The organism is Siphonobacter sp. SORGH_AS_1065 (assembly GCF_030818595.1).
GTDB lineage: Bacteria > Bacteroidota > Bacteroidia > Cytophagales > Spirosomataceae > Siphonobacter.
Window position 1 is genome coordinate 4161515 of the sequence record NZ_JAUTAM010000004.1, and the last position, 230686, is coordinate 4392200.

Genomic DNA, 230686 nt, shown 5'->3' on the forward strand with positions numbered 1-230686 from the left:
ACCCTTACTCGATTCACAGCCAACCGTAAAAATCCTGAGACCAGCACTAGCTACCGAACCCAATGCGGTACTATCGTACCATGTCCTGTTAAATACTGGAGGTAAATGGAGGTTGGCCAGCGATACGCCATCCACTTATTCCTTTGAATGGAAACTAGTTAAGCTTGACCGATTGGGTAAGCCGATTGCTATTCAGGCTAAAGGTAATGGTCCAATACTTGCCCTGAGTATTCCCCCCGATCCATCCTGTTACCGACTGAAGCTATACGTATTATCCGGGTCGGATGTCGTCAATGTGGTAACATCTTCACTTAATACGCCCTTGTTGTAGGTATATCCAGTTCGTCGCTTAAAAACGCTCTTTTTGAACTATACTTGTAAAAGGCTCTTTCGAGCCTTTTACTTTTTCTATTTTATACAACTACAAACGTCCATTTGCTTTTGTACATCTTAACAAAGCTGCAAGGGTCATTTGTAAAAGGTTATAACCGAATTATTACTACACACAAATTCAAGATTATAAACGTAACAACTCAAAATATGCCCGGTTATTCCCCGCCTATGACGACAAAGGATTTTGGGGCCAGTTCAATAAACCATAATTCAAATTAAGCAATTATTGCAGATGCCTTCAAAGTCCAGTCATACGTATAGGTACATTTTTTACATCCAAAGAATAATAAAGCCAGAACTGGCAGTAGTAGAGGTTCTTCATACCAGATAGATTAGGAGGTTCATTAAAAAACAAAAGATACAAATAGGTTAGGCAGTTTCTTAAGGCAATAAGCAGGTAATGCGTCAATCCTTATTTTGCTGGTCGCTGTGTTTTTGAATGAGAAAACATAAGAGAAATGGAGCAGTGAAGGCTAGCCTATGAAGACCTGTCTTCTCAAACCCAAGGAAAACCTTGGATAGAATGTGATGTTGTTAGGGGTTCGTAAGGTTTCCTCATGACGAAATAAGTTCCTTCGCTTCGCTCTGGATGACAGATTTGAAAAGATAACGGCAGGTTACCATCTGCCGTTAAGGAACGAGATAGACTCTCGCACTAGAGGGTGTTTTTATACTTGCTTTTAGGAGTGTATGTTGGTGAGACTTATTAGAACCGATCTATTAGCGAAGATTCGCCTGTAGAAAACTGTGTAAATCGTCTCCCCGAAGATTGACGGCAATGATTGTACCTTTGGGGTCCACTAATACATTGAATGGAATGGCCGTTACTGCATATTGCTTGGCTGCTTCGTTGTCCCAGAATTTCAAATCACTCACATGACTCCAGTTGAGCTGATCCTTAGCAATAGCCTTCATCCATTTCGATTTATCTCTGTCTAACGACACCGACAAAATGGTAAAGTTTTTTTTAGAAAAATCCTGATACGCTTTTACAAGAAAAGGACTTTCCTCTCTGCAGGGTTGGCACCAACTAGCCCAAAAATCAACCAAAACGTAACGTCCTCTAAATGTGGAAAGACTAATTGGTTTACCGCTCGTATCAGGCTGCACAAAATCGCTGGCGTTTCTGCCAATGGCCGACTTTTTTGCATTTAACCATAAATTTCGAAAATATTTTACCTGCTGGGAAGAAGCAATAGAAGAAGATTCATAGACGGATAGTAATGAATCGGCTATTTTTAACATAGGTAACTCATGTCCAGGGATGTAATAATTTCCGACATGATTTACGCTAGCAGCTGCTAACGGATACTTTTGCACCAATTCAAAAAGAGCCGCATTCCGACGAGACTCTACTTCTTTCATTTGTTTGTTAAGATCGCGTTGACTAACCGTATCGCCTTTACTCTTACTTTCTTCTAATTTCAGATAAAGCGGATAGTCATCGAATTTTTTATAAACTAGGTCATATTGTTGTCGAATGGTTTCTTCCGGTGAACCCGTAACCGTAGCAGTATATATGGAATCCGCACTTCCACGAATGTATATGGGCTTGTTTTCAATATAGAAACCTAATGCTTGGTCGTTAAGGCTTGTTTGGAGTACATAATAAGAGGGCTCCTTTACCGTCCCACGAAATGTAAAACGTCCATTGGGATCAGCTTTTGTCGAATCAACGCGATTATGCGTTTTATAAAACACTGTTTCGCGAAGATAAATTTGCTTCCCGGCAGCATTTGCTAATTGGCCCCTTAAAACAAAGCTACTCTTAGGCTTACTGTTCGACTGCGACAAAGAAACGTGGGGCAAAAATCCGAGTAAAAAGAAGGCGATATATTTCATGAGAGATTGGGGGGAAGTTTACTACAATTATATTCAAAATTAAGTATTATTCCCCTTTTAGGTTTAGGTTTTTCTTGCTAAAGTAACGTCTACTATAGCTGTGTCGCTATCCCATCGCAATATCCTTCTACTTAAAAACAACCGGCTGACGAACAAGGCCTTACTTCAATACCAGTGATTAATACCGAGCCAAGCGTCACTAAAAGCCTACCTTCCAATTCAGACACAACAAACCGGAATACGGATACATCTGTTACCATTCTACGCGTGACCTTTGTCAGGTCATTCAACGGCATATACCAGCATGAAAAAAGACGAGTCTCCCGTTCGAAATGTAAAGTCCATTGCTGAGCTGCACCGGCTGCTGAACCTACCCAAACCTCAGCATCCCCTCATCAGTGTAATTCACCTGGATCAGATTGAGGAGTTCCCTCGACTGAACCATGAGCGAATGATCTACCCTTTCTATCAGATTTGCATGAAGCGGAATTACGATGGGAAGCTACGCTACGGCCAGAATTATTACGATTTTGATGAAGGAGTTCTTTCATTCATCTCGCCTAATCAGTTATTAAGTAATGAAGGAGCAGCAACGGATGGCTGGGTATTAATCATTCATCCAGATTTTCTGCATGGGTATCCACTGGCTAGAGCCATCAGGAAATACGGCTTTTTCTCCTACGAATTAACGGAGGCTTTGTTTGTTTCAGATAAGGAACAACAAGTAATTGACAATCTGTTGTCGACGATTAAGTCAGAATATCAATCCAACATTGATGCTCATAGTCAGGACATCATCATTACTCAACTGGAACTTCTGCTTCATTATGCCGACCGTTTTTATCAACGGCAGTTTATTACCCGGAAAAAAGTAACGAATGATCTTCTTACCAAACTGGAATCCATTCTTGAAGCCCATTTTAACAACGGGAATGCATTGAATGAAGGCCTCCCTTCGGTTGAATTCGTAGCCAGTCAGTTGAATGTATCGCCCCATTACCTGAGCGATATGCTCCGTAACGCGACGGGCATGAATGCTCAGCAGCATATTCAATACAAGCTCATTGAAAAGGCAAAGGAAATCCTGAGTACCACCAATCATTCAGTAGCTGAAATTGCCTATCAGCTTGGGTTTAAGCATCCGCAATCTTTCAATAAATTATTCAAGAGTAAGACCCATTTATCCCCTTTACAATTTCGCCAGTCTTTCAACTAGAAGCCATGAAAAACGTGAACAAAACCTTCCTGCTGGGAGGCGACCTCGAAGTAAATCGCATTGGTTACGGTGCCATGCGTATTACCGGCCCTGCCATTTGGGGAATGCCCGAGAACCCCCAGAATTCGCTGGATGTGCTACGGCGAGCCGTAGAACTGGGCGTTAACTTTATTGATACAGCCGATCAATACGGGCCGTTTACTTCGGAACAACTGATTGCCGAAGCCCTTCACCCTTACGCTTCTGATCTCGTCATCGGTACGAAGGGCGGACTTGTTCGCTTTGGCCCCTGGGCGGATATTCACAACGATGCTTCCCATCAGCACCTGCACGAAGCCATACAGGGCAGTTTGCAACGACTAAAGCTGGAACACTTTGATCTGTATCAGTTACATCGAATTGACCCGCGAATTCCCGCTGAAATTACCTTTGAATTTTTGAAAAAGACGCAGGATGAAGGAAAAATCCGGCATTTAGGCTTATCCGAAGTTTCTGTTGAAGAGATTAAAAAGGCTCAGGAATTCTTCAATGTCGTATCCGTTCAGAACCGATACAGCGTATTCAACCGCGAATGGGAGTCGGTGTTAGCGTATTGTGAGGAACAGAATATTGCCTTCATTCCGTGGTTTCCCATCGGTGGCGGCATGGATTCCAGGAAAAAAGAACTTATTCAGGACATTGCCGATGCCAAAGGCGTAACCATCCATCAGATTGCTTTGAGTTGGTTACTGCACCGCTCCAATCATATTCTGCTCATTCCGGGCACCTCCAGTGTAAAGCACCTGGAAGAAAATATGGCCGCGGGAGAGATTTCATTAACCGATCAGGAAATGGCAATGCTTAACCGCATCGCTGAATAAACTGCTCCTGGTCTGCCCTAAAACGCCAAGAGGAATCCAGACTGGATTCCTCTTTGTATTGCTTATCAAGTAGTAATCAACTATTGAATTTTCTTTACCCGCACCGCGGATGGTCCCTTGGCCGTATTTTCAATCTGAAATTCTACGCGGTCTTCCATTTCTACGGTTCCTTTCACCTGCAAAATGTGTAAGAAAATGCTTTCCTGAGTCTGGTCATCTTTGATGAATCCATAACCTTTGGCAGCATTAAAGAATGACACAACGCCAGAGTGGATTACTGGATCGTCAGTCACGGGGCCTTTTACCGTAAATTCCCGGGGGGCTTTTGTCTTACGTAACTCAGGGGGCACACTGGTAAGATTGCCGTTTTCGTCAACGTAAACGAATAACTCCTCAACGGTTTTACCCTTGCTGGAATTTTCTTTACGCTGCTCTTTGCGGAGCTCTTTCTCCTGTTTTTTCTGAATTTTTTTCTTGGTGGTTTCTTTCTTACCGAATGTCTCCTTGGCTCTACCCATTAATACGAATTTAGATTTAAGATGATATAACGTTGTAGCACCGACTGTTGAAATAACTGATAAAAGGCTTTGCGGAAGAACAAAAGAATAGCCTAAAATGAAGATCAAGAAGTGCTCTACTTCGTGTAGTAATAGCAAAACTACAATTTTTTACTGATAGTTCCTAAACAGCTCTCCGATCTCTGAAAAGCTTTCCTGACTGATTTTCAAATAAAAAGACTTAATAAGCGGGATTATCCGATTAGTAATCGTACCTTTCCGACTCAATAAAATACAATGCAAGAAGGAACCATTAAGTTTTTCAATGAAACCAAAGGATTTGGTTTTATTACTCCAAAAGATGGAGGTGAAGACGTTTTCGTACATACTACCGGTCTGCGTGATCAAGTTCGTGAAAACGACGTTGTTACTTACGAAGTAACCATGGGAAAAAAAGGATTGAACGCGATTAACGTACAGGTTATCTAAATATCCGTCCTGATTTTAACAGCAAAGAGGTTCGAATGCACGTTCGAACCTCTTTGTGTTTTACAGCCTTCCAGCTTCCAATAGTACAATTTCATCAGCCAAACTTCTGAAAAGACGTAGTTTTCATTTATTTGGTAATCGCAGCAAGTTCTCTAAAATCACTTGCTTTCGTTTTGGCTTTCCCCCCAAGTTTCTAAACAGTGATACTCTCCATACATTCGCTTGTCTGAAAAGAACAGCTCTCCTACTAGTTATTGAATTACTCCCAAACTGGCTACTGACCATTTCATAGTAGTAATTTGACAATACTGACCTTATGCCTCACACGTTAGTTTAAACTAATTCTAAGTTAACTTATTCATTGTTAATCATTTAGTAACTGAACTAGAGGAGCCAGTTTTTGTAAAAATGACACGCATAATGGTTTAACGGTTAAATCCTACCAAACAACGTATAAAGTCTACAGTTCATAGAAAAGCGAAGTCTATGTTCAGGCTTCGCTGTACTTTTGAATCATCAAACGGTTTAGACACATAGGTTTAGAGGTTAACGGGAAACTCCTTCGTGATTCATGAAGGAGTTTTTTTATGCCAGACCTCAAGGCTCAAAAGCTCAGTCAAACCGAATAATCATTGGTTATTGCGTCTTTTGAGCCTTGAGGCCTAACTTCCTTACCTCTTAGAAAGATTCAATTTTACTCTTCCCATTTTGGGAAAGGATCCCGAAAACGAACGCCTGCTTCCATTTGCCGAATTTCTGCCGCGGTGCAAAGGCAGCTTTCCAGCTCCCGGATGATTTGCTCTTTGGGTAAGTCCTGCCCAATAATCACCAGTTCGTTCATGCGATCCCCAAACTCAGGATGCCAGCGTTTACGAATGAGTAGCTCATTTTCCAGATAAGCTGGGTAATACAAACGTTCTTTTTCGGGAATGGCCGCCCACCAGGTTCCTGCGGGTTCCGCTCGCAGCGATCCCCCCGCCTGTCCCCAGCTCAGAGCCTTCGTCGGACGTGAAGCCAGCCAGAATAGGCCTTTCGACCGAATAACTCCCGCAGGCCACTCTTCGGAAATATAGTCCCAGAACCGTTGCGGATGCAGAGGCCTCGAATCCCGGAAAACGAACGAGCTAATGCCGTATTCTTCCGTTTCGGGCGTATGGTGACCCTTTTCCAGCTCTGCAATCCAGTTCTCTGATTCCGCCGACTCTTCGAAATTAAACAGTCCGGTATTCAGGATTTGTTCGGGTTCGACGTGTCCGAAGCTAGCTTCCACAATTCGGGCCTGTGGATTGAGTTTATGTAAAATAGCCTTCAATTCCCCCAGCCGTTCGGGGCTTACCAAATCCGTTTTATTCAGGACAATTACGTTCGCAAATTCAATCTGATCGGTCAACAGGTTCACAATCGTACGCGTATCTTCCGGGTCGTCCTGATTCAGCTTCCGACTCCGAACGGTATCGATTGAGCCAAAGTCATTGGCAAAATTGAAGGCATCTACTACCGTCACCAGCGTGTCCAGCTTACTGTATTGGGATAGATCGATTCCCATCTGGTCATCCACGTAGCTAAAAGTCTGAGCTACGGGTAAAGGCTCAGAAATCCCAGTGGATTCAATCAGCAAATAATCAAACCGCTCTTCACGGGCCAGCTTCTCCACTTCAATCATCAAATCTTCCCGAAGTGTACAGCAAATGCAGCCATTTGACATTTCCACCAGCTTTTCTTCGGTCCGCGAAAGGACATTTTGCGAAGCCACCGTCTGGGCATCTACGTTCACCTCGCTCATGTCATTGACAATCACGGCCACCTTTAACCCATGTTTGTGATGAAGAATGTAATTCAGCAAACTGGTTTTTCCGGCTCCTAAAAAGCCACTTAAAACGGTAACAGGAAGTTTTCTCATCGGATCAGCAATTTTTCGCTCGACTTATTAAATGCAACGTTGTTGCAAATATAAGATTAAATGCAACAATGTTTCATTTAATAAAAATCAATATTCGATCTCCTTCTACTCTTCCGTTCATTCCCGTAAACTTTGTACATTCGTTTCTTGCCCTTAGTCACTTCTAAATTCTTTCCAATGAAACGTATCGCTACCTTCCTGTTTTTCTATTGTTGTGCTAGCCTTGCTTCCGAAGCCCAGGATCGTCCGCTGGGAAAAACCTTTGCGACCCGCAGTGTCGTGATGGCTCAGCGAGGCATGGCCTGCACCTCCCATCCTCTCAGTACGCAGGCTGCCCTTGACGTGCTGAAATCTGGGGGTAATGCCATTGACGCGGCCATTGCCGCTAATGCCATGGAAGGTGTAGTCGAACCCCACGTGAACGGCATAGGCGGCGATATCTTCGTTATCGTGTGGGATGCCAAAACCCGAAAACTTTACGGACTAAACGGCTCGGGCCGCTCGCCTTATGGTTTGAGTCTGGCCGAACTTAAAAAACGGGGATTGACGCACATTCCATCCAAAGGGCCGCTGCCGGTCTCGGTGCCGGGTTGTGTGGATGGCTGGTTTGAGTTACACAAACGTTTTGGCAAAATGCCGATGGAAAAGGTGCTTTCGCATGCCATTCATTACGCAACGGTGGGTTACCCCGTGCACGACGAAGCGTCTTTTTCCTGGAGTAAGATGATCGCCAATTTTGGGGATTTGCCAAACGTCAAAGCAACCTATGCTCCCAACGGACACGCTCCAGCCCGGGGCGAAATCTTTAAAAACCCGGATCTGGCTAAGACGCTTACGCTGATTGCCAAAGGGGGTCGCGATGCTTTTTACAAGGGCGATATTGCCAGGACCATTGACGCCTTCATGAAGAAAAATGGGGGGTTCATTACTACCCGTGATCTGGCCGATCATACCTCGACGTGGATAGATCCCGTTTCGACGAATTACCGGGGGTATGATGTGTGGGAGTTACCTCCCAACGGACAAGGCATTGCAACGCTGCAAATGTTGAACATTCTGGAAGCCTATGATTTCTCAAAAATTCCCTACGACAGCCCCGAGCGGATTCACCTGTTTACGGAAGCAAAGAAGTTAGTTTATGAAGACCGGGCCAGGTATTACGCAGATATGGATTTTGCTAAGTCACCTGTCAAAGCTCTCCTTTCCAAGGAATACGCTGCCGAACGACGCAAGTTAATTGACCCTAAGAAAGCTTCCAGCCGTTTCGATGCAGGAAATCCGGCTTTGAAAGATGGCGATACGATTTACCTGACCGTTGCCGACGGCGAGGGAAATATGGTTTCTTTAATCCAGAGTAATTACCGTGGTTTTGGCTCGGGTATGGTTCCCGACGGATTAGGCTTTATGCTTCAGAATCGTGGAGAAATGTATAGCCTTACCGAAGGTGAAATGAATACCTATGCCCCGCATAAACGTCCATTTCACACCATCATTCCAGCCTTTGTTACCAAAAACGGTCAACCTTTTATGACGCTTGGGGTGATGGGTGGAAGCTTCCAGCCCCTGGGTCACGCTCAGATTTTGATGAACATGATTGATTACGGCATGAATCCGCAGGAAGCTGGAGACGCTCCCCGGATTGACCACCAGGGTTCGTCGGAACCTACGGGCGAACGCATGGTAGACAGTGGTTACATCACGATGGAGTCAGGCTACGCGTACGAAACCATTCGTGAACTCATGAAAATGGGCCACGCCATTAGGTATAGCCTCGGAGCTTACGGCGGTTACCAGGCCATTATGTACGATCCCGTTCAGAAAGTTTACCACGGAGCTACGGAATCCAGAAAAGACGGGCAGGCCGCCGGATTTTAGGCAGTTGTGCGTTTAGCGAGGTTCTCATTTTTGTTATTAATACAAAAAGCCGGCTTTCCTTTTGGATTACCAGCTTTTACACTTCCCCACTCTCATCAACTATTAGTCACAAGGTGTATTATTAAAATCTTCGAGGGTCTGTTTGCTGATACCGGAATAGTACGTAGGGCAGCTTTTCAGAATGTCATTAATGGATTTCTTATACGCCTCACAATTGGCTTTACTCTGATTAGCGACGTAAGCGTCCGCTGCGGCCTTTAATCGTTCTGCATTAGTATTGCAGGCGTCCACACTGACGCCCTGTTTTTTTGAACAGCCAACCATCAGAACTATTCCCGACAGCGTTAATACGATTATTCTACTCCATTGCTTTTTCATACCAAAGGTTGATCATAGATTTTTGAACAGATAATTCTATTGCCTTTTAGCAACATTTCGGTTACAAAATTCTATGATTGCCTGCTTTCATTCAATCCCCAATTCATGGGAAGGCACTCCATTTGAAAAAGTAACGGTTACACCCCTTTTTCTATGAAGTTCAAAGGCATTTAACTTAAAATCATTACAGTTAAACTATACCCATAAGTTTAAATTATATAGATATAAGATTAGTTTATATTAAAATAAGTCAATAAAATAACCAAATCAGGGGTTTATATACCTCTCAACCGTCTAAACAAGTCATTTAACGTATAAAGTTTACAGTTTGTAGAAATAAGTAGGTAAAGTATATACGTTAGTTGTATATTTGTATCAGATAGGTTGAAGGTTGAACAGATAATCTTTGCACAGGATTAGCCTGTTTAAAGGTTAAAAGCTCCCGTGTTTCATGGGAGCTTTTTTTTATACGACGGTGAAGACCGCTTTACGGTCTTCCATAAGTTTCTTTTCAATAAATCCGGCATCTACCAACCAGTTCAATGAAAGGTAAACTGCCCCGATACTGATGTGAAATTGATCTTCTTTCATTTGAAGCCAAACCTGTTCGGCATCCATAGCCTGCTGGGTTCGCTCCAGCACCAGTGCCACCTGATTTCGCTTCCCTGACTGTCTGACTCCGTGTTGTAAACAATACTCGTTGATTCGTTCAATAATATTCATTGGATTGTTAGGTTAGGTTTGGTTCATTACTGGCCCTTCACCCGATTCTGTACATCGTCTGCTCCGCTCTTCCGGGATGATCCCATTTTTAAATTCTGATTACCGAATCGATAGCTGAAAGACAGCGTAATCACCCGGCTATCGAAACGGATATTGGTATTCAAGTCCAGGTTTTCGTAACGAGCCGTCTGCACCCGGCGACGTCCCTGAAAAAGGTCATTCGCCATGAGCTTAACCGTGCCCTGTTTGTTAAGTACCTGCTTTTGCACACCCGCAGAAATGACGTAGTACGCCCGCGTCCGAAACACCCCGTACACGGACTTCGAGTTATACACGCCGCTAACTTCCATGGACGTACCGTTTCCCAACTGAAATGAGTTTTGAGAATTGAAGGTGAAGCTGGTAATGCTGTTATTGAGATCGCCACCTTTCTGATCGCCTTTGTATTCGTTACGGAAGACATTAAAGAAATTATTCGTCGTCCACCAGGAAGTGGGGTTTTGCGAGGCCGAGAAGCTAATGCCGTAATTAATCAGGCTTTTCAGGTTCTGAGGTCCCTGAAAGGTTGTGTTCGTGGAGTCAATCTGACCCATCATCCAGTTAATCACGTCTGATGTATAACTGTAATTAATCGTCGTTGTCAGGAAGTTTTTAAATGTATGCCCAATCTCCAGCGAGTGGGTTAACTGTGGTTTCAGGAAAGGGTTACCCTCATAGTACAGGAAAGGGTCACGGAAAAAACGGAAAGGATTTAAGTCCTCATAATCAGGCCGTTCGATGCGTCGGCTGTAGGAAAACTGAAGACGGTGTTTTTCACTGAAGGTCTGGCTCAGGAATACACTTGGAAAGAGCTGGAAGTACTTTCGTATCACGGTCGAATCCGAGGTAATCTGTTGTCCCACCGTATGCGTGTACTCCCCGCGTAAACCCGCCTGCAAACTAAATTTTCCAAACTCCCGATTGAAGTTCAGGTAACCCGCATGAATCGTTTCCTGATACTTGAAGTGATTGGAAGCCGAGAGATCCTTCACCCAACGGGTACCCGCAAGGGTATCATATTTCACTTCATTGTCAACCGTTACGTAACTACTTTTCCAGCCCGTTTCCAGCTTGGCTTTCTGGCCTAAGGGATGCGTATAATCGGCTTTGCCTACGTAGACATACGTCGAGGAAGGAATATCACCGCGACGGGTAGAACGACGGCTCGTAAACTCGCCAGCTTCATTCAAATAACGCGTATCCAGCAACTGATTGGACTGAAAAGCATTACTAGAGTAATCCAGATCGGCGGAAAACTCCTGTCCTTCTTTGCCGAAACGGTGCGTATAATTCAGGTTATAGGAAATATTCGACCATCGACTATCATCAGTATTGGTGCTGCGAGCATCCGAAAGGGTTTGATTCGTAATCGTTTGCAGCAGGTTACTGGTATTCCCATGGTTATGATACGTTCCTACATTCCCCTTAATCACTAAACCAAGCGTATTGTTCTGATTCAGGAAGTAGTCGATTCCGGCTTTGAAATTATTCGTATATAAAGGTTCGTCAGTAACCGTATGCTGATACGAAATCCGGCCAGGGCTGGTTTCGCCGGGATCGCGGAAACGGCGGGTGTAGGATAATAACTCTTTCTCACCCCGGTAGGCATGATCGTAACTTCCGAAGACATTCAATCGGGCACTCCGGTAATTCAGGTTTACGCCAGCTCCGTACCGATTTTTCCGGCTGCGGGCTGCATTGACGTACACATTCCCGTTAAAGCCCACTAACTCATTTTTCTTCAACTGAATGTTAATAATTCCTGAGTTACCCGCTGCATCATACTTCGCTGAAGGGTTGGTAATAATCTCCACTTTTGCTAAAGAACTGGAAGACGTTCCTCGTAAAAGCGTTGCTAATTCCTTCTGCGACAGATAGGTAAGTTTCCCATTAATCATGATGGTTGCCCCCTGTTTTCCTTTCAGGGTAATGTTTCCATCGTCGTCAACCGTTACGCCGGGAGCTTTTTCCAATACCTCTAAAGCAGTGTTACCTTCCGAAAGAATACTGTTTTCAATATTCATAACGGTACGATCTATACGCTGTTCAACCAGGGGCTTTTTTGCCGTTACGGTTAGCGTTTGCAGGGATTGTTCCGTGGGCACCAAAGTCAGCATAGGTAGCTGCTGTCTGGGCTGCTGTATACTTAAAGTAAAGCGTTGACTTCGCTGCGAACGGTATCCTACAAAACTGGCTTCTACGTAATATTGACCTAAGGCCACCCGCTGGAAGACAAAACGACCCAGTGAGTCGGAAACCGTTCCTTTTACAAGGGTAGAATCAGCGGACTTGTAAAGAGCAACGGTGGCGAATTCAACGGGCTTACCGGAAGATTCGGCTAGCGAACCGCTCACTTCTGTCTGAGCATAAATGCTACCGCTTAGAAAGCACAGGGAAACGCTCCAAAGTATTTTTTTTAAGTCTATAGTGGTGAAGGACATTCCAATCAGGTAGTAACAAATGGCACAAAAGCGGCTGAAGAGGCAGTGGAAAAGGCAGGGTTGCTTAGAAAAGAAGGCGAAGAAGTTCCCGGAAGGATGCCTTCCGGGAGCGGAGAACCATTATTTGGTTACTTCAAACGTCAGCGTAGCACAACGCCAAACAGATTTATAATCCTTCCCATGATGCTGACCTTCTTCTTTTTCAGACTTTGAAGCTTCGACGCGGTACGTTCCGGGCCAGAGTGGCGTAAACTCCGCTTCACCAGAGGCGTTTGTCGTTACTTCACGATTCCAGCCACTGGGTGAGAAAACAGATACATGGAGTTTGTCAGAAGCCTGATCTTTAAACCAGCCTTTCAGGTGAATGGGCTGACCTACTTTATACGTTTTACCCGATTCCAGCGAAACGTTCAGTTCGTTAGGCGTAGCGGAAGCCGCCGTTGCTTTACCAACCGTGACTACTGCCGTCGAGTTGAACTGATACTTGGTGGCACCACCCAATTCTTTCGCCGTATGGCCCACGGCCAGGGTATATACACCGTCCTGTTCAGGCGTGAACTCAGCCGTATAATGATCTTCACCGGGTTTTACCGTTAACTGCGTTTTCTTCTGATCGGGGCCGATAAGCCAGAGCGAGAATTCTTTCACATCAGAATACCAGTCAGCCAGTTTTTCGGGCGTTTCGCCGGGTTCTGAATAGATAATTTTTACGGTTTGTTTTTGTCCTTTTTTACCAACCGGACTGGTTTCAATCCACAAGGCATGAGCAAATAAACTGCTGGCTGAAAGGGTCAGGAAGAGGGAGAGTAATGCGGCTTTTAACTTCATGATTGACGTGTTTAATAATGGGAAATTGGTTTAATGAACGTTGAAGGTTTGCGTTCTTTTGAATAGATCTGAGGTTTCTTTATTGTGGTTTAATTTTTCTGACGAACGTAGGGCGAGCTGATTTACTACTAACAGTGGAGCCATATTCTGGCGTATTATCCTGTTCTTCAGCAGTAAGTGGTATTTTAATTGAACGATTAACCACGGAGTGTCTACCTTCAGTTACGTTTTTAGGGCAGGGAGCTGTCTTCTTTTTGTTCCGTCTTCCCCACCAGATCAGAAAACCCGTAATGGGTAGGCTGGCTCCGATGAGACTGGCAAAGAAGGCCATTACTTTACCGGGTAAGCCCAAAATGCTTCCTACGTGAATGTCATAGTTCATCCGGCGGAGTTTTGCTCCGAAAGAAGCCTGAGCATACGGAACGTCATAGACCGCATTCTCGGCAAACGGCTTCAGCGTGTGCTGGTCAAAACTATAACTCTGGTGGTTATAAAACTGACCCGCTGAAGGGTAAATCGTGATATAAATGGGTGATTTTAGATCTTTCTTTTCAGGAAAATTGTAGTAAAATCCATGAGCTTCAGGATGTTTTTTCTGAACAATTCCCCAAGCTTTATTCATAGCCTGCTCGCGGGTATAAAACCGGTTGGACTGCAAGGTATCCGAATGGTTACGGGCAAATTCGGGCAGTGTATCTCCGCCAGAGGTTACCCAGTATAAACCTTCGCTGTACCATTTGATCCCCCAAACCATACCCGTCAGAGCAATGGCTAACAGGAATAACAGGGAGTAAAAACCGAGCACGTTATGTAAATCCAGATTTACCCGTTTGAATGAAGCTCCCCATTTAATGGTAAAGCTCTTTTCAATGGTGCTCTTGTTCCATTTTTTAGGATACCACCACACCAAACCCGTAATCAACTCTATCACAAAGATCAGCGTTGCGTAATTCACAATTGGTCGACCTATTTCCCAGGGTAACCATAGAAATCGATGCCCGTTCAGAACGGTACGAAAGAAATCAGATTCATCTTTTTGGTGTACGTGCTGATTAATAACCTTGCCCGTATAAGGATGAACGTTTATGGTATAATGCTCGCCTTCCCAGTCTCCTACGCCCGCCTGAATCGTTCGTCCCTGCTGATAATTGGCATACGTAATTTCCTTTCCCGGATGAAGCGTCGCAATGGATTCGTGTAATTGGGAAGGCGTAATGACGGGCCTGTTTTCCTTTTCGATCTTCGTTTCCGGCTCCAGTACTGCCGTAATTTCTTCATTAAATACCCAGATGCAAGCCGTAATACACACAATAAAGACGATGATTCCAGAACCTAATCCCAGCCATAAATGAAGCCAGTTATTAATTTTGCGGAAATTCATACGGCGATAAGTTAAGTTCTTGACTTAGAGTGATAAGGCTGTCGGGCATGAGATCATGCCTCGTATGTAAGGCTATCTGACTAGAAGTTGCACAAGTCCGAGTAAACCCTAGTGGCGGAATTAAAAAAAGACAAGTCCGCTAACCTTTTGCAGGGGCGGACTTGTCTGCGTGTTCAGAAGCGATAAAACCTTATTCGTAGTATAATTTTGAAATGGTCGTTATGTCGCTAATATTCTCGAATTCCAGTCCTTTCTTAGCCGTAGCAGTCGAAGCATTGATAGTATAGACAAAGTGCTTTCCGGCATCATCTTTCAACACATACTGAACGGTATTTCCATCACTCTCTACGAAAATCTTTTGTTTGTAACTCATCTGAGCATGTTCAGGCACACCCGTTACCCAGGTAATTGTCTGAGCTACCACGTCTACAATGGCTAGCTTCGTTCGTCCGTTCCACTCTTCTACCTGAGCAGCATTGGTATAGAAAGACATCAGGAATTTACTTCCGCCGATGTATTCACCCCGTGCAACTTTCAGTCCGCCCGATTTTTGCTCCAGATTGAAAAAATAACTCTGGTCAAATGCTTCGGTTCCTTTTTTAATTCGAACAACCGCTGAAGGATTTTTTGACTTTACCGCCGTTGACCAACCATAGACGTCTCCCCCTTGAGTCTCTTTCAACCCCTGCATTCCAAACCAATTTCCTATCGGTCCGGTACGACCATCCCGAATAATTTTGTGGAAAGTCAGACTGGGGTAATTTACGGCCAACACCCAGGTACTATCTCTGAATTTTGTTTGTGTCTCGCCTGAGCCTGTAGGCGAGACATCGTAGGGAATGAATAGTTTGTCGGTACCCACCGGAAACACACCGTACCAGGTGGGCCACTCATCCTGCACTTTTAGCAGGTTCATATCCAGAGTGCTACGCCCCCCCAATATCAGATTTTTGGCATCAAAGCGAAATAGAGTGGCCATCGGATCTTTAGGGTCTCCGGTAAAGCCGCCCCCTACCCAAGCATCTGTTCCCACAGGTCCGTAAATGGCAGCAGTGACGGCATTTACGGTATTACCTGCCTGTACAATCTGTCCGTTAGCGTCCAGTTTATAGGGAGTAATGGGGCCCTGTCCACCATACACGGCTGCGAAAAGCCGGTTATTCTGTGGCACGAATGAGTAAGCATCGGTTTCTATTCCTTTGGATAACCCCAGTTTACCTCCCGTTACGGAGTCGGCAGAAATGATGTAAGGGGCTGATTCAACGCCTTCAGAACCCACGGAGTAAGCTACGAAAACGTATTTAGACTTTGCTCCCGAATTCGGTGTTGCTGGTTGGTCGGGATCTTTTGAACAGGACAAAAAGAACCAGCTCAATCCTGCTAGCATATAAAAAGAATTCTTCATACAATCAGTAGTGGTATATTTAGTAAGTAAGTTTTGCTATGGTCGTTACATCGCTGATGTTATCGAACTGAAGTCCGCGTTTTCCCTCGGCTTTTGCGGCATTGATCGTGTAGACCGCAAACTTGCCAGCGTCTTCTTTCAGGACGTAATGAACGGTATTACCGTCGCTTTCCAGATACGTTTTGTGTTTATAACTCAGGGTTGCGTGCTCGGGTACACCCGTTACCCAGGTCAGGCTCTGATTGATTACGTCCACAATAGCCAGCTTTACCCGACCACCCGCGATGCCATTTGTGGAGACGTTACCAGCCGTGTAAATCGACATGAGAAATTTACCGTTACTCAGGTGCTCGCCCCTACTGATTTTCAAACCACCCGTTTTGGCTTCAATATTGAAGAAGTAGCTTTGATCGAAAGCCTGGGTACCTTTTTTAATGCGAACGACACCCGAAGGATTCTTGGAGCCATTCGCAGTCGAATAAGCATATATATCACCATTTTCAATCGGCTGAACACCGTGCATGCCAAACCAGTTACCTATCGTTCCGGTACGTCCGTCCCGAATTACCTTTTTCAGTTGCATAGCAGGGTAACTAAGTACCGCGATGTACGTACTGTCCACAAATTTGGTCGTTTTGCCACTTTCGCCTGGGCTACAATAGAACGGCAGATATAGATCACTTTCAACCTGAAATACACCCGAAAAAATAGCCATTTCACCATTACCTGCCACTTGCATTAAGTTTACCGAACTGTTTCCAGCCAAGACATTCTGTGAAGCATCAAACCTGAAAAACTGAGCCGTTGGGTCTGATTTAGTGCGGGATACTAATGCTCCAACGAAGGCATCTTTATTAACCTTTCCATAAATACCGGCAGTCACGGCATTTACTGTATTACCAGCTTTGGCAATTTTCCCCTGTTCATTCAGCTTGTAAGGAGTAATGGGGCCCTGGCCACCGTAAACCATGGCATACAGGGTATTATTTTGCACCAGAAAGGAATAGGCGTCGGTTTCAACGCCTTCACCGGTAGTTTTGAGGGTGCCTCCGGAAATCGAATCAGCGGTAACAATATAAGGGGCCGACTCTCCATTAGACCCTACTGAGTACGCCACAAAGACGTATTTGGATTTGCTGCCGGAACCCGGTTCGGGCGTGGGATCAACGGGTTTTTCGGTTTTTGAGCAGGCCGCCAGACAGAAGAGCCCGATCAGACCCAGGAGGTATGAGCTAGTTTTCATACGAAAAAGAATAGATAGACTAGAAAGAACTATTGAACCAGAAAATAACGAAGCTTCACGCTGAAGGAGCGACTGGGCTTTTGTAGGCTGAAATTGTCGTAGAGCACTGCGTCCGTGAGGTTACGGCACTCCAGAGCAACGTTATACTTGCCATTCGCCAGTGAATACACCACATTAACATCGTGAGCTACCTGTTCGGGGATGGTTAGCTTCGTTGTGGCAGATCCCTGGCTAGGCCAACGCAGATAGTATTCATGCACATACAACAGGTTGTACCCAAGAGTTAAGGTATTTCCTACACCACCCACATTTTTCAGAAAAAAAGAGGCATTACCGTTTCCAAACAAATAAGGCATATTCGGAATACGGTCTTTATAAACCGGACTCACTTCAGTCGTTGAATTCTCATACTTAGTATTATTACGTATATTTTGATAGGTAAGGCTAACTCCAGCTGTAAATAGACGTTTAAAAGAGTAACGTATTTCGCCATCTACGCCGCTATTAGTCACATCGCGAAGGTTCACCATTTGCTGGATGGCCCGGCCAAAAGAATTATATAAACTGGGGCGTATGAAATCCTTTGCCGAACGGTAAATCAGGTTTGCATCTACGTAAAGGTGATGTTTCTTTTGTAGCGAAACGGTGTAATTTGCCCCTACATTAAAATTATGGCTACTTTCAGGACGCAACAGGGGATTAGACGCCAGGTTAATCACATCTCCGAATAATTCGTCATTCTCGGGCAAGCGGTAACTCTTTTCGTAAGAACCTTTTAATTGAAGTTTAGGCTGAAGGAAGTACGTACTGGCCAAACCATACCCCTGTTTCGAAATCAGCGTTGACTGCACATAGTAGTTACCGTCTAATACGGTATGCATTTTACTTTTCTGAATGTATTCTTTAGCGAAGAAAGCCGTATTCCAGCGTTCGTTTTTGTCAAATCGATACCCTAAACCAATGACGTGTTTATCCGTACGTCTGGGTTGCCTGATTGCCTCATCATCAGGATTTAACATATCCTCCCCTTTTCGGTTGAATGTATTATAGGTATGATTTAAAACTAGCGAATGCCGGGCGTTTAGCTGGTAACTTAATGTTGCATTTGTTAAACCATTATTATTGCGATACTTATACAGTGTCCGGCTTAATTCACCACCGGGAATATTGGGGTTACTTCCTTTATAAATAAAGTCACCCAGCCAGTTATACTGTCGATAGGCCGTATCAATGGCCTGCTCCTGACCCAAGTTAAAATTTCCGCTAAAGCTGAGGTTCAAGCCTTTGGTGAAAAGGTCTTTCTTTGAATACTTGATCGAAGGCATGATGATATTACCCTGACGACGGCGTTGACCGAAAACATCATACATTCGATTACCCGTTTGAATATCAGCTTTATTTTGCCCGAGCGTTAGCCCAAATAATAAACGATCAGCATATTTTTTATTCACTACTCCCACCTGAGCGATCAGGGTTTCATTATGGTAGGTATCGTGAAAACGACGCACTCGCATGGGAATGGAAAGTCCAGTGTTTAGATCGGGTACTACGTCCACATTTACCCAGTAATTATTAGCTGAGTAATTCTGGAAAGCATTGAGTTGAAATGTAAAGCCTGATTGGGAGGTAAAGCCGGTATTAATAGCCGTGCGGTGCGTATTGAATGAGCCATACGAATAGGAAACGTCCAGATAATTCCGGGCATTGGTATTGGTGATGATATTTACGGCACCGCCCAGAGCATCAGCCCCTAACCAGATGGGCACAACGCCTTTATACACTTCAATCCGTTCAGCAAGGTTTACCGGAATGTTATTTAACTGGAAAGAAGAGCCGAAATTATCCATTGGTATTCCGTCAATGAAAAACTTGACCTGCCGACCCGTAAACCCATTTAGGGAAAAATTAAAACTGGAACCCACGCCGCCCGTTTCCCGCACCCGAACGCCCGAAACCCGATCAAGCACGCTATTTAAGTCCAGGGTAGTATTATGCAGGGCTCTGGCATCAATGGCAGTGACGTTATAGGCCAGACGGCTGGCTTCCTTCACTTCCGTGCGGCCAATGACAGAGACCGATTCCAACTCATGAGCATTTGATTCCGTCAGCGTTACATTAAGCTGATGACGTTCACCAGCTTTTAATGTAATCGTCTTCTGAATTGTTTGATAACCCAGATAGGAGAAAGTGATAGTGTAAGTTCCGGGTTTTAGGCCATCGATCTGATAACGCCCTGATCCGTCCGTTGTGGTACCTTTTTTGAGTTCTCTAAGGACAACAGTAGTCCCGATAAGTCTTTCATTCTGACTCGACTGGACCTGACCTGCGAGCGTAGCGGTCTCCCTATTTTGAGCCAGGGAGAGCAATGACAGGGCCGCAAATAGCCCCGTCAGAAAAAATTTTCTAACTTGCATTACTTTTAATGGACGAACGTTAAAAGTCCCTCTTCTGAGGATATAGCCGAACCGCTGCAACGGTTCGGCTATTTTATTGGGATCATGAAAGGTAGTTTAAACCAAGAGTTACATACGTAGCCTATAAACTGCCCTTTGAAATCAGTAGCATAAGCCTGCCTCTTACCCTAAGCGGAAGCCCGTATATCTTCAGAAATTTCTTTATTGTTGGGCATTAATGGCCAGAATCCGCCCTTTTACCCGCAAGCCCCGGCTTAATTTTCCTGTTTTCAGGTTATATTTCCAGACGTACGATTCATTTTTACGGGTGCTGGCTCCAATGTATACCGCATCTCCATCCACAAAAACGTTCTGCTCGAAGTCCAGATGATCGAGCGGAATGTCGAGCCTGGTTTTTGTCTGAGTGTGCAGATCTAACAGGTAATAGGAAGCCAGGTGTTTATTAAGGTAATCCATGTACTGACGTACCTCCTTCTTCTCAACGATTTTGACCAGAGCTTTTCCTTTTCCCAATGCATATAACAAATACCCCTCTTGCGTCGGCTTATCAGCCAACCGAAATAGATAGGTTGAATCCAGTTTGGTTTCTCCTTTTTTGATTCGGAAAAGAGCGGTCGGGGCCGTTGGGTGTGGATGCGTACGTCCTCCGGGCTGGGTTAATAGGTACAAATCATCCTCTTCTACTAGCCAGAACGGAGCATTGATGAAATAACCGCCCGGCCAAGTGGAACGAATATCTTTACGAATGGACTGACGTTTCAGGGAAGGGAAATCAAAAACGGCCAAGTATAGGGTATCACTAGCGGCCACTTTTGAGCCATACCCCTGGTAGTCAGTATAACCAATGAATAAAGCCTGAGGGGTAACCTGAGAAAAAACACCGCCATAGTAATGATTAGGCTCGGGCTTAGGTACATCGAAATAGCCGTACGTACGCACGTTCATGTGTTCCGTATCAAAAATCATATATGAAAATTCCTTTCCGGCTCCGCTACTGCCTACTAATAACGTATGCTCATCAATCCAGTTATGCCAGCTTGAAAAATAGGTCCAGTGAATGTTTGGCAAAAGAAGTTCTATATCCTTTTCAAGACCTTTCGTACCTGGTTTATACCGAATCAGAGCCAGCGGTTCCTCCTGCATGCCGTAGTAAAAACCATTTCGATAGGTAAAGATGATTGAGGTCGTTTCTTCCGCATCCGTCGGAATCGTCAGCGTGCCTTCCGTTAATGAATGGACTTGCAAAAAGTATCTTTTCTCCGTTTCTTCCGACCAAACCTGTAAGCCATACGCCTGCGTCACGGAATCATGCGGAGGGAAAAAATCACACGCGGTCAAACCGAAGAGAAGGAAAACCAGAAGAGTCAATTTGTTCATGCGTATAAAGGCCTCTGCTCGTTACGGAAGCCCTACAAAGATAAAACAAGGCAAGTCTAGCCAAGCAAGAAGCTGCATTTGCCCCTTTAAATCGCATCGAAATCATGCATTACTTTCGCAATCAACGGAGCGGGTAAGTCGAGTAAACGATTTTTCTCAACTATAATGATCTCATTAGAAAGAAAATGATATTGCATCGCCACATACGAGCGGCCCCTTGAAATTTTTATTTCTTTCACCTCACTAGTGTTAGGCGAATGTATGATTACCTGCATTTCCTGATCCGAACGATTGGTAATAGCCACCGCTCCACTAAAATCTATTTCGGTGGGTTTTCCCCAAAACGAAGACTGCATTTGGGCCTTGCTTTGAGGGGATAGGGTCAGGGTTAGTCCATCGGTTTCCAGCGTTTTTAACTCGCTGATCGAGGCATTTGTCCATACACGCGAAGAGTGGAGCGTACCTATTGCCGTAAGGATACACCAGCCCATCGTAATCATCGCTACGCAAGCCGCAAGAGCCTTCGGGAAATAACGGTTAATGCGTTGAACCAGACGGAAGCTTGAATCATTTGAGGGAAGTTTTTCCTGAATAACATGCCAGATATGGGCTTGGTGTTCTGGTTCAAACTCGCCTTCGGGAAGTGTCAGAAGCCCCTCTTCTTCTGGATTTAATAACCATTCCACCACTGCTTCTATTTCTTCACCGGAACAAAGTCCTTGGTGATACCTGATCAGTAAGGAGGTATTAACGACAACGGACATACGTTGGATAGTTCTTTATTCTGGTAGTTGCACCAGAGCCCGGAAGACCCTAAGTGGGCCCGAAAACTATCCATTCAATACAGTTGGTAACTTCGCTTTTAAAAATTGCAAGGCTCTGGTAATGTGATATTCAACCGCTTTTTCGGAAATGGTAAGTGTGTGAGCAATTTCTTTGTTACTTAAGCCCTCTCCCCGTAATTCATATACCTTCTTACACTGACAGGGTAAATGCTCAACGAGTGATTGCAACTTCGTGTGAAGGTCTTCGTATTCTACCTCGAATTCCGTACAACGCGTACAAATTTTCTGTTCCAGACGCACCTGCTCCAGGTGTTTCTCCTGAATAGCTTTATTCCGGAAATACTCGAATACTTTCAGCTTAGCCGCCCTGACCAAGTAATGCTCCATAGATGAAGCAATGACCAGCGAGGCCCTTCTCTCCCAAAGCGACAGGAAGATATCCTGCACCATTCCCTGAGCTAATTCAATGTCTTTCAGTTGGTTGTAACAAACCGCATACACTTTTTTCCAGTACATAATATAAAGCCGCTCGAAACTTTGAGCGTCAGGTACGGAAAAAGAATCAGGCTGTACTTTTGTTTCCAATGCTGAAGAATATTGCTGTGCTGACAAATATAAATATTATTTAGACTAATTAAATATAGTGAGAATGAATATTTCTCTCCCACCCCAAATCGATCATCGGGCAATCCTATTTACATTTGACTATTACTGATCTGCTTATGTCCGAAAAACTAGATAAGGCTTTTGCTCTTTTTGACGCCTACAACGCCCAATCCCCCGAGACCGTCATTTCTGAAGGCGAGACGATTCCTGCCGAGTTGTTTTATGCCCATAAACTCTACGATTGGGTCATAAAACTTGATCCTCAGGCCAGTGAGCCTTTGTTATTAGCCTCTCGTTGTCAACACATTGGTCGTTGGGTCATTCCCCGGTCGGATTATCCCGATGGTCGCGTGGGATATTTGAAATGGCGTAGTGATCTGGCTAAATTCCACGCTGAAAAATCAGCCGAGTTATTGCGGGAAGCGGGGTATGACGAAGCTACAATTGAACGGGTGCGAACCATCAATCTCAAGCAACGCATAAAGACGGACCCGGAAGTGAGTACGATTGAAAACGCTCTCTGTCTGGTTTTCCTGACTTATCAGTACGATGATTTGATTGAAAAAATGGGAGAGGAAAAAATGATCCCGATTCTCCAGAAAACCTGGAATAAAATGACCGCTCCGGGCCACGAAGCTGCGTTGAAACTTTCCTACAGCGATATGGGTAAAGCTCTGATTGAAAAAGCTTTAGCCTAAAATACAGAAGGCCGGACTTGAGTAAGTCCGGCCTTCTCTTTAGCGAATTTTATTATTACTCAGCCAAACCCGCCTCTGCTAAAACAATCAACAGCGATTGCTGGATACCCAAGTATCCTTTATCGTTCAGCCACCATTCATGAAGGGAATGTCCGTTCCCTCCAACCCCACCAATTCCAATCGTTGCCGCCGGAATTCCTTTTGAAAATGGAATATTGGCATTCGTTGAACTGCTGTGAAGCGATGGTTCCGCTTTGAAGAAATGGGTAATCGCAATCATTCGCTGAATCAGTGGGTTACGCTCTGGATTTAATCCCGAAGGGCGGTCGCCCACTTTGTTAATATTCACGGTTAAATCGGCCCCGTTTCGTTTAATAGCATTTTCTTCCTTAAGTCCTTTATCAACCGCCGCCAGAAATAATTGATTAATACCCGCCAGTTTTTCCTGATTCTCCGACCGCATATCCACCTCCATCCATGATTCATACGGAATGGCATTCACCGACGTTCCTCCACCAATCACACTAACACTATAGGTCGTTTTGGGTCCTGACTTTGTAAATTCATCCGCCTGCTGAGTAAAGTAATAAATGGCCTTTGCCAGGGCGTGATGCGGATTTACCAAACCAAAAGCCCCATACGAGTGCCCACCGGGGCCTTTAAACGTAACCCGGTAACGCACCGAACCTACGCCGCCATTCGTTATGCCGCCTAGTCCAGCCCCGTCAACCGCCAGGTATGAATCAATTTTGGGGCCTTTTGCCGAGAATAAATGTTTGACACCCCGCAGATCTCCCAGGCCTTCCTCTCCTACCGCTCCCACGAATAAAACATCTCCATCGGTTTTGATTTTATTCATTTTCATAGCCTTTAGAACGGCTAATACTACGGTCAAGCCGCGGGTGTCATCACCAATGCCGGGAGCATAAAGCGTGTCGCCTTTGAATTTTACTTTAACGTCTGTTCCTTCGGGAAACACAGTATCCAGGTGAGCTTCGAGCACAACGGTTTTCTTGCCTGTTTTTCCCTTTACTTTGCCCAAAACGTTACCTACTTCATCCATCCAGACCGAATCTGCTCCAGCAGCCTTCATTAACTCGGCGTATTTTCTAGCCCGAACCTGCTCTTTGAAAGGGGGCGAAGGAATTTCGGTGAGTAACAGATGCTCTTTACGAGTTTCGGGTTCCAAATCAAGAATAGTCTGAAATGCCTTCTTAACAATAGGCTTGTTAGCCAGCGTATTGATTTCCAGGTCGTACTTTTTCTCAGCCATTAACTTAGGAGCTGACTTCTGAGCCCAGGAAAAATGGCACGCGACTCCAGCTAGTAACGCCAGCGTTATGGTTTTCTTCATTACTTTGGTCTGTTTACAAAAGGGAATAAAGGAATATCGATTAGCATTTACAGATTCTCGCAAATTATAAATAATGCTGCCAAAAACATATAAAACCAAATATTTATAATAAAATACCCTTATAAACAAACTTTTATTTTAAATTATTCACATACCTCCCGCAGTCACTCGGCTAAAGCCGAGTGACTGCCTAGCTGTAGGCCTCTGGCCGGCAGCATGCAACCCCCTAGCGGATCGGAGAACAATTTTCCTAAATGAAACGTACTTGTTAATACTGGCCAGAAGCCTACCAGACTATAGCGTCACTCTGCTAAAGCCGAGCGACTGCGAGGGACCACTGGTGCAAGATTCCATCTCGTTCCTACCCTAAGGCAGGTTCCATCTGCCATTATCTCTCAACAATCAGTCAAGCTTGCGGAAGGTTTGATTGCTTTAAGGTCTTCAATTATCTATTTTAAACAGCTTTTCATAATTATAAATTTATCTTACCAGCGTATAACAAAAACTCCCGCTGAGTTCTTACAGCAGGAGTTTTTGTATGAAGAAACCTTAGTATTTTAAAAATCACTTACAAAATCTTAACTGAAACATCACGAAAACGAGTCAGTAATTGCTGTAACAATTGACTCTTGCAGGAGGCTTCTGTATAAATGCTGCTTACCCAGACGATAATCTTTAATTCAATAGCATCTGCTGCTAATGAATTAATATAAATCTCTGGCTGGCTGTTTTTAACGGTATCTTTAATTTTTCTAATTTCTTCTTTGATGATTTTTTTAACCTGATCGAGGTCAGCGTCGGCATTGATTTTGATGATAATTTCACTTTTCAAGTAAGGATTATCTCCCGTCCAGTTCACTAGCCGGCCTGATAATAAATCACCATTAGGAATGACTACTTCCGATCCCTGGGGAGTGAGCATAATACTGGACCGGATTCCGATGTCTTTAACTTTTCCTTTTTTATCAGCTAATTCCACATAATCACCAATAGAAAAAGGTTTTTCAAATATTAATATAATTCCAGAAACAAAGTTATTAACGATATTCTGCATCCCTAAACCAATCCCTACACTCAAGGCACCCAGCACAACCGTCAATCGGTCCAGAGGAACGCCAGAAGCAGTAATAGCCATCAGAATACCAACAATGATGATCACTAATCGCACCAGAACCAGTTTCGAACTTTTCCGCTGATTTTGCTCGTCAAACGTAATATTACTTTCTCCAAATAAGATTCCGATATGCTTCTGTAGTAAGTTTGACAAATACACAATAATCACAAAAAACAGAACATTACCCAGTGTAAAAGTAATGCTACCGAATGTTCGTGATTTGCTTAACACCATGTCTAAAAATGCAAAAGTCTGATTCGAGATGTTCAGATTAATGACCAGTACTAATAACCATAAGAGTACGGCTATAAAGGATAATACTCGCTTCGCCGTGGCACGTACTCTATTAATGTTAACTCTGGAAAATAAACCATCTGAACAGGAGCTTAGCTTAATCTGTAAATCCAGCCCTTCGGTTAGTACTTTTACAAAATAGGCTAATCCAACCATCTGAGTTAACCCAATGACGGCTGTAATACTGAAAATTTTAGACAGGCTCAATCGTCCAAAGATGTTCGTTACAACAGCCAGAATATTAAGCCCCAGGTAAAGAATGGCAACCGGACGAATAAAGTTTTCGCCAAACTGAGCTTCTTTGAGCTTTCGGTACGAAGTGAAGCCCTGATAAAGGAAGCCTATGTTTAAAGCAATCAATGTCAGTCGCAGGAATATTCCATCACGAACGAGAATATTAACGACCACTAATACAATGTAAAGACCAACAATGGTAAGCCAGTGCGTCAGGTCGGATTTTGAGATTTTCTTCCAGATATGTCCCGTTATGACTACTAATAAAAGGAATTGTGTCAGCTCAATGTATAAGGAAGGAGAATCAGATTCGAAAAACGGAACCAGATTAAGTACTACAATTAAGGTTGCAACGATGGGAATGGGTTTGATGGCTTCGTAACTGGATTTTTCCAGTTGCTGTTTTATTTCCAGTTGACGAACCTTTTTAAAAGTACGATTGATCCAGATAAAAAAGGCAATACCAACCAGAATCAAAACGGCTCGGTTATCCCAGGATGATCCTATGAAATAGCTTAAGATCTTTCGTTGACCTAAATAAGAATTCTTAAAAAATGATTGAACGCTGTCATGGTCTGAGAATGTTGGAGCCGACCAAATAAAAGGAGATTCTTTGTTAAAGATACTGCCAACAGAACTATTTAAACGTTCATCAATCAGGGCCTGTAAATCGGTAACTGCCAGGTTATATGACGAAACTTCTGCCAATAATTTACTAACTGAATCTAAATGGGCCGTAGCTGTTTTTCCGGAGTGTTGCAATCTCCTTTTTAACTCCGTTACCTGATTATTAAATAATTTACGGGCACTACTGTCTCGGTCATTAACGGTTAAAAGTGAGTCATTACTTAACGTGACCAGGTTCTCCGTACTTCGTTGCAAATCATTACTGGATTTGGTTAATGACTTTTGCCAGTTGGCTAACTTAGTTTGGGCATCTTTTAGAATCAGTCGATAATTGAGTAAATCTTTACTATCAATTATCTTATTACCTGCATTTAAATCATCCTTGATTGGATCAATACTTTCTTCTACTTCTGTTAATCCCTGTTTTATTTTGGATATACCGTATCCTTTCTTGTTTGAAGCATTTATCTCCGTCACAGCAGCCTGTGCTTTTTGTAATTTAAAGAGTAAGGTATCGGGTATGGAGTAAGCCGTATCTCCTTTAGTCAATGCACTAGTCTGGGCTGAAACCATCGGACTTTGGAATAATCCGATCAGACAGAAGATTATACCTAAGAGATAATATTTGTACTGCATCTTTCTTTGGGGTACTAACGTACGTTGATTACATACCTTCATAAGCATTGGATCATGTTGGGAACAAACTATTCTTCTATCAGGATTCATACCCAAAAAAACTGTACAAACAATGGGTAATTTCAGGAAAAATGATTGACAATATTTACTTAAATTCCTGAATTACAGTATATTATAATTAAAGTTCTAATACTATTGCTTTTAAAGGACTGCCAGCCGATCCATTGAAAGTTGGCTTTTTGCAACTACCTGCCTTCTGCCGTATATACTTAATGTTATTTAGGTTTTTTTATAAATATTAAGTAATAAATACTATTCAATCAATGTTGATTTAGCTACTACCTATTTTAATAAAAAAAGAGCCCGCAGGCTCTTCAAGTTAAGTAATACTAACTTTAAAATTTAGTGTAAGAAGTTCTTAACTTTATAATATAGATTCGAACTTCAGTTTAAAGTAATGTTCAACTCATACGAATAGTTACAAACCGTTAGAAACAAAGCTTTTGATGGTTGTTGTTCTGACTACCTCACTACAGTAGAGAAGCAAGGCCTCTTCATCTAAAATATGCCAAAGTTTGTATTCAGAATTTTGCTGAATATGGTGGGCTACCGAATAAGAAACCGCACTGGTAAGATCTCCAATCAATCTAACTCGATCAACAACTCCATCTAATCCTTTGGAAACCAATAAGGTCTTAGCCCAAAACTTCCCAGTCTCAATAATTGCAGCGTTTTCTATTCCCTTTTTTAACTGGTCGATTTTTTCACTCGTCCAGATATCCTTATGATAGGATACTGCACTTTTGGTTGCTATGTGCCGGGTATCAATGGTTGATAAGACTTCGGCTAATTTTTGTCTTTGATCTGAATTTAACATGGGCAAATCTATTTGGATATACAATCATAATAAAATAATTATATGTTAACAACCATTTCTTTACTTAATCGTAATGTTGATAAGTATTCGCGATCACTATGGTATTTTTATGAAATTATTTAGTTAGCAATAGATATTAAAAATAAGTAAAAATACTTACATTATTGATAAAAATAATTTAAATAAAATTTATATTTCCTTTCTATGTTTTCTAATTAATTGAGTTGTATCTTTTTATCCGCAACTAAGCAACCTACCTAAATAACCGTATTAATTGCAGCAAAATGAGCTTTGCCCCTCCCTCCGAAGAAGCTAATGGTTTTCTTCATTTCAAGCACTATCAGACTGCACTGGAATCCGCTAATATTGGTATTATTGACATAAATTTTTCCTCTCAAAAAATAAGAGTTAATCATACGGGGCAACGTATTCTGGGTAATAACTCAGCGTCCGTATTTAGTATTGAAGCGTTCCTGTCCATAATTTCCCAGGAAGATCTCATTGAAGTTAGTGAAGTACTTTTTTCCAAAACTAGCCCTTCCCGAAAACAGAGTATTGATCTGACTTTCAGAATCAGTCATACGAATCACTTCCAATGGATTCAGATCAAAGGTCAGCGATTTAGTCAGCCAGTAGCTTGTTTCAGTGGTATTATTCAAAACGTTACTGAACAGAAAAACGCCCTTCAAACCATCGAGGAAAAAGCTTTTCTTTTTGATGAACTGGGTAATCATTCGGCCATTGGTATCTGGATAGCCAATGCGGAACCTTCCACTACTTTCATTAGTGAAAAGTGGGTAGAGTGGACCGGTAGGCCCTATGAAGATCACTTAGGCATTGGCTGGTTAGATTGCATCATCGACGAGGATCGGGAGCCGTCTAAGGATAAATTCATCGCAGATTTTCTGGCTCAGCGTACGCACAAAAATGAGTTCACCATTCGGCATACAGACGGTACATTAAGATCCATCGATTGCAGCGGAACCCCTCAGTTTAACGCCGATGGAACGTTTAAAGGGTATCTAGGGACAGTCATTGACATTACCAAACGGGTGAATGCTCAGAAACAGCTTCACCTTCGGAATGAGCAGTTTAATGATCTGATTACCCAGGCTCCTTTCCCCATTGGACTTTATACCACCGAAGCTATCGTTATTGAGTTAGCCAATGAAGCTCTGCTGAAAATGTGGAGTAAGGATGAATCCATTATTGGGAAGACGCTTCACGAGGCCTTACCGGAGTTACACGGTCAACCCTTCGAAGCCATCCTGAAACAGGTGTACCAAACCGGAATTGCCTACGAAACCCAGGAGCAGCGAACAGACCTGCTGGATGGAAACGTGATTCGACCGTACTGGTTTAAATTTACGTACAAGCCTCTTTTCAATGCAGAAGGTAAGGTCTGGGCCATTATTCACATGGCCGCTGACATTACCTCACGGGTTTTGGCTCGCGAACAGATTGCAGATGCAGAAGCGAATCTGCGTCTGGCTATCGATACGGCTGACCTCGCCACCTGGCAGTACAGCCCCGTTACCGATAAAGTCTATGCGTCGGAACGGTTTCAGCGGTGGTTTGGCCTCAAGAATTCCGTTTCGGATCTGGTTTCTTTTCTGAATTCCGTTGCTCCTGCGGATCAATCGCGAATCTCTTACGCTATTCAGGCCGCCTTGCTTTCGTCGGCAACTTTTGACGAGGAATTCACCAGCGTAGATGCAGAAACGGGTCGGGTACGGGTTATTCATGCCCAAGCTCGTTCGCTCGCGGACGAGGAAGGGAATACGTACTTGCTTACGGGATTGGCTCAAAATATTACCAATCAGCGGGTAGTTAAAAACGAACTTGAACGGTTGGTGAAAGAGCAAACCGAAGCTCTGCGAATGAGTAACTATGAACTTCAGCAAACCAATGAAAGTCTGAAACAATTTGCTTTTATTGCGAGTCATGATTTGCAGGAACCTTTGCGTAAAATCCAGTCCTTCATTAGTTTACTTTACAACACAGACGTAGAACGGCTGACGGTAAAGGGGGCCAGTACCTTGTCTCGAATTCATGCTTCGGCGAACCGAATGTCTTCGTTGATTAATGACTTGCTGACATTTTCCGGGCTAACCATCAAGGACGTGCCGATGGCTCCGCTTCCCCTGAAAGATTTGATCAACGATATATTGGAAGACCTGGACAATGCGATAGATCCGAATGCCACAACCATTACTATTCAGTCACTTCCAGTCGTTTGGGGCAATGCGTCTCAGTTGACCCAGCTCTTTCAGAATTTACTGACCAATGCCATTAAATTTAGTCGTCCGGGTGTTATGAATCATATTACCATCGACTGCGGCAAAGTGTCGCCTGAAGAAGTGAGTTCCATTGAGGGATTGAATCCCCGACGTTCGTATAACTGGATTGATGTAAGTGATGAGGGCATTGGCTTTGATTCGGAATATGGAGACCGGATTTTTTCAAATGTTCCAGCGATTACACAGCAAAGACCAATACGAGGGTACCGGAATTGGGCTGGCCGTTTGTCGCAAAGTCGTTGAAAATCATCAGGGTATTATCACGGTCAGCAGTGTTCTGAACGAGGGTGCGACCTTTCGGGTATACCTTCCTGAAACGCCACCCATCAGGCAGGCCACAGCCCTGGTTTGATATTTTATTTAGTGATATTGACTGTAAATCCGGCAGATGCCTTTTTTTTGCATAAAATTCAATGTATCCCTTTTGATCCAATAACAATGGCTTACTCAGAAGATCCTTCTCATAACGAAAGCAGTCACCGCACCGCCGTTGGCGTAGTCGTTATTTTCCTTGTCCTGCTCGCTCTTATCATCCTGCCTGTGTTTGACTTCAGCGAAACACCCCCAACGCCACGTACGACAACGGGTGACGTAGCGATTGAAGCTAAAAACCCAGATCAGCCGACCGCAGATAAACACGATTAAGCACGTTCAATGATAGCTTATAAAAAGAGCCAGTCTTTTGGATAAGACTGGCTCTTTTTGTGCAGGTTGACAACCCCTTACATCTGTTTTTTCTTCTTCTTTTTAACCTTCGATAAGCGTTCTTCTTCTTCTTTAATCAAGCTTCGCCAGTCGGTATTTTTTTCTGCCTCAACGCTTAAATCAAGCGTTGCTTCGTAATCAGATTCCTCGATCGTCAATACCTTAATGGGTTTGGTTAAATAAGTTTCGATTTCTTTTAAAATCGGCCGTTCTTCCGTGCTACAAAATGAAACAGCGTTTCCTCGATTGGTTCCCCGACCCGTTCTTCCTACCCGGTGCACGTAGTTTTCAGCCTGTTCGGGTAAATCGTAATTAACCACGTAATCGACATTGGCAATATCAATTCCCCGGGCACTTACATCCGTAGCAATCAGGATTTTTGTTTCTCCTTTTCTAAACTGATTTAATACTTCCAGACGGTCGGTTTGTTCTTTACCACCGTGAATGGTCTGGCTGTGGATATTCACCCGTTCCAGAGCTTTACTTACCCGTTCAGCCCGAACTTTCGTACGGACGAAAACGAGCATTTTCTTTTCGGGTTGCTCGTTAATGAGACGTTCCAGAAAGAAGCGTTTGTCATCCATTTCTACGAAAGCAACGGCATGGTCAATGTTCTTGGAAACAGGATCTTTGGGAGAAATCTGAATCCGAATGGCGTTCGTTACCAGGGAATACGCTAAATCTTTAATCGTCTCATTAATCGTGGCTGAGAAAAATAAAGTTTGCCGTTTCTTGGGCAGATATTTAATCAAATCCTGAATATCCTTGATAAAACCCAAATCCAGCATATGATCCGCTTCATCCAGAATCAGGATTTCCACAGCATTCATCTTAATATAGCCCTGACTAGCCAAATCGAACATTCGTCCCGGCGTAGTTACCAGAATATCAATACCTTCCTGTAGCTTTTCAATCTGAGGCCCCTGTTCTACACCGCCGAAAGTACAGAACGATTTTACTTTGGAATGGTGACCAATTTGTTGAAAAACTTCGGTAATCTGTAAGGCCAATTCCCGGGTCGGCACCATTACAATACATTTAATACCCGTGCTTTTCTTGGTGAATTTACGCTCGTGAATTTTGCTAATCACGGGGATAGCAAAAGCCGCTGTTTTCCCCGTTCCCGTCTGAGCAATAGCCAGCACGTCCTCTCCTTTCAGAATGGGAGGAATGGATTTAAATTGAATGTCCGTAGGTCGTTTAAAGCCGAGTTTCGTCAGACTTTTCTTGATTTCGGGAGCTATGTGATAATCGTCAAATTTCATGTTTTGTCTTCAATTGTCTGTTTGCAGTTTTCAATGACCCCTCACTAGGATTACCCTGTAGCTGTTCGTTTCCAAATGGATAGTAGCTTTAAGAATCTTTCCATACTGATACCCGCTTTTTCCGCTGGCATCAACCAGCTACAATCACGCTCATTCTCTGTTTCCAGACGGTTAATAACTTTAAAAATCTTTCCTTACCGATGCCAGCTTTTTCGCTGGCATCAACCAGCCACAATCGTGCTCATTCTCTGTTTCCAGACGCTAGTTACTTTAAAAATCTTTCCATACTGATACCAGCTTTTCCGCTGGCATCAACCAGCTACAATCACGCTCATTCTCTGTTTCCAGAACGCTAGTTACTTTAAAAATCTTTCTATACCGATGCCAGCTTTTTCGCTGGCATCAACCAGCTACAATCACGTTCATTCTCTGTTTCCAGACGGTTAATAACTTTAAAAACCTTTCCTTACCGATGCCCGCTTTTCGCTGGCATCAACCAGTTACAATCGTGCTCATTCTCTGTTTCCAGACGCTAGCAACTTCAAGAATCATTACAAAAAGCATTAATCCAAGGTTTCTAAATACAATTCTTCCACCTTTTTACGAGCCCAGGGCGTTTTTCTTAAAAAGACCAGACTCGATTTAATACTAGGATTATGCGTAAAACACTTAATCCGAATTCGCAGACCCAGCTGATCCCAGCCGTAATAATCAACTAAATGAAATAAAATCATCTGCAAAGTCTTGCCATGTAAGGGATCTTGCATTGAGTTATGTGTTTGGGGTTTAGAGTTTTGGGTTTAGGGTTTGAGTAAGACTATACTCAGAATAGTATTGACATGATTCAAATCGTTCACTAAGCAAGCCTCCAGAAGCCCTCTAACGAAGCCACTCAAAACCCTAAACCCAAAACTCTAAACAATTAACAATCCATTTTCGCGGAGTTTTTCTCCGGTTGCTGAGGTTAGGAAACGGTCAAAACTGCCCATTCCTTTGCTCTCGTAATCCTGTCTTATCTTTTCCAGAGCCATGGGTTCCTGAGCTTTGACTTGCAGCAGTGGTAACACCTCTTGTAACCACTGCCCTTCTACGGCTCGGGTTTCTAGCCCCCACTCCTGCTTACGATCATAAAAAACAACTTCAGCTCGCTGAACGACCCGTTTCCGCTGCATTTCTTCGTAAAAAGTTACGGAAGGCTCCTTACCTAACCAAATCGCCCAGGCGTTCGGACGAAATTCATCGGCGGGTTCTTCCAGACTGCTTTGTATAAAATCCGGGGATATGGTGGTTTCCGGCACCTCAAAATCAAACCAGTCCTGCAAGGGAAACTCGAAACAAACCCCGTGCATGTAGTTGAACAGCGATTTGCGTAATCCCTCCGCAAATAGGTCGTGGTCAGCTCCGTTAGGGTCGGCGTGATCCAGGTCATTGTCGGCAAAACCGCCAAAATCTGGCCCAATCCGTTGTACATCAAAGGCCATGGGCTGTAAGCCTACCGGGCTATGAGCCGTCATGGCAAAGCGATGCCAGAAGCCCGACTGCACTACGCCCGACTCGAATAACTGCCGCACCATTTCCAGCGAATCAATAGTCTCCTGAGTCGTTTGCGTGGGAAAGCCGTACATCAGATACGCATGCACCATAATTCCGGCCTGCGTAAAGTGATCCGCGACACGAGCCACCTGAGCCACCGTCACTCCTTTTTTCATTCGTTCCAGCAGCCGGTCAGAAGCGACTTCCAAACCACCTGAGACAGCAATGCATCCAGAGGCTTTCAGTAACTGGCACAAGTCAGCGGTGAAGCTTTTTTCGAAACGAATATTCGTCCACCAAACTACGGTCAGCTTCCGTCGGATAATCTCCAGGGCCAGGTCACGCATTAAGGCTGGCGGAGCGGCTTCGTCCACAAAATGGAATCCGTTTTGACCCGTTTGTTCAATGATCTCCTCAATGCGATCACATAACAAAGAAGCCGTTAGCGGTTCGTAACGTTTGATATAATCGAGCGTTACATCGCAAAACGAGCATTTTCCCCAGTAACAACCATGAGCCAGCGTCAGCTTGTTCCAGCGACCGTCACTCCAGAGTCGGTGCATGGGGTTAACCACTTCAATTACCGACAAATAATCATTGAGTGGTAACTCTCGGTAATCGGGCGTTCCGGTATCTCGCTGAGCCACATCACGTTCGCGGGTGCCGTTCAGGTAATGAACCTTTCCATCCACGAGCGTAAATACCCGCTTTAACTGATCAATCGAACGATTTCCCGCCAGGTATTCCAACAAATGCAACAAGGGAGCTTCGCCGTCGTCAAGGGCTACGAAATCCAGATATTCGAAAACTCGGGTTTCTTTTAGAGAACGTAACTCCGTATTAGCATAGCCGCCACCCATCACCACTTTAATGTCCGGGTAATGGGTTTTAAGATACTTTCCACACTTCAAAGCACCGTACAAATTTCCCGGAAACGGAACCGTCAAACAAACCACCGTGGGTTGCCATTGCTGGATTTTCTCTTCCAGTAAATCCGTCAGAATCGTTGAAATCTGCGTATCGGGAGCCTGCAAGGCTTCGTGTAACTCATCAAAATGCGTGGCTGAGCGACCTAACCGTTCGGCATAACGACTAAATCCAAAATGTGGATCGACGGCTTCGGTAATCAAATCGGCCAGATCTTCGAGGTATAAAGTCGCAAAATGGCGGGCCTTATCGTGCGTTCCCATCGTCCCAAAAGCCCAGTCCAGATCATCTAGCTGGCTAAATCGGGAGGCTTCGGGTAAATAATTCCGGTCACAAATGGCATGAGCCAGCGTTGGATTCTTATTTTGAAGAAATCGGATAACCGGGTTAATCGTCTGAATATATTCGTCCCGAAGGGAGTAAATCCGGTAACTGTTATCCGAAAGCTCAATGTCATCAGAAGCCACCAGAGCATCGAACAAGGTGCGTAAACCCTGGGTCGAAAAAAGCCGGAGAATCACTTCAATGCCCAAATCGGCCTGATGTGATTCTATGTTTTTAGTATTCAAAAAGCCTTTCAGGTACGCCGTAGCTGGGTACGGGGTATTTAACTGCGTGAAAGGCGGGGTGATGAAGAGAACTCGTTGTGTCAAGGTGCTGCTACGTTGGCCATGCAAAGGTACGCTTTTCCGGGTTAACGAAACAGCGGGAAATTGATTCCAAATAAATGCTATCTTTAAGCATCCCTTTGTAAACCTACTTTCCTCTCATCCGATGCTTACGTTTTTACGCCTCCCAAAAGGGCTCTTCCTGATTCTGTTTTTTCTCCTGAAATCAGGCATTTCTTCCGCACAAAAATTTACTCTGGAAGCCATCAAATCCTACCCTTTTCCCAACGAGCTAACGGCGTCGGCTCAGGGTTCGAAAATTGCCTGGGCTCTGAACGAACAGGGTCGGCGAAATGTGTACGTGGCCGAAGGCCCTGCCTTTACGGCCCGAAAACTTACGGACTACACTAAAGATGATGGCCAGGAAATCAGCAGTTTAGCCATTTCATCGGATGGAAAATGGGTAGTTTACGTCAAAGGGGGCGATCACGGTTCTAACTGGGACTCGAACGTCGGCGTTAACGTCGATCACCTTCCCCTACCTCCCCGCGTTGAAATCTGGGCCGTACCCTTTGCAGGCGGCGTGCCGAAGCTATTAAGTGAGGGAGACATGCCCATTATTTCCTCCTAAAAGCGACGCCGTTGCTTTCATTAAGAACGGACAGGCCTGGTCGGTACCCCTTACTGGCTCGACGCCCGCTAAAAATCTTTTTAATAGCAGAGGTGGAACCTATGGACTGGAATGGTCCCCCGATGGATCAAAACTGGTGTTTGTGTCGGATCGCGGCGATCATTCGTTGATTGGTGTCTATACTAATCCAGAGTCACCGATTCAATGGATAGCTCCTTCCTTTGCAAACGACCGTACCCCCCGCTGGTCGCCCGATGGCAGTAAAATTGTTTTCGTTCGTACGCCCGGCACAGGTGGCGTTCCCGATTCCATTCTGGTTCGGAAACATCGCCCCTGGGCCATTATGGTTGCGGAGGTAGCTTCGGGTAAAGCTACTCAACTCTGGAAAGCCCCGAAAACGCTGGCGGGTTCTATTCCCACGATAAACGGTGGGTTTAACCTCCATTGGGCGGCTAAAAATCGTATTGTTTATCTGTCCTACGAAGACGGCTGGCCCCATCTGTATTCCATTCCAGCGACGGGCGGTACTCCTCTGTTATTAACGCCGGGCCACTTTATGGTGGAACACATCAGGCTCAGCCCCAACGGACAGGTATTAACCTTTAGTGCCAATACAGGCCCAGACCCACTGGATATCGATCGTCGGCACGTGGCTAAAGTGTCGGTAGATCAAGCTAATATGAGTGTATTAACTCCTGGAACGGGACTGGAATGGACGCCTGTCATTACCGGAGACCATGCTTCCATCGCTCTCATCAGTGCCACTGCTCAGCGACCTCCCCTTCCGGCTGTTATGCCTCTAACTGGCAATTCGCTCAAGTTAATAGGTTCATCCCAACTACTTCCTTCCTTTCCGCAGTCGGCTTTAGTTACCCCTAAACAGGTGGTTTTTACTACACCCGACGGTTTTAAGGTATACGGCCAGTTATTCGAGCCTGCGGGTAACTCGTCCGAGAAAAAACCAGCGATTGTCTACGTCCACGGCGGTCCGCAGCGACAGATGTTACTAGGCTGGCATTATTCCGATTATTATGCCAATGCTTACGCCACTAATCAATACTTAGCCAGCTTGGGATTTGTAGTTTTATCCGTCAATTACCGACTAGGCATTGGGTATGGCTATGAATTTCATCAGCCCGAACGAGCAAGTACCAACGGAGCTTCTGAATACATCGATATTAAGGCGGCGGGTGAATGGCTGGCAAAACAGTCATTTGTCGATCCGAGCCGGATTGGCATTTATGGCGGCTCTTACGGTGGTTACCTCACCGCCATGGCTCTGGGACGGGATTCTAAGCTCTTTGCAGCCGGAGTTGATATACACGGTGTGCATGATCGTACTGCCGATCGATCTCTGCTTAGCCGTTATGAAAAAGCTCCCGATGCTGAACGGGCCGCTCAAACCGCCTGGGAATCCTCCCCCATAGCTTACGTGAATACCTGGACCTCTCCCGTATTAATCATTCACGGCGACGATGACCGAAATGTTCGGGTAAATCAGAGTACCGATCTGATTCAGCGACTGGAAGCTAAAGGAGTGGAAATGGAGACGATGATTATAGTCAATGATACCCACCACTGGATGAAACATGCCCATTCACTACAGGCAGGGCGTGCGACGGCTGAGTACTTCCAGCGGAAACTGAAAAGCAACAAGTAATATAACTTATAAATGGATTATCAGAATCCCTTACTGGCGGCAGACCAGTAAGGGATTTTGTTTAGGAACTCTTTATTAAAATCAAATTCATGCAACATTCCTTTTAAAGCGGGGTTATTAGATTGGCCTTCAAAGAGGAGGCTGCCTCGACTACCCTTCCAAAACTATCTACATAACACTGAATTTATGTTTGTGCAACGCAATTTGAAGTGGAGCATCATCGTCCACTATACCTGGAGGAGCATGATTTACTACTTCGCTCTTTCCTTCAGTGTTTACCTGCTTCACGATTATTACGACCTTTTTCATCTTCATTTACCCTTTAGTACCATCACGGCTTTAAGCACGGCCTTATCGATCTTCTTAGGTTTCAAGAATAATAACGCTTACGATCGCTGGTGGGAAGCCCGCCAAATCTGGGGTTTACTAGTCAACTACAGCCGAGCCTGGACCCGTGAGATTTTAACCATGATTATCCCTACGGAAGAAAGTGAACGGGAAGAGGTTCGACAATTTCAACGCCGAATGGCCAATCGACACATGGCTTACGTGCATGGCTTACGGGTATTTTTGCGTAAAAAAAATAAATATATTAAAACCGACGTAGAGGAGATTTACGAAGAAAGTAACGAATATTCAGATACAGAATCATTTTTAAGTCAGAACGAATACCGAGCCTTCACTAAAACCAATAACCCTCCCAATTACCTGATTAATCTACAAGGCGATGATTTAAGAGAGGCGTATGAAAGAGGCTGGTTAACCGATTATCGATTTACGAAGCTCAGCGAAACCCTCACGGAATTTAATAACATTCAGGGACGCTCCGAACGAATCAAAAATACACCCTTCCCCCGACAGTATAGTTTCTTCTCAAGGATATTCGTTTTTATTCACGCCTCTTTATTACCTTTTGTTTTCGTGGATGAAATTGGCTGGTCCAGTATACCTATCTCCATTATTATTTCCTTCGTCTTTTTATGTCTGGATCAGTTAGGTGAACGCATTGAGGATCCTTTTGAAAATCGAGCCGAAGGCACTCCACTTACGTCCATAAGTTTAGGCATTGAAACTCTGGTAAAGGAACATTTAGGCGATACCAACTTCCCCGTTCAGAAGCAGCCCGAAGATGGCATTGTCCTGTAATAGAAGAGCCTTTTCTGAATCAGAGAAGGCTCTTCTATTATTTCTTGAGGATTTCTTTATACAAACTTAGATAATCGGCTGCTGATTTTTTCCAGGAGAATAACTCCACCCTTTCCTGTGCTAGTTTTACTTTATCGGAATGGGGAAAATCGGATAACCCCTTTTTGACTACCTCAGCCATTTCTTCAGGCTCGAAACTAGTGAAGTAATAAGCGGCCTCTCCGCCAATTTCAGGCAAAGCCGTATGATTAGACAGGAATGTGGGTTTGTGATAATAATAAGCCTCTAAAACCGGCAAGCCAAACCCTTCGGCAATGGAAGGAAAAACGAAGGCCGTACAGTGCTTGTAATACCAGTGTTTATCCAACTCAGAAACTTCCCCAATCAAATGAATGCGGTCCGGGCTAATGCCATGTTCTTGGCATTCATCCAGAATACGCTGGTAATAATCCTTACCAGATTCATCCAGCCGACCCGCAATCACCAGATCAAAATCCAGGTAATGCATCATGCCCGGTAATACATGGAAATTCTTTTTTGAAACCACAGTACCAATCGTAAATAAAAAAGGTCTTGCTGGACGGTACTTAGGCGTATGCGTATCGATTTGTTCCGTGGGAATATTAGGAATATTTACCCCATTGTAAATAACCTTAATATCCTGAATGGGATAATTAAAATGTCGGGCAATATCATGGGCTGCATACTGTGAAATGGCCGTCAGATGATCCGCAGCCTCCACCCATTTGGAAAGATTATACTCGAAATTTTTATATTCCTCCGAATTCGCTGGATACTCGTAAATGTAATTTAAATCGTGAATGGTAAGAATCTTCTTTCCTTTGATTTTAGTAGGCTTAATCAGCGTGGGATGTTGCTGAGTAAAGTGGATTAAATCAAATTCAGAGTAAAATTTCCAAAGCGTTTTATTAAAAACACTTCTGGTTCGATAAGTCGCTTTTCCAAAAACATGATCATCCTTTAAATGGCTCGGCACTAAAAAATTCAAACGGTAATGCCCCGAATTCTGAGTAATGATTTCTCTGGCTAATTCCAAAGTAAAATGATACAAGCCTGTGCTGGAAGTGGCCATTTGGTCAGCCGTTAGTAAAATCTTGCTAGCCATGAAGGGGGATAATGGGATGAGGTAAAAAATTATTAAATAAAATCTGGCTTAACAACCATACGCCCGGCGGATCATGAATGATGCAGTTGATCAGTTTCCCAATTTAATGGATTATTGACAATATAATTAGATATAGTCTGGTAAGATTGTTCGTTACGAATGATGTGTTCCCAGTAATTCCGTTGCCACAATTTACCGTTAAAAGGTCTCCAGTTTTTAGCACTGGAGGCAACCACAAGGGTCGCCCCTACGGTTTCAATTTCCAAAATGGCGTGAAAATGATTCGGCATTACAACGAATTCATGTAAAACAATATTCTTAAACCGTTCAGGCAGTGCTGACCATTGGCTAACCACCATCTGACCAGCTTCGTTTAAGAATAATTCTCCCTTCAGAATTTCCCCAAATAAACATTCCCGGTTCTGAACGCCAATGGTAATGAAATACAATCCCGCCTGCGAGTAATCGTAACCTTTTAGGCGGATAGATCTTCGATGATGAATAGCAGGATTGTATCGTATCATTCGTAGCGGCAACCCTTGTGGTTGTCCTTTATCTTCGTTAACCATTTATAAGATTATTTTTCTATCGTTATCCGTTTTGTGATCGCCGCTTCTTGTCATTATCCATTTTTGCAATTACCTTTTCTTATGGGTATCGACTCTTTCTGTTTCTCTTTTTGATCTTCCATTTCTCTATCCACTATCTTCTCCTGTGGTTACCTTCTCTGATTAATTGACCCTTTTGTTTATAATTACCTCTATCAGAATATTCACAAATACGGCAATCCCATTATAAAAAGCAACCACACGAAAAAAGAGGGGCGGCTACATGAAAAAAGGCAACCACAAAGGTTGCCTCTACATCGTTAATCATCGCTGGCGGATGATCTGCGGTACGAAAGAATATCTTTTTAGCTATAAAATGTTGTCTATGAACGAACTCCTAAAAACTATCGACTACTTATAAATTTCTATCGAGACACTGTACGTAGAGTACAATAAAAAAGCCTTACAGAAACATCTGTAAGGCTCTGGAAATCCGTGGAGAAGATCGGGCTCGAACCGACGACCTCTTGCATGCCATGCAAGCGCTCTAGCCAACTGAGCTACATCCCCGTCTGAAATGTGGGTGCAAAGATGCAGTTTCCAAATGCCTTTGTCAAGAGCTTGAGCGAAATATCTTTCAGGAAATGGTTTATAAATGGGAAAAGGCTTCACTTTTATTCTTTATGCTTCTTCAGATCCACTTCATTATTTCTGATTTTTATATTAGTCTTGTAAACTAATAGACTTTTATTCTTGTTTATCTCACTCGAACGACCAACCTTTGCGGGCGTTCCTCGTTTTAATATAACCTTAAACTGATTTCAATTATGTCCTTAAGACTTGGTGATGTTGCTCCCGATTTTGAAGCAGATACTACGCAAGGCCACATTCATTTCCACGAATGGCTTGGCAATAGCTGGGGTTTATTTTTCTCTCACCCCGCCGATTTCACTCCCGTTTGTACCACAGAATTAGGCCGCACAGCCCTTTTAAAAGGTGATTTTGAAAAACGCGGCGTGAAAGTAATCGCTATTTCAGTGGATGATCTGGATTCACACAACCGCTGGACTCCTGATATCAAGGATGTAACGGGTACGGAAGTAAACTTCCCCATCGTCGCCGATCCTGATCGCAAAGTGGCCGAGTTATACGATATGATTCACCCCAACGCCAGCGAGAAAGCTACCGTGCGTTCGGTATTTGTCATTGGGCCTGATAAAAAAATTAAGTTAACGCTTACCTACCCGGCTTCTACAGGCCGTAACTTCCAGGAACTCCTGCGTGTCATTGATTCTTTGCAATTAACGGCTCAATACCAAGTAGCTACGCCTGCGGACTGGAAAGATGGTGAAGATGTCATCGTTACGCCTGCCGTTTCTAACGACGCTCTGGCAGAGAAGTTCCCCAAAGGGGTGACGCACGTGAAGCCTTACCTTCGGGTAACGCCACAACCTAATAAATAGTAGATGGTTAAGGGGGCCTTCGTTTTAAGTTTTTCGTTACACAAATCGAAAACTATCCCCAGAAAACTGTCAACTCTAAAAATTGCCGGGTAATTTTGCCCGGCAATTTTTATTTCTGATGCCCAAACTAAAGAATTCACGCTTTTCCTCTAATTCCATTTTTCTGGTGGCCGGCAGTCTTTTGATGGTGGCCCTCATTGCTGTTTTTCTTTATTTTAAGTATCGAAATCCAACGCAACTGGAATGGGAGTTTTCCAAATCGGCACGCATTCGTGTTCCCGTGGAATACCCGGTCCATGGCATTGATGTGTCCAAGCATCAGGGTAAAATCGACTGGACGGTTATACACGAAACGCCACTGGCAGAAAACGCCCGGCTGGAGTTTGTTTTTATCAAAGCTACCGAAGGGATTACCATTCAGGATAAACGCTTCAAGGCCAATTATACCGCAGCTCATGCAACTAACCTGCGGGTCGGAGCCTATCACTTTTTCATTCCCTGGCGGGATCCAGTGCAGCAGGCGGATAATTTTGTGAATACGGTTAAGCTCAAATCGGGCGACTTGCCTCCGGTGTTGGATGTGGAGTCTTCGCACCCTCTGAAATCCGACGAACAAACCATCCGGGATATTGATACCTGGCTACAATTGGTAAAAAAGGAATACGGTGTAACTCCCATTATTTATACCAACCGCCGTTTTTACCAGCGATTTATTCGGGGCCATTTTGACGAATATCCGCTCTGGTTAGCTCATTATTCTTCCGAACAACTCTCCGGCGACATTTCCGGTAAACTCTGGTTCTGGCAATATTCCGAGCTGGGCAAACTGAATGGCATCAAAGGCAAAGTTGACTATAACGTTTTCCTGGGTGATCTAAATGAACTCGAGCAAATCTGTATTCCTTAAACTGTTTGGAGTAAACTGTTTAGGGTTTAAAGTTTGAAAGATAAAATCTATTAACGTAAGCAAGACGTTTTACATAACCCCGGAGGGGTTCAACATTAATGAACCCTTTCTGGATGATAATTTGAGAGAGACACTCACCAGTAACATCTGTTGCCAGCGAAAAAGCTGGCAACAGCAGCATAATACCGTTCAAAGAGCAATTATCGTAACCCCAGAAGGATTCAATAATTAGTAGTCCCGGGCTGGATAGCCCCGGATGTTAATCCGAGGAACTGATAACCCAAAAGCTTTTCCTGACAACAACGGTCTCCCCTTTCAGTTACTCTCATTTCTTATCCACCAGACGCGATAAATCGTGTCTCTACGGTAAGGGGTTTTCTAAAAAATTATAAACTCTCTGTCGAGTTATTGCATTTATTCCGGTCAATGCACATTTTTGGGCTCTATTTTCCTTGGATCGATGTTATGCGTTTGTGAATCCAATGTAAACAAGTTGGATTCCTGAAGTTGATTCTTATCCTATATCAGAGCCTTATCTCATGTTGAAATCTATTCCGTTTACCCAGAATCCTGCTTTTTCTAAGCTCTCTTCTCATTTCGAATCCGCTAAATCATTACAAATCAAGGATTTATTCAAACAGGATCCCGAACGTTTCAAGCGTTTTTCGACTCAGTTTGAAGAAATTCTTTTCGATTATTCGAAAAACAGAATCACGGAAGAAACCAAAGCTCTGTTACTCGATTTAGCGAATCAGGCAGAATTGAAAGATGCGATCGAGCAAATGTTTACCGGGCAGAAAATTAATGCAACCGAAGACCGGGCTGTGTTACACGTGGCTCTGCGAAACCGCTCGAATACGCCCATCGAAGTAGATGGCAAAGACGTAATGCCTGACGTAAACGAGGTTCTGGAGAAAATGAAAGCTTTCTCTGCAAAAGTAATTTCTGGCGAATGGAAAGGCTATACCGGCCAGGCCATTACAGACGTAGTGAACATCGGCATCGGGGGTTCAGACCTGGGCCCTGTCATGGTTACGGAAGCTCTCAAGTCCTATAAAAACCACCTGAATCTGCATTTTGTATCGAATGTAGACGGTACACACATTGCGGAAACGCTAAAGTCGGTTAACCCCGAAACAACGCTGTTCCTGATCGCGTCAAAGACATTCACGACGCAGGAAACCATGACGAACGCTCACTCCGCTCGTCAATGGCTACTTGATGCCGCGAAAGAAGATTCAGCCGTAGCAAAGCACTTCGTAGCCATTTCCACGAATGAAAAAGAAGTATCCAAGTTCGGAATCGATACGGCGAATATGTTCGGTTTCTGGGACTGGGTGGGTGGTCGTTACTCGCTGTGGTCGGCCATTGGCTTGTCCATCATTCTAAGCGTTGGTTACGAAAACTTCATTGAGTTACTGGAAGGTGCTCATGCCATGGATAACCACTTCCGCGAAACGGCTTTTGAAGACAACATTCCCGTAATCATGGCTTTGCTGGGTATCTGGTACAATAACTTCTTCGGAGCCGAAACGCAGGTAATCCTCCCCTACGACCAGTATCTGCATCGTTTTGCTGCCTATTTCCAGCAAGGCGATATGGAATCAAATGGTAAATACGTAGGTCGCAACGGCGAGAGCGTGGATTACCAGACAGGTCCCATCATCTGGGGCGAACCCGGTACGAATGGTCAGCACGCCTTTTACCAGCTTATTCACCAGGGAACAAAATTAATTCCTGCCGACTTCATCGCTCCCGCCATCAGCCATAACCCGCTGGGCGAGCACCATAAAATTCTGCTTTCCAACTTTTTTGCTCAAACCGAAGCCTTAATGAATGGTAAAACGGAAGAGGAAGTGATTGCTGAATTCAAGTCAAAGAACGTAAGCCCAGAGGTTTACGAATCGCTGGTTGCTTTCAAAGTTTTTGAAGGAAACCGTCCGACCAACTCCTTCCTCGTCAAACAGGTAACGCCCCGCACGCTGGGTAGTTTGATTGCGGCTTACGAACACAAAATCTTCGTTCAGGGGATCATCTGGAATATCTACAGCTTCGATCAATGGGGCGTAGAATTAGGCAAGCAATTGGCCAGCAAAATCTATCCAGAATTGCAGGACAACCAGCCCGTTGAAGCTCACGATGCTTCTACCAATGGTCTAATCAATGCGTACAAAGCCTGGAGATAAAATTTTGTTACGGATTTCGTAACGTTTCTGTGAAAACCTGCGTAAACTTAGTCAAAGCCCCTCTTTGTCTATGATACGCAGGTTTTTCTTTCTTTTATTCCTATTGAGCTCCCTCGCCGCCAGGGCTCAGGAAATCCCGACTTATTATGAACTACCCCACCGTCGGATTAACCCCGTCCAAAACCCTATGCGTCACCGCTGGTATCTGGGGCTGGAAGGATTTCTTCGCTCGGATCAAGGTGTACTCACTAGTTCGCTGGGTGGCTTAATCACGTCACAGCCTTCGGTAACCAAAGCCAGTTGGTCAGTCTTGGTGGGGTACTCTTATCGGGACCGCTGGAATGTGGAAGCGGGTTATGCCCGGGCTCCCATCCATAATCAACTCACGCTGGTGATTGCTCCGCAACCTTACGATTTTACCTTTAAAAACGAATCCCATGCGGCGGTTATTCGTCTGAAAGCCAAACTATTCTCAACGACTCAACCGAAAGAAAAAGCTGGCTTCTGGCTGACGGGTGGAGCCTGGCTCGTGCCCAATTCCGGGAAGTACGTCGATGGATTCATTATGGAAGGGTATCGCTTTTCACGATTCCACACCGATACCATATCGTTACTGAGTCAAACCCATACCGCCATGCAGGTTACTCCTCTGCTGGAATTAGGGGTAGAATACAATGTTCGGTTGTCTAATCGACTGGAGATGGGCTTTTACGGAAGAAAACTCTGGGGATTTCGACCTTCGATTTACACCGACCTGACATATTCAGAAAATAACGTTCAGACCCAAACGTCAAAACTAACCGGTAACGGAACGGGCTGGAGTTTCGGACTGGCCCTTCGCTACACGTATTCCTTTAAACGAACGATGGCTAATGTGTATGCTTTGAAGGGAAGGTATTAAGTAGTTGATAGGTTTTCGTTGCCAGTTAAAACATTAACATTCAAAGGTTTATAACCGAACAATACATTATCAAATAGTTTAAAGCGGTCTAAAATTCAGAATCGAATAGTCTCATGCGAATTGTAATGAGATGCTTCGTTAGGATTGATAGGCTTGGAATAACGGCAGGTGGGAACCTGCCTTATTTTAGGAACGAGAGGGAATCTCGCTCCAGTAGAGGTTCTTTCGTTGGCTCTGGAAGACAGACGGGATGAACTCACTTCCTTCGCAGTCGCTCGGCTCTAGCCGAGTGACACTATAGCTTGATAGGCCTCTGGCCGATGTTCGCAAGCCTGTTTGGGTTGGGGAAAAGTTGTTGGCTGATCCCCTACTATTTCGCATCCTACCGGCCAGAGGCCTACAGCTAGGTAGTCACTCGGCTAGAGCCGAGCGACTGCGGGAGGAATGAGAGATAATCTCGCACCAGTCGGTCTTAGTTAGTTAAACCAAAATCCTTGATAAAGCCGCCTACCTCACAGATTCCCAAGTAGAGACGCGACTTTATCGCGTCTGGGTAAGAGGCGGTTTTTTGTTACCTCTGTATTCTTTCCTACTCCGTGGTTGGTGTCTGACCAAACACAGTTTGCGTACCCATCACTGGTGAGACACCAGCCATAGCGGGGAAGCCAGACGCGACTTCCTCGCGTCTCGACCCTTTCAAACCCCAAATTTAGGGTTTAACTCCGTTTACTACCTCACAGATTCACCCGCAGTCGCTCGGCTCTAGCCGAGTGACTGCGGGAATTGGCACTTCAAAATCCAAATACTTTAGGTTTTCCTAACATTTAACCTGTTGCCATATTTATTATCTATATTGTCTAGGGTGAAGCTTATTTAAGTTTATAGTTGCAGATGCCTAGTATGCAAACATTCAATCATCTTAAATCTTTCAAATATCATGAAGAAGCTTACTTATATCCTTATCACATCCACCTTATCACTTGCTTCTTGTAGCAAGGATGCTGCAACGCCCGTTTTCCCTAAACAAAAAAATGAAATGGCTAAGGAGGTTTCAGTTTCCATAAAGGGTGCGTCGATGACTATAGGCGGGCCGCTTAAATTATATTAGATAGATAAACCTGCACAATCTTTCTTCTAACTCTTCGCAGTCGCTCGGCTAGAGCCGAGCGACTGCGGGTAAATAGCAACCCTCCCTCTGACCTCTCGAACGCAGGGAGAGGCCTTCTGTGGAAGGGGACGGGCTTAGGTAAGTTACCAAATGGCCCAACAAGCTTGATAAAGGTTATAAGATTCTTCGCTTCGCTCTGAATGACAGATGCTGAGGATCAAGTAATGATGCATTCTGCAGATTGTCCCCGGATGAAATCCGGGGCTATTCGCATTGAACCCCTCCGGGGTTATTTGTCGTAAACTTATTTTAACAATGTTAATCAATAACCCTAACGGGATTTAACATGAGTAGCCCAGGTCTGGATGGACCCAGGCTGGATAGACCCCGGCTGAATAGACCCTAATGAAATCCGGGGAAGCAATTTTTATTAAACTCTTATTTTTAGACAGCCTCTTACAAAAACTTCACTTATCAACCATAAAAAAGCCGGACTTTATGCAAGTCCGGCTTTTCTTAATAAATAACCTTAATAGCTTATAATAAAGTCAGGAAGCTTTTGAAAATGGCGGCCAGACGAATTGCGTCGAATACACGAGCCTGAGACGCACCATGCTGACGAACGCTGGCTTCGTGTGAAGTAACGCACATTTCACAACCATTAATGGCGGAAATCGCCAGGCTTAATAGCTCAAAATATTCTTTACCTAACACTGGATTCATCATGATGCTCATCTTGATCCCAGCGGGCATATTGTTATACGTCTCCGAATCCATGAAGTGACGGAAGCGGTAGAACACGTTATTTGCGTTCATCAGAGAAACGCAGGCGGCTACTTCCTGAATTTCTTTCTCTTCGGCACCTTCGGCTTTCGCGGCTGATTCAATCGCCTCAAGGACTGCTGGAACACTTTTCTCGTTAATCGCTACACCTAAAGCCATCAGGTAAGCTTCTTTTTTATTGATATTCTGCGATTTCAGAACGTTCTGAACGTTAATGCGAAGATCTTTCAGGTAACGGTGATCAGTTGCATTTAAACGGTCAATCCAGAAACTTTCGAATGTTTCGGGAAGTTTGATTTCGGAGAGCAGATTTTTTTTGGTTTCTGAAGCAATGCCAAACATGAGAGGATATGTTTTGGGAAGGATAAATAAATGAAATACAACTCAGGTAGTAACGCCTTTGGCGACCTGTTTAGAAAATAACCCTGACGATTCCTCATCAGGGTTATGGTATCAATGGGAGAATGAATATCTCACTTATGCATTCAGGGTTTCTTCACCTTTTACCCAGTTGCAAGGGCAAAGTTCGTCCGTCTGAAGAGCATCTAATACACGAAGAACTTCGTCAACATTACGGCCTACGCTCAGGTCGTTGGCAGCTACCCAACGAACGATACCTTGAGGATCAACGATATACGTAACACGGTAAGCTACTTTCTCATCAGCCGTTAAGATACCCAGCTCTTCAGCTAAAGATTTTGAAGTATCCGCCAGCATTGGGAATTTCAGGTCACGAAGGTCATCGTGGTTACGACGCCAAGCTGCGTGAACGAATTCGCTATCCGTAGAAGCACCGATCAGGATGGCATCACGGTCAGAGAAATCAGCAAATTTTTGGTTAAATGCAGCAATTTCCGTTGGACATACGAATGTGAAATCTTTTGGCCACCAGAACATTACCATCCATTTGCCAGCGTTTTTATGATCTTCGTTCGTGATGTCGTAGAATTCATTACCTTTTTCAAGGGAAACTACAGACGTTTTTTTGAATTCAGGGAATTGGGCACCTAAGCCCAGCATACCATTTGCCATGGGAAGAAGATTTTATTTTTTAATTGAAATTCAATAACCTTTAAAACCAAATAATTATAAAAATAATACTATTTTTGTTTTCATTTCTAGGAACTGATTACCATTGCTCTTAGAAATGTTTTATTTGGTTTGCGTTGCAAAACAAGCCAACTTTGCTTCATCGAACAAATCAATTATTCTTAAGAAAGAATAAGTTTTTCTAATGACCATCACTCAGCTTGAATATTTAGTGGCCATTACGGACTACGGTCATTTCGGAAAAGCCGCCGAAGCCTGCTCCGTTACGCAGCCTTCCTTGAGTATGCAAATTCAGAAACTGGAAGACGAACTCGAGGTACAATTATTAGATCGGAAAAAGCAGCCTACTCAGCCTACGGAGATTGGCTTACTAATCGTTCAGCAGGCCCGACAGGTTTTACAGTCCTGCGAGAAACTGAAGGCCATTGTGGATGAACGGAAGAATGAGCTTTCGGGCGAGGTACGTTTGGGTGTTATTCCAACGGTGGCTCCTTATCTGGTTCCTTTGTTTCTGAAAAATTTTCTGGATGCTTATAAAGATATACGTCTGAAAATTACGGAACAGACCACTGAAAGTATCATCGAAAAACTAAAGAATGGGCAATTAGACATTGGCCTGATGGCGACGCCTTCACAGGATGATTTACTGAAGGAGTATCCTCTTTTCTACGAAGAGTTACTCGTGTACGTTTCTCCTGCGAATGCCTTATTCAAGAAGAAATACGCCCTGCCCGAAGAGCTGGACCCGAACGAGTTATGGTTACTCGAAGAGGGCCATTGCTTACGCTCGCAAATTGAGAATCTGTGTCAGTTAACCCGGCAAGCGGCTCAATTGCATCAGTTTGAGTATAAAGCGGGTAGTTTGGAGACGCTGAAAAAAATGGTTAATACCTCGGGCGGACTCACGATCTTACCCGAATTAGCCACGCAGGATTTTGATGAAGATCAGGTAGAACTGATTCGTTATTTCAAAACGCCGGCTCCGGTACGGGAAATTGGGCTGGTTACCAATCGCAATTACCTGAAAGAAAAGATCGTAGCGGCTCTTTCCGATGAAATTCAAAAAGTAGTACCGCCCAAAATGCTGCAAATGCAGGAACGGTCCGTGGTTACGCCCTAGTTAACAGAAGAGCCCTACTGATGATCAGTAGGGCTCTCGTTTTTATTGATGATTCTTCGCTTTTTCTTCCCGAATAATATCAGCTTCTTCGTCGCTGGACGTATAAGAAACGTTGGGATCATGTGGGATTACTTCCAATCCGCCCAGCGGTTCTTTTTTCGGACGTTCCCCCTCATTTTCTACTTCTACGGGTTGAGAACGATCATACGTTGCTGAGTCATCCGACAGGGATGGATTTTGCTGATGTGGTTTCTGATCATTTTGAATATTTTCTGAATTTTCCATAGCTATACGGTTTTTATATGATACAGACTATAGTAGAAAAATCAATGCCACCAGCCTTTTTTTATTCTGAAAAGAGCCTTTTTAATGAAGCTCATAAGGCACATGGTCTGACTTAATAATCTGTTTTTCAGGAAGTATGATATGAAACACCGATCCCTTGCCCTCCTCAGATTCTGCCCATAACACCCCGCCGTGATTAATGGCGATTTTTTTACACAAGGCCAGCCCTACACCCGTTCCCGGGTACGTCTCGCGGGTGTGAAGTCGTTTGAATACTTCAAAAATCTGCTCTTTGTATTGAGCCTGAAAGCCAATCCCATTGTCACTAACCGTCACATCATAATACCGCTCCTCTTTAAAAATCAAGCCTTGCTGTTTTACCTCTTCTGCAGACATTACCCGGCAGGCAATGATTACCTGGGGCGTTTCACCGGGTCTGGTAAACTTAAGGGCATTACTGATCAGATTATAAAACAGTTGGTTCATCTGTAACGAAACGGCTTCGATCTGAGGCAGACGATCTACTTGGATGCGGGCCGATTTTTCCTGAATGGATAATTCAAAATCACTAATCACATTTCGAATTACCTCATTGAGATCGGTCATCGTATAAACCCGATCGGACTTTAGCAAGCGGGAGAATTCCAGCAGATCTTTGATTAATAAGGTCATTCGTTCGGAAGAATTAACAACCTTTGCCAGCGAAGTCCGGGCTGCTTCTGGCAGTTGGGGCATTTCCTGAATAATCCCCGAAAACATTCGGATTTTACGCAATGGCTCCTGCAAATCATGGGAAGCTACGTAAGCGTATTGCTCCAGTTCCTGATTAGAGGCCTGCAATAACTCGTTGGCTTTCTGCAATTCCATCGTTCGGATGCTCACCAACCGTTCCAGCTCTTTTGCCGTGCGTTTTTCGGCGGTGACGTCCCGAACAGTTCCACTTAGCAAATACGGTTTTCCCTGCTGATCGTAAGAAACTTTCCCCTGAGCCTGAACGCTTCTTTCTTCACCTGTTTTCAGATGAATTACCCGAAATTCAATGGAGTAATGATCTTTCATACCAGGGGTTAAGACCTGCTTGACTACGCCAGAAACCCGTTCACGATCTTCTGGATGTACGGCTGACATGAAAGCAGAAAAGCCATGGCTGGAATTTTTAAAACCAAACCAGTCTGAAACCCGATCAGAATACGTGAGGGTATCCGTGACCAAATGGCGGCTCCAGGTTCCTAACTCGGCCAGAGCAATGGCGGACCGGAGGTTTTGTTCAGCATCCTGTACCTGCTGTTTGGCATTTACCAGAGCCGTAACGTCGGTAGCCGTATTCATAACTCCATAAATTACCCCGTTCGAATTCCGAAGTGCTTTATACACAAAGCTGAAATAATGGGTCTGGAGTTTGCCGCCAATCATCAGGTCCACCCGATCTTCCGTAGCGACATACGGCACTCCCGTCTGATATACCTGATCGAGTAATTTGTAAAATTCCTGAGAATCGAGTTCTGGCAATACTTCCCGAAAGGTTTTCCCAATCACGGAAGCATCCCGGCCCCAGGTATCCAGCACGGCCTGATTAGCCATGCGAATCCTCATTTCAGTTCCCTCGTAAATGGCAATAGGCGTAGGCGAATTAACAATAAAGCTACGGAAACGCTCTTCGCTAAACTGTAACTCTTTCTTTGATTTAATCTGATCGGTAACTTCGGTAGCTACAATACTTACGCCTATGATTTGTTCATCGGAATCACGTACAGCCGCATAAACGAAGTTAAAGTAACAGGCTACTTTTTGCCCATTACGAATGACCTGCGTCAAGATTTCGTATCCGTAAAAAGGCTTACCCGTTCGATATACGTCCCGTAAAAGCTCCAGAAATCCCTGTCCTCTTAACTCAGGTAATGCGTCCATTAGGGGCATACCAATGATCTTCTCATCTCTCCCCCACAGGTTCAGAATGGATTCATTAGCGGTTTCTATGACCATATCCCAGCCTTTTAAAAGGCCAATGGCCACCGGAGCCTGTCCGACGAGGTTTCGAAAACGACTTTCGCTTTCACTTAAAGCCTGCTGGGTCAGGATTTCTTTTCGCAGGTCCCGCAGCATAAACCCTCTTGCGATGGGTTCATTGTTAGACTCATCCCGAATAAGAATACCGTTGGCGTAAACCGGAATAATTTCACCCGTTTTGAAGTGCCGAATCTGAATTTCACCTGCCCAGTGTCCTTCTATAACCATAGCGGGCAAAACAGTTTTCTCCAGAGACTGATACTGCTCGGTCGAAAAAAACTCAGAAATTCTGCGGCTCAGTATTAAATCTTCAGCTTCAATTCCGGCCAGTTTTTGCCCCGCCTGATTAATGTAGGTCAGGTCACCATGTAGCGTAAAAATCGCCATGAATTCCGAGCTATTTTCAACTAAAGCCAGTAAGCGTTTCTGTTGATCTCGGGCCGATACTTCTTCTGTAACGTCCTGGATAATCGAGAAAAATCGGCTTTCTTTGGGCTCATCCCCCAGGATCAGTGTGGTATGTAAAACAACCCAGATCACCTTGCCATCTTTCCGAATGTATCGTTTTTGTTGCGTAAACGTAGTTTCTTTCCCCGTAATCAGGCTATTAACCCAGGGCTGATGGTTAAGGTCTTCGGGATAAGTAATGAGTTTATAATTCCCCTGATACAATTCATCGGCGGCGTAACCGGTCAGCTCAGTAAAAGCTTTGTTGACCAGAAGAAAATTACCATCCGTATCTGCAATAACAATACCGAGCAGGGCATAGTCGAAGGCCGCCTGAAACTGCTTTTCCACATTTTTCAGAGCGGATTCTTTTCGTTTGTCTTCGGTAACGTCCCGCACAGCACCCGTGAAATAATCGATAATTCCCTCGGGACTATAATAAGCCTTTCCAATCAGCCGAATGTGTAACGTCTGATTGGGCAATACGTAGCGAAAATCAATGCTGGCGGCATCGGCTGTGCCGGCTTTTTGCGGGTTCTCTATTCCCGCTTTCAGTACAGGGAGGTCCTCCGGGTGCACGTGGGAAAGGAAATCATCTAATAACAACGAAGAATCAGTCGAATGAAATAATTTTTGGCATTGAGCGTCCCAGGTAATCATGCGATTTTTGAGAGACATGCTCCATATCCCAACGCCCGCAGAAAGTAGAGCCAGACTGATGTATTCTTTATACTGTTGGTACTCTTCCTTTAAACCCTTAGTCTCTGTCAAATCCTCCAGCGTACCAACCATGCGACCCACACCTCCTTCTTCTCTCACCAAATAGGCTTTGGCCCGTACATAAGCCCAGGTTTGGTTCGGCAGTAGTAAACGAAACTCTTCCGACCAGACGTCCTGGTTACTTTTAAATGCTTTTTTTAGCTCTGATCGAACATTAAAAACATCTTCAGGATGAATTCTGTTTTGAATATATTTTTTCAGCGATTGCCCTTCTTCCAGAGGTAAAGAACCAAAATTCGCTTCAAAATCATCATTATTCCACCACTGATCAGTCTTCAAATTCCAGTCCCAGTTTGCCTGGGGAGCTAGCCGGGCCAGCCATTCGGTTCGATCCTTACTCATACTATTACTCGGTTCTTTTTTCGGCTGGCATTACTCACGTAATACAGTTGAAGACAAATCTGTATATATCTTATTTTTATGGTAAACTAACAAGTTTCGATTCTGTTTGATCTCTGCGTCAATTCTGGTTTTTATCCGTAAACGACTCCCTTTTCATTCATTCGTTTGCCTCCATTTTTATTGGTTTAGATAAGTCCTTATCTGCTAATACCTTAGAAAGGTTATTGTGTAACTATGCCTGATTCCATTAGGGCTTCGGGAAAGAAGATATGTTATAAAGTTTTTTATCAATTGTGTAAAAAAATGATTTATCAAGGCTACACAAGTCCCTCACAAATCAATAACGACTTAATAATTAATCAATTTTTATTATACTATTTAGTAGTAAATTATTACCTTTGGAGCTTCATTCATCGATCGGATTGTTTCCTCATCCATTTAGATTCAGTACAAGTATTTCACTAGAATTCTTTCCACTATTTTAATAGCCATCGCATGTTCATTAAGCCCTTGTTTTTAATTGTTGAAGATGATGAGGACGATCGAGATTTATTAAAGCTGGCGTATGAAGAAGGGGACTACGATTGTGAATTAGTTTTTGCAGAAGATGGTCACCAGGCCATTGAATTATTACAACAGCTACACACCTTACCAAGCATTGCTTTGCTTGATATTAATATGCCGCGAATGGGGGGACTGGATTTACTGGAAAAAATAAAGTCTTCTTCCGACTGGAGAAAGATGCCGGTTCTTATGCTTAGCACCACCTCTCGTTCTGAAACGATTTCGCAGGCTTATTCCATGGGAGCCAATTCTTACATTGTTAAGCCCAATAGCTTTCGGGATTTACATAAAATCTGGGATGCCGTTTATCATTTCTGGACTCGCACCGTACAGTTACCACCTTCGAAAGCTAGCTAAAAACCATACACTGATCATCCGTTTTTTGACGGATTTGACAGAGCGTTACCAAAGAAAAAGTCCTCTCCGTTTGCACCGAGAGGACTTTTCTTTTTGTGGAATGTGAGGGATTCGAACCCACGACCCCTACCCTGTCAAGGTAATACTCTAAACCAACTGAGCTAACATTCCAACAGCGTTTTGAGTCGCAAAAGTAATACATTAAAGTGAAATAAAGGCTTTTTTCTGCTTCTGTAAGGTAATAATTCGCATCAATACGATTAAACCTACGACAAAAACGGCAGCGATAACCAGCACACTGTATCGCATAGAGCCGGTTAGCTGAATAACGACGCCAAAGGCGAAGGTGCCGATGACCGTAGAAATTTTATCGCAAACGTCGTAGAAACTGAAAAACGAAGCCGTATCGTTGGTATTAACCGGTAATAGCTTCGCGTAAGTGGATCGGGATAAGGCCTGAATACCTCCCATCACCAATCCTACAATAAAGGCTAATACGTAAAACTGACTGCCCGTTTGGACGAAGAAAGCCCCCAGGCAAATGCCAATCCAGATGACCACAGCGATGATTAAGGCCTTGAAGTTACCCAGTTTTGCCGAGCATTTGGCAAACAGCCAGGCCCCCAGAATAGCGACGAGCTGAATGACCAGTAATACCGCAATAAGTGACCCAGAGTCGAGATGTAACTCTTTGTCGCCGAACAAGGTAGCTAAATACATCACCGTCTGAACGCCCATGTTGTAACAAAAATAAGCCATCAGAAAACGTTTCAGAATGGGCATATTCTGAAGCTGACCCATGACATGCTTTAGCTGACGAAAGCCATTAAAAAGCCAGTTCCCTTCAGCCTTTTTCTCAGAAGCTATTTCGGGCAGATTGGCAAACGTGTACTGAGCAAAGCCTGCCCACCAGCTTCCGACGGAAAGAAAAGCAATGCGGGGAGGCAGGCTATCGTCAGTGATGCCGTACCATTCTGGTTTCAAAACCATAGTTAAGTTGAAAATTAACAGAATTACACTCCCCACATAACCCATCGAAAAACCTCGGGCACTAACCGCATCGTAGCGGTCTTCGGTTACTATTTCGGGTAAGAAAGAGTTGTAAAAGACGATGCTTCCGGCCCAGCCCACCAGCGAAAAAATAAAGTAAAATGTAGAGCTGATGTAATTCTCTTTAGTGAAGAAAAAAAGCAGGGCACAGTTGATGGCTCCCAGGTAACAGAAGAACTTCATGAAAAGCTTTTTGCGACCAGAATAGTCGGCAATCGCTGAAAATAAAGGACTTGTCAGGGCAATGATGAGAAATGCAGCCGAGACTGCATAGGAAAAGACCACCGAATTCTGCAATTCGAAACCCCAGAAATTAACCAGATCAGGATCTTTGGTAACGGCAGTAGCTCCAAAGTAAATGGGAAAAATGGCGGTTACAATGACGAGTGCATGCACGGAGTTGGCCCAGTCATAAAAGCACCAGGCCCGAATCACTTTAGGATCATTTTTAATCAGCATATAGCTTTACAATTTGGAAAAAACGCAGAAATAGGTTTAGTGTGTGAATACTCAACTATGCATGAGCAGTGACTTTGTTTACTTTCATTTTTAACTCACCAGGTTGAGTAATTGGGGTGTAAGTAGGTAAATTTCTTTAATACTCAGCATATTTCCAGGAATCCGAGATCGAATATGAACCTTTTCAAGCCTAAAAGTAGTTAAGAATTACAAACGATCCTGTCTTCATTTTTTTCAATCAATCCCTTCCTATAGTTTAGAATTTTATTTATAATTAATATATAATTAGTTTAGTCATTGTCAATTCGATACCTTTGGCTATGCTTCTTTAATGTATTGCTGATTATAGCGATATTATACGCTTCCGCCATAGTTCAGGTAAGGTTGTTGTGCATGATGTCTCAAGCTTTTTTGCTAAATCAAGTGCAAACCAGTGAATCAGACTCCTGATGCTTTTTCACAAATCTTATGCTCACTATGAATAACAAGCCTCTTTTTTTAGTAGTAGATGATGATCAGGACGATCGGGATTTACTGGGGATGGCTTATAACGAAGGGACTTATAACTGTGATCTTGTTTTTGCAGAAAGTGGTCAACAGGCTCTGGACATTCTGGATAAATCCGCTGTTCAACCCTCTTTATTACTCCTCGATATCAATATGCCCGGCATGAATGGGTTGGAGTTACTTCAAAAACTGAAAGTTTCTGAACGCTACCGGGTTATGCCGATTGTGATTCTGACTACTTCCAGTAACTCCAAGACTATTGACGCGGCCTACCACATGGGAGCTAATTCTTATCTGATAAAACCAGATAATTTTAATAAGCTTTCCAAGGTATGGGACTCGTTGTACCATTTCTGGACTAGTACCGCCAAACTACCGATCTCCAGCACTTCTTTTATTGCAAGCTAGATTTTTATGTCTATGTTTGCTCTCTTATACGAAACTAACTACGGGACATCATTCCCAACTACCAATAACTAACAATCATGAAGCCCAAACCGCTCTTTCTGGTTGTAGAAGATAACGCCGATCACCGTTTTCTTTTGGAATGGAGTTATCAAAAAAGTAACCAAAGCTGTAATATTCTTTTTGCTGAAGATGGACTCAAGGCCATGGAAATTCTTGAAAATTCGCCAGTAAAGCCTGCTTTGATGCTTCTCGATTATGAACTTCCTTACCTGACAGGTCTCGAAGTAATGTCCCGGCTAAAGGGCTCCCCGCAATGGAAGCATTTACCCATTGTGATGATGTCCGCCAATGATGATCCGAAATTAGTTAATCAGGCTTACATCGCTGGTGCCAATTCTTTCCTGGGCAAACCCCAGAATTACGACGATTTCAAAAAAATCTGGAGCCTGGTTTTTGAATTCTGGTCATTAACGGCCAAGTTACCCTAGCTCGGTTACTCTATAAATAATTGTTAGTTAATAAATAAATTGCTGTTCAGCATTTTACTGACGAACCATCTATTATTAACTAATTACAAGAACTTACATCTGATTCCTACAAATCATTCCTGATGGTCAGGAATGATTTTTTTTGCCCCTATTAAAAATGATAGAGGCCATGATGTTCATTATTCTTATCCTTACTGCTGTCGTATTGGTTTCGCTGGTGAATTCCGTGCGAATCATCAGCCGCGAAAATTCCTCAGAATTTTAGTTTCTTCTCTTTCCTGAGCTAAATTCTTCTGGTGCTGGGGTATCCATTGCCGCGTTTCCGAAAATAATTCACTGGAACATAGTTTTACCCGAAGGTAATTAATCATTATCCAACGAAACCTTAAAGCTATGTCCCTAGTCATTGATACCGAGCCCCGGACCGGGGTTTCGTCAACGAGCTCCATTACTTTAAAAATTAATGGATCAGAAAAACGCATTTCCATTGCTCCCTGGACTACTCTACTCGATGCCCTGCGGGAACATCTGGATATGACCGGAACGAAAAAAGGTTGCGACCACGGTCAGTGCGGAGCCTGTACGGTGCTGGTGAATGGGAAACGCATTAACTCCTGTCTTACCCTGGCTGTCATGCAGGAAGGCAATGAAATTCAGACGATTGAAGGCCTTTCAAAGGGAAACGAACTTCATCCGCTTCAGGAAGCTTTTATTGAACATGATGCCTTTCAGTGCGGCTATTGCACGCCCGGACAAATTTGTTCAGCCGTAGGATTAATGAATGAAGGCAAAGCTCACAACGCCAGCGAAATTCGGGAATTGATGAGCGGTAATCTCTGCCGCTGCGGTGCTTATACTAACATTGTGGACGCCATTGAGGAAGTGATTAATAAAGAAGGGAGGAATGCCTAATGAATCCATTTGCCTACACACGAGCTTATGGCGTAGATACCGCCCTGAATGAAAAAACGGAACGTGCTCACTACATTGGTGGGGGTACGAATCTGATTGATTTGATGAAGGAAAACGTCATGCATTCGCAGTTGCTCATTGATGTGAACCATCTGCCTTTTCATGAAATCGAAGAAACGGAATCCGGTGGCCTGCTACTTGGAGCCATGATGACTAACGCAGAAACGGCATATCATCCACTGATTGAAGAGCGTTACCCTCTACTGGCAAAAGCCATTCTTGCCGGAGCTTCCCCTCAGTTGCGGAACATGGCTACCAATGGAGGTAACCTCATGCAACGCACCCGCTGTTATTACTTCTACGATACGGCTACGCCCTGTAACAAACGCGAACCCGGTTCGGGCTGTTCAGCTATCAATGGATACAATCGGATTCATGCCATTCTTGGTACTAGTTCTGAATGTATCGCTACCCATCCTTCTGATATGTGCGTAGCTCTGGCAGCTCTGGACGCAACCGTTCACGTCAGTGGCCGCAATGGAGATCGAACCATTGCCTTTAACGATTTCCATCGCTTGCCGGAAATGCATCCAGAAAAAGACAATACCCTGGAGTCCGATGAATTAATTACGGGAATTGAGTTACCAGAAAAAGGATTCAAAGATCACTTTACGTATATCAAAATCCGGGATCGTCAGTCGTATGCCTTTGCCTTAGTGTCGGTAGCTGCGGCTCTGGAACTGGACGGAGATACCATTACTGATGCCCGTATAGCTCTCGGTGGCGTGGCTCATAAACCCTGGCGAGATCAGGGAGCTGAATCGTTACTGAAAGGCAAAAAAGCGACAGAAGAGAATTTTGAACAGGTTGCGGAAACAATCCTGGCAAACGCCCAGGGGTATGGTCATAACACGTTCAAGATTGAGTTGGCCAAACGAGCCATCATCCGAGCCTTATCTGAAGCCACCGAAAACGTACATCTTTCATGAGTAATAAATATATCGGCCAGGCGACGCGTCGGGTAGACGGTCGGGCCAAAGTAACGGGACAAGCCAAGTATGCCGCCGAATTTCAAACCGAAGATCTGGCGTATGGCGTGGTTGTTTCCAGCACCATTGCTAAAGGCAAAATAACGGCTATCGATACTTCTGAAGCCTTGGTTTTAGAGGGAGTGATTCAGGTTTTTACGCATAACAATGTCTCAGGTCTGGCCTGGTTTGATAAAAGTTATAAAGACCAGGACTCGCCGCCGGGCTCTCCCTTCCGTCCTCTGAACGGACCGGAAATTAAATTCAGTCAGCAACCCATTGCTTTGGTAGTGGCTGAAACGTTTGAGTTGGCTAGTTATGCCGCTACACTGGTTAAGGTAGACTACGAAACCGAAGGCCCGGTTGAGGTAGAAATTCGGGATCATCTCGATAAAGCTTTCGATCCCGGTAAGGGAAAACAGGGGTATAAGAAACCTAAAAACCGAGGCAATTTTGCGAAGGAATTTGCGAAGTCTGACGTGCGGTTCGAGACCAGTTATTACCACGGAGCGGAACACCACAATCCCATGGAAATGCATGCTTCGACGGTTATTTACGAAGCTGACGATCATCTAACGATTTACGACAAAACCCAGGGAGTATTTAACAGCCAGAATTACGTAACCGGAATTTTTGGTTTGTCGAAGAAACGGGTTCGGATCGTCTCTCCTTTTGTGGGTGGAGCTTTTGGCTCGGGCTTACGTCCCCAATATCAACTATTTATGGCAACGCTGGCTGCGTTGGAATTAAAGCGTTCGGTGCGGGTTACCCTTACCCGCCAGCAAATGTTTTCCTTCGGCCACCGCCCGGCAACGCTACAGAAATTGTCACTAGGAGCGTCTCAGGATGGCACCTTACAGGCCCTGAATCACGCGGCCTATTCTGAAACGTCCCGTTTTGAAAATTATACAGAGACCATTGTAGACTGGTCGGGAGCGATGTATAAGTGCGATAACGTTTCCTACGACTATAAGCTCATTGCAGGTGATTTGTACACGCCCCTGGATATGCGGGCTCCCGGAGCAGCAACGGGAGTGTATGCCATCGAATGTGCGATGGATGAACTGGCTTATAAACTCCGCATGGATCCGGTGGAATTACGTTTAAAAAATTACACCGAAGAAGACGCCAATCAGGGCAAACCTTATTCAAGCAAGGAACTGAAAGCCTGTTTCCAGCAGGGAGCCGAGAAGTTCGGTTGGTCGAAGCGGAACCCGGAACCCCGATCCCTGCGGGAGGGTAAAACATTGATTGGCTGGGGCATGGCCACGGGTATGTGGGATGCCATGTTCGTTCCCTCCCGAGCGAAGGCATTTTTATCGGCAGATGGAAAGCTAACGGTAAGCAGCGGAACTTCCGATATTGGAACCGGCACCTATACCATCATGACGCAGATTGCAGCCGAAACGCTTGGAATGCCCATGGAGCAAGTGACTTTCAAGTTAGGTGATTCGTCCCTGCCCCTTGCCTACCTGGAAGGCGGTTCGGCGACGGCAGCGTCCGTAGGAAATGCCGTTCGGATTACCTGCGAGAATATTCGGGAAAAGTTACTTAAGCTACTTTCCCGTACCAGTTACGCTCCTTTGGCTGACCGCCCGCAGGAAGATCTGGAATTTGCTGATGGAAAAATTCGCCTCAAAGCGGATCCTGAGATTTGTATCTCCTACTCCGATATTCTGAAGCAAGCGGGTGAAAACTACCTGGAGGATACTTCGACAGCCTTACCCAACATGCTCAAGCAAATGGATTATGCCCGGAACACGCACTCGGCCGTTTTTGTAGAAGTTCGGGTAGATGAAGATTTCGGAACGGTTCGGGTGAGTCGAATGGTCAGTGCTATCGCTGGCGGTAAAATTCTCAATCCGAAGACAGCCCGTAGCCAGATCTTGGGCGGAATGGTTTGGGGCATTAGTAAGGCTCTGGAAGAAGAAAGTCAGGTAGATTCAAACTTTGGCCGATTTATGAACCATAACTACGCCGAATATCATATTCCCGTCAATGCAGACATTCCGGCTGAGATGGAAGTGATCTTCGTGGAAGAAAACGATGATGTCGTAAATCCGATGGGCATTAAAGGCCTGGGCGAAATTGGTGTTGTTGGCGTAACTCCGGCCATCGTCAACGCTATTTTCCACGCCACGGGCAAACGCATCCACGAATTACCCGTCACCCTGGACAAGATCATTATGGAAGATCTGGTTGTAGAGTAGTCAATTCTTCGGTAATAAAAAGGCCAGCCTGAAACGTTTCAGGCTGGCCTTTTGTATATAATCTAATAATGATTTATAAAACAAAAACGAATCAAAAACTCAACACTTTAAACCCAAGACAATAAATGGTGACCCTTCGATACAGTCCTTTTTCCCCTGAAGACGTTGAAAAAATTCGATCTATTTTTAATCAGTATGCTCTGGGTTTGGGTATAGATTTATCGTTTCAGAATTTCGAGCACGAGTTACAGATATTACCTGAGTTATACGGTTCTCCTGCTGGATGCGTCATTCTGGCCGAGGACGAAAACGATCAGGTGGTGGGTTGCGTGGCCCTTAAACCTCTAAAAGAATCCGGCGTTTGCGAAATGAAACGCTTGTTCGTCCATTCTAGTCAACGCGGCACCGGATTGGGCCGAAAACTGGCCGAGGAAGTCATCCATTACGCCAGAAAAGCGGGCTACCAGACCATGAAACTCGATAGTCTGGAACGATTAACCTCCGCTATTCGTCTTTACCAATCACTGGGATTCGAGCCCACCGAACCTTATGTTTTCAATCCCCTGGCTGAGGTGGTTTACATGAAGCTTGATTTATAATGATTTAGTCGCTTCGTACAGCTTCATGAATCGCTCAAAAATTTGCTGGTATTGAGCCGCGTTCTCTGGATTAGGCTTGAACGAACGATCCACCTTCAGACCTTTCAGCTTTTCCTGATGGTCCTGAATAAATCCGGCGGCTTTCATGCCCATCAAGGCAGCCCCCCAAGCACCAGCTTCTACGCTTTCGGGCAAACAAACCGTTTTTCCGCACACATCGGCCAGCATCTGCACCCAGCGTTCGCTCTTGGCAAAACCACCCGAAGCGTAGATTTCATGCACGTCTTCCCGTTCTTCCAGAATCCGAACGATGGAATACGTATGCAGGCAAATACCTTCCAGAACGGCCCGAATGAAATGGGCTGAAGTGTGCTGAAGCGTCAGCCCGTAAAAACTACCTTTGGCGTGAACATTCCAGATCGGAGCCCGCTCACCGAGTAAGTACGGCAGGAACACTAAATCTAGTGAGCCCACGGGAATTTTCGATGCTTTCTCAGTGAGTTCATCTTCCGACTGCCCCGGGAAAAATTCATCCCGTAACCATTGAAAAACCACTCCACCGGAGTTGGTTCCTCCCCCAATGATATACGTCTCTTCATCCAGTAAATAGCAGAACGTCCGTTTCTGATTGTCCAGAATGGGCTTTTTCGAACTTACCCGCACGGCTCCGCTGGTGCCGATGGTAATGGCTACCCGACCGGGCGTTACGGCCCCTGTTCCGAGATTAGCCAGGCAACCATCCGAAGCCCCGATTACCCACTGCGTATCTTTTACTTTTTCGATGGATGATTCGTATAAATCCAGTACCCCATGATTGATTTCCGAAACGGAATAATAGGTAGAAACGGGTTTGGAAAGCTTATCAGCCGTGATGCCAGCGGTCTTCAGAGCCAGTTCGTTCCACACCAGCTTATGGATATCAAACATCGCCGTAGCCGAGGCCAGGGAATAATCAATGACCCATTCGCCCGTGAGCTTATACCAGATGTATTCTTTGATCCCAACAAATTTGAAGGCCGTTTGAATCAGGTTTGGCTCGTGTTTTTGCCACCACATTAACTTACAAAGCGGAATCATCGGATGGAGGGGCGTTCCGCAGGCTTCGTAAATCTGTTTACCTGTTTCACTATGGACTAAAGAATCTGCTTCTTCCGTAGCTCGATTATCCGCCCAGATGATCAGATTAGTGAGCGGATTTCCCTCCGCATCTACCGCCATCAGGCTATGCATGGCCGCACAAAACGTGATCGTCCGAACGGGAGCATCCAGCTCCTTGATAACCTTTTGTAAACAATTCTCTACTGCTTCCCAGATTACTCTAGCGTCCATTTCGCTAAAATCAGGTTCCGGGTGAATCATTTCATACCCCTGATTATGCTGACTTTTTACCACTCCTGAATCATCAAAAGCAACGGCTTTGGTGTTCGTGGTTCCGATATCTATTCCAATCCAGTATTCCAACGTTTTTTTCTGATTATGATATACCCATGAACCTATTCACTGGTTTTGGTATAATTCTGTTAAGTTTAGGCGGAGGAACCCATCGCGGCCTCCCTAATCGTTTCTCAAACTTAGTACTTTCATTGATTTGTAAAAGCCATGCCCTATCCAGCTTCTGAATTAATTCTCAATCCCGACGGTAGTATTTATCACTTAAAACTCTTGCCAGAAGAGGTAGCAGATACCGTAATCGTTGTTGGAGACCCCGACCGGGTCGGAATGATTTCCCAGTTTTTTGATCGAATTGAAATAAAAAAACAGCACCGCGAGTTTGTAACGCACACCGGTTCTATTGGAAAAAAGCGGTTAACCGTGGTTTCTTCAGGCATTGGTTCGGATAATGTAGAGATCGTCATGACGGAACTAGATGCCGTTCGGAACATTGATCTTAAACGTCGCGAACCGCTGCCTTCTCTTAATCCTCTGAAAATCATCCGCATTGGTACTTCAGGAAGTTTGCAATACGATATTCCGGTGGGATCGGTAGTGGCATCCAGCTCAGGGGTGGGTCTGGACGGCTTACTTGATTTTTATGATACCGACGAATCACGCTGGTATCCCGAATTTTGTCAGGAATTAAAAGATGTCCTGCAATTAAGGTTACAGCCTTACGCCGTTGATGGTTCTCAAACCTTACTCGATGGGTTCACTACCCGACTCATTCCCAACGTTTTTGCCGGGATCACGTTAACCTGCCCCGGCTTTTACGCCCCGCAGGGACGCAGCCTTCGATTGGCCCCGAAAATTCTAAATAGCATCGACACGCTGAATCAGTTCAACTGGAATGGGAATCGAATTACCAATTTCGAAATGGAAACAGCAGCTTATTATTTATTTGGAAAAATGCTCGGACACGAAATGCTTTCACTGAGTGCTATTGTAGCGAATCGGGTCAGTAACGAGTTTGCTCCTGCCCCGGAGCAAGTCGTTCAAAAACTAATCCGCGATACTCTGGACTGGTTGATTTAGCGGTTGTTAGTTGTTAGTTGTTAGTTGTTAGTTGTTAGTTGTTAGTTGTTAGTTGTTAGTTGTTAGTTGTTAGTTGTTAGTTGTTAGTTGTTTATCAAATAAATTTATTTCTCAAAAAATAGTCTCTAGTTCACCGCTGCCAGCTTTTTCGCTGGCAGCAATAACTTAGGCTATGAGGTCTATTTTGGTCAAGTAAGCTGTTGCTGCCAGCGAAAAAGCTGGTCGGGCAACGCTGGCAGCGGCATGATCAAACTACCTCTTCAGTAAAGCTGGACGTGTTTGGCTGGCAGCGGTAGAAGTCAACCATTAGTAGCAGTCCCAATAGAAGTAGGCCTTTGAAAAGTCCTTCTTCTTTAGATCATCTGGATTAATAAACACGTTAGCTACGCCTGAATCGCCAAACATGATCTTTTCATCGCTATCAATTTGTAATAACAGCAAATCATTTTTCTTATACGGGCTGTAAGATCTAACATCCTGCTGTGTGAAATAGGCATACCCTCCTACTTTACTGCCCCCCGATGTAAAAAAGGTGCCCAGTTGTTTTGCCTCTTCTTCAGCTAATGATTCTTCAAAATCCCAATAGTCCTGTTCACCAAACATATAATCAAACCGCTCATCCGCTACACCACCATATTCTACGCTTTTTTCAAACTGCAAGGCGTGTTCGCTTAAAATGGGACTGTCCAGGTAAAAATCATCAGTTAGAAAAGAAAAGTCTTTCTGAGGTTCCTGCGTCAAATTTTCATGGTATAAAACGGCGTATTCCTCCATGTCATACCAATCGTCGGGTGATACGAATAATTGCAGAATACCCTCGGAAGGGTACTCAGGTAAAGAAGGCAGTTCCGAAAAATTAATCTGAGCCAGTAGAATCATGGGGGTTCCCTTACTGTCTTCGGGATAATCCATACCGACCGGAAGAAAAGGCAGGCCTAAAAATTTGCTTTGCGTAATACTTAAGGACTCGCCATTGGCAATTGGAGTAGCATTGATCAGTACCGTCTCCATTTTATATTTCTCCAGGTCTGCCTGATAGGGACTAAGAAATTCGGGAAAGTTCATCATGACTTATAGGTGAGTAGGATCGTAAAACTTATGATCTGTAGGCTATTTTTCATTGCTGAAGTTACAGGGTAATGAATGACTGCATTCTCCGTACGTATTCTTTTTTTAAGAATTATACTCTAACTGTTTGATTACTAAATACCTATCTTACTCTCATAGGTGACTTTATAAATTTCTAAAAAATTATTACTCTACTAATTCTATAGATAATATATTTTCATATATATTTGCATCATCCAACCACAACACGGGCTGTGTGGTCGAGTGGTGAGGCAGAAGCCTGCAAAGCTTCCGACGCGGGTTCGAGTCCCGCCACAGCCACCAGATCGCATCCTCCTGACAGACTATAAACGCTTATTGCCATGTTATACGAAATTGAAGATGAAGCGGGGCAAATTAATACAGTAAAAATTAAGCCTCTGATTAATAAACGACCCGAACGCGTAAGCCCTTTCAAGGAAGGTCAGACGGTTCCTTCCTTCTCGCTAAAAGCGAGCTCTGGGGTCTGGAATGCCTCGTTGGCAGATCTGTTTCAAAGTCGGCATGAGCTAAGTCTGGCAGAACTGGTTCAGAAAAAACCGTTGGTATTGAGTTTCTATTGCCCCTGCTGGAACGCCTATGCTCCCAAGCATTTACGGGTGCTGCAAACCCTCAACCAAAGCATTAAGGGATTAGGTGGCGAGTTACTGGTACTTTCCAACGAGCCTGCTCCTATGCTGCAACAATTGGCTGATTACGAAGACCTGGATTTTAATCTGGCTTATGATCGCCACAATCAGATTGCCCGCAGTTTTGGGGTTTACTCTGATTTTCACCCCCTTTGGGAACGGGTCTCCGGCATTTCCGACGACGCCTATATACCCGCCGTTTACGTCATTAACCGTCAGCGAAAAATCGTCTATGACTTTGTTGACGAAAACCTCGAACTAGCTCCCAATGCCCGGGCCTTACTAACTGCCCTATACGTTAATCGTTAGTTAGTACGAGAGATAAGGTTTTACTTAACCAAAACCATGTTCTGTTTTTTCAGAATTTGACTATTAAGTAAGTGTGTATGCAATCAAGGAAAAAAATGCCACTGGATCTTCCGGCGGCATTTTTAGTTAGTTTATGATTCTGAAGGCATTACCACTGAATTTTTAATAGTCGTTCTGCCGCTTGTTGCAGCATGTCGTTATCCTTTGCGAAGCAGAATCGCAACAGTTTTTGATCGGTTTTTTGCTGATAAAAAACGGAGGTCGGAATGGAAGCGATGCCGTATTCTCTGGTTAATCGAATGGCTAATTCGGCATCCCCTTCTTCACTTAACCCCTGATACGAAAGGCTCTGGAAAAACGTACCCTGCGAAGGCTTCCAGCTAAAGGCCGAACCTTCGAGATTCTCAAGAAAAAAATCCCGTTTTTGCTGATAAAATTCTGCAACGGAAAGGTAATGCTCCGGTTCCTGCAAGTAGTCCGCTAAAGCGAACTGAATGGGAGTAACGGTACTGAAGGTCAGGTATTGATGAATTTTTCGAAATTCAGTGCTCAATTCTGCCGGAGCGAGACAGTAACCCACCTTCCAGCCCGTGATGTGAAACGTTTTGCCAAAAGAGCTACAGACGAACGTTCGTTCCATTAAGTCGGGATGTTGGGCTACTGAAACATGAGGAATTCCATCGAAGGTAATGTGTTCATAGACCTCATCGGCTACAAGGTAAATTTCCCGCTCTTTAATCAATCTTGCTAACTGATTCAGATCGTCCTTATGCCAAACCTGACCCGTCGGGTTATGCGGCGTATTAATGATCATCAGCCGAGTTCGATCCGTTATTTTTTCGGACACTTCCGACCAACTAACTTTAAAATCAGGGGCTTGCAAACTGATAAAAACCGGAACACCGCCGTTCAGTTCAATCGCCGGAACGTAGCTATCATACGCTGGCTCAAAGATTATAACCTCATCGCCCGGACTAACCACCGCTGAAATAGCAGCAAAAAGAGCTTCGGTTGCTCCAGAAGTAACCGTAATTTCTCGTTCAGGATGGTAAATCAGCCCCGAAATCTGTTCGGTTTTCTGAGCCAGCATTTCACGCAACGGAGCCACACCCGTCATTGGAGCATACTGATTAACTCCCTTTCGAAGGTAGGTCTCGACCCGATTGATTAACTCCGGGGCGGCATCAAAACTCGGAAAACCCTGTGACAAATTTAAAGCCCCGTGTTGCTGGGCCAGTTGCGACATCGTCGTGAAGATAGTCGTACCGACGTTCGGTAATTTCGTTTTCAAAGGGAGAAAAACTAATAAATGTGAATATCCATTAAACGGTGAATCAGGACTCGCGATTCACGGCCAGCTTAGCCGCCAGTTCGGCACTCGTGCTTTCTTCCGCATAGACCCCATAAGCCGAGATCAACACTCCTCTCTCGCCGTCGCGAGATTCAATTGCGTACACAATTACATTATCATCAGGATCGGACATACCTTCCAGTCGCACCGTTTCTACTATTTCAAACGCTTCAGGTTTCAGTCGCAGGTTTTCCTGCGAACAATGAATGGAATCTGGTTCGAGATTAAAATCCAGCGTAAATCCTTCTTTCTTCAATCGTTCCAGCACCTGGATCAGGGTTTCTTCTGTTGGTTGTGCCATCGTTGCCTATAGGTTAAAAAGTGAAGAACTACGGGCAAGGTACTGGTTTTGCTCGTAGTTCTTCACTGCTAACTGATGATTTCATCATTGATTTATTCGTACACCCAATGCACGTATTGACGACGCAGAAAACCCGAAGTAAAGACTAGTACTACGCTAATCACGTTTAGTCCCACTAATAGCCAGGCATTTTCGGTAAAAGCATAGAACATCAGAATCAGGCCACAAATGCGAGCGTACTCCAGATACAAAACCCAGGTTTTTTTTTCTAAAATCGCACCGATGTTAATCAGCGTTAGCAGAATAAAAACGCCGCCGCCGATACGAATACTTGAGGGCCAGTAATGATCCAGTAAAATCAGGAAAAAGAGCAGAACGGAAACGGCCACCAGTTGAGCAATAACGTAAATTCGCATGTGGCGACTGACCACCACTTCCGGTTGTTGAGACAGAAATATTTCCTCCAGTTCTCCCCTGACATTAGGATCGAAGTTAGCTGGCTTTCCAAAAACGACACCGAGTTTATTGAGAAAACCGGGCGTCTTTTTCACTGAAAGTGCAATCTCCATTAAAAAATGGAAATGCTGCCAGAGAAAACTATAACTCTTTAAAGGCTTCGTTAAGCCATAGACTGGCGTTTCGGTTTCTTCGACGAACGTACCAAAAATCTTATCCCAGATAATCAGCACATCGCCGTAGTTTTTATCAAGATATATTTCATTACTGGCGTGATGAACGCGGTGGTGCGAAGGAGTAACGAAAATGTATTCCAGCCAGCCCAATTTTCCTACCAATTGGGTATGCGTAAAGAAGGGATAGGCTCCGTGAATGAGTAATAACACCGTAATCATCTCCGCAGAAAATCCAATTAGCGGTAAGACGCACCAGAAAGCTCCCCGGACGATGGCCTGGAAAACCGTGATCCGTGCGGCAACGGTATAATTGAATTCCTCGCTTTGATGATGCACCACGTGAACACCCCAGAAAAGGTTAATCTCGTGGGCAAAGCGGTGGTACCAGTACCAGACCAGATCTGTCGCCAGAAAAAGCAGAATAAACGTCCAGGCGTTCTCCTTAATGTCAAAAAGGGCAAAATGCTGATGAATAAAGTCGAAGACGTAATAGAAAAGACTGCTAACGTACAAGTCGCTAAGCCGTTCGGCTATGCCTACCCCAACGTTGGTAGCGGAATCGGCAAAGTGATGGACTTTTTTTTGTTGACGTAAGGATAGATAATACTCTAAGCCAATGAAAAAAACGAATAGTGGGATGGCAAAGGCGAGAATGTTGAAGTCCAGACCTTTCATAGAATTTATGGTTATGTACGCAAAAAATTGGGTAATCTTATGCGGTAATCGGGAACACTTTAGAAACGCCGGAAACGGCCATTATTCTTCGAATTAATACTTGTTCAGGTTCATGTAGCTCCACTTTGATGATGCCGCGTTGGGTATGCTCCTGATAATCGAAATCGACCTGGCGAACGCGATTCCCTTTTCGGCGGCTAACGGCATTCAGTACTTCATATACCAGCAGGCGGCTGGAATTACCCTGAATTTTTAAGTCAATAATAGGATTGTTCATGGCTTTTCGGTTGATACAGCAAATTAAAACTATTTATCCTATAAAATAAGTAGATTAATATACTTTTATATGTTAAATATTTTAAATATTTGACAATCAGAGTTTTACTTTTTAAAAGCAGCTTTAGCTTTTTTAGTTCAAAAATCCCCCCTCTTTTTACCAATTCTGTATCAGAGCCAAACGTACCGTTTACTAATAAATATTGATATTAGTTATTATATTAGACAATAAGCTTTAATATTACCCCGATTTAAAAGCAGCCTTTACCCTTAATAGTAATCCAAAATGGATTTAGAAAACGCTAAAAACGTTGCCCTTCTGGCTATATCCCAATACGGCGGGAAAGTATTACTTGCCTTAGCTACATTTCTGATCGGTCGTTTTATCATCGGAAAATTGATCCGGTTTTTGTCCAGTCGCATGAATCAAAGTAAGATCGATCGGGACGTACAACCTTTTCTTTCTTCCATGATTAATGTCCTACTGAATGTCATGCTTCTGCTGAGCTGTGCGGGCATTCTGGGGATTGAAACGACCTCTTTTGTAGCCATTCTGGGTACGGCGAGTTTAGCCGTAGGGCTGGCCTTGCAGGGAAGTCTGGCGAACTTTGCAGGAGGCGTGTTGATTCTGATTTTTAAACCTTTTCGGGTGGGTGACTTGATAGAAGCTCAGGGATTTACAGGGGTCGTGGAAGCCATTCAGATTTTTAACACCATTTTAGTTACTCCCGATAATAAAACCATCATTATCCCCAACGGGCCCCTATCGACCAGCCCTTTAACGAATATTTCCGGCAAAGGTATAATCCGGGTGGATATGGTCTTTGGGGTGGGAAGTCAGAATACCTTGGAAGCCACCAAATCGGCCATTCAGAAAGCGGTAGACGCTTGCCCTCATGCTCTGAAAGACCGACCACACGATGTGTTACTAACCAAACTTCAGCCCGATTCGGCTACGTATGATGTTCGTGTCTGGACCACTCCTGCTCATTACTGGGATACTTATTACTTTATGCAGGAACAAATCAAACGGCAATTTGATCAGGATGGCATTCAGGCCGCACAAAAAGTGATTTACATCAAACAGTAGCGATCATTTTAATTTTCATAAAAAAGGGAGCTTTCAGGAAGCTCCCTTTTTTATGAAAATTACTATAACCATCTAAAATACAGACCATTACACATCTACCAGCATCGTCTGCAAGCTTAAGGATTTGTTAAATCGTGAATATATTATTCTACTAATTTGGTGGAGTAGTAAATACTCTACTATTTTTGTAGGTAAACAATACTGCATGGAATCCACGCCAGACCTCATTCAATCGACCCAACCTAGACCTTCCAAAGCTAAAGTGCGTCGAAAAAACCCGTTTGAAGAAGCCATCATTACGCTCTGGAAAAGAGAACGTAAACCTGCGGAGGTTTTTATTCATATAGTTAATGCCCTGGCATTAATGATTGTTGGTCATTTGATCTTCAAATTTCTGACAGTAGAGAACATCATTACCGCTTTCAATTCTATTACCGTTGATATTCTGTGGTATGTTCTCGGTGGCTTTCTGGCTCAGATGGTAGATGGAGCTCTGGGCATGGCGTATGGCGTTTCAGCCGCTACTTTTCTGGCTGGCGTAGGCGTTTCCCCTTCCGTGATTTCCATGAGTGTCCATACTTCTGAAATATTTACCAGCGGCGTTTCGGGTTATATGCACCTGAAATACGGTAACGTGAATGCCAAGCTATTTAAAGTTATTCTGATTCCCGGCGTCATTGGAGCGGTATTAGGGGCTTATTTACTTTCTTCGGTGCTGGAAGAATACATGGATTACGTAAAACCCGCCGTCTCCGTTTATACCCTCATCCTGGGGATCGTCATTATCCGCAAAGCCCTCACCAAGCGTCAGAAAAAGAACCCGATCAAAATGATTGGCCCCTTGGCCTGGTTTGGTGGATTTATGGACTCCATTGGCGGTGGCGGCTGGGGACCTATCGTTTCATCTACTCTGATTGCTTCGGGTCGGCATCCCCGGTATACGATTGGCTCGGTCAATCTGGCTGAATTTTTTATCTCCTTCTCTTCTTCCTTGACTTTCTTTTTAGTCATCGGACTTTCGCAGTGGCAGGTAATCCTGGGCTTAATTCTCGGAGGAGTGATTGCGGCTCCCATCGCGGCTCGTCTGGCCAGTAAGTTACCCCTCAAGGCCATGATGATTATGGTAGGTATTGTGGTGATCCTAGCTAGCTTGAAACGACTGATTGGGTAGAGCGTTTGGAGTTTATTTGTTTTGGGTTTTGAGTTATATGTAGATAAAAAAGAAAAGGGATCGAAATTCGATCCCTTTTTTACTGTAGAGACGCGATCAATCGCGTCTAATCCGCACAAAATCAATTATTAGTCAACCTATTATTACAGGTATGACTACCACTTCCCTACGCATTCGATTAACGAACGCGATGAATCTATTATCGCTGAGCAGCCAATAGATATAACACTGCCATCCGCGTAGCTACGCCATTTTCTACCTGATTTAAAATAATGGAATGCTCGGGAGAATCGGCGGCATCGGAGCTTAACTCCACCCCACGGTTAATGGGGCCGGGGTGCATTAATACAATGGGTTTATCCAGTTCATCCAGCATGGCTTTGGTTATGCCATAATACAACGAATATTCCCGCAGACTTGGAAAGTACTTCACCTGCAAACGTTCCAGTTGAATCCGTAGTACGTTCGCTACGTCGCACCAGCGTAAGGCTTCGCGAACGTCATGCGAAACGATGACGCCCAGATCACGAATGTACCGAGGGATCAACGTGCTCGGACCGCAAACCATTACTTCGGCACCCAGTTTTTTCAGACAGAAAATATTCGAAAGTGCTACGCGAGAGTGTAAAATATCGCCAATGATCGCCACTTTCTTACCCGCCACATCACCCAGTTTTTCACGAATGGAAAATGCATCCAGCAAGGCCTGCGTGGGGTGTTCGTGCGTACCGTCGCCCGCATTTACCACATTAGCAGGAATGCGTGTAGACAGGTAATGCGGTGCTCCGGGTGAACTGTGACGCATCACGATCAGATCTACTTTCATAGACAGGATGTTATTCACCGTATCCAGCAGGGTCTCCCCTTTTTTTACCGAACTTCCTGAAGATGAAAAATTAATTACGTCAGCAGAAAGACGTTTTTCGGCCAGCTCAAACGACAGACGGGTACGCGTAGAGTTTTCAAAAAAGACGTTTGCAATGGTAAGGTCACGCAGGGAAGGAACCTTCTTAATGGGGCGATTGAGCACTTCCTTAAACTCGTCAGCGGTTTGGAAGATGAGCTGAATATCCTCTTCAGTGAGGTCTTTAATGCCTAGTAAATGTCTTGTACTTAGCACGTTCGTATAAATTAAGTTTCCGTTGATGAGCGAAAACAAATGGTGTATTCAAAAAAAGCCCCCTCAAAAAGATCGGAGGGGGAAACATCTATTCCATTAATCACTGAGCCAAATACCGTCTTTCTCGTGGCCTTGTTCTTTCCATTCCACGATTACCCGCTGCGTATCGAGCGTGTTGACTTTCATACCTACGTAATCTGGAGCGAGAGGAATATCACGATTGTATCGACGGTCAATCAATACCGCCAGTTCAATGCGTTCCGGGCGACCAAAGAAGGTCATGGCATCCAGAGCGGCCCGTACCATCCGACCTGTCGCAATCACGTCGTCCACCAGAATTACCTTTTTCCCTTCAATGGTAAAAGGAATTTTAGTCTGGTTCGGACGAACGATTGACTCCCGGCGGCGGAAGTCGTCCCGGTGAAAAGTAGCGTCGAGCCAACCGAAAGGGATAGTCGTTTCGGTGGTCTGTTGTAGTTCCTGATGAATTCGTTGGGCCAGATGAATACCCCGGGGTTGCAGACCCAGAATAACGGTATCTGCAAATAATTGGTGATTCTCAATAAGTTGTTGGCACAATCGACTAATTGTGATTTCCAACAAGGGACTGGCAAGAAGCAATCGTCGCTGCATAGGATGGCAAAATTAGGCAAACGAAATTAGGATTTAGGAATCCTAAGGGGCGAAATTCGCTTTTCAATTGCGAAATAATTGCGGATGCGTTGATCTTCTGTACAATGTGCCAAAGAAATTTATCCGTTTAATCTAAAAATACATGAAGTATCTCATCGCGGGTCTGGGAAACATTGGCCCGGAATATGCCCTGACCCGTCATAACATCGGGTTTATGGTTCTGGATCGGCTGGCGGCTCAGGAAGGATTAAAATTTGATATAGGCCGACTGGCTTACGGAGCCGAACTCAAGTATAAAGGTCGTACGATATACCTGATCAAGCCTACTACGTACATGAACCTGAGCGGGAAGGCGATTAACTACTGGATGAAGGAATTAAAAATTCCCATTGAAAATACGTTAACTATTACGGATGACATTGCCCTTCCCTTCGGAAAACTTCGCGTTCGTTCCAAAGGATCGCACGGCGGACACAACGGGTTACGAAATATTCAGGAAATTTTTGGTACGGATCAATACGCTCGTTTACGGTTTGGTGTCGGAGGCGATTTCCCGAAAGGACGACAGGCGGATTACGTTTTGGGTGAATTTCCAAAGGCTGAATTAGAGTTAATTCCCGAGCGTCTGGATAAATGCATTGACATTCTTTTGTCTTTTTGCACTTTAGGAATTGACAAGACGATGAATAATTTTAACGAATGATTGTACTTATTAAAGAATTTTCAATTTTTGGAAAGTAATATTTTCAGGAACTTTATTCCATATTTATCCATATAATATTTTACCTAACGGTCTTTTTGTATCAAATTTTTCGTAATAGTGCTTTTAAAATAGGATATTATTCCGAATAATATTTTGAAATTGTAATTTTCCAAGTTTGGACTTTTAAATTAGTGTATCTACATTTGTAATGTCAAACGAGGACAAGTAAATTGTAAAATACCAGGAAGTATCAGAAATGATTTGTAACTTTGTGGTAGTTACCAGAAAAGAAGTTGAAGATTTGATTTTGCAGTAAAATTAAGTTTTCAAAAAATAGTTTCTTTTCGAAAGCTTTAGCGAAATTGCAGAAATTTCATTTCGCAGGATTTGTTCTCTTTGGAATGCATTTTTTGGAACTATGTTTACTAGTGAAGAGTTCCAAAACCAGACACGAAGGAAAGATAAGTGAAAGAGGCCGTGTCGTATTATTCACAAGAGGTTAGCGTTTTTTCATAGTAAAATAGGTTTAGAGGTTAAGTGGGATAAGGTTGAGCGTTTCGCTCGGCCTTATTTTGTTTTATAGCTATACTGACATTCGTAGCCTTTCTTCAGGGTTTTCCATCCTAAATTCCCCAGCCCATCTATTCTCCCATCGGAATGAGCTCAGAAGTATTACTTTGCTTCATCACTGACCAATACTTTTGAGATCGTATGTTCAAACGTTACCTGCTCCTCGGAGCTTTCTTCCTCCCATTTGTTAGTCATGCTCAGGAAATAGTGAATCGCGACCCGGAAATTGAGCGTTATGTCAAAGCTATTTCGGCAGATTCCATGAAAGCCAGTGTAGAAAAACTGGTTTCCTTTGGCTCTCGTCACACCATGAGTTCAGTCACGGATGCCACAAAAGGAATTGGAGCGGCTCGTCGATGGACGCTTTCCAAATTTCAATCTTACGCTAAAAACTCCGGTGGCCGTTTAACCGCAGAACTACAAAGCTGGACCTTAAAACCCGACGGTCGCCGGATTGATAAGGAACACGAAATTGCCAATGTCGTCGCTACCTTAAAAGGCACCGATCCTGCGGATGATCGCGTTTTTGTTATTTCTGCTCACATCGATTCCCGTGCTTTCGACATTATGAACCGGGATATTGATTCGCCCGGTGCCAATGACGATGCGTCTGGAGTAGCCACGGCTTTGGAGCTGGCTCGGGTTATGGCTCAAGCCAAATTTCCGGCTACCCTTGTCTTTTTGATTGTGAGCGGGGAAGAACAGGGTTTATACGGAGCGGATTATTATGCTCAACAGGCCGTTGATAAAAAATGGAATCTGGAAGCCATTCTCAATAACGATACCATGGGTTCCTCAGCCGGAAGTGAAACGAGTGTTATTGATAACACGAGACTTCGGGTTTTCAGTGAAGGCTTACCCGCCTACCAGACTGCCGAGCAGGCCGCTACAATTCGGTCCATTGGGGCGGAAAACGACGGAAAAACGCGTCAGTTAGCTCGTTACATGAAAGAGGTGGGCGAACGTTACGTTGAAAATCTGGAAGTGGTTTTGATTTACCGAAACGACCGTTTTCAACGCGGGGGTGATCATACGCCTTTTGTCAATCGTGGGTTTGCGGCGGTTCGTATTACCGAAATGAATGAAAACTTCGATCATCAGCACCAGGATATTCATACCGAAAAAGGTAAAGAATACGGCGATTTGATCAAGTTCATGGATTTTGAATACCTCCGTAAAAATGCCGGAGTTAACCTGGCCACCCTGGCAAACTTAGCCAAAGCTCCACAAATGCCTCAGGAGGTCAAGATTGAAGTAAAAGGATCGGCCAATTATGCTAAACTGAATTGGAAAGCTCCGAAAAGCGGAAAAGTGAAGGGCTATTATGTGTTAATGCGGGAAACCTATCAGCCTTTCTGGCAAAAGAAGTTTTTCGTGACGGATACATCAGTTACGCTCCCTTACTCGCGTGACTCTTATTTCTTCGCCGTTCAATCCATCACGGAAGGCGGAAATGAAAGCTTACCCGTGATTCCTCTGCCCACTGGGCGTTAATAGAATACGAACATCCCGAAAGTTATTGCTAGTAAGTTCTTATCGTTATTGAATAACCATTGGAGGAAAGTTCCCCCGCAGTCGCTCGGCTCTAGCCGAGTGACTACCTAGCTCTAGGCCTCTGGCCGGTAGAATGCGAACCCCTAGCGAGTTAGGGAACAACTTTTCCCCGACCAAAACAGGCTGGCAACCATCGGCCGGAGGCCTACCAGACTACAGCGTCACTCGGCTAGAGCCGAGCGACTGCGAAGGTAACTTGATTAAACCAGCCCCGCCCCATTCCACCCAAGGTCTCTCCCTGCGTTCGAGATGACAAGCGGGGAAGTGGGTTCCTACCCCCGCAGTCGCTCGGCTCTAGCCGAGTGACTACCTAGCTCTAGGCCTCTGGCCGGTAGAATGCGAACCCCTAACTAGTTACAAAACAACTTTCTCAAACAAAACAGGCTGGCAACCATCGGCCAGAGGCCTACCAGACTACAGCGTCACTCGGCTAGAGCCGAGCGACTGCGAAGGTAACTTGATTAAACCAGCCCCGCCCCATTCCACCCAAGGTCTCTCCCTGCGTTCGAGATGACAAGCGGGGAAGTGGGTTCCTACCCCCGCAGTCACTCGGCTCTAGCCGAGTGACTACCTAGCTCTAGGCCTCTGGCCGGTAGAATGCGAACCCCTAGCGAGTTAGGGAACAACTTTCCCCCGACCAAAACGGGCTGGCAACCATCGGCCAGAGGCCTACCAGACTACAGCGTCACTCGGCTAGAGCCGAGCGACTGCGAAGGAACCCCATCTGTCTTCCAGAGCCAACCGAAGTACCTCCTCTGGTGAGAGATTCCCCTCGTTCCTAAAATAAGGCAGGTGGAACCTGCCTTATCTCCGAGTCTGTCAGTCCTAGAAAGTGAAGAATTGCATTTCGATTCGCCTGAAGATATTCCATTTAAATTTTTAGAGAGTCTCTAAAAATTTCGGGATGTTCGTGCTAGTAAGTTCTTATCATTATTGAATAATCTATGACTTAACCATAAAGCCAAGAATATCAATCCAATAACTAACAACCGCGGTCGCTAAAAACTATGAACTACTCGGCTTTCACCTCGCCGCCCAAATTAGAACTGACGTTCTTCCGGGAAGGCTTTCCTTTGTAACGAACGGCTCCGCCGGTATTAGCCGAGGCATCCAGCCGTTGCGTAACGGTAATCCACGCCACTCCGCCCGTGTTCGCTTTTACGAAAGCGTCCTCACTTGTTAAGTTATAAGCGTGAATTTCTCCACCGGTATTTACACTGGTTTGTTGTTCAGAAGCCTTACCCGACAACTCCAGAACGGCCCCCTGAGCAGCTTTTGCCTTCAGATTGCGAACGTCGGCTTCGAGGGTAATCTGGCTTCCGGTAGCCGCCTGAAGATCCAGATCGCGGGTTTGCACCACCTGCAATACTTTCACATCGGCACCCACACCCGTATACAGTGATTCAAGATTGGTGTAAGCCAGACTCACGTGAATGTCACTGGCCCGGCAATCCCCTTTCTTGACAACTTCCTTTTCCCATTTCTGACGGATAATTAACTCATCGTTCTTCGTTTCAACGGTTACTTTAGAATCGTCCAGCGATTTTGGGGTGGTGATTACCAGTGATGGACTGTCATTCTTTAATAACTCGGCTGTTACGCATCCCAGAATTCTGACTTTATTAAAGGACTTAATATCAATCGTTTTGGTTTGCTGAGCGTAACCAGACAGGGAGGCTAAAAGCCCGAAGGCCACTAATTGATAAGATTTCATAAGATTCATGATCATATTTTTCATAACAAAGATGCAGTTGTTTTATCGTCCGTTGCAGGGAAAACGAGTAATTTGAGCCATTCTTATAAGATTAATAAAAACAAGATGGGCGACTACGCACAATCCACCAAGTTTAAACTCTGGTTAAAGAACCTCCAACGCAACGGCGTTATTATTCACGGCACGGAAGAGTTATTCACAAAATATCGTTCCGATGGTGACTTGCTTTTCGGGTTATTCAATCTGGATGCAACGGTTCCTGAAGGCCATAAAATTCTTCCGCTCTGCTTTATCAAGGGGGAAGTTATTTCGATCCTTACCTGTTTGATTGATAAAGAAACAAAAGAAAAATACCTACTGCTGGTGCAACAACGCCGCATTTGCGACGGAAGTTACATGTACGAACACCCCGCCGGCATGGTGGATGGTTCGGACTTACCGCTTGATGTGGCCGTGCGGGAAATTCAGGAAGAAACCGGGTTAATCGTTACTGCCGATCAGGTTCATCAACTGAATGAAAAACCCTTGTTTCCCAGCAGCGGCACGAGCGACGAAGCCATGTACTTTTTCTACGTCGAACTGGAGCTAAGCCGCGAGGAAATTTTCAGTTATGACGCCCAAACCACCGGAGCCGATCACGACGAATTCATTCTTACGAAAGTGGTCCCCCTGAAAGAAGCTATGGGCCTGATGCGTAACGCCTGTGCTTTACTGAATATTCATTTATATCTAGCAGCGAAAGTTTAATTCTTACTTTTGCCAGCTACTAATCAGACATTTACATTACATCTACGTCTTAGAATGCTAAAATGAAACCGGCCCTATTCATAGCCCTGTGGTTGGGGTTAATTAGTGTTTCTTCCAAGGCTCAGGATAATTTCGGATTAAAGTTTTTCGGTTTGTCTATTCACCCCAAAGGAGAAAGAGAAAATGCATTTTTAATGCCCCGCCGATTCGATAGCAAGGGTTATCTGGTCCTAAACATTGGAGGTGTTTTATCTTACGAGAAATTCATCGTGAAGGATATTCTTTCCGTAAAAATAGCGAGTGCTTTGTACGCGGATTGTGCTGCTCAGCTAGGTGGATTTGAACACGTGGGTATAAGAGCTAAAATTTTTAAAACCGAAAAACATAGCCTATACGGTGGGATTGGTCCAACTTTAGTTTTTCGTAAAAACTGGCTTCGGCTCAAGGGTTACAAGAACTTGAATCGATTTCGGGGAGACATTGATGACCCCTGGCAACACCTTTTCCTTTGGTATGGCGGTGAGTTCGAGTACAAATATACACTAACCCGGAAATGCGACTTTGCTCTCTCTTTTGTTCCAGGTTATCCTGATTTAATGAGTATCTCGTTTGGCTTGCATTACAAGCCAGGCTTATAAAGCCTTGATTGAGAAATGATTCAGAAAGAATATATCTATACTGAACAGGCCTAAAACGAAAAAGCCATGGCTGAATCAGTCATGGCTTTTGAATTTTCGTTGAAGTGTAACTATGAAAACCAAAAAATCTGTTAGCTGACGAGAAGTACCCATCAACTAATAATCAATACTTATTTAATAACGCCGAGTTCCTTACCCACTTTCGTAAACGCAGCCACTGCTTTTTCCAGGTGTTCACGTTCATGACCTGCGGAGATTTGCACCCGAATCCGGGCTTTTCCCTGAGGTACTACTGGATAGAAGAAACCAATGACGTAAATGCCTTCTTCCAGTAACTTCGCAGCAAATTCCTGAGCTAAGGGAGCGTCGTATAGCATTACGGGAATAATGGGGTGCTCTCCGGGCAATAAATCGAAACCAGCGGCGGTCATTTCCTGCCGGAAGTAACGGGCATTCTCTTCGAGTTTATCGCGTAAAGCCGTAGAAGACTTTAATAAATCCAGCACCTTCAGCGAAGCTCCTACAATGGCCGGAGCCAGCGTATTGGAAAACAAATACGGACGCGAACGCTGACGCAGCAGATCAACAATCTCTTTTCGAGCCGCCGTAAATCCACCCGAAGCACCGCCTAAGGCTTTTCCGTACGTTCCGGTAATAATGTCAATGCGACCAAAGACATTTTTATATTCTGGCGTTCCGCGGCCTGTTTTACCAATAAAACCGCTGGCGTGGCATTCGTCCACCATGACCATTGCGTTATACTGATCGGCCAGATCGCAGATTTTATCCAACTGGGCAATGGTGCCATCCATGGAAAACACGCCATCTGTGACAATCAGGATACGACGCGATCCAGCAGCAGCCTTCAATTGGGCTTCCAGATCGGCCATGTCGTTATTTTTGTAACGGAAACGTTTGGCCTTGCATAAACGAATCCCATCAATGATGGAAGCATGATTCAGTTCATCCGAAATAATGGCATCCTGCTCATTGAGTAAAGGCTCAAAAACGCCTCCATTGGCATCAAAAGCAGCAGCATAGAGAATACAGTCTTCGGCTCCAACAAACTCAGCCGTGGCCTTTTCCAGTTCTTTATGGATGTCTTGTGTACCGCAAATAAAACGAACCGAAGACATGCCAAAACCATGAGAATCAATGGTTTCGTGAGCGGCCTGAATGACGTCCGGGTGTGACGACAAACCCAGGTAATTATTGGCACAGAAGTTCAGTACTTCCGTTCCGTTTACAATTCCGATCACTGCCGACTGAGGCGTCACAATGATTCGTTCTTTCTTATATAAACCAGCGGCTTCAATGGCAGCCAGCTCCTGCTGAAGTTCTTCCTTAATAGATCCGTACATACATTACTAAATTTAGACCTGAGTTAAATCGGCATGGTATTGATGATCCAGATGATGAATCATGTCTTCGGTCATTCGTGTCAAATCGTAGGCTGGTTTCCAACCCCAGTCCCGACGAGCCGCGGAATCATCAATGCTTTGAGGCCACGAATTTGCAATCTGTTGACGAAAATCCGGCTTGTAAGTCGTCTGAAACGTTGGAAAAAAGTGCTGAATGGCTGCCGTAACCTCCACCGGTGTAAAACTCAACCCCGCTAAATTGTAAGAATTACGCACAGTGATCTGGTCAGCATCTGCCTCCATCAACTCCAGCGTTGCCCGAATGGCATCGTCCATATAAATCATGGGCAGACGGGTGTCTTCCGACAGGAAGCACTCATAATCCTGACCCTGAACGGCTTTATGATAGATATCTACGGCATAATCCGTCGTTCCCCCACCGGGCATAGACTGGTAGCTAATCACGCCCGGATAACGAATGGATCGAACATCCAGGTTATACTTCGTATGGTAATACTGCATCCAGTTTTCAGCGGCAACCTTACTGATTCCGTACACAGTCGTAGGATCCAGAAAGGACTGCTGAGGAGTATTAACCGGATTGGCCGATGGCCCAAATACGGCAATAGAGCTGGGAATAAAGACCTTACTGACTTTTTCTACGCGAGCTACTTCCAGTACGTTCAGTACCGTTTGCATATTCAGTTCCCAGGTACGAATAGGATTTGCCTCCCCACTCGCAGATAAGATAGCCGCCAGGTGATAAATCTGAGTTACCTCATAGCGACGTACCAAAGCCGTGATAGCTTCAGCCTTCGTGGCGTCGAGTGTTTCAAAAATTCCAGAGAACACCTGGGGTGTTTTAAGATCAGAAGCGACTACCCGATTCAGGCCGAACTTCTGTTGGAGAGCCTGCACTAGCACAGTACCAATTTGCCCCCCGGCTCCAATAACTAAAATAGTATCCATAGGTCAGAAAAGGATTAAGTGTGAACCGACCATTTAAACGGATTCCATTCTGATTCACAACAGAACTTCTTCCGATGCAAAACTATATTTAAAGTAATATTTATGGAATCATCTGTAATAAATAAGAAAATATTCTCGCATTAATCTACATTTGCCATTAAATTCACTGAAACACTATTTCTATAATAACCCATTGTAGAAAAATTTTTGGCAGCTTTTTATCCGCTTATGGAAAACCTGGACGATCTCGACCGAACCCTGCTCCGACTGCTTCAGCAAGACGCAAAAATGACTACCAAGGAACTCGCAGCCGAGCTAAACCTTACGATCTCTCCGGTGTATGAACGCATCAAACGGCTGGAGACGCTGGGCTACATTAAACAGTACGTAGCAGTTCTGGATAAAACCATGCTAGGGCAGCCCATTACGATCTTCTGCCAGGTTTCTATGCGTTATCACAATGAAGCGTTCATCGAAAAATTTGAACAGAACATTCAGGAGCTTGAAGAGGTGCAGGAATGTTACCACATGGCCGGTCAGGTTGATTTCTTATTAAAAATCAATCTCCGTTCCCTGAACGATTACCACGATTTCGTGAAGTACAAGTTGTCCAAACTGGAAAATATCGGAACGCTAAACAGCACCTTCGTCCTCAAGGAAATTAAACACACTATTGGCTATAGCATTTAACACAAAAGGGTTGGCTTCGATAGCCAACCCTTTTTACTGCTACATATTCTTCTATTAAAGAATATTTAATTTCTCTAATAACTCTGGCTTATTCGCTCGACTAATAGGAATAACTTTGTCGGCAATAACCAGATTACTTTCTTCAATATCTACAATTTTAGAAAGGTTAATAATAAAGCTTCGGTGCACCCGGAAAAAGTATTTAGGATTCAATTTTTCTTCCAGGTTTTTCATCGTGGCATACACAATATGCGAGCCATTAATGGTCCGAATCTTTACATAATCCCCTACATTTTCGATATATAAAATATTGTCATAAACAATCCGTATGTATCGTCCTTCTGTTTTGACATAAATTTCATTGACATCCGTTTCTTTTACAGCAGCAACTTTAACAGAAACTTTTTTCTCAATAACTTTATCGACGGCCTGCATAAAGCGAGGCAGTGAAATAGGTTTTTTAAGGTAATCCGTTACCTGGTATTGAAAAGCATCGAACGCATACTCTGTTTTAGAAGTAGTCAGAATAACTGATGGCATATACGAAAGCTGGTCCAGCAATTCTAATCCATTCAAACCCGGCATTTCAACATCTAAAAAAAGTAAATCAATGACTTGTTGTCTTAAAAAACTCAGGCACTCCGTAGGCTGATCAAATATTCCTAAGATTTCTAACTCTTCTCGCTTTTCACATAAGCGTTCAAGGGAGAGCCGAGCCATCAATTCGTCATCTACAATAACGCATTTTAATTTCATGGAGCAGCAGTTTTATGGGCAAGTCTGTCAACTTCTTGGGCTAAGATAACAATCATGCGGGTTAGTTCTTTCTCGAAATAGGATATTTTTTCCCAAATATCATCTACCTTGTCTTCCTGAGTAAGTTGAATCTCGATTTTTTTGAGGTATTTCTGTAAATCTGTTAATCCTACCATGGCCAGTGGAGGGTTCAATTTATGAGCTTCTCTGGCTAAACCTTTCCAGTCTTCCTGTTCAAGCAAGGGGCGAAGTTTACTATACTCGGGTAATACATCCTGCATGAATGTCTGAAACATTTCATACGCATAAGACCATTCTTCTCCGTATAACTCGTGCAGGTAATTTTGGTTTAATTCTGAATGGTAATTCCATTGAATTTCTGACATCTGGCTAATAGAATCTGAAGAAACATAGTAGGCTATTTTCTCCATGAATTGTTTTGGAGTAAAGGGTTTAGTTAAGAAATCATTCATCCCAACTTCGAGCGAATGATCGGTTTGTTCTTTCATGGCCGACGCTGTCAGGGCAATGATCGGGACATCTTTATTGACGTTGTTTGTCGACCTAATGATGATCGTAGCTTCATAGCCATCCAGAAATGGCATCTGTATATCCATCAAAACCAGATCATACTTTTGTTGATACAACATTTGTACCGCCATCTGGCCATCAATAGCAATTTCGTAGGTATAGCCCTGCTTATCCAGCAGGCCACAAACGTATCTGCGGTTCATGAGGTTGTCATCAACAACCAAAATCTTACGCTCTGAAGGGCTGGTTCCCAGACTCACTTCAGGGCCCGTAGGCTGGCCTTTTCTAAAGGGTATCTGTAACACAAAATGCGTTCCTGTTCCTTTGGCCGTTGATACAGAAATCGTTCCACCAGCCATATCCACCAGTTGCTTTACCAGAGCCAGACCTAGTCCTACCCCTTGAAATTTGTAACCTGTATCGTCAGGCAATTGCTTGAATTTATCAAAAATCAGCTCCAGTTTATCTTCCTCAATACCAAAACCAGTATCCTTAATTTCAAACTGAATTACTTCGATATCCCCTTCCTGTTTCCATTTTTTTACTATAATTTCAATAGATCCTTTTTCAGTAAACTTATAGGCATTATTAATTATTTTAGCCAATATTTGATACACAGCCCTTTCATTACCTTCTACCATTGAATCGATCGTGTGATCGTAGTTTAAAGTAATAGTTAATTCTTTTTTTGTATTTCTGATTTCAAATATTTTAAATAATGAATAAACTAATCGATGTAAATCAAAATTAGTTATTGGAAATTCCAGCGTTCTATTTTCAATGGCAGAAATATCTAAAATATCCGTTAATATATTTTGTAAAACAGTAGATGAAGATTTTAAAATATCAATGTATTCTTTTTGCTCCTCTGTAATAGTCGTATCATACAGAAGATGAGTCATCCCAACAATTGCATTCAGCGGAGTTCTTATTTCATGACTCATATTAGCCAGAAATTGCTTCTCTGCATACTGAGCGTCTTCAGCAGATTTTTTAGCTTTCGCTAAATCCTCCATGAGAATTTTTCGTTCCGTATTGTCGTAATGAATCCCGATCGATCCTGATACTTTACCTTCTGAATTATATAAAGGAGCTCCATTGACAATCGCCCATACTAACTGTCCATTCTTTTTTCGTAAAGGCAATTCATAGTTACCCGTTCTTCCTTCAACTCGATCCTTATTTTGTCCAGTAATAAACTCATGTAAATCCTCTGGAATCAAAATTTTAGATGCAATTTTTCCTAATAATTCATCCTGTGTATAGCCTACCATCTCGCAAAATTGTGGATAAGCTCTAACGATTACGTCATTATTATCTACTTCCAAAACCCCTAAATCCATCTTATCTATGATTGCCCAGTAGTTATTATTTTTCTCTTCAAGTGCCCGGTGTAAAAGGGTGCTATTGCTTTTATTTTGAAATTTCCAAATGTACCAACCTTTCTTATCTTCGTTTAATAATGGAATAAAGTCAATCACTAATATTAAATCTTCCTGCACCGGATAGATAAAATTTTCAACTATTTTTTTGTCTTCAACTATAGAAAGAAAAACCTTTCGTTCCTCTTCACTATAGGTGTAATTATATCGTAATTCCTCCACCAGTACTAAGGAAGATTGCCCAATTAATTCTTCCGGCTTTTTACTTATATTAAGTAAGTTGCAATAGCTCTCATTAACATAAGTAATAATCCTTTCTTCATTCTCAATCAGCAAAGCCATTGACCATTGCTCTACCATTTTCCATAGCTGCGGAGATAGTATAGTATTTTCAATCGATGCTAATGCGTTCGTAATCCTTTTCATATTTGGTGTCATCTGGCGGATACATGACTGATTATTAGAGGTTTCAGTGTGCTCACTTTCGCTTCCATGCGTTTTTTCAATCTATTCATTTTCTTAGTGGTGGGATTAGTAAAAAAAGCGTCTGATTAAAAGGCACAAATAGTACTATTAACGACAAATATTGAACAATTCGTTTATATTTCCACTTGTTCGCACTAACAATATTTTTATTCATATTTAGCCTTATCTTTATAAGTATTAATACGCATAAATATACATAAATCATGGATTAAAAATTCACAATAAATACCCTATTATCGTACATTATTAACTGTTTATAAACAACTGGAGTCGTATAATTATTTTTTTTAAATTAAAAATACTACTTAACTTTTACTTACCAAATAATCATAAGTTAAAACGCTTTTCGTTTCACAAAAAAAATCAATTGCAAACCTTTTAACTGGTAAATTCTGCATTTTATCGAAATAGTTTAACATTTCATTCTTTAACGATTCATTTTTGTATCAGACATTACCCCAAAGCAGATCTATTAAAAAAGAGGATTAGAATTAACCCATACCTAAAATTCTAATCATATTATTTTCCCCAGATACGTAAGTGATTATACGTTTGAGAGATAACTCTTGATTCGGCATTCCATTGCTTACCCTAAAAGGCAGCCTTCTGGTTGCTTTTTTGTTATCCCCTCATTTCTTTCCCTATATTGCAGTACTTGTCAAACTGCACGCCATGATTACTTATTTTCTTCAGCACATCAAATATGAAAAGCGTCTGAGTGAACACACGCTTACGGCCTATCGCTCAGATCTAGAACAGTTCTCTTCTTATCTACTGGAGAGCTATGAACTAGATGCTCCCGAAAAAGCTGATTTCCAGATGATTCGCTCCTGGATAGCCAGCCTGGCTGAGAAAAAACTGGACAACCGCTCCATCAATCGTAAAATTGCTACGCTACGTGCTTTATATGGCTTTCTGTTACGGAAGCGGGTTATTTTAAACGACCCTACTTTATCAATTAAAGCCCTTAAAACGGATCGTACTTTACCCACTTTTGTTCGCGAACAGGAGATGACGACTTTGCTCGATGACATTACCTTCCCGGACGATTTTGGCGGTGTTCGTGACAAACTGGTCATGGAATTACTGTACGGTACAGGTATGCGTTTATCTGAACTGGTTGGATTGAAAGATGCCGATCTTGATGCCTACGAACGTACGCTAACTGTTCTGGGTAAACGTAATAAACATCGCATCATTCCGCTGTCTGCATCTTTATATAAATTAATTCGCCAATATCAGCAATTTAAAACGGACACCTTTCAGGGGGCCTGCGAAGATGTTCTTATCGTGTCAGATACCGGTAATAAAGCCTATTCGGTAATGATTCAGCGAATTGTGAAACGTTACCTCTCCATGGTTTCTTCGCTGGAAAAACGGAGTCCTCACGTACTAAGGCACAGTTTTGCCACTCATTTACTCAACCGTGGAGCCGACCTGAACGCCATTAAAGATCTACTAGGCCACAGTTCACTGGCTGCTACGCAGGTTTATACGCACAACTCCATCGAAAAACTTAAAGAAGCCTACGCCCAGGCTCATCCTAAGGCTTGATTAACTCTTCCCGGAATGCGATCCATTCCGGGATAACTCCTCAATTTTCGCCAGACTTTGGGTCATGCGTTCTTCAATCGTGGTGTCCCCTTCAATTCGTAATACCGGACACGTTACCTCTGCCAGCCAACGTTCCTGCCCTATTTTACTTCTCCCACTGAAATTTTCCTGATCATAGCCAGCCGCCCATTCCATAAAATCCAGGTGCTGTTTATTTCTTTCGGGATTGGTGTATATGATTTCGCCATACCGCTCCAGTTCCCTTCTTCTTAATCGCTCCAATCGAATGGCGGGAGGAATGGTTAAGAAAATAATCAAGTCAAATTTTGATTTCATAGATTCCCCCCAACTCACTACCGAACCCGTCAGGATATAGCTCTTTAAGCCAGCCAAATCTCCATTCAGCATAGCCATTCGTTCATCAGGATTTCTTTTTTCCAGAAAAGGGGGCGTTGTGGGTAGCCAAAAATAATAATCAGAATCGAAATGTGGAATACCTGTTCTCTGATATAAATGCTGGCCCAGCGTAGTGGTTCCCGAGCCCGAGGCTCCTAAAATATGAATTCGCATACGAATGGATTGAATGTAGTAAGCAACCTTGCCATAGGGTTTAGTAGGCGAAGTAACGTCCTATTATTTGATATTCTTTACTACTAAATCTATGAAATTTTTATCCTTCACCGCGGGATTACTGGCGAGCTTTTTGCTTTCAAGCCCCAGTTTCGCCGAACAGAAACCTCCGAAAGATGATGTGTTTTCCAAAAACTACATCAAAGAGACCATGCTCAAAGTTACGGACTGGCAATTAAGCAATCCCAAACATAAGGCTACGGACTGGACCAACGGGGCGTTTTATGCGGGCGTGATGGCCGCCTACGAAACTACTAAATCGTCGCGAATTCTGGATTCACTGATGCTGATGGGTGAACGAAATAATTGGTTACCTGGTAATCGGTATGATCACGCTGATGATATTGCAATCTGCCAAACGTACATTGATTTGTACCGGATCAAAAAAGATCGCCGTATGATTCAGGCAACCATCGACACGGTGCAGAAGATACGTAAGGTACCTGGCGTTGAAGTGAAACGCCATGGTATTACCTGGTGGTGGTGTGATGCCTTGTTCATGGCTCCGCCAGTGTTAGCAAAACTGAGCAAAACCCTGAATGATCCTTCTTACTTAACTCAAAACGACACGCTTTTCAAGCAGACCTACGATCTGCTTTATAACACCGAAGAAGATTTATACGCTCGTGATGCTTCGTATCTGGTTAATGCCAGTGGCGAGGGAAAAAAGGAAGCGAATGGCAAAAAGATTTTCTGGTCACGAGGAAATGGCTGGGTAATGGGTGGTCTGGTGCGTGTGTTGCAGGAGTTACCCAAAAACCATCCGCAACGGGATTTTTATCTGACGCAGTTTAAAGAGATGAGTAACCGACTGGCGGCCTTGCAGCAGGCCGACGGGTTATGGCGTTCGAGTTTGCTCGACCCTGAATCTTTTCCCGGTGGTGAAGGCAGCGGTTCCGGCTTTAATTACCAGAAATATAATTGGGATGGTAATCCCGCATGCTGTGGTGAAGGCAGCGGTTCCGGCTTTAATTGCTACGCAATGGCTTGGGGTATTAATCAGGGAATTTTGGATAAAGCTAAATTTAAACCCGTCGTCCAGAAAGCCTGGACGGGCTTGAATACCCTACTTACACCCGCTGGGAAAGTAGGCTGGGTCCAGCCGATTGGAGCCGATCCGCGTCGGAATTTTAACGCCGAAAGCTGGGAAGTTTACGGAGCCGGAGCGTATTTGTTAGCAGGCTCAGAAGTAATTAAAATGAAATGGTAAGCATAAAAAACCCCAGCCGCTCGGCTGGGGTTTTGCTTGTAGTCTTCGGTTACTTCGTTTGAGGAAATTTTTCAAATAACTTGGCAACGGCCCGGTCAATGTTCTCAGGCTGGCGACTTTGCTTATTCAACACCGTCGATCCGGTGGCCTGCCAGATGAGTTTATTCCCTTTTGCCTCTACCACGTCCACCGTTAGGGTTCCTTCTTTATAACGCCCAACTTCTACCGTTTCACTTTTCCAGGAATACCGACGCTGACCAATGTAACGCGGAGCTTCACGAATATCCGTCTGGCGAGTCTGGGACTTCTCCTGCACCACTAATCCGATATTAATCTTCAGGTCAGGATTGCCGTAGAGCTTATATCCCCTATTATTCATTTCCTGAGCCACTGCTCTTTTAATTTCGGTCAGGGCCGTTGAATTGGACGAATCTGCCGGGGCTCCTTCCAGCTCGATATCCATAAAATTGTAGGTTTTATAAGATTGAAAATCAGCGTCTTTGTCCCTTTTGGTCTTGACATTATTATACGAAGAGCAAGCTCCCATCCACACGGAGGCTGCTAGCAAAAAAATGATTTGTTTCATAGCTATCTGTTGATCATATCTGAGAAGGTCACCAAAGAACATAAAAATCTAAGACCAGACTAGGTAGCCCATCTAACTAGCCAGAATTACAGTACCCACTCATTCCCTTCTGGTATACTCCACGCTTGCTAAATGGAGCCACCGAGGCTGTTTTTACCCAAAATATCGACCCCTCACCACAGATAATCAGCACTTTGCCAAGAATACTCCCCTCTGGAATGGTTTCTTTCCCTTCCTAACACTCTGATAAACCAACGGATATGAAAACAACGCAACAAACTGCTCTCATCACCGGAGCTTCCAGTGGTATTGGCTACGAGCTCGCGAAAGTGTTCGCGAAAAATGGCTATAATCTGGTGCTGGTGGCCAGAAATACAGATCGACTTAACGAGATTGCCAGCGATCTCCGATCTCAGTTCAGCGTGGAAAACGTAGTGGTTATTGGCAAGGATTTATCCCAGCCCAATGCCCCGCAGGAAGTATACAGTGAGGTACAGGGATTTGGCATTGATGTAAATGTACTGGTGAATAACGCTGGTATGGGTGAATACGGAGCCTTTGCGACAGAAACCGATCTGGATCGGGAGCTTTCCATTATCCAACTCAACGTGGTATCGCTCGTACATCTGACGAAATTGTTCCTGAATGATATGGTACAGGCCAATGAAGGAAAAATTCTGAACCTGGCTTCCATCGTTTCTGTCATTCCCAATCCTTTTATGGCCGTATACGGAGCTACAAAAGCCTTTGTCCTTTCCTTCACTGAAGCTCTACGGAACGAATGCAAGGAGACCAATATAACCGTTACCGCCCTTCTGCCTGGTGCAACGAATACAGACTTTTTCCATAAGGCAGGGGCTGAAGGTACCCGTGCTCATAAACAGGCTCAGTCGGCAGATCCCGCGAAAGTGGCTCAGGATGGTTTTGACGCCTTGATGGCCGGAAAAGATAAAGTAGTGTCCGGGTTGATGAATAAATCGCAGGCCGCTGCCTCGAATTTATTACCAGATACGTTTTTATCTCAACTGATGCGAAAACTGATGGAACGTCCTTCGGAAGAAGAAAATACTGAAAGTAAAGTTCCCTCTACGGCCTCAACGCTGGTTTCTCTGGCGGTAATCGCAGGAGCTTTATTTTGGGGCTATAAAAAATACGCCCGCAAAAGCTTACCAATTTGAATATAACCCTGCATCTAGTAAAGGCAGCCTTCACAAGAGGCTGTCTTTTTTTCTGGTTTTTAGGTCATAATGGCATCATTTTTACATACTTATTAGTAACCTTAAGCCAAAAAGACACGCAGGGAGCTTTGGTAAAGAGTTTTGATTCCAAAGGGTAGCGTTCAGCGTTTTGAATTAGTTTAACGCTATGGTTGACTTATCCGTCGGACCACTCTCTAATTCAAAACGCACCAACTCTAAACTCAAAACATCCTTTTGCCATGAATTTCAACCAATATACCGTTAAAGCCCAGGAGGTTATTCAACAGGCTGTCCAGATTGCTCAGGGCAATCAGCAGCAGGCCGTTGAATCGGGGCACGTTCTTAAAGCATTACTCGAAGAAGACCCGAACACGATGGGTTTTCTGATTAAAAAATTATCAGTTAATACGACTCTTATGATGAGTCGGCTGGAAAATATTGTAAGCAGTTATCCGGTTGTTTCCGGAGGTCAGGCCTATATTGGGAACGACCTGCAAGCTGCCCTGACGAAGTCCCAATCTTACCTGAAAGAATTTGACGATGAATTTGTCAGTGTTGAGCTGATCCTGCTGGGATTGGCCAGCGGCAAAGATGCCGTTGGTACGATGCTGAAGGAAGTGGGTTTCAGGGAAAAAGAGTTGATCACTGCTATTAAAGAACTAAGAGGAAAAGGTAATTCCGTGAAAGATCAGAATGCTGAAGCCAAGTATCGTTCCCTCGAACGTTACTCCAAAAACCTGAATGAACTGGCCCGCCAGGGTAAAATTGACCCTGTGATTGGCCGGGACGAAGAAATTCGCCGGGTACTGCAAATCCTTTCCCGTCGGACGAAAAACAATCCCATTCTTTTAGGAGAACCAGGGGTTGGTAAAACGGCGATTGTGGAAGGCCTGGCTCAACGAATTGTGCAGGGCGATGTTCCTGAAAACCTGAAAGATAAAATCATCGTTTCGCTCGACATGGGTCTGCTCATTGCCGGAGCGAAGTATAAAGGTGAATTCGAAGAGCGTCTGAAATCCGTTATTAAAGAAGTTACTGATTCAGATGGCGAGCTTATTCTCTTCATCGATGAGATTCACACGTTGATTGGTGCAGGGGCCGGTGGCGAAGGAGCCATGGATGCGGCTAACTTGCTGAAACCCGCTCTGGCTCGTGGCGAGTTACACGCCATTGGTGCCACCACGCTGAAAGAATACCAGAAATACATTGAGAAAGATAAAGCTCTGGAGCGTCGTTTTCAGTCCGTTATTGTTGATGAACCTACCGAGTCAGACGCCATTTCGATTCTCCGTGGGATTAAAGATAAATACGAATTACACCACGGAGTTCGCATTCAGGATGATGCCGTTATTGCCGCAGTAGAGTTATCAAGCCGCTACATTACGGATCGTTTCTTACCCGATAAAGCCATTGACTTAATGGATGAAGCGGCGGCGAAACTGCGGCTGGAAATGGATTCGGTTCCTGAAGAACTGGATGAATTGAACCGCCGGGTAATGCAGCTCGAAATTGAGCGGGAAGCCATTCGTCGGGAAAATAATAAGGATAAAGAAACTTCATTAAGTAAGGAAATTGCCGATTTAAGTGAAGCCCGGAATGAGTTAAAGGCTCGCTGGGAGTCTGAAAAAGAAGCCGTTAATGAAGTTCGGACGCTGAACGAAGAACTTGACCAACTGAAGCTGGAAGCCGAAAAAGCCGAACGCAGCGGCGATTATGGCAAGGTTGCGGAAATTCGTTACGGAAAAATTCCCGAAGCTCAGAAACGCCTCGACGAGCTGCAACAGCAGGAAAATTCCAGTGAAGGCACGATGATGAAGGAAGAAGTATCCGCCGAAGACATCGCCGAGGTAGTAGCGAAATGGACGGGAATTCCCCTATCCAAAATGCTTCAGTCGGAACGCGAGAAATTGTTGGGCCTTGAAAAAGAGTTACACAAACGCGTAGCCGGACAGGAAGAGGCTATTGAGGCCGTAGCGGATGCCGTTCGCCGGAGTCGGGCGGGCATGCAGGACCCGAAACGTCCGATTGGTAGTTTCCTGTTCCTCGGTCCTACCGGTGTGGGTAAAACGGAGTTAGCGAAAACGCTGGCCGATTACCTCTTTAACGACGAAAATGCTCTCGTACGGATTGATATGAGTGAATACCAGGAACGCCATACGGTAAGCCGTCTGGTGGGAGCTCCTCCGGGATACGTGGGTTACGACGAAGGCGGTCAGTTAACCGAAGCTGTTCGTCGGAAACCTTACTCAGTGGTGTTACTCGACGAGATCGAAAAAGCTCACCCGGATGTCTGGAATATCATGCTTCAGGTGCTGGATGACGGTCGATTAACCGATAATAAAGGCCGGATCGCCAACTTCAAGAATACCATCATCATCATGACTTCTAACATTGGTAGTCAGATTATTATGGACAAATTCAATGAAGATGAAGGCTGGAATCACTCGCTGGTAGTAGAAGAAGCGAAGAGTTCGGTGATGGAGTTACTCAAAGCCAGTGTTCGCCCTGAGTTCCTGAATCGTATTGATGAAATCGTGCTGTTTGAGCCTCTGAATGCCAAGAATATTCGCAAGATCGTGGCCATTCAGTTCCGCCAGATTCAGCGACGGTTACTCGAACAAGGCATTATCCTGGAAGCAACGGATGAAGCCCTGGAGAAAATTGCCGAGGAAGGTTACGAACCCAACTTCGGAGCTCGTCCGCTCAAGCGGGTTCTTCAGAAACGTATTCTCAACGCCCTATCGAAGGATATTCTCGGAGGAAGGGTTGGTAAAGACTCCGTAATTCTGATGAATCTCGACGACGCAGGTGAAATCAGTTTTGAAAACGTAGACGGTACGCTGGAGGTATAAGCGAAGTACCCGTTTCTTAGAAATACAAAACCGGCAGATTATGCTCTGCCGGTTTTTGTTTATTTTTAAGAGGCTGTTTAAGGTTATAATCTCGGCTTCTACGCATAACTTCCTTCATCCTGCATGACAGAGCGATCATGCATAAACAGTAGTGTTCGTCAGCGTTTACAACGCGAACGAACGGAGCTTGGCTCCAGGTGGTAAGCTTGTACAAGCCAGGTGGGAACCCACCGCTGCCAGCGAAAAAGCTGGCAGCCTTGTAGTGAAATGGAAAAGTTTAACGGCTTCTTATACTCGCTCAGCTCTAGCAATGTTTTTGTTGGAAAAAGGGTTTTCTGTGAGTATCTACTGGTTCGAATCCTATCGGCTAGAGTCGAGCGACTGTGGACGTGATTAAAGCTACTACAGGGCCCATACATTCGCAAACCTATGCTAAGGTCCTTCGCTTCGCTCTGGATGACCGGCGGGAAGGAGATTGGGGAATAAACGTGAATGTAACCGTCAACGGTCCTCCATAACGAAAAGAGCATAACCTACGATCTCCCGATTCATCATAAGATGTCATTTTTATACAGGCCCTAAAATCTCCTTTATAATCAAGACTGTCTATTCTTGACCGTTCACGTACATTCTATGTTAATATCCAGTGAATTCTTGCCCTCTCAGGCTTACTTCTGCTGAATAAACTATGAAAAGCGAATATTTCTTTTATTTTTGTAACAACTGAATGAGATTTTCACTTTATTCTTACAGCTAGAGGTAGTATCCGATCTGGTATCTTGTTTTTATATGAGTTAATTGTTGAAACCTCAATCTGTTAACTATTAACACCTTATACTTTGCATTTCTACGAATTTAACCTCCATGACGACACCCTTGACGCCGTGGATTCCATGAATTTTTCGCAGGCCACTCCTATTCAGGAAATGGCTATTCCTAAAATACTCTCCGGTTCTGATCTTTTAGCCTGTGCTCAGACGGGTACGGGAAAGACAGCCGCTTACCTCATTCCCGTCATTGATCGTGTTCCTGGTTATCCGAAAGGTCAAACCAGTACCCTTATTCTAGTGCCTACCCGCGAACTGGCTCAGCAGATTGATGAGCAGGTTCAGGGTTTGGGTTATTACGTGGATGCCACTAGCATTGCCATTTACGGAGGCAACAAAGGCCCCGAATGGGAACAACAGAAGAAAGCATTAACGCAGGGTGCCGATATCATCATTGCGACGCCGGGCCGATTAATCGCTCACCTGCAACTAGGCTACGTTAAGTTCGACCAGTTGAAAACGTTGATTCTCGACGAAGCTGACCGAATGCTGGATATGGGTTTTATCGGGGATATTATGAACATTCTGAAGTACATTCCCAGCGAACGGCAAACGCTTCTGTTTTCGGCTACTATGCCAGCCAAGATTCGGGAGTTGTCTAAGCGTATTTTGAATAAGCCTGATGAAATCAATCTGGCCGTTTCGAAACCCGCTGAAGGGATTGACCAACAGTTTTACCTTTCTTCTGACGAGCAGAAAGTTCCTTTGCTGATTCACCTGATGAAGTCAATGGAATCGCCGAGCATGGTGCTGTTTACTTCCCGCAAATCGGAAGTTAATACCATTGTCCGGGCTTTGAAAAAGATGAAATGGGACGCTCGCGGCATTTCTTCAGACTCCGAACAAAATGATCGGGAAACCATGCTTCGGGATTTTAAAAACCGGCAGTTTCCTATCCTGGTAGCAACGGACGTTCTGTCTCGGGGTATTGACATTGACAACCTAAGCCACGTCGTTAACTTCGACGTCCCCCGCGATCCCGAAGATTACGTGCACCGGATTGGTCGCACCGCCCGTGCCGCTAACAAAGGAACAGCCATCACATTCATTAACAAGCAGGATCAGCCCCGCGTGTTACGGATTGAAAAGCTGCTGGAAAAAAAGCTGGAAAAACGAGCCATTACGGAAGAAATTGGCCTCGGCCCCGCCCCTGAATTTCAGTCCAAACCTGAACGTAATTTCAAGGGTCAGCCTGCTAAATCTTCCAACGGCAAATCCAAGAAGCCTTTTCATAAAAAGAAGGATCCCCTGACCTCAAAGCCGAATCCCAATCAGGCTTCTTAAGCAGAAGAGAGAGCCGTACGTGAGCCTGGAATCTATTTTTTAGTAAAAAACAATTCATACTCATGCACGGTTCTGATATTCATGCACTTCATTCAACGTTTGGGCAACGTTTTTAAGGCCACTTTCTGTTTTTCTAACTTTTTTGTGCTTTTCGTTTGCGGATGGCTGTCCGCTCCTATGGCACTCGCTCAGGAGCACCCTTCCTGGGTTCGGCGGACGATCAACCGCATGATCACCGACAGTACGGCTCCTGGAAAGCCGAGTTTCCGGGTTTATCCCACCATGGGTTACTCGCCTGAAACCAGTGTTGAACTTGGGCTGTCGTCCATGTTGTTATTTCAGGCAAAAAACGATACGCTGAACCGACTGAGTGAAGTAACTGCCTTTACCTTTTTTACCCTGGAATCGCAGTATGGTATCTGGTTCGATAACTTCATTTATGGAGATAAGGATAAATGGGCTTTACTAGGCCGAACGCGTTTTCAACGTTTTCCCCTGCTCTATTATGGCTCAGGACCTGCCACCAGCGGTGATAACCCCGCCGTTGTTGATGCCATGTATATTCAGGCCCGGCAGCGATTACTACGCAAACTGGTAAAGAACTTCTTCGTTGGTCCGCAGGTTGATTTTCAGAATTTATACAATACCCGCTTTAAACAACCCACGGAGGGACAACCTTTTGAGTTACCACTCGGTCACGAAGGCTCTACCAGCTTAGGTCTGGGCGTTAGTGTGGTTTATGATAATCGGCATAATGTGCTGAATGTCAGAAAAGGTCTTTTCAGCGAACTTTCGTTCTTATCCTACCGGAAAAGCTGGGCGAGTCATTATAACTTCGATGGGATTACGTTTGACAACCGCGTTTTTCGCCCCATCAATCGCCGGGATGTATTAGCCTGGCAGGTCTACGGAAGCTTCATGTGGGGAAATGTACCCTTCAATATGAAATCATTGCTAGGAGGCGACATGATTATGCGGGGCTTTTATCAGGGTCGCTACCGGGACAATAACCTGGTCTCCACCCAGCTTGAATACCGGATGTTACCCTTCGGATTCAGTAAGCGGATTGGCGGAACCGTTTTTGCCGCGGCGGGAGCCGTGGCTCCCAAGTTAGGTCAACTGAATGTGCGTCAGTTTGTCTATGCCGCCGGGGTTGGACTTCGTTACCTGATGTTTCCTAAAAAGGACATTTTCCTACGGGCCGACATGGGATTAACCTCCGAAGGACCAGGATTTTACATCATCACCGGTGAAGCATTTTAGCAGAATCCTCTTCCTAAAAACGTAGAGACGCGATAAAGTCGCGTCTCGGTAAGAGGCAGTTTTTTACCTTTACGCCGTGGTTGGTGTCTCATCAACCAAGGCAAAGGGAAGCCAGACGCAATAAAGTCGCGTCCCTACAAAGGAAAATGCAGGCATTACTTATTTAGATGGTTCTTTAATTGCTACGCCATCGGGCAGAGGTTTGCCAAAATCAGGCGTTCCATCAGTTTTCCATTTGATCTTCTGAGCCCTGGGGGCCCGTTTCCCTCCGCACCCTTCATCGGGACCGGAATTAGCGTGGTATAACAACCAATCTTCTTTCCCATTTGGCGACTTGAAGAAAGAGTTATGGCCCGTTCCATACACCTTATTTGATTGAGATTGTTCGAAAACGGGCTTATCATTCTTCTTCCAGCTTTTAGGGTCCAATAGGTTTGCTCCATTTTTCGCAGTTAACAATCCCAGAGCATAGGTATTCGTCCAGCAGCCACTGGCCGAGTAAACAATAAATACCTTATTCCCATGCTTCAGAAACTGCGGTCCTTCGTTGACATACACGGGCCGACCGGGCTTGCCCGCCGTGGTATTATCCCAATAACGTTCCCAGGGTAGCTCAGGCGTAGAAATCAATACCCGTTTGCTTTCCACCGTCCAGGGATTTTTGAGAGCAGCTATGTAAATATTTTGCGTCTCATCGGTTTTACTCGCATGATCCCAGCCCGACCAGATCATGTATAATTTCCCCTGATACTCAAATACGGACCCATCAATGGCCCATTGGTCGCTTTCATCACTCATCTTACCTTTCATGGTCCACTCCCCTTCCATGGGGTTGGGTGAGCTGTTTTCCAGCACATAAATGCGGCGGTTATCGCCACTTTTTCCATCATTACCCGTGAAATAGACATACCATTTGCCCTCCAAAAAATGAATCTCCGGTGCCCAGATATCTTTAGAATAAGGGCCGGAAACGGGGGGCTTCCAAATGGTCTTCGGGGCGGCTGATTTCAGGTCAGTGATGGATTTCGTAGTGCGTAACTGTAAGGAATTTCCGGTGGTGTGCATGTAGTAATAATTGCCTTCATGGTACACACTCCAGGGATCAGCTCCCGAGGGTAATAGCGGGTTAGTGAACGTCTGAGCCTGAGTTCCCAAAGCCATTAGGCATAGCAATACTAGTTTTTTCATAGGTTTTAGAGACTGTTTGAAATATAAGATTTAAATAAAAGTAAGAAAGCCTTTCTCCACTTCGGGGGACTATTCAAGAAAGAGTTTATGGGTGTGATCTGTGGTTGAGAGTGAAAGCGGAGGCGTTTATTACCTTTTGCGACCTTACTTGGCTGCTTCCCCGGATTTCATCCGAGTCCATCCAGACCGGGGCTATCTGTGTTTAACTCCTTTGGATTCATTTATCGTAATTTTATTGTAACAACAACCCCAGCGGGGTTTAATATGAGTAGCCCCGGATGAAATCCGGGGACTCCTTAATCCTCAGCGTCTGTCATTCAGAGCGAAGCGAAGAATCTTATAACCTTTATCAAGCTTGTTGGGCTATTCGGTAACTTAACTAAGCCCGTCCCATTGCTATAGAGGGTCTCTCACTTCGTTCGAGATGACAGAAGTGTTGCTATTTACCCGCAGTCGCTCGGCTCTGGCCGAGTGACTACCTAGCTCTAGGTCTCTGGCCGGTAGACTGCGAACTTCTAGCGGATCAGCCAACAATTTTTTCCAACCAAAACAGGCTTGCTAACATCGGCCAGAGGTCTACCAGACTATAACGTCAGGTTCGTACCTGCCTTGTCCCGAAGCTGTCCCATTCGACAGAAGGTTCTTCGCTTCGCTCTGAATGACAGACATGGGGTTATTTGGAAAATTCCTTTGTATGCTACTACCTATTACCGCTAAGAACTTTCACTGCGTTCGAGATGACCGGGAATGGGCAGAAGTTAAGTAGCTGGTTCCCTTTTCATGATCAGGCATGTCCCAGCCAGATACGATTAATCGCGTCTCTACGAAATGAAGGATGCCAGCTGTTTAGACTGGCATCCTTCATTCAAACGCTTTCTGAGTTACTTCATTTTTTCTTCCAGTAACTTCATAAAATACCCCCCTACTACACTACGGGCCTGAAAACCAACCATTTTACCATCGGTTGTTTCATGCCAGTCGCTGATGGGAACGCGTGACGACGTTTCGTGAGCGTATTTTAGTAATGGCTCGATTAATGCGTTAAAATCTTTCTGATTATCCGCTAACGTAGCGGTCCACACGATCCAGTCAGATTTGGTATAGGTCTTACGGCTATCGAGTGGTAATCCGTAAGAATTCTGCTTCGTCAGGTAATACTTAATCTCTTTGTCATACACCGATTTAGGGAATAGCTTCAAACCTAATACCTTATCCCAAACCAGATTATACTTCTGACTCCAAGTCCCTTTTTTGTCGAAAGTCAGGGCGTAATGATCGCCATCATCCGCGATTTGCATCCATTTTTGTACCATTTCCAGGGTACTCTTGTGGAACTTCTCGGCAGTTTCTTTCTCTCCCAGTTGCTCGGCTAACATGGCATAACAACCCAGACCGACAATCGCCTTTACGGAAAGGTTCGCATTCCGAGCCAGGTGACCCGCAAAATCGTCCGTACATAACTGGTTAGCGGGGTCAAAACCGTCTTTCAATAAGTACTCAGCCCAGGTGCTCAGTGTTTTCCAGTGTTTTCGGGCGTATGCTGCGTTTCCTTCGGCTTTTGCAATCGCACCCGTTAAAATCAGCATGTTACCAGATTCCTCTACGGGCATATCTTCGCCATAAACCTGATCGTTTGCCAAAGGATACGTTCCTAAATCGTGAGCGGCGAAAGGTTTTTTCCACTTTCCGCTTTCGCTATATTCAAAAATTCCATTCATCATTCCTTTTAGTAGCTCAGGCTTATATAGCAGGAATAAAGGAGCAGAAGGATACGTTACATCAACCGTGTTGATACAACCATTACTGAAATTTTCCTTCGAGAGGTACAGCGTTTCTCCCTTAGGACTTTTCACCAGTTTGTGAGCCGCTGCCGACTGACGATAGCCCAATACACAAAGTTTCGCATAGTCTTCACCACCCGCTTTTTTAGCATCGGCAAACATCTGCTTGTCAAAAGTTTCGCATTTCTCAATCACCGATTGGTATTCCAAAATGGCTTTGGATAACTCTTTTTCAATCGTCGATCCACTTTCTTTCCACCAGGGTTTAAGGTTCTGGCCGAAGTACTGAATTGACTCTACGTCATCATAAGCCACCATCAGGTATTGCTCCTTCGGCGTGGAATTTACCGAACCCAGATTTACTGTCGTATTCAGGAATAATGATTTTCCTTCGCTAATAGACGATTTTTGACCTTTCAGGGAAGGCATCGCACTAACCGTTTGCACCACCTGATTATTTTTCGGAGCCGCTACGTAGAAGTAACCCCAGTCAATGCGGAGGTCATCGCCGCGTTTTTTCAGAATTGGTTGTTCTTTCGTTCCGGTTTTCAGAGCGGTATATTCATTCGTGGAAGCCGCCGTAGCCGTTACCGCTTGTGTGGGTACGTTCGTAGCCAGATTAGTCGATGCTCCGAAGTAGAAATTCACCTGATGCGAAGCTCCGTCGTTCGCTTTTACGCGATAGGTCACGTAAGTAACTGGACGGGCATACAGATCTAAATCGTTGAGCAGCAAGGGTGAAGTGAAGGTTACGTCCAGATCTACTTTACCACAAGCGAAGGTATACTTAGTTTGCGTAGCCGAGAACTCAACGTTTTGCTGCTGAGCCGTTTGCATGATTACCTTCTCTTTCGAGACCTTTTCTTTCACTAAACCTGCATCCAAAAATGCTCCACCAGCGGTATTAGCAATGTGAATCGCCAGTACGTTTTTACCAGCTTTCAGTTTTGACTTGAGCGGGATGTAATTGAACTTATGAATCCAGCCCTTATGCGAATACACTTTCTCGCCGTTTAGATACACTTCGATGTTATCATCATGCTGGAGTTTCAGGAAAACCTGCTCTGACGGAACCTGCTTTAGATCAAAGGTCCGACGCGTCCAAAGATCTTTGCTATCCCAGTGCGTAGCCTCGTGATTTTTATCGTCGCTGAACGGAGCTTTGCCAGTCTTCCAGTCGCTATCCGAAAAATTCACGGTATTCCAGCCTGATTTGGGTTCGCTTTCACTGTATTTCACGGCATAGCCTTCCTCATCAGCCGTGGGAATAATGGCGTCGTAGCCCTTAGCTTCCTGACCCAGAAAACGATAATTCACGCCGTCAACCGTCAACACGCCGAACAAAGGCTGATCGGCCCCCGTCCAGTGCTTCGTAGGTGAAGACGTTAACTGATCCGTTGTTGACCAAACACTAAAATAAGGATCGTGCGTGATGAGGGGATACGCGGGTGCCCGGCCTACCTGAGCCTGTACCCAGCCATGCGTAGCCAAAGCAGCCAGCAGGAGAAAACGTTTTTTCATAAAAGTTTAGAGGTTTGAAATGGTTTGAGAAAGTTTGAAGGTTGATCTAATTTGATGAGGTTTGAGATAGGTTGAAAGGTTTGAAAATTGTCTGATGGGATTTGACGTCGGAAGGGATATTAACTAGCGGTTCGTTAGTCAAACCCCATCAAACACTCAAACCAGTTTTCAAATTTCATCAAACCCTATTTAACTGCCTGTTTCTGAACGCCTTCGAAGGTGATCTTCACGGGCTGAATCATGCCTTTTTCGTCAAAATACATCCGTTCGATGCAGGTTTCGCGGTGGTTCGCGTCGGTTTCGCTGAGGGGGCGACGGTGATAAATAATATACCACTCATCCGTTCCGGGCCGCTGAATAACCGAGTGGTGGCCCGCTCCCGTCGCTACTTTAGGGTCCTGCTGAAGCACCTTCCCAACGCGTTCGAAGGGTCCGAACGGAGAATCGGCCACGGCATAAGCCACGGAGTAGTTTGGCCCCGTCCAGCCACCTTCCGACCACATGAAGTAATACTTCCCGTTACGAATGAACATAAGGGGACCTTCTACGTAATTGGCAGGCGTAATTTCTTTGAACGTTTTGCCGTCTTCAAAAGGAATAAATCCCTTAAAATCCTGCGTCAGGTGAGCAATGTTACAGTGTTTCCAGCCCCCGTAAATCAGGTAATATTCACCGTCTTTATCCTTAAAAACGAATTGATCGATGGGTTGTGCTCCGTTGTGAAATTTATCCACGAGTGGCTTACCCAGATAATCCTTGAATGGCCCTTCAGGCTTGTTGGCTACGGCTACCCCAATGCCCCCCTTTTCCTGATCATTCTGAATGTCGTTTGCTCCAAAAAACAGGTAATACTTGCCTTTTTTCTCGATAATGGATGGGGCCCATAGGGCTCGCTTCGCCCACTTTACCGAGCTGGTATCAATGATATTCGGGTGCTTTTTCCAGTTCACTAAATCGGGTGAAGAGAACGCATCCATGAACACCTGCTTGTTGTAAGGAGCCGAATAGGTAGGATAAATCCAGTAATTTTTACCAAAAATGATGCCTTCGGGATCGGCATACCAGCCAGGAAAAACGGGATTACCAGAGCTGGTTTTCTGAGCTTCGGCTCCAAAGGCCGCCCCAGCCAGTGCCAGGAGGAGGAGACTTTTACGTTTGAGGGATTGAGGTAACTTCCGCATGAACGAGACTAACTAGTGTTTAAGAGGAATGTAAAACGGCTTTTATTTCTTCAGCACTGCGATGAATCAGGGTTAAGAAAAGGTAAAAGCCAGGGCTATTTGCTTTTACAAGATACTAACTCCTTCACATTCTGGCGATTTCTGAGAGGATACTAATAAAAGCACGATTGGTCTTGTTTTAACTCATTCGGAAGTAAAATGTAGGGTTTGAAAAGTGCATAAAGGGTCCTGGCAGATTGGCACTTCCCGAAAGCTTTGAACTTTCGGGAAGTGGAAAACAGTTAATAAGTTACCTTCTGAATAGCCGAGAAAATCGGGTCTTCTACCCCACTTACTTTTAACTTCACCCGGGCAAAAACGAAATTCTGAGCAGGCGTAATGGTTGGTACGGTTACCTGCATCTGAATGCCGTTCATAGTTTTTAAATCCGCTCCTTTGATTACCTGGGAAGCAATGTTGGTGCGAACATCAACAAAGGAGGTTTTGCTAATGTAAAGAGCCACTTCTTCGATGTTTTTGGCCGAGGCATCGGTAATGATTTTTTCGATGGAGAACTGCGTTGAAACCTTCTTTTCCCCACCCGTAAATGTTGCGTTGCGAATCATGTAATAAGGCAGTACTTCAATGTCCATCGTGCGACTACCCCGAAGCTGAACCGGAATGGTATCCGATTTCGTCTCCGCGTTCGGAATGGACTTGAACGGTCCCTGATACGAAGGAATGATGAGTTTGTAATTCCCATCAAATAATTGCGTGGCATAGGATCCGTCCTGATCGACGTTGACGTTAATGGAGCCTTTTTTACCCCAACCCGGCTCCCACAACTCGAAAGTTACGTTGTTGTATTCTACGCCAATGGGTTCACCTTTGTATACGATCCGACCCTTCAATTCCGACGCTGGCGGATCGTAGTTATCTAATTTGCAGGAGGTTACTAAACTTCCTATCAACAACAAAAAGAGATATTTTTTCATCCGTTCGAATGCGTTTACTGATTCGGATTCTTGACAATTTTGGGATTATTACTGCGGATTTCTTCGCTAATAAGCGAGTAATAGTTACCTAGCCGGAAGCGGTGCGGATTGGTTACATTGGAAGGAATAATCTTTCTGAAAATCCACTTGCCGTTTTGCTCGGTTCCGGGAGCGTATACCTTGTAGGGCCAGAGACCAAAAATGCGGGTGCTGGTTTCGGTTGCGACGCCGGGTTGTGTAGTCAGGTCGGTTGCGTTACCGTTCCAGACCACATGAGCCAGCCGCCAGCGTTTCATGTCCCAGAGAATGTGGTTTTCAAAAGCCAACTCTACCTTTCGTTCGTGAACGATGCGATCGAAGGTAATATCCGCCGATACGAGGTCTTTCGTAAATCCAGCCCGTTTGCGAACCTGATTCAGGTAACCCGCCGCTTTGGCATTCTGTCCGAGTTCAAAAGCGGCTTCGGCAGCGTTGAGTATTACTTCAGCATACCGATACCGAATCCACCACACCTCACTCCGGGTACCTAGCTGCCCCGAGCCCACCGTAGGGTCCTGGTATTTTCGTACGTAAAAACCCGTCTGAGCACTGAACTCCAGCCCGTCAATTGGGCCGTCGAAACCAACGACTTGTTCTTCAATCGTTTTGCCGGGTAATACTTTCCGAGCCCCAAAATTGTCTCCTGAGATAACCGTATTGTTCGTTAACAGATACCCCGCCCAGATGTCAACGGTTTTTCCTTTAAACTGACTTCCCGGCAGAATCACCGTTCCGGCCAGCCGAGCGTCGCGGCCCGCGAATAATTCGAGTGGATTGGAAAAGTAACGATTCGCTCCGCTGGCATCGGTATACCCATAGGTAGCAAACGTATTATCCAGCTTTTCAAAGGATTGCACCAGATTTAGTGAAGGATTCAGGCGTCCACCCTGCTGCTCCTCCGCTACCGAACGAGGCTGATTGATGATCGTCCAGTCGGTAGTCTTTCCGCTTTTGAGTTTAAAATCCTTCACGAAAATCGCTTCGGCATTATTCGATTTATCGGTGAATAAGCTGGCGAAATTGTCCGATAAATCCGTCGGTTTTTTCAGGTATAACGCATACTGTCCTAACGCGATCAACTCTTCCGAAGCCTTCAACGACTGCTGAAAATAAGCCGTGGCTTTACTCGCTTCAATTCCTACTTCTCCGCCGGGTAAAGCAACCTGTGGCGTGTTCACGCCGTATTTGGCAATCGAACCCGCATACAAAGCCGCCCGTGCTTCCGTAGCCAACGCCAGTCCTTTCGTAGCCCTGGATTTAATATTGGGATCGCTCGGCAAGTCGTTTTTAATGGCTTCCATTTCCGAAATCACAAAATCGTAAATCTCTGATTCTTTGGATCGGGCGTATTGCAGGTAGGTTGGATCGCCGCTGAAATCGTATTGCAAAGGCTCCAGAATTAACGGTACGCCACCCATTCGCTTTACCTCCTCGAAGTAAAATGACGCCCGCAGGTAACGGGCCTCGGCCAGAAAACGCTTTTTGCTGGCTTCGTCCAGTTGGGTGGCTGCCGTGCATTTCTGGATAAAGAGGTTCATTTCTCGCAGGTAGCCGTAATCCCAGTAATTCCACCAGTCGTAGTTATACTCTTGGTTTTTATGACGGTAATACTCCCCCGCACTCGAAGCAAAGGCCTCATCGAAGTTGGCATATTCCACCCATTTTTCGGTGCTCTGCACTTCTGGATAACGGTCGTACAAATCCACCAGAACGGTTAATACCAGATTTGGACTTTGCCAGACTTTATCGTTGGTCAGAATGTTTGTAGGGTCTTTATCCAGAAACTTCTGATCGTTGCAGGACCAGCCTACCCACATCAGCACCAGGAAACTTACGTAATGTATCTTTTTCATAGTCAGCAGATTAAAGTGAGAGATTCACTCCGACGTTGACGAATTTATTTTGAGGATAAGCCAGACCGTTTTCTTCGGTAATTTCAGGATCAATACCGATTTTTCTCAGGTTATCGATCGAGAACAGGTTATAGGTGTTCAGGTAAACCCGAGCCCGTTTCACCTTCACTTTTTCGAGGATTCGCTGAGGTACCGAGTACCCCAGTTCCATCGTACGCATTCGCAGATAGGTTACGTTGGTGAGCCAGAAATCAGAAGCCCGGTTATTACTATGACCGCCGTCGTTGAAGCGTAAAGCGGGATATTTTCCGGCCACCCAGGCACTGTTCAGATCAAAGGGATTCTCGCGGTGCCAGCGATCTTCATAGAAGTCTTTCAGTAAAGCTCCGCCGTTCTGGAAAGCCGTGCGTAACTCGTAATTACGAACCACGGAATAACCCGATCCACCCGAGAAGTCAGCCGTAAAGTCGAATCCTTTCCAGGCCAGTTGCAGGTTCAGACCGAAGTTAATCGTAGGGTTAGCTCCTACGCCATTCCCAATCGGACGCATATCGGAATCGTTAATCACGCCGTCCCCGTTGGTATCCTGATAAATCAAATCTCCGGGTAACAGGGTCTTATTTCCCTGACCATCAATATTTACCCCGTATTCGGCAATCTGGCTCAGCGACTCAAACCGACCGATCACGTGATGGCCCCAGTAAAGATCATTGAAGCGGTTCTCACTAGAGTTGCGGTAATAATCCCAGGAGTTATTCCAGCGGGGTTTATAAGAGGACAGAAATTTGCGGCGAGAGTACGACAGGTTACCGCCAATCGTAAAGTTTACTTCATTGAATTTGGTACTATAAAACAGCGAACCTTCGCCGCCAATTTGGGCATCACTGTTTACGTTTTCATCCGGCAAGCCATAACCCAATTCCGAAGGAACAAGTACGTCATATTTCCGACCGCGTAACCCCGAACGTTTCCGGTTAAAGTAGTCGAGCGAGCCGCTGAATTTTCCGTTCAGAAGCGTGTAGTCCAAACCCAAATCCAGGATTTTTGACGTAAACCAGGAGATATTAGTAATGGGAACACCCCGATCACGTGAGCCTTTAATGACCTGACCATCGATAATTACCGTTGAAGAACCATAGTTATAGCCCGATACATAATCAAAATCACCGATCCCTACATCGTCATCCCCAAGAGCCCCGTACGAACCCCGAAGCTTCAGGTTCGTTAATACCCGGTCGCCACCCGTTAAATCCTTGAAGAATGACTCTTCCGTGATTCGCCACCCACCCGAGACAGAGGGGAAGAAACCCCAGCGTTTGGAAGGAGCAAATTTGTAGGACGCATCCCGCCGTCCGGCCACTTCGAGGAAAATCTTGTTCTGGTAATTGTAGTTAATCCGACCAATGTAACCCGCCCGGGCCGTTTGAATATCGCTATCGTTATAGGTATCCATGTCGGCAAATTGCAGCAGGGGTAACTCATTGGTTTGAGGTACCGAGTGTACCCATACGTCGAGTTCGCGACGGGCAATTCGTTCCGCTACGAAGGTGGCTGCGAAATTATGTTTGCCGAAGCTGTTCTGATAGTTAATCTGTCCCTGCGTTACGTTTTCGAGGATTTTTCGGGTGCCCCGCTCCCGCCAGGGATTTGTACTTCCACCCGTTCGAACGTACTTGTCGGTGTCTTTGTAATAAGTGTAGGCATCGTACGTGTACTCGTGTCCGTTCATCAGGCGATCCGCGAAGTAATACGAATACGTGGCTTTTGCCGTCAATCCTTTGATGGGTGACCGATACTCGCCGACGAAGTTGGTTTGTAGTACCCGCCAGTCTTCCCGCCAATACCCTGATTTATTTTTATTTAACAAGCCCCAGTTGGTATCGTTATGCCCGATGTCATTCAGATATTCCGGGTTATCATTGGCAAAAGGACGCTCGGTAGGGCGATTACGGAACAAGGCAAAACGAGGAGCCCAATAATCATCAGCCCCCGGAACGCCGGGGTTATCCCGCGTTTCAATCCGACCATTGATCTGTACGCCCACTTTCAAAGAATTGGTAATCTGGGCATCAACGTTACTCTGAATATTGGTTCGTTTAAAAGTAAATTCCCGGCCTAATACTGAATTCTGGAAGAGATGCGTCGCCGAGATGTAGTAATTGATTTTATCCGAACCGCCCGTTGCGTTGATGTTGAAGTTATACTGCGGAGCGTTTCTCTTGACAATGTACTTAAACCAGTCGAAGCTTTTATACCCCGTTTCCGTGCCTTGCTGCCACTTGTTTAGTTCTTCCTGCGTGATGTCGGTACGTCCATACTGGTTCATTTCTGCATCGGCCTTTCCCAGCATCCACTGATAGGCATTCGTCGTTTTCGGAAAACGCGTCCAGTTTTGAAAACCCGTGTAGGCATCAACATTTATCGTATTAGAGCTGCCCATTTTTCCGCGTTTCGTTGTGACCACAATCACACCATTTGCCGCCCGAACCCCGTAAATGGCCGCCGACGCATCCTTCAATACGGTAATACTTTCAATGTCGTTGGGTGAAATGTTATTGAACTGCCCCGCATCTTTCTGGATTCCGTCGATTACGTACAAAGGGTTACCCATGTTCCGAATCTGGATATTGGCACTAGAGCCGGGCCGACCGTCATTCATCCGAAAGGTTACCCCCGGAATCTTCCCCGCCAGGCCGCTACTGACCGTCGAACCCCCGTGTACTTTTTCGAGATCTTTACTGGTAATGGTTGAAATGGCCCCGGTAATGGACTCTTTCTTCTGCTCACCGTATCCCACCACTACCACTTCATTCAGAGCCTGATCGCTGTTTTTCAGGGTAATGTTCAGAATCGTTTGTGATCCTACTGCTAGCTCCTGCGATTGATACCCTACCGAAGAAAAAATCAGGATTGCATTTCCATCAGGAACGTCCAGCCGGAACGCTCCGGTTGCATCGGTAGTGGCTCCCTTGGAAGTTCCTTTTACAATCACGTTTACGCCGGGTAAGCCCTCGCCCGTAGCTTCATCCCGCACGGTTCCCCGCACCGGAATATCCGCCGCAGGGTTGGTTTGCCGCAGGGATAACAGGGGCGAAACCCCATTGATTGGCGGCAGTACAAAGGACGTATTGGGAGAAGCCGACTGTACATTTTTTTCTTCCTGAATGATAATGTAGGACTTCTCCTTCATTTTCTGAAAGCTCAGCCCTACCGGAGTCAGAATGGCTTTTAATGCTTGTTCAGCCGACGCATGGCCTTTGAGCCGTTCAATGGGGATAGATACGTGATCCACCGTGCGGTTTTCAAACAGAATATCAACTTTATAATTCGTTTTGATGTCCTGTAAGGCTTTCCTTAACGACCGATACGCCGGTAATTTACTTTTCGTTTCCTGCCGCAGGGTTTCGGCTCGGGCAAAGGTCTGGGAGCTCCCTAATCCCGGAGCCATCGCCAAACCCGCCCAGAGACACAGGGGTAGTGATTTTTTCATAGATAATATATGCAAGAGGTAGTGTTAGTTTTTCTCGGTTAGGGTAATCGTTTTACCCGTACGCTCAATTTTGAGGCGTAGCATTACTTCCAGCACGTGCAGTAATTCATTGCCGTTTTTAGCAACAAAATCTCCGGTTACCAGCCGTTTTGCCAGATTTTGATCGGGAATTTTTACTTCGAAGCCGTAATTTTCCTTCATTAACTCCGCGATTTCTGACAGCGAAGTATCCGTAAACACGTACCGATGGTGAGTCCAGGCCGCCAGCGTTTCGGGTTTACTCTGCTTTTTTAGTTCGTAAGCCCCCACGGCAGTTAAGGTTACCTGATCGCCAGGTTTCATCGTTAACTTCCTCCCCTGCTCCTGAAAGTTGAGCTGTACTTTTCCCTTCATTAATACCACTCGGGTGCCCCGGTTGCGGTTAAACACTACGAACTCGGTTCCTACCACTTCCACATCCAGATTCCGGTTGGTCTTTACTACAAACTGGCGGTTGTCTTTGGTGTGTACTACCGAAAAGCGAGCTTCTCCGCTCAGGATTACGTTTCGGGGGCCGTTTCCAAAATCAAATCGTGGGTACTTGAGGGTAGAATTGGCATTGAGTATTACCTGGCTTCCATCGGGTAATACCACCGGTTTTATTTCACTGTAAGCCGTCTGGTAGCTTTTATATTGAAGCTCGTCCCGAAAAAACCAGCCGGAGCAAACCACCAGCACAGCAGCGGCGGCCAGCCAGGGTTTCCAGGACCAGAAATGATTAGGATTCTTTTCAACGATAACCGGACGAACGCCCTGCTCCATGAACTCCTGATATTTCTTAAAAGCATCTTCGGTATCAGCCTGATACTGAAGATTTCCGCTTTCCCATTCATGAAGGGTCTCGTAAAATAGATTTCGATTCTCGGGCTGCTGAAGCCATTCTTCTACCTGACGAACTTGCAGGGGCGTAGCTCGCCCGGCATGGTAGTCCATCAATTGAACGCGGGTAATCGGTTGCATAAGTTGAAACGAATGATAGAGATGGGACAAAAACCTTAAAGGGTAAGCAGGGCAAGAAGAACACACCCAATCCATTCGTCTTTGAGAACGAAACGGAGGGTAGCTAAGGCCTTGCTTATGTGCGATTCGACGGTTTTAATGCTAATCTGAAGCTCTTCCGCGATTTCCTGATATTTGCGATTTTCAAAGCGGCTTAACAGAAAAACCCGCTTACACTGCGAGGGAAGTTGCTCAATCGTTTGCTCAACTTTGCGTTGAAGCTCGTCAAACTGTACCATTTCAGCGGGCGATGGCTCGTACGCCACTACGGCTAATTCATGGGAGTCGGTGCTTTGACGAGCTTTCTGGAGTTCCCAGCGGAGGTAATTGTAGGAGCGGTTTCGAACAGCCTGATACAAATACGCTACACATGAAGTCGTTACTGTTTCATAGACCCGGTCGCTCCAGAATTTGCAGAATACTTCTGAAACAATATCCTCAGCAACTTCCTTCGAGTATACCAGCCGAACCGAATGACTGCACAAGGCCGCATAATATTGCTTAAACAGTGCCTCACAACCCTTTTTGGGATTTTCCTTAAATAATAACTGCAACGATTCTTCCGTATCTTTTCCCATCTGATTACGTGGATTGAAGTCCACCAATCGGGCGGCAGGGATGGTACGGATTCCCGGAGTAGATACAGGTAATGACATAGATTAGTCGGGCCAGAGGATAAATGGGATAACTGAGCATATTGACAAGTGGAGCGAGCGATACCCCGAGTCTGTTTTATAATTTTTTATATATTTTTTTCAACCTTTATAAGAATAAGTTTTTCAATGCAGAAATCAAAGTCTATTAATCCTGTGAATTATTCCATTAATCGCTTCAGTCACTCAGGGGGAAAGCTCGCGTACTTGTCCTTGGTCCTGCTTGCATTTATTCGAATACCTTTGCCAGGCATTCGCTACTTGTGATAGTAACCCAACCCACGTTTAGTACTTAGTACCCGCGATTTCATCTACCTTCATCTTTATTTCTTAACACCAGTTATTCATAATCCTCAAACCTCTTATGATCCGTAATTTTCTTACCCTCCTTACCTTCTCTCTGTTACTGGGCACTGCTCAGGCCCAAACCACCACGGGCGAACCCGTAAAGGTTATCCCGGGACGCTGGTCGGCTCAAAAAGCCAATGAATGGTATGCCCGACAGCCCTGGCCTGTGGGAGCCAACTTCACACCCAGCACGGCTATCAACCAGTTGGAATTCTGGCAGGAAGACACCTGGGACCCGAAAACGATTGATAAAGAACTGGGCTGGGCTCATGACATCGGGATGAACATCATGCGGGTGTTTTTGCATAACCTCTTGTGGGAGAAAGATCCCGAGGGACTAAAAAAACGCATGAACGAATTCCTCACCATCGCGGATAAACACCAGATCAAAATTCTGTTTGTGCTCTTTGATTCCTGCTGGAATGACGACCCGAAATCGGGTAAACAACCCGAACCGAAACCCGGCGTACATAACTCAGGCTGGCTGCGGGCACCGGGCACTAAACGAATGTTCGATTCCCGGACCTGGGGCAGTCTGGAAGCCTATACGAAAGGCGTAATTACCGCCTTCGGAAAAGATCAACGCGTCTGGGGCTGGGATTTATTTAACGAACCCACCAACAACGGCTATAACGATGCGGTCATGCCTCTGCTCATCAAATCATTTGAATGGGCACGGGCGGCGAAACCTACGCAACCTATCACTTCGGGCTGGTGGACGGAGCATCCGTTATCGAACGAATTCATGTTTGCCAATTCGGATATTATTTCCTTCCACAATTACAAACCTGCGGATAATCTGGAGAAGCAGATTCTGGAACTTCAGAAGTTAGGTCGCCCCATGATTTGCACCGAATACATGGCTCGTAAGCACAACAGCTTGTTCGAAACCTGTTTACCCATTTTCAAAAAGTATAAGGTCGGAGCTATCAACTGGGGTTTAGTTCAGGGAAAAACCAATACCTATTATGCCTGGGATGAACCCATTCCGAGTGGTGAAGAGCCCAAACTCTGGTTTCACGAAGTTTTCCGAAAAGACGGCAGCCCCTACAAAGCCGAAGAAGTGAAAGTGATCCGGGAGCTAACTAAGAAATAACTTAGTTTTAAGCGACTGTCTAAAAATAAGTTTATGCATCGATCTGTTATCAAGAGCGAAGCAGAGGAGATTACTTCCCCGGATTTCATCCGGGGCTATCCAGCCTGGGGCTATCCGTGTTGAACCCCTCCGGGGTTTCCTGAAGACCATTATTAACAACAACCCTAGCAGGGTTGAATATGAATAGCTCCAGTCTAAATTAAACCCAGTCTGGATGGGCTCAGGTTGGATAGCCCCGGATTTTATCCAGGGACACTGCGAGGACACGGTTAGTGTTGATATTTATCTCAGAATCATTACTTGATCATCAGCGTCTGTCATTCAGAGCGAAGCGAAGAAGCTTCTGAACTTTTCGAGCTTGTTAGGTCAGGCCGTAACTTGACTAAACCCGCCCCATTCCTCAGAAGGTCTCCCTCTTCGTTCGAGATGACAGAGGGAGGGGTGCTATTTCAGCCACTGGTGCGAGATTCCCTATTGTTTCTGTTGGTTCGCTTTTCCAACGCGGATTTGTGAAAAAAGCATTTGTAACGCTCAGCGTTGCAGACACTTTCCTCAACCATTTGCGACAAAGTCTTGGACGAACGTGGTATGCAGGAACCTGAGTAACCATAACATCGGTGAAGGTTTTAGCAACTATCATTTGCGTTAGGTCCCGAGCCCTGGACGGACGCTGCTAAAGATTATTCATCAATCACCGATAAGTCAATAATTAAATAAACTTTTCTTTTTCTACCAGTACTTGTTAGCTTCGCCGCCAAACAACAGTAGCGAGGTGCTCTCATAAAGTGCCCAATTCAGGTAAACGATTCACCTGGGTGCCGCTATAATTTTATAAATCCTCGTCCTTTGGATGGGGATTTTTTACATATACCTAGCCCCTACCAGACCGTAAATGTTCATTTACAAACCCCGCGATTAACGTTGAGAGACCTGGAACAGAAAGATGCCCTAGCCCTTTTTGAACTAGATTCGAATCCAGAAGTAATGAAATTCTTGGGAAAGCCGTCCCAGTCAATTGAAGAAAGTCAAGCAATGATTGAATACATTCGAGCTCAGTATATTCAAAACGGCATTGGTCGCTGGGCGGTAGAACACCGCGAAACGGGAGCTTTTATGGGCTAGTGTGGACTCAAATTTATGAATGATCGCGTCCTGAACGGAAAAACAAACTTCCATGATCTCGGCTATCGGCTTCTTCCGGCTTACTGGCAACAGGGCTACGCCTTTGAAGCAGCCGAAGCCTGTTGCACCTACGCCTTCGAGGTAATGAAACTCCCCTTACTCGTTGGGTTCGCAGATGTCGAAAATACAGGCTCCTGCCGGATCATGGAAAAGCTGGGGTTCCAGATCATCGAAGATTTTTACTACGAGAATCAGAGCCACCACTGGTACGAAAAAACGTTATAAATCTTTCAGCATCCAGATTGTACAACTGTAATGCCCGGAGTTACCCAGAGCCTGCGGAATGTAGTAAAAGCCCATGTGCTCATACATACCTACCGCCGAAGACATTTCCGGAAAAGTTTCCAGGTATAACTGTCGGTAACCGAGGGTAATGGCGGTTTCAAAACACCGTTGCATCAGGTACTTGCCAATGCCTTTTCCCCGAGCTTCGGGGCTTAAAAAGAAACGCACTAACTCCGCACAGCCATCAGGTAACCCCGGCGTTGGCGAAATGCCACAACCACCCAGAATCAGGCCGTCTACTTCTGCCACCCAATACACGGAACCCGATTTCCGAAAAAGCATGTACAAATCATCCGTCGTAGGATCAGTGTGAGCTGTACCTTCCAGCGGCACCCCAAATTCTTCGATGCCTGAACGAATAATTTCAGCCAGACGCTTATTATCTGACGGTTGAATGAGACGAAAAACCATAGTAGCTTTTAATGGGAAATAGAAAGGTGATTGCATTGACCGTCAGCTCGACATTGGATCAATCAACATCGGGCTGATGATCATTTCTTATTTTTTCGGGATTAACTTCAAACAAACGGGCATAGATAATGAAATTTCCTTACCTGTGGGCGTTAATTTTCCCGTCTGAGCATTGCGATTGAAAATGACAATATTATCTGTGTCACGGTTGGCTACCAACACCAGCCGACCCGAGGGATCAATGGCAAAGTTACGGGGATGTTTCCCTCCCGAGGGAGTTATTTCGACTAAAGTCAGTTTTCCCGTGCTGGAATCAATAGAATAGCAGACAATGCTGTCATGGCCCCGATTGGATCCGTACAAAAATTTACCATCGGGCGAAATATGAATATCGGCACAAATATTCGTCCCCTTGAAATCTGCCGGAACGGTTGAGATCGTCTGGATATCCGATAATGAACCATCCTTATTGTAGTTATAAGCCGTGACGGTCATGTCCAGCTCATTAATCACATAAGCGAATTTCTGACTGGGGTGAAAAGTAAAGTGGCGAGGCCCCGCTCCGGGCGAGGTGCGGGTGGGCTTGGCTTCCTTAAGGGTGCCATTTTTTGAGTCGAGCTGGTAATGCGTAACTTCGTCGATCCCCAGGTCAGGTACGTAGACATCCAGATTATTATCGGCAATATTGATGGAATGCACGTGAGCTTTCTCCTGGCGTTGCTTATTCGGCCCCGACCCTTCGTGTTGAATCGTTTTCAAGGGAGCACCAACACCGCCCGTAGGTAATACCGGAAGGATGCTTAAACTGCCGCCGCCGTAGTTACCCACCATCACCCACTTTCCGGTCTTATCAACGGCAATATGGCAGGGACCCGCTCCCCCCGACGATTCCGTACTGAGCTTTTCCAGTTTCCCGGAAGCATTGTCGAACGAAAAGGCGTATACGGCTCCCCCGTTGTCCATTTCTCCAACAGAATATACCTTTTTCTGATCGGGAGAAATAGCCAGAAAAGAGGGGTTTTTCAACCCTTTGGCCACACTTTCGCGACTAAATTCTCCGGTTTTGGTATTGAAATGATACACATAAATTCCTTCACTTTCTTTCTGAGTGTAGGTTCCTACCAGCAGATGGTAATCATCCGTTTTCTGAGCGTTTGACATATGAACTAGGCTTAAAAGGGCGGTACTTAAGGTAAGTTTTGCAAACATATAGGGATACGATTTAGAGGGCCAAGGTTACCAGAACCCGTTTGTCAATGGAAACTCAAAACTACATAATTCTTAATTCCCAAGTAATTTACGTTTTTGGTCCGCTAAATTCCTAAGCTTACGACCCGGAGGAAAGCGGCGGGTATACGTGAAACGATAGTTACCGGTTCGAACCAGATATTCAGTATCAGAAGCTCCGTTGACGCTTACGTCCGACTGCACCAGCGACAGCTTAAGCATCCATTTTTCAGAGTTATAGCCAATGGAAGCCCGGTAATTAAAGTTAGGCCGTACATGAACATTGACCTTCCCGAATGCATTTCCCGTATTCTCTGAACTCATGGATAAATTCAGATTTGCAGTCAAAGAGCCCGTCACAAAGAAATGGCGATTCATAACCCAGGTATAGGCATAACCACCCCCTGGTCCCAGCTTAAAGAATCGTATCTTACTTACCTTAAAATCATGGATATAAGCCGTTGGAGCCAGGGTACTGTCACCGCCCATAGCTCCATAAAAAATTTCGGCTCCGTAAAGCCAGGTACCAGCGGATTTTTTCTGCCATTCATTCTGAACCAATGCTGCCTGGTAGGAGAAGCGGTTACCGTTCGTCAGGCGATAATACGATACTCCACCCATGCGAAGGTATACGTCGGGGCGTTGGTAATAGGGTTCCGAGATATTATCGGCCAGGCTTTGGGAGGTAAGGTAGTATCCTTTGTAAAACTGGCCGTAGATATCAGCTACCCAGTTCCTATTGTAGAGGTGCGACTGCAAATCCAGGTATTTTGATTTCCCCTGGCCACGCTCAGGATTTAGAAACGGAAAACCTAAGGCCAGATTGAGCGTAACCGATTCATACGTAGCTCCTATCCCCAGATTAAGGCTTGAATTGGGATGGAAAGCTATTTTACTAGAGGGCGTTTTAATTAATAAGCGACTGTATTTTTGAGAAAGGTAAACCCGGGCCGCCAGTTGCCGTTCGAAGGATTTAATATAGGTAGTATCAATGGTGTGAACAGATTCCTTGGTTGGCAAGACTAACTCATCCAGTTCCTGAGTCCATCCAACGGTGGCCCAGCATAAGCAAAATAAAAAAAAACAGAAAAAACGAAACATGACGGGCCTTACATTTAATCGATAACCTCTAAAAAAATAAGGCCAGTAGGAGCTGTTTAAAATGAGATTTAAATAATAGTAAGTAGGTTTCTCCCGGCTCGAGAAGGTCGTTTTAAGGCGTTTGTTTACTCTCAAGCCTGTCATCCAGAGCGAAGCGAAGGACCTTACTTATCCTTGCGAACTTATCTGGTCATGGGAAAACGTTACTAGCCTTAACACCGTCCCATTTTACACAAGGTTTCTCCCTTCGTTCGAGATGACAGAGGGAGGGTTGCTAATTTCCACCACTGATGCGAGATTCCATCTCGTTCCTACAAAAACGGCAGGTGGGAACTTGACGTTATCCCTCAAGCTTGTCACCCTAGCGAATAAATGAACTCCGTTCGTTCGCGACTGTGTCGCGGATAGCTGAAGAAAGCGTCTGCGACGCTCGGCGTTACAAACGCTTTTCTCTTAACCCTATACGTTCGAAAAGGGGAATAAGATCCTTCGCTTCGCTCTGGATGACAGAGGATAATGATAAAGTATGGATCTATTTCTCTGTTCAAGAGAGCCGTAGATAAATTCCGTTGCTATCCCCCAAACCACTGGTGCGAGATTCCTCTCATTCCTACCCTAACAGCAGGCTCCTATTTGCCATTACCTCCGAGCCTGTCAAGTGAAATACGCCTTTCGTTCCCTGCTAGATTTCTTTGCTTGAGACGGCCAGAGGCCTACAAATATGCGGTCACTCGGCAGAGTCGAGCGACTGCGAGTGTGCCAAAGACAGCCTACCTCCGTTAGTTTGCGTTTCCAAAACGGATTTATGAAAAAGCGTTGGTAATGCTGAGCGTGGCAGACACTTTTCTCAGGCATCCGCGACACAGTTGCGGACGAACAAAGAGCCGTAGCTCCATAACAAACCGAAAAAACTCTACTACTGGTGTGAAATGGACTTAAATACCAACAGTCCCCGCAGTGTCCCCGGATTTCATCCGGGGAAGTAACGAGTTACCAACAGAAACCTGTCCGAGGTCAAGTAAGATCCTTCGCTTTCAATCACCGATGGCTGCATAAACGCTTCCTCCAACGGTCCCTAAAGTGGGCAGGGGCTTACTTCCTTATTATGTAACTCTTACCTTTTAGATAAGCTTTTAGGTTCTTGAATTTTCATTCACTCAAGCCATTACACCGTTCTGGAAAAGAGCCGTTCGGCATTGCTCTGCTCTTTAAGTTTTTTGTCATAGGCCATGCAAATATTCCGAATAAACGCTCGGCCCCTTTCAGTAATCACGACACGTTCTTTACTATACGTCACCAGCCCGTCATTCCTGAGCTCTTCAAGCATTTCCAGCGATGCAGGCATACCCTGGGATTCAAAGCGGCACATCAGGTTAAGGATCTGCTGCCGGATTGTTAAGTCCTCGTCGGTCAGAGCATGCCCTTTGATAAGCGGCAAAATGCCTTCACTGACTTTGGCAATATACGCCTCAATGTCCTTTTCATTCTGGGCAAAAGCCGTCCAGCAATCCGAAATGGAAGAAGCTCCCAGCCCAATCATCACTTCTGAACGAGTCGTGGTATACCCCATGAAATTTCGGTGTAGCGTTCCCGCTTGCATCGCCTGACAGAGCGGATCATGCGGTAAGGCAAAGTGATCCATTCCAATTTCGGTATAACCGGCTGCGAGTAATAACTCCCGGCCCCGTTCATAAAAAGCCCTCTTGACGGCTCCTTTCGGAATATTTTCATCCTGAAACCCTCGTTGTCCGGTTCCTTTGATCCAGGGAACGTGGGCGTAGGAATAATAAGAGATACGATCAGGTCGCAGAGCGATGGTTTTTCGGATGGTTTCCTCTACTCCTTCCATCGTCTGAAAGGGCAAGCCATAGACCAGATCATGGCTCACCGATGTATACCCTATGTTGCGAGCCTGCGTGGTAACTCGCTCCACATTCGCAAAAGGCTGAATTCGATGGATTGCTTTTTGTACCCGCAGGTCATAATCCTGAACGCCAAAGCTAACCCGGCGAAAGCCCAGTTGATGCAAAACCGTTAAATGCTCCGCCGTTGTATTATTGGGGTGCCCCTCAAAGCCAAAGTCAATGTGTTCTGCCAGCTCCCCTCCAATCAATAATTGCTCCAGAAACCAACGTAGGTTTTCGGCTGAAAAAAAGGTGGGTGTGCCGCCCCCCAAATGAATTTCAGCAATGCTGGGACGTTTTGGCAGCTCATCCAGATATAATTGCCATTCCTTCAATACAGCTTCCAGGTAGCTTTTTTCGACGCCGTGATTTTTAGTAATGCGTTTGTGACATCCACAGAACGTACACAGACTTTCGCAATAGGGCAAGTGAATATACAGGCTTACCTGACCACCAGTGTTTTGAAACTGCTGCCGCAATCGCTGCTTCCAGATTTCGGCAGAAAAGGTATCCACGTCCCAAAAGGGAACCGTTGGGTAACTCGTGTATCGTGGCCCGGCCACGTCATATTTCTGGATTAACTCGGACTCGTTCATCATTCTTAGGGCTTCTCGCATTACTAACCGTTACGACACAAAGCTCCCTCGCCTTCACAGGCATTCCAATGACTTTTATCATCCAAACTCCCTGCATTTATTACCCGTCGTACCCTTCTACCCCTTGGCGGGCTTTATATTTGTAGTGGATTTACGCATCCATCATTCTTCTTATTAATACATTATGCCTTTTCCATACGAATATCTCAAATCATTGCACATCATCTTTGTGGTGAGCTGGTTTGCAGGTCTGTTTTATTTACCCCGACTCCTGGTTTATCATACCGAAGCCCATGCCAAGCCCGAGCCTGCTCGCGGCATTCTTTCTGCGGAATATAAACGCAATGAGAAGTTACTCTTCAATGCCATCATGGTTCCGGCCATGTGGTTAACAATCCTTTCGGCAAGCTGGATGCTTTATTTATTCCCCTTCTGGCTTCAGCAACCGTGGATGCACCTGAAGTTAACCTTCGTTGCCGGGGTCATTGCCTATCATTTTTACTGTCGGAAATTAATTCTCGAATTGCGGAAAGACCACTTTCGGCATACCTCCATTCAGTTGCGGCTCTGGAACGAAGTAGCCACCGTTTTACTCTTCGCCATTGTTTTTCTGGTCGTTTTGAAAAATGCTCTCGACTGGATTTATGGAGTTATCGGATTAATCATTTTTGCGGTGTTAATCATGACTGCGGTACGTCTGGTGAAGCGTCGTCGTGAACAAAAGCAGCAAAAGCCTTAAAAAGTACTTGGCAGTTTAGGCCTTAGCTTTTATTTTTGTGCCATATCTAAAAAGAATTTCATCATGTCATCAAATAGCGAATCAACCTCTTCTGCAAAGGCTCCTCAATTAGGTGGTTTCTTATTAATAGCTGCGATTCTCTGGATCTTCGGAGATACGCTTACTGCAATTTTGGGCACCCTGCTGGTTGGAGCTGCTTTTGCTGCTTACAACTCCCCTCGTCACTACTAAGATTCGGCCCTTTGGGGGATTCGAATTTTATGATCATAACAGAAAAGTCTGGCTTCGGTCAGACTTTTTTTGTGCCTTTTTCATGAATGCGTAAATTATTTTTCAAGTATTCTTTGCCAAATATTATTTTACAAAATCAAATACCTACTAAAAAATCATTTGGCTCGGGTGTAAATACCTAGATCAGCTAATGCATAAACCCGACCGTAACAAAACATTATCAAAGAATAGTACAATTAATCAGGCCAAAATTATTTATTTTTTTTTCTACCCTCTTTTAAAACGTATTTTTCTACAAATCGAACAATATTTTGTTTGGCATCCTATTTAGAAAACCTGTTTTTGCTTAAAACTGCATTTTTCTATTCGAAATGCCTCTTTTTGTCACTTGCCTCACACGCATTACGCCATTGTAACTATTTGATTATCTGCTATAAATACAAGATTTTTGTCAAAAAATAAAGACACTTCTAGTATCACCCGTGTCTTTTTGCACTCGAAGCGATCATCTTGTATAAAGCCATGAATTTGTTTTTTAACAACATACTTACGATGTCCCTACCCCGCACGCCGGGCATGACTCAACCTGGTGCGGAATTTATGTTACCCTTCATCGGAATTGCTATTCTTTGCCTGGGCGTTGGATTTTATTTTACGAATCGTCGCCAGCAATGGTTACAACAGTCAGCTACGGCTGAAGGAGTCGTTGTTGAAGTATTTAAAAAATACAACCGGGATGATAAAATGGGAAATTACCCCCTGCACTTCCCTCAGGTTAAATTCAACGTAGGTAATCATCAGTTTTTAGCTCTAGGCGAAGAAGGTTTTAATAATCCTCTACAGGTAGGTTCAAGAATACCCGTTCGCTACAACGTAGGAAATCCCGAAGATGCTACCCTTGGTACCGAACACGTACCAGGCGTCCAACCCAAAGTATTTTATATTGTAAGTGGATTGTTTTTTGCCATCGGTGTTCTGTTTGCCTTATAAATAAGCAGTCGTTTCCCTCTACTTCGGCCCCGTGTTCAAAATAACACGGGGCTTTTTTGTGCTTATCCCGCAAGATTTACCTCACCTTTAATAAATTTCTTCCAGTTTTACTTATCTTCCAGCATCTGCTATTAAGTCAATTAAAGATGTAAAGATCCATTCGGGAAATGCATAGCCCTACCGTCTGGCGGGAATGGTTCTTTTGGCCCAGGTCTGTCCTTTATGGATAGACCGATAGGTATAGCCGTATTGTAAATAACCAAGTGTTCTTGTGAATTTTTTAAGATTAGCCAAATTTCATTTAGAAATTCTCAAAGAATACGGCATTTCTTTTGGCAAGTTTGCATATTTGCAGTCAAGAGGTTTTTAGTATGAAAATTCTGTGAACTGCGGTTCGCCTCCAAACGTAATAGACTTATTTTGTTTAACCTCATTACTGCATGACTCCTGAATACGTCCGTAAAATTAAACGCCTGCTGGTAGCTAACCGCGGTGAAATTGCCATTCGCATCATGCGGGCCGCTACGGAATTAGGCATACAGACCGTTGCTGTTTATACCTATGAAGACCGTTATTCCCTTCACCGATATAAGGCTGACGAAGCTTACCAGATTGGTCGTGACGAAGATCCGCTGAAACCTTACCTTGATGTAGAAGGGCTGATTGCTCTGGCTAAGCGTAAGAAGATCGACGCCATCCATCCTGGGTATGGCTTCCTGAGTGAGAATACCTATCTGGCGACTCGTTGCCGGGAAGAAAATATCATTTTCGTAGGTCCATCGCCGGAAGCTATGCAGGCTCTGGGCGATAAGGTAATTGCGAAGGAAACTGCCATTAAGGCCGGTTTGCCCGTTATTCAGGATGCGAAAATCAAAGGCGAACCCGCAGAGAAAGTACTGGCCGAAGCCGAACGCATTGGCTATCCTCTGATGCTGAAAGCCGCCGCGGGTGGTGGCGGTCGAGGCATGCGGGTGGTACGGGATGCGGAATCGCTGGAGCGTTCTTATAACGAAGCTCGTAACGAAGCTAAAAATGCTTTTGGCGATGATACCATCTTCATTGAGAAGTTCATTGAAAACCCCAAACACATTGAGGTTCAGTTACTCGGCGATCAGCACGGAAATCTGGTTCACCTCTTTGAGCGGGATTGTTCGGTTCAGCGTCGTTTCCAGAAAGTAGTAGAGATTGCTCCCTCGGTAAACCTGAAACAGGAAACCCGGGAGAAGCTCTACGAATATGCCGTTGCGATTGGTAAAGCAGTGAATTACTCCTGTGCGGGTACGGTTGAGTTCCTCGTCGATAAAGAAGAAAACATTTACTTTATTGAGGTAAACCCCCGGATTCAGGTAGAGCACACCATTACCGAAGAAATTACAGGTATTGATCTGGTTCGCAGCCAGTTACTGGTAGCGATGAATTATAAACTGTCCGACAATGGTATTTACCTGCACGGACAGGAAGATATCGAAATGGATGGCTTTGCCATTCAGTGTCGGATTACGACGGAAGATCCTGCCAACGGATTCAAACCTGATTTTGGTACGATCATCGCCTATCGTAACGCCGCTGGTTTCGGTATTCGTCTGGACGAAGGTTCGACATACCCCGGCATGAAGATTTCTCCTTACTTCGATTCAATGCTGGTGAAGGTTTCTTCCTCTGGACGAACGTTCAAGGGAGCCATTCAACGTCTGGAACGAGCTTTGGTTGAATTCCGGATTCGTGGGGTAAAAACCAACATTCCTTTCCTTCAGAATGTACTTGCCCACCCTACGTTCCAGTCGGGTGCGTGTACGGTGCAGTTCATCGACAACTCTCCTGAGCTTTTCAATTTCCGCAAATCACAGGATCGCTCGACGAAGCTGCTACGTTACCTGGGCGAAGTAATCGTGAACGGAAACCCCGATGTAAAGATTAAAAACGAGAAGACATTCCGCACTCCCATTGTGCCTCCCGTTGATCCTTTCAGCGAGTTTCCTCTGGGTAACAAGGATCGCCTGAATCGTATGGGTCCTGCAAAATTCGCCGAATGGGTAAAGGAACATAATACGATTTTATACACCGATACGACTTTCCGGGACAGTCATCAATCTCTGCTGGCTACGCGGGTTCGTACCGACGATATGCTGGAAGTGGCTTCCGGTTTTGCGAAATCATTCCCCCAATTATTCTCCATGGAAGTTTGGGGTGGAGCCACGTTTGATGTCTCCATGCGTTTCCTTCATGAAAACCCCTGGACTCGTCTGCGTCAATTCCGCGAAGCCATGCCGAATATGTTACTCCAGATGCTATTCCGGGGTAGTAACGCGGTGGGCTACTCAGCGTACCCAGACAATTTAATTGAGACTTTCGTTGAAAAATCCTGGGAATCAGGAGTGGATGTCTTCCGCATTTTTGATTCGCTCAACTGGATTGATGCGATGAAAGTATCCATCAAAGCCGTTCAGGAACGTACGGGCGGTATTGCCGAGGCAGCGATCTGTTACACCGGTGATTTCCTCCAATACAAGAATAATCCCAATTACAAATATTCACTTCAGTATTACCTGGATCTGGCTCGTCAGCTTGAAGATTTAGGGGCTCACATGCTGTGTATCAAAGACATGGCAGGCTTACTGAAGCCTCAGCAGGCTTCGATTCTGGTAAGTGAACTGAAGAAAGTTCTTAGCATTCCCGTGCACTTACACACGCATGACACTTCGTCCATTCAGCCTGCTACGTACCTAAAAGCAATTGAAGCAGGAGTAGACGTGGTTGATTGCTCCATTGCGGCGATGTCTGGTCTGACTTCTCAGCCCAACTTCAACTCGGTAGTGGCGATGATGGAAGGACACGAGCGGGAACATCCGATTGACCTTCCTTTACTGAATCAATATTCGACGTATTGGGAAGATGTACGGGAGTACTATTATCCCTTTGAAAGTGGTATGCGTTCGGGCTCGGCTGAGGTATACGAAAACGAAGTACCCGGCGGTCAGTTCTCAAACCTTCGTCAGCAAGCCATTTCACTGGGCGTTGGTGACAAATTTGAAATACTGAAGAAAAACTACATCACGGCGAACCAGTTGTTTGGGGATATTGTGAAGGTGACCCCGTCGTCTAAAGTAGTGGGCGACATGGCTATTTTCATGACCTCCAATAATCTGACGTCGGAAGACGTATTCACTCGTGGCGATTCCTTAAGTTTCCCTGAATCTGTTAAAGGATTCCTGAAAGGCGAACTCGGTCAACCCGTGGGCGGTTTCCCCGAAGAGCTTCAGAAAATCGTTTTACGGGATGAAGAACCCATCAAAGGCCGTCCGAACGATAGCTTACCTCCACTCGACCTGGAAGAAGATTTCGCGGCATTCAAGAAGAAATTCCCGAACGCCGAATTCTACATGGGTAACGACGGAGCTTTCCTGGATTACCTGAGTTACAAAATGTATCCGAAAGTTTACGAAGATTTCTACGTTGCTTCTGATCGTTATGGTGATGTAAGTAAGCTTCCCACTCCAGCGTTTTTCTACGGTCTGAAACTGGACGAGGAAATTCTGGTAACGATTCAGGAAGGAAAGACGATCATGATCAAACTGTCTTACGTATCGGAACCTGACGAAACAGGCCACCGTACGGTAACGTTTGATCTGAACGGTCAGGCCCGCCGGATTTCGATCAAGGATAATGCGTTCAAGGCTACGAAATCTCAAAATGAAAAAGTAACCAAAGCCGGACAGGTAGGTGCTCCGCTTCAGGGTCGCTTGAGCCGTATTCAGGTGAAAGAAGGTGAAGAGGTGAAGAAAAATCAACCGCTCTTTGTCATTGAAGCCATGAAAATGGAAAGTATCGTAGCCGCTCCGATTGCCGGTAAAATCACGTCCATTGCTCTAAGTGAAGGCACGGTGGTTGAACAGGACGATTGGGTAGTTACCATCGAATAATAATCTTCAAATCAATGAAGAGAAGGCCCGCATTTGGGGATCACGCATTCGATCCCTAAATTGGGCCTTCTCCTTTTTTTAGGGATAATTTCAGATTAAACATTTTAACTTAACTCTCTATTCCATGCGTACGTCACCTATTTTTATTCTTGCTTTATTTTGTCTCAGCTTCGTTGCGTCGGCTGAACGCCCATTGAAAGAAAAATGGAAGTCACTTTTTAATGGAAAAGATCTTACGGGCTGGAAGGTATACGGTACCGAAAAGTGGTACGTGAAAAACGGCGAACTCATCTGCGAAAGTGGCCCGGACAAACAATACGGCTACCTGGCTACGGAAGAGCAGTTCAAGGATTTTGAAGTAGAAGCCCAGTTTCTACAGGAAGCGGACGGCAACAGTGGCATTTTCTTTCACTCGTCCATCGAAGGAACGAAAGTATCTGGCTGGCAGGTAGAAGTGGCCCCCCCAAATCATTCGACGGGTGGTATTTATGAATCTTACGGTCGCGGCTGGCTTATTAAACCCGACCCCACTAAGGATAAAGCTCTGAAAATGGGCGAATGGAATACGATGAAAATTAAGGTACAGGGGAACACGGTAACCTCCTGGCTCAATGGTCAGGAAATGGTAACGATGACTGACGATGCGTTTGGTTCGCGTGCGGGAAGCATCGCCCTGCAAATTCACGATGGCGGAGGTATTAAAGTTCGTTGGAAAAACATCAAGGTTCGGACTTTATAAGCCCTAGATAATTAGTAATAAAAACGCTACCTGTAAACCGGGTAGCGTTTTTTGTTACTACTTTTTAGGAGTTCATCTGCGACTGTGCCCCGGATGCCTTAGTAAATCATTTAAAACGCTAAGCGTCGCAGAAGCCATTCTCAGGAAGCCGCGTTATAAACGCGGACTAGCCAATCTAAGCCCAAAACCCCAGCGGGGTTAAATATGAATAGCCCCGGATTTTCATCCGGGGAATTCAGGCGATAAGTCAGCTGCCACAGGGATGCAACCAACCCTGTGTTCGTCCACAAATCCGGGGGATTCAGACATACAGGAACAACAAATGTCACCCTGTCGCCAGAAATAACCCATTAGTCCTTTCTTCTGTGCAACGACTGCCTTCTGTTTTGTATCTTTCCGACAAACACTTCAATACCCCCTTGACATGAAGAAACTTGTATGCTCGGCGATCCTGGCCGTAGCGGGGCTTTCTCAGCTACAGGCTCAGGATGTTTACTTTACCTCCTATCCTACCATCAGTCCCGACGCTAAAACGTTAGTTTTTACGTACGAAAACGACCTCTGGAAAACCGATCTGGCTACCGGAATCAGCACCCGCTTAACCGCCATGCAGGGTAGCGAGACACGGGCTCGTTTTTCTCCCGACGGCAAATGGCTGGCTTTCTCTGGAACGCAGTATGGGAACAATGACATTTACCTCATGCCCGCCGAAGGGGGTGAAATCCGTCAATTAACTTTTCACGACGGGAACGACGTCATGGATAGTTGGGGCTGGGATTCAAAAACCATTTACTTTGAATCAACGGCCTTCAATGGTGGGACGGCTTATACCATTTCCACCAGCGGCGGCACACCCAAACGCATTTTCGGGCATTACTTCAACCGCATTCACAGCGTTTCCGAGCACCCTTCTTCGGGAGAATTATTCTTTAATGATACCTGGGAAAGCGATAACCAGGCTTATCGCAAAGGATATAAAGGGGAATTTAATCCTGACATTCAGTCGTATAACCGTAAAACAAAAGCCTACAAACGCTATACGGATTACAACGGGAAGGATATGTGGGCGACCATTGACAAAGCGGGCAACGTATATTTCGTATCGGATGAAGCTAATGGGGAGTATAACCTGTATACCTTCGTGAATGGCAAAAAAACGGCTCTGACCTCTTTCAAAGAATCAGTGAAGCGTCCGCAGGTAAGTGCAAACGGGCAGAAAATTATTTTCGAGAGAGATTACCAGCTCTGGTCCTACGATATTGCCAGTAAGAAATCTGAAAAAGTAAAACTGAATATTTCCCGAAACTTTACCTTACCCAAAGCTCAGGATTTTATCGTGCAGGGAAATATTAACTTTTTCGACGTTTCCCCCGACGGTAAAAAAATGGCTTTCTCCTCTCGCGGAAAGTTATTCGTTTCGGATCTGGAAGGAAAGTACGTCAAGCAACTCAATACCCGGGTTGACGGTCGTGTACTGGAAGTAAAGTGGCTTTCGGATAACCGCACGCTGGTTTTCAACCAGACCGTGAATGGCTACCAAAATTACTTCAGCATTCCCGCCGATGGTAATGGAGATGAAAAAGCTCTCACTAACGACCTTCGCAGCAACCGTAATCTTTCCATTAACAAAGACCGGACGAAAGCCGTTTACCTGAGCGGTCGCGACGAAGTCCGCTTGCTGGATTTAAAAACATTCACGTCTAAAACGCTGGTTTCGAAAGAAGAAATCTGGGCCTTCCAGGATTCTTCGCCCATGTTTTCACCCAACGATGAATACATCGTTTTCACTTCACACCGAAACTTCGAGCAGGACATTTTCATCTACAAATTTGCGGATAACAAGACGTATAATCTGACTAATACGGGCGTTACGGAAGCGTCGCCTTACTGGTCGCCCGACGGAAAATACATCTATTTTGCCAGCAATCGCCTCAAGCCCTCTTATCCTTTTGGCATGCAAGACGCTCACATTTATCGAATGGCTCTGAGCAAAATTGAGGCTCCTTACCGTTCTGATAAGTTTGACGAGCTTTTCAAAAAGGACGATAAAAAGGAAACGAAGACGGATTCTTCTAAAACGACGGACAAGAAAACGAAAGAAGAAACCAAGCCCAAAGAAGAGCCTAAGAAAAAAGAAGAAGCCAAAAAGACGGAGCCGATTGTTATTGATTTTGAAGGATTAATGGATCGTCTGGAGCAAATCAGCCCGAATTTCGGCACGGCTTACGACCCTATTGTCATTCAGAAAGACTCGAAAACCTTCGTTCTCTACAGTTCCAATCACGATCAGGGCCGATCAAGCTGGTGGAAAACAACCCTCGAGCCTTTCGTTCCTACTAAAACTGAGAAGATCGAAGGTACTATGCGGGCTTCCGATTTCCTGGAAGCATCCGGCAAGTATTACCTGATTGTAAGCGGCAATATTCACAAACTCAATCTGGATGCCAATAAGGTTGATAAGATTGACATTCAGTATACCTTTCGCAAAAACTTCGCCGATGAATTCAAACAGATGTTTGAAGAAACCTGGGCGAACGTAGAGGAAAACTTCTACAACGAAACCTTCCACGGGGTAGACTGGAAAAGCCTTCGCACGAAATACGAAGCCTTCGTTCCCAGAGCTAATAACCGTACTGACTTTCGGATGTTGATGAACGACATGCTTGGTGAGCTGAATTCTTCCCACACGGGCTTCAGTAGTTTTGGTCCAGAAGAAACGAACTTCTACTCGACCCGCACGCTAACATCGGGTTTGATTTTTGAAGATGAAAATCCGTATCAGGTTAAAGCCATTGTCAAAGATTCACCCCTGGATAAACAGGACAAGGATGTTAAACCCGGGGATATTCTGGTAAAAGTGAATGGTGAAAAAGTGGACGCGAAACAAAACCGTGATTTTTACTTCCAGCAGCCATCCATGGACCAGGAAATGACCTTGACTTTGGAGCGAAACGGGAAGGCCATTGAGGTAAAAGTTCACCCCGAAAGTTCTGGTGCCTTAGTAGGACAGCTTTACGATGAATGGATTGACCAGAATCAGAAGTACGTCGATGCCAAATCCAAAAATCGAATCGCTTACGTTCACATGAAGAATATGGGCATGGATGAATACGAGAAATTCGTCATTGACATGACCCGAGACTGGAATCAGAAAGATGCTCTGATTATGGATTTACGTTATAATACGGGTGGTAATGTGCATGATCTGGTTCTGAATTTCCTCAGTCAGCGTCCTTATTTACAGTGGCAATACCGGGGCGGTGCCCGCTCGCCTCAACCCAACTTTAGCCCGTCGGGTAAACCCATCGTGATGCTGATTAATGAGCAATCGCTGAGTGATGCTGAAATGACCTCCGCAGGTTTCAAGGCTCTGAAACTGGGCAAACTGATCGGAACGGAAACCTATCGCTGGATTATCTTCACCTCGGGTAAAGGTCTTGTGGATGGTTCATTCTACCGCTTACCTTCCTGGGGTTGTTATACGCTCGATGGTAAAAACCTGGAGCGTGAAGGTGTTCAGCCCGATATTACCGTGCGGCAAACCTTCACCGACCGTCTGGACGGCAAAGAACCCCAACTCGACAAAGCCATCGAGGAAATTCTGAAAGAGTTGAAATAGCGTCTTGCGTTTAGGGTTTAGAGTTTTGTGTTTAGAGTTTTGTGTTTAGAGTTATGGAACCATCTTTATTTGAGAATTATTACTTCTAAACAGGAAGTATGGTGTGTTAAATTAAAATACACTCACAACTCTAAACTCACAACCCTAAACCGCGGCGGTGGCCGCTCAAACTCAAAACAGTTGTTATGCAATCATTACAAGGAAAAAAGGCTCTGGTTACCGGAGCCGGCAAAGGAATCGGAAAAGCCATTGCATTGGCTTTAGCGGCTGAAGGCGTTGACGTAGCTCTACTGGGACGCAATACGGCTAACCTGGAAGCTGTAGCGGCACAGGTAAAAGCTCAGGGCGTTCAGGCCGCCGTAGTTTCAGCTGATATCAGCGATCGCACTTCGGTAGAAATGGCGATCCATCAAATTCAAGACAGCTTCGGTGCGATTGATATTCTGATTAATAACGCTGGTATTGCTGCGTTCGGTAAATTTCTTGAACTGGAACCCGAAACCTGGGAAAACATTATTCAGGTAAACCTGATGGGCGTTTATTACGCAACGCGAGCCGTATTACCCGGCATGATTGAGCGTAAGTCCGGTGACATTATTAACATTTCTTCTACCGCAGGTCAACGGGGAGCAGCAGCAACGAGTGCCTACAGTGCTTCAAAATTTGCCGTTCTGGGCCTAACGGAATCGTTAATGCAGGAAGTTCGCAAGCATAACATCCGTGTGACGGCTTTAACGCCAAGCACGATTGCTACTGACATGGCTATCGAATTGAATTTGACAGATGGTAATCCTGAAAAGGTAATGCAGGCCGAAGATCTGGCAGAGCTGGTCATTGCTCACCTGAAACTCAATCGACGGACGTTCGTGAAAGAAGCCGGTCTGTGGTCGACTAATCCTTAACGATGTTTCTCTAAAAATCCCTTCGTTTTTTGTAAAACGAAGGGATTTTTGTTTGTTAACCTCCCAGATGAAAAATACTGTAGCGAAGCGACTTCATCGCTTCGCTACAGTATTTTTCCTAATTGCAGTCGCTCGGCTCTAGCCGAGTGACGACCTGGCTGTAGGCATCTGGCCGTCTGACTCAAAAAAGCCCAGGTAATTAAATGCTGATCTTATCCCAATCTATTTCAATACCACCCGGCCAGAGGCCTATCGTTATTTCGTCACTCGGCAGAGCCGAGCGACTGCGGGAACACCCCAGAAATGTAGAGACGCGACTTCATCGCGTCTGGGTAAGAGGCGGTTTTTATTACCTCTACATTATTTTTCATCGCCCGACTAGACGCTCCCACCCTGGCTAGTCACCTCCCACCCTGGCTGGTGTCCTCACCAGCCCTCAATAAAACTATAGTGGTTGGTGAGGACACCAACCACGGCGAATCGGTATGAGACCGTTTTATTATTCTACATTATTTTCATCGACCGGCCAGACGCGATGAAGTCGCGTCTCTACTTGATAACCACGCCGATCCATAATCGCTCTTATTTAAACGCAAATTCCTTCAGGAACTTCCAAGGCCCCTGATGGTATTCCCACAAGATTAACCCCTGAGCAGTAATCGCAAAAGGCTCAAAGGTCTCCTCTAATTGAGCAGCCAGTTGCTTCGCTTCTTCCGGGCTTACTTTATTCTGCACGGTAATATGCGGCCATAACCCTTGCTGATCCTGTGGAATCAGAAATTCCTTCCAACTTTTCTGAAGCTGTTTATGTAAAGTTTTGAGCGTATTACTTTCCACTCGAAAGGCAACTCCTTTGCCAATCATTTTTACTTCACTCACCTGCATTTCGAAGGCTTCTCTTTGGGTGACCTTAAGTAAAGTATCCTCTATGCCAGGGTCAGCATTCGGTAACTGATGAAATAAGGATAAATGAGCATTCAGATAGTTCTTTTCTACTGGAAAATATCTTTTTCGTAGGTCATCAAAATACGTCTGTGACATTGGGTCTAGCTTGACCGTCAGGATCAATGGAATGGATTCATTCATCATTTAATAATTACTGGAATGATTTATTAGTACTTAGTTTTTAAACAAATAATAAGACCAATGAAAAAAGGAGATAAAGTAAGCTGGAAGTGGGGAAATGGGAAGGCTCACGGAACGATTGATTCCGTACATAAAGAAACGTATGAAAAGACCATCAAAGGCGAGAAAATAACCCGACACGGCACAGATGACAATCCGGCTTTGGTTATTAAACAGGAAGATGGCGATCTGGTGCTGAAACTGGCCTCAGAAGTCAGTAAAGGGGAATAATCTCTTTTCTCTTATAAACTGGAATGGATTTTTAACGTATATATTTCATTAACTTCTTGTTCACATATCCCTTTACCCTTATGAAAACATTACAAAACTCTCGCCTGTCTATCTACGTTATTCTCGCAACCTTAATGGTAAGTTTAACCAGTTGCGAAGCCATTAAAGGTATTTTTAAAGCCGGTGTTTGGAGCGGTATCATCCTGGTCGTTTTGGGCGTTGCTCTGGTGATCTGGGTTGTTTCAAAACTCTTCGGTGGTAGCCGTTAATTTCCTTTTCTGACATAAATAATAAAAGCCCTGAATCTCAACTATTCAGGGCTTTTATTATTTACTGGCTATAATTTTAGCTTGTACATCCGAAAAGGATACTCTACTTTATTCTTTCCTTCATTAAACTTTGCTAATCGCTGATACTGAGCTGCGGTAACGTATAAATAGCCATCCGGGCCAATAGCATAGCTATCGGGCCATAACAACCGATCGTCCTGAACAAGCGTTTCGAATTGCTTGCGTTTGGCATTATACCGATGCAGCGTTTTCTTTTCCGAATCACCCATGTAAACATTTCCCGCTTTGTCCGCAAACATACCATGGGAAATTCCTGCCACACCTACGGTCTCTACTTTAGCTTTCAACTGCTCCGCCGATAACGAAGCATCCGCCAGAGCCGCCGTTGGAATTCGGAATAATTTGGTTTGCGTGATGGGTCGGTAATAGAAGTATTCGCCCGCCAGAGCAATGCCATTCACGTTACTACTGAAAGGCTTTCCTGACTGATCTTTTACTTCAATGCCATCAATGTGCAAATGATAAGTAGGGTCGGCCGTGGTTGAAGCGTCTTTTTCCAGTAGCGTTCGGCTTTTGCCCGTTTTTAAATCCAGCACCACAAGGGCTGCCCGGCTAGGATCAGATAAATACGCCAGATTCCGTTTGGTATCGACATTCAAATCATTAAGTCCGGTTTTGCTACGGGGCAAATCTTCAAATCGATAAATGCGTTCAATCTGGTTCGTAGCCAGGTTAATTTTCAATAGCTTGATTCCCTCCGCAATCGACTTTCCAAAATCAGGATTGGCTGGATCTAAAGCCCATAAAGTGTTGGTATCATCAATGAAAACTGCCTGTAAGCTGACGAAACGATCCTGTACATGCGTAGTATCCCAGGTATTCCACTCCTGATTGGGATAGGGCACTTCCGAGCCGTCAGCCTTAATTTCAATCAAGGCATTTTTATAATCATTGGACCATTTGGGGAACGTTACAAAGGTTCGGCCCTCCTTTGAGATAGCCAGGCCCACGGGTTGATATTTCCCAAATTGATGAGCTTCTTCGAGCTTATTTTTAGTGGATTGAGCCAGGGCTGTACTGCTCAATAAGACCCCCGCTCCCCACCAAAGCAATTGCTTTTTCATAAGAATGATGAACTTTTAGTCGATAAATTTCAGCGGCAAACTAATTTAGATAATGATGTATCGTTGATGAGGACTGCTGGAAACGTTCTTCTATACCGTTTACTAACCAAAACACGAGTACCAACCGCCGGGGCTAACCCGTGGAATTGATTTTATGTTTGAAAGAAAACTTCAAAACCTCTCTAACCCATCTAACACATAAACTAGATTAAAATATCATGGCAGAAAAACGTGAAGTGTGGTTACGCGGTCCCCTACCCGATATGCCCATTTTATTACAGCCTGTAGCTCATGCCTTGCTTCAGGCTCGGGAAGAACTAGCTGAACTCACCCAGGATTTTCCTTCGGTTCGTCTCTGGGAGCGTCCTTCTGAACTGGCTTCACCCGGTTTTCACCTGCAACACCTGACGGGCGTTCTTGATCGCCTGTACACCTATGCTCGCGGCGAAGCCCTTACGGAAACGCAACTGGAATACCTCAGGGCTGAAGGCCTGGCAACCGATGTACGTACGGAAGAGCTGGTGCAGCGTTTTAATACTCAGGTAGAAAAAGCGTTGGAACAACTTCGCCAGACCCATCCCGATCAACTGACCCAGGTACGTGGCGTGGGCCGGGCTCAGTTGCCTTCTACCGTACTTGGTCTTTATGTTCATTCGGCAGAGCATACCATGCGACATGTAGGCCAGTTACTCGTGACCATTCGTGTGTTATCTTAAACCTCTTTACCCATGAAAGCAATCATAGTTACCCAAGCTGGTGGCCCGGAAGTATTGCAACTAGCCGAACGCCCTTCGCCACAACCCGTCGAAAATCAGGTAGTTATTAAAGTAGAAGCGGCGGGCCTCAACCGGGCCGACGTTATGATGCGGCAGGGTAAGTACGGCAAGCCAGAAGATACTCCAGAAATTCTGGGTCTGGAAGTAGCCGGAACGATCTGTGCCTGCGGGCCGAAAGTAACCCACTGGAAGAAAGGGGATCGGGCGTGTGCCCTGATTCGTGGCGGGGGTTACGCTGAGTATGCCGTAGCCGATTTCCGTCATTGCTTACCCATTCCCGAAAACGTCTCGATGATAGAAGCGGCGGGCTTACCCGAAACCGTATTAACCGTCTGGAGTAATGTTTTCCAGCGAATGCGGGTACAAACGGGAGAAACCCTGCTCATTCAGGGAGGTACCAGCGGCATTGGCTTAACGGCTATTCAATTAGCTCGGGCCTTTGGCGTTCGGGTGTTTGCCACAGCAGGGTCCGACGAAAAATGTGCCTTTGCCCAAAGCTGGGGAGCCGAGCGTTGCATCAACTATAAAACCCAGGATTTTGAAAAGGAGCTAGCTCCCATCGGTGTTGACGCAATTCTGGATTACATTGGTGGCGATTACACGGCTAAACACCTGCGAATTCTTAAACCGGAAGGTCGCCTCTGCTGGCTGGCGGGAATGGAAGGCGTCAAATCCACGATTAACATCATGGATATTATGACGAAACGGCTGAGCCTAACCGGCAGCACACTTTCGCCCCGTACCGACGATTTCAAGGCCCAGTTAACTGCCGATGTGGAAATGCGGGTCTGGCCGCTGGTGGCTCAGGGGAAGTTGAAAACGCACGTTTCCAAAACTTTTCCACTGGAACAGGCTGCTGAAGCTCATACGTATATGGAAGAGGGTGGACACATTGGAAAGATCATTCTTACGATCTAAATCGTTAATACCTTTTCAAAAATCCCGTCAGAATCATTACTGACGGGATTTTTGTCTATTATATTTGATCGAATAAATCAATAACCTCTACACATTCATGAATCGTCGGACTTTCGTCTCGTCTACACTAATGGCGGGTACTGCTGCCGTGGCAGAACCTTTTTCTACTTCCGCTGACACCACAAGTTATTTCGAATTACGGGTTTACGAACTGAAAGGGAATGCTCAGGAAAATTATCTAAAGTCGGCCCTGGTGCCAGCCCTTAACCGCCAGGGAATTAAAAATGTGGGCGTGTTTCGGGAATTAGGAAAAGGCGAACCCCCACTTTTATACGTGCTAATTCCCTACCCTTCAATCAACGCTTTTGCTGAAGTAAATAGTCGCTTATCTCAGGATTCGGAGTACCAGAAAGCCAGCGAAAGCTACCGGAATTTGTTACCTGACCGAGCCTCTTACGCTCGTTATAAATCTTCTTTCATGCAGGCTTTTTCGGGATTTCCCCAACTGGCTGTGCCTAAAAACGAAAGTCGGATTTTTGAATTAAGAACCTATGAGGGCTTTAGCCAAGACGCCGTTCGCCGCAAAATTGCAATGTTCAACGACGCTGAGATTCAGGTCTTTAATAAGGTAGGATTAACGCCCGTATTTTTTGGTGAAGTGAAAATTGGCGATTCCCTGCCTTGTCTGACGTACTTACTAACCTTTCCATCCATGGAAGTAAGGGACGCTAACTGGAAGAAATTCGGTAACGATGCCGACTGGAAACGAATCTCCGGTCTTCCCGAATACGCCAATACGGTGTCCAGAATTCAACGCGTATTTCTGGAGCCCGTCGCTTTTTCTCAAATTTAAGCGAGGATTTAAAATATATAATCGTGGCTTTTGAAACTTTGAGGGATTGGGTCCCTCCCTTCGCTGTGTGGCAGGCTTGAGGGATAACGGCAGGTAGGAACCTGCCTTATCACTGGAGCGAGATTCCATCTCGCTCCAGTGATTGCAAATAGTAATTTCTCCTAAGTGTCATATTGAACGAAGTGAGAGACCTTCTGTAGAATGGAGCGGTTCTGAGTTTGTTAACGTTCCCTTAAAACCAAGTAGGTTCGTAAATTCACATAAGTTCCTTCGCTTCGCTCTGGATAACAGGGAAAGGGAAATACGTTATGGCTGCCAGCAAAAAAGCTGGCCGGGTTACGCTGGCAGAGGAAAAGTAAAAGGGCACCTGATGATTAGGTGCCCTTTTGCTTTGATGTGGAGGCTCGGTAGATAAATGAACTATCTAACGTAGAAATAGACAAACACATGGTTTCTCTATTTTATATAGGTAGTAGAGACTACCTATATCTCATTCCAGATGATGTAATCTTTTAAGCTAGCTAATAAATCTATTATTCTCTGATTGCTAGCAGCGGAAGAATTAACGGCGAAAGGCATACAGATAGGGGTAAGTTTTCAGCTGAAAACTTACCCCTATCTGTATGCCTTTCATATTTTAAAGTTACGATCTAAACCTTGAACAGGAATTAAATATTTAAAACTACTTTTAATCTTTCGTTAAAATGCTTTATATAGTATATATTTTGATAGGTTTGTATTTCTTTCTTAATAGATTTATATTCTATAATTCGTTATCCTTCATCCTATGAATAATCTTTACCCTAGCTACTCTGCCAATAATTTTCATTTTATGAGATTTATGGCGGCATCTTCTGTCATTATAGGACATGGCTATAATTTAAACGGCCTTCCAGATATTTTAGAAACTAAAAGTCTTGGTTTATTTCCTACCGGACAAATTGCAGTCTACACATTTTTTGTTATTAGTGGATATTGCATTCTTCAAAGCAAAGTTACCAGCGATTCAGAGTGGTCTTACTTACTTAAACGAGTAATTAGAATTTTCCCTGGCTTAGCCGTATCTCTCTTTTTTACGGTATTTATTATTGGCACCATTTGCACGGAAGAATCTATTTATCAGTATCTTACCAATAGAAATACCTATCGCTATTTCAAAAATATAAAGTTATTCCCATTCGCTCCGACTGTATTACCGGGCGTCTTTACCCACAATGCTCATTTAGAAGCCAATGGTTCATTATGGACCTTGGCTTATGAGTTTACTATGTACATTTTTGTCATTATTGCTGCTTTTCTTTTCCGAAATCGATGGCGTTTATTCACAACTACCTTTGTGGTATTTTTCATTTGCTACTGTATTTTTAGTGAATACTTTTCAGAAAGTCGCTTAATTCCTTTTATTAATTTGTCTTTATATCATACTATAAATTTTGGTATCTATTTTGCTTTGGGAATGTTATTCTATATTCATAAAGACTTGATTTCATTAAATAAATGGGGAGCGGTTTTTGCTTTAGTAGTATGGTTAGGGATGTATCCCCTTGCTTCAATAAAAGGTTATTTTCCTTTAGTTGCCATTAATTGGGTTCGTTATTTTAGCTTATCTTACCTAGTTATGTACTTATCTTCCATAAAAGGTTTTTTAAATAGTTTTGGCAATAATGGGGATCTCTCTTATGGCATTTATATTTACTCATTCCCTATTCAACAGATGATTGTTGTGTTTTGGGGTTCTTCGCTAGAAGTTTACCAACAGATTTTACTGGCCTACGCCTTGGCTGTCCCTTTAGCGTGGTTATCTTGGAATTTCGTAGAAAAGCCTATTCTTAAGTATAAAACACTTCTGAAAAAGCAACCAGATTCGCTCGTAGTAGAACAAGTGCCTGCTCAATTATGATAATTTTCCTGATTCGTTCTTCTTAGCAGAAATAATGATTGCTGAGAATGCTTTGATCAAATGCCTCTAATAAATATTTACACTAATTTTTATAAGTAAAGAAGCGGGACTTTCTCAAGTCCCGCTTCTTTACTTTAGCTATAAAATAACCTTACTTCAATAACTCAATCAATGCTTCGGCGGTAACTTTCTGTTGCTCACCAGTAGTCATATTTTTTAGGGTTAACTCCCCCGTTTCCATTTCGGTTGAACCGATTAATACCACAAAAGGAATTTTCTTACGGTCGGCGTAATCAAGCTGTTTTTTAAGCTTGGCAGAATCAGGGTATAATTCGGCATTGATACCTGCCTGACGAGCTTTTTGTAATAAAGGCAATGAATACATCTCTGCCTGAGCGTCGAAATTAGTGAAAAGAACCTTCGTCGTTACACGTTGATTCTCGGGGAAGAGTTTCAGTTCTTCCATCACATCATAAATCCGGTCTACTCCCAGCGAAATACCAACGCCCGACAGATTAGGCACGCCAAAAGCAGCCGTCAGGTTATCGTAACGCCCTCCGCCTGAGATACTACCTATCTGAACGCCATTGGCTTTTACTTCGAAAATAGCTCCGGTGTAATAACTTAACCCCCGAGCCAGGGTAATATCGAGTTGAATCTGGTTTTCCGGGAGCCCCATCGTGCGAACCATCTGCCATAGCGTTTCCAGTTCCTGCACGCCTTTCATTCCTACCTCAGAGCTTTGCAACCAGCTTTTCAAACTGGCAAAAGTTTCTTCATTAGAAGTCAGGCTGCTGAATAGAGGTTGCAGTTTATCGATCGAATCGTTTGAAATTCCTCTTTCCCGCAACTCTTCCTCTACCTTTTCTTTACCTACCTTATCCAGTTTATCAATCGCCACGAACAAAGTCGTTTCCATGCCAGCTACGCCAATTACTTCCGCAATTCCACTTAGAATTTTACGGTTGTTAATCTTGATCGTGAAGTTTTCGATGGAAAGTCCCTGAAAAATTTCGTGCAACATCGCTACGATCTCGGCTTCGCAAAGCAAGGAATCCGTACCTACAATGTCAGCATCACACTGATAAAACTCCCGGTAACGTCCTTTTTGCGGACGGTCGGCCCGCCAGACGGGCTGTAATTGGTAACGTTTAAAAGGAAAGGTTAACTCACCCCGATTCATCACCACGTAACGGGCAAAGGGCACCGTCAGGTCATAACGCAGGCCTTTCTCGGCAATTTTTGGAGTTAACTTCTTATAGCCTTCTTCCAGATCGGAAGGCTGAATTTTTTCAGAAAAATTACCCGAATTCAGTACTTTAAATAACAGTTGGTCGCCTTCTTCGCCGTATTTACCCATCAGCACCGAGAGATTTTCCAGCGTGGGTGTTTCCAGCGGCTGAAAACCATATTTCTGAAACGTACGACGGATGGTATCAAAGATAAAATTCCGCTTCACCATCTGCTCTGGACCAAAATCGCGGGTCCCTCGGGGAAGGCTGGGTTTTTGTATACTCATGATGGTATGGATGCCGGAAGCAGGGGAAATCTCCCGAATAAAAGCTAAATGAATGATTTGATGCTGCAAAAATAGTAGGGAAAGCCCTTTACTTCCGTATTAATCTAAATTTCCTTGATATTTCGGAGGAATGAGATTTGACATTTGCCGAAAAACCAGTATTTTTGCGGCTCATTTTAGGTTCTGAGTATGAGAATCAGGTATTCCTGGATTACTCGAACCGGTAACCAGTAATACCAAACTTCCAAAATCATGGGTGTATCACAACTGAAACGCAAGGATCGCAGAAATAAGGCTATCGCGAATAACAAAGTAACGACGATCAAACGCCTTACACTGAAACCTACTATCAAGAAAGTAGACGTAGAAGCAATCAAAGCTTCTTTCGAAAAGAAATAAGTAGTTAACACAATGGTTAACTTAATTTTCTGGAACCCTGCTACGATTGTTTAGCAGGGTTTTCTTTTGTAGCTTCTTTAGGTTTCTCCTTATCCGGGTTTTGTTGCTTGGTCCGTTGCGTTTTCTTCTTGACGATCATCGCCTTGGGTTTGGCAAACAATCGCCGATTTTTTCGAATAAAACGACGCATCTCCCGTCGGGTGTCCATCCGGGTACGAATTCGCAACGCGTTTCCGTACATGATAAACCCGGTAATCATCAATACCAGGGCATAAATTCCCAACAGAAACCAGCGGTTAAAGACCTCCCCCGCCGCCTGAAGCCAAACCGCCCGAACCAGCACTATGATCCCATAGCTGGATAAAATCATACTAAAAACAGACAGCAAAATCCACTTGGTCCGCAAACTCATGTGCTTGACGAGTTGCCTTCCGGGTGCCTTTTTATTTTCAATAACTTTCATAACCTTAAGGACATATTTATGAGTACCAGGAGGATCGTATGATCCATCAAAACAGAACCCTAACTTTTTTAATTCCTACTAAGCTTATCGCTGCTTAAACGTTTTCTGTTTCTGAACAGGCCTATCGTATATAACCGAATTTTTATATTTTTATACCAAAAATGTACCAAAAAATCCTTTTTTTTTGAAAAATTAGCTATATACGAATCTGTTGGCGTAATTTCCAGCCACAATCTTACTTTCAAATTTTGTATTGACCAATGCAGATCGCTCAAAAGCTAACACTCTCGCTGTGTTTATCATTAACTGCCCTGGGTTATGTTTCAGCCCAGGACCAACGAGCTGTCAAGAAAAACTACCTCGTTAAACCTGAAGAAACTGAGTTCTGGGACCCCGAAATTCCAACGGTAACTCCCGGAAAAGCTTACGGTATTCCCCCATCCGACGCCATTGTTCTCTTTGATGGTAAAAATCTGGATAACTGGGTTTCTGTAAAAGATGGCAGCCCCGCCAAGTGGGAAGTAAAAGACGGTGCTTTTACGGTTGTGAAAGGTGCCGGTAATATCTCCACCAAGCAGGATTTCCAGGATTACCAACTCCACATCGAATGGCGTTCGCCTAACGAACCCGAAACACTAAAAAGTCAGGGTAAAGGAAACAGCGGTATTTTCATGCAGGGTATGTATGAAGTTCAGGTGCTGAATAGCTACCAGAACCGCTCCTATCGTAACGGTCAGGCCGGGTCGATTTACAAACAAACGGCTCCGATGATTAACCCTATTCGTCCGATGGGTGAATGGAATACCTACGATATTATTTATACGGCCCCCCGCTTTAACCAGAATGGTGGCGTGGAGACCCCTCCTTACGTAACGGTAATTTTCAACGGCATTGTTGTACAGAACCACACGAAAATTCAGGGTTCAACGGAATACATTGGAGCTCCTAAAAATGTCCCTCACGGCAAAGGCCCCATCAGTTTACAGGATCATGGCAATGCCGTAAGCTTCCGCAACATCTGGATTCGGGAGTTATAAGCCTTCCATTCGTTATAGACCTAAGGGTAGAGCGTGGCTCTACCCTTTTTTATTTGCCAGCCAGTCAAACATCCGCAGATAACGCAGATGTCTTATCTTTGCCGACTATCACTCTTAGCATTTCATTAAGTGAAGCGATTAATCTCCTTAGTTCTTCGTACAGTACCCCGCCCCGTTTTACAACGGGTTAGTTATATTCCCCTGAAAATCACTGCTTTTTTCTTACGTGGAAACGACAAGGAATGTCCCGTTTGTGGCAAAACCTTTCGTCGTTTCTTACCCTACGGACGTTTACAGTCGAGAGCCAACGCTCTGTGCCCTAATTGTCTGGCTCTGGAGCGGCACCGACTCATGTATCTGTTCCTAAAAGAAAGAACCGATTTTTTCCAGGGAAAAAAGAAAGTACTTCACGTAGCTCCGGAACATTGCTTCATGGAACGTTTCGAGAAAATACACGGAGATGGTTATATCACAGCGGATATTGAAAGTCCGCTGGCGAAGGTAAAAATGGATATTCACCAGATACCTTTCCCTGATAACACCTTCGATGTGGCCTTCTGTAACCACGTTCTCGAACACGTTGACGATTACCATCAGGCCACTCGGGAATTGCACCGGGTGCTGAAACCCGGCGGTTGGGCCATTATTCAATCGCCGCAGGACTGGTCTAAGCCTCATACCTTCGAAGATCCGACGATTACCGATCCTAAAGAACGCGAGCGTATTTTTTGGCAAAATGACCACCTCCGGCTCTTCGGACAAGATTATGGTCAGGAGTTAGCCAAAGGTGGTTTTAACGTTCGCGAGGATCGCTTTGTGCTGGAAATGCCCCGCGAAAAAGTGGAACGTTATGCCCTGCCCAGCAAGGAGATTATTTACTACTGCCAAAAATAGTGTCTAAGCCATCAGGTGGTTTTGGCAGACTGTTGATGATCGAACCGTGATTAGCAAGTAATATCTCACTGCTTCTTCATCCTGTCATTTTTTACCAGAACGCGAAAATCAATTAAACGCATGAAATATCACCCCATTCCGAACAAGCTATTTATCCGTAATCGCCATCGTTTAAGTAACCTGCTCAAACCCAAATCTATTGCTATTTTTCACTCCAACGACATTCTGCCGACCAATGCCGATGGAACGCTACGTCTGCGTCAAAATAGCGACCTCTTTTATCTCTCAGGTATTGATCAGGAAGAAAGCATTGTGGTATTATTCCCCGATGCTCCCGATGAAAAACACCGTGAAATTCTCTTCCTGAGAGAAACCAACGAGCACATTGCCGTTTGGGAAGGATATAAATACACGAAAGAACACGCTCGGGAAGTATCTGGTATTCAGACCGTTTACTGGACTCGTCAGTTTGATACGATTATTCGTACCCTAATTTTTGAAGCCGAGCATATTTATCTGAATGCCAATGAACATACTCGGGCAGACATCGTAGTGGAAACTCGTGAGGCTCGATTTGTACAAAAATATCAGTCACTGTATCCTCTTCATAAATTCGAGCGTCTGGCTCCGTTGATGCATAACCTTCGGGCCATTAAGCAGGAAGAAGAACTTCCGCTGCTTCAGGAAGCCATGCGAATTACCGAAGATGGCTTCCGTCGTTTGCTTTCCTTTGTGAAGCCCGGTGTGTGGGAATTTGAAATTGAAGCCGAATTATTACACGAATTCGTTCGTCAGCGGTCCAAAGGCTTTGCTTACGAGCCTATTATTGCTTCAGGAGCGAATGCCTGTGTACTTCACTACCTGGCTAACGATCAGCAATGTAAAGCGGGTGAGGTTATCCTACTAGACGTGGCTGCCGAATACGCGAATTACAATGCCGATTTAACGCGTTCCATTCCGGTTTCGGGTCGTTATACACCCCGCCAGCGTCAGGTATACGATGCTGTTCATCGCGTCATGAAAGAAGCCACAGCGATGCTTGTGCCCGGAAACCTCTGGGATGAATATCACTACGAAGTAGGTAAAATCATGGAAAGCGAGCTGAAAGGTCTGGGCCTGATCAGTCAGCATGACATTGACAATCAGGACCCTGATTGGCCGGCTTACAAAAAATACTTCATGCACGGCACCTCTCACTTCCTGGGCCTTGACGTACACGATGTAGGCAGTAAATACCGTCGCTTCGAACCCGGAATGGTCTTTACCTGCGAACCAGGCATTTACATTCCCGAAGAAGGACTAGGCATCCGTCTGGAAAACAACATTCTGATTACGGAAGGCGGCAACATCGACATGATGGCCTCCATCCCAGTAGATGCCGACGAAATCGAAACGCTGATGAATGCGTAGATTAGTTTTTCTGTTTACAGTTTTCCATTTTAATTCAAAAAAAGACTCTGGCTCGTTCGTGGCCAGGGTCTTTTTTTTAGATCGGTTTGTTCGCAACTGTGTTGCGGATACCGGAGAGGAAGAATTGGTTTTGAAATATACAGGCCTGCCACCTGCTGGGTCTGTTTTATTTGTTATTGCTGTCATTCAATGAATATACTGATAAATGGGTATTGTAAATGAATGAAATTTAGAATTGATTTGGCAGTATAAAATGCACCATTAGATTTTAAAGTACGATAGCGTAGTCCATCAAAATTTCAATTATAAAACTTATAAGTACATCACAGTTAAACTCTTTGCCCTTTCGGATTTACAATCCGAAAGCATTCTGTCTAGAATTTTTAATGCTACTCGGCTAGCATAATTCTGTGCATTTCAAGTACTATTCAGTGAGCTTAGCATTGAATACCATTTCTTGTTTGAATTAAGGGTAATTATCTTTTATCATTCAATAAATATTAAATTTATGATAGCCAAAAACAAAGATTTAATATCCCAAGTATTACTATTTATTTTATCAGGATTTTTCATATTCGTTGGGATTAATTTAATTTATATATCTCAGAAAATTTATGAAACTTCTTTACAAGAAGCACTTGCTTTAAATCCACCTGCATTAGATAAAGTTTGTACTGAATGCATAAAAGATGGTTATTCACAAGCACTTTTATTTTTTGCGTTGGCTTTAGGTATCTTACTGATTATAGCATTACTTCCACGCCTGCAGAGTATAGGATTTGGAGGATTTAGTATTTCATTAAATTTACTAAAATCTGACGTAGAAAACTTAAAAGCACAAACTAATTTATTACAGGAACAATCAGCTGATACAGGAGGAGGAGGAAAAGTAACTATTGAAAATATTAAAGAAGTTAAAAGTAAAGTTCTTAAAAATAAAATAGTTGATTTAAAATCTAAAACTAACCCTGATGATCCTCAGAAAGGCAAATGGGGTGGCTTACCAGAAGTAAATGGAAGAAAGCTTAGTGCTATTATTCAACCATCTTATATTCCGTCTTTCTACATTGTAGTTCTAACTGTTGAAGCTACTGACAAAAATAACCCTTTGATAGGCAATGTTCAGTTTCACCTTCACCCCAGTTTCAAGAATCAAGACCCTATCATTTCTGTAGTAAATGGGAAAGCTGAATTACGTTTAAATTGGGTTTATGGAGCTTTTACTGTTGGTGCTGAAGCAGACGATAGCAAAACAAAGCTTGAACTCGATTTAACGACAGTACCGGGTATAACTGATGAATTTAAGAATGGATAGAGTATTTAAATACTTAAAAATATCATCCTTACTAAAAAAATAACCGACTTATTATAATTGATTAATGAATTATTTTCATCTGCATATTTTTCCATACAAAATAAATTCACTAAAATTTAAACAAATATTAAACTCTAATAATCAATCTAATGGCATTAATTAAAGGAACAACTCTAGTTGACGAATGTAAAGTAGACAACTCCGATAATCCTATTATAGTTTCATTATTTATAGGATTTGGACAACCTGCTTTTATTGAAATTAAGCTTGGACAAGTAATGATAGCAGAATATAATAACCGTAATGATCCTCCAAGCACAGAAATTGGGACTAACAAGTCGGTAGTAGGACAAAAACTACGTATTACTGTACGCGTAGAAGACAAAAATGAAAATTCTGACGAATCAAGTGTAGGCTTAACTATTGAAGGAGTTCCTACAACGCTTAACCATAAACTTATTTGGCAAATTACGCCAAGTGGAGGAACAGCTCAGTACCTAATTGATATTTTCTTCGGTTTTTAAACTATTTAAACAGATGAAAAAGTTAAGAGCCTTACGTAATACACTATTTTTATGTTTTATCGCAACTATCACTAGTTTGGCTCAATTCTCTGACCCTAAATTAAATTTAAACTTACTCAGAGGGCCAGTATCTCCAGCGGCTAATCTTTTAGGTATATCACCAAGTGATGTACAACGCCCGACGGATTTACCAGCATTTATGGTGTCAGCTCAGAACTCTACAAATAATTTCAGTACAATTCCTGATAATATCGCAGTTGATATAACACCTTTTTGGCTTTTTGGTAAAAAAGGTGAAAAGGTATCATTTAGTGATTTCAACTCTAATAAAAATAGCCTTATTCAAACTCTTACCATTTCTTCTTCAATAAGAAATTGGAAGAGTAAAAGTAACATTGATTCTACTTCTCAATTAGGATTCGGATTCAGATTTTCATTATTTAGAGGTTCATTCGTTGACAATGACTTAGATGAACTATTTGAAGCCTTAAAAGGTCAACAAACTATATTTAATGATGAATTAACTAAACTAGAAACTGCTCATGCTAGGTATGCTAAAGTTCAAGTCGAAATTGCTAGATTGGATAAAATATCAGACAAGTCAGATTCTGAGAAATCTGAACGAAATTCACTTATTAACGAAGCCCAACAAATAACAAGCACACTAAAAATTGAAGCAGATAAAAAGACGCAAGAAAGAATTGAAAGAGAGAAAAAATTGATTGAAAATAAACCATTGCAAAGATCAGGGTTTAAACTTGATTTCGCGGGTGGTTTAGCTTGGGATTTTGAAGGATCTAAATTCTCAAACGGGAAAATGTTTAAATCAGGTACATGGCTGACAGGTGGCTATCAAGTGAACGACGGTCAGGCTTTTTTTGCTGTATGGCGGATATTGTTTAATCCAGACAAAACTATTGTTGAACCACAAGGAACACTATCTAAGACTGATATAACAACTTTTGATACTGGCTTTCAATATAGTTATCAGAAGCCAGGTAGTGCATTTAGTTTAAGTACGGAGTTTATATACAGGTCAATAATAAACAATAATACAGTACCAAGTACATACCGATGGACGTCTAATTTAAACTACATTTTTGCTAAAAATACAGTTATAACTTTAGCATTAGGTAAAGATTTCGACAATACTTTCAAGAATGATGGAAACTTCATTGGGTTAATAAATTTAATTAAAGGGTTTGGATCACAAAGAACTCTTGAGTAAAATACATTCCTATTGTACTTGCATGAAGAGCTAATTTACCATTTTTTTTCAATTTGTAAACCAGCTCTTTCGGATTGTAAATCCGAAAACCTTCTGTGCAGGATTAAAAATCCTGCACAGCCCATTCATATGATATACATTTTTTAGATCAACTTGAATTGCTTCAATTAACTGACTGTCAGAACATAAAAAGATGTTCTTATTATTCGGACAGCTTTTAGAAAAGATGATGTATGCTTTACTAAAATGAGTACTCCATCGTTGAAGTAAACAGGAAATTAAAAATTGTAGATTCCTTATCAGTATCAACACCATCTACATAGTATTCACCTAACCCACTCAAAAGCGTTTCTAATCCTACGTTAGTAGAATCTAAGGAAGATTCTACTAATTCTCTTGGTCGTGATATAAAAGTGTAAATGCATTATATTTGAGAATGGTATACGAATCAATTTCATGTAAGCATTGTGGAGATATTGAATTAGTTAAGCGACACGGAATAACCCCCGGAGGTAAGCCACGATACCGTTGCTATAAATGTGGCGACCGTCGCACGGGAAGACGTTTGTTAAAAGTTATGTCAATCGAGGTCATGAGCGAGCGGTTCAAGATAAAATTGTGGAAATGGCATTGAATGGTAACGGTGTACGAGAAACGGGGCGGGTACTTGGTATAAGTTCCACAGTGGAACTGCAATGACTGTTGCTAAATATTTGAAAAAAAAGTAGCGGCCGCCGCTGCGGTTACGTCGTTAGTTGTAATCCAGAATATCAATCAAAAACGATTAACCATCTCATTTTAAAGGTGGATGAGAGGTGGCCACCATGGAATGGAGTTATGCAGGCAAAAAGAAAAATCCGCGTTGGCTGTGACGGTCGGCCGCTGCCGTGGGCAGAGGATGCCTCTACCGGTAAAATTGTTGCTTTTACATCGATTCGGCGTTTCGATTGGAAGACGTACTAATGCCACATTTAAAAAACTTTTATTACTTCTAGAACAATCTCAATTGAGCGTTAGAAAATGGATAACAGATGCGTGGCGACCGTCGCTACGGTGGGCTTATCTAGATTGCCTAGATCAAAACACAAGAGTTATCGATAAAGCACAAATGCAATCCATTGAAAGAAAACACCTTACGCTTCGTTCTCGAATAAAAAGGTTAGCTCGTAAAACTATTGCATTTTCTAAATCTCAATTTATGCATGATGCGGTGATTGGCTTATTTATTAATCGATTCTTTTTTGGTTTACACTTTTAGAGCACTACCATTCTCTTATCCAGCTAACGCTACTATTTAATTCGTCCAGATTATCTCTTTTGATTAGCTTTTGATGAGCTTTTCCAGGTTGCCAAAATACGATACTATAAAATGGAGCAGCAACGCTGACTAGTAGATCAAAGTGTTCTTTTTCATGACCACATTCTGAAATGATGGTCGCTGTGTAACACCTATTTGAACCCATGGTTCCATCAAATACAAAATTTATCCGTGTACGGATTATTGCCAGTAGGTTAGACCACTTCATGAAATCTTGCATTAACTTATCTGTCACCCGTTTGTTAAACAGAAGCATTTTTTCAGACAGGTAATATTCCTCCTGAAAGCTGTATACTCCTTTCGGAATAGTTTGTTCTATAATAGAGATGATTTCTTTTTTGTGATCCATTTTAATGACAATTATAAGCATCAAATAGGCCAGCGTATTTGCCTCTGCTCTTTCGGATTTACAATCCGAAAGCCGTCTGTCCGGGATTTGCAATCCCACCCTTTCACTGCCCAAGCTTCGCCTTTAAATCTGCAATTTCATCCAGCAGAAAATTCATTTTATCGTGTAAACGCTGAATTTCGATTTCTGCTTTTAGATTAGTGGCGTAATCGTTCCTGGCCCGTTGCCGATCTTTGGCCTCCTGTCGGTTCTGACTCATCATGATAATCGGAGCCTGAATGGCCGCTACGCAGGAAAGGATGAGATTTAACAGGATAAATGGGTAAGGGTCAAAGGGTTTCTGTAGAATAAAGTAGAGGCTGTTGATCGCAATCCAGATGATGAGGAAGGCCATGAAACTGAGAATAAACTTCCAGCTTCCCCCAAATTCCGCTACCCCATCGGCCATGCGATTACCGAAACTAGGCTGCTCGTCTGCCTCCGTTTCCGAAATTTTCTGCGTGATTAAAGTCTCATCGACAATCGTTTCCCTTACCCAGGAATGTACCTGCTGCAAGGTCTGATCCGAGCTTTCGAGTTCCGTTTCCACTTTTTTTCAAGTGAGCCAGCTTTCTGAACTTATGTGAGTCATTCATCATTTTTAACGTTACTAAATCGTTATAATAATTTATTTTATAAATTGACCATCATTACCATTAACTTTTCCAGTTCACGAGTGGAACTGCCGAAGTTTAAATCATACTGCTGAATATTGAAGGCAAATGCGTAAAGCTGCCCGTTTTTTCCATTGAAGTAGCCCGCAAAAGCCCGGGTCCCTCCGATACTTCCACTCTTAGCTCTGACATTACCGGCTGCTTTTGTACCCCTACCCATGTTCTTAACCGTTCCATTTTTCCCCAACACAGCAATGGTCGAATAGAAAGCCGGAAAGTAAGATTCCCGGGCGGCTACGGCCAGGATATCTGTCATCGTGTCGAGTGTAAGCACACTTTGGGGCGACAGTCCGCTTCCATCTTTAATCCGAAACCCAGCCAGACTTACGCGTTTCGATGTCCAGATTTTTTCCAGAGCTTTTACCCCATCCTGCGTCGTATTTCCGTAATTCAACGCCACTCCAATGGTTTTCAGAAAAGCTTCGGCGTAGAGGTTAATACTTTGGAAATTACATTCGGTTGCCAGGTCTTTTAAGGTGGGTGATTGAACTTTTGCCAGCGTATCCCGAAAAGCTAAGGCCTGATTTCTTCTCAAAAAATCGAAAGACGTTTGCGAGGTATCGCCCATCGTAATGCCATTTTCCAGTAATACTTGCTGCAAAGCGGTGGCCGTGAACAAACTGGGATTAGCCAAACTTCCCTGTACCCCGAATTCCGCCGGACCCTGGGGTACGTATCCTTCCAGGAAATACTGAGACCCCAGCGGCGTTGAATAGATAGTGACCTGATCGCCCGACCGGGGACCATCGGTTTTCACGCGGTTAATCAAGGTATAACCGGGCAAGGCAGGTTCCGTACGAATCAAGCCTGCTGGATCATCAAGCTGAGTACCGGGTTTAAAAACAGCTCGGAATTTATTCTCGTTCATGTTGAGTCCACTAACTCCAGCTCCGTAATAGTTACCCAAATCCTCCCAGGGCCAGCCGCCGGGGATACTATTTTCGTCAAAAACACTACCGTCTCCGATAACGCGACCCGTCATATGACGTATTTTTTTATCTCGCAAAGCCGTCGCCCAGCTTTTTAATAAGGTGGGTAAGGTCGGTGTTGATTTAAAACGACCACTGCCCAGTGAAGGATCGCCCGAACCCCGAATCCACAGGTTACCAAACAGGGTATCATTTCGAATAACTCCGTCTGTCTCAAGCGTCGTGATATACGTAAAGTTCTGATTCAATACGGCCAGAGCTGTTGCGGTGGTAATCAGCTTCATAGTTGAGGCCGGAGGCACCGATTTCCGATGGTGGAAAGCCAATACCGTTTGCCCGGTTTTCACGGACTTGATGCAGGCCGAAACGCTTCCATGTTGCATAAAAAAGCTGTTTTGCAAAGAGTCTAATCGGCGAATCAGAGCCTCCTGGGCCAACGTGTCAATGTTTTGAGCAAACGAGGAAGAAGCAAAAAAGACGGAAATAATCAGGAAATAGATGCGGTTCATTCGGGTTTGGATATACTGAGGATGCTCAAGTTCGGGTTTCTTTTGGTAGATTTGCCTGATTTGCTAGTCACTAACCATAAGCCACTGGTGTAGCCCGACGCGAATTTACACCGCTTTTCCGCCTGATTACGGGGCTGTGCCCTTCTGAATCGAATATTCTATTCTTCAGGCAGCAAAGTGGAAATCTCTTCTCGACAAACGACCCTTCGATTTTAGGTGTACCTAATAGAACCGGCCTTTCGACTAGAGTGCTTGGGCTATAGTGGCTTTGAAGATATACAATGAAACTAACTTTTTGGGGTGCTGCCCGGCAGGTCACGGGTAGTATGTATTTGCTGGAGCTGGCGAATAATTACCGGATTCTAGTGGATTGCGGCACCAACATGAGTCGCAGCGTGGAGGAAGAAGAAGAGCCAAAAGCATTATTTCCGTTTGATGTTACGACGATTAACCTGGTTTTGCTAACGCATGCCCACATTGACCATTCCGGTAACATTCCCAACCTCTACCGCGATGGCTACGAAGGACAAGTGCTCTGCACCTCCCCTAGTTATGATCTGACCCGGCTGTTATTACTGGATGCCGCCCATCTGAACCAGAAACGATTAACCCGGGCTACCGGCGATTCCAACAAGAAAAGGAAACGCATGGCCCGGATTGAGAAGAAAGGCGACATCTATCTGGATAAGCACGTCGATGACTCGCTGGAAAACTTTGTTCCGATTGCCTTCAATCAGAAATTTCAGGTTCAGGAAGGCCTATGGATTACCTTTATTCCGGCAGGTCACTTATTAGGGGCTGCTCATATTGTGCTGGAAATTACTGAAAACGGAGAAACGAAAACCCTCTGCTTTTCGGGCGATTTGGGTCGTAAAAACTATCCGCTTCACAGCGAGCCTTTTCCCGTACCACAGGTAGATTACCTGATTTGCGAAAGTACGTATGGAGCCCGTCTGCACGAAGACACCCGCTCGCCAGAGGAAGCTTTGGCGGATGTTATTCGCAGAACCTGCATTAACATTCCCGGTCGGCTGATTATTCCAGCCTTCTCGGTGGGCCGAACGCAGGCGTTGCTGTTTACGCTCAACCGCTTATACTCAGAGCAAGGTTTCAAACCCATTCGGGTGTTCAGTGATAGTCCGCTGGCTCATTCCACGACGAAAGTCTACGAACGCAATATTAAATACCTGAATCAGGAAGCAAAGGATTTCAAGGAAAAGCATGGTCGGTTATTTGATTTCAAGAACCTTACTTTCGTTGAAAGCGAAAAAGCCAGCCGGGCCATCTCCAACCATAACGAACCCTGCATCATCATTTCGGCTTCAGGGATGGTTTCTGGCGGTCGCGTCGAACAGCACGTGGCAGCTAACATTGGAAACCCGTACTGTACCATTCTTTTAGTAGGTTATGCCGCTGAAGATACCCTGGGCTGGCGACTACTGAATGGTCAGAATACTTTGCGTGTCAAAGACGTAGAACATACGGTACAGGCAAAGATTGAAAAAATCGATGTCTTTAGTGGTCACGGCGATCAGAAGGATCTGGTGAATTTTGTTAAATACCAGTCTCCGACGCGATTAAAGCGTATCTTCCTGATTCACGGGGAAGAAAAATCCATGCAGACCTTCGCTAATTTACTGAACGACGAAGGGTATGCAAACGTGGAAATTCCGCTTAAAGGGCAGAGTTACGATTTATAATAACTTCGTAATGAGCCACCCATTCAACCGCAAATCCGTTAAAACTAGGTAGCTAAACGTCAAAAGAACTGCGATCACCCGCTTTTCTTATTACTTTTGCACCGCCCTAACCATTTTTGGTACGTAGCCCCTGGCTAACGAATAGGAACCCAGAAACTTGTTTATGCGAACTTTACTCGACTTTGAACGGCCCATAGCCGAACTGGAATCCCGGATTGAGGAAATGAAACGGCTGGCCGCCGAAAAAAATCTAGACGTTTCTTCGGCCACCACGGTATTAGAAAACCAACTAGTAGATCTTAAAAAAGAGACGTTCCGTAACCTGACTCGCTGGCAGCGGGTCCAAGTTTCACGTCACCCCGATCGCCCTTATACACAGGATTATATCCACCGCATCTGCACGGACTTCATTGAAATTCACGGAGATCGCCAGGTAGCTGACGATAAAGCCATCGTCGGTGGTTTTGCCACTCTGGATGGGCAGCCCGTCATGATCATTGGTCAGCAAAAAGGCCGTAATACCAAAGAACGTCAGTTCCGTAACTTCGGAATGCCCAACCCTGAGGGTTACCGCAAAGCCCTTCGCCTGATGAAAATGGCGGAGAAATTCAATGTTCCTATTGTTACGTTGATTGATACGCCCGGTGCATTTCCCGGCTTGGAAGCGGAAGAACGCGGTCAGGGAGAAGCCATCGCTCGTAACTTACGGGAAATGTTCATGCTGAAAGTTCCCGTGATCTGTGTCATCATCGGTGAAGGTGCGTCTGGTGGTGCTTTAGGGATTGCCATTGGCGATCAGGTATTAATGCTGGAAAACACCTGGTATTCTGTTATTTCACCCGAATCCTGCTCTTCTATTCTCTGGAGAAGCTGGGATTACAAAGAACAGGCAGCCGAAGCTCTTAAGTTAACGGCAACGGACATGAGTAATAATGGTCTGATTGATGGAATCATTCCTGAACCACTGGGAGGAGCTCACCTCGACCACGACCGAATGGCTGAAATTCTCAAGAATGAATTACTTACCCGTATTCATAACTTGTTAGCCCTGTCTCCCGAAGAACGCATCGATCAACGAATCGAGAAGTTCTCGAAAATGGGCGTTTTTTCAGAATAATACGAATGGTTTCGGGTTGCGGCTCGAAACCATTTTTCCTTCATAACCTATCTTATGATCAAGAATATTATCTTCGATATGGGGAATGTCATTATTGATATTGACGTTCCGCTGACTTACCGGGCTTTTGCTCAAATGGCTAATCTTTCGGAAGAAGAAGCTACCCGACTTTTTCACGAAAAAGCTTTCTTTCATCAATTTGAAATTGGAAAAGTAAACGAAGCCGATTTTCGTAATTCGCTCCGCAATGAATTTAACGGAAGCTGGACGGACGAAGAAATCGATAAAGCCTGGTGTGCTTTATTACTCGAAATGCCCGTAGAACGTCTGGCACGTATTCAGGAACTGGCTAAAAAATACCGCGTTTTTCTACTGAGTAACACTAATTCCATCCATGTAACGGAGATTCTGAAGCGTGCCGATTCGCTTGGGTACGATTTTATGAGTCTTTTTGAGAAACCTTTTTTGTCCTACGAAATGGGTTTCATGAAACCAGATCCCGAATTTTACCGACAGGCTCTGCGGGAAGGTGGCGGATTATTACCGGAAGAAACCCTCTTCATTGATGACAACGCCGATAATATTGAAGCGGCTGCCACCGTTGGCATACAAACGATCTGGTTGAATCCCATTGGCAGTGTTCTGGATAAATTGCTGGATTACTAGCCATTTATTCATTCAGCCCACACTTAAGAAAACGTATATCTATGAGCCGCACCCGGCGTCGACTATTCATTCAGATACTCTTATTCGTAGTAACCCTCGTTACCACCACTATCGCCGGAGCCGAGTGGATGCACGGTACTTCCTTGTTTTATGCGAATCCGCCACTCACGTTTACGCAGGTTTTAGAGGGATTATACTTTTCCGTTCCTTTTCTGCTGGTCTTAACGTTTCATGAATTTGGTCACTATTTCACGGCTCGCTACAATAAGGTAAAAGTTACCCTACCTTTTTATATTCCACTCTGGTTTGGCCCTTTTACCACCATGGGCACCATGGGGGCCTTTATTCAGCTTAGAAGCCGGGTCAAGACCAACCAGCAATACTTTGATATTGGCATTGCTGGTCCACTGGCGGGTTTTTTCGTTGCCCTGGGCCTACTTTGGTACGGGTTTACGCACTTACCGCCCGCAGATTATATCTTCACCATTCACCCCGAGTGGAAAGCCCTGGGTAATCAATATCCGCAGCACGTCTATACCGAAGAAGCTCTGGCCGGACGCGGAGCTGTCAAACTGGGCGATAACTTATTATTCTGGTTTTTCGAGAAATTTGTTGCCACCGGACCCGTTCCTTCTCCGTACGACATGGCGAATTATCCCTTTCTGTTTGCGGGGTATTTGTCACTCTTTTTCACGGCTCTCAACCTTTTCCCAATCGGTCAGTTAGACGGCGGGCACATTCTGTATGGATTAGTAGGTCGTCGCTGGCATCGTATTATTTCGCCCATCATCTTTGTGGCTTTTCTGTTTTACGCGGGCCTCGGTTGGTTTAAATATCAGGACTTTAACCAGAGTAATACTGACGAGTTTCTCATTCAGGCGGGTTATCTGGCAGCATATATTGGCCTGAATTTCATGGCCATGAGCCGCCTGCATCCCGATCGCTGGACGGTGGCTGCTCTGGCTTTGGGCATGGTACTGATGCAATTGGTGATTAGTTATTTTTTTCCAGCCGTTGAAGGTTACCGTGGATTTTTGCTTTTTGCGGTCATGCTGGGACGTTTTCTGGGGGTTTACCATCCGCCAGCGGAAATCGAAGTACCCATTGGCTGGAAACGTCAGTTACTCGGCTGGTTTTCTTTACTGGTTTTTGTACTTTGCTTTAGTCCGAAACCATTCATCATGTTTGAGTAAGTCCTGAAGCCCTGTTTTCCAAAACTGTAAACCGTACACTCTAAACTGAACACAAAAAATGTTTCGCTGGATTGCCGCTTCTCTATTTCGCTTAGCAGGCTGGAAGCTCGCAGGTCCCTATCCAACGAGTTTATCCAAATACGTGTTAATGGTAGCTCCCCACGCCACCTCTAAAGATTTTTTCGTCGGCGTTGGAGCTCGGGCCGCTATAGGTCACTGGATTTATTACCTGGGTAAGAAAGAGTTATTTAAACCTGCTCCGGTAGCCTGGTTTATGAAGGCCATGGGTGGTTATCCGGTTGATCGCGGCAAAACCAAAAACTTTGTAGATAGTGTGGTAGACCTGTTTAACAATCACCAGGAATTTCGCATTTGCGTTACTCCCGAAGGTACCCGTGGCGACGTTACGGAACTGAAAACGGGTTTTTATTATATGGCCTTAAAAGCTCAGGTTCCGATTATATTTTGTGCTTTTGATTACGCCAGAAAGCTGGTTTACTTCGGAGAACCTTTTCGCCCTACCGGCGACTGGAATCAGGATAAAGTCGAAATCGCCCGCTTCTTTAATACGGTGCAGGGAACGCGTAAATCCTGGATTCAGCATTACTTATCGGAGGCTTAGTCTACTCACTTCCCGAATGTTTAAACCCTTCGGGAAGTTCTATTCTAGCGTTACCATTACTTTTTCAAAGCCTTCACCATTAGCCCTCCGGTACGTTCGGAGGCTCCGGGTTGACCTATCAATTCCTGAAGTCGTTTGTATTCCTTGAGCATCGTTTGGCGGGATGCTCCTTCCAACGTCAGCTTTAATTCCTTCGCAATTCGTTCGGTATTAAATTCCTCCTGAATTAGCTCCTTTACTACTTCTTTATCCGCAATCAAATTCACCAAAGAGATAAATGGGACTTTGACTAATTGTTTGGCAATCAGGTAGGTTAAACTTCCTGCTTCATAACAAACCACTTCGGGAACATTGAACAAGGCCGTTTCCAGCGTAGCTGTCCCTGAGGTAACCAGAGCCGAATGAGCAACGGATAGTAGATCATATGAAGCATCCGTCACAAACGATAGGCCGGCTACATCCGTTGCGTATAACGCATCGGAAAGATTCGAAACTTTTCCGATTACGAACTGATACTGAGGAAACTGATTCCGTACGGACAACATTTTCGGTAACATCCGCTTCACTTCCTGCACCCGACTACCGGGTAGTATGGCCACGATCGGACGTTCGTCCAGTCCGTGTTTAGCTTTGAAAGCAGGATTGGGCTGAAACGAAGCAATGGCATCCAGCAAAGGATTGCCCACATAATCTACTTCATAATCAAACTTGCGGAAGAAATCGACTTCAAAGGGAAAGATGCAGAACATCCGATCCACTACCCGCTTGATTCTTAACGCTCGTTTCTGATTCCAGGCCCAGACTTTGGGCGAGATATAATAGAACGTGCGAATCTGGTGTTGTTTGGCGAAAGTCGCCATGCGAAGATTAAAGCCAGCGTAATCAATTAGAATCAGAACATCAGGACGAAACGCAAGTATATGCTGTTTGCACTCCTTCATCTGCCGTCGGATGGTTCCATAATTTTTGGCAACCTCCCAGAAACCCATGAACGCGGAGTCGCGGTAATGATGCAGTAGATGAGCTCCGGCTTCCTCCATTAACTCCCCCCCCCAACATTGAATCTCAGCCGAAGCGTCGTGCTGCAAAATGCCCTTGATGAGATTGGAACCATGTAAATCACCCGAACGCTCGCCGGCAATGAGAAAGTACTTCATGGGCTTAGTTTACTGTTTTCAGTCTGCAGTTTTCAGTTAAAATGGCATAAGCAAGTAAAAGCCCGTTACTCGAAATTGAAAACTGAAAACAGCAAACTGAAAACTAGTTTATTCTCCGTAATACTCCACAAAATTCTTGGGAGTTTCTATTAGTTTTAGACTGTGAAGCTGGCTGCGGCCTGCGGTGGATTCGGTTACTTTATCCGCCAGAATTTTCCAGATTTCCATGACGAATACCTCACAGGTCGGAATTTTATCTTTCAGAAAATCAACCTCATGATTCAGGTTGCGGTGGTCTACCTTCTCAACGATGTGTTCTTTAACCAATTTGCCTAACTGCTTCATATCCATCACAAAGCCCGTATCGGGGTGCGGAAGGCCTTTCACCGTAACGATCAGTTCGAAATTATGGCCGTGGAAGTAAGGATTGGCACAATTGCCGAAAACCTCGTAGTTCTGTTCATCGCTCCAACTCGGATTATAAACCCGGTGGGCTGCATTAAAATGCTCTACTCTTGATACATATACCATCGTTCAGTGCTTGCTAAGTTCCACATTTTCCGATTCTGATCCGGTGGGAACGACCTAGCACCGATCAAAACAGACCGCAAAGGTACGGTTTTCTATTACTATTTATTCTTTTCGATTCAAACTAAAACCACATTTTTCCTTTTCCTGAATTTGAGCAGAAATTAGCTATCAATTTTTAGTCGATTTATTAATTACGTACTATTTCACCTACGCTAAAGTCTACACTTATTAAGAATATTATTAAATAAATACAATTTTTTCACAAAATCTTGACTAGGTTTTACCTAGCGATGCCCCTACCTTTGTTCTCTATTTAAAGAATTTCTATTCGAACGAAACTCTCCATACACTGCGAGGATCTATGATTATCGTTACCGGAGCCGCTGGCTTTATAGGAAGTAATCTTATTCAACGGTTAAACGAGGATAAATTCAATTTTATCATTGCCGTTGATGATTTTTCGAATGTTGAAAAACAGAAAAATCTAGAAGATAAAAACATTCAGGAATACGTTGATCGGGAGCATTTCTTTGAGTGGCTCGATCAGAATTATCATGAAGTAGAATTCATTTTTCATATTGGAGCCCGCACCGATACCACGGAGTTTAATTACGAGATCTTAGATCATTTAAACGTTAATTATTCCAAACAAATCTGGCGGAAATGCGTAGCCTATCAGATTCCCCTGGTCTACGCTTCGTCGGCTGCAACCTATGGTTTAGGTGAGTTAGGGTATGAAGATAATGAAAGTCTCATTCCAGAACTGAAACCATTGAATCCCTACGGAGAATCAAAAAATCAGTTTGATATCTGGGCCCTACAACAGGAAGAGAAGCCTTTCTTCTGGGCGGGCCTGAAATTCTTCAACGTATACGGTCCTAATGAATACCACAAAGGCCGCATGGCTTCGGTGATTATGCACGCTCATCGTCAGATTAAATCGACGGGTGGCATGAAGTTGTTCCGTTCGCATAACCCCGATTTTAAAGACGGCGAACAGATGCGTGATTTCGTATACGTCCGCGATGTGGTTGAAGTTTGTATGTTCCTGATGTACAGTCGCAAAGACTCCGGGATTTATAACCTCGGCAGTGGCAAAGCCCGTACTTTCCTGGATCTGGTTACGAGTACATTCAAAGCCATGAACCTGGAACCTAACATTGACTTCATCGATACGCCGCTTGACATTCGCGATAAATATCAATATTTCACGGAAGCATCCATGAGCAAACTTCGCTCGATTGGTTACGACAAACCTTTCCACACGCTGGAAGAAGGCGTAACCGAATACGTAACGAAGTACCTGAACGACACCAAGTACGTTTAATAACGTAACGTTTTCGTGTCTGAAGATACCGACGCCTGAAGAAATTCTTCAGGCGTTATTTTTTTAAACCTTTCTCTCTCAAATTCAAACAAATTTTTCGTCTAGAATCGAACTCATTCGAGTAGTTAACAATTTGATTCTATAGGTTCTCAATAATTTCTGAAAGCCATAGCTATTTTTGTCAGCATGAACTATAATCTGATTCCTTCTCCGTGTTTTGTGCTCGAAGAAGCCAAATTGAAGCGTAATCTTTCTCTGCTTAAGTACGTACAGCAACAAGCGGGTGTGGAGATTATTTGTGCCCTGAAGGGTTACTCCATGTTCAGCACCTTTCCCCTTCTGCGGCAATACCTGGCAGGAGCTACTGCCAGTAGTATCAATGAAGCCCGGCTCATTAATGAAGAATGGGGTACAAAAGCTCATAGTTACGTCCCAGTCATTCGCGAAGACGAAATTGCAGAGTTAATTGAACGGTCTTCTCACCTGACTTTCAATTCCTGGCGACAGTTTGAGAAGTTTGGAAAGCAGGCTGCTGCTGCCGGCGTTTCGGTAGGGATTCGTATTAACCCTCAGTATTCTGAAGTTACCACTGATTTATATAACCCCTGCGTTCCTGGGTCTCGTTTAGGCGTTACCCGGGCTATGTTGCCTGAACAATTACCCGCTGAAATTGAAGGTCTGCACTTTCATACCCTTTGTGAGAACGATTCTCACACATTGGAGCGGACACTCGTACATGTAGAAGAACGCTTTGCGGATTTGTTACAGCAGGTGAAATGGCTCAACATGGGTGGTGGCCACCTCATTACTCGTGCCGATTATGATCCCGAACATTTAATTCAGGTGTTAAAGAATTTTAAAGCGAAATTCCCACACCTGAAAATCATCATGGAGCCGGGCTCAGCCGTCGGCTGGCAAACGGGCGTACTGGTTTCTACCGTTCTGGATGTAGTAGACGCTCAGGGTATTGATGTTGCCATGCTGGACGTTTCATTCTCCGCTCACATGCCTGATACACTGGAGATGCCTTACAAACCCCGCATTTTAGGAGCTCATCAGGACCCTGTGGCTGGTAAACCTACGTATCGCATGGGAGGAACCACCTGTCTAGCTGGCGATTACATGGGCGATTATAGTTTCGATGAAGAGCTGAAGGAAGGCGACAAGATTGTATTGGATGATATGATTCACTACACGATGGTAAAGACGACGACCTTTAATGGAGTTAACCTACCCAGCATTGGTATCTGGAAAGAAGATGATACCTTCCAGCTCGTTCGTAATTATGGATATGAAAGTTATAAAGATCGTCTTTCTTAGAAATTTTGATTGACGGAAATATTATCGATGCCAGCAAAAAAGCTGGCATCTTTCATTTTCAGCATTGCTTATTCTTTCATTACTAGAAATCCAATAACTCGTGATGCCAGCGAAAAAGCTGGCATCAACCACTTTAGCCATCACTTGTTTGTTGTTACTACAATTCCACTAACTCATGATACCAGCAAAAAAGCTGGCATCGGTATACCTCCAGCTTTTTCGCCATAAAACTTTAGCAGCCACCGATGCCAGCCTTTTTACTGGCTTCAACCACCCCAGCCATCATTTATTCATTGTTACTTTAATTCCACCAACTCATGATGCCAGCGAAAAAGCTGGCATCGGTATACCTTAGCTTTGCTTATTTCCCATGAAACTTTAGGAGCTATCGATGCCAGCTTTTATTAATAGTAGTTACCCTACTTTCTCTACAACCAGATTATGGTTCGTATAAATACAAATATCCGCAGCGATGTGAAGGCTCTCGCGAACCATTTCTTCGGCTGTCAGATTTGTCGCATGCTTCTTCAGAGCAATTGCGGCAGCCTGAGCGAAGTTTGAACCGGAACCAATAGCCGCAATGCCATTTTCGGGTTCCAAGACATCTCCCGTTCCTGAAATAATTAATATTTCTTCCGCATTAGCCACGATCAGCATGGCTTCCAATTTCCGCAAGTAGCGATCAGTACGCCAGTCTTTGGCTAATTCAATGGCCGCCCGTTTCATATTCTGACCATAGGCATTGAGTTTTTCCTCAAAACGCTCGATCAGAGTAAACGCATCGGCAGTACTTCCTGCAAAACCAGCTATGATTTTACCCCCGGCCAGCTTACGAATTTTTTTCACATTAGATTTCGCGACGGTATTACCCATCGTTGCCTGTCCATCGGCACCAACGACTACTTCGCCGTTATGCACAATTCCTAATACGGTAGTCGAATGAATTTCCACGGGTTTCATAGTATCATTTTCATGGTTATAAAAACGGCCCCGAATAACATTCCGGAGCCGCTTTTTAGTTGTTGGTTGACTGTTAATCGGTTGTTAGTTCAACTACACCTAACAATCAACCCTTTTATTTTAAGAATGAGTCAGTTTTAATTGTAATTGATTTCTAACAACCATCAACTAAAAACTAACAACAAACTATTTAAACCAGCATACGCATGGGATCTTCGATGAGTTGCTTGAACGTTTGCAGGAAGGCTGCACCCGTGGCACCATCTACGGCCCGGTGATCACACGCTAAAGTTACTTTCATGATATTGGTAACAAAGAATTCACCAGCGTCGTTAACACCTACGGTCTTCTTGATTCCGCCAACGGCCAGAATACAGGAATCAGGGGAGTTAATGATCGGATTGAATTCTTCTACGCCGAACATACCCAGGTTTGAGATACTGAAGGTAGAACCTTCCATCTCCTTAGGCTGAAGTTTCTTACTTTTCGCTTTACCTGCATAATCTTTCACTTCCGTAGAAATCGTAGAAAGTGTTTTCTGATCAGCATTACGAACCACAGGAACTACCAGACCATCTTCAACCGCTACAGCTACACCTATGTTGATGTATTTGTAACGACGAATCTTATCACCTAACCACGAAGCATTAACGGCAGGATGTTGTTTCAGAGCCAAAGCCGCAGCTTTAATCGCAAAGTCGTTGAAAGAGATTTTTGCGGGAGAAACTTCATTCACCTGACCCCGGAATTTCATCGCGTTATCCATCGTAATTTCCATCGTTAGATAGAAATGCGGAGCGGTGTACAGAGACTCCGATAAACGACGAGCGATGGTTTTACGCATCGACGTTACGGGCAGATCTTCGTACTCACCGACTGGTTCAGGAACCGCCGCTGGTTTCGGAGCTGGAGCCGCCGGTTGTGCAGCTGGAGTAGCGGCAGCCGCTGGAGCTGGAGCTTCTTTCGCTGCTGGCGTAAAGGTATCCAGATCTTTCTTAACAATACGTCCGTTTTCACCGGAACCTGTTACGTCAGACAGGTTAATACCTTTATCTTTCGCAATAGACTTAGCTAAGGGAGAAGCCTTGATACGGCCTTCTGCATCACTAGACTGGCTAGCTTCAGCGGAAGATCCATTTACAGATGCGGCAGGAGCTTCTTCTTTTGCTTCTGCAGGAGCCGACGAAGTGCCATTTTCAGCATCCAGAATAGCCTGGAAGTTGGCCCCTTCTTCACCTACGATCGCAATGATTTGGTTTACCTGAGCAGCTTTACCTGCTTCTACCCCGATGTACAGCAGAACGCCGTCGTCGTAGTTCTCCAGTTCCATCGTGGCTTTGTCGGTTTCGACTTCAGCCAGAATGTCACCACTTTTCACTTTATCACCTACGTTCACTACCCAGTTGGCAATGACACCTTCAGTCATGGTATCACTCAACAGAGGCATGCGAACAGCCGTAGCTTTAATACTGGATAAGTCAACCGCAGCTTTGGGGGCTTCTGCTTTTTTAGGCTCTTCAGTAGTTTTGGGTTGTTCAGCAGGAGCGGGTTCTGCTTTAGTTTCAGCGGCTGCACCATTAGATGATCCACCTTCACCATCCAGAAGAGATTGATAATCTTCACCTGGTTTACCTACCACAGCCAGTACACCATTTACTTCAATAGCCTGACCTTTATCGGCGGCTACGTACAGGAGGGTACCATCTGCGTAGTTTTCCAGTTCCATCGTGGCTTTGTCGGTTTCAACTTCAGCCAGGATATCCCCGGATTTAACGGTATCGCCCACTTTTTTGAGCCACTCAGCGATGACCCCTTCAGTCATCGTGTCGCTCAGGAGGGGCATACGAATTACTTCTGCCATGTGTAAACTAACGGAAAGGGTTTAGAACAGAATTGCGAGTCAAAAATACGTCTGATTCTCAGATTTCGGCATTGGAACCTGTTAAGTTTTCCAATGCTACTGATTATCAGTTCGTTTAAATCTATTTATATACAACCATTTAAGATTACCTTTTGATTCAGCTTTTGCGTCTGATTCGGAAAGAATCCTGAATAATCCCTCAAAATAAAGCAAAAAGAGAGAAACCAGCAGGGGTTTTCTCTCTTTTCTCATTTCATTATTACAATTATACAATTACAATTCCTGATAATCAAAGCCTAACGATTTTCTTCGTTCGCTCGGAATATTAGGCTCGAACGGCTACAGGCTGAAGTTCTTCTACGGATTCCAGTGTAAACTCCTCTTTCCCGTATTTTCTCAAAACCCGGTAGTGGGATTGCAGAGCCGTCCAGAAGGTTTTGTTCTCAATGTAATGAATGCCGTGATCAGCCGCAGTGGCTTTCACGATTTTAGAAATCTCGGGATAATGAATGTGACAGATCTTGGGGAACAAGTGGTGTTCAATCTGGAAATTCAGACCTCCACATAAGAACGTAGCCACAGGGCTATTACAGGAGAAATTTGCCGTGGTCTGCATTTGATGGACAGCCCAGGATTCTTCGATGTTACCGTCTTCATTAGGCTCAGGGAATTCAGCATGTTCCACAATGTGGGCCAACTGAAACACTAAACCCAGCACCAGTCCTTCAAAGTAATGCATCACCAGGAAGCCAATCAGAAACTGCCACCAGGTAATGGAAAGCACACACAAAGGCAGCACTATGAAGAGTGCGTAATAAACCGCTTTATAGAAAAAGAGGTTGAAATACTCTTTACGTGGGTGTTTGCCGCTGGCCGTTTTTCCAATATCCTTCTGAAAAAACTTTACGTAGTCCTTTCGTAATACCCAGCTCAACGAAGCCAGTCCGTACAGCAAAAAGGCATAATAATGCTGGAAACGGTAAATCTTTTTATTCGGTTCTTCGTGGTGAATACGCACCAAACCAGGAGCAATTTCCAGATCTTCATCGTGACCAGGAATGTTCGTATACGTATGATGCACCACATTGTGGGAAAGGCTCCAGACGTAAGGATTTCCACCAATCAAGTGAAAACACAAACTTAAAGCCTTATTCGTTTTTGAATCTGCGGCGAAAGAGCCGTGTACGGCATCATGGCAAATATTAAAACCAATGAAGGCACAGGTCATGCCTAAAGCAATGGCAAGCACTAACATCACCCAAACATTGAACTGATTGGAAATGATCAGTCCGTAGAGACCCCAAAAAACGACCATATAAAAGATGGTCTTGTTCCACATCGCACGGTTTCCAGTTTTAGGAATGTTGTTTTCAGTGAAGTACGCATCAACTCGGTGGCGGGCATCGGCGAAGAAAGTAGATCGCCGCTTGTCAACAAATCGGAGTTTCGACATTCAGAGTAAAAAAAGGGTTAGATGAAAGTGTAAGAAATGTAGGTTAGGCTTTATTTGGTAAAGGCAATCCCTCAAACTTACGAGAATAAAAACGAAGTAGCTTGTATAATGCATATAAAAACACGAGTCTTTTTCAAAACCCGTGTTTTTATACTTGTACAGTACGAAACGATACGGATGATATAAATGGGGTCATTCGGTTGCTTACACATGCAAACCGTATCACACCTGAACTACTTCCTAGCTCTCTAGTTTCAGAACGGCCATAAACGCTTCCTGCGGGATTTCTACGTTACCCACCTGACGCATCCGTTTTTTACCTTTCTTCTGTTTCTCTAACAGTTTTCGCTTCCGGCTGATGTCACCACCGTAACACTTCGCCAATACGTCTTTCCGAAGAGCTTTTACCGTTTCGCGAGCAATGATTTTTTGTCCGATAGCAGCCTGAATAGCAATTTCGAATTGCTGACGAGGTAATAACTCGCGGAGTTTCTCACACAGACGTTTGCCCCACTCATAGGCTTTATCCCGGTGAACAATGGCCGACAGGGCATCTACTTTCTCCCCGTTCAGCATAATATCCAGCTTCACCATGTCGCCTTCTTTGAAACCGAGGTATTGATAATCGAGCGAAGCGTACCCGCGGGAAATCGTTTTCAGACGATCAAAAAAGTCGAAAACTACCTCAGAAAGTGGCATTTCAAATTGCAGCTCAATTCGGTCTGAAGTCAGATATACCTGATTTTTCAGCACGCCGCGTTTATCCATACAAAGCTTCATGATGGCTCCGACGTATTCACTTTTGGTGATAATCTGAGCCGCAATGAAGGGTTCTTCAATGTTATCAATGTGATTAGGCTCGGGCATTTCCGAAGGAGCCGATACTTTCAGGTGTTCCCCTTTCGTCGTCTCCACGTTGAACTGTACCGAAGGAACTGTGGTGATCACCGTCATATCGAACTCACGCTCCAGCCGCTCCTGCACGATTTCCATGTGTAACATGCCCAGGAAACCGCAACGGAAACCAAAGCCCAGGGCCGCCGATGTTTCGGGTTCCCAGATCAGGGCCGCATCGTTCAGTTGCAGCTTTTCCATGGCTTCGCGAAGTTCTTCGAATTCACTGGTATCCACGGGATAAATCCCGGCGAATACCATCGGCTTCACATCCTCGAATCCTTTGATTGCTTCCGTAGCCTTATTATCCATCCGGGTGATGGTATCCCCTACTTTTACTTCTTTTGCCGTTTTGATACCCGAAATCAGATACCCTACGTCACCCGTTTTAATTACGTCACGGGGTTCCTTTTCCAGACGTAATACGCCAATTTCATCAGCAAAATATTCACGGCCCGTCGCCATGAATTTAATCTTATCGCCTTTACGAATTTCGCCGTTATATACCCGGAAGATTACTTCGATACCCCGGTAAGAGTTAAATACCGAATCAAAAATCAAACCCTGGAATCCTCCCTGGGGATCACCTTTGGGGGCGGGAATGCGGTGAATAATCGCCGCCAGAATTTCAGCAATGCCAATGCCTTCTTTCGCCGATGCGTGAATAATATCGGAACGGTCGCAGCCAATCAGATCCACAATCTGGTCGGATACTTCCTCGGGCATGGCACCCGGTAAATCAATTTTATTTAATACAGGAATAATTTCCAGATCATGTCCCAAAGCCAGATACAAGTTACTGATCGTCTGAGCTTCAATACCCTGCGAAGCATCCACTACCAATAAGGCTCCTTCGCAGGCAGCGATGGAACGGCTTACTTCATAACTAAAATCGACGTGACCCGGCGTGTCAATCAGGTTCAGCACGTACTTCTGACCCTCAAACGTATAATCCATCTGAATGGCATGCGACTTGATGGTAATGCCCCGTTCACGTTCGAGATCCATATCATCCAGCAACTGATTTTGCATTTGTCGCTGGGATACGGTCTGGGTTTGCTCAATTAGTCGGTCTGCCAATGTACTCTTGCCGTGGTCAATGTGGGCAATGATGCAGAAATTGCGAATGTTATTCACGTGTTATGTTTAGTTGAACAGCCAAGGCTGCTGGCTTTTAGCTTATAGGCTATCTGAATACCTGGAATGAATCGAAACGCCGGGACGCGTGTACTCGACTTTCCTTCCAATCTACAAAAATACACTCAATCTATTGAAAAGTCGCAATACTACTGCGAAAAGGCCTTAAATGAATACGGGAAATCGCATTCGTGTGAAAAAATCAACTCTTCGTCCGATATTGCAATGGAAGAAGTAAACCCTCTCCCATGAAGAAATTACTGATTTTAGTGCTTTTACTGGCGGGCCTTCATCCCGCCAAATCCCAAACGCTCCAGGACTTCCGCCGGGACAGCCTTCGCCGGGCTTATGACCGTGAAACCATTTTTGTTTTTGCCAATGGCACCCGCTTTGCCAAAGGAGGTCAAGCCTATTCGTCCGGTTTAGGTCAACGCAACTTGCAAAAGGAGTTTGAGTTCTCCCCTTACGGTATGGCTGAATACCGGGGGTACCGTAAGCTTAAAAATATCTCGTCGATCCTAACCGTTGCGTCCCTCGGTACTACCATTGTGGGTCTGACCCAGGTGGGTGGTAATCGAGGCCGCTCTTACTGGGCCTGGTGGGGAGCCGGTATTGCCATTGGACTCGGAAACGGCGTTGTTAGCGGCATGGCGAATAACCGCCTGCAACAAGCCGTCTGGATTCGTAATCGCGATGCTCTCACGTCCCCTGCGAACTAAAGCCTTTCTTGCATTCACATAACCATTTGATATGAAACACGTTTTCAAAACCATGGTCACGGTAGCAACCAGCATCCTACTGGCTACTACTGCGACGGATTCGTTCGCCCAAATTCCCGGGAATTTGCGGGAAGATTCTCTCTACATCCGCAAGAACTATAGTAAGCTCGAGCGTCTGATTCCGATGCGGGACGGGGTGAAACTATTTACTTCGATTTATGTACCTAAAGACGAGTCAAAGAAATATCCCATTATGCTGGATCGTACGCCGTACAGCGTTGCTCCTTACGGGGAAGATAAATATAAAATGAGTCTGGGCCCTTCGATGCTCTTTGCCAAGGAAGGCTATATTATTGTCTACCAGGATGTCAGGGGTAAATACATGTCTGAGGGCGAATTTGTGGCGGTAAAGCCCTTCATCCCTAACAAGACGAAAAAAACCGATGTTGACGAAAGCTCAGATACCTATGATACCATCGAATGGTTACTGAAAAATCTCCCCACTAATAATGGCAAAGTAGGTACCTGGGGCATCTCGGCTCCGGGTTTTTACACGACCATGACGGCCATTGAAGCCCACCCGGCTCTGAAAGCGGCCTCGCCCCAGGCTCCGGTAACGGACTGGTTCATGGGTGATGACCGCCACCATAATGGAGCTTTCTTTTTGATGGGAACTTTCTCGTTTCTGTCTTCCTACGGTGCTCCCCGCCCCGAGCCTACCACACAGACGGCTCCCCAATTCAGCAACTTCGGAACGCCTGATTCCTACGAGTTTTACAAGAATATTGGACCGATCAAGAATATTAACGAGAAGATTTTAAAGGGCGAAAACGTCATCTGGAATCAGATGATGGAGAACGAGAGTTATAACGAATTCTGGAAGTCCCGCACGCCCGTTCCGCACCTGAAAAACATTACTCCGGCAATTTTAACCGTGGGTGGCTGGTTTGATCAGGAAGATTTATATGGTCCGCTGAAGACCTTTGCCGGAATCGAAAAAAACAGCCCGAAAACTTCCAATTTTCTGGTGATGGGTCCCTGGATTCACGGCGGCTGGTCACGGGTGAAGGGCGATGTGCTGGGTAACATCCGCTTCGATTCAGATACCGGGCCTTTTTACCGGGAAAACATCGAGCTGGCCTTTTTCAATCATCACCTGAAAGGCGAAAAAGACCCACAATTACCGAAAGCCTATATTTTCGAAACGGGTTCGAACGTCTGGAAAAAGTATGACGCCTGGCCGCCGAAGCAGTCACAGGAAAAAAACTTGTACTTCCATGCAAACGGTAAGTTATCCTTCGAGGCTCCAAAAGCGACTCCCACCAGCTTTATGGAATACCTAAGCGACCCCAGCAAATCCGTGCCTTTTACCAGCGAAATTCGTAACGTCCGTGGAGCTGACTTTATGTACGAAGATCAGCGTTTTGCAGCTACCCGCCCCGACGTGCTGGTGTACGAGTCAGACGTGCTCGCGGAAGACGTAATCATTTCGGGTAACGTTATGGCCGATTTATTTGTCTCTACCACCGGAACTGACGCAGATTTTGTGGTAAAACTCATTGATGTATACCCCGGCGACGCTCCTAACAACAGCCCGATTCCGGGGACAAAAATGGGTGGTTTCCAGTTAATGGTACGCGGCGAAGTAATGCGTTCCAAATTCCGTAAAAGCTTCTCCAAACCCGAGGCTATGGTGCCTAACAAGGTAGAAGAAGTAAAATTCGACATGCAGGACGCGGCTCATTGCTTCAAGAAGGGCCATAAAATCATGGTGCAGGTCCAAAGCTCCTGGTTCCCACTGGTAGACCGCAACCCTCAGAAATTTGTAAACATCTATAAAGCCAGCGAATCCGATTTCCAGAAGGCTATGCACAAGGTATATTCTACGCCCAGCCAGCCTTCGCATGTGAAGGTGCGGGTGGTGAAGTAGGTTGTTAAGTTAGGTTATATAGAAAAAGGGCGGAGAAACTCTTCGCCCTTTTTCTATATAACTTAACTTAACATTTATAATTCTGTATACTTTGATAACCTTTACAGGAATAAGCTATACTTGTTTGTACATATTACATTCTCTTTTAATTGACCTGAATTGTCTCATGGGAAAAGACTCGCTCTCCATTAATAATCAACTTAATGATCTTTATAAATCCTATCTTCTTCAATTAAAAGAAGTGACTAGTTTAAATGGCGAGCTATTTTCTTATCCTCTGTTAATGCAGGCTTTCCCTGATTACGATCAGGTCAAGTACAAAGTCTTATACGTTGGAAAAGAAACATATGGATGGCTCGGCACAATGAATGAACAAGAAAACTTGAATGTGAATTATATAACTGAATCCTACAAAGAGTTTAAATTTGGCGAAGATTATCACGGCAGAAATAGTCCTTTCTGGCGTTTTATTAGAGCCTGTTATTTACAATTGAATGGAGAAGATTATCCATTAGGTTATTTATGGACTAACTTTTCTAAATGTGACTCCAATAAAACCACGCCAACTAAAGAGTTACAACAAGCTAATAATATAGGCTTTGATTTGCTAATTGATGAAATCAATGTCGTAAATCCAGACGCTGTTATTTTCTTAACCGGATGGGATTACGAAAAACAGTTTCAACGTGTATTTCAAGGATTACAATACCATACGATTGAGGAAAATTATTTATACCAATGCGTTCACCCAAGCTTACCTGTTCATAGTTATATGACTATGCATCCTAAAGGTCTTCAGTTAAGAAATAAATTTTATGTAATATTAGAGTCTATTGTAAATCAAATTACTCAATAATTGCCCCATTTTACGCTAACTATTATAAGTGTGAGACCGTTGTAACTATTGCAGTCAATGACACACTGACATTTATCCATCGGTCCGAGTGATGTCCAGCATAGAATGCTTCGCCAAGACAGTATATGTAGTAATACTTACAGTTCCAATATTTATCAAGAAATAATATTAAAACTAACTTCTTCACAAATAATACATAGTGTCGAGTTAATATTTTCTTCCATAGAGTCGTCATTATTAAGAATTGGATCGAAGTCACATATTATCAATTCATCATTCATTTTTAGCAAAGCGTTTTTAATTACAGTGTTCCATCCTTGCTCATCAATGAATCTAAAGCTAGATACACTAATAAAACTGAAAGATACCGTTTGATATACCCAGTTTTCCCTGATATTCTTACAATGAATTATTAATTCTACTGAAATATCAGATGCTTTTCTAGGAGAAGAATAGCGAATTTCCTTAATAACTGAGTCATGAAATAACCCGAAATATTCTTTAATTTTTTCTAACATAAAATTTTAAGTTTATACTGAACGTTGAAAAAGTGGACTCTCTCCTGAAGCTGTTGATCAATTAGCAACAATGTATGGAGTGTATTTTTATGATGGATGTATGAGTGGATGTACCAGAAGTTAAACTAAAACCTTACTTTATGAAAATCACTATCACTTTTTTTACAATTTTAAGCTTTTCCTTTTGCACAGCGGCCCAAGAGCTTCGTACAGAGAAAGCTTTAGAACTTTATAATACACTTGCAGCTCGTCAATTTAATTTGATTGCCCAAGGAGACACTTCAGAAATTGGAGATGCGAAGTGGGGCACTCATAAGCTTAAAGATATGTACCCCACTGCTAAATACGGCTATTATACAGCCATTAGTAAGGGTATTATTCATGAATTAAGAAAAGACTTAGTTAAACATCCCAAAGATCTTTCAGAAATCCTTACATTTTTAGAAGAAGCATATAGAAAGAAATTTCCCAAATTACCTGATTCATTTTATACGGATGTTAAGAAACAAGTCAAGCAACTTAAGTAAGCTACTTTATGGTTAGAGTTAGCGGAGCATCACCAACCATAAGGCCGAAAAATACTAAAGAATGAGACATTAGCCTCATTCTTTAGTTAATAACCGAAAACAACCGATTCCAGCGAATTTTATTCCAGACCTGTGCCGCTACCGGGTCGATGGACATCCAGACGAACACGGCTTTCCCTACGATGTGATCGGCGGGAACGAAGCCCCAGTATCGCGAATCGTCGGAGTTATGCCGGCTATCTCCCATCATGAAATAATAATCCTGTTTGAAGGTATACGATTGAATCTTTTTGCCGTTAACTTCAACTTGATCAGGGTTTACTTTCACGTTTTCTAAATGCTCGTAACGTTCCATAACCAGTCCGTAAAGGGCAATGGTTTTTGCATTTATGGGAATGGTCATTCCCTGTTTGGGAACGACTAAAGGACCAAAGTTATCCCGGTTCCAGTGATAAACGGAGGTGCCATAGATGCCCGATTCTTTCTCCCCCACCAAAGCCGTTAAGGGTTCCACTCCTTTTATCCAATCCAGTTGGCGTAACTGCTGGGCTGTAGCTTCTGTAGTCAGAATCTGATACCCTACAAGTTCATTTTTTTGTGTTTTTTGATTATATACCTCTATAGGGTTCCAGTTAATAAACGGCCCCTCGGCTGACTGGTAATCATTCACCAGATTATACTTTCTAAAGAAACGCTCGTCTAGCACTTCACTGGTTTTGAGCAGGTAACTTGTCTGAGCCTTCTCAGGCATGGCTTGTTTCTTTCCATTGACATACACTTGCTGTTGACGCACCTCAATCACATCTCCACCCATACCGATGCATCGCTTAATCAAATGTTTTCGCAAATCGGCCGGATGGTCCTTCTCGCCGTTCACTTTGGGAGGAAAATTAAATACGACGACATCATTATTTTTCACCTCCGTGAATCCGGGCAGCCGATACGTAGGTAACTGAATGACATCCGTATAAGAAGGCAAATCAGTACCCCAGATTTTCTGGTGCGTCAATGGTAATTGCAGGGGCGTTTGTGGCGTGCGGGCTCCGTAATGAAGCTTACTCACCAACAGAAAATCGCCTACCATCAGATTTGCTTCCATCGAAGGCGTAGGAATGGCAAAGGCTTCCATAGTGAAAAAACGAATCAGTGTAGCAGCTACGACCGCAAACACCAGTGAATTTAACCACTCTCTCCTCGCCGAAGCTGGTTTCTTTGACTTGAATTTGAACATAGGACCGATAGTTATAAAGACTTGGTCTCAAAGTAGAAAGCTTTTGAATCTGACTCTAAATCTTTTACACCAACGGTCCATGATCTGAGTAGAAAGACACTCAAATCCAATGCTTTTTTGTTACTTCACGACTTCTAAAACCTATGATACTCCAATGAAACTCGCCTTTTGTGCTTTCGCTCTCCTTTTCATTACCGCGTGTCAACCCAAAAATGAATTAAAAGGAAGCTGGGAACTGGTGGCTGCCCAGAAAATTGAAGCGGGAAAGACTACTTCGGATGACCTTTCCGGTCGGAAAATGATCAAGATCCTCAATGACACTCACTTCTCTTTTCTGAATCATGATTTGAAGGCCGGGAAAGATTCGTCTACTGCCTTTTTTGCCGGAGGCGGTGGTACCTACACTTGGCAAGGGGACCAATACACCGAACACGTAGAGTATTGCAGCTATCGGCCTTATGAAGGCAAAAGCTTTCAGTTTACGATTGAATTTCGTCAGGATACCCTTATTCAAACGGGCAAGGAGGAAATCAAAGAACTGGGTATTAATCATACCATCGTTGAAAAGTACATTCGGGTCAAGTAAATTACCTCTCGTCAGGGGTTACCTTCCTGATCACTGGCCATCTGACTTCATGGAAAGTTTGATTATTTAGAATATTTCTAAATAATTTTCTTCAAAAGCTGATATTCTTCATTTTTTGTACGAATTTGACGCGTCAAATTTGACCTTTCTTTCGACAAAAGATTACCATGAATCATTACAGCTATGTATCGCCCGCCGAGGCGGTTCGTCATATTGAAAGTCACGAACGTGTATTTATACAGGCCGCCGCCGCTACGCCCATGCCGTTGATTGAGGCCCTGGCCCAGCGAGCATCCGAACTGGAGGACGTACACACCATTCACATGCACCTGGAGGGAAAAACTTTTCCTCTGGTTGAGCCCGAAGCTCGCCACGCTTTTTTCCCCAATGCCATTTTTATTGGTTCAAGTCTGAGGAAAGCCGTTGCGGAAGGATACGCCCAATACCTGCCCATTTTTTTAAGTGAGGTACCCAATTTATTCCGAAATCGAATCTGGCCGCTGGATACCGCTATCGTTCAGGTTTCACCGCCGGATCAGCACGGGTATTGTTCGCTTGGGACTTCAGTGGATGTGAGTAGAGCTGCCGTTGAATCCGCGAAGAAAGTAATCGCTCTGGTTAACCCGCAGGTTCCCCGCTCACACGGAGACGGAATTGTTCACGTTCAGCAATTTACGGCGATGAGTTATGTGGATCGTCCGCTGTATGAGCATGAATTGAGCCAACCCACGGACGTCGAATCGGCCATTGGTCGGAATGTAGCGGGATTGGTAGAAGACGGAGCCTGCATTCAGATGGGAATTGGCGGTATTCCTAATGCCGTATTACTCTATCTGGAAAATCACCGCGATCTGGGTGTTCATACCGAAATGTTCTCCGATGGGTTATTACCTCTGGTTCATAAAGGAATCATTACGGGTAAACATAAGAAAATACACCCCGGAAAAATTGTGTCAAGCTTTGCCGTAGGTAGTCGTAAGCTTTACGATTTTATTGATGATAATCCGGGGGTGTCTATGCTGGATATTGGTTATGTTAACGACACGGCCATTATTCGTCAGAATCCTAAAGTAACGGCCATTAACAGTGCTATTGAAGTAGATCTTACCGGACAAATTTGTGCTGATTCCATCGGGACACGGATGTATTCGGGCGTAGGCGGTCAGATGGATTTCATTCGGGGAGCCACCTTGTCTCAGAATGGGAAAGCCATTATTGCCATTCCTTCGGTTACTAATCGGGGTGAATCTAAAATTGTACCTCTTCTCAAACAGGGAGCAGGCGTGGTAACGACACGTGCCCACACGCGTTACATCGTGACCGAATACGGCGTTGCTGATTTATACGGTAAAAACCTGGCTCAGCGAGCTAAAGCTCTGATTCACATTGCTCACCCTGACCATCAGGAAGCTCTGGAAGAAGCCGCTTTTGATCGATTGCAGCAAATGCGTTATTAACTTCTATCCAAACCCGTTCATAAGTCCGGCAATTGCTTGCCGGACTTATATTTTTTATTTAATTCACTATTGATTACTTCTGGTTTATCCTAAAACTGTAGTCTGTGAATCGACGTAAGAGTTTTATAACTTCCCGAAAGTTCAAACCGGGCACGTTGCCTTTCGGAAAGTTATATTGACTATAAAATCCCCCTATTCTTCAATACGTTCCAAAGGCTTGGATTCCTGTAACTGCTTGGCAAAAGCTCCAGCAACCGTTATAGCCAGCGTAGCAGCACAAAGGGCTACTTCCTTCCGCTCATTCTTCTGTTTCGCGGCAATTCCAGCCAGGGCGGCGATGAACGGAATTAAATAATAAGGATCATTCAGTTTGCGGGCAACACCTATGCCCAACGTAGCCGTCAGCGATAAAGCCCCGCAGGTTAATTGCCCTTTTAAGGATTCAGGTATTTTGATGCCCGATTGCAACAACAAATTTCCTCCACTAATTACCGAAGCTGCCGTTAACCAACCAGCATATAGACTGATCGATTTTTGAAAAGTGCGTTCCGGCTGCGGAACGTTGGTTTTACCAATTTCCAGGGCTTTATGCAGCATCAACGCATTGGGTAATAAGGCAATCGTAGTTAAAGCCGCAGCACGACGACTTAGCAAATCATCTTTAGCAAAGAAGTACGTAAAGACATTATTTAAAGCGTAACTACTTACTAACCAAGGCACCGCTTTCTGGTAACGGGGATTATCGAGCTGATCGGGTAAGGCCTGGTGAACGGCGAGAGCCGTAGTTCCGGTATAAATCGTGGGCCACATAATCCCGAAGGTTTCATTGGCCGGAGTTAACAGATTTTCGTCTACCTCTTTCCGCTGCTTGCTAAAAGAGCTTTTACGTTGGGTTCGGGAACGGGTAAAAAAATAAGTACCGACAATGCTACCTACAACAGCAATGGCGGTACCTACTCGTTGAATGGAAATGGTATTCATAAAAAATAAAGGTTTTGTTCTGTATTAACTCTTTCCGTTATTTTTTAAAAACCAGTGCCAAATAATTCGTTTCCTTGTGACGTATCGCGACACTGCCGCTGATGAAAATACGAATAAACAACGACTCAGAACTATCAACTGATCCTCATTAATACCCGTGTAAATCGATGTGGTTGCTCTCCAGAATTTCTACCCGCTTTTTCATCTTTTTCTGAATAATCTTGAAATGATGTTCATCTTCAGGTGTAATCAGCGAAATGGCTTCGCCGGAAGCATCAGCCCGACCCGTCCGGCCAATCCGATGGACATAATCTTTCGGGGAACGAGGTAGTTCGAAATTAATGACGTAGGGTAAAAACTGAATATCAATTCCACGAGAAATCAGATCGGTGGCGACTAATACCTGAATTTCACCGGATTTAAAGCGGTTCAACGCCATCATCCTCGCTCCCTGACTTTTCTGACCATGCATGGCATACGCCTGAATGCCGTTCTTGTTCAGCTTGACAACCAGATTATCAGCCGTTCTGGTGGATGAAACGAAGACCAGCACTTGCTTCATGTTTTCAGACTTAATCAGGTAGCGTAAAAACGGGCCCTTCCGCTCGGCTGTTACCGCAAAAGCGATCTGGTGAATCTGATCGAGGTCAAGTTCGGGTTCTTCTATTTCAATCTTAACGGGTTGGGTTAATATTTTTTTTTGAACCACATCTACTGAATCCGCTAGTGTCGCCGAAAACAGGAGGTTCTGACGCTTTCGGGGTAATAAGGCGAAGATTTTATTCATCTCTTCTTCAAAACCCAGATTCAGCATTTTATCGGCCTCATCCAAGATCAACGTACTCACCTGAGCCAGCGAAAGAGCATGATTATCCAGCAGGTCAAGCAAACGTCCGGGCGTGGCCACTAATACGTCCGTTCCGGGCAGATGCTGCATTTGAGGATTGATGGAAACTCCACCGTATACCGCTAGCGTTCGCACCTTTCGGGGTAATTTTTTACTAAATCCCTGAAAGACTTCGGCAATTTGAACGGCTAATTCCCGCGTGGGCACCAGAATCAGAACTTTGATAAAGCGATTGCGGGCGGGCGAGGTTTTCTGAAGTAACTCCAGAACAGGCAAGGCAAAACTGGCGGTTTTCCCCGAACCGGTTTTAGCAATTCCCAACACATCTTTTCCATTCAGAATAACCGGAATGGCCTCTTGTTGAATAGGATAAGGTGTGGTGTATGACTGCTCGGCAATGGCTTGAAGTAAAGCCTCGGATAGACCCAGAGAATGGAATGACATAAGAATTGATAACAATACCCTGCAAAGATACTAAGGCAAAAGTTTATTTTATTTTTACTTGAGTATTAGCACCCATTACGGTCAAAATTGGAATACTTCTTTACCCAGTTGAAGAAACCAATTTACCAATCCATGAACTTTCCTGCCCTTTTTATCGCCAGTCTGGCGGGTACTTCTGCCATGACTTTATTCATGTATATCCTAAGTTTTATAACGGGTTATAGAACAAAAGTTATCAATGTATTAGGCACCTTACTTACCTTCCAGACCGGACCCAACGGTGAATTATCGACAAGTCCCCTGGCGGTGATTGTTGGCACGCTGGTTCATTACGCTATAGGCTTTGCTTTTGCATTGGTCTATGGCTGGATTTGGTGGAAAGAACTTCTACAGCCCGACTGGTGGTCTGTTCTTATTCTGGGTACGGCCAGCGGAATTCTGGCTGTTGGCTTCTGGGGCACTGTGCTTAAAATTCATCCCCGACCACCCCGGGTAAAGCTTTCGGCCTATCTCATGGCCATCTTTTTCGCCCATTATGTCTTTGTGTGGGGAGTTGTTTTTGGTTTTAAATTTTTGTAAACAACGAGGAATAGTCACCCCTTTTTCACTGGAACTACTATTTTTGCGGCCGAAGAACTCAAAAGAAGCTAAAATCCAGCCTTAGGGCTCAGGTCTGAAAAGGGGTAACTTCTGTTGTTGGTTACGTTTAGAACCCTCAAAACACTCGTTCGTTCATACACAACTGAAAATGGGCAAGAAAGTCTTAATTATTGGTGCAGGTGGCGTTGGTAACGTAGTTGCCAAAAAAGTAGCCATGAACCCGGATTCCTTCAGTGAAATTCTGCTGGCTTCTCGTACAAAGTCTAAATGCGATAAAATTGCAGCGGAAGCAGCCGAACACGGTCTGCCTACGCCTATCCAAACCGCAGCCGTTGATGCGGATAATGTTCCTGCACTGGTTGCATTAATCAATGAATTCAAGCCTTACATGGTCATCAACGTGGCTCTTCCTTACCAGGATTTGACCATCATGGATGCCTGTCTGGAAACGGGAACGCATTACCTCGATACGGCCAACTACGAGCCTAAAGATGTAGCCAAGTTTGAATACTCCTGGCAATGGGCTTATCAGGAACGCTTCAAAGAAGCGGGTTTGATGGCTCTGTTGGGTTGCGGATTTGACCCCGGTGTTACGCAGGTGTTTACTTCCTACGCAAACAAACATCAGTTCTCCGAAATGCAGTACCTGGATATCGTGGACTGTAATGCGGGTGATCACGGAAAAGCGTTTGCCACGAACTTTAACCCAGAAATCAACATCCGGGAAATTACGCAACCGGGTCGTTACTGGGAAAATGGGGAATGGGTAGAAATCCCTGCGATGAGCATTCACAAGCCCATTGCGTATCCTAACGTAGGTGAAAAAGAAAGTTACGTACTTTACCACGAGGAACTCGAATCGCTGGTGAAGAACTTTCCAACCCTGAAACGGGCTCGTTTCTGGATGACTTTTGGTCAGCAGTACATTACTCACCTTCAGGTTCTTGAAAATGTCGGAATGACCAGCATTCAGCCCATCAAATTCCAGGGCCAGGACATCGTTCCACTGGAATTCCTGAAAGCCGTATTACCCGAACCCGGAACGCTGGGCGAAAATTATACGGGCGAAACCTCTATTGGTTGCCAGATTCGTGGTATCGGTAAAGACGGTGAAGAGAAGACCTATTTCGTCTGGAATAATTGTAAACACCAGGATGCCTATAAAGACACGCAAGCTCAGGGTGTAAGTTATACAACGGGTGTTCCCGCAATGATCGGTGCCAAGCTGATGTGCGACGGCGTTTGGATGCAACCCGGCGTTTGGAACTGCGAAGAACTTGATCCAGATCCATTCATGGAGTTACTGAACCAGCACGGTTTACCCTGGCACGAAGCGGTTAACCAACCGCTGTCCGTAGAAGCCTAATAAGCAAAGGAGGCCGATTCTAAATTAGAATCGGCCTCCTTTTTTGCTGAACTTCATGAAAGTTATAAAACTTTCATGAAGTTGAATTAACCAACTACTTCCGCGTTAAAACCGGCTTTCTCAACGGTTTTAATAATCTCATCCGAATCCAGTTCCTCTCCTTCGACACTGAGAATTTTATCAGGATTGTTAGTATCCACTTTCCAGTGATCAATCGAATCTTCCTGATTCAGAAAAGGAGAAACTTTAGCGACACAGTTACTACAGTTGATATTGGTTTTAAATTGAAGCGTTTCCATGAGTTAGTTTACGGTTGTTTGTTTTCAGTTGTTTTTTCCTAGGTTAATTGATGAAGGCACCAAACCATTATGGTGATGAGTCAAAGCAAAAATTCACTCATTCTATCCTTCACTCATTCAAAATTAAACCCTACGATATTTCAGTAATAAGCTATTCGTCACCACCGATACTGAGCTTAGAGCCATAGCGGCTCCGGCAATCATGGGGTTTAATAAAAATCCATTCACGGGGAATAACACACCCGCCGCAATGGGAATTCCAATCAGGTTATAAATAAAGGCCCAGAATAAATTCTGACGAATAGCCTTGACGGTTAATCGCGAGAGTCGTAGAGCTTTGGGTAACTGCTGCAAATCACTTGAAATGAGCGTCATTTTTGCGACATCCATCGCCACGTCCGAGCCTTGCCCCATGGCGACACTAACATCTGCCTGAGCCAGTGCCTGCGAGTCATTGATGCCATCGCCTACCATGGCCACTACTTTTCCCTGAGCCTGTAATGCTTTCACCACATCGGCTTTCTCGCCCGGTAACACCTCCGCCCGAAACTGATCCAGGTTTACTTCACGGGCTACGGCTGCCGCCGCTTGAGCATTGTCGCCCGTCAGCATCATGACTTCGATGCCATTTTCATGCAGTTGCGTAATGGCTTCACGAGACGTTTTTTTCACGGGATCAGTAACAGCCAATAATCCAATGACCTCCCGTTGATTAGCAAAGACAATTACCGTTTTGGCTTCTGACTGCCACTGGGACACGGGCCAGCCTTCCAGCGAAAAGCCCTGTTCCAGCATCCATTTGGGGTTACCCACTTGAAAAAGCTCACCATCGGCAATCCCCTGAATACCTTTTCCGGGAACGTTCTCCAGATTACTGAATGAAGCCGATTTGATCTTTTCAGCTTTAAGATAGGTCACTACCGCCTGAGCCAGGGGGTGTGTTGATTGACTTTCCAGTCCCATCAATGCGGCTTTGTAGCGTTCATCTTTCCAAAGCGTCTGGGTAACCGTTGGTTTTCCTTCAGTAATGGTTCCGGTTTTATCTAAAATCACCGTTGTAACCCGATGAGCTCGCTCCAGACTTTCGGCATCTTTAATCAGAATGCCTAACTCGGCTCCTTTCCCTACTCCCACCATAATCGCCGTCGGCGTAGCCAGCCCGAGAGCACAAGGACAGGCAATTACCAATACCGTAATGGCATTAAGTAAGGCATAGGTTAAAGCGTTTTCGCCCCCCAGAATCAGCCATACGATGAAAGTAATGATCGAAATACCGACCACAACGGGCACAAAGATTCCGGCGATTGTATCCACCATCCGCTGGACGGGGGCTTTGCTTCCCTGAGCTTCCTGCACCATTTGAATAATCTGAGCCAATAAGGTTTCTGAGCCTACTTTCTGAGCAATGAAGTGAAAACTTCCCTGCTGGTTGACGGTTCCCGCGAATACCTTTTTACCCTTTGATTTTTCTACAGGAACGGGTTCCCCGGAAATCATGCTTTCATCGACATACGACTGTCCTGACTTTACCTGACCATCCACTGGAATCTTATCGCCCGGCCTTACTACGAGCCGATCTCCTACACCTACTTCCGATAAGGCAACTTCTACTTCTTCCCCGTTTTCAACCCGAATAACCGTTTTGAGGCTGTAAACCCATCAGTTTTTTAATGGCGGATGACGTATTGGATTTTGCCCGCTCTTCCAGCCATTTACCTACCAGAATGAAGGTCACCACAACAGCAGCCGCCTCAAAGTAAACGTGCGGATGCAAGCCCTGGCGATGCCAGAATTCGGGATATACGGTATTAAAAACACTGAATGCATACGCAATACCCGTACTCATGGCCACGAGTGTATCCATCGACGTTTGCCCATAACGGGCCTGCTTTACTGCATTGACAAAAAACTTGCGACCAAACCAGAAGAGCACGGGTGTGCTTAAGGCCCACATGAGGTAATTGGCAGGCGGCCAGTCCATGAAGAACATGCCAAGTATAAAAACCGGAAAGGTGAAGACTGCCGACCAGATCAGGCTTTTCTGAAGATTTTTCAGACGGTTTTCTTTGTACTTGGCCTGTTTTTCCTGAGCATTTTCAGCATCCAGAATTAAGCCATATCCTATATTCTGGACGGCTTTCTGTAAAGTTTCTAATGAGGTTTCTTGAGGATTGAGCGTAATCCGAGCCGACTCATCCGCAAAATTAACCGCTACTTCAGAAACGCCGGGTTGTCTGGAAAGCACCGTCTCAACACTGCGAGCACAAGCCGCACAGCTCATACCTGTTACGGGTATACGTACTTTATTCACTGCTGCTTCTGTTGTTTCCATGTCCGTTTTCATTACTCTACAAATTTCGCCTTTTCTGGACTGGTTTCCCTTACAACTTTTAGGAAGATCGTTGCAGGATTTTGGGTGGAGGATTTTGGGTTGAATAGGAAAAGCCCCTTCCCCGTGGTTGTTGTCCTCACCAACCACTTCCTTCAGAAATTGAGACATGGCCAGAGAATTACAATTCGGGGAACGCCTTCCCTAATCGCCGTCCCCGGATTGTTACCCCGGATTGACATCCGGGGCTATTCATAATTAAACCCCTCCGGGGTTATGATTCCCATTTCCAAACGTCTTGTCTACCCTTATAGATTTGCACTTTCCGCCATGGTTGGTGTCCTCACCAACCATTATTCTTTGGCAGACTGGCTGGTGAGGACACCAGCCATGGGCAGGGTCCATCCATAGGGAACCCCGGATTAGCATCCGGGGCTATTCAGGTTCAACCCCTCCGGGGTTATGATTCTCATTTCAAAACCTCTTCCCTACCTTTATAGGTTTTCAATTTCAAACTGAAAACTGAAAACTGAAAACTGAAAACTGAAAACTGAAAACTGAAAACTGAAAACTGAAAACTCAAAACTCAAAACTCAAAACTGAAAACTCAAAACTGAAAACTCAAAACCGCAGCGGCGGCCGCTCAAAACTCATTTACCGTTTTCTAGGATAATCTTCCATTTCTACGGTTGGTAACACCGGGTTCAATAACTGTTTGGAAATCGTGACCCGGAAGAATTTTACTCCCCTCACTTCGTAATCCTGCCAGAATTTGTCCCTGATCTGTAAGTTTCTGTAGATGGTCGAGTAACTCAGTTGAGCGTCCCATCCATGAATCTGTAAAGTGGTTAATAAGAATTCTACCGTTTTAGTTAAATTAGAGAAATACACCACTGAAGGAGGGCGTCGCCGCTGTTCAGCCAAAGCTGGGTAAGGCTGAATATTTAGTTCATAAATTGGTTGCTGCTGCATTGCTGGGTTAATTTCATGAAAAACTATGGCCTTATTTTTCATAAACACAACAATAGCCCAATAAGTGCCGTTTTAACAACATATCTCGCAGAAAAAGAGCCTGGATTTGCAAATCCAGGCTCTTTTTATTTCTGTAAAGTATCTTTTCTAGTATAGCCATAAATGGGCCAATCTGCCGCAGAACCCTGATCTATGATTAAATTCTGCTCACACACCTGAATCTGGCCCGTTAGATAGTCCGTTCCTCTGTATTGATACTTACCGGATGAATCCATTAAAAACAGCGACTGATTTGAGCTTCTAATGCCGTAAACTCCTTTGTAAATGACCTGATTGTTTTTAGACACAGTTACCTGCTTGTTATCTCGAAAGTTTAGCACTACCGATGGCACATCTTCGGAATAGGTCCAGCCCCTACTATATTTTAGTTGCCAAATGCCTACCAGTAGTTTTTCTGCAGTACTGACGTCCGTTGCCCCGGCGTTCATACAAGCATCAACCTTGACTTCGGCCTCCTTTTTACAGGACATTACCAGAGATAATCCAACCAGAATTAAAAGTACATTTTTCATAGGATATAAGTTTTCAATCAGACCCCAGATTTTACTTTAAGGTTGGAAACTCTGTTATTTTTAAACATTTTTTGAGCTACACAACCCGCTGATGACCAAAATCTTACCTCCCACTTCAAAAAAAACTGTCTAGTCTATACCTTCAAATCTACTTTTTTGCTATTATCTTTGCATCCCGTACACAAACATCACGTCGTTTCATGTCCACGGTCAAACCGACGAAATATATCTTTGTTACGGGTGGGGTTGCATCTTCTCTCGGCAAAGGCATTGTCGCCTCCTCGTTAGCTAAACTTCTGCAAGCCAGGGGCCTTTCAGTTACCATTCAAAAAATTGATCCCTACATCAACGTAGATCCCGGAACGCTCAATCCTTATGAGCACGGTGAATGCTATGTTACCGATGACGGGGCCGAAACCGACTTAGATTTAGGTCACTACGAGCGTTTTCTGAACGTTCCTACGTCTCAGGACAACAACGTTACCACGGGTCGTATTTACTACAACGTCATCATGGCCGAACGCGAGGGTAAATACCTTGGCAAGACGGTTCAGGTGGTTCCTCACATTACGGACGAGATCAAACGCTGCATTACGGCTTTAGGTAATACGGGCCAGTTTGATATTGTCATTACGGAAATTGGAGGTTGCGTAGGTGATATCGAATCCTTACCGATCATTGAAGCGGCCCGTCAGCTCAAGTACGAATTGGGAGAACACAACACGCTCTTTATTCATCTGACGCTGGTACCCTACCTAAGTTCAGCGGGTGAGTTAAAAACCAAGCCCACGCAGCACTCGGTACGCACGCTTTCAGAATCCGGTATTCAAGCTGACATTCTGGTTTGCCGCACGGAGCATCCGATCCCAACTGACATGCGTCGAAAGATCGCTTTGTTCTGCAACGTACAGCCTAATGACGTAATCGAGTCCATCGATGCCGATACGATCTATGACGTTCCCTTGTTGATGAAAAAAGAGAAACTCGATCAGCGGGCTCTCTACAAACTCAACCTGTATAACGATCAGGAACCCGATCTGGACTCGTGGAAGGACTTCCTGGGTAAATTCAAAAACCCAACGGAAGAAATTACCGTGGCTCTGGTCGGTAAATACGTTGAATTGAAAGATGCGTATAAATCCATCGCGGAAGCGTTCAACCACGCAGGTGCCGAAAACGAATGCCGCGTGAAAGTAGAATGGATTTCATCCGAAACGCTGGAACAACAGGATACTATCGACTTATTACTGAGTATGGATGGCATTCTGGTCGCTCCGGGCTTCGGAGAACGCGGTCTGGAAGGTAAAATCCGGGCGGTACAACTGGCTCGCGAAAACAAGATTCCTTTCTTTGGTATTTGCTTAGGGATGCAAATGGCCGTTATCGAGTACGCTCGTAACGTGGCTGGTATCGCTAATGCTTCTTCGTCCGAACTGGAGCCTGAAACGCCAAACCCCGTTATTGATCTGATGGCCGAGCAAAAGGGCATCAAGGCCAAGGGAGGTACGATGCGTCTGGGAGCCTGGCCCTGCGATGTGAAAAAGGATTCTTTAGCTCATGCGATCTACGGAAAGACGAAAATTTCCGAGCGTCACCGTCACCGTTATGAGTTCAATAACGCGTATCTGAAACAACTGAATGCGGCGGGACTGGTTACATCCGGTATTAACCCCGAGAGCAAACTGGTTGAGATTATCGAGCTGAAATCAGAAGTACACCCCTTCTTTATCGGGGTTCAGTTCCACCCTGAGTATAAAAGTACGGTGTTAAACCCGGCTCCGCTTTTCGTGAAATTCGTGAAAGCCGCATTGACTTACTCGCTGGCAAAGCGGGAGTCTGTTAGCGTACCTGCTAACTAAGATCATGTTCTTAATGAACTAGTACATAAGTAGTTACCCAGTTGTCTCTAAAGTATTCTTTAGTTTCGACTGGGTAATTTCTACGTTTATAAGCTTGACTTCTGTTCGTGCCGACTTTACCGTTCAAACTAAATTTCCATTCATTTCTGGAAAAATTGAATCCATAGGTCGGGCTTTCGTGATTGTTTACGAACTTTGCGTGCTTATTTTTAAATTGTCTCATTTCATTACCAGCCGGAGACGAATAATCTCCCCACTTAAAACATCCTTATGGATCGTAATACCATCATTGGGTTGCTTTTGATTGTTGGCATGTTACTTGGGTATCAGCTTTTGGTGCCTGAAGAAAAGCCGCAACCCCAGAAACCCCAGCAAGCCGGAGTCCCTCAGAAAAACGTCGCCCCTACCGCCACGCTTGATACCGCCGCCTTAGGAACATTCGCATCAGCCGCCAAAGGCACTGCTTCAGATGTCATCCTTGAGAACAAAGACGTTCGCGTCAAATTCAGCACGAAGGGTGGTCAGATTAAAGAAGTATTACTGAAAAACTACAAGACCTTCGATCAGAAACCTCTATACCTGTTCGACGAAAAAGGTTCTAAACTCGGTCTTGAGTTACCCAATGGCCCCGGTAAAGTAGACGTGAGCCAATTATTTTTCGCCACGAACAGCCAAAGCCAGGTAGTAGCAGAAGCAGGTTCGGGTTCAGTAGTATTTACCCTCGCTCTGGCGGGTGGTCAAACCATCGAACAACGCTATACCTTAGGTGGTAGCGGATTCTCCATCGCCTATGACGTGGCCGCTAAAAATTTTGGTGGCAACGCTCGTCTGTTCTGGTCACACAAAGTAGATCGGACAGAAAAGGATGTGAATAAACTCCGTAACGAGAGTACCATTAACTACTTCACTGCTGACGAATCTTTCGATCATTTAAGCCCTAATAGTTCAGGAACGGAAGAAAAAACGCTCGAAGAGCCCGCTAAATGGCTTTCCTTCAAGCAAATGTACTTCGTTTCGGGTCTGATAGGTGAAGGCACCAATCTTTCAGGAGTTAAGCTGAAATCAACGGCCTTCCCTGATAACAATCAGGAAAACCTGAAAACGCTGGAAGCAGAAGTGCAAATCCCGGCGGCTGATCTGGCAGCGGGTAAGGGGAAATTCAAGTTATACTTTGGCCCTAACGATTACCAACTGACTTCGCAGGTAGCTCCCGAATTCAACGAAAACGTATACCTGGGTTATGCTTTCCTGAAACCCGTCAACCGTTTTGTGTTCGTTCCCCTATTCAACCTTCTGGGTGGATTTATTTCGAACTACGGTATTCTGATTCTGGTTCTGGTATTAATCATCAAGTTAATCCTGACTCCTTTAACGTACAAGAGTTATATCTCGATGGCGAAAATGCGGGTGCTGCAACCTGAGTTAAACGAACTGAAAGAAAAGATCGGTGACGATGCTCAGAAAATGCAGCAGGAACAAATGAAACTGTATCAGCAGGTAGGTGTCAACCCCCTTTCCGGTTGTATCCCACAGTTACTCACGCTGCCCATTCTGATGTCGGTGTTCTTCCTTTTCCCAAACCTGATTGAGTTACGTCAGCAGCCTTTCCTGTGGTCAAATGACCTTTCGGCGTATGACGATTTGATTCATTTCGGTTTCTCATTGCCCGTTCTTGGTAATCACATCAGCTTGTTTACCCTGATGATGACGGGTTCCAGCATTCTGTTTGCGTATTATAACAACCAGACCACTCCCGCTGCGGCTGGTCCGGTGGATTACCGTACGCTGGGTTACATCATGCCACTGGTGTTCTTCTTCATTATGAACTCCTTCCCTGCGGGTCTGGCCTGGTATTATCTGGTATCCAACCTGATTACCGTTGGACAACAGCAGATCATTAAGCGATTTGTGGACGAAGACAAAATCAAAGCTATTCTGAATGAAAACCGTCGTAAAATCGCTACAGGCGAGAAAAAACGTTCGAAATTCTCAGAAATGCTTGATAAGCAACTGAAAGCCGCAGAAGAGGCGAAAAAGCAGGCAGAAGCTCAGACTAAGAAGAAAAAATAATTTCAGCTCATGAAGCTACGAAAAGCCCCTCACTGCACTGGTCGGGGGCTTTTTGTACTTTAATGGCATCTTCTTTTTTCACGAAACCTTTTTAGAAATAGCGTCCCTCACTGATCCTGTTCCTATTTTTGCTTAAAGACTTTTTCATGTGTAGAACCATCATCCTTTTTCTGGGAATTTTCTTTACCCTCACCTCCATTGCTCAAACGATTCCTGAGGAGTATCAACAGGCGTATCAGAAAGGCGAGCGGGCCATTCGCGAAAAAAAATACGAGCAGGCCCGTGAATACTTTGCTCCGCTGACTTCCTCCCGTTACCAGAACGAACTCGTTCCGTACAGTCATTACTTCATGGCTCTGGCTTCGCTCAAGAGTAATAAACTTGCGGAAAGTCGCTCCTATCTGCGTCAGCTTGAAACTCGTTATCCCAAATGGAATAAAATTGACGAGGCCCGTTACCTCTACGCCAATATCCTCTTCGAAGAAAAACAATACATCCCGGCAGTAGACGCTCTCAAACGGCTCCCCGACTCCAGAATCACGGAAGATGCCCGCACGATGGAGAATTATTACCTGTCTCAATGCACGGATATTTCCACGTTAAAACAGTTGAATGCCAAGTACTCGACGGATCCTGTTATCGCTGAAAACCTGGTTTACCTCATTCGTAAACGCTCGTCCAGCAAGGCCGATCTGGATTTGGCAGATAAACTCATCAATCGTTTTTCTATCAAGCCCAAAGCCATTGAAAAAGCGATAACGGAGAAAAAGCCTACGGTTAACGTTCCCGCAAAAGGTAAAAAACAGTCGTATAATGTAGCCGTATTATTTCCATTCCGGCTCAATGAGTTAGGTACTTCCAACAACTCAAATCAGTTTATTATAGACTTATACGATGGCATTCAGATGGCGGTAAAGAAGCTTCAGAAAGAATCGGTTACCATCAATATTCAGGCGTATGAAGTAGATAATTCAGAAGCCAGCATGAAGCGGCTCATTGGAAACGAACCATTTCAGCAAACGGATTTATTAATCGGGCCGCTGTATCCGATTAGTTACGAAATTGCTTCTGCCTGGGCGGCGGAACGGAATATTCCCATTGTTAACCCGATTTCGACCAATAGCTCCCTGCTCAAGAATCTGACGTATTTAACCCAGCCTTCCACCGAATCACAGGCGAAAGCATTGCTCCAATTTGCCAACCGTTTTACGCCTAAAACCACGTACATCACCTATGGTAGCAGTCGTCAGGATTCGTTGCTGGCGGTTACGTATGCATCCCTGGCAAAAGAAAATGGATTTAAAATTCTGGGACTGAAACGCGGATTGAGCGAAACGATTACTACGGATTTAAAAGCACAAAAGCCCGGACATATCCTGGCACTTTACCAGAATTCCGGCCCAAGCGTGATGTCCTGGTATAATAAAAGTACGCTTCCGTCGCCTCTGCTGGTTTCTTATCAATCCTTCAACATGGCAACGGCATCCGCTTACACTTTTAAAGGTCCTCAGGTTTATTTTTTTGACTCCATGTACGCCAACGATGCCGAACCGGTTACGCTGGAATTTCGTCAGCAATACCTGAATACGTATAACCTTTTCCCCTCTACTTATGCTTATTTGGGCTATGACACTATGCTGTTTTTTGGTCGGATGCTGGGGAAATTTGGTTCGGATTTTACAAAAGGAGCCCACAGTCAGGCCTATACAAACGGGTACACGCTAGGCGGTTTCGATTATCGTCAATCCAACGACAATCAGAACTTTACGATTCTTAAATTCAGTAACTATCAATTCATTCCCGTCAAATAATAAGCGAAGTACCAGACAGGCAAATGCCTCGGTTACTCTGCTTAGCTCTATACTATGACTAATTCAGAACAACTTTTTCAGCAAGCAAAAGAAGTCATTCCGGGCGGTGTGAACTCTCCGGTTCGGGCGTTCCGGGCGGTGGGTGGTAACCCGATCTTTATTAAATCGGCGAAAGGAGCCTATCTGGTCGATGAAGACGATAACACCTACGTTGATCTGATTAATTCCTGGGGTCCGATGATTCTGGGGCATGCCAACGAAATGATTCAAAAAGCTGTTTCGGATGCTGTTCAGCATTCCTTCTCTTTCGGAGCTCCTACGCGTCGTGAGGTAGAAATGGCCGAGTTAATCATTTCGATGGTTCCCTCGATTGAGAAAGTTCGCATGGTTAACTCTGGAACGGAAGCTACCATGTCGGCCATTCGTGTGGCTCGTGGCTTCACAGGTCGCGAAAAAATGATCAAGTTTGAAGGATGTTACCACGGGCACGGCGATAGCTTTCTGATTGCTGCCGGTAGCGGTGCCGTAACCATGGGCGTTCCTGACAGCCCCGGTGTAACTAAGGGGGTGGCAAATGATACCTTAACCGCACCGTTTAACGACCTGACTGCAGTTAAAGCTCTGGTTGATGCCAACAAAAACCAAATTGCAGCAATCATCCTGGAACCCGTCGTGGGTAACATGGGGCTGGTTTTGCCGGAACCTGGTTTTCTGGAAGGTCTTCGCGAACTCTGCGATCAGGAAGGAATTTTATTAATCTTCGATGAAGTAATGACCGGATTCCGGCTTTCAGCTTCCGGTTTCCAGGGCATTACTTCCGTTCGTCCCGACCTGACTACTTTAGGGAAAATCATTGGCGGTGGTATGCCCGTAGGAGCTTACGGCGGACGAAAAGAAATCATGGATTTCGTTTCTCCGGCGGGTCCGGTTTATCAGGCAGGAACGCTTTCGGGTAACCCCATCGCCATGGCGGCGGGTAAAGCCATGTTGACGTACCTGAATGAAAACCCCAGCGTTTATGCCGAGCTGGATCGTATTGGAGCCAAGCTGGAAAATGGATTACGAGCCGGAAACAAGAAAGCTGGGAAAAACTATACGATCAACCGGATTGGTTCGATGTACACGCTTTTCTTTAACGAAGAAAAAGTAACCGATTTCAATTCAGCGAAGGCTTCTGATTTGACGCTTTTCGGAGCCTACTTCCAGGCGATGCTCAAACGTGGTATCTACCTGGCTCCTTCGCAGTTTGAAAGTCTCTTCCTCTCGCATGCCTTGACGGATGAAATCGTAGACCAGATCATCGCGGCTCACGAAGTATCCCTGATCGAAGTATTAGGCGGAGCGTAATTCGTTCAAAATTTCATATACAAAGAAGGGCAAAGCTTTATAGTTTTGTCCTTCTTTCGTTTTCTATGCGTCGTTTTTCAATCATTATTCCCGTTTATAATCGCCCGGACGAACTGGCAGAGTTACTTGAAACTTTAGCCCGGCAAACCTACCCTTATTTTGAGGTGGTCGTGGTTGAGGATGGGTCCCAGATTCGGGCGGAAGCAGTAGCCAAGCTGTTTGCCACTCAAATGGCAATTCATTATTACGAAAAACCAAACAGCGGACAGGGCTTTGCCCGTAACTACGGCATGCAACGAGCCACGGGCGACTGGTTTATTATTCTGGATTCGGACGCTCTGGTAGAGCCAAATTACCTGGAAATTGTCGATCGGGAAATTGATCGACAAAAGCTGGATTTATTTGGTGGACCTGACCGCGACCATCCCAGTTTCAGCCCCATTCAGAAGGCCATTAGTTACTCCATGACTTCCCTGTTCACAACCGGAGGCATTCGTGGCAAAGCGAAAAATGCCGGAGGAACTTTTCATCCCCGGAGCTTTAATATGGGACTGAGCCGAAACGTATGGGAAGAGACGGGCGGCTTTCGCATTACCCGCATGGGTGAAGACATCATTTTTAGTATCAAAGCCCTTTCTTTGGGCTTTAAAAGTGCCCTGATACCCGAAGCTTTCATTTACCATAAACGCCGCAGTAACTTCCCGGCCTTCTTCCGGCAGTTGAAGTTCTTTGGTCGGGCCCGAATTAACATAACCCGCTTCTTCCCAGATACGTTAAAGCTAGTTCATTTTTTCCCGGCGGCCTTTACCGTCTGGATTTTCAGTTTCCCGCTACAACTGCTTATTTTCAAACCCTTGTTTCAACTTTCAGTGCTAGTATTACTGATGTACTGTCTGATGATTTTCTTTGATTCCTGGCGACAGAATAAAAGCATTACAGTGGCAAGTCTCAGTATTCAGGCCGTTTTTGTGCAAATGATTGGCTATGGAACAGGATTTATAAGTGAAGGATGGAAGTACCTGCGTGAATCCAAAGGCACCATTCATACGGGAGAACAAGTAGATTATCCTTCCGCCTGATTCAAAAATATCCCTCACCTTTCAGCGAGGGATATTCAACGTTTTTACTTGAGCATTACCAACTTATCTCTATGGAAATCAAGAAGATAGCCCTTCACCATAACGAAGCTGATCAACAATTTGAGTTACCCCTTGAAAACGACATGGCTATTGTAGCCTACCGCTGGCTGGATGATCAGACGCTGGCACTGGACCACACCGAAGTGCCGGAGCATTACGAAGGACAAGGCGTAGGCTCAGCCATCGTTGAAAAGGTTTTTCAATACCTTGAAGAAAACCAGTTGAAAATGGTGCCGTACTGCCCTTTTATTCGGATCTATCTCCAGAGACACCCCGACTGGGAAAGACTTCGGGCTTAGTCAAGCAGCCGAGTGGCCTTGATAAATCCCCGCTGCCAGTAATCCGCGTACAGGTTATCTTCAATGACCCCGCGGCTACTGGAAGCATGGATAAACATAACTTCCTGATCTCCGTTCACGTGCGTAACTATGCCCGTGTGATTGATTTTGGAGATGGATTTTCCTTTAAAATCGGTATTGAAAAAAACGAGGTCGCCGGGGCGTAAGTCATTCACGTGAATGGTCTGCCCTACCACCGCCTGTTCGGAGGCGGTGCGGGGTAATTTCAAGCCAATCTGTTTGAAACTTACCTGAACCAGCCCCGAACAGTCTAGCCCCACACTGGTGCCTCCACCCGTACGGTAATTCGTTCCGCCGTAACTTTTCGCCGTGTTGATTAAGTCATTAACGACGTAATTGTTATAACGAACCGCCTTAGGGTTATACTCCGCTTTTTTAGTCATCGGAATATAAGGCCGGGAGGCCGTATTACTGGAAGCGGTTCCTCCCGCCGAGCGGGCTACGTGACCAGCGTTACCGGCAGCAGGCCGATGTACCGGACGACCAGCGGTTTGCCGGGTGGCCGGAGCTGATCGCGTAGTGGTACGAAATAATTCACAGGAACTAAGTAAAATACTCAGCATACAAAGGAGCGGAAATATCCGAAAACTCATAGGCCGAAGTTTAAGTAAATGATGAAAGCGAATCACAGAACAGGTCTGATTTTCAACTTATTAAAAGTGGTTGGCTCGTAAAAAACTTTGCATAGAAAAGTCTCTTATCGGCTTGAAGGTAATGTTTCAGCTTTGAAAACGACAATTTTTCAAGCATATTTTTCAGATCCCTGAATCCGATAAAAGACTTGTATAAGCTTAGAATTTCATGCTCAGGGCAATCCGTTTGCGGGCTAAATCGACCTCTACTACCTTCACCTGAACCTGTTGTTGTAACTTAACGACTTCATTCGGATCACGGACGAAACGATTGGCTAATTGAGAAACGTGAACAAGGCCATCTTGTTTTACGCCAACGTCTACAAACGCACCAAAAGCGGTAATATTCGTCACAATTCCGGGCAGAATCATGCCTTCTTTCAAGTCTTCAGGTTTGCGAACGGAAGCATCAAATTCAAATGCAGCCAGAGGCTGACGAGGGTCCCGACCGGGTTTTTCCAACTCAGAGATGATATCCTGTAGGGTGGGTAATCCTGCTTTTTCAGTAACGTATTTGGCTAACGATACCTTTTTTCGCTGTTCGGGCTGTTCAATGAGTTGTTTAACGGTAATACCCAGATCTTTCGCTATGTGCTCAACGATGCCATAACTTTCGGGGTGAACCGCCGAGTTATCCAAAGGGTTGCCCGCTTCAGGAATACGAAGGAATCCCGCACACTGCTCAAAAGCCTTACTGCCCAGCCGTGGCACCTTCATAAGTTCTTTTCGGGACTTGAATGCCCCATTCTCCTTGCGATAGGTAACAATGTTCTGAGCCAGCGAAGAACCCAGCCCTGACACATAACTCAGCAAGTGTTTGCTGGCCGTATTCAGGTTAACCCCGACGGCGTTCACACAGCTCTCGACAACGGTATCCAGACTCTTCTTCAAATCGCTCTGATCCACATCGTGCTGATACTGACCTACACCAATGGATTTGGGATCGATCTTTACTAACTCAGCCAATGGATCCATCAATCGCCGACCAATGGACACGGCTCCGCGAACGGTAATGTCTTTATCGGGAAATTCTTCGCGGGCTACCTCCGAAGCTGAGTAAATGGAAGCCCCCTGCTCCGAAACCATAAAAATGGGTAAATCCAGATTTAGGCTTTTGAGGAAATCTTCCGTTTCGCGTCCTGCCGTTCCGTTACCAACGGCTAAAGCTTCTATTCTGTGAGTAGCAATGAGTTGACGAATTTTACCTTCAGCTTCTTGTTTTTTATCAAAAGGATAAATCACAGTATCGGCAATCAGATTACCCTGAGCATCCAGACAAATGGTTTTGCAACCCGTTCGGTAACCGGGGTCAATGGCTAATACCCGTTTTTGTCCCAAAGGTGAAGATAGTAGCAATTGTCGGAGGTTACCCGTGAAAATCGTAATCGCTTCAGCATCGGCCTTTTCTTTGGAAAGCTTGGCAAATTCGTTCTCGATACTGGGCTTAATCAGACGTTTGTAACTATCAGTAATGGCATCTTCGACAAAAGGTTTTGCGGGAGATTGCCCCCGAACGAACAATCGGTCTAGCTGATTAAGAGCATTTTCCTCATCCGGTGTGATACTCACCGATAAAATTCCTTCTTCTTCTCCCCGACGCATGGCCAGCAATCGGTGCGAGGGAATTTTGCGTAATTCTTCCGAGAAATCGAAGTAATCCCGATACTTGGCTCCTTCGGTTTCCTTGTTCTTTTTTACCTTTGAATAAACGATGGCCTCCCGCTCAAAAACCCGTCGTACGGCTGTACGGGCGTCGGCATTTTCAGAAATCCATTCGGCCATAATATCACTGGCTCCCTGATAAGCCTCTTCCAGCGTCAGAACTTTATCAGTAATAAATTTCTGGGCATTTCCTTCAATGTCCCGTTCACGTTGTTCGAAGATCAGTTTTGCCAAAGGTTCCAGGCCTTTTTCAATCGCAATGCTGGCTTTGGTTTTACGCTTGGGTTTATACGGCAGGTATAAATCTTCGAGTTGAGTTAACGTTGTGGCCTGTTCCAGTTGCTTTCGCAAATCAGCCGTAAGTTTGCCCTGCTCGCTAATGGACTGGATTATACTCTCCCGACGTTTCTCAACCTCCTTAAACTTCTCGTACTGGTCTTTGATATGCTGAATCTGGACTTCATCCAGACTACCCGTAGCTTCTTTCCGATAGCGGGCAATGAAAGGCACGGTTCCGCCTTCATCTAATAATTGAATGGTTTGCTCAACCGAACGAGCCGAAAGGGATAACTGACTTGAGATAAACGCTACTGCGGTATTCATAATGAAGTATTTAGGATTGAAGGAAAGTTAGTTTGTTACTGAATAACCACAGAGTTTCACAATGTTTCACTCAGCGTTACTTAGTGCCAAACTCTGCGTAACGCTGTGGTTCATGATAACAGAAAACGAACCATTAACTAACCTGAACCAATTCGCCGGATTCCAGATAGACAATCCAGCCTTCGATGTGTTTATAACCCATTTCGCGGTAACGACGGGCGTATTTTTTGATTTGATCTTTATGACTATCCCTGGCCTGACCCGTCTTATAGTCGAGAATAGCGACGGTCTGATCGGGACGAATGACTACCCGGTCGGGGCGAATGACTTCTCCATTGGGCATGAGAATTTCCCGTTCTGATAAAAACTCTGCGGGCATTTCAAAGTAAGGTTTCATTTCTTCCTTGCTCAAAATCCGGCCAATGGCTTCCGTCATTCGCAACACCTGCGTCTCATCCAGTAAGCCCCTTTTCTGCATCCGATCAATTACGATGGGTACATCTTCAGGGGTGTTGATTTCCCGCATGACGATGTGAGCTTTGTTCCCCCAATCCTTCTGCATGGCAAAAGAATCCAGCTCACTTAACCGATCTTTCTGCCGCCGCAGACGCATACTACCCCGGCGATCTTGGGTGATAACTCCCGTAATTACCACCTTATCTTCCTGTTCTTTTTTCTCTGACTTAACTCGCTTTTCCCCCTGTTTGAGTATGTGCGTGCCTTCGCAGGCATTTACATAATCCGAAAAGAATACCCCCACGGTATCTTTTAGTCCCGTTACCTCCCCTTTTTTCGAAAGCTTGGTTTCCATCGAGATATACACCCTTTCGACGGGGCGAGTCAGGGCTACGTATAGTAAATTCAGATTGTCCAGAAAGGTCTGTTCTGTTTCTTTTTCGTAGGCTTCTTTCAAGTGGGTAGCTGCCAGGCGTTGGGAAACCGAAAACGGAGCCACTTTCAAACTACGGGATGGTTTATCATCCGCTGACACCAATGTTAACTCCTCAGCCTCCATGCTTTCCAGATCGCCCCAGATTTCATCCCAGAGGTTGTTTTTGAAGCTCCAGTTGGCGTAAGGCAGTAATACAACCGGGAATTCAAGCCCTTTGGATTTATGGATCGTTTGAATCCGTACGGCATTAGCCCCTTCCGGTGAGCTTACGCAAAGCTTGAACTTCTGCTGCTCCCAGTCGAGTAAGAAATCACTTAAATGGCCGCTTTTTCGCGTTGAAAAATCCTGTACATAATCCAGAAAACGGAATAAATAAGCCGCTTGATCAGGTTTATCAAAGAGTTTGAACCGAGCAATTAACTCCTCACAACTTTCAAACAGACTGGCTTTCTGCATGAGAAAAGCATTGAGTTGGGTGCTGGCTACTTCCTTCGGTAAATCAGCTATTTTTTCCAGCTCTTTTTCCCGTACCCAGGTCCAGAATGCACCCATATCCGGTGCTTCCACCATTTGGCGAATGCGGGTGTTTACCTGTTCTTCAGGAACCTGCCCCTGAATTTCCTTGAGGAATAAATAGGCCGCTTCATATTTGGCCAGCGGCTGATCGGGCGTATTCAGTACTCGTAAAAAAGCAATAACCAAGTTAACCACTGGTGAGGCACTGACCAATAATGAATCCGCCGAGATTACCCGAATCCCTTGGGAAGTCAGGGTATCAGCTAGTTCTCGAGCGTGTTTGTTCTTTCGACAAAGGATCGCAATGTCTTTATACTCATAACCGTCGGCAAGGCATTCCGAGATTTGGTTCAGAATAAACTCGGGCGTGGCTGGCCTCTCACTATCCAGAAAATCAATTTGCACATGGCCGCCACATTTGGGGTTATCGGGTGCTTTTTGAACGTAAGCACTGTAAATTCGAGGAGTTACCTCCCAATCTGCTGGCACCTGGTTAGCCAGGATATGTTTTAGAATGTCGTTGTTAAAATCTATAATTTCCCGACAACTCCGACGGTTAAAGTCCAGCACCTGAGGCACTAGCTTACCTTTAATCGTTAAAAGTCGGTCGCCCACGTTCCAGTTAATCTCATTGCCAGCGGGTAACATGGGCGTAAGGTCTTTACCTTCGTGCAAATACACCAGTTGCTCCATTTCTCCCCCCCGAAAACGGTAGATACTTTGCTTGGCATCGCCTACCACGAGATTGTAATAATCGGCGGATAAACTATTGTCAATCAGCGGCATAAAGTTGAGCCACTGAAGCTGGGAAGTATCCTGAAACTCATCAATCAGGATATGATGGAACTTCTCGCCGAGGCGTTCGTAGAGAAACGGAATCGGTTCTTCCAGGACAATGTTCAGAATGGACTGATTGAACCGGGAAATGTGAATTTGTCCGGAATGATCTTCAATGGCCTTTACTTCGTCGGATAACTGCTTGAGCAAGGCCAGTTTATGCAAATGTTTATCAATTTCCAGACAGAGGGTGTACTTCTGAATTTGGGATTCGTGCAGTTGTATTAGTTCTCGCCCCACCACTTCCAGCTCCGATTCAATGGTTTCAAAACTGGACAAGATGGGTAAAGCGACTTTGGCCTTCAGCCAGTTTTGCTCCCGACGAACGACGGAATAAAGACGGCTGGAAATTCCTTCGGCAAACGTTTTATGACCATCCCGAATTTTCTGGAGAAAACCCGCCGCCCCGTTGGCTCCATAACTAAAATCGGCAATGGATAAAGTTGCCTTTTCTTCAATTAACTCTACCGCTACTTTCCCCAAACGCCGATACTCGGTATCCTGACAGGCACAATAGTCCCGTATTTTCTTTCGAATTTCCCAGAAATCGGCTATGCTTAAATCTTCCAGTTTCTTTAAGGCATCGCGGTGCTTATCGTCCAGTATTTTTTTTCCAACGGATAATAACTCCGTTTGAAGCGACTTCCAGCTCTTCCCCTGATCGGCTAGTTCTGCCACTAATTCTTCCAGCACCAGCGTTAACTGATTAAACTCCGATTGGCCTACTTTGGAAAGTAACTGCTCCACACCAGCTGCCACCAGTACGTCCGATTCGAGGCTTACTTCGAAGTTATAAGGAATGCCTAATTCTTCCGTAAAAGCGGATACTACGCGTTGCGTAAAACTGTCGATGGTGGATACCGACAAGCGTCCATACTGATGTAGTAACACCTGAAAAGTCTGGGCGGCCCGTCGTTGTAATTCTGCTTCGCTAATGCCCTTACCCGTGACAGGATCCGTGATTTCGACCAATAGCAACTCCCTCAAAGCCTTTACTTTTTTCTGACGGGCGGGGTCGAGATCCTGATACTTTTTTAAATCCAGCAAGGTATCCAGAATCCGCTTCTTCATTTCGTGAGCGGCATCGTTGGTAAAGGTTACCGCCAGAATATGCTGAAAGTAATACGGACTGAATTTCCATTTTCCCTCTTCTTCAAGATCAGGATGATCGGCTAGGGCAAGCTTTAAAAATTCTTTCGTTAGCGTGAAGGTCTTTCCAGAACCAGCAGAGGCAGCATAGATGGTAAACATTACTGAAGAAAAAAGCAGGCTGAGCCTGCTTAGCTTGTATGAAATATGAATTTACAATGCTTTCCTACAATTCCTGTTACTTTCTCTTGAAAATCTTAGAGACTGTCTAAAAATGATATTTCAAATAAATAGGTATAGGAAGCTGTGATGTACACAGTTTAACCAGAAATTTTAGTTATTGAAATGGTAAAGACGCGACTTTATCGCGTCTGGCTGGGAGATGAAAAGAACCCCGTCACGGCTGGTGTCTTACCAGTCATTTATACGCAAAATGTGTTTGGTGAGACACCAAACATGGCGTCAAGGTAACAAAACCGCCTCTTACCCAGACGCGACTTTATCGCGTCTCTACTTGGGCCGTGGTTTTATCCAACTGGTTCCTACAATAAGGCAGGTTCCTACCTGTCTAACCTAATATTAGAAATTAAATCGGGTTCCGATACCGGCCTGCACGTGCATGAATGCCTCCCGCAGTCGCTCGGCTCTAGCCGAGTGACTACCTGATTCTAGGCCTCTGGCCGGTAGGATGCAAACTAGTAGCGGGTCAGAGCACTTCTTTCCCCAACAAAAACAGGCTTGCTAGCCTCGGCCAAAGTCAATCGACTGCGAGGTTAATCTTAACACCGCCCCATTCTACATAAGGTCTCTCTCTTCCTTCGAGATGACAGGTGGTGAATTCATACCCAAGACTCTCATTTCTGGTGCGAGATTCCATCTCGTTCCTACGACAAGCCAAGTTAACCTACAAAAAGCACTGCTGCCAGCGAGAAAGCTGGCAGCAGTGCTTTTATACGCTTAGAAATTAAATCGGGTTCCGATACCAGCCTGCACATGTATGAATGCCGGAACAGGAATCACTTCCAGGTACAACCCGGCATCGACGAAGATAGACAAGGGCGACTGAGGCAGGAAGTATTCTACACCAGCCAGACCACTCGCTCCAATACCCGTCCGGTTTTCGTAAGCATTATAAGGAGCTAGACGCTCGGGATAACTTCGGCGGCTGGTGATTTGTCCACCAAAGCCGTAATAAGCCTGAAAGTTTTTTCCTTCGTTGTCCGTGTGAAAGATATAATTGGCACTTAAGGCCCAGCCTGTATTCTTGAATCTGCCGTGTGGGCCATACTTACGGTTACTGCCCCAAAGCATTCCGTACGTACCAAAGCTTAGATCCAGACCACGGTTGTTTCGGGTATAAATACGGGCATTCAGGCCCAGAGGTTCTCCTACTTTAAAGCCAACCGCATACTTGCGTTGGGGAGAGGTGTTGATTTCCTGGGCTTTACTTTCAAGGGAAGAAGTAACCAAGCCTAGGGTTACTAATGTAGAGATAATGAATACTTTCATGGACCAATTAGATAGGTGATTCGGCTGGAGGAAACCTTGCATACAGTGAAGGAGACCCGAGACAGATCTCCTTCACAACACACAAGCAAAACTAACATTAACTATGGACAAGCTCCCGAGCAAATTGTTGTAATGATTGCATCAATACATCATCTTCCTCCTGAGTGCCGACCGAGATTCGGAGGCAATTGTCGCAGTGTTTGACTTTAGAACGATCTCTAACGATAATTTTGTGTTCAAGCAGGTAAGAAAAAACAGCCGCCGAATCCTGAAACTTGACTAACAGTTGGTTAGAGTCCGTCGGAAATACGTGTTCAACATTCGGCAGGGCTTCCAGACGCTCGCGTAACCGCGTACGGTTCACGGCGATTACTTCCACCATTTCGTTTTTCTTCTCGACATGATCCAGGGCTTCGAGTAACAACCGCTGGGTCATGCTACTGATATTATAAGGCGATTTGATTTTGTTCAGCAGAGCAATGATCGCTTCGCTGGCAAAACACATTCCCACGCGTAAACCAGCTAGTCCCCAAGCTTTGGAGAACGTTTGTAACACCACCAGATTAGGATATTGATTGAGTAAAGGAACCATGGTCGCATCGGCAGCGAAGTCAATATAGGCTTCATCCACCACCACGATACACGACGTTCCTTCAATAATTCGCAAAATATCCTCCCGACGCAGCAGGTTGCCCGAGGGATTATTAGGCGAACATAACCAGATAATCTTGGTATGCTCTTCTACCGCTGCCAGAACGGCATCCACATCAATCTGGAAGTCAGTAGTTAAAGGCACTTTTTTTACCGCCACATTCTGGATATTGGCCGAAACCTCATACATCCCATACGTAGGTGGCAGAATCAGAATATGATCTTCCTTTGGCTCAGCAAAAGCCCGAACCAAAAGGTCAATGGGCTCATCAGAGCCATTTCCTAATAAAATCTGACTCGTACGAACGCCTTTGATCGGAGCCAGTTTCTCCTTTACCGCCCATTGGTACGGATCAGGATAACGGTTAAAATTTTCATTAGTCGAAGAACCCAGCGGGTTTTCGTTGGCATCCAGAAACACGCCTTCTTTACCACTATACTCGTCCCGAGCGGAAGAGTAAGGCGTCAAAGCCAGCAAGTGCGGACGTATTAGTTTTTCTAGAATAAACATGGTTAGTGTTTGGGGTTTTGAGTTTGGGGTTTTGAGTTAGTAACTCATCCAAACTATTTCCCATATAATACTTTTCAACACAAAACTCAAAACCCTAAACTCCCAACTCTTTCAGTCGAATTTCTACGGCTTTTTTGTGGGCGTCGAGGGACTCGGCGGCGGCCATTTCCATGATGGTAGAACCGATATTTTTCAGTCCTTCCTGCGAAATGGATTGTACCGTAATTTTCTTCACGAAACTATCCAGCGAAACACCGGAATACGCCCGGGCGTAACCGTTCGTGGGTAAGGTATGATTCGTTCCCGAAGCGTAATCGCCCGCAGATTCTGGCGTGTAATGACCCAAAAAAATTGAACCTGCGTTGGTAATTTCCTCGGATAAAGCCTCGGCATTTTCTACGGACAGAATCAAGTGTTCTGCCGCGTAAGCATTTAATAAATCAAGGGCTTCACGTTCGTCTTTTACCAGAATGGCTTTAGAGTTTTCGAGAGCCGGCGTGGCAAAATCTTCGCGGGGTAACTCCCGAACCTGCTTGGTTACTTCCTCCATACTACGGGTTAATACTTCTTCCGAAGTAGAAACCAGTAATACCTGACTGTCTTTACCGTGTTCTGCCTGCGATAACAAATCAGCCGCGACGAAAGCCGGATTTGCGGATTCATCGGCAAATATGGCTACCTCGCTCGGGCCAGCGGGCATATCAATCGCGATGCCTTCTTTAGCCACCAGCATTTTTGCTGCCGTTACAAACTGATTCCCCGGTCCGAAAATCTTATATACCTGAGGGATACTTTCTGTGCCGTAAGCCATGGCCGCAATGGCCTGGGCTCCTCCGATGTTATATACCTTGGTGACCCCCACCAGCTTGGCCGCGTAAAGAATGGCGGGGTGCTGACTGGGTGAGCATAAGACAATCTCCTTACAACCCGCCAACTGAGCCGGAATGCCCAACATCAGCACTGTGCTAAATAAGGGAGCCGTGCCGCCGGGAATGTAAATTCCAACTTTCTCGATGCCGATTGATTTACGCCAGCAGGTCACGCCGGGCATGGTCTCAATCTTCTCGGGTAACTGCCGTTGGGCTGAGTGGAAGGTAACAATATTGGAAGCCGCCTGCTGGATGGCTTCTTTCAGTTCGGCAGAAAGCAGATGCTCGGCCGCTTCTATTACGTCCAGAGGAACATCCAGACGATCCAGTTGAACCTGATCAAATTTTAATGCGTATTCCCGCAGGGCTGCATCGCCATGATCCCGGACGTGCTGCAAAATGGGTTGAACCAACTGCTCAATCTGAGCCATTTGCTGCACCGGACGAGCTAAAACGGAGCCCCAGGTTTCCGGTTCGGGATAACGAATAAGTTGCATGAGTGTATGCGTTCGAAACTAGTAAATCATCTTTTCAATCGGCACGACCAGAATTCCTTCGGCTCCGGCCAGACGCAGGGCATCAATTTTATCCCAGAAATCTTCTTCGCTTAATACCGAATGAACAGCAGACCAGCCTTCCGTTCCCAACGGAACAATGGTTGGGGCTTTCATGCCGGGAAGCAGAGCCGTAATGGCATCCAGCTTCTCATTAGGAGCATTCAGTACTACATATTTGTTATTCTTGGCTGTCTGAACGGCCTGAATACGGAACAGCAATTTCGAAAGAATCGCCTTCTTCTCTTCACTGAGCGAAGTATTGGCAATCATTACCGCTTCCGAACGGAAGATTACTTCCACTTCCGAAAGGCCATTAGCCAGTAACGTGCTACCGGAAGAAACGATATCACAAACCGCGTGGGTCAAGCCTATACTGGGTGCGATTTCTACCGAACCACTGATTTCGTGAATTTCGGCTTCGATTTCGTTCTCTTTCAGGAAGTTACCCAAAATCACGGGGTAACTGGTGGCGATGCTTTTCCCATGCAAGTCTTTTACCCCTTGATAACTATCGCCGCGAGGGATAGCAATGGATAAACGGCATTTAGAGAAACCTAACTTCTTGGCGATGTCTACCTTACGTCCAGTTTCTACCTGTACGTTTTCGCCCACAATCCCGATATCGGCCACGCCGTCTTCTACGTAACCGGGAATGTCATCATCCCGAAGGAAGAGAAATTCAGCGGGAAAATTGCTGGCAGTGGTCTTGAGTTTTCCGGCTTTGGAATCGAACTTGATTCCACATTCTTTAAATAAGGAAAGAGAGTCTTCGCTGAGGCGACCGGACTTTTGAACGGCTATACGGAGGAAATCCTGGCTCATGAGTAAATACTAAAGCTCCGGGCATCAGCTCGGAATACGTACGATTTAGGTCCCAAAATTAGCTATTCGTACGGAATAAGACTCATCGAACGAAGATTGTTTGGCAGGATTTGTTCGATTAGGGAACCTACTGCTGCATTGAGAGCCAGAATCGGGCGGACTTTGGGTATCTAACTCTTTTCTTCTTACTTCGCAAAAGTGAAAATGTCTTTCCTTTCTTAACGCCCAGGCTTTACCAAAACCATGATTACGTTTCTGCGAACCAATTCTGAAAACTCCGATTTCCGACTGTTAATTAAAGAACTCGACGCCTATCTTGCCATTACCGATGGAGAGGAACACGCGTTTTACGATCAATACAATAAAGTTGATTCTATCAAAGAGGTTATCGTCGCTTATGATGAAAATGAACCGGTAGGTTGTGGAGCTATTAAGGCCTTTGACGAGCAATCTGCTGAAGTAAAACGAATGTTCGTGAAGCCCGAACGCCGCGGCGAACGGATTGCTCCTCAGATTTTAACGGAACTGGAAACCTGGGCAAAAGCATTGGGGTATGAATACTGCGTACTGGAAACGGGAAAACGCCAGCAACCAGCCATTGCTCTTTATACCCGCAGTGGATATCAACCCATTCCTAACTACGGTCAGTATATAGGCATGGATAATAGCGTTTGCATGAAAAAAAATCTGTAGAAATGCGATGAGATGGCGTCTAGTCAGGCAATAGGAATAATCCCCGCCATGGCTGGTGTCTCACTAGCCATTTGTACGCAAACTGTAGTTGGTGAGACACCAACCACGGCTAAAAAGCTGCCTCTTAACCAGACGCGACTTCATCGCGTCTCTACATTATAGAAAAACCACCTCTACCCGCAGTCGCTCGGCTCTGCCGAGTGACGAAATATTGATAGGCCTCTGGCCGATTGGTATTAAAATACATTTGGATCAGATCTCCCGCCATGGCTGGTGTCTCTCCAGCCATTTGTATGCAAACTGTAATTGGTGAGACACCAACCACGGCGTAAGAGCCGAGCGACTGCGAGTAGGCAACCAAACGCGATAAAAGTCACGTCACTACGTCTATAAAAGCAAAAATCCCTGGTCATTAAATTGATCAGGGATTTTCTATTACTCATTCATCTTATCTATTAATACGAATGAACCACAATCCGCTTGCTGGCGTGGAATCCGTCGGCGTCTACTACCATGATTAATAGACCTGAATTTTCATTGACTAGAATCGTTTGAGTATCCTCCAGTGAAGCCATCTTGTGTTCATACACCTGCTTTCCAGCCATAGTGAAAAGGCGGATCGTCACATTTTTCAAGCCTTTTAACGTCTCAACAGTTACCCGACCATTGATCGCAGGAATGGGGTAAACGCTAAGTTCCTGACTGTTGGGGTCCAATACGAAGCGGAAACTTGCCGTTTCTTTGGCGAAACAGGTTAAATTATTACCTGATGCCAATCGGTAGACCAGAGCGGCCTGAACCGTATATGTCCCCGAAGCGGAGGCTTTAATTACTGATTCTTCCGTAGCCAAAGCCTGATTATCTCGTTTCCAGTTGAAGACCGTTCCTGTGCCTCCAGCCTGTAATTTATACGTACCCACCTGCGTAATCGTTGGCGTCGTGGGAAGAGGATCCGCTTTCACGGTAATGGCATTAGACGCGGCTGAAGTACAACCCAGCTCATCCATTACCTGAGCCGTATAAGTACCCGATTGTGAAACCACAATACTATTCTGAGTAGCAGTATTGCTAGTCCAGCTATGTTTCAGAGCTGAGTTATCGGAGGCTAGTGTAACCGTTCCGCCTTCGCAGAATTCCAGGTTACCTAACGCCCGAATCACCGGAGCCTGAGGTAAGGCTCGAACGGTAGTGTTAACTGCATCAGAAGCTACTGACAAACAGTTATAGATGTTCATCGCCTGCACACTGTAGGTACCTGCTTTGGTGACTACGATGGAAGAGGTTTTCTCACCTGAACTCCACACAAAAGAAGTCTCCGCAGAATTCGCCTGAAGCGTTACGTTTTTGTCCGCACAGAATACCGGGGAACCCTGCACCTGAATCACAGGCTTATCTGGACGAGGATTCACCACTACCGCTATCGCGTCCGATTCAGCCGAACCGCAACCGAAGGCATCCATTACTTTCACTTTATAATTTCCAGCCGTTGAAACATTAATGGTTTGCTGGTTGGCTCCATTACTCCACACATACGAATAACCCGATCCAGAAGAGCTCGTCAGGTTAACCGATCCACCCGTACACAAGGACGTAGAACCACTGGCCACTACCTGAGGTTTGGCCGGTAATGGGTGAACAGTTACGGTTACTGTATTTGACTGGTCGGAACGACAGCCATTAGTACTCACGGCAAACAACGAGAACACGCCGGATTGATTCACAACGATATCCTTCGTAGTTTGATTTCCTGACCAATTATAAGTATCCGCCTGCGTGGACGAAAGCGTTACACTTTCCCCTTCACAAAACGAAGGATTTCTTGGCGCCGTTACTACTGGAGTCGCAGGTTTCGGGAAAGGCTTTACCTGAACCACTGCCGAAGGCAGAGAGGTACAACCGAATTCATCCGTCACTTTCACCGTAAATGATCCTTCCTGACTAACCTTAATGGACTGATCAGCAGAGCCATTATTCCAGGTGTATTTTTGAGAAGAAGTAGAAGTAAGCGTTACTGGATTTTCAGGACAGAAGTTAGTTACCGGGCCACTTGCCGCAATAGTAGGCGTAGCGGGCAACGACCGTACGATAACTTTCAACGCATCTGAGACGGGCGAAGTACAGCCATACTGATCTTTCACAAGTACCGTATAATCTCCAGCTTTGGTAGTGTTGATGCTGGGACTAGTTTCACCCGTACTCCAGCTATACGTGGCAGCCTGAACCGAAGAATTTAAGTTCACAGCCACCCCATCACATACGGTTGAAGGCCCCTGAGCCACTACCGAAGGCTTCGCCGGAAGGGCATGAACCGTAACCCGAACGGTGTTGGAAAGATCCGACTTACATCCGCTGGCATTCGTCGAATACACGTTGAACTCGCCGGATTTGCTAACGGTCAGTTCCTGCGTATTGCTATTATCCGACCAAAAATAATTATCTGCCTTGCTGGAAGAAAGCTTGATTGTCTCTCCTTCGCAAATGTCCAGTTTACCAGAAGCGGTGATAACGGGTGTGTTTGGCTTACTGGTGTACGTAACCTCAATGGCCGCCGAAACGGGCGATACACATCCGTTCGCATTGGTTACCTGAGCCGTATAACGACCGGGCTGAGTTACCACCAGGGTTTGTGCTGTTGAGTTATTACTCCATTTGTAAGAACTTCCGGCAGACGAACTAAGAGTTACCTGTGTTCCGGGACAAAGGTTGGTTACAGAACCAGAGGCCGTTAGCGTTGGTGCCGCCGGTAAGGGCGAAGTGGTTAACTTGTACTCTTTGGAAACCGACGACTCACAGCCGAAGGCATCTTTTACCTTGACGGTATAACTTCCTGCCGCATTTACCGTAATGCTTTGGGTAGTAGCTCCCGTGCTCCATTGATAACTACTATTCGCTGGAACGCTTAAAACTACTGAGCTCCCTTCACAAACTACGCTAGTAGAAGCCGTGATTTCAGGGGCCGCAAGAGCCGACGATAATTTCACTTCTACCGGAGCAGAGTTACCCGATTCGCATCCACCCGCATCCTTAATTTTCACCGTGTAACTTCCGGCTTCTTTCACCGTAATACTCTTTCCCGTTTGTCCATTACTCCAAACGAAATTAGTACCGGCTCCGTTAGCCGTCAGGGTGGTGCTACCGCCGGGGCAGAACGCAAGACTAGTGGCTGAAATGCTGGGCGTACCGATTCCGCTGGGAACCGTAAAGGGAGGAGCAAAGGACGAATTACCTACTCCATCTTTGCTACGAGCATAATAAGTTACGCCTGCTTGTCCGGTAATACTTTGTCCCGATTGAGTAGAACCGTTACTGGCATTTACCCAAAGTCCCTGACCCGTCGCACTTTGCAGCGTTAAGCTAAACTGACTGGAACCCGCACAGGCAAAAGCCGTTTGTAACATGGAGGCTGCCGTTTGTGGCTGGGATGCTCCCAAAAAGTTAGTACTGTTGATGGCATCAAACCAAGCCTGACCGTGCTTTTTATGATTCGCTGAACCATAAAAGTGACCAGGATCGGCTGGATCCCTGGGATTTTGAATATTATCCGTTTCAGGACCTTTGAAACAGTTAGAGACACGCTCAGCTACTAAATTCTGCCCCTGAATCACATTGCTACTGGTAAATGTTGCATTGTTTGCCCCTATATATAAGGAAACTCTTGCAATCATCCAGGACAGACTCTTTCCACCAAAATCAGCTCTAGATTTTTCAATAACCGTCTTTACCTGATTATAATAGGTTTCAGGATTAGTATTATTTAATCCGTCCCATTCTCCCTGAAGCCATAATACACCCCGAATCCCAGTAAGGTTACCATAGTATTGTAAAGAAAGCCTAAGGTTAGCATAAGGCATCCCCTGCGGAAGGTTATAATCAGCATAAGGATGTTTAGTAATTAATCCCTTCGAGCTTTCTTCCCAGTTATAAGCTCCCGTTGCTGAAAAAGCCGCGTTAATAAACAAAATCGGCACATTATATTGTTGAGCCAGCAGATCGCCTAAATGCCCCCAATGCCAGGCTGTATAGCCATAAGGAGCATATTTGATACTAGCCGTCATTTTATTGAATTCCGGAAAAGAATTTCCGGGTTCCTGACTGCTATTCTCATTTTCTGTAAAATTGGTAATGACGTTAATCCGGTCGTCCTGAGGTTCAGGAATGTCCGTTTGGTCTTTGCGGCCCTGAGCGTTAGACTGCCCGGCGATAACAAAAACCTCCCCTACTCCTACTCGCTCCACTTTGCTGCTGGATAATACATTTCCCCCCGCCGAAGAGCGAACCTCCACGTCATACCAGCCCCCGGAAACCTGGACGGTTCCCTGAAAAACCCCACTGCCCGCTGCTATGGGAGTCCAATTAGTGCTGGTTCCCTGACCATTGCGAGCTACGAAGCGAGCTTCAATTTTATCTGCATTATTCGCATAGTTACCCGAGACGGTTACGCTGGCATTGTTGCTCGCATTTCGCTGAAAAACGATCCGTTTTACTGGAAAGGTAATGTTTACCTGAGCAAATGCAGAAGAAGAAAATAATAAGTACAGACAACCAATGAAGAAGGTATAGTTTAATTTCATATACTCAATTTTTAATAAATTCTGATGGTGAATTGGAAGAAAAACCCTACAAAACTAAAGGCAAAAATTCTGATAACGTATTGTCAAATAGAATATTAACATTTTTTACGTTTGACTTACGCTCTCATTTAGTGCCCTGAAACCGGGGATGAACCTGACCCATTTTCGTTACTACATTCTTGCACAACAATAAAACAGCCCTTTATTCCGCTGTTTTGTTTATTACTTTTTCCTGAACAAATCCTCCCGCCGATACTCCTATTGCATAGGCCCACAAGTCTGACCATAAGAAACCCTGACCCAGAATTAGTCGGCCCGGTAACGTTCTTCTGATAGCATTTATCCACTCGGCCTGATACAGTTGACTCGCTTCGACGGCGAAACAAATCAGTAGACTAACTAACATGAGTCGAACAAGTTTTGCAGTAGGGAAACAGAAGATCATCATCCAGAAAATCATTAATGCCCATAAAGCATCACCTACACACAAAGGTATAAAAGATAGTTTTCTGGAAATGAGGCCTATAGCAATGGTAACAAGAATAAGGAAGCCGTAGCGAAGTCTGGCTTTGGAAATCATCTAAACTGCTGTTTCTTAATTCCGTCCAGTAAGTATTCCAATCCGTTGAGTTTGATCTCGTACATGGTTTGGAGCAGCACACCCAGCTTGCCCTGCGGAAAACCTTCCCGGGCAAACCATTCTAAGTAAGAAACGGGTAAGTCTGAAATCAGGGAATCTTTATGCTTCCCAAATGGCATTTTGTAAGTGGTTAACTCAAGTAATAGAGCAGTATTTCCGCTGGATTCTTCTGAATTCATTTGGCAAAGATAACGAATCAATAATGTATAGCATTCACTAGGAGTAGGTTATCATTTTTTAGATTTGAATCGCCAGAATATTGAGCTATTAACTCGTCATAGCTATTACTTTTAAGTCCTTATTCTCTTTTTCCCGTACTTATTTATGATGAGTGAAGCCTTGCCACATCGGTATTTTCTGGTTAATAAACCCTTTAACATGCTATCGCAGTTCACTGGGGCCGAGGCTATGCATATGTTAGGAAATTTGAATTTCAACTTTCCTGAAGGAACGCACTGCATTGGCCGATTAGATAATAAATCGGAAGGTTTGCTATTACTTACTACCAATAAAAAAGTTACTAAACTTCTTTTTCAGGGCGATATTCCGCACGAACGCAAGTATCTGGTCCAGGTTTATAAACAGGTAAGCCCCGAATCATTAGAAGCTTTACGAACGGGCGTCCTTATTCCACTCACCGGAGATTTATACTACAAAACCACCCCCTGCCAAGTCGATATCGTAGAAAAACCCGCGAACCTCTTTCAAAGTGGCTGGGAATATCCTGATGACCGTCCCCATACCTGGTTACTTATTTCACTAACGGAAGGAAAATTTCGGCAAATTCGGAAGATGATGAAAGCAATCCATCACCATTGCCAACGGCTCATTCGGGTATCCATTGAAGAGATTACTTTGGGAGATTTACAACCTGGCGAAGTTCGTGAAATGGAGGAGAATGAGTTTTTCAGGAAGCTTCGCATTACCAACTGGCAATAAAAAAGAGAGTGGCTTTCACCACTCTCTTTACTATCTATTCAGGGAAATCTATTCTTCCGTAATCGTTTCTGGTTTTTTAGCCGTGATCGTCAGCGTTTCGCTGGTTCCATCATGGTCGGCTAGCAGAATATCGCCTTCGGCCAGATCTCCTTTAAGGATTTCTTCCGCTACGGGATCTTCCAGGTAACGCTGGATGGCCCGGTTCAGCGGACGAGCTCCGTACTGAGGATCGTATCCTTTCTTCGCCAGGAAGTCTTTTGCGGCTTCGGTTAACTCAACGCGGTAACCCAGCGTAGTGATCCGAGCGAAAAGTTTTCCAAGCATCAGCTCAATGATCCGATGCAGGTGTTCGCGTTCGAGTGAGTTGAAGATGATTACATCATCCAGACGGTTCAGGAATTCAGGTGAGAACGCCTTACGCAGAGCATTCTGAATAGTACTTTTCACCGCTTCGTCCTGACCATCCACACGAGTTTTCGTAGCGAAACCAATACCCGTTCCGAAATCTTTCAGGTCACGAGCTCCGATGTTCGAAGTCATGATAATGATCGTGTTTCGGAAATCAACCCGACGACCTAAACCATCCGTCAAGATACCGTCATCCAGCACTTGCAACAGAATGTTAAATACATCCGGGTGAGCTTTTTCAATCTCGTCAAGCAAGACAACTGAGTAAGGCTTACGACGGATTTTTTCCGTTAACTGACCGCCTTCTTCGTAACCCACGTATCCTGGAGGAGCCCCCACGAGACGGCTTACGCTGAATTTCTCCATATATTCAGACATATCGATCCGAACCAACGAATCTTCTTTGTCGAACAAGTGAGAGGCCAGCACTTTGGCTAATTCTGTTTTACCAACTCCCGTAGGGCCCAGGAAGATGAAAGAACCAATCGGTTTTTTCGGATCTTTCAGACCTACACGCGTCCGCTGGATTGCTTTAGCCAGTTTCTCAATGGCAGATTCCTGACCAATTACTTTGCCTTTCAGATCTTCTGAAAGCGTAAGTAACTTCTTGCCTTCATCGCTGGACACGCTACGTACGGGAATACCCGTCATCATCGCTACAACCTCTGCAACGTTATCTTCCGTTACGGTATAACGACGAGTTTTCGTATCCTCTTCCCAGCGTTGTTTCGCTTTGTCAAGCTGTTCAAGTAATTTCTTTTCCCGATCCCGCAGTTGTGCCGCTTCTTCGTATTTCTGCGATTTAACGACCTGATTTTTCTGCTTTTTCACTTCTTCAACTGCTTCTTCCAGTTGAATAATGTCTTCGGGAACTGAAATATTATTGATGTGTACACGAGCACCTACTTCATCCAGCACATCGATAGCTTTGTCGGGCAGGAAGCGATCAGAAATATAACGTTCTGACAATTTCACCGCTGCTTCCAGAGCTTCGGGTGTATAGTTAACGTGGTGGTGTTCTTCGTATTTATCTTTGATGTTATTGAGAATCTCAATGGTTTCTTCAATGCTGGTAGCATCTACCATAACCATTTGGAAACGACGGGCTAAGGCACCATCTTTCTCAATATACTGCCGGTATTCATCCAGTGTGGTAGCACCAATGCATTGGATGTCCCCACGAGCTAAAGCAGGCTTGAACATGTTAGAGGCATCCAGTGAGCCAGAAGCTCCACCAGCTCCAACGATGGTATGAATTTCGTCGATGAAAAGAATCACTTCGGGTGATTTTTCCAACTCATTCATTACCGCCTTCATCCGCTCTTCAAACTGACCCCGGTATTTAGTACCTGCTACCAGCGATGCCAGATCGAGCGTAACGACGCGTTTGCCAAAGAGCACGCGGCTTACTTTCTTCTGAACAATGCGGAGAGCAAGGCCTTCAGCGATAGCTGTTTTACCAACGCCAGGTTCCCCGATCAGAATAGGGTTGTTTTTCTTACGGCGAGACAAAATCTGAGCTACCCGCTCAATTTCTTTCTCACGGCCCACAATAGGGTCCAACTTGCTCAGTTCAGCTAACTTGGTGAGGTCACGGCCAAAGTTATCCAACACCGGCGTGCGGGATTTCTCTGCTCCTGGCTTACCAGATTCACTACGAGGGCTGGAACCAAACATGCGGCTGTCTTCATCGTTGTCGTCCGTATCCGGGCCGGCATTGATGTTAGGGTTTGATTGATATTCCAGCATTTCCTTAACGATTTCGTAGTTCACATTGAACTTATGAAGAATCTGAGTCGCAATGTTATCCTCGTCCCGAAGGATGGCTAACAATACGTGTTCAGTGCCAATCAACTGGGTTTTGAAGACCTTCGCCTCCAAATGAGTCATTTTAAGTACCTTCTCCGATTGACGAGTCAAAGGAATATTGGCCATGTTCCGAACGCTGTGCGTTGCTGTTCCCTTCGTAGCTTGCTCGATCGTCATTCGCAACTCATCGAGGTTGATACTTAATTTCTTTAACAGGGCAACAGCCACGCCTTCGCCTTCACGGATCATACCCAAAAGCAAATGCTCTGTCCCGATGTAGTCATGCCCTAATCGCAGAGCTTCTTCTCGGCTCAAAGAGATGACTTCTTTCACGCGGTTTGAAAATTTCGCTTCCATACTTAAGGTTTAGCGTGCTTTATTTAACCGGCTAACGCCGGACGAACAGCTATTGTTCATTTATAATCCAGAATCTATAAAATCTGCTGGTTTTATACTGTCAACGTATTTTCTGTTGATGTATTTTTAATAGAAGCCTTCAAAATTGATCGAGCCTTATTTCCCTGACAGAATAATAAATCGAGAATACTTAGATTAGGAAAAAATTGTTCCCCGAAATTTTGCCGATAAGGTATGGGCTGATAAAAACCCCGTTCCTCCGGCCCCTTCTTGGGTGAAATCAGGCCCCTGGCGTCCATAATTGGCCTTTCATAGTCCAGATTATAGGTTTCGGTGTCCTTACATTTATCCGGCACTCGCAAAAACTCTTGACAAACTGTCAGCATCTGCCTATTCAGGTCGTACAAAAAGTCAGGCTTTTGTTCGTAAACCTTCCTAAATTTCTCTTCAAAGTACTCAAAAAAGGGAGTTTTTCGATAAGCTGCTTCAATTGCCCCCCAATGTCGCTTAATCCAGGGTTGATGGTAATCAATCTTTACATCCTGAATCAGCGTTTTATGCTTACTGCGTCCATCCAGTACTGGCACTACCAGCGTATCAACCCCTTGAGCCGTTAATATCTGACACCGATTTCTGAAGGTCTGCTTTTGAAAATGCTCGTGTTTTTCAAGGAGAATGGTCTCAAAATTTTCGTAGCACGTCCAGAATTCCAAACCCGGGAGATACTGAATTTCTACAACTATGGTATTATTTTCCGACATTTGCAACTAAATCACTTTTTTAAAGGAAGTCAAAAAAACTCATGTGTCAAATTATTTTTTAACTTTTGTAGTTATATAGACAAGCCTAATGAGTTTTTGAATTTATTATGATTACATAAATGGTATTATTCCGAGTTATATCCCGCATACCCTTTAAGATACTCTATCTTTTTTCGGATGTCCTTTTCTTCTTTATCTATTACATCTTCGGCTATCGGAAACAGGTAGTTTTATCCAATCTTGCGGCTGCATTTCCCAACAAATCAGAACAGGAGCGTGAAAAAATCGCCAGGGAGTTTTTTCAGAATTTCTGTGACTTCATGGTAGAAACCGTTAAAACGCTGACGATTACCCAAGAGGAAATCCAGCGTCGAATGAAATTAGAAAATTCCGAGATTCTCCATCGGTTAGTGAATGAAGAAAAAAAGACGGTGTTCACCATGCTGGGCCACCAGATGAATTGGGAATGGGTATCCTTGAGCATCGCCAGTGATGGTATACCAGCGGATGTCATTTATAAGCCTCTGTCGAATGATTTCTTCGAAAAATTTATGCTCGCCATCCGATCGCGTTTTGGCATTAAGCCCGTTTCTATGTATAATATTCTACGAGATATGGTTAGTCGTAGGAAAGAACCCAGGGTCATTGGAACACTGGCTGATCAGGCTCCCCATCATCCGGATTCGGCCTATTGGTCCACTTTCTTCCATCAGGAAACTGATTTTTTTAACGGAACCGAAAAACTAGCCCGAAAATTTAATACCCCTATCGTCTTTGGAAAAGTTACGAAGATTCGCCGGGGTTATTATTCCTTTCATCTGGAATTAGTGGCAGAACCTTCCTATCAAGATATTTCTTCAGGTGCCTTAACCGAAGTGTACATTCGCTGGCTTGAAAACACTCTAATCGAACAACCAGCTCTCTGGCTCTGGTCACATAAACGATGGAAACATAAGCGGACCACTCACCCTTCGGAAGACGAAATGGTTCTTGCCTAAGCATTAAAAAAGCCTGATCTAGCTAGATCAGGCTTTTTTAATGCTTAGGCATTCATTACTCCTCCCATTCACCTAAACCTTCCCGGATGATTTCAATGTCGTCAGAAGTAGCATCCAGGATGGTAGAAGGAATAAGTCCTCCCGGTCCTCCATCGATAATGAGGTCAACCTTATGCTGAAACTGGTGGAAGATTTCTTCGGGGTCAGTAGGATACTCCATGAAATCATCCTCCAGTTTAATCGAAGTAGTAATGATCGGGTTACCCAACTGACTAACAATCTCCCGGGTAATGGCATGATCCGGTACCCGAATGCCAATGGTTTTCTTGCGGGGATTCAGGGATCTTGGAAGTTTGTTACTGGCCGGCAGGACAAAGGTATAAGGCCCTGGAAGTATCTTCTTCATTGTTTTGAAAGCAAGATCCGATACTTTGGCATAGTCCGTAATATGGCTCAGGTCATTACAGATAATCGAAAAATCGCTTTTTTCGGGCTTAATACCCTTCACCTGAGCGATCCGCTCAACGGTTCGGGCATTGTGGATATCCCCACCCATTCCATAGACCGTATCGGTGGGATAAATTACAATTCCGCCCTGTCTCAATACCTCTAACACCCGAGCAATCTTTCGGGGTTCGGGGTTTAGGGGATGTATACTTATTAATTCAGCTGGCATGGCTTTACAATTCTATTATCGCCGGATTTTCTGATATCCGCGATAGATTTGATAAAAAGGAACTCTTAGTTGACAGGCCCAGAGAATGGTCCGATAAGACGCACTAAGTGGTTTCAGAGATTCGTGCAAGGTCGCATATTTCCTAACAAGCGAGTAATGTTCGAGATAAAAACATTGCTTTATTCCCTGTTTTAATCGCCATAGTAACGCTGTTTCTTCCTCGGGGGTTCTAATCATAGCAGCCGCTTTCTTGCACACCATAAAGGTAGACTCCAATTGCTTGGCCCTTCGGGTCTGCTGATTACGCGATTGCGATCCTGCTACCTGACGATAATTCACCCAATACTCATCTTTGAAAGCATATTTCCAATGACGAGATGCCCTAACCAAAAAATCAAAATCCTCATATAATAACGATTCGTCATAGCCGTTTAGAGCATCATACACGACTTTTCTCGTCATAGTCGTAACCGTTAAAATGGGTGTGCCAGCTAAAACGGCAGCAAAAACATCGCCCTGAGGAACGGACTGGATCAACTGCCCCCCTTCATCTCTTTTATACCAGGTTCCTATTTTATTACCGGCTTCATTAACCAGGATGGCCTCGCCAAAAATGGCTCCGTATTCCTCAGAAAGCGTTTCAAAATAGCTTACCTGTTGCCTAATCGTTTCTGGTAATAAATAATCATCTGCTGCCAAATCAACAATATATTTTCCTTTGGCGAGCTGTAGCCCTTTATTAAAGCTCTTACAAATACCCAGGTTTTGCCTGTTCGTAATTAATTGATCCTGAGTTCGTAATAGGTTCTGAATAATAGGAACGCTGGTATCGATGCTGCAATCATCAACAATAATACATTCAATAGCAGGGTAAGACTGATTAAAAACGGACGTTAAACACTCCGCAACAAAACGTCCGTGGTTATAACAAAGGCAAATGATAGATACTAAAGGGTAATGAATCATCGTCTCTTATAAATCCTTTATTTCTTCCTCTTTCTTCTGCGTTGCATCATCCAGACTCTGGTTGATTTCAAAACCGAGAATCAGGCCCAAGGCAACTAGATATAGCCAGATCATCAGGGCTATCAAAGTACCCACAGCACCGTATAGCCGGTTATAGCTGGCAAAGTTGGAAATATAATAAGAAAAACCCTGTGTAATAAGAATGATCAGTACTGAAGCAATAATCGAACCCGTATTAAAGAACCGCCAACGACGATGCAAAGCTGGAGCAATGTAATAAATAACGGAGACCGCAACGAATAGTAGAATGAAAACGGTCAGGTAACTCAGCCCTTCGGCATACATGTAGGTAGAATCTACATTGATGATTCGCTTCTCTACCAGCTCATCTACCACCAGTCGGCCAATAATCAGTACGCCAATCGCAACCAGTAATACTAGTACCAAAAGAAACGTGAGTAAGATAGAAACGAGACGTGTTTTGATAAAGCCCCGCTCATCGTGCGTGCGTTGGGTGATGTTGAATGAACGCATGAGAGCAATCATTCCATTCGTTGCCGAGAATAAGGCGAAAATAAAACCGAATGACAATACCCCACTTCTTCTCCGGCTTACGATGTCCCGAATGGTAGGCTCTACTTCCCGGTAGATTCCCCGAGGCATGGCATCCGAAAGAATAGTCATAATCTGGTCATCCAGATTAGCAATGGGAATGTAGGGAATCAGGGTAAAAAGGAAAATGATAGCCGGAAAAATAGCCAGAGTAAAGCTATAGGCTACGGCAGTGGCCCGCTGATCAATATCAAATTGCAGGACGTTTGCCAGTAAGACCTGTAATAAGTGATACAGTGAAAAGTTTCTTTTACGAACTCTTACACCTCGAAGCCAGGTTTTTATTCGCCTCTGAAAAGTTCGGGATCTTGAGTAAGTTTTAGCCATCAGTTACCTTTATGCATCAAAACTTAAAGCCCTCATTCTGATAAAGAAGGCTGTAGTCTTACCAATAATTCAGCTGGTGCCAGTACGGGACGATTGGTTTGCATGTTTACAAAAACAAGAGTAACTTCTCCAGTATTCAAAAGCACTCCTTCCTGATTCATTAATTCGAAATAAAAAACGATACGAGCGGCTGGACGCTGCTTGATACTCGTTCGAATGGTAATTACCTCATCGTAACGGGCGGGTTTCAGATAACGGGTTTTCATTTCATAAACCGGCATCATAATCCCTGATTCCTCCAGCTTTTTATAAGGGAAACCCAGGCTTCTGAGGGCTTCTACCCTACCAATTTCGTACAAACGGGCGTAATTACCATAATACATGTACCCCATCTGGTCGGTATCGGCATAACAAACCCGGTAGGTATGTTCGTGTTGAAAAAAACGCATACTTCATTAGCAAAAAGAGCACCATTCCTTTTACCGGATCTGATGCTCTATCGTCTTTTATTTTTTAATTCCTAACTGATTTAATGCTTCCTGATAATCTTTAGCATTCTTTAAATGCTCCTGATACGTTACCGCAAAAATGTGATAGCCATTCAGTTTCGGACTTGCACAGAAGTACATGTAATCGTGCTTTTCGCGGTTCAGAACGGCATCAATGGACGATGGCTCTGGAATGTTAATAGGTCCCGGAGGCAGGCCCTTGTTAATGTATGTGTTATAGGGTGACTGGTACAGTAACTGATTGTGCAACAATCGTTTAATGCCAAAATCACCAATCGCAAAAATTACGGTTGGATCAGCTCTGAGGGGTTCATTCGCCGCCAGGTGATTCAGATAAACTCCCGCTACCCGTGGTTTTTCATCTTTCTTTTTCGTTTCAGCCTCTACAATACTAGCCAGCGTTATGACTTCATCCTGGGTTAGATTTAGGGCCTTTGCTTTTGCCTTCCGTTCGGCTGTCCAGAATTTATCGTATTCTGATTTCATACGTCCCAGTAATTTCTGGGGCGTGGTATTCCAGTATACTTCGTAGGTATTAGGTAAAAACATCCCTACGATTGTTTCGGGGGTAAAGCCGTAGAACTTGGCAACCTCTGGATCGTTTAACATTCGTTTAAACTCAGTTGAATCAAATTCAAACTTTCCGGCTACTTTTTCTACCAGCTCCTGCTTCAACCGTACGTTATTGAAAGTCAGTTTAACCGCAGTCTGATTACCCGAACGGAGGGCTTTTATTACCTCATAGTTTCCGGCGTTAGGTTTGATTTTGTAACGGCCGGGCTTCACGTGCTCAGGATACTTCAGAAGCTTGGAAAGAAATCTGAAGTACATCACATCATGCACCATTTTATTCGCTTCCAGCGAATCTACAACGGTTTCAAAATTGGCTGATTTGGTGGGAATTAACAGGTAAAAATCCCGCTTCCCTTTCACATTTAAATTAGACGTATAAAAAATCTGCCAGAAATAAAACGTAACAATAGGAATCAGAATAGAAACCAGAATAATAGCGTATTTTATATATTTATTCTGAATCATGGGGTTTGTTCAATAACGTGTTGTGGTTGATGATAACGAAAAAACAGATTTATTCGTTTGGAAACTTAACGTGAAAACGTTCGCCCAGCGTTTTTAAATCAGCAATTACCGGAGCTAATACCGGAATTCCTTCTTCTTTCCGCTTAGCTTCCATCCATCGTTCTGGATCTCCCGGAATTAATACCTGCTCTCCCTTGAATCCTTCGGCACTGCGGAAGCGGCGGATCCATTGATCCATGTGTTTTTTAAATTCATCGGCGGGCCGAAAAGCATCTACCCGCATGGCTCCCAGAAAATGCCCGGTGCCAATGCCTACGCCTTCGTCGGCAGACATAAACCCTGCCGTTGCAAAGGGCGGAACCCAGGGGCCATAATTTGCTCCCGACAATACTCCCGAAAACAAATCGACCATTGCTCCCAGTCCATATCCTTTATGACTGCCATGCTCGCGATCTCCCCCCAAAGGGAGCAGAGCTCCGCCTTTTCGAACGGCGTTGGCATCGGTAGTGGGGTTACCCTCCGCATCCTGAACCCACCCCGTGGGTGTTTCCAGATTTTTGCGTTGCAGAATTTCGAGTTTGCCATAAGCTGCCGTTGTGGTAGCCATGTCGAGTACAAAGGGTGGCTCTTCCTGAGCGGGCATAGCTACGCAAATCGGGTTTGTGCCCAATAATCTTTCTTTGGAAAAAGTCGGCGTAACCAAAGGCCCCGCGTGTGTCATGGACCAGCCAATCATGTCATTTTTCAGGGCAAGCGAAGCGTGATATCCGGCAATTCCAAAGTGGTTGGAGTTTCGAACCGCTACCCAGCCCGTACCAACTTTGTCGGCCTTTTCCATCGCTATTTCCATGGCTTTGGGGGCTACCACCAATCCTAACCCGGCATCTCCGTCGATTACCGCCGTGGAGGGCGTTTCGTGGACCATACGGATCGTAGGGTTGGGATTCAGGCGGCCCAGATCCATTAATCGGACATAACCGGACAAACGGGCAACGCCATGGGAATCAATTCCGCGTAAATCGGCTGATACCAATACGTCGGCAGCCAGCGTAGCGTCGTTCTCAGGACAACCCATGGCAAGGAAGATATCCCGAACAAACGTATAAAGATCCTGATGTACAATCATTAGTAAGTAACTCTTTCGAATAGTAGATTCACCGAAAACTCAATCTTCTATTTCAACGTTCTTTCCGAACTGCAAAACTAACAGAAGGTGGGAGAAGTAGACTTTTTTTGAATAGAATCCGTACTTACGGCCCTATTTTAGCCGCTGTACCAGTGCTTTTACCAGCGTAGCTGAGTTGCGAGCCGCAATTGGTCCGAATTTATGCATATCTACCGAAGCGGAATGATTGGCATTATCTGACAAACTTCGAATGATTAAAAAAGGCACTTTTTGCTGGTAACAAATCTGGCTAACGGCTGCCCCTTCCATTTCAATGGCATCGGCTTTCATGGTTCGGCGAATGTTCAGACTGGCTGAATCAGAAGCCATAAACACATCTCCGGTTACGACAATCCCTGTGTGGATGAGCGGCTTGTAATCGCCAATCGACTCCAGTTTTACCTTCGGAACCACGAGGCCCGTCACGAGTAATAAAGCCGAATCTGACTGAAAATAAACTGGATTTTCTTTGAAGTTATAGGGGTTCCGCGTTGGTCGCTGTTGCATTCCTTCATTCAGATAACGTCCATAATCGTGGTGAGCCACCTGAGTCGCAATGACAATATCTCCGGGATGATAATCGGGATTCAACCCTCCCGCAATTCCGGTAAACAATACCTGTTGAGGTCTGAAATGTTCCAACAATAAAGTAGTAGTCAGAGCGGCATTAACCTTACCAATTCCTCCCTGCACCAACACCACTTTCTTGCCTTCCAATTGTCCTGTATAGAAAGTTAGTCCTTCAATTTTTTTCTCTTTACGACCTTTGATCTCTTTTTTCAAAACCTCCACCTCATCTGCGAATGCTCCCATAATGGCGGTGTAATTGCTGGTTTTCCTGGGAAAGCCACTCGTTTGATCGGGCGTGGTGGAATAGGTCAATTGTGCTCTCAGTCCTGAGGTCAGGCCTAAAAGAATCCATAGAATTCCAAAAATCTTTTTCATTTTTATTACTTATTCATTCAGTAAAGCGGCCAGACACAAGCCAATAATCAGCCAGAAGGCCAAAGGTAACTGCCGAAACTTACCAGAAGCTAGTTTCAGGGCTCCATAACTTAGAAAGCCCCAAATGATTCCCTGAGTAATGCTATAGCTGAAAGGGATTAAGACCATAGCCAGAAAAGCAGGGACGGCTTCTTCCCATTCGTCCCAAGGAATGCGTATTACGGTTTTCATCATAAATACGCCTACCACGACCAGAGCTGGTGCCGTTGCAAAGGAGGGCACCATGCTTAAGAGAGGTGAGAGAAAAAGGCAGGGTAAAAAGCAAAAGGCAGCCGTAACGGCGGTAAGCCCTGTTCGTCCCCCCGCTTCAATGCCTACAGCCGATTCAATGTAAGCCGTTCCCGGACTACTCCCAACTAATCCCGCCAGGGTCGTCGCCACGGCATCGGTTAACAGCGATTCTTTGATGGCTAAAGGCTCCCCTTCTTCATCGAGTCGGCCCGTGGCTTCGGCTAATCCGATGAATGTACTGAGGCTATCAAAAAGATCCGTAAAAACGAAGGCAAAAATGACCGGAGCCATCGCCCACGTTAAAGAGCCCCAAATATCCAGCTGAAAGATCAGACTAAAATCCGGGGCAGCGAAAACACCTTTCCAGTTAATCAGTCGCTCACTTTCGTATAATCTGCCGGGAATTAATGCAATGAATGTCGTAAGAACGATCCCCCATAAAATGCCGCCGTTTACTTTTTTCTGAATGAAGACCAGGGTACTTAACAGACCAATAATGAAAATGATTACCGCCGGGTTTAACGTACCTATGCTGATAATGGTAGCCGGGTTTGCTACGACAAATTTGGCATTGATTAGTCCGATGAGGGTAATGAACAGCCCGATACCGGCGGCTATGCCATAACGCAAAGATTTGGGAATGGCCTTAATTAACACCACCCGAACGTTAAAAATAGAGATGATTAAAAAGAAAATCCCCGCCCAGAAAACGGCTCCCAGGGCCGTTGTATAGGGTACATTCATTCCCTGCACGACGGTATATGTGAAGAAGGCATTAAGCCCCATGCCCGGTGCAACCACGTAAGGACTTTTGGCATACAGTCCCATCATCAGACTACAGAAAAAACATACCAGAACGGTAGCGGTTAACACGCCGGAAAAGGGCATTCCGGAAAGAGATAATACCGAAGGATTCACTACAATGATATAGGCGGTAGCCAGAAAGCTCGTGATACCGGCTAGTATTTCGGTATAAAAAGAATTAGGGACATGGCCCTTTTGAATAGGCTTCATGTCCCTAATTTGCGTAGAAAAAGTTCGATTATGAACCTACTACTAAAGATATTTCCGCAAACGGCTTAATGATTCGGGCGTTACACCCAGATAAGAAGCCAAATGATACTGAGGAACCCGCTGAATTAACGAGGGGTGATCCTGCAATAAACGTAAATAACGATCAGCAGCATTGTCAGCAATTTGAGAATCAATACGGCCTTCCATGTCCTGAACGGTACGTTCCAGCATCATCATTGAAAAACGCTGATAGGCTTGCGATTCTTCAAAAAGGGTTGCCCGATCTTCACTCGTCATCACCAGTAAAGTAGAATCTTCCAGAGCCTGAACCGAATAAGGGCTGAGACGGTGGGTAGAATAACCGGTTACACTCGTCACAAAAGAATTTTCGTCTCGAAGGAATAGAGTTACTTCTTTTCCTTTGTCGGTGCGGTACACTCGCATTACTCCTTCAATCACAAAGGCAACCTCATCAATGTGGTCTCCCTGATGAATAAAAAAATCACCTTTTTTGAAGGGTCGAGTTTGGTACGCAGAGTTGATGGCATCTACATCTTCTTGAGACAGCTCCACATATCTGCGGATGTAGGACAAGAGTGGCTGTGTAACGTTTTCTGAAAGCATACGTTTTTCAAGGAAATTATGAAATGGCGGTTTTACTGTCAGCTAAAATAGCACATTTTTATGGTACTTACCATAACGCAAGCCAACAATTCGATATTTTTTTAAGTTACCTGCGTTTTTTAAGTCAAAATACTCATAAATATAAATACATAAAATTAGTATCTTAAATTCCATCAATTAACTAATCCATAGCCTTCTATGAGCGTTAAATCATAATTTACCGGATAAATACTACTATCCTACCCAATAAATTCTATTCAAATAAAAAAATCTATTCATTAGATTTCGAATTAACATTTATATACGTGGTTAAGAATTTATATACGAAAATACTCAATCACATGGATTTTACTGGATGATTTTATAGAAAGAAAGTGCTTCAAACGATTTGCCTTATAAACGCTCAATTGTCATATTCTTATATACTTTCACACTACTTATTGTCCCTCAGAAACAATTAAAGTCTTTTGTTTCTACTAGTGGATACGTTAACTAATGAGTCTTATACTATCGTTTTTAATTTACTTTCTTAAATAACCTAATGTATAAACGTCGACACTGCTCTTGATCGGTTAGGACCTTCCATCATCTTGTCTCTAAAAAAGACGAGACCCGATATTAATGATCGGGTCTCGTCTTCAAATTAGGAAATTTCGATAATTTTGGAGAGGTCATCCCAAAACCGAGGATAAGATTTGGCGACCACTGACGCATCATCTATAATCAGGTCTGTTCGCATGGCGATGGGAGCAAAAGCCATAGCCATCCGGTGGTCTTCATACGTATGAATAATCGTTTCGGGCTTATTCCAATCGGTACTTTCCCCTACCTGAATCTGATATTTTTCATTTGGCGTTACTTCCACCAGATCGGCTCCGAATTTTTGAAGCTCCAGCTGAATTGCTAACACCCGATCCGTTTCTTTTACTTTCAGACTTTCAATGCCGGTAAAAATCGCAGGCACTCCTTTCATGGCCGCTACCACCGAAACCGTTTGAGCCAGATCAGGACAATGCGTAAAATCCCACTCCAGATGACCACTTGCTGGAATTTGTGTCAGTTTAAACCCACGACCAGTGAAGGTGCTTTCTACCCCCAGTTGACGCATAATGTCAACAATGGCCGAGTCTCCCTGAAGTGAATTTTCTTTTAAGCCCAATAGCTCTACTTCTGAGCCTTCGGGTCCTAACGCTACCAGACTATACCAGTAACTTGCTCCCGACCAATCGGATTCAATGGCATAATCGCAAGTTGCGTAAGGTTTTGCTTCTACACGAATGGTGCGGTTTTCCCAGTCTGCCGTTACCTCTGCTCCAAACTGACGCATTTGCTGGATGGTCATTTCAATGTAAGGTATCGAACCCAGGTTACCCGTCAAATGAATGGTTAACCCTTCAGGTAAGGTGGGAGCAATCATCAGTATCGCTGAGATAAACTGGCTGCTCACGTCGCCCCGCATGGTTAAATCCTTCTTGCCGGAAAATTTGAATCCGTTCAGCTCCAGCGGTGGGTAGCCTTCATTTTTCTGATACGTAATATCAGCTCCCAATTCCCGCAGGGCATCTACCAGAATTCCAATCGGGCGTTCCTGCATCCGGGCAGTCCCCGTCATGATCTTTTTCTTGCCTAGCACGGCGTAATAAGCCGTTAGGAAACGCATGGTCGTTCCCGCATCGAGTACGTCGGCTACTGGTCCATCCAGGATCAGTAAGCGTTGCATGGTTTGTGTATCACGAGCTTCGGAAAGGTTCGTGAGCAAGCCCTTACCACCCGCTAACGCGTTCAGGATTTGAGCACGATTCGATTCGGATTTGGAAGCAGGTAATAAAATGTCAACCTGAAAAGGTTTGGTAACTTTATGGAGGAGGAGCTTTTTCAAGACAGTACAGAAGAATAATATGCACGCAATAACAACCAGCCGCAAAATTATTCTTTTTCCGGGGTTTTACTTTATAACCGTTTTGAGTTTTGGCCGAAATTTAAATTTATTGACGTACCAAAGACCCCCATTAATCCCGGTCTACATCGTTTTTAGAATTCTTAAGCGATTGCGATTACCGATTTTCAAGGCCTTATGAGTGGATTTAAAACACAAAGCTCCCAAACCGAACAAACCGCCCGAAACGATGGCGGTAGAGGTTTTCAACTGCAAAGGAGCTCCCTTGAACTCCTGATTCCAGACAGGACTGAAGAAATCCATGACAAAATAAAGAGCTCCGGCGATGGGTAATAGATAACCCGCCTGAACCGCCAGCCCGCTTCCATTCATGAAATAAACTTTACGAATCTGATCGAGCCGGTACTCTACGAATTCATTCTGATTGGTAATTTCACTAAAATCAGCGAAGACGACGGTAGAGTCGGTAACGGCAAAAATATTATCACGGATTTTTCCACTCTGCCCTTTGGCTTTGAAGACAATCTCGTCGCCCACGAAAAAACGCTTTCTCCCACCGGGATAATCAACGGCAATGTATTTCACCGATTGATGGGCCGTTAAAGCCCGACCCATACTTGGGTTCGCTTTCCGTAATAATTCTTCCGTAGAAGGACTCTGAGCCCATAAAGCCGTAGCAGAAAAGGTGGTCAGAAGGAGTATAATCCATTTCATAGCTTTCAGTAACAAAAGTAACAGGCAACCCAAAAAACGTCTGGTTTCGAGGAAAAGTATGCTTTCAGCCAGAGGGTTTGGGCTTTTCCTGAACAAAATCATTCCTACGATTGACACCAAATTTGTCGTAAAGATTAATGCAAAGTAACGCCACCCGAGACAATAAACTTCATTACTTCCGTAGCACTTACATTCACAGGCTTTACATTTTCTTTCGGAACAATAAACAAATGGCCGGAAAACGCATACGACTGGGGAAAATATACCGCGACCGAACCGGGCAATTCCCAATCTGTTAAATCTGTCTGGGTTAGAAAACCAATCCGGTATAACTCCGAATGGGCATCCATCTTTACCAACACGGGCTGATTGAATTTCTTCTTATCGCCTACAAAGGCTGAGGTTAGATCTTTCAGGGAAGAATAAATAATCCGAACCAGAGGAAGACGATCAATGATTTCCTCAAAAACATTGAAAATAGGTATAAGGATAAAGGTAGATCCCAGAAAACCAACGAGAAAGACAATAGCCAGAACGATTACCATTCCCACTCCCCAAAGCCGAATCTGCTCTTTACCCGTACCAATGCCCACTGGAATTAATCCATCCAGATACAGAAAAGCCTGATACAGGATGTAGCCCGTAAAAAACAGGGGAGCAATGAGTAAAAGGCCTCGAATGAAGTAGTTAATAAATCGATTCAGTATTCGCTTTTTCATGGGGGTAATGGAATGAAGGGGAATCTATTCTACAATCGGGATTCCTGAAGCAAAGTTCATTTCCTATGCTTATTTAGCATACTTACGCAAAAAGGTCGTAAGCGTTCCCACTTACGACCCCTATACTGTTTATTTCGTTGCCTGTGTTAGCTTAAATATCTAAAATCCTGACCGCTTTCGAGCTTTAACAGGGTTTCATACATCAGAGTAATCACGGCCTGAACGTCCTGCTTACTCACGGTTTCAACCGTAGTGTGCATGTACTTCAGCGGAAGGGAAATTAAAGCAGAAGCAGTTCCTTCGGCCGCATAAGCAAACGAGTCCGTATCCGTGCCCGTCGAGCGGCTTACCGCCTGACGCTGGAAGGCAATCTCTTTTTCTTCGGCTACACCAATGAGAAAATCCAGCAGGTTATTTTGCACCGCTGGCCCATAGCATAACACCGGACCGCCACCGCAGCGTAAATCGCCCTGCTCTTTTTTATCGTATCGCGGCGAAGTAGTATCGTGCGTTACATCCGTACAGATAGCCACATCAGCTTTCAGACGGCGGGCAATCATTTCAGCTCCACGTAAGCCAATTTCTTCCTGAACGGCATTGACTACGTACAAGGTATAGGGCAATGTCATCTGATTTTCTTTTAGCAAACGAGCTACTTCTGCAATCATAAAACCGCCCACGCGGTTATCCAGAGCACGACCAACAAAATAGCGATCATTTAATTCGGTTAACTCGTCTTCGAAGGTGATGACGCAACCCACATGAACGCCTTTTTCTTCCAATTCCTTTTTCGTAGCCCCACAATCAATCGTCAGGTCGGTTACTTTCGGGGCCGTGTCTTTTGCCAGGTCACGTACGTGAATGGCAGGCCAGCCAAAAATGCCTTTAACGATTCCTTTTTTCGTGTGAATATTCACCCGCTTGGAAGGAGCAATGACCGCATCAGAACCGCCGTTACGGCGAACGTAGATGTAACCGTCGTCTGAGATGTAATTCACAAACCAGGAAATCTCATCGGAGTGAGCTTCGATTACTACTTTGTAAGGCTGGCCTGGGTTGATTACCCCCACCACTGTACCGTAGGTATCAACGATGTATTCGTCAATGTAAGGTTTGATGTAATCCAGCCAGATGCGTTGTCCTGAGGCTTCGAAACCCGTTGGCGATGGGTTATTAAGGTATTGATAGAGAAAGGTTTTACTACTTTCAGTCATAATGATAATTGAAAAATGAAACGTTCATCCTAACTGTTTTTCAACAGTCTGCTATTCATTAACTCCGCTGCCCTTTACTTAATTCATCCTGCCATTCTTTTAATTCCACCCAGCGGCCTTCCGCAGCCAGTTGAGCCTGCTCCGGCCAGGTAGAAGGGTCCCGGTTTTCGAAACGGGGTCCTTCGGCTTTTAATAACCCTCTGATGTGGTCAACGGAGGTACTGGCCAGACTTTTAAAGCTAATAATTCCGTTGACATTCAGGATTTGTTCAATTTTAGGACCAATCCCCTCAATAACCTTCAGATCATCGGGTTCATCCAGAATAACCGGAGCTGCGATGGCGGAAGTAAGTCCTGGAATACCTTCAAAAGTAGCAATATCCAGAGGTATCTCGATGGTCGGTTCTTTGATTACTTCGGGTTCAGAAGGAATGACAGGGTCAGGTTGCGGCACCGCAAAAGGCTCTGGCATGAACGGCTTGGTCGTCTTGTCCTGTCTGAATGGTTTCGGTTTGCCCTGACGACACATTTCCAGCTCCACCTGTTTGGTAGCGATTTCCATTTGAATCGTATCAATCTGATGATTCATGGAACGGCGGCCTAAGATCCAGCCAATACCCGCCACCAAAGTCATGATGGCGACGGCTTCCAGCACAGCAATGGGTATGTTTTGACTTAACGATTGTATTAATACCATGATTTTCTAAGCTTGAATAGCATTCTTCAATGCAAGTCTTACGTCCTTATTACCCCTTCTGGGTTATCTCCTGCTGTAACGCTTTTAGCTGTTCCCATTTTCCTTCCTGAGCCAGTTTCGCCTGTTTAGCCCAGCTACTGGACTCCTGAACCTGGAAACGGGAACCGCCAGAAGCCCGCAAAATGGACATCACGTGGGAAGGTTCCGCCGCTGCTAGCTGAGCAAAAGTTTTGATACCCGCCTCATGCAATAGCTTCTCTACTTTGGGACCAATGCCTTCAATCTTTTTCAGGTCGTCTTCCTCATTCGGAATTACAGTAGTCGCCATCGGCTGAGCTGCCTCTTCAGCGGGCGGAGCTACGATGGGCTCGGCAATAGGGGTAGCCGGATGAATGGCTTTCGGCTGCGGCGGCACGTACAAACCCTGCTCGCACTGATTCAGATGAAACTCCAGATTACTTAAACTTGCCTTTAGCTTATTGAGGGTCGTCTTCCCGTTCAGATAGCCAATGATATACCCCAGAATGCCGGCTCCTCCCAGAAAAATCAGGTGTTGTAACCAGGCACTTTCCAGATGCATGGGATTAAAATGTTCGTACATATCAATACTTGTTTCCGAAAAATTCTGTTACATCTTCTGTTCGTCGATCACCATCGTTACCCGACGATTAGCCTTTCGGCCCGCAGGTAACGTATTGTCTGCCAGCGGCTGCGTCTCTCCTTTTCCAATCGTAATAATCTGATCAGGCTTTATTCCCTTTCTGACAAACTGTCGCTTTACTGCCTCTGCCCGACTTTTAGATAGTCTCAAATTCGAGTCATCTGGCCCTTCACTGTCCGTATGCCCGGTTAATATCAGGCGTTTATTAGGGTTCTGTTTCAGGTATTTCTTTACTTCATTAAAAAACGTCTCGTTATCTTTCGTTCGAATGAATTGATTACTGCTCAGCGGGAAATATAACTCCATGGGCCGGAAAATGCTTTCATACGTAGCCGCAGCGGCTAGTTCCTCTTCCGTTTGTCCTTTGGGGACTTCGAAGGAAGTAGCAGTGGAGGCTGGCTGGGTCGTTTCCGTTAGCTTTTCTTCCGTCAGCGTTTCTGCCACTTCGGCTGTTCCCGAAAAGACAAAGCCTGCTCCATAGGATGAGTCCGCCGGACTGAAGGCTAAGGCCCGTTGTTCGGCTTCGGTCAATACCTGTTTATCAGGAACTCCTAACTTCAAAAAGTATTGCTTAATCGCATCAGCCCGGGCTAATCCTAAGGATTGGAAGGCCGTATTATTCTCCTCGTCACTGGCATAATACCCAACCAATTTCACTGTTTTCCTGGGATTAGCTTTCAGATAAACCGCCAGCGATTGTAACTGAGGCTGGACCGCCTCCGTAGAAACCCCACCTCTTGAACGAGCAAAACCCAGATTGTGTATGGAAGTTACATGAAAAGAATTAGCGTCTTGGATATCAAGGGCCGGTATATCAAATTCAGTAGAAGAAACCTCTTCGCTTACCACTACTGGTTCTGGATTTCCATCACACAATTGTTTAATCTGGCAAACGTGCCAATAAGCCCCTCCTGCAATCCAGCTGATTAGCACTAACCAAGTCAGCGTTTTGACGGTTGACATAACAAATCGTTAGATAAAATGAAAAGTTCTGAGCGAACGAATGGAAGATTAGTTCGAAAACACTTAAGAATCCGTCGACATCTGCAAAGGTACTTCTGTTTGTTTACTAACGAAGCCATTTGTTAAATATGCCTATAATAATAACTCAGGCTTACCCGAAAAGGTTATAAAAAAAGAGCCTCACCTGTAGGCAAGGCTCTTTTCTACATTTGAACGTTTGGTTTCGTTTCGTAAGGTCTGAAAATGTTTTAATCACTAAAACCTCTTTAAACTTTTCTTAAACGAAATCAAACACTCAAACGCTAGTATTATCGATTCATTGAGAGTAAGAACTCTTCGTTTGAACGGGTTCCCCGCATTTTTTCCAGCAGGAATTCCATTGATTCTACGGAATTCATATCGGACATATATTTGCGTAAGATCCATACTCGTTTGAGCGTTTCGGGATCCATAAGCAGATCCTCGCGACGAGTACCGGAAGCAGGAACATCGATAGCTGGGAAAATCCGACGATTCGAGAGTTTCCGATCCAGCTGAAGTTCCATGTTACCTGTACCTTTGAATTCCTCAAAGATCACCTCATCCATCCGGCTTCCCGTTTCAATCAGAGCGGTAGCAATAATGGTTAATGAACCTCCGTTCTCCACATTACGAGCTGCACCGAAGAAGCGTTTGGGTTTATGAAGAGCATTGGCGTCTACCCCACCCGACAGGATTTTACCCGAAGATGGAACGACCGTATTATACGCACGAGCCAGACGAGTAATAGAATCCAGCAGAATAACGACATCGTGACCGCATTCTACCATACGTTTGGCTTTTTCCAATACCATGCTCGATACTTTCACGTGGCGATCGGCCTGCTCATCAAACGTAGAGGAAATAACCTCCGCCTTTACACTTCGCTGCATATCCGTTACCTCTTCCGGGCGTTCGTCAATCAGCAGGATCAACAGGAACACTTCGGGGTGGTTACGGGCAATGGCGTTGGCAATTTCTTTCAGTAATACCGTTTTACCCGTTTTAGGCTGAGCTACGATCATCCCCCGCTGACCTTTCCCAATGGGAGCAAATAGATCAAGGATACGGGTAGAGTTTTCGCGACCCGAGGTAAACAGATTTAATTTTTCCGTTGGAAATAAGGGAGTTAAGTATTCAAAAGGAATACGGTCCCGAATCTCTTCGGTGGTTTTTCCGTTAACGGATTCCACTCGTAACAGGGCAAAATACTTCTCCCCTTCTTTGGGAGGGCGAATCGCTCCCCGAACGGTGTCTCCCGTTTTCAGACCAAATAATTTAATCTGAGAAGGAGATACGTAAATATCATCGGGAGAAGCCAGGTAGTTATAATCAGCGGAACGCAAAAAGCCGTATCCTCCGTCTGACATAATTTCCAGAACTCCTTCGTTTTCAATTAATCCGTCGAACTCCCGAATGTGTTGGTTATAGTTACGCTTCACCTGCTGCTGCATTTGCTGCGAGCGAGGATTGGGCTGTAAAGGCTGTCCATTTTCATCGGTACGTCCTTCCCGGT

190 protein-coding genes, 3 tRNA genes and 2 pseudogenes (2 of these 195 cut by a window edge) are annotated in these 230686 nt (G+C 44.7%); 89 read left to right on the forward strand and 106 right to left on the reverse strand.

Annotated features, from left to right (window positions below; all coding sequences use genetic code 11):
* Nucleotides 1–331 carry the final stretch of a glycosyltransferase gene (locus tag QE390_RS18030; RefSeq protein WP_307143190.1) on the forward strand. It extends 3311 nt beyond the left edge of the window, so only the last 331 of its 3642 coding nucleotides appear in the window; its start codon lies off the left edge, out of view; its stop codon occupies nt 329–331.
* A gap of 782 nt (nt 332–1113) precedes the next feature.
* Here the strand turns inward: QE390_RS18030 and QE390_RS18035 are convergent.
* Nucleotides 1114–2235, reverse strand: coding sequence for a TlpA disulfide reductase family protein (locus QE390_RS18035; RefSeq protein ID WP_307143191.1), 1122 nt, complete (start codon nt 2233–2235; stop codon nt 1114–1116).
* 304 nt (nt 2236–2539) lie between these two features.
* Between QE390_RS18035 and QE390_RS18040 the strand changes: the two genes are divergently transcribed.
* A complete protein-coding gene (locus tag QE390_RS18040; protein ID WP_307143192.1) occupies nt 2540–3451 on the forward strand; it encodes an AraC family transcriptional regulator in 912 nt (303 codons plus the stop codon).
* A gap of 5 nt (nt 3452–3456) precedes the next feature.
* Nucleotides 3457–4311: an aldo/keto reductase gene (locus QE390_RS18045; RefSeq protein WP_307143193.1), complete on the forward strand. Its 855-nt coding sequence runs from the start codon at nt 3457–3459 to the stop codon at nt 4309–4311.
* A gap of 80 nt (nt 4312–4391) precedes the next feature.
* Here the strand turns inward: QE390_RS18045 and QE390_RS18050 are convergent, their stop codons facing one another.
* Nucleotides 4392–4829, reverse strand: coding sequence for a cold-shock protein (locus tag QE390_RS18050; protein WP_106638476.1), 438 nt, complete (start codon nt 4827–4829; stop codon nt 4392–4394).
* A 276-nt stretch (nt 4830–5105) separates the two neighbouring features.
* Here QE390_RS18050 and QE390_RS18055 point away from each other — a divergent pair, with 276 nt between their 5' ends.
* A complete protein-coding gene (locus QE390_RS18055; protein WP_106638477.1) occupies nt 5106–5297 on the forward strand; it encodes a cold-shock protein in 192 nt (63 codons plus the stop codon).
* 694 nt (nt 5298–5991) lie between these two features.
* Here the strand turns inward: QE390_RS18055 and QE390_RS18060 are convergent.
* Nucleotides 5992–7197 (reverse strand): GTP-binding protein, encoded by a 1206-nt coding sequence (locus tag QE390_RS18060; RefSeq protein WP_307143194.1) that lies wholly within the window; start codon nt 7195–7197, stop codon nt 5992–5994.
* A 177-nt stretch (nt 7198–7374) separates the two neighbouring features.
* Here QE390_RS18060 and ggt point away from each other — a divergent pair, with 177 nt between their 5' ends.
* The gene (ggt, locus tag QE390_RS18065; RefSeq protein WP_307143195.1) at nt 7375–9072 is read left to right on the forward strand and encodes a gamma-glutamyltransferase; all 1698 of its coding nucleotides are present in this window, start codon (nt 7375–7377) and stop codon (nt 9070–9072) included.
* 102 nt (nt 9073–9174) lie between these two features.
* Here the strand turns inward: ggt and QE390_RS18070 are convergent, their stop codons facing one another.
* The 11 genes from QE390_RS18070 to QE390_RS18120 all read right to left on the reverse strand — a co-directional run bounded on the left by QE390_RS18070 (nt 9175) and on the right by QE390_RS18120 (nt 22671).
* Nucleotides 9175–9450, reverse strand: a complete 276-nt coding sequence (locus QE390_RS18070) for a hypothetical protein (protein WP_307143196.1) — start codon at nt 9448–9450, stop codon at nt 9175–9177.
* Nucleotides 9451–9915: 465 nt separating this feature from the next.
* The gene (locus QE390_RS18075; protein WP_307143197.1) at nt 9916–10173 is read right to left on the reverse strand and encodes a Fur family transcriptional regulator; all 258 of its coding nucleotides are present in this window, start codon (nt 10171–10173) and stop codon (nt 9916–9918) included.
* A 26-nt stretch (nt 10174–10199) separates the two neighbouring features.
* On the reverse strand, nt 10200–12653 hold the full coding sequence (locus tag QE390_RS18080) for an outer membrane beta-barrel family protein (RefSeq protein ID WP_307143198.1): 2454 nt from the start codon (nt 12651–12653) through the stop codon (nt 10200–10202).
* Nucleotides 12654–12773: 120 nt separating this feature from the next.
* Nucleotides 12774–13481 (reverse strand): DUF4198 domain-containing protein, encoded by a 708-nt coding sequence (locus QE390_RS18085; RefSeq protein ID WP_307143199.1) that lies wholly within the window; start codon nt 13479–13481, stop codon nt 12774–12776.
* Between the two features lie 79 nt (nt 13482–13560).
* Nucleotides 13561–14862 carry a PepSY domain-containing protein gene (locus QE390_RS18090; protein WP_307143200.1) on the reverse strand — a complete coding sequence of 434 codons (1302 nt, stop codon included), beginning with the start codon at nt 14860–14862 and terminating at the stop codon, nt 13561–13563.
* Nucleotides 14863–15052: 190 nt separating this feature from the next.
* Nucleotides 15053–16267, reverse strand: a complete 1215-nt coding sequence (locus QE390_RS18095; RefSeq protein ID WP_307143201.1) for a DUF4374 domain-containing protein — start codon at nt 16265–16267, stop codon at nt 15053–15055.
* 19 nt (nt 16268–16286) lie between these two features.
* The gene (locus QE390_RS18100; RefSeq protein ID WP_307143202.1) at nt 16287–17510 is read right to left on the reverse strand and encodes a DUF4374 domain-containing protein; all 1224 of its coding nucleotides are present in this window, start codon (nt 17508–17510) and stop codon (nt 16287–16289) included.
* Between the two features lie 29 nt (nt 17511–17539).
* Nucleotides 17540–19924, reverse strand: a complete 2385-nt coding sequence (locus QE390_RS18105) for a TonB-dependent receptor (protein WP_307143203.1) — start codon at nt 19922–19924, stop codon at nt 17540–17542.
* 201 nt (nt 19925–20125) lie between these two features.
* The gene (locus QE390_RS18110) at nt 20126–21301 is read right to left on the reverse strand and encodes a hypothetical protein (protein ID WP_307143204.1); all 1176 of its coding nucleotides are present in this window, start codon (nt 21299–21301) and stop codon (nt 20126–20128) included.
* A gap of 86 nt (nt 21302–21387) precedes the next feature.
* A complete protein-coding gene (locus QE390_RS18115; protein ID WP_307143205.1) occupies nt 21388–22065 on the reverse strand; it encodes a hypothetical protein in 678 nt (225 codons plus the stop codon).
* A 66-nt stretch (nt 22066–22131) separates the two neighbouring features.
* Nucleotides 22132–22671: an RNA polymerase sigma-70 factor gene (locus QE390_RS18120; protein ID WP_307143206.1), complete on the reverse strand. Its 540-nt coding sequence runs from the start codon at nt 22669–22671 to the stop codon at nt 22132–22134.
* Nucleotides 22672–22808: 137 nt separating this feature from the next.
* Between QE390_RS18120 and QE390_RS18125 the strand changes: the two genes are divergently transcribed.
* Nucleotides 22809–23390, forward strand: coding sequence for a DUF4202 domain-containing protein (locus tag QE390_RS18125; protein ID WP_307143207.1), 582 nt, complete (start codon nt 22809–22811; stop codon nt 23388–23390).
* Between the two features lie 55 nt (nt 23391–23445).
* On the opposite strand, the gene QE390_RS18130 is transcribed toward QE390_RS18125, so the two are convergent.
* From QE390_RS18130 to QE390_RS18140, 3 genes are all read right to left on the reverse strand, one after another.
* Complete coding sequence (locus QE390_RS18130) at nt 23446–24744, reverse strand: M20/M25/M40 family metallo-hydrolase (protein WP_307143208.1); 1299 nt, start codon at nt 24742–24744, stop codon at nt 23446–23448.
* A gap of 568 nt (nt 24745–25312) precedes the next feature.
* Nucleotides 25313–27649 carry a mechanosensitive ion channel family protein gene (locus tag QE390_RS18135; protein ID WP_307143209.1) on the reverse strand — a complete coding sequence of 779 codons (2337 nt, stop codon included), beginning with the start codon at nt 27647–27649 and terminating at the stop codon, nt 25313–25315.
* Nucleotides 27650–28127: 478 nt separating this feature from the next.
* Nucleotides 28128–28526 (reverse strand): hypothetical protein, encoded by a 399-nt coding sequence (locus QE390_RS18140; RefSeq protein WP_307143210.1) that lies wholly within the window; start codon nt 28524–28526, stop codon nt 28128–28130.
* A gap of 284 nt (nt 28527–28810) precedes the next feature.
* On the opposite strand from QE390_RS18140, the gene QE390_RS18145 reads away from it, so the two are divergent.
* The 3 genes from QE390_RS18145 to QE390_RS18150 all read left to right on the forward strand — a co-directional run bounded on the left by QE390_RS18145 (nt 28811) and on the right by QE390_RS18150 (nt 31471).
* Nucleotides 28811–31069 (forward strand): PAS domain S-box protein, encoded by a 2259-nt coding sequence (locus QE390_RS18145; RefSeq protein WP_307143211.1) that lies wholly within the window; start codon nt 28811–28813, stop codon nt 31067–31069.
* Nucleotides 30993–31178, forward strand: a complete 186-nt coding sequence (locus tag QE390_RS24780; protein ID WP_373424547.1) for an ATP-binding protein — start codon at nt 30993–30995, stop codon at nt 31176–31178. The genes QE390_RS18145 and QE390_RS24780 overlap by 77 nt, the downstream gene beginning before the upstream one ends.
* 86 nt (nt 31179–31264) lie before the next feature.
* On the forward strand, nt 31265–31471 hold the full coding sequence (locus tag QE390_RS18150; protein WP_307143212.1) for a hypothetical protein: 207 nt from the start codon (nt 31265–31267) through the stop codon (nt 31469–31471).
* A gap of 77 nt (nt 31472–31548) precedes the next feature.
* On the opposite strand, the gene QE390_RS18155 is transcribed toward QE390_RS18150, so the two are convergent.
* The 3 genes from QE390_RS18155 to QE390_RS18165 all read right to left on the reverse strand — a co-directional run bounded on the left by QE390_RS18155 (nt 31549) and on the right by QE390_RS18165 (nt 35909).
* Nucleotides 31549–32796, reverse strand: a complete 1248-nt coding sequence (locus QE390_RS18155; protein ID WP_307143213.1) for a DEAD/DEAH box helicase — start codon at nt 32794–32796, stop codon at nt 31549–31551.
* A 563-nt stretch (nt 32797–33359) separates the two neighbouring features.
* Complete coding sequence (locus QE390_RS18160) at nt 33360–33563, reverse strand: VF530 family protein (protein ID WP_307143214.1); 204 nt, start codon at nt 33561–33563, stop codon at nt 33360–33362.
* 147 nt (nt 33564–33710) lie between these two features.
* Nucleotides 33711–35909: a radical SAM protein gene (locus QE390_RS18165; RefSeq protein ID WP_307143215.1), complete on the reverse strand. Its 2199-nt coding sequence runs from the start codon at nt 35907–35909 to the stop codon at nt 33711–33713.
* Between the two features lie 121 nt (nt 35910–36030).
* Between QE390_RS18165 and QE390_RS18170 the strand changes: the two genes are divergently transcribed.
* The 3 genes from QE390_RS18170 (at nt 36031) to QE390_RS18180 (ending at nt 39301) form a co-directional block, all read left to right on the forward strand.
* Nucleotides 36031–36495 carry a hypothetical protein gene (locus tag QE390_RS18170; protein ID WP_307143216.1) on the forward strand — a complete coding sequence of 155 codons (465 nt, stop codon included), beginning with the start codon at nt 36031–36033 and terminating at the stop codon, nt 36493–36495.
* On the forward strand, nt 36464–38155 hold the full coding sequence (locus QE390_RS18175) for a prolyl oligopeptidase family serine peptidase (protein WP_307143217.1): 1692 nt from the start codon (nt 36464–36466) through the stop codon (nt 38153–38155). The genes QE390_RS18170 and QE390_RS18175 overlap by 32 nt, the downstream gene beginning before the upstream one ends.
* Nucleotides 38156–38341: 186 nt before the next feature.
* Nucleotides 38342–39301: a bestrophin family protein gene (locus tag QE390_RS18180; RefSeq protein WP_307143218.1), complete on the forward strand. Its 960-nt coding sequence runs from the start codon at nt 38342–38344 to the stop codon at nt 39299–39301.
* 37 nt (nt 39302–39338) lie between these two features.
* On the opposite strand, the gene QE390_RS18185 is transcribed toward QE390_RS18180, so the two are convergent.
* The 3 genes from QE390_RS18185 to QE390_RS18195 all read right to left on the reverse strand — a co-directional run bounded on the left by QE390_RS18185 (nt 39339) and on the right by QE390_RS18195 (nt 41545).
* The gene (locus QE390_RS18185) at nt 39339–40427 is read right to left on the reverse strand and encodes a glycosyltransferase family 1 protein (protein WP_307143219.1); all 1089 of its coding nucleotides are present in this window, start codon (nt 40425–40427) and stop codon (nt 39339–39341) included.
* Between the two features lie 71 nt (nt 40428–40498).
* Nucleotides 40499–40996 carry a transposase gene (locus QE390_RS18190; protein ID WP_307143220.1) on the reverse strand — a complete coding sequence of 166 codons (498 nt, stop codon included), beginning with the start codon at nt 40994–40996 and terminating at the stop codon, nt 40499–40501.
* 475 nt (nt 40997–41471) lie between these two features.
* Nucleotides 41472–41545: transfer RNA gene (locus QE390_RS18195), tRNA-Ala, on the reverse strand.
* A gap of 257 nt (nt 41546–41802) precedes the next feature.
* On the opposite strand from QE390_RS18195, the gene QE390_RS18200 reads away from it, so the two are divergent.
* The 4 genes from QE390_RS18200 to QE390_RS18215 all read left to right on the forward strand — a co-directional run bounded on the left by QE390_RS18200 (nt 41803) and on the right by QE390_RS18215 (nt 46432).
* Entirely contained in the window at nt 41803–42438 is a 636-nt protein-coding gene (locus QE390_RS18200; RefSeq protein ID WP_307143221.1) for a peroxiredoxin, read from the forward strand.
* 118 nt (nt 42439–42556) lie between these two features.
* Nucleotides 42557–43345 carry a glycoside hydrolase family 25 protein gene (locus QE390_RS18205; RefSeq protein WP_307143222.1) on the forward strand — a complete coding sequence of 263 codons (789 nt, stop codon included), beginning with the start codon at nt 42557–42559 and terminating at the stop codon, nt 43343–43345.
* Between the two features lie 539 nt (nt 43346–43884).
* A complete protein-coding gene (pgi, locus tag QE390_RS18210) occupies nt 43885–45531 on the forward strand; it encodes a glucose-6-phosphate isomerase (protein ID WP_307143223.1) in 1647 nt (548 codons plus the stop codon).
* A 70-nt stretch (nt 45532–45601) separates the two neighbouring features.
* Nucleotides 45602–46432, forward strand: coding sequence for a hypothetical protein (locus QE390_RS18215; protein WP_307143224.1), 831 nt, complete (start codon nt 45602–45604; stop codon nt 46430–46432).
* Nucleotides 46433–48077: 1645 nt separating this feature from the next.
* On the opposite strand, the gene QE390_RS18220 is transcribed toward QE390_RS18215, so the two are convergent.
* Together QE390_RS18220 and QE390_RS18225 are read right to left on the reverse strand one after the other, a co-directional pair.
* Nucleotides 48078–48665 (reverse strand): carboxymuconolactone decarboxylase family protein, encoded by a 588-nt coding sequence (locus tag QE390_RS18220; RefSeq protein ID WP_106638300.1) that lies wholly within the window; start codon nt 48663–48665, stop codon nt 48078–48080.
* A gap of 135 nt (nt 48666–48800) precedes the next feature.
* Nucleotides 48801–49355, reverse strand: coding sequence for a peroxiredoxin (locus QE390_RS18225; protein WP_307143225.1), 555 nt, complete (start codon nt 49353–49355; stop codon nt 48801–48803).
* Nucleotides 49356–49557: 202 nt separating this feature from the next.
* Between QE390_RS18225 and QE390_RS18230 the strand changes: the two genes are divergently transcribed.
* Nucleotides 49558–50493, forward strand: a complete 936-nt coding sequence (locus QE390_RS18230) for a hydrogen peroxide-inducible genes activator (RefSeq protein ID WP_307143226.1) — start codon at nt 49558–49560, stop codon at nt 50491–50493.
* A 42-nt stretch (nt 50494–50535) separates the two neighbouring features.
* Here the strand turns inward: QE390_RS18230 and QE390_RS18235 are convergent, their stop codons facing one another.
* Nucleotides 50536–50778, reverse strand: coding sequence for a hypothetical protein (locus QE390_RS18235; protein ID WP_106638298.1), 243 nt, complete (start codon nt 50776–50778; stop codon nt 50536–50538).
* A gap of 81 nt (nt 50779–50859) precedes the next feature.
* The gene (locus tag QE390_RS18240) at nt 50860–54354 is read right to left on the reverse strand and encodes a PAS domain S-box protein (RefSeq protein ID WP_307143227.1); all 3495 of its coding nucleotides are present in this window, start codon (nt 54352–54354) and stop codon (nt 50860–50862) included.
* A gap of 495 nt (nt 54355–54849) precedes the next feature.
* Here QE390_RS18240 and QE390_RS18245 point away from each other — a divergent pair, with 495 nt between their 5' ends.
* Nucleotides 54850–55275, forward strand: a complete 426-nt coding sequence (locus QE390_RS18245; RefSeq protein WP_106638296.1) for a response regulator — start codon at nt 54850–54852, stop codon at nt 55273–55275.
* A gap of 96 nt (nt 55276–55371) precedes the next feature.
* Here the strand turns inward: QE390_RS18245 and QE390_RS18250 are convergent.
* Both QE390_RS18250 and QE390_RS18255 read right to left on the reverse strand, forming a co-directional pair.
* Nucleotides 55372–55446 (reverse strand) — tRNA-Val (locus QE390_RS18250).
* Between the two features lie 30 nt (nt 55447–55476).
* Nucleotides 55477–56784 carry an MFS transporter gene (locus QE390_RS18255; protein ID WP_307143228.1) on the reverse strand — a complete coding sequence of 436 codons (1308 nt, stop codon included), beginning with the start codon at nt 56782–56784 and terminating at the stop codon, nt 55477–55479.
* Between the two features lie 477 nt (nt 56785–57261).
* Between QE390_RS18255 and QE390_RS18260 the strand changes: the two genes are divergently transcribed.
* The 6 genes from QE390_RS18260 (at nt 57262) to QE390_RS18285 (ending at nt 62936) form a co-directional block, all read left to right on the forward strand.
* Nucleotides 57262–57699: a response regulator gene (locus QE390_RS18260; RefSeq protein ID WP_157830462.1), complete on the forward strand. Its 438-nt coding sequence runs from the start codon at nt 57262–57264 to the stop codon at nt 57697–57699.
* 77 nt (nt 57700–57776) lie between these two features.
* A complete protein-coding gene (locus QE390_RS18265; protein WP_106638294.1) occupies nt 57777–58187 on the forward strand; it encodes a response regulator in 411 nt (136 codons plus the stop codon).
* Nucleotides 58188–58580: 393 nt separating this feature from the next.
* Complete coding sequence (locus tag QE390_RS18270; RefSeq protein WP_106638293.1) at nt 58581–59099, forward strand: (2Fe-2S)-binding protein; 519 nt, start codon at nt 58581–58583, stop codon at nt 59097–59099.
* On the forward strand, nt 59099–60088 hold the full coding sequence (locus tag QE390_RS18275; protein WP_106638292.1) for a xanthine dehydrogenase family protein subunit M: 990 nt from the start codon (nt 59099–59101) through the stop codon (nt 60086–60088). The genes QE390_RS18270 and QE390_RS18275 overlap by 1 nt, the downstream gene beginning before the upstream one ends.
* Nucleotides 60085–62337 (forward strand): xanthine dehydrogenase family protein molybdopterin-binding subunit, encoded by a 2253-nt coding sequence (locus QE390_RS18280; RefSeq protein WP_307143229.1) that lies wholly within the window; start codon nt 60085–60087, stop codon nt 62335–62337. The genes QE390_RS18275 and QE390_RS18280 overlap by 4 nt, the downstream gene beginning before the upstream one ends.
* A 125-nt stretch (nt 62338–62462) precedes the next feature.
* Nucleotides 62463–62936 carry a GNAT family N-acetyltransferase gene (locus tag QE390_RS18285; RefSeq protein WP_307143230.1) on the forward strand — a complete coding sequence of 158 codons (474 nt, stop codon included), beginning with the start codon at nt 62463–62465 and terminating at the stop codon, nt 62934–62936.
* On the opposite strand, the gene QE390_RS18290 is transcribed toward QE390_RS18285, so the two are convergent.
* Nucleotides 62931–64397, reverse strand: coding sequence for a gluconokinase (locus QE390_RS18290; protein WP_307143231.1), 1467 nt, complete (start codon nt 64395–64397; stop codon nt 62931–62933). The two genes, QE390_RS18285 and QE390_RS18290, sit on opposite strands and share 6 nt — an antisense overlap.
* A 138-nt stretch (nt 64398–64535) precedes the next feature.
* Between QE390_RS18290 and QE390_RS18295 the strand changes: the two genes are divergently transcribed.
* The gene (locus QE390_RS18295; protein ID WP_307143232.1) at nt 64536–65405 is read left to right on the forward strand and encodes a nucleoside phosphorylase; all 870 of its coding nucleotides are present in this window, start codon (nt 64536–64538) and stop codon (nt 65403–65405) included.
* A gap of 306 nt (nt 65406–65711) precedes the next feature.
* Here QE390_RS18295 and QE390_RS18300 read toward each other — a convergent pair whose 3' ends face one another.
* Nucleotides 65712–66473, reverse strand: a complete 762-nt coding sequence (locus QE390_RS18300; protein ID WP_307143233.1) for a YwqG family protein — start codon at nt 66471–66473, stop codon at nt 65712–65714.
* A 250-nt stretch (nt 66474–66723) separates the two neighbouring features.
* Between QE390_RS18300 and QE390_RS18305 the strand changes: the two genes are divergently transcribed.
* Together QE390_RS18305 and QE390_RS18310 are read left to right on the forward strand one after the other, a co-directional pair.
* Nucleotides 66724–66797, forward strand: a tRNA-Cys gene (locus QE390_RS18305).
* A 38-nt stretch (nt 66798–66835) separates the two neighbouring features.
* A complete protein-coding gene (locus QE390_RS18310; RefSeq protein ID WP_307143234.1) occupies nt 66836–67450 on the forward strand; it encodes a redoxin domain-containing protein in 615 nt (204 codons plus the stop codon).
* 148 nt (nt 67451–67598) lie between these two features.
* Here QE390_RS18310 and QE390_RS18315 read toward each other — a convergent pair whose 3' ends face one another.
* The 4 genes from QE390_RS18315 to QE390_RS18330 form a co-directional block, all read right to left on the reverse strand.
* Complete coding sequence (locus QE390_RS18315; RefSeq protein ID WP_307143235.1) at nt 67599–68741, reverse strand: methionine aminotransferase; 1143 nt, start codon at nt 68739–68741, stop codon at nt 67599–67601.
* Nucleotides 68742–68784: 43 nt separating this feature from the next.
* Entirely contained in the window at nt 68785–69102 is a 318-nt protein-coding gene (locus QE390_RS18320; protein WP_106638284.1) for a phosphoribosylpyrophosphate synthetase, read from the reverse strand.
* 92 nt (nt 69103–69194) lie between these two features.
* Nucleotides 69195–70409, reverse strand: a complete 1215-nt coding sequence (locus QE390_RS18325) for a sterol desaturase family protein (protein WP_307143236.1) — start codon at nt 70407–70409, stop codon at nt 69195–69197.
* A gap of 37 nt (nt 70410–70446) precedes the next feature.
* Complete coding sequence (locus QE390_RS18330) at nt 70447–70686, reverse strand: hypothetical protein (protein ID WP_106638283.1); 240 nt, start codon at nt 70684–70686, stop codon at nt 70447–70449.
* Nucleotides 70687–70971: 285 nt separating this feature from the next.
* On the opposite strand from QE390_RS18330, the gene QE390_RS18335 reads away from it, so the two are divergent.
* Both QE390_RS18335 and QE390_RS18340 read left to right on the forward strand, forming a co-directional pair.
* Complete coding sequence (locus tag QE390_RS18335; protein WP_307143237.1) at nt 70972–71775, forward strand: mechanosensitive ion channel family protein; 804 nt, start codon at nt 70972–70974, stop codon at nt 71773–71775.
* A gap of 205 nt (nt 71776–71980) precedes the next feature.
* Entirely contained in the window at nt 71981–72946 is a 966-nt protein-coding gene (locus QE390_RS18340; RefSeq protein ID WP_307143238.1) for a sulfite exporter TauE/SafE family protein, read from the forward strand.
* 199 nt (nt 72947–73145) lie between these two features.
* On the opposite strand, the gene QE390_RS18345 is transcribed toward QE390_RS18340, so the two are convergent.
* A complete protein-coding gene (locus QE390_RS18345; protein ID WP_106638305.1) occupies nt 73146–74066 on the reverse strand; it encodes an aspartate carbamoyltransferase catalytic subunit in 921 nt (306 codons plus the stop codon).
* 96 nt (nt 74067–74162) lie between these two features.
* On the reverse strand, nt 74163–74699 hold the full coding sequence (gene pyrR / locus QE390_RS18350) for a bifunctional pyr operon transcriptional regulator/uracil phosphoribosyltransferase PyrR (protein WP_307143239.1): 537 nt from the start codon (nt 74697–74699) through the stop codon (nt 74163–74165).
* A gap of 142 nt (nt 74700–74841) precedes the next feature.
* Here pyrR and pth point away from each other — a divergent pair, with 142 nt between their 5' ends.
* A complete protein-coding gene (gene pth / locus QE390_RS18355; protein ID WP_106638279.1) occupies nt 74842–75402 on the forward strand; it encodes an aminoacyl-tRNA hydrolase in 561 nt (186 codons plus the stop codon).
* A 711-nt stretch (nt 75403–76113) separates the two neighbouring features.
* Entirely contained in the window at nt 76114–77466 is a 1353-nt protein-coding gene (locus tag QE390_RS18360; protein WP_307143240.1) for a M28 family metallopeptidase, read from the forward strand.
* A 1072-nt stretch (nt 77467–78538) separates the two neighbouring features.
* Here the strand turns inward: QE390_RS18360 and QE390_RS18365 are convergent.
* The gene (locus QE390_RS18365) at nt 78539–79240 is read right to left on the reverse strand and encodes a head GIN domain-containing protein (protein ID WP_307143241.1); all 702 of its coding nucleotides are present in this window, start codon (nt 79238–79240) and stop codon (nt 78539–78541) included.
* A gap of 105 nt (nt 79241–79345) precedes the next feature.
* Between QE390_RS18365 and QE390_RS18370 the strand changes: the two genes are divergently transcribed.
* On the forward strand, nt 79346–79987 hold the full coding sequence (locus QE390_RS18370; RefSeq protein WP_106638276.1) for an NUDIX hydrolase: 642 nt from the start codon (nt 79346–79348) through the stop codon (nt 79985–79987).
* Nucleotides 79988–80049: 62 nt separating this feature from the next.
* A complete protein-coding gene (locus QE390_RS18375) occupies nt 80050–80625 on the forward strand; it encodes a hypothetical protein (RefSeq protein ID WP_106638275.1) in 576 nt (191 codons plus the stop codon).
* 170 nt (nt 80626–80795) lie between these two features.
* Here the strand turns inward: QE390_RS18375 and kbl are convergent, their stop codons facing one another.
* Both kbl and QE390_RS18385 read right to left on the reverse strand, forming a co-directional pair.
* A complete protein-coding gene (gene kbl, locus QE390_RS18380; protein ID WP_106638274.1) occupies nt 80796–81986 on the reverse strand; it encodes a glycine C-acetyltransferase in 1191 nt (396 codons plus the stop codon).
* Nucleotides 81987–81998: 12 nt separating this feature from the next.
* The gene (locus tag QE390_RS18385; protein WP_307143242.1) at nt 81999–82955 is read right to left on the reverse strand and encodes an NAD-dependent epimerase/dehydratase family protein; all 957 of its coding nucleotides are present in this window, start codon (nt 82953–82955) and stop codon (nt 81999–82001) included.
* Between the two features lie 228 nt (nt 82956–83183).
* On the opposite strand from QE390_RS18385, the gene QE390_RS18390 reads away from it, so the two are divergent.
* Complete coding sequence (locus QE390_RS18390; protein ID WP_106638304.1) at nt 83184–83645, forward strand: Lrp/AsnC family transcriptional regulator; 462 nt, start codon at nt 83184–83186, stop codon at nt 83643–83645.
* Between the two features lie 54 nt (nt 83646–83699).
* Here the strand turns inward: QE390_RS18390 and QE390_RS18395 are convergent, their stop codons facing one another.
* On the reverse strand, nt 83700–84401 hold the full coding sequence (locus QE390_RS18395) for a LytTR family DNA-binding domain-containing protein (RefSeq protein WP_307143243.1): 702 nt from the start codon (nt 84399–84401) through the stop codon (nt 83700–83702).
* Entirely contained in the window at nt 84398–86740 is a 2343-nt protein-coding gene (locus tag QE390_RS18400; RefSeq protein ID WP_307143244.1) for a PAS domain-containing hybrid sensor histidine kinase/response regulator, read from the reverse strand. Before QE390_RS18400 ends, QE390_RS18395 begins: the two co-directional genes overlap by 4 nt.
* A 732-nt stretch (nt 86741–87472) precedes the next feature.
* Here QE390_RS18400 and QE390_RS18405 point away from each other — a divergent pair.
* Nucleotides 87473–88354 carry a tyrosine-type recombinase/integrase gene (locus QE390_RS18405; RefSeq protein WP_307143245.1) on the forward strand — a complete coding sequence of 294 codons (882 nt, stop codon included), beginning with the start codon at nt 87473–87475 and terminating at the stop codon, nt 88352–88354.
* On the opposite strand, the gene QE390_RS18410 is transcribed toward QE390_RS18405, so the two are convergent.
* Nucleotides 88355–88924 carry an AAA family ATPase gene (locus QE390_RS18410; protein WP_307143246.1) on the reverse strand — a complete coding sequence of 190 codons (570 nt, stop codon included), beginning with the start codon at nt 88922–88924 and terminating at the stop codon, nt 88355–88357.
* A 91-nt stretch (nt 88925–89015) separates the two neighbouring features.
* Between QE390_RS18410 and QE390_RS18415 the strand changes: the two genes are divergently transcribed.
* Nucleotides 89016–90194 (forward strand): glycoside hydrolase family 105 protein, encoded by a 1179-nt coding sequence (locus tag QE390_RS18415; RefSeq protein WP_307143247.1) that lies wholly within the window; start codon nt 89016–89018, stop codon nt 90192–90194.
* A 49-nt stretch (nt 90195–90243) separates the two neighbouring features.
* On the opposite strand, the gene QE390_RS18420 is transcribed toward QE390_RS18415, so the two are convergent.
* Nucleotides 90244–90780: a DUF4136 domain-containing protein gene (locus QE390_RS18420; RefSeq protein WP_307143248.1), complete on the reverse strand. Its 537-nt coding sequence runs from the start codon at nt 90778–90780 to the stop codon at nt 90244–90246.
* A gap of 260 nt (nt 90781–91040) precedes the next feature.
* On the opposite strand from QE390_RS18420, the gene QE390_RS18425 reads away from it, so the two are divergent.
* From QE390_RS18425 to QE390_RS18440, 4 genes are all read left to right on the forward strand, one after another.
* Entirely contained in the window at nt 91041–91958 is a 918-nt protein-coding gene (locus QE390_RS18425; RefSeq protein ID WP_106638268.1) for an SDR family oxidoreductase, read from the forward strand.
* Nucleotides 91959–92218: 260 nt separating this feature from the next.
* The gene (gene clpB, locus QE390_RS18430; protein ID WP_307143249.1) at nt 92219–94831 is read left to right on the forward strand and encodes an ATP-dependent chaperone ClpB; all 2613 of its coding nucleotides are present in this window, start codon (nt 92219–92221) and stop codon (nt 94829–94831) included.
* 839 nt (nt 94832–95670) lie between these two features.
* Complete coding sequence (locus QE390_RS18435; RefSeq protein ID WP_232793825.1) at nt 95671–96942, forward strand: DEAD/DEAH box helicase; 1272 nt, start codon at nt 95671–95673, stop codon at nt 96940–96942.
* Between the two features lie 81 nt (nt 96943–97023).
* The gene (locus QE390_RS18440; RefSeq protein ID WP_307143250.1) at nt 97024–98205 is read left to right on the forward strand and encodes a hypothetical protein; all 1182 of its coding nucleotides are present in this window, start codon (nt 97024–97026) and stop codon (nt 98203–98205) included.
* A gap of 159 nt (nt 98206–98364) precedes the next feature.
* Here the strand turns inward: QE390_RS18440 and QE390_RS18445 are convergent, their stop codons facing one another.
* From QE390_RS18445 to QE390_RS18480, 8 genes are all read right to left on the reverse strand, one after another.
* A complete protein-coding gene (locus tag QE390_RS18445) occupies nt 98365–99393 on the reverse strand; it encodes a glycoside hydrolase family 43 protein (RefSeq protein WP_307143251.1) in 1029 nt (342 codons plus the stop codon).
* An 881-nt stretch (nt 99394–100274) separates the two neighbouring features.
* Nucleotides 100275–102695: a glutaminase family protein gene (locus tag QE390_RS18450; protein WP_307143252.1), complete on the reverse strand. Its 2421-nt coding sequence runs from the start codon at nt 102693–102695 to the stop codon at nt 100275–100277.
* 185 nt (nt 102696–102880) lie between these two features.
* Nucleotides 102881–103876, reverse strand: coding sequence for a glycoside hydrolase family 43 protein (locus QE390_RS18455; RefSeq protein WP_307143253.1), 996 nt, complete (start codon nt 103874–103876; stop codon nt 102881–102883).
* Nucleotides 103877–104157: 281 nt separating this feature from the next.
* Nucleotides 104158–104850, reverse strand: a complete 693-nt coding sequence (locus QE390_RS18460; RefSeq protein ID WP_307143254.1) for a DUF3823 domain-containing protein — start codon at nt 104848–104850, stop codon at nt 104158–104160.
* A 14-nt stretch (nt 104851–104864) separates the two neighbouring features.
* A complete protein-coding gene (locus QE390_RS18465; protein WP_307143255.1) occupies nt 104865–106742 on the reverse strand; it encodes a RagB/SusD family nutrient uptake outer membrane protein in 1878 nt (625 codons plus the stop codon).
* Nucleotides 106743–106752: 10 nt separating this feature from the next.
* Nucleotides 106753–110232, reverse strand: a complete 3480-nt coding sequence (locus QE390_RS18470) for a TonB-dependent receptor (protein ID WP_307143256.1) — start codon at nt 110230–110232, stop codon at nt 106753–106755.
* Between the two features lie 24 nt (nt 110233–110256).
* Nucleotides 110257–111231 (reverse strand): FecR family protein, encoded by a 975-nt coding sequence (locus tag QE390_RS18475; RefSeq protein WP_307143257.1) that lies wholly within the window; start codon nt 111229–111231, stop codon nt 110257–110259.
* A 35-nt stretch (nt 111232–111266) separates the two neighbouring features.
* Nucleotides 111267–111926 carry an RNA polymerase sigma-70 factor gene (locus tag QE390_RS18480; protein WP_307143258.1) on the reverse strand — a complete coding sequence of 220 codons (660 nt, stop codon included), beginning with the start codon at nt 111924–111926 and terminating at the stop codon, nt 111267–111269.
* Nucleotides 111927–112287: 361 nt separating this feature from the next.
* On the opposite strand from QE390_RS18480, the gene QE390_RS18485 reads away from it, so the two are divergent.
* Both QE390_RS18485 and QE390_RS18490 read left to right on the forward strand, forming a co-directional pair.
* Complete coding sequence (locus QE390_RS18485; protein WP_307143259.1) at nt 112288–113367, forward strand: cellulase family glycosylhydrolase; 1080 nt, start codon at nt 112288–112290, stop codon at nt 113365–113367.
* Nucleotides 113368–114288: 921 nt separating this feature from the next.
* Nucleotides 114289–114774: pseudogene (locus QE390_RS18490) on the forward strand (GNAT family N-acetyltransferase).
* Here QE390_RS18490 and QE390_RS18495 read toward each other — a convergent pair.
* The 4 genes from QE390_RS18495 to hemN form a co-directional block, all read right to left on the reverse strand.
* Nucleotides 114769–115245, reverse strand: coding sequence for a GNAT family N-acetyltransferase (locus tag QE390_RS18495; RefSeq protein ID WP_307143260.1), 477 nt, complete (start codon nt 115243–115245; stop codon nt 114769–114771). The pseudogene QE390_RS18490 and the gene QE390_RS18495 overlap by 6 nt on opposite strands.
* A gap of 87 nt (nt 115246–115332) precedes the next feature.
* Nucleotides 115333–116406: a lactonase family protein gene (locus tag QE390_RS18500; RefSeq protein WP_307143261.1), complete on the reverse strand. Its 1074-nt coding sequence runs from the start codon at nt 116404–116406 to the stop codon at nt 115333–115335.
* A gap of 120 nt (nt 116407–116526) precedes the next feature.
* Nucleotides 116527–117573 carry a DUF4421 domain-containing protein gene (locus QE390_RS18505; protein ID WP_307143262.1) on the reverse strand — a complete coding sequence of 349 codons (1047 nt, stop codon included), beginning with the start codon at nt 117571–117573 and terminating at the stop codon, nt 116527–116529.
* 1165 nt (nt 117574–118738) lie between these two features.
* A complete protein-coding gene (gene hemN / locus QE390_RS18510; RefSeq protein ID WP_307143263.1) occupies nt 118739–120076 on the reverse strand; it encodes an oxygen-independent coproporphyrinogen III oxidase in 1338 nt (445 codons plus the stop codon).
* 181 nt (nt 120077–120257) lie between these two features.
* Between hemN and QE390_RS18515 the strand changes: the two genes are divergently transcribed.
* From QE390_RS18515 to QE390_RS18545, 7 genes are all read left to right on the forward strand, one after another.
* Nucleotides 120258–120812 (forward strand): CopD family protein, encoded by a 555-nt coding sequence (locus QE390_RS18515; RefSeq protein ID WP_307143264.1) that lies wholly within the window; start codon nt 120258–120260, stop codon nt 120810–120812.
* Between the two features lie 63 nt (nt 120813–120875).
* The gene (locus QE390_RS18520) at nt 120876–121043 is read left to right on the forward strand and encodes a hypothetical protein (protein ID WP_307143265.1); all 168 of its coding nucleotides are present in this window, start codon (nt 120876–120878) and stop codon (nt 121041–121043) included.
* Nucleotides 121044–121565: 522 nt separating this feature from the next.
* Entirely contained in the window at nt 121566–122033 is a 468-nt protein-coding gene (locus QE390_RS18525) for a DUF3592 domain-containing protein (protein ID WP_307143266.1), read from the forward strand.
* A 440-nt stretch (nt 122034–122473) separates the two neighbouring features.
* Nucleotides 122474–125953 carry a pyruvate carboxylase gene (locus QE390_RS18530; RefSeq protein WP_307143267.1) on the forward strand — a complete coding sequence of 1160 codons (3480 nt, stop codon included), beginning with the start codon at nt 122474–122476 and terminating at the stop codon, nt 125951–125953.
* A 124-nt stretch (nt 125954–126077) separates the two neighbouring features.
* The gene (locus tag QE390_RS18535; protein ID WP_307143268.1) at nt 126078–126692 is read left to right on the forward strand and encodes a DUF1080 domain-containing protein; all 615 of its coding nucleotides are present in this window, start codon (nt 126078–126080) and stop codon (nt 126690–126692) included.
* A 424-nt stretch (nt 126693–127116) separates the two neighbouring features.
* Nucleotides 127117–130311, forward strand: coding sequence for a S41 family peptidase (locus QE390_RS18540; RefSeq protein ID WP_307143269.1), 3195 nt, complete (start codon nt 127117–127119; stop codon nt 130309–130311).
* Between the two features lie 185 nt (nt 130312–130496).
* Nucleotides 130497–131213: a 3-ketoacyl-ACP reductase gene (locus QE390_RS18545; protein WP_307143270.1), complete on the forward strand. Its 717-nt coding sequence runs from the start codon at nt 130497–130499 to the stop codon at nt 131211–131213.
* Between the two features lie 582 nt (nt 131214–131795).
* Here QE390_RS18545 and QE390_RS18550 read toward each other — a convergent pair.
* Nucleotides 131796–132302: a 2'-5' RNA ligase family protein gene (locus tag QE390_RS18550; RefSeq protein WP_307143271.1), complete on the reverse strand. Its 507-nt coding sequence runs from the start codon at nt 132300–132302 to the stop codon at nt 131796–131798.
* Nucleotides 132303–132359: 57 nt separating this feature from the next.
* On the opposite strand from QE390_RS18550, the gene QE390_RS18555 reads away from it, so the two are divergent.
* A complete protein-coding gene (locus tag QE390_RS18555; protein ID WP_106638205.1) occupies nt 132360–132569 on the forward strand; it encodes a DUF2945 domain-containing protein in 210 nt (69 codons plus the stop codon).
* Between the two features lie 80 nt (nt 132570–132649).
* Nucleotides 132650–132838, forward strand: a complete 189-nt coding sequence (locus QE390_RS18560; protein ID WP_307143272.1) for a hypothetical protein — start codon at nt 132650–132652, stop codon at nt 132836–132838.
* A gap of 68 nt (nt 132839–132906) precedes the next feature.
* On the opposite strand, the gene QE390_RS18565 is transcribed toward QE390_RS18560, so the two are convergent.
* Nucleotides 132907–133983, reverse strand: coding sequence for an L-dopachrome tautomerase-related protein (locus QE390_RS18565; RefSeq protein WP_307143273.1), 1077 nt, complete (start codon nt 133981–133983; stop codon nt 132907–132909).
* A 218-nt stretch (nt 133984–134201) separates the two neighbouring features.
* Between QE390_RS18565 and QE390_RS18570 the strand changes: the two genes are divergently transcribed.
* The 4 genes from QE390_RS18570 (at nt 134202) to QE390_RS18585 (ending at nt 138430) form a co-directional block, all read left to right on the forward strand.
* On the forward strand, nt 134202–134699 hold the full coding sequence (locus tag QE390_RS18570; RefSeq protein ID WP_307143274.1) for a DinB family protein: 498 nt from the start codon (nt 134202–134204) through the stop codon (nt 134697–134699).
* 12 nt (nt 134700–134711) lie between these two features.
* The gene (locus QE390_RS18575; protein ID WP_307143275.1) at nt 134712–135677 is read left to right on the forward strand and encodes an NAD(P)H-quinone oxidoreductase; all 966 of its coding nucleotides are present in this window, start codon (nt 134712–134714) and stop codon (nt 135675–135677) included.
* Nucleotides 135678–135774: 97 nt separating this feature from the next.
* Nucleotides 135775–136530 (forward strand): NIPSNAP family protein, encoded by a 756-nt coding sequence (locus QE390_RS18580; protein ID WP_307143276.1) that lies wholly within the window; start codon nt 135775–135777, stop codon nt 136528–136530.
* A 787-nt stretch (nt 136531–137317) separates the two neighbouring features.
* On the forward strand, nt 137318–138430 hold the full coding sequence (locus tag QE390_RS18585) for an acyltransferase (protein ID WP_307143277.1): 1113 nt from the start codon (nt 137318–137320) through the stop codon (nt 138428–138430).
* 151 nt (nt 138431–138581) lie between these two features.
* Here QE390_RS18585 and hisS read toward each other — a convergent pair whose 3' ends face one another.
* Nucleotides 138582–139943 (reverse strand): histidine--tRNA ligase, encoded by a 1362-nt coding sequence (hisS, locus tag QE390_RS18590; RefSeq protein ID WP_307143555.1) that lies wholly within the window; start codon nt 139941–139943, stop codon nt 138582–138584.
* Between the two features lie 258 nt (nt 139944–140201).
* Here hisS and QE390_RS18595 point away from each other — a divergent pair, with 258 nt between their 5' ends.
* Nucleotides 140202–140348 (forward strand): hypothetical protein, encoded by a 147-nt coding sequence (locus QE390_RS18595; protein ID WP_198555320.1) that lies wholly within the window; start codon nt 140202–140204, stop codon nt 140346–140348.
* A gap of 40 nt (nt 140349–140388) precedes the next feature.
* Here QE390_RS18595 and QE390_RS18600 read toward each other — a convergent pair whose 3' ends face one another.
* Nucleotides 140389–140811 (reverse strand): hypothetical protein, encoded by a 423-nt coding sequence (locus tag QE390_RS18600; protein ID WP_157830455.1) that lies wholly within the window; start codon nt 140809–140811, stop codon nt 140389–140391.
* 260 nt (nt 140812–141071) lie between these two features.
* Between QE390_RS18600 and QE390_RS18605 the strand changes: the two genes are divergently transcribed.
* From QE390_RS18605 to QE390_RS18635, 8 genes are all read left to right on the forward strand, one after another.
* A complete protein-coding gene (locus QE390_RS18605) occupies nt 141072–141848 on the forward strand; it encodes a DUF1080 domain-containing protein (RefSeq protein ID WP_106638211.1) in 777 nt (258 codons plus the stop codon).
* A gap of 129 nt (nt 141849–141977) precedes the next feature.
* On the forward strand, nt 141978–142742 hold the full coding sequence (locus QE390_RS18610) for a class I SAM-dependent methyltransferase (RefSeq protein WP_106638212.1): 765 nt from the start codon (nt 141978–141980) through the stop codon (nt 142740–142742).
* Nucleotides 142743–142862: 120 nt separating this feature from the next.
* On the forward strand, nt 142863–144152 hold the full coding sequence (locus QE390_RS18615; RefSeq protein WP_307143278.1) for an aminopeptidase P N-terminal domain-containing protein: 1290 nt from the start codon (nt 142863–142865) through the stop codon (nt 144150–144152).
* 508 nt (nt 144153–144660) lie between these two features.
* Nucleotides 144661–145467, forward strand: coding sequence for a pYEATS domain-containing protein (locus QE390_RS18620; protein WP_307143279.1), 807 nt, complete (start codon nt 144661–144663; stop codon nt 145465–145467).
* Between the two features lie 149 nt (nt 145468–145616).
* Nucleotides 145617–145991 carry a hypothetical protein gene (locus tag QE390_RS18625; protein ID WP_307143280.1) on the forward strand — a complete coding sequence of 125 codons (375 nt, stop codon included), beginning with the start codon at nt 145617–145619 and terminating at the stop codon, nt 145989–145991.
* Between the two features lie 13 nt (nt 145992–146004).
* Nucleotides 146005–147219 (forward strand): hypothetical protein, encoded by a 1215-nt coding sequence (locus QE390_RS18630; protein WP_307143281.1) that lies wholly within the window; start codon nt 146005–146007, stop codon nt 147217–147219.
* Nucleotides 147220–147756: 537 nt separating this feature from the next.
* Nucleotides 147757–147918: an IS1-like element transposase gene (locus tag QE390_RS24785; RefSeq protein ID WP_373424549.1), complete on the forward strand. Its 162-nt coding sequence runs from the start codon at nt 147757–147759 to the stop codon at nt 147916–147918.
* Nucleotides 147919–148117: 199 nt separating this feature from the next.
* A complete protein-coding gene (locus QE390_RS18635; protein ID WP_307143282.1) occupies nt 148118–148477 on the forward strand; it encodes an IS1 family transposase in 360 nt (119 codons plus the stop codon).
* Nucleotides 148478–148481: 4 nt separating this feature from the next.
* On the opposite strand, the gene QE390_RS18640 is transcribed toward QE390_RS18635, so the two are convergent.
* The 3 genes from QE390_RS18640 to dacB form a co-directional block, all read right to left on the reverse strand.
* Nucleotides 148482–148886 (reverse strand): hypothetical protein, encoded by a 405-nt coding sequence (locus QE390_RS18640; protein ID WP_307143283.1) that lies wholly within the window; start codon nt 148884–148886, stop codon nt 148482–148484.
* A gap of 103 nt (nt 148887–148989) precedes the next feature.
* Nucleotides 148990–149475, reverse strand: coding sequence for a DUF1003 domain-containing protein (locus QE390_RS18645; protein WP_307143284.1), 486 nt, complete (start codon nt 149473–149475; stop codon nt 148990–148992).
* Nucleotides 149476–149558: 83 nt separating this feature from the next.
* Nucleotides 149559–151037: a D-alanyl-D-alanine carboxypeptidase/D-alanyl-D-alanine-endopeptidase gene (dacB, locus tag QE390_RS18650; RefSeq protein ID WP_307143285.1), complete on the reverse strand. Its 1479-nt coding sequence runs from the start codon at nt 151035–151037 to the stop codon at nt 149559–149561.
* 281 nt (nt 151038–151318) lie between these two features.
* Here dacB and QE390_RS18655 point away from each other — a divergent pair, with 281 nt between their 5' ends.
* The 5 genes from QE390_RS18655 to QE390_RS18675 all read left to right on the forward strand — a co-directional run bounded on the left by QE390_RS18655 (nt 151319) and on the right by QE390_RS18675 (nt 156335).
* Nucleotides 151319–152737, forward strand: a complete 1419-nt coding sequence (locus QE390_RS18655) for an MBL fold metallo-hydrolase RNA specificity domain-containing protein (protein WP_106638218.1) — start codon at nt 151319–151321, stop codon at nt 152735–152737.
* 163 nt (nt 152738–152900) lie between these two features.
* Nucleotides 152901–153854, forward strand: coding sequence for an acetyl-CoA carboxylase carboxyltransferase subunit alpha (locus QE390_RS18660; RefSeq protein ID WP_106638219.1), 954 nt, complete (start codon nt 152901–152903; stop codon nt 153852–153854).
* A gap of 54 nt (nt 153855–153908) precedes the next feature.
* The gene (locus QE390_RS18665; RefSeq protein ID WP_307143286.1) at nt 153909–154520 is read left to right on the forward strand and encodes an HAD family phosphatase; all 612 of its coding nucleotides are present in this window, start codon (nt 153909–153911) and stop codon (nt 154518–154520) included.
* Nucleotides 154521–154561: 41 nt separating this feature from the next.
* Nucleotides 154562–155713, forward strand: a complete 1152-nt coding sequence (locus QE390_RS18670; RefSeq protein ID WP_307143287.1) for a site-2 protease family protein — start codon at nt 154562–154564, stop codon at nt 155711–155713.
* Nucleotides 155714–155771: 58 nt separating this feature from the next.
* On the forward strand, nt 155772–156335 hold the full coding sequence (locus tag QE390_RS18675; protein ID WP_307143288.1) for a 1-acyl-sn-glycerol-3-phosphate acyltransferase: 564 nt from the start codon (nt 155772–155774) through the stop codon (nt 156333–156335).
* 56 nt (nt 156336–156391) lie between these two features.
* Here the strand turns inward: QE390_RS18675 and lpxB are convergent, their stop codons facing one another.
* Both lpxB and QE390_RS18685 read right to left on the reverse strand, forming a co-directional pair.
* Nucleotides 156392–157492 (reverse strand): lipid-A-disaccharide synthase, encoded by a 1101-nt coding sequence (gene lpxB, locus QE390_RS18680; RefSeq protein WP_307143289.1) that lies wholly within the window; start codon nt 157490–157492, stop codon nt 156392–156394.
* A gap of 108 nt (nt 157493–157600) precedes the next feature.
* Nucleotides 157601–158023, reverse strand: a complete 423-nt coding sequence (locus QE390_RS18685) for a 6-carboxytetrahydropterin synthase (RefSeq protein ID WP_106638224.1) — start codon at nt 158021–158023, stop codon at nt 157601–157603.
* Nucleotides 158024–158384: 361 nt separating this feature from the next.
* Here QE390_RS18685 and rfaD point away from each other — a divergent pair, with 361 nt between their 5' ends.
* The 3 genes from rfaD (at nt 158385) to QE390_RS18700 (ending at nt 161025) form a co-directional block, all read left to right on the forward strand.
* Nucleotides 158385–159350, forward strand: coding sequence for an ADP-glyceromanno-heptose 6-epimerase (rfaD, locus tag QE390_RS18690; RefSeq protein ID WP_307143290.1), 966 nt, complete (start codon nt 158385–158387; stop codon nt 159348–159350).
* A 186-nt stretch (nt 159351–159536) separates the two neighbouring features.
* Complete coding sequence (nspC, locus tag QE390_RS18695; RefSeq protein ID WP_307143291.1) at nt 159537–160670, forward strand: carboxynorspermidine decarboxylase; 1134 nt, start codon at nt 159537–159539, stop codon at nt 160668–160670.
* A 175-nt stretch (nt 160671–160845) separates the two neighbouring features.
* The gene (locus QE390_RS18700; RefSeq protein WP_307143292.1) at nt 160846–161025 is read left to right on the forward strand and encodes a hypothetical protein; all 180 of its coding nucleotides are present in this window, start codon (nt 160846–160848) and stop codon (nt 161023–161025) included.
* 59 nt (nt 161026–161084) lie between these two features.
* Here QE390_RS18700 and hslV read toward each other — a convergent pair whose 3' ends face one another.
* The 4 genes from hslV to lepA all read right to left on the reverse strand — a co-directional run bounded on the left by hslV (nt 161085) and on the right by lepA (nt 166975).
* Nucleotides 161085–161630 carry an ATP-dependent protease subunit HslV gene (hslV, locus tag QE390_RS18705; protein WP_106638228.1) on the reverse strand — a complete coding sequence of 182 codons (546 nt, stop codon included), beginning with the start codon at nt 161628–161630 and terminating at the stop codon, nt 161085–161087.
* Nucleotides 161631–161820: 190 nt separating this feature from the next.
* The gene (locus QE390_RS18710; protein ID WP_307143293.1) at nt 161821–163491 is read right to left on the reverse strand and encodes a pyruvate dehydrogenase complex dihydrolipoamide acetyltransferase; all 1671 of its coding nucleotides are present in this window, start codon (nt 163489–163491) and stop codon (nt 161821–161823) included.
* Between the two features lie 325 nt (nt 163492–163816).
* Nucleotides 163817–164944 carry an acyl-CoA desaturase gene (locus QE390_RS18715; RefSeq protein ID WP_307143294.1) on the reverse strand — a complete coding sequence of 376 codons (1128 nt, stop codon included), beginning with the start codon at nt 164942–164944 and terminating at the stop codon, nt 163817–163819.
* Between the two features lie 240 nt (nt 164945–165184).
* Nucleotides 165185–166975 carry a translation elongation factor 4 gene (gene lepA / locus QE390_RS18720; RefSeq protein ID WP_106638231.1) on the reverse strand — a complete coding sequence of 597 codons (1791 nt, stop codon included), beginning with the start codon at nt 166973–166975 and terminating at the stop codon, nt 165185–165187.
* A 248-nt stretch (nt 166976–167223) separates the two neighbouring features.
* Between lepA and QE390_RS18725 the strand changes: the two genes are divergently transcribed.
* From QE390_RS18725 to QE390_RS18735, 3 genes are all read left to right on the forward strand, one after another.
* Complete coding sequence (locus tag QE390_RS18725; RefSeq protein WP_307143295.1) at nt 167224–167694, forward strand: hypothetical protein; 471 nt, start codon at nt 167224–167226, stop codon at nt 167692–167694.
* 31 nt (nt 167695–167725) lie between these two features.
* Nucleotides 167726–169624 (forward strand): CocE/NonD family hydrolase, encoded by a 1899-nt coding sequence (locus tag QE390_RS18730; RefSeq protein ID WP_307143296.1) that lies wholly within the window; start codon nt 167726–167728, stop codon nt 169622–169624.
* Nucleotides 169625–169790: 166 nt separating this feature from the next.
* Nucleotides 169791–170480, forward strand: coding sequence for a hypothetical protein (locus tag QE390_RS18735; protein WP_307143297.1), 690 nt, complete (start codon nt 169791–169793; stop codon nt 170478–170480).
* 155 nt (nt 170481–170635) lie between these two features.
* Here the strand turns inward: QE390_RS18735 and QE390_RS18740 are convergent, their stop codons facing one another.
* A complete protein-coding gene (locus tag QE390_RS18740; protein ID WP_307143298.1) occupies nt 170636–170998 on the reverse strand; it encodes a hypothetical protein in 363 nt (120 codons plus the stop codon).
* Nucleotides 170999–171138: 140 nt separating this feature from the next.
* Between QE390_RS18740 and QE390_RS18745 the strand changes: the two genes are divergently transcribed.
* On the forward strand, nt 171139–171525 hold the full coding sequence (locus tag QE390_RS18745; protein ID WP_307143299.1) for a hypothetical protein: 387 nt from the start codon (nt 171139–171141) through the stop codon (nt 171523–171525).
* An 82-nt stretch (nt 171526–171607) separates the two neighbouring features.
* Here the strand turns inward: QE390_RS18745 and lepB are convergent, their stop codons facing one another.
* Nucleotides 171608–172756 carry a signal peptidase I gene (gene lepB / locus QE390_RS18750; protein WP_307143300.1) on the reverse strand — a complete coding sequence of 383 codons (1149 nt, stop codon included), beginning with the start codon at nt 172754–172756 and terminating at the stop codon, nt 171608–171610.
* A 154-nt stretch (nt 172757–172910) separates the two neighbouring features.
* Here lepB and QE390_RS18755 point away from each other — a divergent pair, with 154 nt between their 5' ends.
* Together QE390_RS18755 and QE390_RS18760 are read left to right on the forward strand one after the other, a co-directional pair.
* A complete protein-coding gene (locus QE390_RS18755) occupies nt 172911–173342 on the forward strand; it encodes a hypothetical protein (protein WP_307143301.1) in 432 nt (143 codons plus the stop codon).
* Nucleotides 173343–173509: 167 nt separating this feature from the next.
* Complete coding sequence (locus tag QE390_RS18760; RefSeq protein ID WP_307143302.1) at nt 173510–174799, forward strand: acetyl-CoA hydrolase/transferase family protein; 1290 nt, start codon at nt 173510–173512, stop codon at nt 174797–174799.
* A 192-nt stretch (nt 174800–174991) separates the two neighbouring features.
* On the opposite strand, the gene QE390_RS18765 is transcribed toward QE390_RS18760, so the two are convergent.
* Nucleotides 174992–175780 (reverse strand): tryptophan-rich sensory protein, encoded by a 789-nt coding sequence (locus tag QE390_RS18765; protein WP_307143303.1) that lies wholly within the window; start codon nt 175778–175780, stop codon nt 174992–174994.
* Nucleotides 175781–175928: 148 nt separating this feature from the next.
* Nucleotides 175929–177071 carry a DEAD/DEAH box helicase gene (locus tag QE390_RS18770; RefSeq protein ID WP_307143304.1) on the reverse strand — a complete coding sequence of 381 codons (1143 nt, stop codon included), beginning with the start codon at nt 177069–177071 and terminating at the stop codon, nt 175929–175931.
* A gap of 132 nt (nt 177072–177203) precedes the next feature.
* Between QE390_RS18770 and QE390_RS18775 the strand changes: the two genes are divergently transcribed.
* Both QE390_RS18775 and QE390_RS18780 read left to right on the forward strand, forming a co-directional pair.
* Complete coding sequence (locus QE390_RS18775) at nt 177204–177650, forward strand: hypothetical protein (protein ID WP_106638241.1); 447 nt, start codon at nt 177204–177206, stop codon at nt 177648–177650.
* A 169-nt stretch (nt 177651–177819) separates the two neighbouring features.
* Entirely contained in the window at nt 177820–179037 is a 1218-nt protein-coding gene (locus QE390_RS18780) for a saccharopine dehydrogenase family protein (protein WP_106638242.1), read from the forward strand.
* An 86-nt stretch (nt 179038–179123) separates the two neighbouring features.
* On the opposite strand, the gene QE390_RS18785 is transcribed toward QE390_RS18780, so the two are convergent.
* The 4 genes and pseudogenes from QE390_RS18785 to QE390_RS18800 form a co-directional block, all read right to left on the reverse strand.
* On the reverse strand, nt 179124–179336 hold the full coding sequence (locus tag QE390_RS18785; protein WP_106638243.1) for a heavy-metal-associated domain-containing protein: 213 nt from the start codon (nt 179334–179336) through the stop codon (nt 179124–179126).
* A 123-nt stretch (nt 179337–179459) separates the two neighbouring features.
* Nucleotides 179460–181668 (reverse strand): annotated as a pseudogene (locus QE390_RS18790) (heavy metal translocating P-type ATPase).
* 651 nt (nt 181669–182319) lie between these two features.
* Nucleotides 182320–182637 (reverse strand): hypothetical protein, encoded by a 318-nt coding sequence (locus QE390_RS18795; protein ID WP_307143305.1) that lies wholly within the window; start codon nt 182635–182637, stop codon nt 182320–182322.
* Nucleotides 182638–182762: 125 nt separating this feature from the next.
* A complete protein-coding gene (locus QE390_RS18800; protein ID WP_307143306.1) occupies nt 182763–183209 on the reverse strand; it encodes a hypothetical protein in 447 nt (148 codons plus the stop codon).
* Nucleotides 183210–183409: 200 nt separating this feature from the next.
* Between QE390_RS18800 and QE390_RS18805 the strand changes: the two genes are divergently transcribed.
* From QE390_RS18805 to QE390_RS18830, 6 genes are all read left to right on the forward strand, one after another.
* On the forward strand, nt 183410–185068 hold the full coding sequence (locus QE390_RS18805; RefSeq protein WP_106638246.1) for a CTP synthase: 1659 nt from the start codon (nt 183410–183412) through the stop codon (nt 185066–185068).
* Nucleotides 185069–185338: 270 nt separating this feature from the next.
* On the forward strand, nt 185339–187138 hold the full coding sequence (gene yidC, locus QE390_RS18810) for a membrane protein insertase YidC (protein WP_307143307.1): 1800 nt from the start codon (nt 185339–185341) through the stop codon (nt 187136–187138).
* Between the two features lie 146 nt (nt 187139–187284).
* Complete coding sequence (locus QE390_RS18815; protein ID WP_307143308.1) at nt 187285–188949, forward strand: ABC transporter substrate-binding protein; 1665 nt, start codon at nt 187285–187287, stop codon at nt 188947–188949.
* Between the two features lie 54 nt (nt 188950–189003).
* A complete protein-coding gene (hemL, locus tag QE390_RS18820) occupies nt 189004–190296 on the forward strand; it encodes a glutamate-1-semialdehyde 2,1-aminomutase (RefSeq protein WP_307143309.1) in 1293 nt (430 codons plus the stop codon).
* 65 nt (nt 190297–190361) lie between these two features.
* Nucleotides 190362–191375, forward strand: coding sequence for a glycosyltransferase family 2 protein (locus tag QE390_RS18825; protein ID WP_307143310.1), 1014 nt, complete (start codon nt 190362–190364; stop codon nt 191373–191375).
* 71 nt (nt 191376–191446) lie between these two features.
* Entirely contained in the window at nt 191447–191734 is a 288-nt protein-coding gene (locus QE390_RS18830; RefSeq protein WP_106638250.1) for a GNAT family N-acetyltransferase, read from the forward strand.
* On the opposite strand, the gene QE390_RS18835 is transcribed toward QE390_RS18830, so the two are convergent.
* The 7 genes from QE390_RS18835 to hisG form a co-directional block, all read right to left on the reverse strand.
* Complete coding sequence (locus QE390_RS18835) at nt 191731–192387, reverse strand: C40 family peptidase (RefSeq protein ID WP_307143311.1); 657 nt, start codon at nt 192385–192387, stop codon at nt 191731–191733. The two genes, QE390_RS18830 and QE390_RS18835, sit on opposite strands and share 4 nt — an antisense overlap.
* 198 nt (nt 192388–192585) lie before the next feature.
* Entirely contained in the window at nt 192586–194691 is a 2106-nt protein-coding gene (locus tag QE390_RS18840) for a Tex family protein (protein ID WP_307143312.1), read from the reverse strand.
* Between the two features lie 133 nt (nt 194692–194824).
* Nucleotides 194825–198187: an exodeoxyribonuclease V subunit beta gene (locus tag QE390_RS18845; protein WP_307143313.1), complete on the reverse strand. Its 3363-nt coding sequence runs from the start codon at nt 198185–198187 to the stop codon at nt 194825–194827.
* A gap of 795 nt (nt 198188–198982) precedes the next feature.
* Nucleotides 198983–199534 carry a hypothetical protein gene (locus QE390_RS18850; RefSeq protein ID WP_307143314.1) on the reverse strand — a complete coding sequence of 184 codons (552 nt, stop codon included), beginning with the start codon at nt 199532–199534 and terminating at the stop codon, nt 198983–198985.
* A 97-nt stretch (nt 199535–199631) separates the two neighbouring features.
* A complete protein-coding gene (gene hisC, locus QE390_RS18855) occupies nt 199632–200696 on the reverse strand; it encodes a histidinol-phosphate transaminase (RefSeq protein WP_307143315.1) in 1065 nt (354 codons plus the stop codon).
* A 94-nt stretch (nt 200697–200790) separates the two neighbouring features.
* Nucleotides 200791–202062: a histidinol dehydrogenase gene (gene hisD / locus QE390_RS18860; protein WP_307143316.1), complete on the reverse strand. Its 1272-nt coding sequence runs from the start codon at nt 202060–202062 to the stop codon at nt 200791–200793.
* Nucleotides 202063–202080: 18 nt separating this feature from the next.
* Nucleotides 202081–202944 (reverse strand): ATP phosphoribosyltransferase, encoded by an 864-nt coding sequence (hisG, locus tag QE390_RS18865; protein ID WP_307143317.1) that lies wholly within the window; start codon nt 202942–202944, stop codon nt 202081–202083.
* A gap of 243 nt (nt 202945–203187) precedes the next feature.
* On the opposite strand from hisG, the gene QE390_RS18870 reads away from it, so the two are divergent.
* Nucleotides 203188–203637: a GNAT family N-acetyltransferase gene (locus QE390_RS18870; protein WP_307143318.1), complete on the forward strand. Its 450-nt coding sequence runs from the start codon at nt 203188–203190 to the stop codon at nt 203635–203637.
* Between the two features lie 455 nt (nt 203638–204092).
* Here the strand turns inward: QE390_RS18870 and QE390_RS18875 are convergent, their stop codons facing one another.
* From QE390_RS18875 to QE390_RS18885, 3 genes are all read right to left on the reverse strand, one after another.
* Nucleotides 204093–208208: a sialate O-acetylesterase gene (locus tag QE390_RS18875; RefSeq protein ID WP_307143319.1), complete on the reverse strand. Its 4116-nt coding sequence runs from the start codon at nt 208206–208208 to the stop codon at nt 204093–204095.
* A 202-nt stretch (nt 208209–208410) separates the two neighbouring features.
* Nucleotides 208411–208788 carry a DUF2809 domain-containing protein gene (locus QE390_RS18880; protein ID WP_307143320.1) on the reverse strand — a complete coding sequence of 126 codons (378 nt, stop codon included), beginning with the start codon at nt 208786–208788 and terminating at the stop codon, nt 208411–208413.
* Nucleotides 208785–209027 carry a DUF3820 family protein gene (locus QE390_RS18885; RefSeq protein WP_106637874.1) on the reverse strand — a complete coding sequence of 81 codons (243 nt, stop codon included), beginning with the start codon at nt 209025–209027 and terminating at the stop codon, nt 208785–208787. Before QE390_RS18885 ends, QE390_RS18880 begins: the two co-directional genes overlap by 4 nt.
* Nucleotides 209028–209175: 148 nt before the next feature.
* Between QE390_RS18885 and QE390_RS18890 the strand changes: the two genes are divergently transcribed.
* The gene (locus QE390_RS18890; protein WP_106637873.1) at nt 209176–209787 is read left to right on the forward strand and encodes a pseudouridine synthase; all 612 of its coding nucleotides are present in this window, start codon (nt 209176–209178) and stop codon (nt 209785–209787) included.
* Between the two features lie 48 nt (nt 209788–209835).
* Here QE390_RS18890 and QE390_RS18895 read toward each other — a convergent pair whose 3' ends face one another.
* Both QE390_RS18895 and QE390_RS18900 read right to left on the reverse strand, forming a co-directional pair.
* The gene (locus QE390_RS18895) at nt 209836–212361 is read right to left on the reverse strand and encodes an ATP-dependent Clp protease ATP-binding subunit (protein ID WP_106637872.1); all 2526 of its coding nucleotides are present in this window, start codon (nt 212359–212361) and stop codon (nt 209836–209838) included.
* A 92-nt stretch (nt 212362–212453) separates the two neighbouring features.
* Nucleotides 212454–213122 (reverse strand): WbqC family protein, encoded by a 669-nt coding sequence (locus QE390_RS18900; RefSeq protein WP_307143321.1) that lies wholly within the window; start codon nt 213120–213122, stop codon nt 212454–212456.
* A gap of 119 nt (nt 213123–213241) precedes the next feature.
* Here QE390_RS18900 and QE390_RS18905 point away from each other — a divergent pair, with 119 nt between their 5' ends.
* Nucleotides 213242–214120 carry a lysophospholipid acyltransferase family protein gene (locus QE390_RS18905; protein WP_307143322.1) on the forward strand — a complete coding sequence of 293 codons (879 nt, stop codon included), beginning with the start codon at nt 213242–213244 and terminating at the stop codon, nt 214118–214120.
* Between the two features lie 55 nt (nt 214121–214175).
* On the opposite strand, the gene QE390_RS18910 is transcribed toward QE390_RS18905, so the two are convergent.
* From QE390_RS18910 to rho, 17 genes are all read right to left on the reverse strand, one after another.
* Entirely contained in the window at nt 214176–214796 is a 621-nt protein-coding gene (locus tag QE390_RS18910) for an L-threonylcarbamoyladenylate synthase (protein ID WP_307143323.1), read from the reverse strand.
* Nucleotides 214797–214811: 15 nt separating this feature from the next.
* Nucleotides 214812–215762 (reverse strand): glycosyltransferase, encoded by a 951-nt coding sequence (locus QE390_RS18915; RefSeq protein WP_307143324.1) that lies wholly within the window; start codon nt 215760–215762, stop codon nt 214812–214814.
* A 6-nt stretch (nt 215763–215768) separates the two neighbouring features.
* Nucleotides 215769–216701 carry a YihY/virulence factor BrkB family protein gene (locus QE390_RS18920; RefSeq protein ID WP_106637867.1) on the reverse strand — a complete coding sequence of 311 codons (933 nt, stop codon included), beginning with the start codon at nt 216699–216701 and terminating at the stop codon, nt 215769–215771.
* A gap of 32 nt (nt 216702–216733) precedes the next feature.
* A complete protein-coding gene (locus QE390_RS18925) occupies nt 216734–217150 on the reverse strand; it encodes a thioesterase family protein (RefSeq protein ID WP_106637866.1) in 417 nt (138 codons plus the stop codon).
* A gap of 57 nt (nt 217151–217207) precedes the next feature.
* On the reverse strand, nt 217208–218248 hold the full coding sequence (gene mltG, locus QE390_RS18930) for an endolytic transglycosylase MltG (protein ID WP_307143325.1): 1041 nt from the start codon (nt 218246–218248) through the stop codon (nt 217208–217210).
* A gap of 49 nt (nt 218249–218297) precedes the next feature.
* Nucleotides 218298–219374 carry an Ldh family oxidoreductase gene (locus QE390_RS18935; protein WP_307143326.1) on the reverse strand — a complete coding sequence of 359 codons (1077 nt, stop codon included), beginning with the start codon at nt 219372–219374 and terminating at the stop codon, nt 218298–218300.
* Between the two features lie 132 nt (nt 219375–219506).
* Nucleotides 219507–220358, reverse strand: a complete 852-nt coding sequence (locus tag QE390_RS18940; RefSeq protein WP_106637863.1) for a 5'-methylthioadenosine/adenosylhomocysteine nucleosidase — start codon at nt 220356–220358, stop codon at nt 219507–219509.
* 9 nt (nt 220359–220367) lie between these two features.
* On the reverse strand, nt 220368–221663 hold the full coding sequence (locus QE390_RS18945) for an NCS2 family permease (RefSeq protein WP_106637862.1): 1296 nt from the start codon (nt 221661–221663) through the stop codon (nt 220368–220370).
* Between the two features lie 42 nt (nt 221664–221705).
* Nucleotides 221706–222287: a Crp/Fnr family transcriptional regulator gene (locus tag QE390_RS18950; RefSeq protein ID WP_106637861.1), complete on the reverse strand. Its 582-nt coding sequence runs from the start codon at nt 222285–222287 to the stop codon at nt 221706–221708.
* 643 nt (nt 222288–222930) lie between these two features.
* On the reverse strand, nt 222931–224166 hold the full coding sequence (locus tag QE390_RS18955; RefSeq protein ID WP_307143327.1) for a 3-phosphoshikimate 1-carboxyvinyltransferase: 1236 nt from the start codon (nt 224164–224166) through the stop codon (nt 222931–222933).
* Nucleotides 224167–224307: 141 nt separating this feature from the next.
* Nucleotides 224308–224898, reverse strand: a complete 591-nt coding sequence (locus tag QE390_RS18960; RefSeq protein WP_307143328.1) for a hypothetical protein — start codon at nt 224896–224898, stop codon at nt 224308–224310.
* A 134-nt stretch (nt 224899–225032) separates the two neighbouring features.
* Nucleotides 225033–225617 (reverse strand): DUF502 domain-containing protein, encoded by a 585-nt coding sequence (locus QE390_RS18965; protein ID WP_106637859.1) that lies wholly within the window; start codon nt 225615–225617, stop codon nt 225033–225035.
* A 146-nt stretch (nt 225618–225763) separates the two neighbouring features.
* Nucleotides 225764–226831, reverse strand: a complete 1068-nt coding sequence (locus QE390_RS18970; protein WP_307143329.1) for a M20/M25/M40 family metallo-hydrolase — start codon at nt 226829–226831, stop codon at nt 225764–225766.
* Between the two features lie 58 nt (nt 226832–226889).
* Nucleotides 226890–227528 (reverse strand): hypothetical protein, encoded by a 639-nt coding sequence (locus QE390_RS18975; RefSeq protein ID WP_307143330.1) that lies wholly within the window; start codon nt 227526–227528, stop codon nt 226890–226892.
* A 49-nt stretch (nt 227529–227577) separates the two neighbouring features.
* A complete protein-coding gene (locus QE390_RS18980) occupies nt 227578–228129 on the reverse strand; it encodes a helix-hairpin-helix domain-containing protein (protein ID WP_307143331.1) in 552 nt (183 codons plus the stop codon).
* 27 nt (nt 228130–228156) lie between these two features.
* The gene (locus QE390_RS18985; protein ID WP_307143332.1) at nt 228157–229152 is read right to left on the reverse strand and encodes an OmpA family protein; all 996 of its coding nucleotides are present in this window, start codon (nt 229150–229152) and stop codon (nt 228157–228159) included.
* Nucleotides 229153–229460: 308 nt separating this feature from the next.
* Nucleotides 229461–230686, reverse strand: partial view of a transcription termination factor Rho gene (rho, locus tag QE390_RS18990; RefSeq protein ID WP_307143333.1) — the 3' portion only. Its footprint extends 613 nt past the window's final position; 1226 of the gene's 1839 nt are visible here — the last part of the coding sequence; the start codon falls outside the window, past its right edge; its stop codon occupies nt 229461–229463.

Bases quoted from the DNA above. Each gene is read 5' to 3' on its own strand.
- QE390_RS18035 (WP_307143191.1), bottom strand. From the start codon at position 2,235: ATGAAATATATCGCCTTCTTTTTACTCGGATTTTTGCCCCACGTTTCT.
- QE390_RS18040 (WP_307143192.1), top strand. From the start codon at position 2,540: ATGAAAAAAGACGAGTCTCCCGTTCGAAATGTAAAGTCCATTGCTGAG.
- QE390_RS18045 (WP_307143193.1), top strand. From the start codon at position 3,457: ATGAAAAACGTGAACAAAACCTTCCTGCTGGGAGGCGACCTCGAAGTA.
- QE390_RS18050 (WP_106638476.1), bottom strand. From the start codon at position 4,829: ATGGGTAGAGCCAAGGAGACATTCGGTAAGAAAGAAACCACCAAGAAA.
- QE390_RS18055 (WP_106638477.1), top strand. From the start codon at position 5,106: ATGCAAGAAGGAACCATTAAGTTTTTCAATGAAACCAAAGGATTTGGT.
- QE390_RS18060 (WP_307143194.1), bottom strand. From the start codon at position 7,197: ATGAGAAAACTTCCTGTTACCGTTTTAAGTGGCTTTTTAGGAGCCGGA.
- ggt (WP_307143195.1), top strand. From the start codon at position 7,375: ATGAAACGTATCGCTACCTTCCTGTTTTTCTATTGTTGTGCTAGCCTT.
- QE390_RS18070 (WP_307143196.1), bottom strand. From the start codon at position 9,450: ATGAAAAAGCAATGGAGTAGAATAATCGTATTAACGCTGTCGGGAATA.
- QE390_RS18075 (WP_307143197.1), bottom strand. From the start codon at position 10,173: ATGAATATTATTGAACGAATCAACGAGTATTGTTTACAACACGGAGTC.
- QE390_RS18080 (WP_307143198.1), bottom strand. From the start codon at position 12,653: ATGTCCTTCACCACTATAGACTTAAAAAAAATACTTTGGAGCGTTTCC.
- QE390_RS18085 (WP_307143199.1), bottom strand. From the start codon at position 13,481: ATGAAGTTAAAAGCCGCATTACTCTCCCTCTTCCTGACCCTTTCAGCC.
- QE390_RS18090 (WP_307143200.1), bottom strand. From the start codon at position 14,862: ATGAATTTCCGCAAAATTAATAACTGGCTTCATTTATGGCTGGGATTA.
- QE390_RS18095 (WP_307143201.1), bottom strand. From the start codon at position 16,267: ATGAAGAATTCTTTTTATATGCTAGCAGGATTGAGCTGGTTCTTTTTG.
- QE390_RS18100 (WP_307143202.1), bottom strand. From the start codon at position 17,510: ATGAAAACTAGCTCATACCTCCTGGGTCTGATCGGGCTCTTCTGTCTG.
- QE390_RS18105 (WP_307143203.1), bottom strand. From the start codon at position 19,924: ATGCAAGTTAGAAAATTTTTTCTGACGGGGCTATTTGCGGCCCTGTCA.
- QE390_RS18110 (WP_307143204.1), bottom strand. From the start codon at position 21,301: ATGAACAAATTGACTCTTCTGGTTTTCCTTCTCTTCGGTTTGACCGCG.
- QE390_RS18115 (WP_307143205.1), bottom strand. From the start codon at position 22,065: ATGTCCGTTGTCGTTAATACCTCCTTACTGATCAGGTATCACCAAGGA.
- QE390_RS18125 (WP_307143207.1), top strand. From the start codon at position 22,809: ATGTCCGAAAAACTAGATAAGGCTTTTGCTCTTTTTGACGCCTACAAC.
- QE390_RS18130 (WP_307143208.1), bottom strand. From the start codon at position 24,744: ATGAAGAAAACCATAACGCTGGCGTTACTAGCTGGAGTCGCGTGCCAT.
- QE390_RS18135 (WP_307143209.1), bottom strand. From the start codon at position 27,649: ATGCAGTACAAATATTATCTCTTAGGTATAATCTTCTGTCTGATCGGA.
- QE390_RS18140 (WP_307143210.1), bottom strand. From the start codon at position 28,526: ATGTTAAATTCAGATCAAAGACAAAAATTAGCCGAAGTCTTATCAACC.
- QE390_RS18145 (WP_307143211.1), top strand. From the start codon at position 28,811: ATGAGCTTTGCCCCTCCCTCCGAAGAAGCTAATGGTTTTCTTCATTTC.
- QE390_RS24780 (WP_373424547.1), top strand. From the start codon at position 30,993: ATGTTCCAGCGATTACACAGCAAAGACCAATACGAGGGTACCGGAATT.
- QE390_RS18150 (WP_307143212.1), top strand. From the start codon at position 31,265: ATGGCTTACTCAGAAGATCCTTCTCATAACGAAAGCAGTCACCGCACC.
- QE390_RS18155 (WP_307143213.1), bottom strand. From the start codon at position 32,796: ATGAAATTTGACGATTATCACATAGCTCCCGAAATCAAGAAAAGTCTG.
- QE390_RS18160 (WP_307143214.1), bottom strand. From the start codon at position 33,563: ATGCAAGATCCCTTACATGGCAAGACTTTGCAGATGATTTTATTTCAT.
- QE390_RS18170 (WP_307143216.1), top strand. From the start codon at position 36,031: ATGCTTACGTTTTTACGCCTCCCAAAAGGGCTCTTCCTGATTCTGTTT.
- QE390_RS18180 (WP_307143218.1), top strand. From the start codon at position 38,342: ATGTTTGTGCAACGCAATTTGAAGTGGAGCATCATCGTCCACTATACC.
- QE390_RS18185 (WP_307143219.1), bottom strand. From the start codon at position 40,427: ATGGCTAGCAAGATTTTACTAACGGCTGACCAAATGGCCACTTCCAGC.
- QE390_RS18190 (WP_307143220.1), bottom strand. From the start codon at position 40,996: ATGGTTAACGAAGATAAAGGACAACCACAAGGGTTGCCGCTACGAATG.
- QE390_RS18200 (WP_307143221.1), top strand. From the start codon at position 41,803: ATGTCCTTAAGACTTGGTGATGTTGCTCCCGATTTTGAAGCAGATACT.
- QE390_RS18205 (WP_307143222.1), top strand. From the start codon at position 42,557: ATGCCCAAACTAAAGAATTCACGCTTTTCCTCTAATTCCATTTTTCTG.
- pgi (WP_307143223.1), top strand. From the start codon at position 43,885: ATGTTGAAATCTATTCCGTTTACCCAGAATCCTGCTTTTTCTAAGCTC.
- QE390_RS18215 (WP_307143224.1), top strand. From the start codon at position 45,602: ATGATACGCAGGTTTTTCTTTCTTTTATTCCTATTGAGCTCCCTCGCC.
- QE390_RS18220 (WP_106638300.1), bottom strand. From the start codon at position 48,665: ATGTTTGGCATTGCTTCAGAAACCAAAAAAAATCTGCTCTCCGAAATC.
- QE390_RS18225 (WP_307143225.1), bottom strand. From the start codon at position 49,355: ATGGCAAATGGTATGCTGGGCTTAGGTGCCCAATTCCCTGAATTCAAA.
- QE390_RS18230 (WP_307143226.1), top strand. From the start codon at position 49,558: ATGACCATCACTCAGCTTGAATATTTAGTGGCCATTACGGACTACGGT.
- QE390_RS18235 (WP_106638298.1), bottom strand. From the start codon at position 50,778: ATGGAAAATTCAGAAAATATTCAAAATGATCAGAAACCACATCAGCAA.
- QE390_RS18240 (WP_307143227.1), bottom strand. From the start codon at position 54,354: ATGAGTAAGGATCGAACCGAATGGCTGGCCCGGCTAGCTCCCCAGGCA.
- QE390_RS18245 (WP_106638296.1), top strand. From the start codon at position 54,850: ATGTTCATTAAGCCCTTGTTTTTAATTGTTGAAGATGATGAGGACGAT.
- QE390_RS18255 (WP_307143228.1), bottom strand. From the start codon at position 56,784: ATGCTGATTAAAAATGATCCTAAAGTGATTCGGGCCTGGTGCTTTTAT.
- QE390_RS18260 (WP_157830462.1), top strand. From the start codon at position 57,262: ATGAATAACAAGCCTCTTTTTTTAGTAGTAGATGATGATCAGGACGAT.
- QE390_RS18265 (WP_106638294.1), top strand. From the start codon at position 57,777: ATGAAGCCCAAACCGCTCTTTCTGGTTGTAGAAGATAACGCCGATCAC.
- QE390_RS18270 (WP_106638293.1), top strand. From the start codon at position 58,581: ATGTCCCTAGTCATTGATACCGAGCCCCGGACCGGGGTTTCGTCAACG.
- QE390_RS18275 (WP_106638292.1), top strand. From the start codon at position 59,099: ATGAATCCATTTGCCTACACACGAGCTTATGGCGTAGATACCGCCCTG.
- QE390_RS18280 (WP_307143229.1), top strand. From the start codon at position 60,085: ATGAGTAATAAATATATCGGCCAGGCGACGCGTCGGGTAGACGGTCGG.
- QE390_RS18285 (WP_307143230.1), top strand. From the start codon at position 62,463: ATGGTGACCCTTCGATACAGTCCTTTTTCCCCTGAAGACGTTGAAAAA.
- QE390_RS18295 (WP_307143232.1), top strand. From the start codon at position 64,536: ATGCCCTATCCAGCTTCTGAATTAATTCTCAATCCCGACGGTAGTATT.
- QE390_RS18300 (WP_307143233.1), bottom strand. From the start codon at position 66,473: ATGATGAACTTTCCCGAATTTCTTAGTCCCTATCAGGCAGACCTGGAG.
- QE390_RS18310 (WP_307143234.1), top strand. From the start codon at position 66,836: ATGTTATACGAAATTGAAGATGAAGCGGGGCAAATTAATACAGTAAAA.
- QE390_RS18320 (WP_106638284.1), bottom strand. From the start codon at position 69,102: ATGGCACAACCAACAGAAGAAACCCTGATCCAGGTGCTGGAACGATTG.
- QE390_RS18325 (WP_307143236.1), bottom strand. From the start codon at position 70,409: ATGAAAGGTCTGGACTTCAACATTCTCGCCTTTGCCATCCCACTATTC.
- QE390_RS18330 (WP_106638283.1), bottom strand. From the start codon at position 70,686: ATGAACAATCCTATTATTGACTTAAAAATTCAGGGTAATTCCAGCCGC.
- QE390_RS18335 (WP_307143237.1), top strand. From the start codon at position 70,972: ATGGATTTAGAAAACGCTAAAAACGTTGCCCTTCTGGCTATATCCCAA.
- QE390_RS18340 (WP_307143238.1), top strand. From the start codon at position 71,981: ATGGAATCCACGCCAGACCTCATTCAATCGACCCAACCTAGACCTTCC.
- pyrR (WP_307143239.1), bottom strand. From the start codon at position 74,699: ATGCAGCGACGATTGCTTCTTGCCAGTCCCTTGTTGGAAATCACAATT.
- pth (WP_106638279.1), top strand. From the start codon at position 74,842: ATGAAGTATCTCATCGCGGGTCTGGGAAACATTGGCCCGGAATATGCC.
- QE390_RS18360 (WP_307143240.1), top strand. From the start codon at position 76,114: ATGTTCAAACGTTACCTGCTCCTCGGAGCTTTCTTCCTCCCATTTGTT.
- QE390_RS18365 (WP_307143241.1), bottom strand. From the start codon at position 79,240: ATGAAATCTTATCAATTAGTGGCCTTCGGGCTTTTAGCCTCCCTGTCT.
- QE390_RS18370 (WP_106638276.1), top strand. From the start codon at position 79,346: ATGGGCGACTACGCACAATCCACCAAGTTTAAACTCTGGTTAAAGAAC.
- QE390_RS18375 (WP_106638275.1), top strand. From the start codon at position 80,050: ATGAAACCGGCCCTATTCATAGCCCTGTGGTTGGGGTTAATTAGTGTT.
- kbl (WP_106638274.1), bottom strand. From the start codon at position 81,986: ATGTACGGATCTATTAAGGAAGAACTTCAGCAGGAGCTGGCTGCCATT.
- QE390_RS18385 (WP_307143242.1), bottom strand. From the start codon at position 82,955: ATGGATACTATTTTAGTTATTGGAGCCGGGGGGCAAATTGGTACTGTG.
- QE390_RS18390 (WP_106638304.1), top strand. From the start codon at position 83,184: ATGGAAAACCTGGACGATCTCGACCGAACCCTGCTCCGACTGCTTCAG.
- QE390_RS18395 (WP_307143243.1), bottom strand. From the start codon at position 84,401: ATGAAATTAAAATGCGTTATTGTAGATGACGAATTGATGGCTCGGCTC.
- QE390_RS18400 (WP_307143244.1), bottom strand. From the start codon at position 86,740: ATGAAAAGGATTACGAACGCATTAGCATCGATTGAAAATACTATACTA.
- QE390_RS18405 (WP_307143245.1), top strand. From the start codon at position 87,473: ATGATTACTTATTTTCTTCAGCACATCAAATATGAAAAGCGTCTGAGT.
- QE390_RS18410 (WP_307143246.1), bottom strand. From the start codon at position 88,924: ATGCGAATTCATATTTTAGGAGCCTCGGGCTCGGGAACCACTACGCTG.
- QE390_RS18415 (WP_307143247.1), top strand. From the start codon at position 89,016: ATGAAATTTTTATCCTTCACCGCGGGATTACTGGCGAGCTTTTTGCTT.
- QE390_RS18420 (WP_307143248.1), bottom strand. From the start codon at position 90,780: ATGAAACAAATCATTTTTTTGCTAGCAGCCTCCGTGTGGATGGGAGCT.
- QE390_RS18425 (WP_106638268.1), top strand. From the start codon at position 91,041: ATGAAAACAACGCAACAAACTGCTCTCATCACCGGAGCTTCCAGTGGT.
- clpB (WP_307143249.1), top strand. From the start codon at position 92,219: ATGAATTTCAACCAATATACCGTTAAAGCCCAGGAGGTTATTCAACAG.
- QE390_RS18440 (WP_307143250.1), top strand. From the start codon at position 97,024: ATGCACTTCATTCAACGTTTGGGCAACGTTTTTAAGGCCACTTTCTGT.
- QE390_RS18445 (WP_307143251.1), bottom strand. From the start codon at position 99,393: ATGAAAAAACTAGTATTGCTATGCCTAATGGCTTTGGGAACTCAGGCT.
- QE390_RS18450 (WP_307143252.1), bottom strand. From the start codon at position 102,695: ATGAAAAAACGTTTTCTCCTGCTGGCTGCTTTGGCTACGCATGGCTGG.
- QE390_RS18455 (WP_307143253.1), bottom strand. From the start codon at position 103,876: ATGCGGAAGTTACCTCAATCCCTCAAACGTAAAAGTCTCCTCCTCCTG.
- QE390_RS18460 (WP_307143254.1), bottom strand. From the start codon at position 104,850: ATGAAAAAATATCTCTTTTTGTTGTTGATAGGAAGTTTAGTAACCTCC.
- QE390_RS18465 (WP_307143255.1), bottom strand. From the start codon at position 106,742: ATGAAAAAGATACATTACGTAAGTTTCCTGGTGCTGATGTGGGTAGGC.
- QE390_RS18470 (WP_307143256.1), bottom strand. From the start codon at position 110,232: ATGAAAAAATCACTACCCCTGTGTCTCTGGGCGGGTTTGGCGATGGCT.
- QE390_RS18475 (WP_307143257.1), bottom strand. From the start codon at position 111,231: ATGCAACCGATTACCCGCGTTCAATTGATGGACTACCATGCCGGGCGA.
- QE390_RS18480 (WP_307143258.1), bottom strand. From the start codon at position 111,926: ATGTCATTACCTGTATCTACTCCGGGAATCCGTACCATCCCTGCCGCC.
- QE390_RS18485 (WP_307143259.1), top strand. From the start codon at position 112,288: ATGATCCGTAATTTTCTTACCCTCCTTACCTTCTCTCTGTTACTGGGC.
- QE390_RS18495 (WP_307143260.1), bottom strand. From the start codon at position 115,245: ATGGTTTTTCGTCTCATTCAACCGTCAGATAATAAGCGTCTGGCTGAA.
- QE390_RS18500 (WP_307143261.1), bottom strand. From the start codon at position 116,406: ATGTCAAACGCTCAGAAAACGGATGATTACCATCTGCTGGTAGGAACC.
- QE390_RS18505 (WP_307143262.1), bottom strand. From the start codon at position 117,573: ATGTTTCGTTTTTTCTGTTTTTTTTTATTTTGCTTATGCTGGGCCACC.
- hemN (WP_307143263.1), bottom strand. From the start codon at position 120,076: ATGATGAACGAGTCCGAGTTAATCCAGAAATATGACGTGGCCGGGCCA.
- QE390_RS18515 (WP_307143264.1), top strand. From the start codon at position 120,258: ATGCCTTTTCCATACGAATATCTCAAATCATTGCACATCATCTTTGTG.
- QE390_RS18520 (WP_307143265.1), top strand. From the start codon at position 120,876: ATGTCATCAAATAGCGAATCAACCTCTTCTGCAAAGGCTCCTCAATTA.
- QE390_RS18525 (WP_307143266.1), top strand. From the start codon at position 121,566: ATGAATTTGTTTTTTAACAACATACTTACGATGTCCCTACCCCGCACG.
- QE390_RS18530 (WP_307143267.1), top strand. From the start codon at position 122,474: ATGACTCCTGAATACGTCCGTAAAATTAAACGCCTGCTGGTAGCTAAC.
- QE390_RS18535 (WP_307143268.1), top strand. From the start codon at position 126,078: ATGCGTACGTCACCTATTTTTATTCTTGCTTTATTTTGTCTCAGCTTC.
- QE390_RS18540 (WP_307143269.1), top strand. From the start codon at position 127,117: ATGAAGAAACTTGTATGCTCGGCGATCCTGGCCGTAGCGGGGCTTTCT.
- QE390_RS18545 (WP_307143270.1), top strand. From the start codon at position 130,497: ATGCAATCATTACAAGGAAAAAAGGCTCTGGTTACCGGAGCCGGCAAA.
- QE390_RS18550 (WP_307143271.1), bottom strand. From the start codon at position 132,302: ATGATGAATGAATCCATTCCATTGATCCTGACGGTCAAGCTAGACCCA.
- QE390_RS18555 (WP_106638205.1), top strand. From the start codon at position 132,360: ATGAAAAAAGGAGATAAAGTAAGCTGGAAGTGGGGAAATGGGAAGGCT.
- QE390_RS18560 (WP_307143272.1), top strand. From the start codon at position 132,650: ATGAAAACATTACAAAACTCTCGCCTGTCTATCTACGTTATTCTCGCA.
- QE390_RS18565 (WP_307143273.1), bottom strand. From the start codon at position 133,983: ATGAAAAAGCAATTGCTTTGGTGGGGAGCGGGGGTCTTATTGAGCAGT.
- QE390_RS18570 (WP_307143274.1), top strand. From the start codon at position 134,202: ATGGCAGAAAAACGTGAAGTGTGGTTACGCGGTCCCCTACCCGATATG.
- QE390_RS18575 (WP_307143275.1), top strand. From the start codon at position 134,712: ATGAAAGCAATCATAGTTACCCAAGCTGGTGGCCCGGAAGTATTGCAA.
- QE390_RS18580 (WP_307143276.1), top strand. From the start codon at position 135,775: ATGAATCGTCGGACTTTCGTCTCGTCTACACTAATGGCGGGTACTGCT.
- QE390_RS18585 (WP_307143277.1), top strand. From the start codon at position 137,318: ATGAATAATCTTTACCCTAGCTACTCTGCCAATAATTTTCATTTTATG.
- QE390_RS18595 (WP_198555320.1), top strand. From the start codon at position 140,202: ATGGGTGTATCACAACTGAAACGCAAGGATCGCAGAAATAAGGCTATC.
- QE390_RS18600 (WP_157830455.1), bottom strand. From the start codon at position 140,811: ATGAAAGTTATTGAAAATAAAAAGGCACCCGGAAGGCAACTCGTCAAG.
- QE390_RS18605 (WP_106638211.1), top strand. From the start codon at position 141,072: ATGCAGATCGCTCAAAAGCTAACACTCTCGCTGTGTTTATCATTAACT.
- QE390_RS18615 (WP_307143278.1), top strand. From the start codon at position 142,863: ATGAAATATCACCCCATTCCGAACAAGCTATTTATCCGTAATCGCCAT.
- QE390_RS18620 (WP_307143279.1), top strand. From the start codon at position 144,661: ATGATAGCCAAAAACAAAGATTTAATATCCCAAGTATTACTATTTATT.
- QE390_RS18625 (WP_307143280.1), top strand. From the start codon at position 145,617: ATGGCATTAATTAAAGGAACAACTCTAGTTGACGAATGTAAAGTAGAC.
- QE390_RS18630 (WP_307143281.1), top strand. From the start codon at position 146,005: ATGAAAAAGTTAAGAGCCTTACGTAATACACTATTTTTATGTTTTATC.
- QE390_RS24785 (WP_373424549.1), top strand. From the start codon at position 147,757: ATGTGGCGACCGTCGCACGGGAAGACGTTTGTTAAAAGTTATGTCAAT.
- QE390_RS18635 (WP_307143282.1), top strand. From the start codon at position 148,118: ATGCCTCTACCGGTAAAATTGTTGCTTTTACATCGATTCGGCGTTTCG.
- QE390_RS18640 (WP_307143283.1), bottom strand. From the start codon at position 148,886: ATGGATCACAAAAAAGAAATCATCTCTATTATAGAACAAACTATTCCG.
- dacB (WP_307143285.1), bottom strand. From the start codon at position 151,037: ATGAACCGCATCTATTTCCTGATTATTTCCGTCTTTTTTGCTTCTTCC.
- QE390_RS18655 (WP_106638218.1), top strand. From the start codon at position 151,319: ATGAAACTAACTTTTTGGGGTGCTGCCCGGCAGGTCACGGGTAGTATG.
- QE390_RS18660 (WP_106638219.1), top strand. From the start codon at position 152,901: ATGCGAACTTTACTCGACTTTGAACGGCCCATAGCCGAACTGGAATCC.
- QE390_RS18665 (WP_307143286.1), top strand. From the start codon at position 153,909: ATGATCAAGAATATTATCTTCGATATGGGGAATGTCATTATTGATATT.
- QE390_RS18670 (WP_307143287.1), top strand. From the start codon at position 154,562: ATGAGCCGCACCCGGCGTCGACTATTCATTCAGATACTCTTATTCGTA.
- QE390_RS18675 (WP_307143288.1), top strand. From the start codon at position 155,772: ATGTTTCGCTGGATTGCCGCTTCTCTATTTCGCTTAGCAGGCTGGAAG.
- lpxB (WP_307143289.1), bottom strand. From the start codon at position 157,492: ATGAAGTACTTTCTCATTGCCGGCGAGCGTTCGGGTGATTTACATGGT.
- QE390_RS18685 (WP_106638224.1), bottom strand. From the start codon at position 158,023: ATGGTATATGTATCAAGAGTAGAGCATTTTAATGCAGCCCACCGGGTT.
- rfaD (WP_307143290.1), top strand. From the start codon at position 158,385: ATGATTATCGTTACCGGAGCCGCTGGCTTTATAGGAAGTAATCTTATT.
- nspC (WP_307143291.1), top strand. From the start codon at position 159,537: ATGAACTATAATCTGATTCCTTCTCCGTGTTTTGTGCTCGAAGAAGCC.
- QE390_RS18700 (WP_307143292.1), top strand. From the start codon at position 160,846: ATGATACCAGCAAAAAAGCTGGCATCGGTATACCTCCAGCTTTTTCGC.
- hslV (WP_106638228.1), bottom strand. From the start codon at position 161,630: ATGAAACCCGTGGAAATTCATTCGACTACCGTATTAGGAATTGTGCAT.
- QE390_RS18710 (WP_307143293.1), bottom strand. From the start codon at position 163,491: ATGGCAGAAGTAATTCGTATGCCCCTCCTGAGCGACACGATGACTGAA.
- QE390_RS18715 (WP_307143294.1), bottom strand. From the start codon at position 164,944: ATGTCGAAACTCCGATTTGTTGACAAGCGGCGATCTACTTTCTTCGCC.
- QE390_RS18725 (WP_307143295.1), top strand. From the start codon at position 167,224: ATGAAGAAATTACTGATTTTAGTGCTTTTACTGGCGGGCCTTCATCCC.
- QE390_RS18730 (WP_307143296.1), top strand. From the start codon at position 167,726: ATGAAACACGTTTTCAAAACCATGGTCACGGTAGCAACCAGCATCCTA.
- QE390_RS18735 (WP_307143297.1), top strand. From the start codon at position 169,791: ATGGGAAAAGACTCGCTCTCCATTAATAATCAACTTAATGATCTTTAT.
- QE390_RS18740 (WP_307143298.1), bottom strand. From the start codon at position 170,998: ATGTTAGAAAAAATTAAAGAATATTTCGGGTTATTTCATGACTCAGTT.
- QE390_RS18745 (WP_307143299.1), top strand. From the start codon at position 171,139: ATGAAAATCACTATCACTTTTTTTACAATTTTAAGCTTTTCCTTTTGC.
- lepB (WP_307143300.1), bottom strand. From the start codon at position 172,756: ATGTTCAAATTCAAGTCAAAGAAACCAGCTTCGGCGAGGAGAGAGTGG.
- QE390_RS18755 (WP_307143301.1), top strand. From the start codon at position 172,911: ATGAAACTCGCCTTTTGTGCTTTCGCTCTCCTTTTCATTACCGCGTGT.
- QE390_RS18760 (WP_307143302.1), top strand. From the start codon at position 173,510: ATGAATCATTACAGCTATGTATCGCCCGCCGAGGCGGTTCGTCATATT.
- QE390_RS18765 (WP_307143303.1), bottom strand. From the start codon at position 175,780: ATGAATACCATTTCCATTCAACGAGTAGGTACCGCCATTGCTGTTGTA.
- QE390_RS18770 (WP_307143304.1), bottom strand. From the start codon at position 177,071: ATGTCATTCCATTCTCTGGGTCTATCCGAGGCTTTACTTCAAGCCATT.
- QE390_RS18775 (WP_106638241.1), top strand. From the start codon at position 177,204: ATGAACTTTCCTGCCCTTTTTATCGCCAGTCTGGCGGGTACTTCTGCC.
- QE390_RS18780 (WP_106638242.1), top strand. From the start codon at position 177,820: ATGGGCAAGAAAGTCTTAATTATTGGTGCAGGTGGCGTTGGTAACGTA.
- QE390_RS18785 (WP_106638243.1), bottom strand. From the start codon at position 179,336: ATGGAAACGCTTCAATTTAAAACCAATATCAACTGTAGTAACTGTGTC.
- QE390_RS18795 (WP_307143305.1), bottom strand. From the start codon at position 182,637: ATGCAGCAGCAACCAATTTATGAACTAAATATTCAGCCTTACCCAGCT.
- QE390_RS18800 (WP_307143306.1), bottom strand. From the start codon at position 183,209: ATGAAAAATGTACTTTTAATTCTGGTTGGATTATCTCTGGTAATGTCC.
- QE390_RS18805 (WP_106638246.1), top strand. From the start codon at position 183,410: ATGTCCACGGTCAAACCGACGAAATATATCTTTGTTACGGGTGGGGTT.
- yidC (WP_307143307.1), top strand. From the start codon at position 185,339: ATGGATCGTAATACCATCATTGGGTTGCTTTTGATTGTTGGCATGTTA.
- QE390_RS18815 (WP_307143308.1), top strand. From the start codon at position 187,285: ATGTGTAGAACCATCATCCTTTTTCTGGGAATTTTCTTTACCCTCACC.
- hemL (WP_307143309.1), top strand. From the start codon at position 189,004: ATGACTAATTCAGAACAACTTTTTCAGCAAGCAAAAGAAGTCATTCCG.
- QE390_RS18825 (WP_307143310.1), top strand. From the start codon at position 190,362: ATGCGTCGTTTTTCAATCATTATTCCCGTTTATAATCGCCCGGACGAA.
- QE390_RS18830 (WP_106638250.1), top strand. From the start codon at position 191,447: ATGGAAATCAAGAAGATAGCCCTTCACCATAACGAAGCTGATCAACAA.
- QE390_RS18835 (WP_307143311.1), bottom strand. From the start codon at position 192,387: ATGAGTTTTCGGATATTTCCGCTCCTTTGTATGCTGAGTATTTTACTT.
- QE390_RS18840 (WP_307143312.1), bottom strand. From the start codon at position 194,691: ATGAATACCGCAGTAGCGTTTATCTCAAGTCAGTTATCCCTTTCGGCT.
- QE390_RS18845 (WP_307143313.1), bottom strand. From the start codon at position 198,187: ATGTTTACCATCTATGCTGCCTCTGCTGGTTCTGGAAAGACCTTCACG.
- QE390_RS18850 (WP_307143314.1), bottom strand. From the start codon at position 199,534: ATGAAAGTATTCATTATCTCTACATTAGTAACCCTAGGCTTGGTTACT.
- hisC (WP_307143315.1), bottom strand. From the start codon at position 200,696: ATGTTTATTCTAGAAAAACTAATACGTCCGCACTTGCTGGCTTTGACG.
- hisD (WP_307143316.1), bottom strand. From the start codon at position 202,062: ATGCAACTTATTCGTTATCCCGAACCGGAAACCTGGGGCTCCGTTTTA.
- hisG (WP_307143317.1), bottom strand. From the start codon at position 202,944: ATGAGCCAGGATTTCCTCCGTATAGCCGTTCAAAAGTCCGGTCGCCTC.
- QE390_RS18870 (WP_307143318.1), top strand. From the start codon at position 203,188: ATGATTACGTTTCTGCGAACCAATTCTGAAAACTCCGATTTCCGACTG.
- QE390_RS18875 (WP_307143319.1), bottom strand. From the start codon at position 208,208: ATGAAATTAAACTATACCTTCTTCATTGGTTGTCTGTACTTATTATTT.
- QE390_RS18880 (WP_307143320.1), bottom strand. From the start codon at position 208,788: ATGATTTCCAAAGCCAGACTTCGCTACGGCTTCCTTATTCTTGTTACC.
- QE390_RS18885 (WP_106637874.1), bottom strand. From the start codon at position 209,027: ATGAATTCAGAAGAATCCAGCGGAAATACTGCTCTATTACTTGAGTTA.
- QE390_RS18890 (WP_106637873.1), top strand. From the start codon at position 209,176: ATGAGTGAAGCCTTGCCACATCGGTATTTTCTGGTTAATAAACCCTTT.
- QE390_RS18895 (WP_106637872.1), bottom strand. From the start codon at position 212,361: ATGGAAGCGAAATTTTCAAACCGCGTGAAAGAAGTCATCTCTTTGAGC.
- QE390_RS18900 (WP_307143321.1), bottom strand. From the start codon at position 213,122: ATGTCGGAAAATAATACCATAGTTGTAGAAATTCAGTATCTCCCGGGT.
- QE390_RS18905 (WP_307143322.1), top strand. From the start codon at position 213,242: ATGGTATTATTCCGAGTTATATCCCGCATACCCTTTAAGATACTCTAT.
- QE390_RS18910 (WP_307143323.1), bottom strand. From the start codon at position 214,796: ATGCCAGCTGAATTAATAAGTATACATCCCCTAAACCCCGAACCCCGA.
- QE390_RS18915 (WP_307143324.1), bottom strand. From the start codon at position 215,762: ATGATTCATTACCCTTTAGTATCTATCATTTGCCTTTGTTATAACCAC.
- QE390_RS18920 (WP_106637867.1), bottom strand. From the start codon at position 216,701: ATGGCTAAAACTTACTCAAGATCCCGAACTTTTCAGAGGCGAATAAAA.
- QE390_RS18925 (WP_106637866.1), bottom strand. From the start codon at position 217,150: ATGCGTTTTTTTCAACACGAACATACCTACCGGGTTTGTTATGCCGAT.
- mltG (WP_307143325.1), bottom strand. From the start codon at position 218,248: ATGATTCAGAATAAATATATAAAATACGCTATTATTCTGGTTTCTATT.
- QE390_RS18935 (WP_307143326.1), bottom strand. From the start codon at position 219,374: ATGATTGTACATCAGGATCTTTATACGTTTGTTCGGGATATCTTCCTT.
- QE390_RS18940 (WP_106637863.1), bottom strand. From the start codon at position 220,358: ATGAAAAAGATTTTTGGAATTCTATGGATTCTTTTAGGCCTGACCTCA.
- QE390_RS18945 (WP_106637862.1), bottom strand. From the start codon at position 221,663: ATGAAGCCTATTCAAAAGGGCCATGTCCCTAATTCTTTTTATACCGAA.
- QE390_RS18950 (WP_106637861.1), bottom strand. From the start codon at position 222,287: ATGCTTTCAGAAAACGTTACACAGCCACTCTTGTCCTACATCCGCAGA.
- QE390_RS18960 (WP_307143328.1), bottom strand. From the start codon at position 224,898: ATGAAATGGATTATACTCCTTCTGACCACCTTTTCTGCTACGGCTTTA.
- QE390_RS18965 (WP_106637859.1), bottom strand. From the start codon at position 225,617: ATGAAAAAGCGAATACTGAATCGATTTATTAACTACTTCATTCGAGGC.
- QE390_RS18970 (WP_307143329.1), bottom strand. From the start codon at position 226,831: ATGACTGAAAGTAGTAAAACCTTTCTCTATCAATACCTTAATAACCCA.
- QE390_RS18975 (WP_307143330.1), bottom strand. From the start codon at position 227,528: ATGGTATTAATACAATCGTTAAGTCAAAACATACCCATTGCTGTGCTG.
- QE390_RS18980 (WP_307143331.1), bottom strand. From the start codon at position 228,129: ATGTACGAACATTTTAATCCCATGCATCTGGAAAGTGCCTGGTTACAA.
- QE390_RS18985 (WP_307143332.1), bottom strand. From the start codon at position 229,152: ATGTCAACCGTCAAAACGCTGACTTGGTTAGTGCTAATCAGCTGGATT.